Raw genomic sequence first — 230,686 nt, forward strand, 5'->3', positions numbered from 1 at the left:
GCTGCCGCCGTTTGAGCAAGGACTACGAGGGCCTGCCGGAGAGTAGCGAAGCATGGATCCATCTTGCGATGTCGGGTCTCATGCTCCGTCGGCTTCGGCCAAGTTGACATTTCTCAACACCCTCTGAGGCCCAGGCGCACCAGCCCGCGACACATCCACAGCCTGTCATCCTGAGGCCCAGGCGCGCCATACCGTCCCGCAGCACATCCTTCGCGGGCCGAAGGATCTAGCCGCGGATGCTTCTCAGCCTGGGCGCGGTAGCGGTACGAATGCCCGAGATGCACCGTCCCGCGCTTCGGCAGCCTCGGGCCCCATCCCCGCACGGGCGAATGAATTCGCTGCAACAAAGACACGAAGTCCGCCTTCGCGGACTGGCTTGCTTTTGTGTTGCCTCTGTCGGGGGGCGCGGCTCTGGTGCGTTGTTTCCGCCGCTCGTGGCCGATATCATCACGCGCGGTGGTGGGCCGCGTGGGATTCTCTCTCCGCTGGGATCGGCGCATGTATTCTGACGAGGTGGTGGTGGGGCAGACGGCGGAGTTCCGGAAGACGGTGACGGAAACGGACGTGGTGCTGTTCGCGGGGATCACGGGCGACCTGAATCCCGCGCACATCGACGAGGTGGCGGCGTCGGCGAGCCGGTTCGGGGGGCGCATCGCGCATGGGATGCTCTCCGCCAGCTTCATCTCTACCGTGCTGGGTACGCGGCTTCCCGGGCCGGGCACCATCTACCTGGAGCAGTCGCTTCGCTTTACGGCGCCCGTGCGCATCGGCGATACGGTGACGGCGCGGGTGGAGGTGGCAGAGCTGCTGCCCAAGCGGCGCGCACGGCTTACGACCACCGTCCTGAACCAGAACGGTGAGGCGGTGGTGGAGGGCGAGGCGCTGGTGATGGTTCCCGCGCGCCCCGCCGCTGGCTGATCCGCCGCTCCCGAAACGAGAAGCGCCCCCGCCTAGCCGGCGGGGGCGCTTTTTCCGGATTCCGCTGCAAGCGTCAGCGGGGGGCCTTGGAGCGGGCGGCGCTGAACGCGGGGGAGAGGTTGAACTCGACGGCACCGGCGTAGTCGGCCCGGAACGCGACGTCGACGACCACTTCGCTTCCGGCAATCGGCCTGTCGAACGAGTCCAGCTCCACCGCGCGGAACCGCGCCGTGCCGTCGACGTTGTCGGTCGTCACGTCCCTCAGGTTCATGGTGCCGCTGGTGGCCACGTAGAACCGCCCCTCGACGTCGATCTGCGCCACGACCCCGTTGTCGTACTCCAGGTCGGCGTTGTTGCGGATGGAGATGGAGCCTTCGCGGGCGAACTCGTCATCGGTGTTGTAGAACACGATCTCCGCGCCCTCCTCGAAGTCGTTCAGCACGATCAGGTCCTGGAAATCCCCGACCGAGCTGCCCGAGTAGGCATCGCCGCGCAGGCTGGCGCCCACGTCGCCCGACACGTCGCCCTCGAACTCACCCGGCCTCACGTCCTCGACGTTCGTTGAGCCGCGGTCGCACGCCGCGAGTGCAAAGGCGCAGACGAGCGCCGGGATCTTCAGCAGTTTCATCGACCTCTTCTCCACCACGAGGGGGCCCCGAACTCGCGTGAAAGGGCCGGCTGCCCCCCCGCCCGCTCGGGTTGTCGGGTGCCGAAAATTGCAACGGCGATGCCGCCGCGCGGGCCACTGCTTTCGCCCGGGTGGCGGAGGCGTATCTTGTCGAGAGCGTCACACGGTTCCCGCCTGTCCCGGCGGTCAGAGCCGACGCACCCATCTCGCTCCATCCACCGATGCCGCTTCTCACCCAAGGTCAGATCGTCGCGTTCGGCGGCGGCGGGTTCGCCATGGAGCCCGACAATCCGCTGCTGGACGACTACGTGCTGGGGCTTTGCCGCCGCTCGCGCCCGCGCGTGTGCCTGATCCCCACGGCCAGCGGCGATTCGTCCGCGTGGATCGACCGGTTCTATGCCTTGTTCGACGACGGACGTTGTGAGCCGACACACCTCGGCTTGTTCAGCCGCGGCGTGGACGACCTCTACGCGTTCCTTTCAGAGCAGGACGTGCTGTACGTCGGTGGCGGAAACACGGTGAACCTGCTGGCGGTGTGGCGCGCGCAGGGATTGGTGGAGGTGCTGCCCCGGGTGCTGGCGAACGGGACGATCGCGTGCGGGGTGAGCGCAGGTGGATTGTGCTGGTTCGAGCGAGGGATTACCGACTCGTACGGCCCGGGGCTGAACCCGCTGACGAACGGGTTAGGCTTTCTGCCGGGCAGCTTTTGCCCTCATTTCGACAGCGACTCGCGCCGGCCGCACGCGTTCCGGTCGTTCGTCCGCGAGAGTGGACACCCGGGACTCGCCGCGGAGGACGGTGTGGGGCTGCATTACGTCGACGGCGTGTTGACGAGGATCGTCTCGTCGCGGCCCGCGGCGCGCGCGTGGAGGTTCGAGCCGCGGGGCGGGGAGGTGGAGGTGGGGGAGATCGTGCCGGAGTACCTGGGGTAGACTGCGCTGGGGCGACTGAAGTCGCGGCAACCACGGCCCGAAGTCCGCCTTCGCGGACTGTACGGGAGAGTTCAGCGCGCGTGGCGAGGTATCGACCCGGAGCAGATGAATCTGCCGCTCCGCCGCAACATGGGCGGGAAGCCTCCCAAAGGCGCGGGAGCGGTTCAACGGCACGTGCGCCCGCACCTACCGGAGCGCAATCGAATTCTCCCCTCTCCGCATGCGCAGCATGCGGGGAGGGGCCGGGGGAGGGGCCCGCCGGGGACTGCGCCGGACCGGCCGAAATGTACCACACCTCGCCTGCCAAGCCTGGGCGGACACCGCGGCCGAGGCCTCGGCCTGTGTGACCGCTGCCGCGCCTGGGCTGAGATGCATCCGCGGCTAGATCCTTCGGCCCGCGACGGAGGTGCCGTGGGCCAATTCGGTGCGCCTGGGCCTCAGGATGAGAGGTCGCGGTGCGCGCCGATGTCCTCGATGCGCACCCAGGTCTGGTGTGTACCCCCTCTCCCACGCTGTTTGTGGGAGAGGGGGCACGCGTGTCAGCGCGGCCGGGTGAGGGGCCCTCTACTCGGGCAGCTCGACCAGCGCGACGTCGAAGGTGCCGCCGGTCATCTCCAGCACGGGCTGCTGGCCGGGCGCCGCCGGGCTGTAGCAGTGCAGCGTGCCCGAGAACTTCCCTCGCACCCGGTCCGCCGCGCTCGACGTCACCTCCACGTTCCCCGCCACCGAGACGCACACCCACGTGGGAACCCCTCCCGTGGACGTGCCCAGGCTGAACGCTACGCCCGCGCAGTGGTCGCCCTCGCACGCCGCGCCCGCCGAATACGTGCCCACGCCCGAGCCGGGGAAGTGGACGGCCACCTGGTCGTACGATTCGCCGGAAAGCGGAACGATGCCGAACGCCAGCACCTGGTCGGGATCGTCGCTCCGGGTGCCCGCCGCCCACTGGCGGTCCGTGCCGCCCGTGGGAAGGGGCGCGCCCTTCGCCTGGAAGGTGCCCGCGAGCGTGCTGTTGGCGCTGGTGTAGGTGAAGCGGACTTCGCCCGCGGCGGGGTTTTCGCCGGGGCCGGACGGGGTCTCGCCGCAGGCCGCGGCGACAGATACGAGCAGGGCCGCGAACACGGCCGGGATCTTCGAGATGTTCATGGTCGGGTGTGCCGCACCGGGGGTAGCTGGTGCGCCGCGGCCCTGGTGCCCCGGCGCTCCGCAAAGCTGCGGGGGAAGCGCGGGCGGCGCATGGGAAACCTGACCCGGTAGAAAGCAGAACGGCCGCGCATCCGAAAGATGCGCGGCCGTTCTGGTCGTACGTCCTGCGGTGTGGCCTGCCGAAAGCCCTCAGCCCGCCTTGCGGATCTTGCCAGCCGAGATGCAGCTCGTGCAAACGCGGACACGCTTGTGCGTGCCGTTGTCGGTCACGATCCGGGCAGGCTGGAGGTTGGGACGCCAGACACGCTTGGTCTTGTTGTTCGCGTGGCTGACGTTGTTCCCGCTGCGCGGGCCCTTTCCGCAGACGGCGCAAAAAGCCATCGGAAGTCTCCTGTAGCCGTACCTTGGTTCCAAACAGTGCGAAGCCGGGAAAGATAGGGCACTCCGGGTGTTTGGTCAACCCGTGCCCGCCGTCCGCTTACGTTGACTCACATGACGCGCGGGTTTAGCTTTCCGGGCTGCCCACCGACTCTGGCCGCGCGGGCACGCGGGACTCATTTGCCACCCCATGGGACATGAAGACAGCACTGATCACCGGCATCACCGGCCAGGACGGAAGCTACCTGGCCGAGCTGCTGCTGGAGAAGGGATACAAGGTATACGGGCTGGTGCGCCGCAGCTCCACCGTCACCTTCGAGCGCATCCAGCACATCCAGGACCGCCTGGAGCTCGTGTCGGGCGACCTGACCGACCAGAACTCGCTGTTCTACGCCCTGGAGGAAAGCCGCCCCGACGAGGTGTACAACCTGGCCGCGCAGTCGTTCGTGCAGACCTCGTGGACGCAGCCCGTGCTCACCGGCGACGTCACCGGGCTGGGCGTCACGCGCATGCTGGAGGCCATCCGCATCTTCGACCGCGAGCGCCGCATCCGCTTCTACCAGGCGTCGTCGTCGGAGATGTTCGGCAAGGTGCAGGCGGTGCCGCAGGACGAGAACACGCACTTTTATCCGCGCTCGCCGTACGGCGTGGCCAAGGTGTACGGCCACTGGGCCACGGTGAACTACCGTGAAAGCTACGGGATGTACGCCGTCAGCGGCATCCTGTTCAACCACGAGTCGCCCCGGCGCGGGCTGGAGTTCGTCACCCGCAAGGTGACGGACGGGGCCGCGCGCATCAAGCTGGGGCTGGCCACCGAGCTTCGCCTGGGCAACCTGGACGCGCAGCGCGACTGGGGCTTCGCCGGCGACTACGTGCGCGCCATGCACCTGATGCTTCAGCCGGACCAGCCCGACGACTACGTGGTGGCCACGGGCGAAACCCACACCGTGCAGCGGCTGGTGGAGCTGGCGTTCGGCGCGGTGGGGCTGGACTGGCGCGAGCACGTGTCGCTGGACCCCCGCTTCATGCGCCCGGCCGAGGTGGACCTGCTGGTGGGCGATCCGTCCAAGGCGAAGCGCGAGCTGGGATGGGAGCCCGAGGTGGGCTTCGAGGCGCTGGTGACCATGATGGTGGACGCCGACCTGGAGCGCCATCGCGGCGCCGCGTCCACCGGCTGATCGCGTGCGGGTCCTGGTAACCGGCGCGGCGGGGTTCGCGGGCACCTGGCTGGTGCGGGCGCTGCTGGCGGACGGGCACACCGTGGTGGCCACCCGGCAGGAAGGCCACCCGTCGCCCGCCGACGGTGGCGACGTGGAGTGGATTCCCCTGGACGTCACCTCCGCCGAAAGCGTCGAGGCGGCCGTCGCGCGCGCCGCGCCCGAGCAGGTGTACCACCTTGCGGGGCAGGCGTCCGTCGCCGGCTCGTTCAGCGACCCGCTGGGCACCTGGGACGTGAACGCCACCGGCACCCTGCGGCTGGCCCGGGCGCTCCCCGCCGAGGCGCGCCTGCTGGTGGTGAGCTCGGCCGAGGTGTACGGGGTGGTGCCCGAGGACGAGCAGCCCATCCGCGAGGACCGGCCGCTACAGCCGTGCAACCCGTACGCGGCCAGCAAGGCGGCGGCCGAGATGGCGGCGCTGCAGGCGCCGGGGCCGGTGGTGGTCGCCCGCTCGTTCAACCACACGGGCCCGGGGCAGGACGAGCGCTTCGCCCTGGCCAGCTTCGCCCGCCAGCTCGCGCAGATCCGCGAGGGGCGCGGCGAGCCCGTGCTGCGCGTGGGGAACCTGTCCGCGCGCCGCGACCTGCTCGACGTGCGCGACGTGGCCCGGGCGTACGTGCGGCTGATGAACGAGGGGGAGGCCGGCCAGGCCTACAACGTCTGCTCCGGCCACGCGGTCGCCATGAGCGACGCCGTCGAGCAGCTGATCGCCCTGTCGGGCACGGGCGCCCGGCTGGAGGTAGACCCGGAGCGCGTACGGCCCGTGGACGTGCCGCTGCTGTGCGGCAGCGGCGCACGGCTGCGGGCGCTGGGGTGGGCGCCGGAGATCGCCTTCCGCGACACGCTGGCGGAACTGCTGGAGTCGCACGCCCAGGCGCTTCGCGCGGGGACGGCGGCGTGACGGGTACCGTCTATCTCGTGGGCGCCGGGCCGGGCGACCCCGGCCTGCTGACGCTGCGCGCCGCCGAGCTGATCGCCCGGGCCGACGTGCTGGTGTACGACGCCCTGGTCAGCCCCGCCATCCTGGAGCGCGCCACCGCCCCCCGCCGCATCTACGTGGGCAAGCGGGGGGGCGAGCACAGCCGCACGCAGGACGAGATCAACGACATCCTGGTGGAGCTGGCCCGCGAGCACCGCTGCGTGGTGCGGCTGAAGGGCGGCGACCCGTTCGTCTTCGGGCGGGGCGGGGAAGAGGCGCTGATCCTGGCCCGGGCCGGCGTTCCGTTCGAGGTGGTTCCCGGCGTCACGGCGGGGATCGCCGCGCCGGCGTACGCGGGAATCCCCGTCACCCAGCGGGGGATGGCCGCCAGCGTGGCGTTCGTCACCGGGCATGAGGACCCCACCAAGGCCGAGACCGACGTCGACTGGGCGCACCTGGCCCGCGGCGTGGGCACGGTGGTCTTCTACATGGGCGTGGGGCGGATGGCGGAGAACTTCCGCCGCCTGGTGGAGGCCGGCCGCGCCGCGGACACCCCGGCGGCGGCCATCGAGTGGGGAACGTACCCCCGCCAGCGCACCGTCACGGGCACGCTGGCGACGCTGCCGGACATCGCCCGGGAGGCGGGGATCGGCGCCCCGTCGCTGATCGTCGTGGGCGAGGTGGCGTCCCTTCGGGATCAACTCGCGTGGTGGGACCGCCGGCCCCTGTCGGGAAAGCGCATCGTGGTCACCCGCGCCCGGGCGCAGGCCAGCGAGTTCGCGGCCGCGCTGGAGGCGCTGGGCGCCGAGACGGTGCAGTTCCCCACCGTCCGCATCGATCCGCCGGCAGACCCGGAGCCGCTGCGCCGCGCCGCCGCCGGGGCGGGGTCGTTCCACTGGATCGTCTTCACCAGCGCCAACGGCGTCCAGCACTTCTGGGCCGCGCTGGAAGAGGGTGGAGGTGACGCGCGCAGCCTGGCCGGAGTCAGGGTGTGCGCCATCGGCCCGGCAACGGCCGCGGCGCTGAAGGAGCGGGGCGTGCGCGCGGACCTGGTCCCGGGCGAGTACGTGGGCGAGGCGGCGGCCGAGGCGCTGCTGGCCGCCGGCCCCGTCGGCGGCCTGCGGATCCTTCTGCCCCGCGCCGACCTCGCCCGCGCCGCGGTTCCCGACCGGCTGCGCGCCGCGGGAGCCGACGTGGTGGAGGTGGAGGCGTACCGGACGGTGCAGGACGGCGCGGGGGCGGACACCGTCCGGCGGATGCTGGAGCGGGGCGAGGTGGACGCCGTGACGTTCACGGCCGCCTCCACCGTCAGGAACTTCGTCCAGCTGGTGGGTGCCGGCACCGGGGGGGCGCTGGTGGCGTCAATCGGACCGGTGACCTCGGCGGCGGCGCGCGAGTTGGGGCTGCAGGTGGACGTGGAGGCGGCGGAATACACCATCCCGGGGCTGCTCGCGGCGATTCGCGAGCGGCTGGGGAGCCAGAGCGGGACTGCATGAAGACAGGGATCGTCGTTCCATCCGGCGTTTTCCGGCGCGGAGCCCAGGTCCGGGGCGCCGCGCTGCTCGCAGTGGCCGTGTTCGCCGTGCCGGCCGCGGGGCAGGGAACCGCGGCGGACTCGGCGCGTCCCGCCGCGGCGGTGCCTTCGGTCGTGCTCTCCGCGGCGGACACCGTGACCGCGGTGTCGCGGCCGGACCGGCACACGGGGCCGTCTCCCCTCGTGGCCGCAGACCACTGGGCCGTGCGCGCCGCCCGCCGCGCCGAGGCGCTGGGATGGGCGCGGGACTACCTGCCGGCCCAGGCAGCGGTGCCGCGCCATGCGGTGGCCGACGCCCTGGAGCAGGCCGCGCACGCCGCACCCGCCGGCGCGCCGCGCGACCTGGCCCGGGGGTGGCTCGGCCGCTTCGTCGAAGAGTTTCCCGAGTACGCCGCCCGGCGCGGCGGCGCATACCGCTCGGGTGCCGCCGTGCACGCCGAGTACCTGGGCCGCGAGGGGCGGCTGTCGCCCACGATCGGGTATTCACAGGACCGCCAGGACCCCCGCCCGGTGCCCGACCTTCATACCCCGAGGCTTCGGGGGGAGGCGGGGATGGGGGCGGGCGCGTTCGCCCTGTGGGCCGAAGCCCGCGCGGACCGGCGGGGCGTGGCCCTGCCCCGCTGGGAGGCACTGGCGGGTGTGGGCGCGTTCTCGCTCTCCGCGGGCAGCCGCGAAGTGGGCTTCGGCCCGGGTGTCGGCGGGGCCGTCGTGCTGTTTCCGGGCGACCCGCTGCTCCGGGTAGAGGCGCAGACGGCAAGGCCCGTGCGGCTTCCCGGGTTTCTCCGGCACGCGGGGGCCGTGAGCATGCACCTGTTCACCGGCCCCATGCGCGATCCCGGGCGTCACCCGGACCAGGCGTGGCTGTGGGGCGCGCGCATGGCCGTGCAGCCGCACCCGCGCCTGACGCTGGCGGCCAACCGGTCGTCCATCTTCGGCACCGCCGCGGAACCGATTACCGCGTTCCGCGTGGCGCGCATGCTCGCGGGCGTCATCGTGCACGGCGATTTCGAGAACCAGATCGCCTCTTTCGACGGGCGTTGGCGCCTGCCGACCGACGCGGTGCTTCCCGCCACGGTGTACGCCGAGGTGGGCGCCGACGACGGCGCCGGGGCCTTCGACGAGATGCCCGGCGTCGTGGCGGGGGTGTTCCTCCCGGCCATCCCCGCGCTTCCGCAACTGGCGCTGGGCGCCGAGTACACGCGCTTCGCCGAGGTCTGCTGCGGCCACGGGCCCTGGTACTTCAACGCCAGCCAGCGGGGCGGCTGGGCCCGCCTCTCGCGCCCGCTGGGGCACCCCCTGGGAGGGCAGGGGTGGGAGGCGCTGGGCTACGCGCAAGCCGAGCTGTTCGATTCCCGGCTGCGCGTGGAGGGCCGCGCATTCAGGCGCGAGCGGTCGGGGGCCGACCTGGCGCGGCGAGGCGGGGCCAACCTGTTTGCGCCCCAGCGCGCGGGCCGAAGCACCGGGGCGGCGTTGGACACCGCGCTGCGGCTGGGCCGCGTGGACCTGCGCGCGGGGGGGTATCGCGACGAGGGCGACGGGTGGCGCGAGCAGTGGTTCCACCTGGGGGCATCCGCGTTCATCCACGAGTGAAACAAGTACCGATGCCCAGCCATCCGGCCTATCGCCCCCGCCGCCTGCGGCGCACCGAGGCGCTTCGCGCCGCCAGCCGCGAAACGTCGGTCGCGCCGGGCGACCTGGTGCTTCCCCTGTTCGCCGTGCACGGCGCGGGCGTGCGCCGCCCGGTGTCGTCGATGCCGGGGGTGGAGCAGACCTCCCCCGACGAGCTGCTCAGGGACGCCGAAGAGGCGCTGTCGCTGGGGCTGGGGGGCGTGCTGCTGTTCGGGATTCCCGAACGCAAGGACGACGGTGGAAGCGAGGGGTACGCCGACGACGGCGTGGTGCAGCGCGCCGTGCGGCTGCTGAAGCGCGAGCTTCCCGAGCTGCTGGTGATCACCGACGTGTGCCTTTGCGAGTACACCAGCCACGGCCACTGCGGCGTGCTTCGGGACGGCGACGTCGACAACGACGCCACCCTTCCGCTCCTGCAGCGGGTGGCGCTCACCCACGCGGCCGCGGGCGCCGACGTGGTGGCCCCGTCGGACATGATGGATGGGCGCGTGGCCGCGCTGCGCGGCGCGCTCGACGCGGGCGGGTTCGCCGCCACGGCGATCCTGTCGTACACCGCCAAGTACGCGTCGGCGTTCTACGGCCCCTTTCGCGAGGCGGCCGAAAGCGCGCCCTCGAGCGGCGACCGCCGCTCGGCGCAGATGGACCCGGGCAACGCCCTGGAGGCGGTGCGCGAAGCGCGCCTGGACGTGGCCGAGGGTGCCGACATGCTCATGGTGAAGCCCGCGCTGGCGTACCTGGACGTCATCCACCGGGTGAAGGCCGAGACCGGCTACCCCGTGTTCGGCTACCACGTCTCGGGCGAGTACGCCATGATCGAGGCCGCGGCCCAGCGCGGGTGGATCGACGGGCCCCGCGCGCACGAGGAGGCGCTGACGTGCATCCGGCGCGCCGGCGCCGACCGGGTGGTGAGCTACTACGCCCGCCAGTTCGCCCGGTCGCGTGCCGGGCGGCGCCCGGGTGTACGGATCTGACGCCCTGAAACGTTCTTGGAGCGGACGGCCGCGTGTGACCGTCCGGGGGCTTCGCCCGTCAAGCCCGTGACGGGGTCCAGCGGCGTTCCGGCCCGGACTTCGGCCGGGCGTAATTCGTGCACGCACGGCGCGGAGCACGGTACGCCCGGCCAGCGCGCCGCGGCAGTCGCCGTGTGCCCGCGTGTTCTACTCATGTTCGCGATCCTATGCTTCCCTACGTTCTCGTGCGGTTTCGCCGGCCGCTCATCGTCGGCCTGCACCTTCTCCTGATTCCCCTGGCGTACCGGTTCGCCTTCGGACTGCGCTTCGACCTTCACGTTCCCGACGCGGTCGAGCCCATCTTCTGGGCGACGCTCCCGTACCTGGTGGGGGCGCGGCTGGCCTCGTTCCTGGCGTTCGGCCTTTTCCAGGGGTGGTGGCGCCACGTGGGGATGCGCGACCTGATCGACCTGGTGCGCGCGGTGACGACGAGCTCGGCCCTGCTGCTGGGCCTGCTGTTCCTGACCGACCAGCTGGCGGGCTTTCCGCGTTCGGTGCTGGTGCTGGACTGGGTGCTGGCCCTGCTGGTGTTCGGCGGCATCCGCTTCCTGGTCAGGGCCGTGCGCGAGCGCCACTTCATCCCCTGGCGGGCCCAGCGCGGCAAGCGCACCCTGATCGTGGGGGCGGGCAACGCGGCCGAGCGCCTGCTACGCCACTTTCACCGCGACGAGTCCGACGAGATCTACCCGGTGGGGCTGGTGGACGACGACCCGGGGAAGATGCGCATGCGCATGCACGGGGTGCCGGTGATCGGGACCACGGCCGAGATTCCCCAGCTCATCCGCGACCGCGGGATCGAACGGGTGGTGATCGCCATCCCGTCGGCCACCCGCGACGAGATGCGGCGCATCGTGCAGCCCTGCATGGACGCCGACGTGGACTTCCAGATCGTGCCGTCCATGCGCGAGCTGCTGGACGGCCGCGCGCGCCTGGGCGAGCTGCGGCCGGTGCAGATCGAGGACCTCCTGGGGCGCGACACCGTGGCCCTGGAGCTGGACGGCGTGCGGGAGGACCTGGAGGGGCGGGTGGTGCTGGTGACCGGCGGGGCGGGCTCCATCGGCTCGGAGCTGGCTCGCCAGGTGGCCGCCATGGAGCCGCGCCGGCTCGTGGTGCTGGACCAGGCCGAGACGCCGCTGTACTTCGCCATGCTCGAGCTCGTCCGCGCACACCCGCGCCTGGACATCGTTCCCGTGGTGGCCGACATCACCAACGAGGGGCGGATGGAGTCGGTGTTCGCCGAGCACCGCCCGGATTGCGTGTTCCACGCGGCCGCCTACAAGCACGTGCCGCTGATGGAGGACAACGCCGTCGAGGCGGTGAGGAACAACACGCTGGGCACCCTGTGCGTGGCGCAGATGGCCGCCCGCTTCGGCGCCGACAAGTTCGTGCTGATCTCCACCGACAAGGCGGTGCACCCCTCCAGCGTCATGGGCGCCACCAAGCGCGTGGCCGAGCAGGTGGTGCTCGGCTGGCCCTCGCTGCGCCGCGCCGGCACCGACTTCCGCGCCGTGCGCTTCGGGAACGTGCTGGGCTCCGACGGAAGCGTGCTTCCCCTGTTCCGGCGCCTGATGGACGCGGGGCAGCCCCTGACGGTGACGCACCCCGACGTCACGCGGTACTTCATGACCATCCCCGAGGCGGTGCAGCTGGTGCTGCAGGCCTCGGCGATCCCCGAGGCGGCGGGGCGCATCTGCATGCTCGACATGGGCGAGCCGGTGCGCATCGTGGAGCTGGCCGAAAACCTGATCCGGCTTTCGGGGCTGGAGCCGTACCGCGACGTTCCCATCGTGTTCACCGGGCTTCGTCCCGGCGAAAAGCTGCACGAGGAGCTGATGTCGGAGCACGAGGCCACCATTCCCACGGCACTGGCCAAGATCCGCATCGTGCAGTCCAACGAGCCCGCCCCCGACACGCTGATGCCGGGGCTCGACAGGCTGGGCGCCGCCGTCGAGGTGGGCAGCGCCGAAGACTGCCTGCTGGGCATCTGCGCCCTGGTTCCCGAGTGCGTGGCGCCGCTGCGCGAACGCGGGCTGGAAGCCGCGGCGGCCGCGCGGTAGCCGCCCGGCGGTTGCGCCGCACGGCCATGTAGCACTATCTTATAGGTTTACGGTGCGTACGGAGGCGCGTTTTCCGCGCGCCGGCGACGGGCGGGTCCGCGTTTGATCGAAGGGTGGTACCATGAGCGCCAGGCTGGACGATTTTCTTTCCCGCACCGAGTCGCGCGACGCGGTCGTGGGGATCATCGGGTTGGGATACGTGGGGCTGCCGCTGGCCGTCGAGGTGGCGCGCAGCGGGTTCCGCGCACTGGGCTTCGACATCTCCGAGCGGGTGGTGGGGGGCGTGGCCGGCGGGCGCAGCCACGTACAGGACGTTTCCAGCGAGGTGCTGGGCGCGTTCGTGGGCGAGGGGCTGCTTTCGGCCACGACCGACTTTTCGCGGCTCGCCGAGTGCGACGCCATCTGCATCTGCGTGCCCACGCCGCTGAACAAGATCAAGGACCCGGACCTGTCGTTCGTGGTCAATGCGTCGGAGGGCATCGCCCGCACGCTGCGGCCGGGCCAGCTGGTGATCCTGGAAAGCACCACGTTTCCGGGCACCACCCGTGACGTGGTGCTGCCCATCCTGGAAGAGGGCGGCCTGAAGGCGGGCGAGGACTTCTTCGTCTGCTTCAGCCCCGAGCGGGTGGATCCCGGCAACCCGGTGTGGCACACGCGCAACACGCCCAAGGTCATCGGCGGGGTCACGGCCGCGTGCCTGCAGGCGGGCGAGGCGCTGTACGGGCGGGTGTTCGATACGCTGGTGCCGGTGCAGAGCGCCGAGGCGGCCGAGCTGGTGAAGGTGTACGAGAACACCTTCCGCATGATCAACATCGCGCTGGCCAACGAGCTGGCGCAGGCGTGCGAGAAGCTGCGGGTGGACGTCTGGGACGTGATCGAGGCGGCGGCCACCAAGCCGTTCGGCTTCATGAAGTTCACGCCGGGCCCGGGGCTGGGCGGGCACTGCATTCCGCTGGACCCGCACTACCTGTCGTGGAAGATGCGGACGCTGGAGTTCCGGACGCGGATGATCGAGCTGGCCAGCGAGATCAACGGCGAGATGCCGGCGTTCGTGGTGGGCAAGGTGGCCGACGCGCTGAACGACGAGAGCAAGGCGGTGCGCGGCAGCGACGTGCTGGTGCTGGGCGTGGCGTACAAGAAGAACATCGACGACCTGCGCGAAAGCCCGGCGCTCGACATCATGCGGCTGCTGCAGGACAAGGGGGCGCGGGTCAGCTTCCACGACCCGTTCTGCGACGCCATCCACGACGACGGCCACACCCCGCTGAAGGGGCTGCCCCTGGAGAGCCAGGAGCTCACGGAGGAGCGGCTGGCCGCGGCCGACGTGGTCGTGGTGGTGACGGACCACACCGCCGTCGACTACGCACGGGTGGCGGAGCACGCGCGCCTGGTGGTGGACACCCGTGGGGTGATGAGGCGGCACCCGGGCGCCGCCCGCGTGGTGGGGCTGTCGGGCGTGGCCACTCCGCCCCCCGCGGCGCTGCACGCCCTGGCGGGGCTGACCGTCGTAGGCTGATCCGCTTCGCCGCCGACGCGGCCGGCCGGCGAAAACGCCGGCCGGCCGCGTCCGTGCAGCGGGGCGGCGTATCTGAAAACCTTCCGAGGAGACGCTCTTCGTGCGTATCACAGTGGTGGGAACGGGGTATGTGGGGCTGGTGGTGGGGGTGTGCCTTGCCGAAACCGGCAACGACGTGGTGTGTGCCGACGTGGACGCGGGCAAGATCGGCCGCCTGAACGCCGGCGAGATCCCCATCTACGAGCCCGGCCTGGAGCCGATGGTGGAGCGCAACCTGCGCGAGGGGCGCATCTCGTTCACCACCGAGGTGGCATCCGCCGTGGGGGGTGCCGAGATCGTCTTCATCGCGGTCGGCACCCCTCCGGGCGAGGACGGCTCGGCCGACCTGCAGCACGTGCTGGCCGTGGCCGACACCATCGGGCGCAACATGCCCGATGACGGCCCCGAGAAGATCGTCATCACCAAGAGCACCGTTCCGGTGGGGACGGCCGCCAAGGTGCGCGCGGCCATCGCCCGCCACACCGGCCGGCGCGTGCACGTCTGCTCCAACCCCGAGTTCCTCAAGGAGGGCGCGGCGGTCCTGGACTTCATGAAGCCCGACCGCGTGGTGGTGGGGGTGGACTCTGAGTACGCCCGCGAAAAGCTGGGCGAGCTGTACTCGCCGTTCGTGCGCACCGGCAATCCCATCCTGTTCATGGACATCGCCAGCGCCGAGATCACCAAGTATGCGGCCAACGCCATGCTGGCCACGCGCATCTCGTTCATGAACATGATCGCGGGGCTGTGCGAGGCCGTGGGCGCCGACGTGTCGCACGTGCGGCAGGGCATCGGCACCGACGAGCGCATCGGTCCCGGGTTCCTGTTCGCGGGGATCGGGTACGGCGGCAGCTGCTTTCCCAAGGACGTCAAGGCGCTGGTGCACACCCTTCGCGAATCGGGGGTCGATGGCTCGATCCTCGACGGGGTCGAGAAGGTGAACGAGGCGCAGAAGCGGCTGCTGCTGGACCGCGTGGTGGAGCGGTACGGCGCCGACCTGGCGGGGCGCACCTTCGCGGTGTGGGGGCTTTCGTTCAAGCCCGAGACCGACGACATGCGCGAGGCACCCTCGCTCACGGTGGTTCGTGGCCTGGTGGAGCGCGGCGCGCGGGTGCTTGCCCACGACCCCGAAGCGGAGCACGAGGCCCAGCGCTACTTCGCCGACCTGCTGGAAACCGGCGAGCTGGTCCTGCGCGAGCACAACTACGACTGCCTGGAGGGCGCCGACGCGCTGCTGGTGCTGACGGAGTGGTCCCCGTACCGCAACCCCGACTTCCCGCGGGTGCAGGCGCTCCTGGGTGAGCCGGTGATCTTCGACGGGCGCAACCTGTGGGACCCGGAGCGCATGCGGGACCTGGGCTTCGAGTACGTGTCCGTGGGCCGCGTCGCGGTGGCCGCCGCCCAGCCGGGGCGCGCCCTGGCCGCCGCGGGAGCCTGAGGCATGCGCGTTCTCATCACCGGGGCCGCGGGGTTCCTGGGTTCGCACCTGTGCGACCGGTTCCTGGCCGAGGGCTACGAGGTGGTCGGGATGGACAACTTCATCACCGGCCATCCCGACAACGTGGCGCACCTGATGGGGCGGCCGGACTTCCGGTTCATCCAGCACGACGTCACCAACTACATCTACGTTGAGGGCCCGCTGGACGGGGTGCTCCACTTTGCCTCGCCGGCCAGCCCGGTGGACTACCTGGAGCAGCCCATCCCCACCCTGAAGGTGGGGTCGCTGGGCACCCACAAGGCGCTGGGGCTGGCCAAGGCCAAGGGCGCCCGCTTCCTGCTTGCGTCGACGAGCGAGGTGTACGGGGATCCCCAGGTGCACCCCCAGCCGGAAAGCTACTGGGGCCACGTGAACCCGGTGGGCCCGCGGGGCGTGTACGACGAGGCCAAGCGCTTCGCCGAGGCGATGACCATGGCGTACCACCGCTACCACGGGATGCAGACGCGCATCGTGCGCATCTTCAACACGTACGGTCCGCGGATGAGGCCCGGCGACGGGCGGGTGGTCTCGAACTTCATCGTGCAGGCGCTGCGGGGCGATCCGATCTCCATCTATGGTGACGGATCGCAGACACGATCGTTTACCTACGTGGACGACCTGGTGGACGGGATCTACCGGCTGTTCCACTCGGACCGGGTGGAGCCGACCAACATCGGCAACCCCAACGAGTTCACCGTCCTCGAGCTGGCCGAGCGGGTGCTGGCCCAGACGGAAAGCTCCTCGGCGCTGGACCGCCTTCCGCTGCCGGAGGACGACCCCAAGGTCCGGCAGCCGGACATCACCATCGCCCGCGCCGTCCTGGGATGGGAGCCGCGGGTGGAGCTGGAAGAAGGGCTGCAGCGCACCATCCCGCACTTCCGGCGGCTGGTGGAAGGCCACGACGCCGGCGCGCGCACCCTGGCCGGGGCGGCCGATGCCGCCGCGCCTGTTTGAGCCGAGATTTCCGCCCCGCTGCATCGGGGTGCCCGACGAGATGAGAAGAACTTCGTGGATGACGTGAAGAATGTTCGAGATCTGGGGAAGTGGCCGGTGACCCGGATTGCCGCGGCGATGGGCGCGCTCCTCGTGTCGCTGCTGGGGGGACCCGCGCACGCGCAGGACCCCCGCACGCAGCAGAACTCCGCGACGCAGCCGCAGAGCCCCGCGACCGCGGCGGCTGCGCGGATGGACGAGCTGCTGCTGGATGCCCCCGTGAACCGTGCCCGGTATCAGCTGGGGCCCGGCGACGTGGTGACCGTGTCCATCACGGGCAACGTCAACCGGGTGTGGCAGATCTCGGTGAGCCCCGAGGGCGCGGTGGTGGTTCCCGAGCTGGGGGTGGTGCGCGTGCTCAACCTGAACCTCGACGAGGCGCAGGCGCGGGTGCGGGACCTGGTGCTGCGCTTCTACCAGGGCGTCGGGGTGAACCTGACGCTGTCGGGGGCACGGCGTTTTCGCGTCTTCGTGGCCGGGAGCGTGTCCTCGCCGGGCACCCGTGTAGCGAGCCCGGCCACACGGGTGAGCGACCTGGTACCGCAGGACACGCTGAGCGGCGTCGTGCGGCGGAACGTGGTGGTCCGGCGCGCCGACGGCGATTCCGTGGTGGCCGACATGGCGCGCTTTCGGCTGATGGGGGACCTGGACGCCAACCCCAACCTGCGCGAAGGCGACGTGGTGCTGGTGCCCACGCCGACGAGCGCGGTGCAGGTGCACGGCCGCGTGCACTTTCCGGGTACCTACGAGCTTCGCCAGGGTGAATCGCTGGCCGACCTGCTGCAGCTGGTGAATGCCGGAGGCGGTTTTCCTGCTGACGCGGCCGACACGGTGCGCGTATCGCGCTTCGTGGGGCCCGAGGAGCGCCGGTTCCACCTGTTCTCCCAGGCCCAGGCACTCGGTCCGGAGGGGGCGGCGTTCCGGCTGCAGCCGTCCGACGCCGTGTTCACGGTGGGCCGCGCCAATTTCCGTGTGCAGCACACGGCTCTGGTCGTGGGCCAGGTGCTGCGCCCCGGCGTGTACCCCATTCGCCCCGACACCACGACCGTGCGCGAGCTGGTGGCCATGGCCGGGGGGTTCACCTCCCAGGCCTCGCTGACCGACGCCACGCTCCGGCGGCAGGCCCGAGGTACCCAGGGACAGCAGCTTCGGGAGCTTCAGAACGTGCCTGCCGAGCTGCTGAGCGAGGAGGAGCGCCGCATCCTGCGGGCGCGCGGACAGGGCGACCCGGGCCTGGTGGTCATCGACTTCGAGCGGCTGTTCCAGGACTCGGGCGGGAGTGCGCTGGACCAGACCCTGGAGCCGAACGACGTGCTGTCGGTGCCGGAGCGGCGAACCGGGGTCACGGTGCTGGGCGCCGTTCGGCAGCCCGGGATCATCCAGTACGCGCCGGGACGCGGCGTCGACTACTACGTGCGCCTGGCCGGCGGCTACGGACGGCGCGCCGACCGCGGCGACGTGACGGTGCTGCGCGCCAGGCTGGGTGCCGAGGCCGACGCGCGCGACGTCGCGCGGATCGAAGCGGGCGACCAGATCGTGGTCCCGATCCGCCGGCGGATCGATCCCCTGCAGACGCTGCAGTCGGTGCAGGCGGTGGTCGGCGTGGTTTCGGGGTTCGCCCTGACGATCCTGGCACTCGATCGGTACTTCTGATGTCGCCCGACACGATACGAGACTCGGAGGGCGTGGCAGCCGTGCGAGAGTCCGGCAATCGCGAGCCGGACGGGCCGCGGGTCCTGGATCTCGTGGCCGCCGTGCTCCGCCGGTGGAAGACGGTGCTCGTCGTGGCGGTGCTCACCATGCTCGCCGCGGCGGTGACCTCCATGCTGACGCCGTCGAAGTACGTGGCCAGCACCACCATGGTGCCGTTCACGGGCGCGCAGGCACGCGGGGGGCTGGGGCTGGCGCAGCTTCCGGCCGGCGTGGCCACCCTGGTGGGTGTCGGCGCGGGAAGCTCCAGCGAGCGCCTGATGGGAGTGATGCTCAAGAGCCGCACGCTGGCCGACTCGATGGTGGGGCGGCTGGCTCCCCGTTACGTCTCCGAGGCGGAGCTGCGCAAGATCCTCAAGGACGGCACGCGGGTGCAGCGCAACCCTGACGGCTCGGTGGTGGTGCAGGTGAGGTCGCTCGACCCGCGGCTGGCCGCCCGCATCGCCAACACCTATCCCGTGCTGGTGAACGAGCTGATGGCGCGGGTGAGCAGCGAGGGCGCCCAGCGCAAGCAGGGCTTCCTGGAGGGCCAGCTGAGCACGGTCCGCGAACGGCTGCTGAGCTCCGAGCAGCGGCTGCTCGCCTTCCAGCGGAGCAGCGGAACCTCGAACGTCGACGAGCAGGCGCGCCGCACCCTGGACGCCGCGGCCGACCTCAACGCGCAGGTGCTGGACCAGGAGCGGGCGGTTGCGCAGCTGCGGCGGACGCTGGCTCCCGGCCACCCCGAGCTGCAGGCGGCCGAGGCCGAGCTGGGCACCCGCCGGGCGCAGCTGCGGCGGGTAACCGCGGGAAACACGGGCTCGCCCATGTTCGTGCCGTTGCGCGAAGGGGGCGAGCTGAAAGCCGCCACCTCGCGGCTGACGAGGGAGTTCGCGCAGGAAGAGGCGGTGTACGAGGCGCTGACGGCGGCGCTCGCCGAGGCGCAGCTCGACGCCAACAACAACCTTCCCGTGCTGAGCGTGCTGGACCCGGCGCAGGTTCCCGGGCCCACGGGCTCGCTGCCGCGGACGGTGGCGCTGGCGGGAGTGCTTGGCGCGCTGCTGGGCGCGGCGCTGGCCCTGGTGGCCGACGGGGTGGCGAGGGCGCGCGCCAATCCGCGCAACGCCGGCTTCTTCGCCGCCCTGGCCGAGGTGCGCCAGGATGCGGGCCGCCTGCTTCCCTGGACACGCGGCCGTGCCCGGTCGGCCCGGGGCTGAGCGGATGTCGACCCACATCGAGCACCTTCCGGGCGGCCTGGGCCCGTCGGCGTCGTCGCCGGCCCTCGAGGACGCGCCCACGCTCGTCATCCAGCCGGCGCCGCGGGTGCCGGGGATCAACGCGCGGGAGCTCTGGGCGTACCGGGGGCTGTTCTGGTTCCTGGTGTGGCGCGACGTAAAGGTGCGCTACGCGCAGACGCTGCTGGGCGCCGGGTGGGCCATCCTGCAGCCCGTGCTCACCACGCTGGTGTTCGCGGTGATCTTCGGGCGTCTGGCCCGGATTCCCTCCGACGGGGTGCCCTACCCGGTGTTCGCGCTGGCCGGGCTGGTGCCGTGGACGTACTTCTCCACCGCGCTCTCCGGGGCCGGCGGGAGCCTGGTGTCGAGTTCGCACCTGATCACGAAGGTGTACTTTCCGCGCTTGGTCATTCCTTTTGCACCTATCCTTGCGGGGCTGGTGGATCTCGGAGTGGCGTTCGTGGTGCTGCTGGGTGGAATGCTGGCGTACGGAGTGGTTCCTTCACCGGCCGCGCTGGTGGTGGTGCCGCTGCTGGTGCTGGCCATGGTGCTTACCGTGGCGGGGGCGGGGTGCTGGCTGGCGGCGCTGAACATCCAGTACCGCGACGTCAAGCACGTGCTCCCCTTTCTGCTGCAGGTGTGGATGTACGCCTCGCCGATCGTGTACCCGGCGTCGCTGGTGCCCGAGCGCTGGCGCACGCTGTACGCCCTGAACCCCATGGTGGGGATCATCGAGGGCTTCCGCGCGGTGCTGCTGCGCACGGGTTCGATCGACTGGGGAACGGTGGGCGTGTCGGTGCTCGCCGGCGTGGCGCTGTTCGTGTCGGGAGTGCTGTACTTCCGGCGGACGGAGCGCGTCTTCGCCGACGTGGCCTGAGCGGAGAACGCAGCCGATGCCGAAGTTCGCCGTCCGGGCCACCGGGCTGAGCAAGCGCTACCGCGTCCTGGCCCCCGGGGCGCGGGTGCAGGACCTTCGCGAGGCGCTGGCGCGCGCCGCGACGGCGCCGATGCGCGCGCTCCGCGCACGCGGGAGCGCGCCGGCCGCGCACGAGGAGATGTGGGCGCTGCGCGAGGTTTCGTTCGAGGTGGGCCGGGGCGAGGTGCTGGGGATCATCGGCCGCAACGGCGCGGGAAAGAGCACCCTGCTCAAGGTCCTTTCGCGCATCACCGACCCCACGGCGGGGCGGGCCGAGGTGCACGGGCGGGTGGGGTCGCTGCTCGAGGTGGGCACCGGCTTCCACCCGGAGCTCACGGGGCGCGACAACGTGTTCCTGAACGGCTCGATCCTGGGGATGGACCGCGAGCACATCCGCCGCAGCTTCGACGAGATCGTGGAGTTCGCGGGGGTGTCGGCCTTCATCGACACCCCGGTGAAGCGCTACTCCAGCGGCATGTACCTGCGGCTGGCCTTTGCCGTGGCGGCGCACCTGGAGCCCGAGGTGCTCATCATGGACGAGGTGCTGGCGGTGGGCGACGCCAGCTTCCAGAAGAAGTGCCTGGGCAAGATGGAGGACGTGGCGCGCGAGGGGCGCACGGTGCTCTTCGTGAGCCACGACATGGCCGCCATCTCGCGCCTGTGCTCGCGCACGCTGCTGCTGGACGGCGGCAGGGTCCTGGCCGACGGCTCCACCGCGGGGGTGATCGCCGCCTACCTGCGCTCGGGGCTGGGCACCACGGCCGAGCGTGCCTGGGAAGCGGGCGAGGAGCCCGGCAACGACGTCGCCCGGCTGCTTGCCGTGCGGGTGAAGGACGAGTCCGGGCGCCGCGCCGACGCCGTCGACATCCGGCGCCCCGTGGCGGTGGAGGTGGAATTCGAAGTAAGGGCCCCCGGGCACGTGCTGGTGCCCAATCTGCATTTTCACAGCGAACAGGGCGGCATCGCCTTCGTTTCGGTGGAGGGCGACCCCGAGTGGAGGGGCAGGCCCCGCCCGGTGGGACGATACGTGAGCACCGCCTGGATTCCCGGAAACCTGCTGGCAGAGGGTACCCTGGTGGTGGACGTCGCCATCAGCACGCTGGACCCGGTAAGCGTCCACGCGCACGAGCGCGACGCGGTGGCCTTCCAGGTGGTCGACTCGCTGGACGGCGACTCGGCCCGCGGCGACTACGCGGGGCCGCTGCCGGGGGTGGTGCGCCCGCTGCTGCGCTGGACGAACGTATACGAGCCTTCGTCGCGACTTCAGGAGGTAGGCAGGTGAAGGTGGTTCTGCTGGCGGGAGGGCTGGGGACGCGCCTTGCCGAGGAAACCGAGGTGAAGCCCAAGCCGATGGTGGAAATCGGCGGCTGGCCCATCCTGTGGCACATCATGAAGCACTTCGGCGGCCACGGCTGCAACGAGTTCTACGTGGCCCTGGGCTACAAGGGCGAGGTGGTGAAGCGCTTCTTCCGCGACTACTACAGCCTGAGCGGAAGCATGACGGTGGCGCTTTCGAGCGGGCAGGTGGAACTGCGCGACGACATGCACGATGGTCCCGGGCGCGAGGACTGGATGGTGCACCTGTGCGACACCGGCGAGGCCACCAACACGGGCGGGCGCATCAAGCGCCTGGAGCCCTGGCTTCGCCCTGGCGGCACCTTCATCGTCACCTACGGCGACGGGGTGGCCGACGTGGACCTGGACGCGCTGCTGCGCTTTCACCGCTCTCACGGGAGGCTGGCGACGGTGACCGCCGTTCGTCCCCCGGCGCGCTTCGGCGGACTGGTGTTCGATGGCGACCTGGTGGTGGACTTCACCGAAAAGCCGCAGGTGGGCGAGGGGTGGATCAACGGCGGGTTCCTGGTCTTCGAGCCGGGGGTGTTCGATTACCTGGAGGGCGACGAGAACAGCCTGGAGTACCACGCGCTGGAGCCGCTGGCGCGCGACGGGCAGCTGGCGGCGTACCGGCACGAGGGGTTCTGGCAGTGCATGGACACGCTGCGCGACAAGCGCCTGCTGGAAACCCTGTGGGAGGGCGGAAACGCCCCGTGGAAGACATGGGCGTGAGCGCGTTCTGGACCGACCGGCCCACGCTGGTGACCGGCGCCACCGGCCTGGTGGGGTACTGGCTGACGCGCGCCCTGGCCGACGCGGGGGCCGACGTGGTGTGCCTGGTGCGCGACTGGGTGCCGCAGAGCGAATTGGTGCGCACGGGGCTGGACCAGCGGGTGAAGACGGTGCGCGGCGACGTGCGCGACCAGGCCCTGCTGGAGCGGGTGATCGGCGAGTACGAGATCGACACGGTGATGCACCTGGCGGCCCAGACCATCGTGGGCATCGCCAACCGCAACCCCGTGTCCACCTTCGAAAGCAACATCCAGGGCACCTGGGCGCTTCTCGAGGCGTGCCGCCGCAGCCCGTCGGTGAAGCAGGTGGTGTTCGCCTCGAGCGACAAGGCCTACGGCGACTGCGAGACGCTTCCGTACGACGAGACCACCCCGCTGGTGGGGCGGCACCCGTACGACGTGTCCAAGTCGTGCGCCGACCTCATCGCGCAGTCGTACGCGACGACGTACGGGCTGCCGGTGACCATCACCCGGTGCGGCAACTTCTACGGCGGCGGCGACCTGAACTGGAACCGCATCGTGCCGGGCACCGTCCGCTCGGTGGCGCGCGGCCAGCGCCCGGTGATCCGCTCCGACGGCACCTACATCCGCGACTACTTCTACGTCGAGGACGGCGCCGCCGCGTACATGCTGCTGGCCGAGAAGATGGCGGCCGACCCGTCGCTGGCGGGGCACGCCTTCAACTTCAGCAACGAAATCCAGGTGCCGGTGCGCGAGCTGGTGGACCGCGTTCTCCGCGCGATGGGCTCCGAGCTGGAGCCCGAGGTGCGGAACGAGGCGCAGCACGAGATCAAGCACCAGTACCTGTCGGCGGCCAAGGCGCGCGAGGTGCTGGGATGGTCGCCGCTCTTCACCCTGGACCAGGGGCTGGAGCGGACCATCGCCTGGTACTCCGACTTCCTGCGCCGGGAGGGCGCGTGAGCGCCGCCGAGGTCCTGCCGGCCGCCCCCGCGGGGGCCGGGCGCATCACCGGCTGCCGCGCCTGCGGCCACGCGGAGCTGGTGCCCGTGCTTTCGCTGGGCAGCACGCCGCTGGCCAACGCCCTCCTTTCCGAGGACGAGCTGCGGGCGCCGGAGCCCGTGTACCCGCTGGAACTGGTGTTCTGCGGGTCGTGCTCGCTGGTGCAGATCACCGAGACCGTGCCCCCCGAGCAGCTGTTCGGCGAGTACCTGTACTTCTCGTCCTTTTCCGACGCCATGGTCCGGCACGCGGGCGAGATCGTGGAGCGGCTGGTGCGCGAGCGCGGGCTGGGGCCGGAGAGCCTGGCGCTGGAGGTGGCCAGCAACGACGGCTACCTGCTTCAGCACTACCTCCGCGCCGCCGTGCCGGTGCTGGGGGTGGAGCCCGCCTCCAACATCGCCCGCGTGGCCGAGGAGCGGGGCGTGCGCACGGTGTGCGACTTCTTCGGCGCGGAGTCGGCCGCGCGGCTGGCGGCGGAGGGGGTGCGCGCCGACGTCATCCACGCCAACAACGTGCTGGCCCACGTGGCCGACCTGAACGGCGTGGTGAGCGGGTTCCGCACCCTGCTCAGGGACACCGGCACCACCTGCATCGAGTTCCCCTACGTCAAGGACATGATCGACGGGGCGGAGTTCGACACCATCTACCACGAGCACCTCTGCTACTTTTCGCTCACCGCGCTGGACCGGCTGTTCCGCCGCCACGGCCTGGTGATCTGGAACGTGGAGCGGCTGCCCATCCACGGCGGCTCGCTGCGCGTGTTCGCCACGCCCGCCGGGCGGGCCCCGGAGCCGGGCGAGGCGGTGCGGGCGCTGCTGGCCGAGGAGCAGGGGTGGGGCGTGGACGAGCCCGGGTTCTACCTGGGCTTCGCGGGGCGGGTGGAGCGGCTGAAGGAGGAGCTGGGCTCGCTGGTGGCCGGGCTGAAGGCCGAGGGCCGCAGCCTCGCGGCGTACGGCGCGTCGGCCAAGGGAAGCACCCTGCTCAACTACTTCGGCATCGGGGGCGAAACCCTGGACTTCGTGGTCGACCGCAGCACGGTGAAGCAGGGGCGCTACACGCCGGGAACGCACCTGCGCATCGACCCGCCGCAGGCGCTGCTGGAGCGCCGCCCCGACTTCGTGCTGCTGCTGACCTGGAACTTCGCCGACGAGATCCTGGAGCAGCAGGCCGAGTACCGGCGGGGCGGGGGAAAGTTCATCGTGCCCATTCCGTCGCCGCGGGTGGTGTGACCTTTCACGAGACCCCCATTCCCGGCGCCTGGCTGATCGAACCGCGGCGGATCGAGGACGAGCGCGGCTTCTTCGCGCGGGTGTTCGACGAGGACGAGTTCGCGCGGCGGGGGATGCGCACGGCGTTTCCGCAGTGCAGCGTGAGCTTCAACGCGCGCGCCGGGACGCTGCGGGGGCTTCACTACCAGGCGGCGCCGCACGCCGAGGCCAAGGTGGTGCGCTGCACCGCCGGGGCCGTGTGGGACGTGCTGGTGGACCTGCGCCCCGAGTCGCCCGCCTTCCGGCGCTGGTACGCCGCCGAGCTGAGCGCCGGGAACCGCCGCCTGCTGTATGTTCCCGAGGGGGTGGCGCACGGCTTCCAGACGCTGGTGGACGAATCCGAGGTGTTCTACCAGATCTCGGAGCGCTACCACCCGGAGCTGGCCCGCGGCCAGCGCTGGGACGACCCGGCCTTCGGCATCGAGTGGCCGGCGGCGGCCGTGCGCACCCTCTCGGAGCGGGACCGCGGCTACGCGGACTTCGCCGGGTGAAGCGGGCGCTGGTCACCGGCGCCTCGGGGTTCGTGGGCCGGCATGCGCTGGCGCCCCTGGCCGCCCGCGGCTTCGAGGTGCACGCCCTGTCGCGCGGCGGGCCTCCCCCGGGGCTGGACGTGCCTGGCGTGGTGTGGCACCGGGGGGACCTGCTGCAGCCGGGGACCGCGCGCGGGGTGATCGAGGCCGTGCGGCCGACGCACCTGCTGCACCTTGCCTGGGACGTGCGCCCCGGGGTGTTCTGGACGGCGCCCGACAACCTGGACTGGGTGGCGGCCAGCCTGGCCCTCGCGCGCGCGTTCGCGGAAACGCGGGGCACGCGGATCGTTGGCGCCGGCACCTGCGCCGAGTACGACTGGACGGACGGCGGACGCTGTTCCGAGTTCGACACGCCGCTTGCACCCGCCACGCTGTACGGCGCGGCCAAGCACGCGCTCCGCGGCGTCGTGGAGGCCCACGCGCGGCAGGCAGGCGTAAGCGCCGCCTGGGGGCGCATCTTTTTTCTGTACGGCCCGTACGAGGCGCCGGCGCGGCTGGTTTCGTCGGTGGCGCGGGCCCTGGTGGCCGGCCAGCCGGCCGAGGTGACGCCCGGGACGCAGCGGCGCGACTTTCTTCACGCGGCCGACGCGGGCGAGGCCTTCGCGGCGCTGCTGGACAGCGGCGTCGAGGGGGCGGTGAACGTTGCATCGGGAGAGGCGGTGGAAGTGCGCGAGGTGGTGCAGGAGGTGGCGCGGGCGGCGGGACGGCCCGACCTGGTGAGGTGGGGCGCGCGCACCGCGCCCGCGGGCGAGCCGGCCGTGCTGGCGGCCGACGCGGGCCGGCTTCGCGCGGAGGTGGGATGGACGCCGCGGCACAGCCTTCGCTCGGGCGTGGACGACGCCGTGGCGTGGTGGCGCGCGGAGGCGGGCCGATGACCGGGGCGGAGTGCCCGGTCTGCGGCTCGGACGCGCCCGAGGGCTTCCTTCGCCGCGGCGGGGTGCCGGCGCACCAGAACCTGGTGATGCGCAACCCCGGGGCGGCCCAGGCCGCCGAGCGCGGCGACTTGGACCTGGCCTGCTGCCCGCGCTGCGGATTCGTCTTCAACCGGGCGTTCGACCCCGATCGCCTGAGCTACGGGGCCGACTACGACAACACCCAGACCTGCTCGCCGTCCTTTCGGGGGCACGTCGAGGGGCTGGTGCGCCACCTGGTGGAAGAGCGCGGCGTGCGCGGCTGCCGCATCGTCGAGGTGGGGTGCGGGCAGGGCGACTTCCTGGTGCGCCTGGTGCAGGCGGCGGGAGAGGGCGCCACCGGCGTGGGGTTCGACCCGGCGTACACCGGGCCCGACACGGTGCTGGACGGCCGCGTGCGCTTCGAGCGGCGCTTCTACGGCCCCGAGTGCGCGGACGTGCCCGCCGACGTGGTGGTATGCCGCCACGTGATCGAGCACGTGCCCCGGCCGGTGGAACTGCTGCGCTCCGTCCGCGCGGCGCTCGCGGGCGCGGGACGGGCGCGGGTGTACTTCGAGACTCCCACGGTGGAGTGGATCCTGCGCCACCGCGTGGTGTGGGATTTTTTCTACGAGCACTGCTCGTACTTCAGCGCCGCTTCGCTTTCCACCGCCTTCCAGGCGGCCGGGTTCGCGGTGGACGAGGTGCGCGAGGTGTTCGGCGGGCAGTACCTGTGGATCGAGGGCTCCGCCGGCGGCCCCGCCCCGGAGGTGGAGCTGGCCCCGGGCGAGGTGCCGGGGCTGGCGCGCGCCTTTTCCCAGGCCGAGCCGCACATCCGCGGCTCGCTGCGGGAACAGGTTGAGCGCTGGGCCGCGGACGGCGGCGTGGCGCTCTGGGGCGCCGGGGCCAAGGGGGCCACGCTGGCCGCCCTGATGGACCCGGACCGCCGCCTGGTGCGCTGCGTGGTGGACCTGAACCCGCAGAAGCAGGGGCGGTACCTTCCCGCCACGGGGCACCCCATCGTGGACTACCGCGCGCTGGCCGGGCTGGGGGTGAAGACGGCGGTGCTGATGAACCCGAACTACCGCGCCGAGAACGAGCGGCTCCTCCGCGAGGCGGGGCTGGACGTGGCGCTTACCGAACTGACGGAGCCGACGCATGCACGTGGAGATTGACGACGCCCGGGGAACCCTGGTGCATCACGAGAACGGGAGCACCCGGACCGTGGACCTGCACTCGCGGGAAGGGTTCGAGGCGCTTTCGCGCCTGTGGGTGAAGGTGGGCTGGAGCCAGCGCTACTCGTACACCTTCAGCTGGATGGGCCGGCCCATCATCCAGCTTCCCGAGGACATGGTGCGCACCCAGGAGGTCATCTACCGGGTGCGCCCCGACGTGATCGTGGAGACCGGGGTGGCGCACGGCGGCTCGCTGATCTACTACGCCAGCCTCTGCAAGGTGCTGGGCAGGGGCCGGGTGGTGGGGGTGGACATCGAGATCCGCGAGCACAACCGGCGGGCCATCGAGGAGCACGAGATGGCGTCGTACATCACCCTGATCGAGGGGAGCTCCACCGACGACGCCACCGTCCGGCAGGTGCAGGGGCAGATCCGCCCCGGCGAGACGGTGCTGGTGATTCTGGACTCCAACCACACCCGCGCGCACGTGGCGGCGGAGCTGGAGCGCTACCACGGCATGGTGACGCCGGGGTCGTACCTCGTGGCCACCGACGGCATCATGTACGACCTGCACGACGTGCCCGGTGGCGCGCCGGAGTGGGTGCACGACAACCCGCGCGACGCGGCCGCCGAGTTCGCCGCCGCGCACCCCGAGTTCGTGCTGGAGCAGCCGGAGTGGCCCTTCAACGAGAGCGGGCTGCGGGAGAACATCACCCACTGGCCGGGTGCCTGGCTTCGGCGCGCCTGAGGACGGGGAGGGGCGCCGGGACCACGGGGATCGAGAAGGCAGGCAGCTGGGCAGGGCTTCAGACGCAGCATCATAAAGGTTCTTCAGCGGTCGTTCAGCATTCCGCGGGTGCGCCACCGCCGGGATGCTTCAGGGAGTGGGCCAGGAGTTCATGTAGCGGCATTCAGCGTGGGAGCAGGGTTTATGGGAACGCGGAGGGAACCCGGTGCGCCCGTGCCCAGTGGGGCAGGGGTGAGCGGTGCGGTGCAGTTCAACGGTTTGCTGGTGGTCGTTCCCACCCGCAACCGGGCGGACCTGGCGGAGAACGCCGTGCGTTCGCTGCTCGGGGAGCACGGCTCCGCGGGGGTGCGCATCGTGGTCTCGGACAATTCCACGGACGCCGCCGCGGCAGAGCGCCTTCGCGCGTTCTGCGAGACGACGGGAAGCGGGACGCTGCACTATCTTCGACCTCCCGTTCCGCTCGCGATGGCGGCGCACTGGGACTGGGCAATGCAGACGGTTCTGCACACCTGGCCCGAAAACCACGTCGCCTATCTCACCGACCGCATGGTCTTCCGCGAGGGAGAGGTGCGGGCCGTGATGGAGCTGGCGCGGCGCTACCCTGACCGGGTAGTGGCGTACCTGCACGACCACCTCGCGGGGTACGCGCCGCCGTTCCGGGTGGAGCAGGTGCCGTGGACAGGGCGGGCGTACGAGGTTTATGCGGCCGACCTGCTCGCCCTGGCGGCCAGGGGAGTGCTGTCCGCCCCGGGACTGCCCAAGATGCTGAACTGCGTGGTGCCGCGAACCGTGCTGGACCGCCTTCGCGCACGGTTCGGGAAGTTCTTCGATTCGGTGGCGCCCGACTTCAACTTCTGCTACCGGTGCCTGGCCGAAGTGGAGAGCGTGGTACACTACGACTCGGCCGCGGTCGTCCACTACGCCCTGGACCGCAGCAACGGGGCAAGCCTCAGCCGTGGCGTTCGCACGAGAGATCACGCGGATTTCCTGGCGAGCGTGGGCGGGTCGCTTGCGCCGTCGGCGCCGGTCCCGGAACTGCGCACGGTGGGGAACGTGATCTTTCACGAGTACTGCCGGACCCGCGCCGAGACGGGCAGCCGCCGGCTTCCCGAACTGGACCGGGAGCGGTACCTGGACTACCTGGGCCGGGAGATCGAACTCGTGGAGGATCCGGCCGAGCGCCGGCACATGCGAGCGCTTCTCGAGGCGAATGGCTGGCGCGCGAGTGTCCCGAAGCGGGAGCCTTTCCGGGCGGCCCGTCTCCGGAAGCTGCTGTCCCCGCGCCTCGTGCTGCGGCGCCTGTCCATGGCGGCGGCATGGATGCTGCGCGAACCTTGGGCTCGGCCCTTCTGGACGTTTCTGGCCGGGCGCACCCGGATCCGCATACCGGCGGATGCACGATTCACGTTCGGAAGCATGGACGAAGCGCTTCGCTTCGCCACGCGGTTCCGGACCTCCCCGGCCCGGGATGACGACCATCTCCGTCTGCCGGGGCTTCGCATTTACGAACTGCGCCACTGAAATCGCTCGTGCGTATAGAAACGAGAGCTCCATCCACCCGCCGACCGCACGACCCGGCGGGAACGGGCGAAGTACCGGTACCTGAACGCATGGCCGAGCCTCTCGTGAGCATCGCGATCCCGACGTACAACCGGGTGGCGGGCCTGCGCCGCGCGGTGGCCTCGGCGCTGGCCCAGGACTATCCGTGCCTGGAGGTGGTCGTTTCCGACAACGCCTCGACGGATGAAACCCGGGCATTCTGCGAAGAGCTGGTCCGGCGCGACCGGCGGGTGCGGTACGTCCGGCAGCCGGTGAACGTGGGGCCGGTGGGCAACTTCGTCCACGCGCTGGAACAGTGCGTGGGTGAATACTTCATGTGGCTCGCCGACGACGACTGGATCGACGCCGACTACGTGCGCCGCTGCATGGAGGTGCTGCGCAGGCCCGGCTACTCGCTCGTCGCGGGGAGCACGCAGTACTACCGCCAGGGGCGTTGGGAGTTCGAGGCCGGCCCGCTGGACCTGGAGCAGGAAGACCCCTCCGAGCGCGTCCTGGCCTACTACCGCCAGGTAGAGGACAACGGGGTGTTCTACGGGCTCGCCCGCCGCGCGGACCGGCTGGCCAACCCCTTCCCGCGGACGATCGGGGGGGACTGGCTGGCCGTGGCCCGGCTGGCCGCCGCGGGCAAGGTGGCCACCGTCCGCGCCACGTCCGTACACCGGGCGATGGAAGGGGTGTCGGACGGCATGGAAAGCCTCGTCCGCGCCTACAAGCTTCGCGGCCGCCAGGCCCGCAATCCGTACGGCCTGATCATCCGGAGCATCGTCGCCGACATCATGTGGGGCTCGCCCTCGTTTCATGCGCTGAGCATGGGCAGGCGCGTGCACCTGGCCCGGCGCGCCGCGCGAGAGATCCACGCCCGGTACTACCTGCGGGTACAGCGGCATCGCTCGCAGCTGAGGCGCGGGAAGGTGGTCGGCCGCCTGCGCGAGGTCCCGCTGGCCAGGCAGGTGTGGCACGTCGTCCGGCCCCTGCTTCTGCGCAGCCGTGCATCGTGACGGCCGCGCGCGGCGTGGTGCTTCCCGCCCGCACCGGGCGCGCGCGCCGAAGCCCTCCGCCAGGCGGTGCTGGGCGCGTACCGCACCGGGCCGGCCGCGTGGCCGTGGCGCCACGAGGAGCGCGGTCCGGCACCGCCTGACGACGGGCGGCGGCACGCGCGCGCCGTACACGCTGGTGCGCGCGTCGCGGCGGTTCGGCTGATGCGCGTTGTCTATGACGTTTCGATGCTGGGCTTCGGGCACCGCCACCCCGAGGCTCGCACCGGCGTGCACCGCGTGGTGGAGCACGTGGCTCGTGGGCTGGCGCGTGTGCCGGGGCTGGACCTGGCCTTCAGCGCCACCGATTCGCTTCTTACGCACACCGCCACGGCCGAGTGCCTGTCGGCCGATGCGCAGCTCCGCACGGTGCCGCTGCTTCGCCCGCCGGGCGCCCGCGCGGCGGGCACGCTGGAGAAACGCGCCCGCCGGGCGGCCGCCCATGCCCCCCGAAGCCTTCGTGCGCGCATGCTGGGCCGCGTCGTCGCCGCGATGGAGAACCGGCATCGCCTGCCCAACGCCGGCGTGCGCTGGGGGGGCGAGGTCTTCCACTCGTCCTTTAACGCGCTGCCGGCGCTCACCGGACGCATGCGGCGATTTCTCACCATCTACGACCTGATCCCCATCCGGTTCCCGCAGCTGTTCGAGCCCCACATGGTGGCCTGGATGGACCGGGTGTACGGGAGCCTGCGCCCCGGCGACTGGGCGCTCGCGATCTCCGAGACCACCAGGGCGGACCTCTGCGAGTATCGGGGCTTCGATCCCGCCCGCGTGTTCGTGACGCCGCTGGCGGCGGACGCGCGCACCTTCTACCCGGCCGGGCCGGAGGAGCAGGGGGCGGTGCGGAGGCGGCTGGGCATTCCCGAGGGACCGTACCTGCTGACGCTGAACACGCTGGAGCCGCGCAAGAACCTGGAATCGGTGATCCGCGCCTTTGCGCGCGTGGCGCGGGAGCCGGCCGCGCGCGACCTGTCGCTGGTGCTGGTGGGGGGGCGCGGGTGGAAGGCGGAGGGCATCGACGCCGCGCTGGCCGAGGCGGGACCCGTGCGCGAGCGCATCGTCCTGGCGGGGTACGTCCCGGACGAAGAGCTGGCGGCGCTCTACAGCGGCGCGCTCGCCTTCGTGTACATGTCGCTGTACGAGGGGTTCGGGCTGCCGCCGCTGGAGGCCATGCAGTGCGGGGTCCCCGTGATCAGCTCGAACACCTCGTCGCTCCCGGAGGTGGTGGGCGACGCGGGGATCCTGCTGCCCCCCACCGACCTGGACGCGATGTGCCAGGCCGTGCTGCAGGTGCACGGCGCCCCGGCGCTCCGCGCCGAGCTCGCCGCCCGGTCGCTGGCGCGGGCCGACGGCTTCACCTGGGAGCGGTGCGTGGCGCAGACGGTGGCGGCGTACCGGGTGGCGCTCGCGGCATGACGGCACCGGCCCCCATGCGCATCGCGGTCTGGCACAACCTGTACAGCGGGGGAGGGCTGCGGGCGCTCCAGACCCACGTCCGCGGGCTGCTGGATCGCGGCCATTCGGTCGAGGCCTGGTGCGTGGGCGAGCGCCCGGCGGGATGGGCCCCGTTCGGGCCCCGCGTGCGCGAGCACCGGGTTCCCCTGGCGGCCACGGCCGGGTGGCGGGGCGCCACGCCGAGGTGGCTTCGCGACATCCAGGCCATGGAGGCGGCGTGCGAGCGCTGCGCGCGGGAGATGGAGGCGGGCGGCTTCGACCTGGCCTTCGCGAACACGTGCCAGTCGTACGCCGTGCCGTTCGTGATGCGCTACCTGCGCCGCCTTCCGCGCGTGCTGTACCTGCAGGAGCCCCGCCGCGCCCTGTACGAGGCGCAGCCGGTGCTTCCCTGGGTGGGCGAGGCAGAAGCGGCGGAGGAGGGCGGGCCCGCCCCGCTGCGCGAGCTGCGGCAGGTACGCCGGTGGTACGCGCTGCGTGCGCAGGCCCGCCGCGAATGGCTGAACGTGCACGCCTGCGACACCGTCCTCGTCAACTCGTACTACAGCCGCGAGAGCGTGCTGCGGGCGTACGCGCGCGACTCGGACGTCTGCTACCTGGGCGTGGAGACCGAGCTCTTTCGCCCCGGCGCGGCGCGGCGCGAGCCCCTGGTGGTGGGGCTGGGCGCCCTCGACCGCGCGAAAGGGGTGCACCTGGCCGTCCGCGCGGTGGCGGGGCTCGCCGCGCCGCGCCCCGCGCTGGCCTGGGTGGCGGACCGCGGCGACGCCACCTACGCCCGCGAGGTCCGGGAGCTCGCGTCGGGGCTGGGGGTGGAGCTGCGGGTGATGCAGGGGATCGCGGACGCGGAGCTTTCCGACATCCTGGGCCGCGCGTCGCTGATGCTCTACACGTCGCGGCTGGAGCCGTTCGGCCTCGCGCCGCTGGAGGCGAACGCCTGTGGCACCCCGGTGGTGGCCATCGCCGAAGGCGGTGTGCGGGAAACCGTCCTGGACGGCGTCAACGGCCTTCTCGCCGACGCCCGGCCCGACAGCCTGGCCGCCGCGATGGCGCGGCTGCTGGGCGATGCGCCCTTCGCGCGGCGGCTGGGCGACCGCGCCGCCGAACATGTGCGCGAGCACTGGACGGCGGACGCCAGCGTGCGCCGCCTGGAGGCGCACCTGCTTCGCGCGCGACATTCACGTTCCGAACGAAAGGTTCTGCAGTGAAGCTGGCCATCATCTCGCTGATGCACACCGACCCGTGGGGCGGCAGCGAGGAGTTGTGGACCGAGATGGCGCACGCGGCGCTGGACGAGGGCCACGAGGTCATGGCCGCGGTGTTCCGCTGGCCCACCCTGCACCCGCGCCTGGCGGAGCTGCAGGGCAGGGGGGCGCGCGTGCTGACGCGGCGGCGGCCCCGCCTTCCGTCGGTGGACAAGGTGATGAGCCGGGTGCTGCGGCGGCCGGTGCGGCTGCCCCGGCCGGCCGTCCTGCAGAGCGCCACGTCGTGGGGCGAGCTGACGCGGTTCCGCCCCGACGTGGTGTGCATCAGCCAGGGCGCCACGTTCGACGCCGTGCACTTTCCCGACCTGCTGGCGTTCCTGCGCTCCAGCGGCACGCCCTACGTGGCCCTGTGCCAGGCCAACACCGAGGTTCCCGAAGATCCGGCGTACCACGCCGCCGCCGACGACCTTTTCCGGCGCGCCTCGCGGGTGGCGTTCGTCGCCGAGCGAAACCTGCGCGTCGCGGAGCGGCAGATCGCCGCTCCCATTCCGAACGGCTCGGTCGTGCGCAACCCCATCAACCTTTCCTCGGCCGAGGCGGTGCCCTGGCCCGAGCCCGAGCCGGTGCGGTTTGCCTGCGTCGCCCGCTTTTCGGCCGTCGCCAAGGGGCAGGACGTGCTGCTGCAGACGCTGGCGGCGCCCGAGTGGCGCGGGCGCGACTGGCGGCTGCGCCTGTACGGGCGCGGCTCGGACGAGGGGTACCTGCGCCGCCTGATCGCGCTTTACGGGCTGGAGGACCGGGTGGAGCTCGCCGGCCACGTGCACGACATCCGGGCGCTCTGGTCCGACAACCACCTGCTCGTGCTCGCGTCGCGGATGGAGGGCACTCCGCTGGCCCTCGTAGAGGCCATGCTGTGCGGCCGCCCGTCGGTGGTCACCGACGTGGGGGGAAACACCGAGTGGGTGGAGGAGGGGGTGTCGGGCTGGGTAGCCGACGGCTCTACGGCGCGGTCGCTCGGGGCGGCGCTCGAGCGGGCCTGGCGGGCGCGGGCGAGCTGGCCCGCGATGGGCGCTCGCGCACGGGAAACCGCGCTGGGGCAGTACGACCCGCGGCCCGGCGAAACGCTGCTCCGGCTGGCGGAGAGCGCCGCGGGCGGGGGCCGCTGATGCGCACGCTCGTCGTCGCGGGGGCCCGCCCCAACTTCATGAAGGTGGCCCCCATCCTGGCGGAGCTGCGCCGCGCGGGCTCGCCCGGCGTGCTGGTGCACACCGGGCAGCACTACGACGCGCAGATGTCCGACGCCTTCTTCCGAGACCTGGGAATCCCCGCGCCGGACTACCACCTGGGCGTGGGCTCGGGGAGCCACGCGCAGCAGACCGCCCGGGTGATGGAGGCGTTCGAGCCGGTGCTGGTGGAGGCGCGGCCCGACTGGGTGCTCGTGGTGGGCGACGTGAACTCCACCCTGGCGTGCGCCCTGGTGGCCAGCAAGCTGCGCGAAGAGCTGGGATGCCGGGTGGCGCACGTGGAGGCCGGCCTCCGCAGCGGCGACTGGCGCATGCCCGAGGAGGTGAACCGGGTGCTCACCGACCGCCTTTCGGACCTCCTGCTGACGCCCAGCCACGACGCGCTCCCGAACCTGGCCGCCGAGGGGATCCCCTCCGGCCGGGTGAGCTTCGTGGGCAACGTGATGATCGACGCGCTCTTCGCCGGGCTCCCGGATGCCCGCGCGCTGGGGATGCCGGCGCGGCTGGGGCTCGCCGCCGGGGGGTACGCCGTCGTCACGCTGCACCGTCCCTCGGCCGTGGACAACCCCGAGGTCCTCCGGGAGATCCTCCGGGGGCTGGGGCGGGTGGCCGAGCGGATGCCGGTGGCCTTTCCCGTCCACCCGCGCACCGCGCAGAGCATCGCCGCCCACGGCCTGGACTCCCTGCTGGAGCCGCTGCGGGTGCTGGAGCCCCTCGGCTACCAGGAGATGGCGGGGCTGGTGGACGGCGCCGCGGTGGTGCTCACCGACTCGGGCGGGCTGCAGGAAGAAACGACGGCGCTCGGGGTTCCCTGCGTTACGCTGCGGGAGCAGACCGAGCGGCCGGTGACGATCACGGAGGGCACCAACCGGCTGGCGCCCTGGCCGCTCACCCCCGAGGGAATCCTCGCGTCGTTCCAGGCCGCCGCGGCCCAGCCGCGCGCGGCCCCCGGCAGCCGCTCGCCCGAGGGGTGGGACGGGCGCGCCGCCGAGCGGATCGTGTCGGCGCTCTTCGCCCGCACCGCCGGCCGGCCGTAGCGGTGTCGGGCTCCGGCCTCCACCGGGGGCGGCAAGTGGCGCGACCGGGGCCGGCGTGAGTATTATGGGGGTCTCCCCAACCGCGGTCAGCCGCAGGACGACCATGACTTTCTGCATGTCTCTCCGGTGCAGCGCGCTCGTCCTGGCCATGGGCTGCGACTCGGGCGCCACCGACGCGCACGACGGACCGCCCGCGATCAGCGTGGACTTCGGGGAGCCGGGGGCGGATGTCCGCTCCATGGTCGGCTTCCTGCACTCCGTCGGGCCGGGCTCGGCGCCGGAATCGCTGGTCCTGCCGCTGAGGCCACGGCTTCTGCGCGGGGGCGCCCAGGGCTCCGAGGCCCTCGTGGCGCGGGCGGCGGGGACGGCGGTGGAGCGGATGCTGGTCCTGAGCGACCTGTGGGGGTACCCGCACCAGGGCTACCCCAACCGCGGCGGCCGGGCCCCTTTCGAGGACTACCCGGCGTGGGAGGCCTTCGTGCGCGGCCTCGCCGGCGCCACGCGGGGGCAGGACCTGGTGTACGAGGTGTGGAACGAGCCGGACCAGCCGTTCTTCTGGAACGGCTCCATGGACCAGTACGCGGAAACCTTTCGGCGCGCCGAGCGGGTGCTGCGCGACGAGCTGGGCGCGGCGGTGCGGGTCGCGGGGCCCGGGATCGCGCACTGGGACGAGGACCAGGTCCGCGGCTTCCTCGACTACCAGCGGCGTGCCGGATCCCGGGTGGACGTGCTTACCTGGCACGAATTCCAGCTGGATTCCAACCTGCCGCGGATCGAAGCGAGCCTCAGGCGGGCGCGGAGCGCCTACGTTTCCGCCACGGCGTACCGGGACGTGGGGATCCGGGAAATCTTCATCGGCGAGACGCTTGCCGAAGCGGACGTGCACCGGCCCGGCCCCGTGCTCGGAACCCTCTATTTTCTCGAGCGCGGGGGCGCCGACGCGGCGGCGCGTGCCTGCTACGGCAGCTGCTTCGACGGCTCGCTCAACGGCCTTCTCACCGAGGAAGGCCTTCCCCGGGCGGCATGGTGGGCCTACCGCGCCTACGCCGAGACCCTCACGGGCCGCGTCCCCGTCCGGGTGCGGGGGGCGGGGGTGGCCGCCTTTGCCGCGCACGGGCCGGCCGGGCGCGCGGCGAGCGTCGTGGTGGGGCGGTTCAGCGACGAGTCGTACGGCCTGTTCGCGACCGTCGAGTTGCGGCTGAAGGGGCTGGACCGGCTCACCGGCGCCCGGCGCGGGGTGGTTCGCATCGTCGTGCGGAAGGTCCCCGCCACCGGGACGGCCCCGCTGGCCGACCTGCCGGTGGAATGGGAGGAAACCCGCGAGGTCGAGAAATCCACCACCATCGAGCTCACGGCGGTCGGCGTCGGTGAAGGGCGGGTGGTGTCGATTTCCGCCCCCTGACGCATGGAGCGAGTGAACGTGCCGGAACACGGAGCAGGAGTGCCAGCGGGGGCCGTTCGCGGCGGTGAGCCGGTGACGGCGCCGCCGCCTCTCGTTTCCGTGTCGATCACGGCCCACAACCGCCCCGACGACCTGCGGCTGACCCTGCGGCGGCTGGGCGAGCAGACGCATCGCCCGCTGGAGGTGATCGTGGTCGACGACGCCTCCGACGTGGAGCTGGAACCCGTCGTCCGCGAGGAGTGGCCGGACGCGGTGTACCGGCGGAACCCCCGGAACCTGGGGGCGCACGCCAGCCGTTCATGGGCCATGCAGCACGCCCGCGGCGAGTACATCCTCACCCTCGACGACGACTCCTTCCCGGTAGACCCCCACGCCGTCGGGCACGCGGTGGCGCGCTTCGAGCGCGAGCCCGCGGTGGGGGTCCTGGCGTTCCAGATCCACGAGGGGCTCGAGCCCCCGGATCCCGCGGTGGCGCCGCAGCCGGAGCGGTACGTCCACACCTTCATCAACTGCGGGCAGATGATGCGCGCCGAAACGGCGCGCGCGGTGGGGGGCTTCCGCGATTTCTTCGTGCACTACGCCGAAGAGGGAGAGCTCGCGCTGCGGGTGCTGGACCACGGCTGGCGGATCGTGCTCTTTCCCTCGGTGGTGCACCACCGGATGTCGCCCATCGGGCGCTCGAACGCGCGGATCTGGGCGTACATCTTCCGCAACACCCTGTGGACGGCGGTGTTGAACTTTCCGTTTCCGCGCGTGCTGGTGGAGCTCGCGTGGAAGCTGTTCGTCAACGGGATCGAAGCCGTGCGGATCGGCCAGCCGCGCCTGGCCGCGTGGGCCCTGGGCTCGTTCCTGCGCGGACTTCCGCGTGCCCTGCGCCTGCGCCGCCCCATGTCGCGCGAGGCGCTGCGGGTGTACGACGTCGTGCGGTTCCGCGAGGTCGCGACGGCCGAGGAGCTCGGCCGGGCGCGGCCGCCGACGGTCCGGGAGCGCCTCCACTGGCTGCGCGAGGTGTGGCTTCGCCGGCCGCGCGCCCGCCCGTTCTGGGACCGCCGCCCGGGACGGCTGGGGCGCTCGGCGTACGTGGTCTCCGACGCGGAAGCCGCCGCCGGCGGCAGGGCGCGGCGAAACCCGGGGACGGGTTCGTGACGCTCCGCCCGGAGCCCCGCGATCCGGCTGCGCCGCCGAGACGCGCCTCGTCGTCGACCCCCCGTTCTGGTGAGCCCATGGCAGACCTGCCGGTGACCGCGGATGCGCCGGCGCTGAAAGGCGAGGTGCGGGAGTTCTGGGACCGCGCCTCCTGCGGCGAGGTGTACGCCCGCGGCGGCACCCTGCGCGAGCAGTACGACAACCACGCCGGGGCCCGCTACCGCCTGGAGCCGTACATCCACCCCTTCGCGCGGTTCGCCGAGGGGCGGGGCCGCGACGTGCTGGAGATCGGCGTAGGCATGGGCGCCGACCACCTGGAATGGGCGAAGGCCGGTCCGGCGTCGCTCTCGGGGATCGACCTGACGCCGCGGGCCATCGAGCACGCGGCAACGCGCCTGGCGCTGCACGGGTTCCGCTCGCGGCTGGAGGTGGCCGACGCGGAGTGCCTGCCCTTCGCCGACGGGTCCTTCGACCTGGTCTACTCGTGGGGCGTCCTGCACCACAGCCCCGACACCGCGCGCGCGGTGCGCGAGGTGTGGCGCGTGCTGCGTCCGGGCGGGAGGGCGCGCGTGATGATCTACCACAAGCACTCCCTGGTGGGGTACATGCTCTGGGCGCGCTACGCGCTCCTGGCCGGGAACGCGCGCCGCACCCTCGACCAGGTGTACGCCGCACACCTGGAGAGCCCCGGGACCAAGGCGTACACCGTGGGAGAGGCGCGGAACCTCTTCCGCGACTTCGCGCGGGTGGAGGCGCGCTCGTGCCTCGCTTTCGGCGACCTGCTGCAGGGCGAGGTGGGGCAGGGCCACCCGGGCGCGCTGCTGAGCGTGGCCAAGCTCCTCTGGCCGCGATGGCTTCTCTCCCGCGTGGCGAAGCGCCTGGGGCTGATGATCCTGATCGAAGCGGAGAAGTAGGCCGACCGGCCGGGCCGCTGCCCGGGCGTGCGTTTACGGGTGAACACGAGGACGAACGAGATGGCGATGCGGTGGGTGGTGGTACAGAACGGCTCATGGCTGGGATACCAGATCCCGCTGGCGCTGGAGGAGGCCGGAAAGCTGGAGGCCGTGGCCACGGACTGGTACTCGCCGCTGGATCGACCGTGGTTCCAGCTGGTGGCGGGCGGCCTTCCCGCCGGGGTGGTCGCCGGCCTGCGCCGGCGCTACCGGGAGGGTGTGCCCTCGCGCAAGGTGCGGTCGTGGCCCGACGGGCCCGTGCGGGTAAAGCTGGGGGGCGCCATGGAGCGCGAAGACTACCGGCTGGGGGTTCGGGGCGGCCGGCTGGCCGCGGCCCGGGGCGCGGCGCTCTTTTCCTTCAGCTACTACGCCTACGGGGCCTTCACGGCCTCCGGCGGCGGGGCGCGACCGCGGCTGCTCCACCAGGTGCACCCGCACCCCGACTCGCTGCGGGCGATCTTCCGCGAGGAGATGGAGCGGACTCCGGAAGCGATGGAGTCCCTCCGCGGGGAGCAGGAGATCTCGGCCACCCCCACGCGGCTGGAGCAGATGTCCGAAGAGCCCCGCATGGCCCACCTGTGCCTCGCCGCGTCGGGGTACACGCGGCGGACGCTGATCGAGAACGGGGTGGACCCTGCCCGGATCCGCGTGGTGCCGTACGGGGTGGACCTGGACGCCTTCGTTCCCCCCGCCGCGCCGCCGGCCGGCCCCTTCCGGGTGCTGTTCGTGGGGCAGATGGTGCAGCGCAAGGGGCTCACCTACCTGTTCGAAGCCTGGAAGCGGCTGGCGCTCCCCAACGCCGAGCTGGTGCTCGCCGGCCGGGGGAGGATGGACGGCCCGCTGCTCGCCCGCTACGGCAGCCTCTTCCGGCGGGAAGCCAGCGTTTCGCCGTCGCGCCTTCGCGAGCTGTACCAGTCCAGCGACGTCTTCTGCATGCCCTCGCTGGCCGAGGGTTCCGGGATGGTGTACCTGGAGTCACTGGCGTGCGGCACTCCCGTGATCGGCACGCCCAACACCGGTGCCGCCGACCTCATCGACGACGGGGAGCAGGGCTTCCTCGTTCCCGTCCGCGACGTGGACGCGCTGGCCGAGCGGCTGCTGTGGTGCTATGAGCACCGGGAAGAGCTCCAGGCCATGCGTGCCGCGGCGCGGATGCGGGCCGAGCGGTTCACCTGGGGCGCCTTCCGGAAGGGCGTGGCCGACATGGTCCTCGAGGCCGAGGCCGGGGCGGGGTAGGGCAGGGGAGGGGCGTTCCCGGGGGCGTGGCATGTGACCCCGGCGCGCGTCGGCGCGTCACTGCACCGAAGCGCGGCGGCGGCTGCTCCCGTGGCCGCCGAACGGCGCCGCCGGGTTGTTTCCGGCGGCGCTTGCGTGTACTTTCCAGCCACCCGGGCGCGAATGCGTCCGGGGCTACTCTTTGTGGACTCGCAGGTGGAAACGCTGCTGCAACCAGCCCGCGGCCGGGGTTTTTCCGTGCTGCTGCTGCTGACCCTCGCGTGCCTGGCCGGATGGCTAATCGCGCGAATACAGACTCACCTGTACGGAACCGAGGCGCTGCTCGCCATCATGGTGGGCTGCCTGTGCCTGGGTCCGCTCGTCGTGCGTACGCTGCAGGGGCGGTTCGACGTGTTCGAGCCGCTCACCATCATCTGCGCCGTCTATTTCCTGTATTTCTCCTTCGCGCCCCTGGTGCGCATCACCATGAACGATTTCTCGTTCGTGGAGCGCACGTTCGAAACGCTGTACCTGCACGGGCTCCTCGTCATCAGCATCCCGGTGCTCGCCACCTGGGTGGGGTACGCGCTTCCGTGGGGGCGCCGCATCGGCGAGCGGTTCGCTTCGCCGGTGCGCCTGGAAGCAGAAGGGCTGCGCGTGCTGCGCCGCTGCGGGTGGGGTCTTTCGTTCGCCGCCGTGGGCGGCCTGGCCCTGTGGGCGGCCGTGGCGAACATCCACTGGACGCGGTTCCTGCTCCCCGGCATCGTCACGCAGGTGCCGCAGGGGGGCGCCGAGGGGCCGGGGCAGGACATCGCCTGGTTCTTCCTGGCGCTGGAGTGGTTCATCCCCGCCTTCCTGATGCTTTCCGTCAGCGGCGGGTTCCGCAGCCGCGCGGCCCGGTGGGGGTACTGGCTGGGGGTGTTCGTGGTGTACCTCTCGATGACGTTCCGCTACCGCCTGCTGATCTTCATCATCTCCGCTTTCATCCTGGGGTACCTGCGGCGGGGGCGCCGCCCCAGCCTGCTGCTCCTGGCGGGCGGGGCGTCGGTGATCTTCGTCCTGGCCGGGTGGCTGTCGCTGATGCGCGTGTACTTCGGCAGCTACGGGCAGATGGGGACGATGGACCTGTCGATGGAGAAGATCCTGGTGTCGGGCCTGGCCGACACGCGCATCTTCGACACCTTCATGGCGGTGACGTACGCGGTTCCCCGCTTCATCGACTACGTGTTCCTGGACCCGTTCCTGTACGTCTTCATCCTTCCCATCCCCCGCGCCCTCTGGCCCGCCAAGCCCGAGCCCGAGTGGATCCGCTCCGTGGGGCCCATCCTGGGAACGCCGGGCGCCGTGAGCGCCGGCGCGGCGGTGCCGCACTTCGGCGAGTACTACATGGCCTTCGGATGGCCGGGGGTGGTCGTGGGGATGATCGTCTTCGGCGTGCTCACGCGCGCGCTGTGGGCGTGGTTCCAGTCCGATCCCAAGGACCCCGCCCGCCAGGTGGTGTACGCCATCTGCAACATCTGGCTCCTGCAGGTGATCATCCGCGGATACCTGGCGCAGATCGTCAAGGAGTTCTTCTTCTTCCTGGTTCCCGTGATCCTGGCCATGTGGGCTGCGCGGCGGGCGCAGATGCGGGCGGCGGCCGCTGCGTCGAATGCCTAGGATCCTGGTCGTCAACAACATCCCCTCGCCCTACAACGACGCCCTGTTCGCGTGCCTCGCGGGGCAGGCGGGGGTGCAGCTGCGGGTGGCCTACTGCGCGTCGCAGGAGCAGAACCGCTCGTGGCGGCTGCCGCGCGACAAGGGGTACGACTACCTGGTGATGAAGGGCCGCTCGTTCGCGGGCTCGGCCCACCTCAATCCCGGCGTGCTGGGGGTGATCCGTCGCTTCCGCCCCGACGTGGCGGTGCTCTCGGGCTCGTACACCATGCCCACGATGCAGCTGGCGGCGGCGGTGCTGCGCGCGGGCCGCGTTCCCTGGGTGTACTGGAGCGAGGAGCTGGGGCTGGAGCCGGTGCCGCTGCTGCGGCGGGTGGCCCGGCGCACCCTCCGGCGCACCCTGCTCGCGGCGCACGGCGTGCTGGCCATCGGCAGCCGCGCCGGGCGCTCGTACCGGCGCATCGGCGTGCCGCCGGCCCGCATCGCCGACTTTCGCTACTACGCCGACGTGGCGCGCTTCCGCACGCCCCCCGCCGAGCGCGACCGGGCGCGGGCCGAGGTGCGCGCGGCGCTGGGCATCGACGCAGGTGCGCTGGTGTTCCTGTACTGCGGGCAGATGATCGCGCGGAAGGGGGTCGACACCCTGCTCGGCGCGCACGCCCTGCTCCGCCGCGAGGGGGTGGAGGCGACGGTCGTGCTGGCGGGCGACGGTCCCGAGCAGGGAGCGCTCGCCCGGATGGCCGGCGAGCTCGGGACGGCGGACGCCGCCCGGTTCACCGGGTTCGTTCAGCCCGACGAGCTGCCCCGGCTGTTCGCCGCCGCCGACGCCTTCGTGCTGCCGTCGCGCCGCGAGGGCTGGGGCGTCGTGGTGCACGAGGCCATGGCGGCGGGGCTTCCCGTGATCGCCTCGGACCAGGTGAACGCGGCGGTGGACCTGGTGGCCCAGGGCGAGTCGGGGTGGCTCTTTCCGGCGGGCGACGCCGAAACCCTGGCGGCGAGGATGCGCGAGTTCTGCGGGCACCCGGACCGCCAGGCCGTGGGGGCCAACGCCCGCGCCGTGGCCGAGCGCGAGGCGCCGGAGCGCATGGCACCGCGGCTGGTATCGCTTCTTGGCGCCACGATGGCGGGAGAAGACCTGTGTTCGCGATGATGGCAGGAGGAGCAGGCTGATGTGCGGGATCGCGGGGTTCGCGGGGAGCTTCGAGCCCGCCCTCCTGGAACGGATGATCACCTGCGTGGCGCACCGGGGCCCGGACGGCGAAGGGCGCCGCGTCATGGAGGGCGGGGCTCCCCGGCGCAGGGTGGGGCTGGCGCACCGGCGCCTGTCCATCATCGACCTTTCCCCCAGCGGGGCGCAGCCCATGGGCGTGCGCTGCGCCCGCTGCGGCGTCGCCGAGGGGGCGGGCGACGCCGGGCTGTGGATGACGTACAACGGCGAGATCTACAACTTCCAGGAGCTGCGCCGCGAACTGGAGTCGCGCGGCCACGCGTTCGGCAGCCGCACGGACAGCGAGGTGCTGCTGCACCTGTACGCCGACGAGGGCCCGGCCATGCTGGAGCGCCTGAACGGCATCTTCGCCCTGGCCATCTACGACGGCCGCCCCTCCGGCCAGCGCGGGGGAATGCGCCCCGGCGACGTGCTGGTGGCGCGCGACGGCCTGGGGGTGAAGCCGCTGTACTACGCGTCCCTTCCCGACGGGGTGCTGTTCGGGTCGGAGATCAAGTCGCTGCTGCAGACGGGGCTCGTTCCGCGCGAGATGGACCCCGAGGCCATCCACTACCACCTGGCCTACCTGTGGGCGCCCTCGCCCTCCACGGTGCTCAAGCACGTGCGCAAGCTGCGCCCCGGCTTCGCCATGGTGCTGCGGGAGGGCGGGGTGGCGCGCGAGTGGTGCCACTACGACCTGCCGTACGGGCGCGAGCCCCTGCCCGGCTCCGAGGCCGACATCGCGGCCGAGCTGGCCCGGCAGGTGGAGGCGGCGGTGGACCGGCAGATGGTGGCCGACGTGCCCGTGGGGGCCTTTCTTTCCGGCGGGCTGGACAGCAGCGCCGTGGTGGCCATGATGCGGCGCGTGCGGCCCGACTATACCCCGCGCTGCTACTCCATCGGCTTTCGCGGCGACCAGGACGTCGAGGGGAACCCGGCGGACCTGCCGTACGCGCGGCGGGTGGCGGCGCACCTGGGGGTGGACCTGTGCGTCCTGGAGATCGAGCCCGACGCCATCCGCCACCTGGAGCGCATGCTCTACCACCTGGACGAGCCCCAGGCGGACCCGGCGCCCATCAACGCCCTGCTGATCAGCGAGCAGGCGCGGGCGGACGGCACGAAGGTGCTGCTTTCCGGCGCGGGGGGCGACGACATCTTTTCCGGCTACCGGCGGCACTACGCCCTGCGGATGGAGCGGGCCTGGTCGTGGCTCCCCTCCACCCTCCGTGGCGGGCTGGCCGGCGCCGCGCGCTGGGCGGGCGAGGGCGGGCTGGGGATGATGGACCGTTCCTCCATCCGCCGCGCGGCCAAGGCCTTCGCCAACGCCGACCTGGACCCCGACCGGCGGATGGCCAGCTACTGGTGGTGGAGCGGCGAAGCCGTGCGCCGCGCCCTGTACACCCCCGCGTTCGCCGCCGCCACGCGCGACGTCGACACGGCGGCGCCGCTGGTCGACAGCCTGCACCGCATTCCGGGCGAGCGCGACCCGCTGAACCGCATGCTGTACCTGGAGGCCAAGCACTTCCTGGCGGACCACAACCTGAACTACACCGACAAGACGGGGATGGCCGCCGGGGTGGAAACGCGGGTGCCGCTGCTGGACCGCGAGCTGGTGGACTTCGCCACCCGCATTCCCCCCCGGCTCAAGCAGCAGGGGCGGGTGGGCAAGGCCATCTTCAAGAAGTCGATGGAGCCGTTCCTTCCCCACGACGTCATCTACCGTCCCAAGACCGGCTTCGGCGCCCCGCTGCGCGACTGGCTGCACGGCGAGCTGCGGGAGCTGCGCGAGGACACCCTGGGCGCCGCCGCCCTTTCCCGCCGCGGGTGGTTCGATCCCGCCGCCGTGGCCCGGCTGGTGGAGCAGGACCGGCGCGGCGAGGTCGACGCGGCCTACACGATCTTCGCGATGATGTGCATCGAGCTGTGGTGCCGCATGTTCGTCGACGCGCCCCTTCCCGCACGCGCCGCCGCCTGATGCCTTCGCTGTTGTGGGTGAACCACTTCGCCGTCGGCCCGGGGGAGGGCGGCGGCACGCGCCACTTCGAGCTGGGGCGCGAGCTGGCGCGCCGCGGGTGGGGGGTGACCGTGGCCGCGTCGGACCTGAACCTGCACACCCGCCGGTACGCGCGCCGCGCCGGCCCCGGCGACCGGCGGGCGATCGACGAGGCCATCGAGGGGGTGCGCTTCCGCTGGCTGTGGGCGGCCCCGTACGAGCGCAACGACTGGCGCCGCGCCCGGAACTGGCTTTCGTTCAGCGCCCGGGTGTGGCGGCTGCCCCGGAGCGAGCGGCCGGACGTGGTGATCGGCTCGTCGCCCCACCTGTTCGCCGCGCTGGCGGCGGAGCGGCTGGCGGCGCGCTGGGGAGTGCCCTTCGTCTTCGAGGTGCGCGACCTGTGGCCCGAGACGCTTTCCGCCGCGGGCGGGCGGCGCAGCCCGGGGTACGTGGCGCTGGAGCGGATCGCCTGGCGGCTGTACCGGCGTGCCTCGCGCATCGTGGTCCTGGCGCGCGGCTCGGCCGACTACCTGGCCGAGCGGGGCGTGCCGCGCGAAAAGCTGGTGCACGTTCCCAACGGCGTGGACGTTTCCGCCTTCGCCGCCATCCAGCGCCCCCCGCGCCAGACGCTGACCCTGGTCTACACGGGGGCGCACGGCCCGCTGAACGGGCTCGACGCCGTGCTGGACGCGGCCGAGCGGCTGCGGGACCGCGCGGACCTCCGCTTTCTGCTGGTGGGCGACGGGCCGGCCAAGGCCGGGCTCGTGGCCGACGCGGAGCGGCGGGGCTTGGCGAACGTGGAGTTCCGCGCCTCCGTCCCCAAGCAGGCCATGCCGGCGCTGCTCGCCGGGGCCGACGCGGGGCTGATGGTGCTGCGCGACGTGCCGCTCTTTTCCTTTGGCGTAAGCCCCAACAAGCTGTTCGACTACCTGGGCGCTGGGCTGCCGGTGGTCTGCAACGTCCCGGGCGAGGTCGCGGAGATGGTCCGCGACGCCGGTGCGGGGGAGCAGGCGGCGGACGCGTCCGGCGCCGCCCTGGCCGACGCCGTCGTCCGGCTGGCGGCGCACGCGGCGGACGAGCGCGCGCGCATGGGCGAGCGCGGCCGCGCCTGGGTGGCGGGCGAGCACGACCGCCCCGTCCTGGCCGACCGGCTGGACGGAATGCTGCGCTCCCTGGTGGCGGACCGTGCTGCCGGTTGACCGCTGGCCGCAGGCGGTACGCACCGTCGCGCGCACCTACGGCGCGCGCGGGGCCACGCTGCGCGCCCTGCACGAGGCGCGAAAGGCGGCGGGGCGCTTCCGCCCAGCCATCCGCTTCCCCGTCCCCGACGCGCCCGTGGCCGGCGTCCACCCCTTTCGCGTGGACGGGGAGCGCCTGCGGAGCGCGACCGACCTCGCGGCGGCCGTCGAGCGCGCGGACCGCGTGGCGGACGGGTTCCATCACGCCTACCGGTGGACGTGGAAGCCGCTCCCGTCCACCCCGGCGGAGTGGCTGGCGCACCCTGGGACGGGGCACTCGTTCGGGGACGCGCCCTGGTGGACGGTGCCGCACCTCGGCTCCGGCGGCGACATCAAGGACGTGTGGGAGCCTGGGCGCTTCGGCTGGGTGTACGACCTGGTGCGCGGCTGGCTGGTGACGGGCGACACGCGCTACGTGGACGCCTTCCGTCGCCACTTCGACACGTGGCGCGCCAGCAGCCCGCCCTTTCGCGGCCCGCACTGGGGGTGCGGGCAGGAGACGGCGATCCGCGCGGCGGCGCTCCTGTACGCCGAGGCCAACCTGCCGCCGGTAGAGGGGATCGCCCCGACGCTGGCGGCTTCGGGCGAGCGCATCGCCGACGCCATCGGCTACGCGGTGTCGCAGCACAACAACCACTCGCTTTCCGAGGCGGCGGGGCTGGTGTGCCTGGGCGTACGGTTCCGCGGCGCGCATCCCGAGGCGGAGCGCTGGCTGCGGAGCGGGCGCCGCTGGCTGGCCCGGCTGGTCACGGAGCAGTTCGCGCCGGACGGGTGGTACGTGCAGCACTCGTTCACCTACCTGCGCCTGGCGCTGGACCAGTGCGTGGTGGCCGAGCGCGCGCTGCGCGCCGCCGGGCTGGCGCTGCCCGACGAAGCCGTCGCCCGGCTGAAGGCGGGCGTAGCGCTGCTGCTGGCCGTGATGGAGGGCGAAACGGGGACGGTGCCCAACCACGGGGCCAACGACGGCGCCTTCGTCCACCCGGTGACGACGGCCGGGGTCCGCGACTTTCGCCCCGTGGTCACGGCCGCGTGCGCCACGTGGGGCATTCCGCTGCCCGATGACGTCCCCGCAGACCCCGAGGCGCTGGCGTGGCTGGGGCTCCGTGCGCCGCCGGCCGCCCCGGCGCGGGGTAACGGCGTGTGCAGTGGGTCGTCAGGGTGGGCGGTGGCGCGGGTGGGTGGGGCCTGCGTGTTCCTGCGCGCGGGGCGCTACACCAGCCGCCCCAGCCACATGGACCCGCTGCACCTGGACGTGAGCTTCGGCGGCCGCGAGGTGGTGGTGGACGCGGGGACGTTCGCCTACAACGCGCCCCCGCCGTGGAAGAACGGGCTGACGGGAGCGCGGGTGCACAATGGCCCGGTGCTGGACGGGCGCGAGCCGGGGGTGCGCGGGCCCCGCTTCCTGTGGTACATTTGGCCGGAAGCAGACATGGTCGAGGCCGAGCTCGGCCCGGACGGCGCCACGCTCGTGGCCGAAGTGCCCGGCCGCATAAGCCGCACCGTCCGCGTGACGGCGCGCGAGGTGACGGTCGAGGACCGCATTGAGCCCGGCGCGGCCCGCGAGGCCACCGTCGGCTGGCTGCTGCACCCCGACGCGCCGGCGGGCGCCGTCCGCGTGGACGGGCCCCGCGAGGTGGTCGAAGCCGTGGAAGGCGACACGGCCGGCTGGTATTCCCCGGCGTACGGCGAGCGAATCGCCTCGCGCCGGGTGCAGGTGCGCCGCCCCGCGGCGGGCGGCGCCGTAATCACGACCTTCATCGTCCCGGACGATTCCTGAATGAAGCAGTTGCTGCAGCAGCTCAACACCGGTGAAACCCGCCTGGCCGACGTGCCGGTGCCCCGCGCGGGGTCGGCGTCGCTGGTGGTGGAAACCCGCGCCACGCTGGTCTCGGCGGGAACGGAGCGCATGCTGGTGGAGTTCGGCCGCGCCAACCTGATCGACAAGGCGCGCAGCCAGCCCGACAAGGTCAAGCAGGTGCTCGACAAGATGCGCACCGACGGGGTGGGCCCCACCCTCGAGGCGGTACGCTCCAAGCTGGACCAGCCCATTCCCCTGGGCTACTGCCACGCGGGGGTGGTGGTGGAGGCGGGGGCGCAGGCGGGCCGGTTCCGTCCCGGCGACCGGGTGGTGACCAACGGCCCCCACGCCGAGTACGTGCGCGTTCCCCACACGTTGGCCGCGCGCATCCCCGAGGGGGTGAGCGAGGAGGCCGCGGCCTTCACCCCGCTGGCCGCCATCGGCCTGCAGGGCATCCGCATGGCGGCGCCCACGCTGGGCGAAACGGTGGTCGTGTACGGGCTGGGGCTCATCGGCCTGCTGACGGTGCAGCTGCTGCGCGCCAACGGCTGCCGGGTGATCGGCATCGACCGCGACCCCTCGCGGCTGGCCCTGGCCGAGCGCTTCGGGGCCACCCCACTGGACGGCACCGCGGGGGCCGTGGCCGAGCGGGTGCTGGCGGCCACCAACGGGGTGGGCGCCGACGCCGTGCTGCTGACGCTGGCCTCGGACTCGGACGACCCCGTGCACCAGGCGGCGGAGATGAGCCGCAAGCGCGGCCGCCTGGTGCTGGTGGGCGTCACGGGGCTGAACCTGCGCCGCGACGACTTCTACCGGAAGGAACTCACCTTCGCGGTGTCGTGCAGCTACGGCCCGGGGCGCTACGACCCCGACTACGAGGAGGCCGGGCACGACTACCCGCTCCCCTTCGTGCGGTGGACCGAGCAGCGGAACTTCGAGGCCGTGCTGGAGCTGATGGGCGGCGGCCGGCTGGACCCGCTGGCCCTGGTGACCCACCGCTTCGAGTTCGGCGACGCCCCCGCGGCGTACGAGGTGATCTCGGGGAAGGAGCCCAGCCTGGGCGTGGTGCTCACCTACCCCGACCGGGGCGGCGTGCTTCCCACCGTGGAGGCGCGCGTGCTGACCAACCGCCCCGCCTCGGCGAAAGCCGGCCAGGGGGTGGTGGGGATGATCGGCGCCGGCAACTTCGCCCTGCGCACGCTGCTTCCCGCGCTGGGCGAAACGGGGGCGCGGCTTCACACCATCGCTTCCAGCGGGGGCACCAGCGGCGCCGTCGTGGGCGGCAAGTTCGGCTTCGAGCGGGTGACCACCGACGTCGACGCGGTGATCGAGAACCCGGAGATCGACACCGTCTTCGTCCTCACCCGCCACGACACGCACGCCCGGCTGACCGAGCGCGCGCTGGCCGCGGGGAAGCACGTGTTCGTCGAAAAGCCGCTGGCCCTCACCGACGAGGAGCTCGACGCGGTGCAGGCTGCGGCGCAGGCCTCGGGGCGGCTGGTGACGGTGGGCTTCAACCGCCGCTTCGCCCCGCTGGCGGGCGAGATGCAGGCCCTGCTGCGCGGGCGCGCCGGGCCGGTGTCGGTGGTGGCCACGGTGAACGCGGGCGCCATCCCCCGCGACCACTGGACGCAGGACCCGGCCGTGGGCGGCGGGCGCATCACCGGCGAGGGGTGCCACTTCATCGACCTGTGCCGGTTCCTGGTGGGCGCGCCCATCCGCGGCCTGCAGGTGACGCCGGCGCGCGACGGGGCGGGGCGGGCCATCGACGACATCGCCCACCTGTCGCTTTCCTTCGCCGACGGCTCCACGGCGGCGGTGCACTACCTGGCTTCGGGGGCGCGGTCGTATCCCAAGGAGCGCATCGAGTGCTTCTGGGACGGAAAGACGGCGGCCATCGACAACTGGCGGCGCTTGCGGCGCTTCGGCGTGGCGGGGCCCTGGTGGGAGCGGTCGCGCGGGATGGACAAGGGCCACGCGGCCGAGCTGCGCCTGTGGATGGAAGCCGTGCGCTCCGGCGGCGCGCCGCCCATTCCCCTGGACGAGTTGTGGGAGGTGTCGCGCTGGTCCATCCGCGCCGGGGCGCTGGCACGCGATGCGGGCTGACCGGCCCGGGGGCGTCACGTGAAGCGGGTGCTGGACGTCCTCGTGTCGGGCGCGGCGCTGCTGGCTGCATCTCCCCTGCTGGCGCTGGCGGCCCTGGGGATCCTGCTGGAAGACGGGCGGCCGCTGCTGTACGTGCAGCCGCGCGCCGGGCGGGGCGGGCGGGTGTTCCAGGCGCTCAAGTTCCGCACGATGCGCGTCCATGGCACCCCCGCGCATGAGATGGCGCAGGTGCGCTCCGGCGACCCCCTGGTGACGCGCGTGGGCTCGGTCCTGCGCCGGCTGAAGGTGGACGAGCTGCCGCAGCTGGTGAACGTCCTGCGCGGCGACATGTCGCTGGTGGGCCCGCGCCCCACGCTGCCGGAGCAGGTGGCGGGGTACGACGCCTTCCAGCGGCGGCGGCTGGAGGTCACGCCGGGGCTCACGGGGTGGGCGCAGGTGAACGGCAACACCGAACTGGACTGGCCCGAGCGCATTCTGCTGGACGTGTGGTACGTGGATCACCGCTCGCTCTGGCTGGACCTGCGCATCCTGGCGCGGACGCTGGCGGTGATCATGGGGGGCGAACGGGTCCGGAGCGGCCCCTTGGAACAGGCACGGCTGCATGCGCACGGTTCTGGTCGGGGCGGTTGAAAGCACGCGGGTGGCGCTGCAGGCCATGGCGGAGTCCGGGCACGCGCCCGCGGCGCTGCTGACCCTGCCCCCCGACCGCTCGCGCCGCCACTCGGACTACGTGCACCTGCGGCCCCTGGCCCAGTCGCTGGGCGTAGCGGTGATCGACGCGCCGGACGTGAACACCCCCGAGGCGCTCGCGGCGATGAGCGAGGTGGCGCCCCGGCACGTGCTGGTGATCGGGTGGTCGCAGATCTGCCGCGACGACTTCCTGGCGGTGCCCGCGGGAGGGGCCATCGGCTACCACCCCGCGCCGCTGCCGGAGAACCGCGGGCGCGGGGTGATCCCGTGGACCATCCTGCAGGGCGTGCGCGAGACGGGCGGCACCCTGTTCTGGCTGGACCCGGGGATGGACTCGGGCGACATCGCGGCGCAGGAGCGGTTTGAGGTGGACGAAGACGAGACGGCGGCCACGCTGTACGCCAAGCACATGGAGGCGCTGCGGCGGATGCTGGCCGGGCTGATGCCGCGGCTGGCGGACGGAACGGCGCCGCGGCTGCCGCAGGACCACTCGCGCGCCACCTTCTGTGCCCGGCGCACCGCCGCGGACGGGTGGATCGACTGGACCCAGCCCGCCGACCAGGTGTGGGCGCTGGTGCGCGCCTCGGGCGACCCGTACCCCGGCGCCTTTACGGTGCAGGGGGGCGAAACGCTGGTGGTGTGGGAGGCGGACCGGGTGCGGGACGACCGCTACTGGGGCCTTCCCGGCCAGGTGCAGGCGATGGACGAACGGGGGGTGCTGGTGCAGTGCGGCGACCGCGGCCACGTGCGGCTTCGGGTGGTGCAGCGGGGGGATGGCGAACGGGTGGACGCGCGAAAGGTGCTGCGGATGCACGAAAAGCTGGGGATGGACGGGGCGGCGCTGTTCGCGGCGCTTCCGGGGGAGCGGCGGGCATGAAGGGCCCGCTGCTGGTGGTGGCGCCGCACCCCGACGACGAGGTGCTGGGCGCCGGCGGCACCATCGCCCGACTCTCGGCCGCGGGCGAGGACGTGTACGTCGTCATCGTGACCAAGGGCTTTCCCCCGCACTGGGACGAGGCGTTCATCGCCCGGGGGCGCGCGGAGGCGGCGGAGGCGCACCGGGTGCTGGGCGTGCGGGAAACGTTCTTCCTGGACTTTCCCGCCGCGGCGCTCGATACGGTGCCGCACCGCGACCTGAACGCCCGGATGGGCGAGGTGTTCGCGCGGGTGCGGCCGCACACGGTGCTCATCCCCTTCGTGGGCGACATCCACGCCGACCACCAGCTGGTGTTCCTGTCGGCCCTGGTCGCGTCGCGCCCCTCCACCGCCGCGCCGCCGCGGATGGTGCTGGCGTACGAGACGCTCTCCGAAACCAACTGGAACGCGCCGTACCTGTCGCCGGCCTTTGCGCCGAACGTGTACGTGGACGTGTCGGACCAGCTGGACACCAAGGTGCGCGCCATGGAGTGCTTCGGGTCGCAGATCAAGCCCTTTCCGCACGAGCGCTCGGCCGAGGCGCTGCGGGCGCTGGCGACGATGCGCGGGTGCACCGTGGGCGTGCGCGCGGCCGAGGCGTTCGTGCTGGTGCGCCAGGTCTGGTGACCGACTTCCTGGTGTGGGGGGGCGGGGGCCACGGCAAGGTGGTGGCCGACCTGGTGCGCGCCGCCGGCCACCGGCTGGCGGGGTTCGTGGACCGCGACCCCGCCAAGCGCGGCAAGGTGGTGGAGCCCGGCGGCGCCACGGTCGTGGCGGATGAAGACGAGCTGCTGGACGCCATCCGCCGCGCGGCCCCGCTTCCCGCGGGGGCCGGCGCCGTGGCCCTGGCCGTGGGCGACAACGCGCAGCGCGCGCGCTGCCTGGCGGCGCTGGGCGACACGCCGTGTCCCCCGCTGGTGCATCCCACGGCCACGGTGAGCCCCTCGGCGACCCTCGGGCGGGGGACGGTGGTCTTTCCCCGCGTGGTGGTGAACGCCGCCGCGCGCGTGGGCGAAGCGGTGATCGTGAACACCGCCGCCGTGGTGGAGCACGACTGCGTGGTGGGCCACGGGGCGCACCTGTCGCCCATGTCGTCGCTGTGCGGAAACGTGCACGTGGGCCACCGCGGCTGGATCGGCGCGGGGGCCACGGTGGTCCCGGGAGTCCGCATCGGCGACGACGCGCGGGTGGGGGCCGGCGCCGTGGCGGTCCGCGACGTGCCGGAAGGGGCCACGGTGGCCGGCGTGCCGGCCCGGCCGCTGGTCCGAACGAGCAACGATCAACCAACGTGAGCATGTCCGACGTGCCGCCCCGCATCCTCCTGTCCACCCCCCACATGAGCGGGCGTGAGCAGGCGTACGTGGCCGACGCCTTCGCCAGCAACTGGATCGCCCCCCTGGGCCCGCACGTGGACGCCTTCGAGGCCGAGTTCGCCCGCACCGTGGGCTCTCGCCACGCGGCGGCGCTGAGCTCGGGGACGGCGGCGCTTCACCTGGCGCTGCAGCTGGCCGGGGTGCGGCCGGACGACGAGGTGCTGGTGAGCTCGCTGACCTTTTCGGCCAGCGTGAACCCCATCGCCTACCTCGGCGCGCGCCCGGCGTTCATCGACAGCGAGGCGCGGTCGTGGAACATGGACCCGGCCCTGCTGGAGCAGGCGCTGGAAGACCGCGCCCGCGCCGGGCGGCTCCCCGCGGCGGTGGTGGTGGTGCACCTGTACGGGCAGAGCGCCGACCTGCACCCCATCGTGGACGCCTGCGCGCGCTACGGGGTGCCGCTGGTGGAAGACGCGGCCGAGGCGCTGGGTGCCACCTACCACGGGCGGGCGCCGGGCACCTTCGGGCAGTCGGGGATCTTTTCGTTCAACGGCAACAAGGTGATCACCACCTCGGGCGGCGGCATGCTGGTGTCCGACGACGACGCCCTGGTGGCCCACGCCCGCAAGCTGGCCACGCAGGCCCGCGACCCGGCCCCGCACTACGAGCACTCCGAGATCGGCTACAACTACCGCCTGAGCAACGTGCTGGCGGCCATCGGGCGCGCGCAGCTGGAGGTGCTGGAGGAGCGGGTGCTGGCGCGCCGCGCCGTGTTCGAGTTCTACCGCCAGGCGCTGGCCGGCGTCCCCGGGCTGCGGTGGATGCCCGAGGCACCGTGGGGCCGGCACAGCCGCTGGCTCACCTGCCTGACGGTGGACCCCGCCGAGTTCGGCGCCGACCGCGAGATGCTTCGGCTGGCGCTGGAGGCCCACGGCATCGAGGCCCGGCCGGTGTGGAAGCCCATGCACCTGCAGCCGGTGTTCGCCGGGCTTCCCACCTGGGGCGGCGACGTGGCGCGCGACCTGTTCGAACACGGGCTGTGCCTGCCCTCGGGCAGCAACCTGCGCGAAACCGAGCTGGAGCGCGTGGCGGAGGTGGTGCGCGCCGCCTCGCCGTCGGCGCGGCGGAACCCGGCTCGCGTGCCGGCCGCGCGCTGAAGGCGGGCGGATGCCGATCACCGTGCTGGCGCTGGTGGACTACTACCTGCCCGGCTACAAGGCGGGCGGGCCGCTGCGCACGCTCGCCAACATGGTGGAGCAGCTGGCGGGCTCGGTCCGGTTCCGCGTGGTGACCCGCGACCGCGACTGCGGCGACGACCAGCCGTACCCCGGCGTGCCCGCCGGCGCCTGGCAGGAGGTGGGCGGGGCCCAGGTCCTGTACCTGGCTCCCGGCCAGCTTGGCCCCGCCGGCCTTCGCCGCGCGCTGGCCGGCCCGTACGACGTGCTGTACCTGAACAGCCTGTTCTCGCCGCGGCTCACCCTGGCGCCCCTGCTGCTGCGCCGTGCGGGGGGGATCCCGCGCCGCCCGGTGGTGCTGGCCCCGCGGGGCGAGCTGCACCCCGGCGCCATGGGCACGGGAAGCTGGGGGCGCGCGCTGCCGCGGGCGGTGGACGCCCGTTTCCCCTCGCCGCGCAACCTCAAGAAGCGGGGGTACATCGCCACCGCGCGCGGGCTGGGGCTGCTGGACGGCGTGGTGTGGCAGGCGTCCAGCGAAGAGGAGCGCGCCGACATCCTGCGGCACGCCGGCCCCGGGGCCACGGTGCGGGTGGCACCCGACCTTTCCGCCGCGCCGGTCCCGGTGGCTTCGGCCGGGCGGGCGGAAAAGCGGGCGGGGGAGCTGCGCGCCGCGTTCCTGTCCCGCATCGCTCCCAAGAAGAACCTGGACGGGGCGCTGCGGATGCTCCGGGGCGTGCGGGGGCGCGTGCGGCTGGACGTGTACGGCCCCGTGGAGGACGGGGCGTACTGGGACGGGTGCCAGGCGCTGATCGCCGGCCTGCCCCCCGGCGTTTCCGTGCACCACCATGGGTCCGTGGCGCATGAGCGCGTGCCGGCGGTGCTCGCCGAAAGCGACGTGCTGTTGTTTCCCACGCACGGCGAAAACTTCGGCCACGTCATCGTCGAGGCGATGGTGCAGGGGTGTCCGGTGCTGATCAGCGACCAGACGCCGTGGCGAGGGCTGGAGGCCCGCCGGGCCGGCTGGGACCTGCCGCTGGACGGCCCCGAAGCGTTCACGCGGGCCCTGCAGCGCCTCGCCGACATGGACGCCCAGGAGCACGGCGGGTGGCGCGCGGGCGCGGCGGAATTCGGCCGGCAGCGCAGCGTGGACCCCGGCGCGGTCGCCGCCAACCGCGCCCTGTTCGAATACGCGTCGTCGCTCGGCGCGCGGCGCTGAGCGCCCGCCGCGGGGCTGTCGCCGCGGGGCGGGAGTGCGTATGTTCGCAAGGCAAGGCGCGCGGCCACTTTGCGCGCTCGGCGCCACCCCGTCACTACCCGTTCTTTTTCGACCGCAGGTATCGCAAGATGCATGAGCCATCGTCGGCCACCCCCTTCGTGCAGCCCAAGATCGTCGACAAGCCCTGGGGGCGAGAAGTCTGGTACGCGCACGAAGACCGCTACGCGGGGAAGGTGCTGGAGGTCACGGCCGGACACGCGCTCTCGCTGCAGAAGCACGAGCGCAAGCAGGAAACGATGCTGCTGCAGAGCGGCCGCCTGCGCTTTCACTTCAACGGCGCCGATTACGAGATGACCCCGGGGCAGTGCATCACCGTGCGCCCGGGCGACGTTCACCGCATGGAGGCGCTGGAAGACTCGGTGCTGCTGGAAGTGAGCACCCCCGAGCTGGACGACGTGATCCGGCTCGAAGACCGCTACGGGCGTTCGTGAAGGGGGCAGCCCTGAATCCGCGACCCCGATGAGGTTCGTCGTTACCGGCGGCGCGGGGTTCATCGGCGGCCACGTCTGCGGGCGGCTGCTGGCCGCCGGCCACGAGGTGGTCTGCGTCGACAGCTTCGACGACTTCTACGACCCCGCGGTGAAGCGCCGCACGGCCGACGGCCTCTCCTCGTTTCCCGGGTTCACGCTGGTGACGGCGGACATCCGCGACCAGCCGGCGCTCCGCGAAGGCGTGCGGGCGGCGGGTGTCCGCCCGGGATCCGTCGCCTGCATCGTGCACCTGGCCGCGCGTGCCGGGGTCCGCCCGTCCATCGAGGATCCCGTGCTGTACTCCCAGGTGAACCTCGACGGCACGGCATGCATGCTGGAGCTGGCCCGCGAGCTGAACGTGGGCGCGTTCATCTTTGGGTCCAGCTCCAGCGTGTACGGCGACCGCGCCGAGGTGCCGTTTCGTGAAGACGACGCGGCGGCGGCGCCCATCTCGCCGTACGCGGCCACCAAGCGTGCCGGCGAGCTGATGTGCCACGCCTACGCGCACCTGTACGGGCTGTCGGTGCTGTGCCTGCGGTTCTTCACCGTGTACGGCCCGCGCCAGCGGCCGGACCTGGCGATCCACAAGTTCGCCCGGCTGATGGCGGCGGGCGAGCCCATTCCGTTCTTCGGCGACGGGTCCACGCGGCGGGACTACACCTACGTCGACGACATCGTGCAGGGGGTGGAGGGGGCCATCCGCTTCGCGCTGGCCAACCCGGGGTGCTTCGAGGTGGTCAACCTGGGCGAAAGCGACACCGTCACCCTGTCGCGGCTGGTGGAGCTGCTGTCCGCGTCGCTGGGGGTGAATGCCGTCCTGCGGCGTCTTCCCGCGCAGCCGGGCGACGTGGAGCGGACCTGCGCCGACATCACCCGCGCGCGCGAGCTGCTGGGATACGCGCCGACGACGCGGATCGAAGAGGGCATTCCGAAGTTCGTGGAGTGGCTACGCGCGCAGCCGAAGGGCTGATCCGGTGATGGCTGTGGAGCGGCGGGCCGGTCCTACCTCCGGAGAGTGCGCGGGCGCGGCGGCGGGCCCGGAGCGCGGTTCCGCCGCTCCCCGCATCGCCGTGTGCATCGCCACGTTCCGCCGCCCCGAAGGGCTGGCCGCGCTGCTTGCCAGCCTGGGCCGGCTCACCTTCGCCCGCCAGCAGCCCCGGGTCTTCGTGGTCGTTTCCGACAACGACGCACGGGAGTCCGCGCGCACCACCGCCGCCGCCGCCGCCCCCCATCTCCCGTGGGATCTTCACTACGTCGTGGAGCCCGAGCGCAACATCTCCCGCGCGCGGAACCGCGCCGTCAGCCGCGCCCTGGAGGTGGGTACGGATTTCGTGGCGTTCGTCGACGACGACGAAACGGTCTGCGCCGACTGGCTCGACGAGCTGCTGGATGCCCAGGCCTGCTTCGGGGCCGACGCGGTGCAGGGAAGGGTGATCCCCTGCTTTGCGCCCGGCACCCCCGCGTGGCTGGCGGACGCGCCGGCGTTCGCGGTGTCGCCGCCCCCCCGCGGCACCCTGGTTCCCGTGGCGTCTACGAACAACGTCCTCGTCGTCGCCCGGCTCCTGGTCGGGGACAGGCCGTTCGACCCCGCCTTCGGAATTTCCGGGGGCGAGGACTCGTTCTTCTTTCTGCGTGCGGCACGCGAAGGGGCGCGGATCGTGGCCGCGCCCGGGGCGGTCACCCGCGAGCACATCGGTCCCGCGCGGGCCCGCGCCGGCTGGGTGCTCCGGCGCTCGTTCCGGGTGGGGAACACCGCCCTGCGCTGCGAGTACGCCCTCCCGGCCCGCCGGCGGGCGGTGGCCCGGCGGCTGGCCTGGGCCACCGTTCGGCTCGGGGTATCGGCGGCGCTGCTTCCCGCCTCGCCGCTCCTGGGCAGGGCCGGCGTGCTGCGGGCCCTCTCGGCCGTGGGCTACGGGCTGGGGTGCTGGGCCGCCCTGGGGGGGTACAGCTACCTCGAATACCGCGACGTGGTCCGCTGACCGGCCGCGCGATGCGTCCCGCGTTCCCGCCGCCGCGGGCCGCTCCCGCCGGGCGGCTCCCGCGCTGGCTTCCGCCGGGCTCCAACCGGCGGGGCATCGCCTACACCCTCGCGGGCGCCGGCATCCCCGCCGCCCTCGCCCTCGCCGCCATCCCGCGGATCGCCTCGGGGCTGGGCCCGGAGCGCTTCGGCGTCCTGATCCTGGCCTGGACCGCCATCGGCTACGCCGCCTTCCTGCAGCTGGGGCTGGGGCGCGCCGTGGCGAGGCACGCCTCGGCCGACCGGCGCCGGGACTCGCGGGTGCTGGCCCCCGTGGTGTGGACGGCCCTGGCCATCAGCGGCGCCCTGGGCGCCGCCGCGGCCGGGGCCCTCTTCGTCTTCGCCGCCACGATCGCACGCGGCATCCACGTGCCTCCCGCCATGGTGCCTGAAGCGGCCTCCGCCTTTCGGCTGCTGGCGCTGGCGCTCCCCTTTACGGTCACCGCGCCGGTGCTGGGGGGCGTGCTGGAGGCGCGCCGCCGCTTCGGCCTGGTGAACGCCGTGGCCATGCCCACCGCGGCGCTGACCTACCTGGGCCCCGTGGCCGCGCTGGCCGTGGCCCCGGGGCTGGTGCCCGTGGTGGGCGTCCTGTGCGCGGCGCGGCTGGGCAGCTGGTGCGCCCTGGCCGCGATCTGCGTGCGCGAGATCCCCCGCCTGCGCACCCCGCGCACGCACCGGAGGCTGGTGAAGCCGCTGCTGGCCTACGGGGGCTGGGCCACGGTGAGCGCCATCGTATCGCCGCTGCTGGTGTACCTGGACCGGTTCGTGGTGGCCGCCATGGCATCCGCCGCCGCGGCCGCGTACTACGGCACCGGCCAGGAGGTTGCGCTACGGCTGGGGATCGCCTCGGGGGCCGTGGTGACGGTGCTCTTCCCCGCCTTCGCGGCCGTTCCCCGCCGCGACGGCGCACGGCTCGGCCAGCTGCTGGAGCGCGGGGTGGCGGCGGTGGCGCTGCTCGTTCTTCCGCTGTCGCTGCTGCTGGCCGCGTTCGCGGGCGACCTGCTCAGGCTGTGGGTAGGGCCGGAATACGCCGCGGAGGGCGAGGCGGTGCTGGCCTGGCTGGCCGCGGGGCTGCTGGTGAACGGGCTGGCCAAGGTGCCTTCCACCCTGCTGCAGGCCGTCGGGCGGCCGGACCTCACCGCCTGGCTGCACCTGGCCGAGCTGCCGCTGTTCGTGGCCGTGCTGGGTGCCTTGGTGTGGCGGTGGGGGATCGAGGGGGCCGCCGTGGCCTGGCTGGCACGGGTGAGCGTGGATTGCGTGGCGCTCTTCTGGGTGGTCGGCGGCCGCATCCCGGAAACGCGCCGGGCCGCGCTCGCCGCCGCCGCCGTTGGGATGGGCGGCGCCGGGGCGATCGCCGCGCTGCGGCTTCTGCCCGGTCCCGGGGAGCGCGGGCTGCTCCTGGCCGCGATCGCCTGCGCATTCGCGGTGGCGTGGCTGGGCCGGGGGCGCCTTTTCGGACCCATCCCGGACCTCTTTCCCGGCCGGGACGGGTGATTCCATGCGGGTGACGCTGCTTTCGTCGAACGTGTCGCTGAACTCCATGGCCCGCGCCCAGCTGCTGGCCGAGCTCCTGTCGCGCGACTTCGAGGTGCAGGTGCTGGGCACCGCCTTCGGCGACGGGGTGTGGGAGCCGGCGCGCGGCGGGCCGGTGCCGGTGGAAAGCGTGCCCGGGGGCCGCTGGCCGGGGTACGCGTCCACCGTCTCCACCCTGCTGGCGAAAATCCGCGGCGACGTGGTGTACGCGGTGAAGCCCCTGTTCGCCAGCTTCGGCGTGGCGCTGCTCCATCGCCGCCGGTCGGGGGCGCCCGTGGTGCTGGACATCGACGACGACGAGCTTTCGTTCCGCCCCGCGGGCTCGGTGCGGCAGCCGCGGCGGTGTGCGGTGAACGTGGGCCACCCCGACGGCCGGGCCTGGACGCGCGCCATGCTGGCCCGGACGGGGCGGGCGGAGCGGCTCACGGTGGCGGGGGAGGCGCTGCAGGCCCGTTACGGGGGAACGCTGGTGCCGCACGCCAAGGACACCGCCCGGCTCCAGCCGCGCCCCGAGTGGAGGGAGCGGGCGCGGGCGCGGCTGGGCGCCGGCGCACGGCCGGTGGTGATGTTCATGGGCACCCCGCGGGTGTACAGCGGGGTGGAAGACGCGGCCGAGGCGGTGCGGCGAATGCGGCACGCCGCCGATCTCGTGGTGGCCGGCGGCGATCCGGCGGACCCGTTCCTGCGGTCGCTGAAGGCGGCGCTCCCCGGCGTCGCCTTCCACCCGCCGTACCGGCTGGACGAGGTGCCCCTGCTGCTGGAGGCCGCGGACGTGGTGGTGGTGCCCCAGCGGATGCACCCGCAGTCGGCCATGCAGGTGCCCAGCAAGCTGCTGGACGCCATGGCCATGGCCCGCCCCGCGGTGGGGACCGCCGTTTCCGACATTCCCGCGATGCTGGCCGGGGGGCGGGGGCTGGTGGTGCCGCCGTCCGATCCCGCCGCCCTGGCGGCGGCGCTGGACGCCGTGCTGGACGCGCCCGAGGCCGCGCGCGACATGGGCCTGCGCGCCCGGCGCTGGTGCGAGCGGCACGCCAGCTACGACGCAGTCCGGGCCACGCTCCGCGGCGTCATCGAGGACGCCGCCGCCCGCCGAACCGTCTGAAGGGATGATCGACTTCCATTCGCACCTGGTTCCCGCCGTCGACGACGGGGCCGCCACGCTCGACGAATCGCGCCAGGCGCTGGCGCGCATGCGCGACGCCGGGGTGACCGCCCTGGTGACCACGCCCCACTTCCAGGCGTCGGCGACGGAGCATCCCGGCCGCCTGGCCGCGGAGATGGAGGCGCTGGACCGGGGGTGGCGGGAGCTGTCGGAGCTGGCCGCGGCCGAGTTTCCCGCGCTCCGGGTGGAGCGGGGGGTGGAGCTGATGCTCGACTCGCCCCGCCCGGTGCTCGACGATCCGCGGCTGCGGCTGGCGGGCACGCGGTTCGTGCTGGTGGAGTTCCCCTTCCAGGGCGTTCCGCCCGGCGCCGCGCGCGTGCTGTTCGACCTGAAGGTGGCGGGGTGGCTTCCCATCGTGGCGCACCCGGAGCGGTATCCGCAGGTGGGGGAGGGGCTGGCCGGCCCGGAGGAGTGGCGCAGGGTGGGGGCGGCCCTGCAGGTGAACTGGGGATCGCTGGCGGGGCGGTACGGCCCGGGGCCGCAGCGGGTCGCATGGGCCCTGTTGAACCGCGGCTGGGCGGACTACCTGTCGAGCGACCACCACGCGCGCGGACGCCTGGGCGTGGGCTCCGCGCGGGAGATGCTCCTGGCCCGGGGGGGGCAGGAGCAGCTGCGGATCCTTTCCGAGGTGAACCCGGCCCGGATGCTGGCCGGCGAGCCCCCGGAGGAGGTGCCTCCGCTGCCGGAGCGCCCGGGCTTCTGGCGGCGGCTCCTGGGGCGGAGGGCCGACGGCTAGCGGACGAAGACGTCGTGGCGCTCCCTGCGCCAGAAGACGTCGATGGTGTCTCCCGCCACCGCCGCCGGCTGCTGGCGCCCGTCGGTGGTGAAGAAGACGAGCTGGCCGGGCGCCACCTCGAAGCGGAAGGTGCCGGAGTCGGTGACGGTCGCGGAGCGGCGGCCCCGCTCGTCCACCGTGTCCACCTGGCTCCGCAGCACCCAGAAGTAGTTCCTGCGCATTTCCAGCTCGGCCGAGCGCAGCTCCACCCGCGCGCCGGCGGCGCTGCCGGCGATCACCGCGGGAAGCGCCTGCCCGCCGTAGGCGGAAAGCCGGTACCGCCCGGGGATGCGGTCCGCCTCGCCGGGTTCCAGCAGCTCGCACCCGGCGGCCAGGAGGGGCGCCAGCGCCAGCCAGCACCGCCTCATGGCGCCCTCCCGGCGCTCCGCCCCGGCGCCGCGGACACCTGCAGGCGAAGGGTGTGGTTCACCACGTTCACGGCGTTCTCCCGCTGGTTCCAATCGAAGGCGTAGCCCTGGAACAGGTAGTTCCAGCGCTTGCCGGCGGTCCACTCCGCGCTGACGCGCGCCCCGCCCACGTCGGCCGCGCCGCGAAGACCCGCCAGCAGGGTGACGTCGTGGCCGCGGAACGCCGCGTTGGGCGCGGGCTTGTCGTACAGCGCGTCGTTGGCCCAGCGGATCCTCCCCGCGAAGATCCCTGCCCTCGCGCCCCGCCCCAGCCAGTCCACCCCCAGCCACTGTCCCGAGGCGCCGGGACCCACGGGGGACCCGATCACCTGGCCCTCGTGGGTGTAGCCCTGCGGAACGGCGGCGCTGGCGTAGTAGCTTCCCGTCGGCAGGGCGCGGTAGGAGGGGCTCTTTTCCAGGTAGGTGTGCTCGGCCTGCAGGCGCACGCTCCCGCCGGGAGCCGGGCGCAGCCACTGCATCCCCACGGTGTACCCCTGCGTGTGCTCGGGACGCTCCATCAGCTCGCGCACCGAGCCGGGAAGGCGGTAGCGCACCCACTCGGCGTAGGCCTCGGCCCCGTCGGCGGGGAGGACCATGCGCCCGAACAGGCTCGTCATCTGCTCGAAGGGCCGCGCGGCCAGGGTGTCGCCCGCGCCGCGCCAGCGAAGGAGCACGTCGGCGCCGTTCTTCAGCACCCCCGCCCCGCCGTCCGCGCCGGAGTACACGGAGCGCGCCACCCCCAGCGACACCCCGTCCACCGGCGTCAGCACCACCGCGGCCGCGCTCAGGGAGCGCCAGTCGTCGCTCGCGTCGGTGTTGAACCACTCCGACTCGCGGAGCCCCCCCGCGATCCACCGCGCCTCCACCCGGCCCAGCGGCGTGCTCAACGGCCGGGCCGTGCGCAGGAACAGGTGGGGAATGCCCGCGGCCTGCCCGCCCAGGAGCACGGCGTTTCGCACGCCGGGGCCCCACCACTGGTTCTCCGTCGCCGCGCCGAGCGCCACGGCGCCGGCGCGCACCGTCAGCGACGACTGCCCGGGATGGATCCGCCGCCGCTCACCGCCTCCCGGCCGCACCGGCAGGTCGATGGAGTGGGTGCCGCTCTGCCAGGGCGCCCGGTAGCGGGCCCGCTGCTCCGGTCCCCAGTCGTACGGGAGGATGTCGTCGAAGGCGCCGTTCTCGGTGTACGACATCTCCGGGGCCAGCACCAGCCGCACCGGGCCGGCCTGGGCCTGCACGCCGGTCATCACCAGGCCGCTGAGCCCCCTGGCGGCCCAGAGCGCGCCGTCGTTGATGGAGAACGGAATCGCTGAGTTCCAGGCGAACGTGGCCTCGGGCGCCACGATCCACACCCCGTTCCCCCGGTCGGCGGCGAGCGACGAGGGCGAGCGGACCAGGAAGCCGTCCACCGGCGCCCGCCCGCGCAGCTGCGCGTCGCGCAGCCCTTCTTCGGCCGCCCCGCCGATGGTGGTCAGCGCGCGGACGGCTCCCCCCGGGGCTAGCTCCGGCGCGGCCGCGGAGTCGCGCGGCTCCTGCGCGCCCAGCGGGATCGCGAGGGCCAGGAGAAGGGGCAGAAAGCGTGTCGATGAACGTCGCGGCGGCATGCAGGTCCCTGCGTGGGCATGGATGGTCGTGCGTAAATGATAACGGGCGCTGGCGCTTACGTCCAACCTTCGTCGATTGCCAAGGTGGGCGCTTCTGGATATCTTCGCTCTCCGGGTGCGAACCAACAGCCGGCGGCTCCGCGCTCCCCCATCCGTCCGTACCGCCGGCCAACCGTGCCGGCCCGTGAGCTCCGGCCGTCCCGGAAACCCATCCACCGCAGGCTGTTCGATGGCTGTTTCGGCGAAGGCCGCTTCCCTGACCGTTCCCGTGCTGAAGGCCGTCCGGCTGACGGCGCTGGCCGCCGTCGTGCTCGCCGCGCCGCTGGCCGGTCAGTCCGCCGACGTGCGCCTGGAGGCGACCGCCGGGAGCGAGGCCGAGCAGTACCTGCGCGTGCTGCAGGTGTCGGGGCGGGCGCCGCTGTACCCCTGGTCGCTGCGCGCGTTTTCGCCCGCCGAGCTCGACCGGCTGGTGGGGCGCGAAGCCGCGCACCCGTGGGCCGCGCGAACCGGGCGCGATTCGGCGGCGCGCGGAGCCGGGCTGCGGGTGATCCGGCCGGGGGTGGGGCTGGTGTTCAACGCCACGGCGCCGGACGGCGGCAACGACGGCCCGGTGTGGGCCGGACGCGGGGTCACGGCCATGGCCAGCGCGGGCGTGTCGCTGCGGGCCGGGCCGCTTTCGCTGCGGGTGGAGCCGCAGGCCTTCTGGGCGCAGAACCAGGCGTTCGCGCTCATGGACAACGGCCGCGAGGGAAGGCTGCGCTTCGCCGACCCCCAGGTGCCTGGCGGCATCGACGCCCCCCAGCGATTCGGCGACAGGCCCTACGCGCGGCTGGACCCGGGGCAGAGCACCCTCAGGCTCGACGTGCTGGGGCTGGCGGCCGGCTTGTCGACCGCCAACCAGCAGTGGGGGCCGGGCGACGAGTACCCGCTGGTGCTGGGAACGAACGCCGGCGGGTTCCTCCACGCCTTCGCGGGCACCGCCACGCCGTGGAACCTGGGGATCGGCCGGGTGCACGGGCGGGTGATCTGGGGCGCCGCCGAGCAGTCGGCGTACTCGTCGGCCGAGGGCCAGGGGCGCAGGCTGGTAACGGGGCTGGTGGGTGTCTTCGTCCCCTTCGGGCTCGACGGGCTGGAAGTGGGCGGATCGCGCTTCTTCCACACCACCTGGCCCGCCGGGGGGCTTTCCGCCGATCACCTGCTGCAGCCGTTCCAGGGCTTTCTCAAGGCGGGGCTCGACTCTACGGGGGTGGGCTCGGACAAGCGGTCGTCGCCCGACAACCAGGTGGCCTCCGTGTTCGCGCGCTGGGTGCTGCCGGGAAGCGGCGCGGAGTTCTGGGGCGAGTACCTGCGCAACGACCACAACTGGGACGCGCTGGACTTCGTGCTGGAGCCCGACCACTCGTCGGGGTACGCGCTGGGCGGCCGCAAGGTGTGGGAGCGCGGAGGGCGGCTGGTGTCGCTGCGGGCCGAGTGGCTCGACACGCAGCCCTCGCACCTGCTGCTCACCGGCCGCGGGCAGGGCGTGATGTACAGCCACAGCCGGTCGCGGCAGGGCCACACCCACCGCGGCCAGATCCTGGGCTCGCCCGCCGCCTTCGGGGGTGGGGGCGGCACGCTGGCGCTGGACGTCTTTCACGACGCCGGGCGCTGGAGCGTGGACCTGGCCCGCACCCGCGTGCGCGGCCCGGTGACTCGCACCCCGTCGCCCGACGAAAAGGTGGACGTCGTCCACTCGCTCGGGGGCGAGGCGCTCCTGTTCCGCCCCGGGTTCGACCTGCTGCTGCGGGTGCGGGCCGGCTACGAGATGAACCGCCACTACGCCGGCGACGCGGTGAACGTGTCCGCCGCCGTGGGCGGGCGCATCGGCTTCTGAAGTACCCCGGGCGTCCTTCGTGGACGCCCCCCGCTCCGCCGGCAGTCCGCCGGGCCGGGGCCCGTTCAGTTTCCTGGTGTACGATTCCATGCCGCAGGCCTCATCCATCCTCCCCGCCGGCGCCTATCGGGCCGAGCTTCGCGCCGCCGTACGAGCCGCGCGCGCCGGCGCCCGCGCCGCCATGCCCTTCTACGGCGAGCAGGCCAGCCGCGCCAAGGACGACGGCTCGCCCGTCACCGCCGCCGACGAGGCCGCCCACCGCGCCATTGCGCGGGTGCTGGCGCGCGAGTTTCCCGACGACGCCGTGCTTTCGGAGGAGGCGCGCGACCCGGCCGGCCGGATGGACGCGCGGCGGGTGTGGATCGTGGACCCGCTGGACGGCACGCGCGAGTTCCTGGCCCGCAACGGCGAGTTCGCCGTGATGGTGGGGCTGGCCGTGGACGGGCGCGCCGTGGCGGGGGCGGTGGTGCTTCCCGCCACGGGGGTGCTGTACGCCGCCGCGGAGGGGCAGGGCGCCTGGGTGGCGCACGAGGGCCGGCGCAGGCGGCTGCGGGCCCGTCCCGCGCCGGCGGGGGCGCCGCGGCTGGTGGGCTCGCGCTCGCACCCGGACCCCCTGCTGGTGACCATGCAGGAGGCGCTGGGCATCACCGACGTGCGCCCGGCGGGCTCGGTGGGGATCAAGTGCGCGCTCGTGGCCGAGGGCGAGCGCGACCTGTACGTGCACCCGGTGCCGTACCTGAAGGAGTGGGACACCTGCGCACCCGAGGTGGTGCTGCGCGAAGCCGGCGGCACCGTCACCGACTGCCGGGGCGAGCCGCTGGCCTACAACAAGGCCGATCCGCGCCAGCCCCACGGCATTCTCGCGGCCGCGCCCGGCGTGGCCGAGCGCGCGGGGCCCGTGCTGATGCGGGTGTACGCCGCGGCGGCGGGAGGGGGGGAGTGAGCGAGGCGGCGGGGCGGGAATCCACCCTCCTGGAGGACCCGCCCGGCGAGTTCCTGTGGCCGGCCGACCGCCCCGGCGACCACCTTCCGCCCCCTCCGGCCCCCCCCGCGCCCCGGCGCCGGCTCAGCCGCGGCGCGGCGCTGCAGTGGGGCGCGTCCGCGCTGGGGCTGGCGGCGGCCATCGCGGTGTTCCTGGCGCCCACCCCCGCCGGGCTCACGCCGGCCGGGCAGGCTGCCTGCGCCGTCTTCCTGGTGTGCACCACGCTGTGGATCACCGACCTGGTGCCGATCGGGGTCACCGGGCTGCTGGCGGTGTCGCTGCTGACGCTCACCGGGGCCATGGAGGCCGGCGACATCTACGCGTCGTTCGGCAACTCGGCGGTGTTCTTCATCATCGGCGTCTTCATGCTGGCCGCGGCCACCATCCACTCGGGGCTCAGCAAGCGGCTGGCGCTCTTCTTTCTGCGCAGGTTCGAGCAGGGCCCGCACGCGCTGGCCGCCGGCATCATGCTCACCGCCGTGTTCATGACGGTGTGGATGCCCGCGCAGGCCACGGCGGCCATGCTCTTTCCCATCACGGTCGAGATCAGCGCGGCCATGGGGCTGCGGCCGAAGCACAGCCCATATGGCAAGGTGCTGTTCCTGTCGCTGGCGTGGGGCGCCATGGTGGGCTCCAACGCCTCGTTCCTGGGCAGCACCCGGGCGCCGCTGGCGCTGGGGATACTGCAGAGCACCTACGGGCAGTCCATCACCTTCGGCCAGTGGGTGGCGGCCTCGCTTCCCCTGGTGCTGGTGGGCGCGGCCGTGGGGCTGCTGGTGCTGCGCCTGTGGTTTCCGCGGGAGGAGGTGGACCTGCAGGCCGCGCGCGACACCATCCACCGCTCCGTTCGCGAGCTGGGGCGCATGGGCGGCCGCCAGGCGGTCGTCGCCGGGATCGTGGGCGCCACGGTGTGCGCGTGGGTGGTGCTGGGCGGCAAGGTAGACCTGGCCGCCATCGCCCTGCTGGCCGCGGCGCTCCTGTTCCTGGTCCGCTCGCTGGAGTGGCAGGACCTGGACGGCTACGTGCACTGGGGGATCGTGCTCATGTACGGCGGCGCCATCGCGCTGGGCCAGGCGGTGGAAAGCACCGGCGCGGCCCGGTGGCTGGTCTCGGGAATGGTGGGCACGCGCGAGGTTTCGCCGGCCGTGGCCATCGTGGTGCTGGCGCTGCTCACCGTGCTGCTCACCGAGTTCATGAGCAACGCGGCCGCGGTGGCCGTCATGCTTCCGCTGGCGTTCAGCATGTCGGACCAGCTTCCCATCAGCCCCGTGGCCATCGTGCTCACCTGCTCCATGGCGGCCGGGCTGGACTTCACCTTTCCCTTCAGCTCGGCGCCCAACACCATCGCCTATTCCAGCGGCTACCTGCGGATGCGCGACATGCTGGGCGCGGGGCTCGTGATGACGCTGCTGCAGGTGGGGCTGCTCCTGCTGGCCGCGTGGCTGTACTGGCCGATGATCGGGGTGCTGTGACCGGGTTCGCGGCGGGCGCGCAGGGCGCGCAGGGGTTCACGGTGTGGCTCACCGGGCTGAGGGGGGCGGGGAAGGGCTCCATCGCCCAGGCGGTGGCGGCGGAGCTGGCGCGGCGGGGGATGCCCACCGAGCTGCTGGCCGGCGGCGAGTTCCGGCAGAACATCTCGCGCGGGCTGGGCTTTTCGCGCGATGACCGGATCGCCAACGTCCGGCGCATCGGCTACGTCGCCAAGCTGCTCACCCGCAACGGCGTGGCCGTGGTCACCACCGCCATCTCGCCGAACCGGGCGGCGCGCGACGAGTGCCGCCGGATGATCGGCCGCTTCGTGGAGGTGTGGGTGCAGTGCCCCCTGGAGGTGTGCGAAGCGCGCGACACCGAGGGGCTGTACCGCCAGGCGCGCCTGGGGCTGATCGAGGACTTTACGGGGATCGCCGACGACTACGAGCCGCCCGAAGACCCGGAGCTGGTGGTGCACTCCGACCGCGAAACCGCGGCACAGGCCGCCGCCCGCATCGTCCGCCGGCTCGAGGAGCTGGGGTACGTGCCCGCCGAGCGGGGGGGCGACCCCGACGAGGCGATGGTCAAGGCGCAGCTCAAGGCGCTCCAGAACCGGTAGGCGCCCCCCGCTGCGGCCGTCGTCGCGGCCCGGGGGAGCGCGCCGGCCGGCGGGTGGCCGTCGTTGCGCACGCCTTCGAACGGGCACATCTTCCCGCCCTGCGCTCGGCCTCCCATCCCCCGGCCGGTCCCCCTCCGATGGCTGACCCACCCCTCGCCCCCAGCTCGCCCGAAAGCCCCGACGGGCTCGACGGGCTGTTCCCGCTGGTATACGACGAGCTGCGGCGCATGGCCCACAACCGCATGCGCCACGAGCGGGGCGGGCACACGCTCAGCACCACCGGGCTGGTGCACGAGGCCTACCTGAAGCTGGCGGGGCAGACCCGCGCCGAGTGGCGCGACCGGGGACACTTCCTCGCGGTGGCCGCGCAGGCCATGCGCCGGGTGCTGGTGGACCACGCGCGACGGCACGGCGCAGCCCGGCGCGGCGGCGGCGCCCAGCGCGTGAGCCTGGACGAGGCGGAGCTGGCGGTGGACGAGCAGGCAGACGCGCTGGTGGCGCTGGACGTGGCGCTCACCCGTCTGGCGGCGCTGGACGAGCGGATGTGCCGGGTGGTGGAGTGCCGGTTCTTCGCCGGCCTCACCGACGAGGAGACGGCGGCGGTGCTGGGGGTGGCGCCGCGCACCGTCTGGCGCGACTGGGTGAAGGCCAGGGGCTGGCTGCACCGCGAGCTGTATGGCTGACGCGCGGCCGGGCCTGCGCGGCATTTCGCCGGAGCGCTGGCGGCGGATCAACGCCACGCTGGACGAGGCGCTGGACCTCGCTCCGGAGCTGCGTCCGGGCTTTCTGACGGAGGCGTGCGGGGACGACGACGCGTTGCGGACGGAGGTGGAGCAGCTGCTGCGCTCGTGCGAAAGCACCGGCGGACTGCTCGACGCGCCGGCGCCGGGGCTGGCCGCGGCGCTCGCCGGCGGCGGCGAGCCCGGCCTGCCGGAGGGGACGTTGGTGGGACCGTACCGCATCGTTCGCGAGCTGGCCAGCGGCGGCATGGGCACGGTATACCTGGCGGAGCGGGACGACCCGCGGCTGCGGCAGCGCGTGGCGCTCAAGATGGTGCGCCAGGGGCTGCACGCCGACTACCTGGTCCGCCGCTTCCTCGAAGAGCGGCAGATCCTCGCCTCGCTGGAGCACCCCGGCATCGCCCGGCTGATGGACGGCGCGGTGACGCCGGCGGGCTCGCCGTGGTTCGCGATGGAGTACGTGGAGGGCGTTCCGCTGGATGACTACTGCGACCGGCATCGCCTGGGCGTGGACGAGCGGCTGGGGCTGTTCGCGCAGGTGTGCGACGCCGTGCAGTACGCGCACCGCAACCTGGTGGCGCACCGCGACCTGAAGCCCTCCAACATCCTCGTCACCGACTCCGGCCAGCCCAAGCTCCTGGACTTCGGCATCGCGCGGCTGGTGGCGGGCGGGGCGCCGACTGCGGACGACCGGACCGGCGCTGGCCCGCGGCTGCTCACCCCCGAGTACGCCAGCCCCGAGCAGCTGCGCGGCGAGCCCGTGTCTACCGCCACGGACGTCTATTCGCTCGGCGTCATTCTCTACCAGCTTCTCACCGGCCAGCGCCCCTACCGTCCTCGTGGCGAGTCGCGCTGGGAGCTGCCGGGGGCGCTGCTCGGCCCGCCGGAACGCCCGTCCGCCCTTGCCGCGGCCGGGGACGACGCCGGAGATGCAGCGGCCGCGCGGGGGACCACGCCGGCGCGGCTGGCGCGGCGCCTGGCGGGGGACCTGGATGCCATCGTCCTCAAGGCCATGCGGCCCGAATCGGGGCAGCGCTACGCCACGGCGGAGCAGCTCGCGGCGGACCTGCGGCGCCACGCGGCCGGGCTGCCCGTCGGAGCGCGGGCGGACACGCGCTGGTACCGCGTGCGGAAGTTCGTCAGCCGCCACCGTGCGGCCGTCGCCGCCGCCGCCGCCGCCCTGGTCCTGCTGATGGGCTTCGCGGTGGTGACGCGGGTGCAGGCCATGCGCATCGCGGCGGAGCGCGATCGGGCACAGCAGGTGGAGTCGTTCCTGCTGGGGCTGTTCGACCGGTCCGACCTGTACCAGGGAAGCACCCAGGCCGTCACCGTGCGTGACCTGCTGGACCGCGGCGCCGCCGAGATCGCGGACGTCCGCCAGCCCGAGGTGCGGTGGCGGCTGCAGCTTGCGCTGGGCCACGCCTACTACGGCCAGGGCGACTACGGCCGCGCCGTGGCGCTCCTGGATTCGTCGTACACGGCGCTACGGAAGATGCGCGGCGAGCGCCACCCGGAGGCCATCGCCATCGCCAACCAGCTCGCGAACGTGCTGCGCGTCGCCGGCCGGTACGACCGGGCGCAGGCGCTGTATCGGGTGATATTGGACGCGCGCCGGCGGGAGCTGGGCGGCGGAAGCGTGGAGGTGGCGCGCTCGCTGAACGGGCTTGCGATGGTGCTGCGGATGCAGGGCCGCTACGCCGAAGCCGAGGGGCTGCTGCGCGAGGCGCTGTCCATCGATCGAACTCATGCCCGCGCCGCGCCCCCGGGGCTGCCGCAGACGCTGAACAACCTGGGCCACGTGATGCGCGAGAGCGGCCGGCTGACCGAAGCCGAGGCGCTGCACCGCGAGTCGCTGGCAGTCCGCCGCGCCGTGTGGGGGCCCGCGCACTTCGAGGTGACCGTCAGCCTGGCGAACCTGGCGGGCGTGCTGCGCGACCGCGGCGACCACGCCGGGGCCGACACGCTGTACCGCCAGGTGCTGGCGCTGCGCGTCCGCCTGGCGGGCGAGGAGCACCCGGACCTGGCGATGGACCGCGCCGGCTACGCGCAGCTCCTTCACCTTCGTGGCGACCTCGCGGGCGGCGAGGTGCTGTACCGCCGGGCGCTCGCCGTCCAGCGCCGGGTGCTGCCGCCCGGCCACGCGCTGACGGCTACCACCCTCACCGGGCTGGGCGCCCTCCTCGTGGATCGAAGCCGTCCGGCGGAGGCTCTCCCCCTGCTGGAGGAAGCGCTCGCGGCGCGGCGGGCCGCGCTGCCGCCCGGCCACTGGTACGTCGCGGAAACGGAGAGCGCGCTCGGCGCCTGCCTCTCCGCCCTCGGCCGCCGGGCCGAGGGCGAGCCGCTGCTGGTGCGGAGCGCGGTGGTCCTCGCATCCGCGCTCGGAGGCGAAAGCACGCTGGCCCGCGCCGCCCGGCAGCGGATCGACGATCATCGGCGGCGGACAGGCTGACCGGCCGCCCGGCTTCAATGCATCCTTGCATTGACTGGATGCGCGAGAGGCAGCACATTCGCGGCTCGGGCCCTGGTCACCCGGCCGCAACTGCCGCAGGGCTACACGCTGGTGGGGTTCGGGAAGCGGCAAGGTGGTGTACCTGTCCGTGCGGGACGCGGCGGGCATGCACCTGGCACGCGTTCGGCTGCGCTGAGCCGGCCGTGTGCGGAGGCACGGTGTGGATGGCGGCGGCGGTCAGCTTCGCCGCTGGTCCATGCTGTGCGGTGGGCGAACGGAGCAGGAGCAACCAACACGGAACCGAGGGAGGCTTGGATGGGTGAACAAGGGGTGGTGGTCGCGCGGCGCGGGCTGCACGACGAGGACGAGGGCTGGGAAGAGCGCCTGTTCGAGGCGCCGGACGACGAGGACGAGCTGGACGAGGACGAGGATTTCGACGACGAGGTGGACGACGACGATCTCGACGACGACCTCGACGACGAGCTCGACGACGAGGACCTGGACGACGAGCTTTGATCCGAGGGGGCGACCGGCCGGGTAGCCGGTCGTCCATCCCTCATCCGCGGCGGCCGCCCTTCACGGGGCGGCCGCCGTTTCTTTGTCTGCCCCGAATGGTGCCGTGTACCTCACCTGGGTAGCCGCCTCGTCCCGTGGGTGCACCGGCGCGCTTACGTCCACCGCGAGGTGCGCGATGATTGCGAGCGGAGCTTGAGCTCAGGTGTCAGCAGCAGATCAGGGGGGAGGCGCACCAATCGGGTCTCGGGTGCGCCACGAGATCTTACACCGGGGCGCCAACATCTATCTTCTAGCTTTGTGGTACATGCCGACGCATGTTCTGGCCGGGTTGTCGACACACACAATTAAGTTCCCAACGATGAGATCCTACCCCGATACGCGTCTCTGGCGGACTACTCTGGGGCACCAGGGCGATGAACACGAGCACCTGCGTGAAACTCTTCGCGCTGCGTACAACGATTTCCATGAGCGGGCGGCACTACTCGCTGGTGAAATCAGCAGGAGCCTCCCTGATTTCACCGTTCACGACATTATGCATATCGATGCATTGTGGGAAGCCGCAGACCGCATCGCAGGCCCGGGTCTTCTGATTTCTCCCGTTGAGGCCTTCGTGCTGGGCGGAGCGTTCCTGGTGCACGACCTAGGGCTCGGGCTGGCGGCGTACCCGGGCGGAGAGGAGGAGGTCTCGCGAGAGCCGCTGTGGAAGAGCGAACTCACGCGGCTGTTGCGGAATGAGAATGGACGCGCTCCGACGCCCAGGCAGATCAGCGATGCCCCCGAAGCCATGAAGCGCCGCGCGACAGCCATCGTTCTACGCGAACTACATGCACGGCAGGCGGAGCGTGTGGTCGGTCAAGGGTGGCGCGACCCGCGTTCCGGAAGACAGGTCTACCTGATAGAGTCGCCCGAGTTGCGGGACTCTTTGGGCCCGATCATCGGTCGAATTGCCCACAGCCATTGGTGGGGCGTGTCGCAACTCTCTTCGACGTTCGTGGAGCGCTTGGGCGCACCCCCGCGCTTCCCAGGCGATTGGGATGTCGATCCACTTCTCATCGCGGCGCTCCTGCGAGTTGCCGATGCCAGTCAACTCGACGTGCGTCGGGCCCCGGGATTTCTGTTCGCGCTCCGCCAACCGTCGAAGGAAGCCGAGCCCCATTGGGTCTTCCAGCAGCACTTGCACACGCCTCGTGTGCAGGGCGATCAGGTAGTCTACACTTCAGGACGACCGTTTCCCGAGCACGACGCAGACGCATGGTGGCTGTGCCTTGAGCAATTACGGGTGTTGAATCGTGAATTGGCACAGGTGGACCAGTTGCTCGCGGACAGCGGTCGTTCGCGCTTTACAATCCGAGGAGTACGAGGGGTCGAAGATCCCGCGCGGTTCGCTAAGCTGGTCCATACAGACGGTTGGAGCCCCATCGATGTTCAGGTCGGCGTCGGCGACGCGGTTTCGTTGGTCGCGCGACTTGGCGGGGAGCAACTCTACGGAGATGATCCGTCCATCGCGCTTCGTGAGTTGATCCAGACGCGTCCGACGCTGTACGCGCGCGGCGACTCGTCGAAAACAGGGCACCCGGTTGGGGCGAGATCAACGTGACGTTCGGCACGGACGAAATCGGCGATTGGCTTGAGGTAGAGGATACCGGGATCGGGATGTCGGCCGAGGTGCTCGCAGGGCCACTGGTTGACTTCGGAGCGTCATATTGGGATTCCGCGTTGATGCTTCGGGAGTTTCCGTCGCTCCTCGGACGCGGATTCCAGGCGACCGGCCGTTTCGGAATCGGTTTCTTCTCTGTTTTCATGGTCGCCGCGCGGGTAAGGGTTACTACACGGCGCCACGATGCCGCACAAGCGGATACGCGAGTGCTTGAATTCCGCCGCGGATTGGAAGGACGGCCTCTCCTGCGAATCGCTGCAGAAACGGAGCGGATGAACGACGGCGGAACGCAAGTTCGGATCTGGATGAACGATTCGCCATCTAAACTGGTCAAGCCTCTGCTCCGGTTCTGGGAAAGCTACAGTCCTCGTGTTCTGTCAGCAGAGGTACTCGCCGGACACGCCCCTGCTCCGCTTGCACGCGAAGAAGATATGTTCGAATTGTTCTGCGCATGGCTATGTCCAGCTCTGGACGTGCATTTGTGCGTTCAAAGGCGAGACGGGACCCTGGCCCGCGTGGTTGCGGCGTCCGATTGGCTGACGCTGGAGCCACGGCGCCTAGTCCTGCGGACGTATGGCCTCAGTGAGCCATGGAGCGAGGAAATGAGGTCTGTGCTGCAGTTAGCCGACGAGCGAATGCGCTTCGTCCAAGATGACGAACCGATCTATGGTCGTGCATGCTTGCCAGCGCACGAATCATGGCTCACCGGCGGGGGTGTAGTGTGCGCCATCACCGCCGGTGGAATTCGGATCGCCTCCTGGCCGGGAGTTGTCGGTATTATGACCGGCGTACCACGGACGGTTGCGCGCAACGAAGCCCGCTTGGAGGCAGATCCCTCAATGGTGGGGTGTTGGGCAACGGAGCAAGGCGTTCTCGCCCAAGACGGATTCGCGGACGAATCGGCGGCGGCTTCATATGCATCTCAGGTCGCGGCGCTCGGCGGAAATCCCAAGAATATCCCGTTCGCCCAATTCCACGGCGAGTGGGTCAGTTGTTCCGATATCCGTTCCTGGACAGTGGTGGCGGACGAGTATCTGGTGGTCTACGCATCCTTGTTCGATGGCGTGAACCTCGAAGGTGTTCCGGTGGAGCTTCCGGACGAGTACGACGACGTCTTCATCATATCCGCGACCTCCCGGACTACGTACCTGTTGTGGGTCCACCGGATCCGTGGTCAGGTTCTGGAAACACTTTCACGACGTCGGATTTGCTGGTTGTCTCCCTCGCCGACCTGTGGCAGGCTACACCGGAACAAGTACTAGAAGCTTCTGATCTGACATCCACGATCAGGAAGATCGGAACTCGAAAGGGCGCTCCCGTAGAGGCCTTTGCCATCCTGCTGAGGCGCCCCCTCCGTTCGCCGGCTGGGGCTAAGTGATCTTCGCTGCGCACCCAACCGGAAACCGGTGGGGCGCACGCCAGTTTGGACGTTCGTAAGGTTGGGTACAACACCGGGCCCGGAGGCATGTCGGCGGGGCGCGGCGGCTGGTACTTTGCAGCTAGCACGGGCATCGCCGCCCTCGGACGGGCGGCCGTTCCTCACTTCCGGCTTTCTCGTTCCATGGACCGAGTTCTTGCAGTGATCCTGGGTGGCGGGGCCGGCACCCGCCTGTTCCCGCTGACGGCGCAGCGCGCCAAGCCCGCCGTTCCCCTGGCGGGCAAGTACCGCCTGGTGGACGTGCCCATCTCCAACTGCATCAACTCCGGGCTCAACCGCATCTTCGTCGTTACGCAGTTCAACTCGGCCAGCCTGAACGACCACATCGCCCGCTCGTACCTGTTCGACCGGTTCCGCGGCGGCTTCGTGACGGTGCTGGCAGCCGAGCAGACGCCCACCTCCGAGCACTGGTACCAGGGCACGGCCGACGCGGTGCGCCAGAGCAACCTGCACATCCGCAGCTACGCGCACGACCAGGTGCTCATCCTGTCCGGCGACCAGCTGTACACGATGGACTACCGGCTGATGCTGGAGCACCACAAGCGCACCGGCGCCGACGTCACCGTGGCCGCCACCCCCGTCACAGCCGCCGAGGCGCCCGGCTTCGGCATCCTGAAGACCGACGCCGAGCACCGCATCACCGAGTTCTACGAAAAGCCGCCCCTCTCGGAGCTGCGCGGCAAGGAAAGCCCGGTGGAGCCCGCGCTGGAGCGCGCGGGGCGCATCTACCTGGCGTCGATGGGCATCTACATCTTCGACTGCGACGTCCTGCAGGAGCTGCTGGACGGCCACCGCGAAGCCAACGACTTCGGCAAGCACATCATTCCGTTCGCCATCCAGGAGCGGAAGGTGGTGTCGTACCCGTTCAAGGGCTACTGGAACGACATCGGCACCGTGCGGTCGTTCTTCGACACCAACCTGATGCTTACCGATCCGCAGCCGGCGTTCAACCTGTTCGACGAGCAGATGCCGCTGTACACCAATGCGCGCCTGCTTCCCCCGGCCAAGGTCACCCGCTCGCGGATCGACGCGTCCATCATCGGCGAGGCGTCGGTGATCATCGACAGCGACATCACGCAGTCGGTGATCGGCATCCGCTCGTACCTGGGCGCGCGCACCCGCATCCATCGCACGGTGATGATGGGCGCCGACTACTACCGCTGGGAGGACCCCGGAAGCCGCAACCGGGTGGAGGGGCCCCCGCGCCCCGGGGTGGACGAGGACTCCATCGTCGAGGGCGCCATCATCGACAAGAACGCCTCCATCGGCAGGAACTGCGTGATCACCAACGTCGCGCGGGTGGTGGAGGGCGAGGGCCCGGGCTTCTTCATCCGCGACGGCGTGGTGGTGGTCGTCAAGAACGCCGAGATCCCCGACGGCACCATCATATGAGCGCGCGCGCCCTGCGCATCGCGCAGCTCACCAACGAGTACCCGCCGCACGTCTACGGCGGCGCGGGCGTCCACGTGGAGTACCTGTCCCGCGAGCTGGCCCGCGCGGAAGGCGGCGCGCACCAGGTGCAGGTGCTGTCGTTCGGCGAGCAGCGGCACGAGGAGGGCAACCTGCGCGTGCAGGGCGTGGCGCCCGTCCTGCACCTCCCCGCGCGCGATCCCCGCCACGAGCGGCTGCTGGATGCGCTGCTCCGCGACCTGGCCATGGCCGGCGCGGTGGATGCGCCCGACGTGGTGCACTGCCACACCTGGTACTCGCACCTGGCGGGGTGCCTGGCGCGCCCGCTCACCGGCGCGCGGCTGGTGCTGACCACCCACTCGCTGGAGCCGCACCGGCCCTGGAAGGTGGAGCAGCTGGGCACCGCGTACGATGCCACGACGTGGATCGAGCGCACCGCCTACCGCAACGCCGACGGGGTAATCGCCGTCTCGCGCGCCATGAAGGACGACGTGCAGGCGCTGTACGGCGTGGATCCGCGGCGCGTGCGGGTGATCTACAACGGCATCGATCCCGACGAGTACCAGCCGCGCTTCGATCCCGATGGCCTCCGCGCACTGGGGGTGGATCCCGACCTGCCGATCGTCCTCTTCGTCGGCCGCATCACGCGGCAGAAGGGAATCCTCCATCTCGTCCGCGCCATCCGGCACCTTCGCCCCGGCGTGCAGGTGGTGCTGTGCGCCGGCGCGCCCGACACGGAGGAGATCGGCCGCGAGATGGCGGCGCTGGTAAGCGAGGTGAAGCGCGACGCGCCGGTGCCCGTGGTGTGGATCAGCGCGATGCTCTCCAAGGACCGCATCATCCCGCTGTACTCGCACGCCGCCGTCTTCGTCTGCCCCTCGGTCTACGAGCCGTTCGGCATCATCAACCTCGAGGCGATGGCGTGCGAAACGCCGGTCGTCGCCTCGGCCGTGGGGGGCATCCCCGAGATCGTCGTCCCGGGGGAGACGGGGACGCTCGTGGGGTTCGAGGCGGAGGGCGGTGGCTCGGCGGAGCCCCGCGACCCGGAGGCGTTCTCCCTGGCGCTCGCGACTGCGGTCAACGAGCTGATGGATGCGCCCGAGCGGCGGGCCGCGATGGGGCGGGCCGGGCGCGAGCGCGTTTTGGCCCAGTTCAGCTGGCGGGCCATCGCCGGGCAGACGCTGGAGTTCTACCGCGAGCTGCTGGAGATGCCGGGGCGCGCGGAGCCCTGATTCAGGGCAGGACCCCGCTGGGGGGCTCCTCCCGGCGGCCGGTGTGCGGGTCCGGCAGCTGAAGTGTCTCCGCGGCGACCGTGGCCATGTTCTCGTTCACCCCGAAGGCGCCGAACGCGTACCGGATGATGGCGAGCGCCAGCTCCCGCTCTCCCACCACCGCCCGGCCCACGCCCCGCCGCTCCAGGTGCGCCCGCTCTTCGTCGCTGTGCGTGCGCACGACGGTGTCGATGTGCGGGTTCACCTTGCGCGCGTGGTCCAGGATCAGCCGCGCCTGGAAGGCATCGGGCGCGGAGACGACGAGAAGGCGCGCCCGCTCCAGCCGGGCGTGGTGAAGGATGCCCGGTCGGGTGGCGTCCCCGAACAGGGCCGGCATCCCCCGCGCGCGGAGCGCCTCTACCTCGCCGCGGTTCTGCTCCACCACCACGTACGGGATCCCCTGCCGCTCCAGCGCGCGGGCCACCGGCGCGCCCACCCTGCCGTGCCCGATCAGCACCACGTGGTCGCGAAGCGCCGCCTCGTTCACCCCGGACGGGAGCTCGCCGAGGGCGCCGGCGGGCCGCTCCAGCAGCTCGGCGATCCGGGGGCTGGCGCGCACCCAGCGCTCCAGCCCCGCCGCCGCGGCGAAGGCCAGGGGGTTGATGGTGATGGAGATCAGCGCGCCGGCCAGGATCAGGCTGGTCCCCTCCGCCGGGAGCAGCCCCAGCGTGCCGCCCAGCCCCGCCAGGATGAACGAGAACTCGCCGATCTGCGCCAGGCCGGCCGTCACCACCAGGGCGGTGCGGATGGGATAGCGGAACGCCAGGACGACGGCCAGCGCCGCGAGCGACTTGCCTACCACGATGATGGCCAGCGCCGCCAGCACCTGCAGGGGCCGGCGCACCAGCACCGAGGGATCGAACAGCATGCCGACGGATACGAAGAAGAGAACGGCGAACGCGTCCTGGAAGGGAAGGGCGTCGGCCGAGGCCTGGTAGCTCAGGTCCGACTCGCTGATGACCACGCCGGCGAAGAACGCCCCCAGCGCGAACGACACGCCGAACAGCCCCGCCGCGCCCACCGCGACACCCATCGCCACCGCCAGAACGCTGAGCGTGAACAGCTCCCGCGACCCGGTATGCGCCACGCGGCCCAGGAGCCAGGGCAGAGCCCGACGCCCCACGACGAACATCAGCGCCAGGAAGGCCATCACCTTCCCCAGGGTGACGGCCACGGCGAGGCCCACGCTTTCGCCGCTGTCGGCCGCCGGCGTTCCGCCCAGCACCCCCGCGACCGCGGGCAGAAGCACCAGCGCCAGCACCATGGCCAGGTCCTGCACGATCAGCCAGCCGACGGCGATGCGCCCCTCGGCGGTGTCCACCATCCCCTTCTGCTCCAGCACTCGCAGCAGCACCACCGTGCTGGCGACGGACAGCGACAGCCCGAACACCAGCCCCTGTCCCCAAGGCCAGCCCCACGCGCGGGCCAGGAGCGCGCCCATGGCCGTGGCGGCGACGAGCTGCGCCAGCGCGCCCGGAACGGAGATCTTCCGCACCGCCAGCAGGTCGTCGAGCGAAAAGTGAAGTCCCACCCCGAACATCAGCAGGATCACGCCGATCTCGGCCAGCTGCGACGCCAGCGCGGCGTCGCCCACGAAGCCGGGGGTGAACGGCCCGACGGCCACCCCGGCCAGCAGGTAGCCCACCAGCGGTGGAAGGCGCAGGTGGTGGGCGGCGAGGCCCAGGACGAAGGCAAGGCCGAATCCAACGGCGACCAGGGCGATCAGCCCCGTTTCCTGGTGCATTCGTGGTGCTTTTTGGTGGATGGCTCGTGTGGACCCGCGTTCCGCGGCGTGCCGGGGCTGACTCGTGGGCCCGTTGCTACTTAACTTCCATCCCGCGTTCGCGGCAAGCCGATTGTCCGCATCTCTCGACGCGGGCGGTTCGCCCCCCCAGCCATCCTCCTCGCCCGTGCACGATGAACCCCGCGCCTGACCAACTCGCGGACTCCGCATCGGCGGCCAGCGCCCAGGCCACGCGTGAAGACGAGTGGCTGTGGGGGTGGGATCCCACGCCGGGGATCGTCAGCGTGTGGGCGGAGCCGAACGGCCGGGCGATCATCTGGCGCCGCCTTCCGGACACGGGCGCGCTGATCCGCGAGGACGAGCGGTATCGCCCGTGGCTCCTGCTCGACCGTCTGGACGACCTGCGCCATCTCGGCTCCTCCCTCGCCCCTGAAGGGACGCCTGAGGCCCGCGTCTGGTTCCGCGAGCTGGAGGGGCCCGGAACGCTGCGCTTCCTGGTTTCCGCCGAGGAGGGCAGGGCACTCGCCCAGGCCGTGCTGCACGGCGCGTCGCGGCGCCTGGGCCGGCAGGTGGGGCACCTGCGCGAGCTGGGCGGCGCCTCCGTGCTCGCCCTGCCGCCCGAGGAGCAGTACCTGGTGGCCACCGGGCGGACGTACTTCCGCGACCTCGCCTTCCACCAGCTCCACCGCCTGCAGTTCGACCTGGAAACGACGGGGCTCGACCCGTCGCGCAACCGCGTCTTCATGATCGCCGTCCGTTTCCCGGACGGCTCCACGCAGGTGCTGGAGGCGCGCGGCGAGGGCGACGCGGCGGAGGCGGAGCTGATCCGCCAGTTGGTGGAGACGGTGCGCGAGGCCGATCCCGACGTCATCGAGAACCACAACCTGCACGGCTTCGACCTTCCCTTTCTCGCCACCCGCGCGCGCCGGCTGGGCGTGCGGATCGACCTGGGGCGGCTGGGCGGATTCGGGCTTCGTGAGCGGGCGGCGCGGCGCGGGACGGTGGATTCGCGCGATGCTTCGCGGCGTGTCCGCTTCCTGGCGCCGGGGCGCGAGCTGATCGACACGCTGGACGCGGTGATCCGCTACGACTTCGCGTCGCGCGACCTGCCGGGGCACGGGCTGAAGGCCGTCGCCAAGCACTTGGGGATCGCCGCGCCGGACCGCGAGTACGTGCCGGGAAGCCAGATCTACACCGTCTACCGCACGGACCCCGAGCGCATCCGCCGCTACGCCACGGACGACGTCGAAGAGGTGGCCGGCCTGGCGCACATGCTGGGCGGCGCCGCGTTCGCCCTGGCGCGCATGGCCCCGCGGCGGTACGAGCGGCTCGCGGACGCGGGGCCGGCGACCGGGGTCATCGACCCGCTGCTGGTGCGGGCCTACCTGCGCGCCGGCGCCGCGCTCCCCGCGCACCAGGCGGGGGACGGCACGCCCCACAGCGGCGCGGCGCTTCACCTGTTCGCCACCGGCGTGGCGCACCGCGTGGTCAAGGCCGACGTCGCCAGCCTGTACCCGTCGCTGATGCGCGCCTACCGCATCGGGCCGGCGCGCGACTCGGTGGGCGCGCTTCTGGCCCTGGTGGACCGGCTGGTGGAGCAGCGGCTGGCCGCCAAGGCCCGTGGCCGGGCGGCGCCCCCTGGCTCGGCCGAGCGCCACACGCACGAGGCCATGTCCGCCGCGATGAAGCTGCTGGTGAACTCCGCGTACGGCTACCTGGCGGCGGGCGGCGAGCTGACGCGCTTCGCCGACGTGCACGCCGCCAACGAGGTGACGCGCCGGGGCCGCGAGATGCTGGGGATGATGTGCCGCGAGCTGGCCACGCGCGGGGTGACCCTGCTGGAAGCCGACACCGACGGCGTCTACTTCGCGGTCCCCGAGGGGTGGACCGAGGCCGACGAGCGGCGGGTGGTGGCCGAGGTCGCCACGCTGCTGCCGTCGCTGGTGCAGCTGGAGTTCGACGGGCGCTACGCGGCGATGCTTTCGCACGAGCCCAAGAACTACGCGCTGCTGGGATACGACGGGACGCTGACGCTGCGCGGCGTCGCCTTCCGCAGCAGCCGCGCGGAGCCCTACGGCGAGGCGTTCCTGCGAGCCGCGCTGATGAAGCTGTTCGCGGGCGACGTGGGCGGGGTGCGCGACACCTATCTCGCCACGGTCGGCGCGCTCCGCCGCCGCGAGCTGCCCACCTTCGACGTGTCGTCTCGCGTGCGGCTGACCAAGTCGCCCGCGCGCTACGCCGAAACGCGCGAGGCCCGCCGCGAGCTGGCGTACGAGGCGCTGCTGGCCAGCGGGCGCACTGTGTGGCGCGTCGGGGAGCGGGTGCGGGTGTATCGCACCCAGGGCGGCGGCGCGTCGGTCGTCCCCTCGGCGGACGAGGACCCCGCCTCCAGCGCCGACCCGCGCGACTACGACGTGGCGCACTACGCGCGCGTCCTCCGCACCACTTTTGCCGCGCGCCTGGCCCGCGCGCTCACCCCCGCCGACTTCGCCGCCGTCTTCGCGGATGCGGACCAGCTGTCCCTTTTTGCGCCATCCACCGCGGGCATGCGCCCGGTACTGCAGACCCTCGCGGCGCCGGTTGAACGCGGGTGATCAAAACCGGAGGACGAGGTGACCGGCGGCTGGGCGGGATTTCAAGCTTGACCCGCGCGAGTCCAGCTTGTACGTTTCGCGAGCAGAAAGGAGGTCGCGATGGCCAAAACTACAGGTCCGGAGACGCGCCCTAGCAGGTGGGACGTGACGAACGTCGAGGCCGTGCCGCAGAAGCGCGTGAAGCGGTTCACCTCCAGGCGAGTCGTCGAGGGTGGCCCCGCACCGGCCGGCCACGGCAAGAAAGTCCTGGGAGGCGCCTCGCGCGTGCTCAAGCGGGCCTACGCGAGGATTACCCGGCGTTCCGGACGGGGACCGGACCATCCAGGGGAGCGGCCGCTTGCCCCTGTTGGTGAGGACATGGAGGCCTTCTTCGAGGCGCAGAAAAACGCGAGCCGGGCCAGCCGCGCGCTCCTGAGTCGCCAGCGCCAATACTGAACGCGCCACGCCACCTTTCTTCGAGGGCTGGGATCACTGGATTCCGGCCCTTTGCACATCCACGTCTATCCCCAAATGCTGAAAATTGCACTCCCGGGCGAGGCGTGGCCAACCGGGTACGTCTTCGACGTGCCCAGGTGGAGGCGGAACGTCCCCGACAGCAAACCCTGGCGACCGTTCTACCTGCTGAACCGCGTGGTTCCTGGAGACGCCGCGACGCTGGCCCTGATGACGACCAAGTCGACAGAGGTGGCGTATGGCGCGACGCAATTCACGGTGCCCAATCCGAAGAACTTGCGGCTGCCCGGGCAGGACGCGAGTTACATCGAGGTTTCCTCGATTCTCGTCGAAGATTCCAGTAACTTCTCGACTGCGTCGGACAACTTGTCCCGCTATCGGGCAGCGGTTCGCACTTACCTGTACACCGCATTGGGAATGGGCCAGGGCACAGGTCCCGGTACGGACCGCGAGAGTATCCGCGGATTTCTGGTTCGCTTGACGGAAGCGATGCAGGATGAGTTCGGCTACGCTTTCGGGATCGTGCTCACCCGTCACGAGTACAGCCGGTCGCGCCGCCTGCAAACCGTGGTTCCCGTCATCGACCTGCGGTACTTCATCGGGCCAGACATGCCTCCGGAGGCGTTCGAACCAAAGGGCGGCCTCATTCGCCCAGCGGATGGCACGGCCGCGTGGCTGAGGCAGTTGCCTGCCGCATGGGCCGGACACGTCCTCAACGTACCCCTCCTGAATACGTTTACCGAAGAATGGCAGGAGCACCGCGATCGCACGCGGTGGCTGCCCCGCCAAATCGAGTATGTCTACCCGATCCCCGTTGACGACGCGACTCTCGCCGCGGTCGAAGCCGCCGTCTCCGAGCGGCTCCAGTAGCTGGCGGCACTCGCCCCGGGTCGAGGTGGCATAGGCAATGCGTTCCCTCCGGCGCTCTGGTCAACGCCTAGCAAGGAGACGGACGTATGGATCAAGATCGCAACGATGGTGGCTTCGGCGACAACAGCGGCACTTCCGGCACCTCCCGGGACCTGAGCGCGTCGACGGGCGGAAGCACGGGCGGCGGCCTCGGTGGCTCGACGGGCAGCGGACTGGGCGGTTCGACCGGAGCAGGATCGACCGGCGGACTGGGCGGCTCGACCGGCGCGGGGTCGACTGGCGGACTGGGCGGCTCGACTGGGGCCGGCTCGACCGGCGGTGGGCTCGGTGGGTCCACGGGCGGCGGCCTGGGTGGTTCGACCGGCGGCCTCGGCGGCTCGACCGGGGCGGGATCGACCGGCGGGCTTGGTGGTTCGACGGGCAGCCTGGGATCGTCGGGTGACCTGGGCGGCGCGTCCGGCACCGCGAGCTTTGGTGGCACGGAAGACGACTTCGGGACGGCCGAAACGACGTACCAGCGGCACTACGCCACGGTACCGGCCACGCCCGCCACGGGTCCGTCCACGTACGACGAGGCGCGCACCGGGTACGAGCTGGGCCACCGCGCCGCGGCCAACCCCACGTACTCGGGCCGCGACTTCAACGAGGTCGAGGTGGACATCCGCCGCGACTACGGCGAGGACAAGGAAGGCCGCTACGAGCGCATCCGCGGCTTTGCGGCCCACGCGTACGACTGGAAGATGATCGTGGGCGGCATCGCGCTGGCGGCAGGCGGCTGGTGGGCCGGCCGCAAGCTGTACGAGAGCCTCCGCGACATCAACGAGGAGGAGGAGCAGGAGTGCCGCACGTACTACGAGTCGCACCCGGTGCGGACCACGGGCGTGCCGTACGACCGGGCGCGCACCGTGTACGTGGTGGGCTACGCCGCGGCTCGTAACCCGGAGTACGCCGGGCGCAGCTTCGACGACGTGGAGCCGCACCTGCGCAGCGGCTTCAGCGGCTCGCGCGCGGCGAGCTACGACTCGCTGCGTGACTTCGCGCGCCGCGGCTATGAGCGCGGCACCTCGCGCTCGGGCGGCGGAACCACCGGCACGGGCACGACCGGCACCGGTGGATACGGCTCGACCGGGAGCACGGGCACCGGCGGCGGGACCGCCGGCGGCACCGGCGGGTTCTGAACGGCCGGCACGAACCTGTAGCCGCCACGGAAGGTAATTGTAGGCAGCGCCCGCCGGGATGGCTCCCGGCGGGCGCTTTGTTCCGTCATTGAGCGCCCTCACGCCCGTCCGTTCAGGCTCAAACGCGCGAGCCAGCATGGTGGAGTTGTCGATTCGGTATCAGACATTTAATATTCAGACCAAGCGCTTTACCGGTACCCGCATTCGAAAGGAAGGCAGGCATGAGATTCCCGATTCTACGGACCCTCCCCGTGCTGGCACTCGCGGCAGTCGCCGCGGGCTTCACGCATGTGCCCGCGAGCACTACGGCCCAATCAACTTCAACCTCGTCTTACCTCCGGGTGAACGTCTCATGCAGCGGCGTGCGATGCAATGCGTTGGCCCAGGGAGGCAGTGGATCGTACGTCGATTGGGAGTGGAGCGGTGCGGAAGAACTGGGGGAGGGTGGGAATTGGAGTGTTGCTGACGCGACCCCGTACTGCGTACCCGGCCTGGTGCTCGAGGTCCTCGCAACCGTGACGGATAGCAACGGGGGATCGGCATCTGGGTCCGCACTGGTGTTCTGTCCCTTCAACTAGTGACACGAATCCGCTCCAGTATGCACCGTCGGCTCGGGCGGGTTCGGAACGCCGGCACGAACCTGTAGCCGCGCACGGAACACGGAAAGCGAAGCGCCCGCCGGGAGCCATTTCGGCGGGCGCTTCCGTGTGTGGCGACGCGGTAGCCAGACGCTCCGCCGCCGCGTGCGCTTCGCTCGCGAGGGTGAGTGCGTCCTGCATCCCATCGAGCGGAAACTCGCCCGCGAAAGAGTACGTCGTTGCTCTTGCTGCTATCCATATACGCCGTTAAAAATCAAGTCGTAGTCGGTTTCTTTTCCATCTACACGCAGGAGGAAGGCATGAGGCTCCCGATCCACCGTTCGCTCCCCGCCGTGATCCTGGCAGGCGCCCTGGCGGGCTGCAGCGATGCGCCGACCACCACGGCGCCCCAGGCGGCGAGCGTCCAAGACGAGGCACCGCTGCTCGCCGCGGCGCCGGGGCAGGGCATTCGCGACCGGTACATCGTGGTCTTCAACGACGGCACGCCCGATGCGCCGGGGCTGGCCAGACAGCTGGTGGGGGCGCACGGCGGAACGCTCCACTACACGTACCAGAGTGCCCTGCGCGGCTTCGCGGCCACGCTGCCGCCCGCGGCAGTCGAAGCCGTGAGGCGCAATCCGCGGGTCGCGTACGTGGAGCAGGACGGAGTCGCGCGAGCGAGCGCCACGCAGTCGAACGCGCCCTGGGGGCTGGACCGCATCGACCAGGAAAACCTGCCGCTGAACGGTACCTACACCTACAACTACACGGGCTCGGGGGTGCGCATCTACGTCATCGACACGGGCGTCCGGTTCGACCACGCAGAGTTCGGGGGGCGCGCGTCCGGGGGGTACGATGCGTTCGGCGGCAACGCCTCGGATTGCAACGGCCACGGCACTCACGTGGCCGGCACGGCCGCGGGAAGCACCTACGGCGTGGCCAAGGGCGCCAGCGTCATCTCGGTGCGCGTGCTGGACTGCGGCGGCTCCGGGGCATGGAGCGGGGTCATCGCGGGTGTGGACTGGGTGACGCAGAACCACGTGAAGCCGGCGGTGGCCAACATGTCGCTCAGCGGCGGCATCAACACCTCGGCGGACCAGGCCGTGGCCAACTCCATCGCGGCGGGGGTGACGTACGCGATCGCCGCGGGGAACGACTACGGATACGACGCCTGCCAGAAGACCCCGGCCCGGGTGAGCACGGCGCTCACAGTGGGTGCCACGACCTCAACCGATGCCCGCGCCGACTACTCCAACATCGGCACCTGCCTGGACCTCTTCGCGCCGGGCTCGGCCATCACCTCGGCCTGGCACACCAGCAGCACGGCCGTCAACACCATCGACGGCACCTCGATGGCCTCGCCGCACGTGGCGGGCGTTGCCGCGCTGTACCTGCAGAACAACACCACCGCGTCGCCGGCCACCGTGGCGTCGGCCATCATCAACGCGGCCTTCGTCAACAAGCTCAGCGGCATCGGCACGGGGTCGCCCAACCGCCTGCTGAACTCGCTGGTCGGCACGACCACGCCGCCGCCCACGCCGCTGACCGCATCGGTCTCGTGCCCCGGCGGGCGCGACTACTACAACCGGGTAGACTGCACCGCCACGGCGTCGGGCGGCAGCGGCACCGGCTACAGCTTCTCGTGGCACAGCGGGTCCGAGTACTACGACCAGGGCGGGGTCAGCAAGGCCCTGGTGCCGTGCAACGTCAACTCCAGCGGCGGCTATTACAGCAGCGGGTACCTGACGGCGTACGGCACGGTCACGGACAGCAACGGGACGAGCGTCTACTTCTCCACCTCGCGCTCCTGCTGAGGATGGCGGGAGAGTTTCAGCCAGGACGGGAGTGAAACGCAGCGCCCGCCGGGAGCCATCCCGGCGGGCGCATTGCTGGTCCGGGTGATCGCAGGGACCGCCGGTCAGGTGACAGGTTCCGGCCCACCCGCTATTCTGTGGGGCCGTGACTCGGACATGCTTGTGTGATTCCCGCCGCCACGCCGAATGACGAACTATACGGACGCCGAACTCGAAGCGATGCTCGCCGACCTCGAATCGGACCGCGCGGAGAGAAAGGAATCGTTTTCCGGCGACGTACCCACCAAGGTGCGCGAAGCTGTGTGCGCGTTCGCGAACGATCTTCCCGGCCACCGTAAGGCCGGCGTCGTGTTCGTCGGCGCGCGCGACCGCACGGGGGAGGCGAGCGGCCTGCAGATCACGGATGAACTGCTGCTTCGGCTGGCGGACATAAAGACGGACGGCAACATCGTACCGCCGCCCAGCATGACGGTGGCGAAGCGCGCGCTTCGAGGCGGCGAGATGGCCGTTATCATCGTGGAGCCGTCGGATTCTCCGCCGGTACGATTCCGGGGGCGGGTGCACATCCGCATCGGTCCACGCCGAGGCATCGCCAGCGCGCAGGATGAGCGTATACTTACGGAGAAGCGCAAGGCGGGGGATAGCCCGTTCGACATCCACCCGCTCCGGTCTGCCACGCTGGCCGACCTGGACCGCGTGCGCTTCGAGAACGACTACCTGCCCGCGGCGTTTGCGCCCGACGTGCTGGAGGCGAACGATCGCACCTTGGAGCAGCGGCTCGCGGTCACCAAGATGGTGGACGGGGCGGATACGGCCGTCCCAACCGTGCTTGGAATTCTCACCCTCGGAAAGTCGACGCGCGATTTCATTCCGGGCGCATACATCCAGTTCTTGCGGATCGGGGGGCAGAGCCTGGGTGATCCGGTAACGGACGAACTGGCGGTGGATGGCGCGATCAGCGAGGTGATCCGGCGCATCGACGACAAGTTGGAATCGCACAACCGCACGGCGGTCAACATCACGGCGGGCCCGCGGGAGGAGCGTCGCTCGCTGTATCCCATCAGTGCGCTGCAGCAGCTCGTCCGGAACGCCGTGATGCACCGCACGTACGAGGCGACGCACGCCCCGGTGCGCGTCTACTGGTACGACGATCGCATCGAGATCAGCAATCCCGGAGGACCGTTCGGGATCGTGAGCATCGAGAACTTCGGCCAGCCGGGCGTCGCGGACTACCGCAATCCCAACCTCGCCGAGGCGATGCGGGTGTTCGGGTTCGTGCAGCGTTTCGGCTTCGGGCTGGCGATCGCGCGGCGTGCACTCGCGGAGAACGGAAATCCGCCGCTGGAGCTGGATGTCCAGTCGTCCCACGTAACCGTCGCCGTGAGGGCGGCCCCGCAACCTGCTCCTTGAGACCCGGTCCGCTATACGGGACCCGCCAGGACCGGTGAGCCGATCCTGATTCCGCTCAGCTCCGTTCGCCAGCGGGTGGCGGAGGACTCGACTTGCGCGGCAGCTTGTGGATGGACACGCGCGGCCCGGGCCTGCATCTGCAGCGCACGCGTCGCGAGGCGGGGCGCCTCGGCGGACGAGGCGAGGAACGGGGCGGAGAGCGCGAGCCGCGCGCCGAGGTAGTAGTTGGCTGCGGCGGATAGCGGCCGCTCGCGGTAAAGCGGCATCTCCCGTTCGAGGACGCGCACGCTCGGTCCGTCCGCGAGTGTGAGCGCCGTCTGCTCGAACGCGCTGATCGCGCCGCGCAGCATCCTGTCCAACTCGGAGCGCCACGCACCTCGCAGGTCGGTTTCCTCCAGCACCTGCACGGACTGCGAGAGGGTTAGCATGTAGGCCAGGCCGCGCAGGCTGAGCGTCGCCCCATCCACCACCGCCACCCGGTCTTCTTTCGCCAGCCCCATCGCCGCGGCCCGGAACGCCAGGAACGATTCCGCGACCGGCCGGCCCATCTGCGCGTACGCCCAGCCCAGCGCCATGAGGATCGTGGGGTCGTCGTTGGAGAGCGCCCGGGCTTCGCTGTAGTGCGCCACCACCGCGTCCAGGTCGCCGCGCGCCCATGCCTCGTTCGCGGCGGCACACCGGCGGGCGACCTGCCACTTGCGCCGGACCTCCGCAGCCAGGTTCGCCAGGCGCAGCGCGAACGCGCCGCCGAGCACCGTCGCCGCGAGCTCCGCCGCGTTGAACGACAGCATCAGCGCCGCCTTGCCCGAACTGGCACGGCCCGTCTCCACCAGCCACGCGCTCAGGCTCGGGCCGCCGATGGGGATGGGGATTCCCGTAGGCGTGGCCAGGTCCTGCCCCACGTGCTGCATCCACACCAGCACGCCCGGAAGCCCGTGCTGGTCGTACAAGTGCTGCACGGCCGCCAGGTCGTGCCCGCGCTGCAGCCGGTGCCCGATGCCGCCGCCCCGGATGCCGCTGCCCGGAACGGTGTCCATCCAGCGGTGGATTGCGTCGTAGTCGGCGCCGAACAGCCGCCGGCTGAGTTCCTGGTGACGCAGGCCGTCGTGGAACACAGACCGGGTGACGGTGATGATCTCGCGCTCGCACACGGTTACGCCGAGCGCGGACAGCCCGAGCAGCGCATCCGCCTGCCACGCGATGCTCAGCATCTCCACCGCCGGGCCGCTCGGCGGAAACGGCGAGAACGCGGGGGAGGCGAGGATCACGTCCGGATCTTCGGGAACCCACACCCGCTGTGCCCGCTGGCCGATCCCGCTCGCGACGCCGCGCCCGACGTTGGCCGCGCGCTCAGCCTCTTCCGCCAGCCGCCGAGTGAGCGCGCCGGTCAGCTTGCCGATGCGGGATTGGTCGTCCGCGCCTCTCTCGACGGGAAAGATGGTCAAATCGTCGTCAGGCACCGGCGAATCGGAGGTCAAGGGTGCAGAGGTGGATGAGTCCATCGCGGGCTCCCCATCGTACTCTCCCGCGCACCGGCCAGCAAGAAAGTCCGCTTGCGAGCGGTGCGATCCTGCCCGTCTACCTATCAGGCCGCACCATGGCTGTATGGAACGAGCGGCGCGTGATATCTTCGATCATCAGGGTCGGTCCCTGCTCCCGTTTTTCCCAAGCACTCACGATGAACATCAAGGTCCCCATCTTCGGCGCCCTGCTGAGTTTCGCATCACTGCCCGCGTACGGGCAGGCCACGCCGCCGGTGCCCGCTGACACCGTCTACGAGGCGCAGTCGGTGACCGCTCTGCCGCGGCCTCTGAACGTGGACGAGTTCGCCGCCGCGCTGGCTGCCTCGTATCCGGGCGGCACCCCGGATGCCGGCGTGGTTCCGTCGGTGCACGTGCGCTTCATCGTGGACGCGAATGGCACGGCGAGGGAGTTCAGCATCATCACCAGCACCGACAGCGCGCTCCATGCGCCTGCGCTGGCGGCGCTCTCCATCCTGCGCTTTGCGCCCGCGGAGATCGACGGCCGGCCGGTCCACGTACGGGTGGATCTCCCCATCCAGTGGCAGGTGCCCACGCCGGCCCCAGCAGCGAAGGACACCGCCCCTGCCTACGAGATGGACATCGTCGAGCGGCAGCCCGTCGTCCTCAACCAACGCGTTCTTCAGGAGGCGATGAACCGTGAGTTTCCGCCGGGAGCCAGGGCCGCCATGCGGGCCGGGCGTGTCGTCGTTCGCATGCGGGTGAGCCCCGAGGGGAGGCCGACCCAGGCGGACATCGTGTCATCCACAGATCCGGAGTTCAATGCGGCCAGCCTTCAGGTCGTCCGCGTCCTGCGGTTCCGTCCAGCCGCGCTCGACGGCCGGCCTGTCGCGGTCTGGGTGGTGCTTCCACTGCACTGGGACCCCTGACCCGCGCCGCCGCGGGGGGGACGCTGGCGTGGTCCCGCCGCTGACCATCCGCATCCATCGCAGAACGCCCCGGAGCCGCCGTGGCCCCGGGGCACTTTTCTTCCGCCGCACCGCGTATCCAGCCGATCCGCCGAGCTTGACAGTCCCGGCGGAGGGCGGCAGCATCAGGGCTCGTGCGATTCCTGTCGCGCCAGCCATTCCTCCCAGAGCAACCGCGCGGCATGAAATCATCCCCCATCGGTCAGACGGCCGTTCTGGCGACGCTTACGGTCGCGGTCAGCGTCCTGGCGGTGGCTGGCGTGCGGCTCGGGGTGTCGTCGCACCTGGAGGCGGCGAGCGTGGTGACGGGCGCGGTGTGCGTGTGGATGGCCGTGCGCGAGAGCGTCTGGAATTTTCCCCTCACCCTCGTCAACGCGTCTCTCTTCTGCGTCGTCTTCTTCGGGGCGAAGCTGTACGCCGACTCCGGGCTGCAGGTCGTCTACTTCGTGCTCGGGATCGTCGGCTGGTACCTGTGGCTGCACGGCGGTGAGCACAAGACGCCCCTGCGCATCTCCCGCGTTCGCCCGCGCGAGGGGATTGCGGTGGCGGCGGCCGGTGTCGCGCTGACGATGGTTCTGTGGGTCACGCTGCGGCACGTGGGCGGGAGCGCATCGTTCTTCGACGCGCTGACGACGAGCATTTCGCTCTGCGCCCAGTGGATGCTGAACCGCAAGCAGGTGGAAAACTGGTACGCGTGGATCGTGGTCGACATCATCTACGTCCCGCTCTATGCGTACAAGGAGCTGTACCTTACGGCGGCCCTGTATGCCGTCTTCCTGGTGATGGCTACCATGGGACTGCTGCACTGGCGCGCGACGTGGCGCAGCCAGGACGGCGATCCGGTTGCTCCGGCCGGTGGCGCCCTGCACGGGGTGCCGGCGTGACGCTGGGGTTGGTCGTCGGCAAGTTCTATCCACCGCACCGGGGCCACAAGCACCTGGTCGAGACGGCTCGCCGCGGCTGCGACCGGCTGGTGGTGATGGTCCCGCATCATCCATCGCAGGCGATCTCCGGCGCGCTGCGAATGGCGTGGCTGCAGGAGATCCATCCCGACTGCGAGATCCACCTGGTGGCGGACGAGCTGGGCGACGACGTGGAGGAATGGGCGCGCTTCACAGTCGGGCACCTGGGGCGCACGCCGGACGTGGTGTTCAGCAGCGAGGGCTACGGCCCGCGCTTCGCCGGCTTCCTCGGCTGCCGGCACGTGATGGTGGACCAGGACCGCGTGGCGTTCCCCGTCTCGGGCACCGCCATCCGGGCGGCGCCGCTGGAGCACCTGCAGTGGCTGGAGCCATGCGTCCGCGCGTACTTCGTGCGGCGCGTGGTGCTGATCGGTGCGGAATCCACCGGCAAGACGACGCTCGCGCGGATGCTCGCGGCGCGGTACCAGACCGTGTGGGTGGAGGAGTTCGGCCGCGAGTACTGGCAAGCGAAGCTGGTGGAGGGCGCTCCGGCGGACGGCCCGTCTCCGGAGCCGGCGGCGGGCGGGCTCGCGTCCGTGGAGACTGAGGCGGAGCTGGCCGCGCGTGCAGCGGCGCTGGCGTGGACGAGCGACGAGTTCCGGCACATCGCGGCGGAACAGCAGCGCCGCGAGGACGAACTTGCGCGCGCGGCCAACCGGGTGCTGCTGTGCGATACGAACGCGTTCGCCACGGGCACCTGGCACGAGCGCTACATGGGCCACCGCGACGCGGCGGTGGACGAGATCGGCCGACGCGACCGCGTGCACCTGTACCTGCTGGCCTACCCCGACTTTCCGTTCGTGCAGGATGGATGGCGCGACGGCGAGTCCGTCCGCGACGCGATGCACGCGCGCTTCCTTCATCAGCTCGACGCGCTCGCGGTTCCATTCGTCCACCTGCGCGGATCGCTGGATGCGCGCCTGGCCGATGCCAGCGCCGCCATCGACGCGCTGCTCGCGAAGCCGTTCGATCCCTGAAGGCGCGTTGGAGATGCGAAAAGGCCCGGCGATGCGCTCGCCGGGCCTCGTTCGTCATCTGCCGATCCGCCGCGTCATTCGCTCAGGACGACCACGCTCTGCACGATCTTCCCGCCGCGCACGATGGCGTAGCCGCTGTGCTTGCCCAGCTTCTTCCAGGTGTTGGACGGGTTTTGGAACGCCCACATCTCGTCGCCGTCGCCCGCGTCGCGCTTCAGCTTTTCCCACGCCATCTTGATGCGCAGCGCCGCCATGGGTGCCAGGTTGCGGTGCGCGGCGATGGGGGCGTTCTCCACACGCTGGATCAGCCACTCGGGGTGAATCTTCACGGTCGCGAACCTTGGGAACGGGGAGGGAGGCCGGGGCGGCACCGGCTGCTGCGTTCCATACCTCCGCGCGCGGCGCGCGGTTCCCGTCTGCCTGCGACCTCGTAATAAGTCCATTTCTCACCGCGCACTTGACGTCAGATGTTTTTCAGGCGAGACTGTCTGTGATGGCGCATGCTCGTGGAAGGCTTCCGAGCGACTTATCTCCCGCGCCGGAGCGATTCCCGCAGTCTGTGGGAATCCCGCCATTCTTCCCCTGCGTTGTGACAATGGATCTCTTGATTACGCCGTCGGCCAGTCTGGTTCGGCGCTGCTGCGTTACGTTCTCGGCGGCCCTTGTGCTCGGGGGCTGTGGGGGCGACGACACGCCGGTTGGCCCACCTGCGCGCGTCGGGCCGGGGTCCGTTCCGCTCGGGGCAGTGATGCCGGTTGATGGCGCCATCAATTCACAAGACACTTGGGTTACCTACGACGCCTACCGCGACCAATCGTCGACGGTGTACAGCGATCAGCCGATCTACGACGCACGCACGGAGCAGTACACGTCGACGATGGCGGTGAGTACGCCCGTACAACCGCTCCACGCGGAAGCGGGCTACGATTACAATGGAACGCTTCGATACAACGAGTATCGTCAGGTTGCATCTGACGATCCGGCCGATACTCCGGTGGATGAAACCAGTCGGATCCAAGTAGTCGGAAGCGACGTAATCGTGTACGACAACGCAGGCCAGGCGACACAAGGAGCGGAGGTCGATGCGACCGAACCTGCGTTGGCCGAGGTGGGCCCACTCGACGGGGCACAGGTCACCGGAGGGGTGGTGATGGATCACGACCCGGTAAATGGAACGGCGGCGTACTCCATGAGCGGCTCGGACGCACCCGCGCCAAAAACCCTGGTGATTCCCCTCGGACGCGACCGCAGGCGCTTGGAAGTCGCTACGACCAGTGTCCAGCAGATCCGGACGGCGAACGCCCCCGCAACCCAGGCCACCCACAGAAACAAGGTTGCGCGTACCTTCAGGCGCAACGGGGAAAAGTGGATTCTGGAGGAAATCGAGGTTTCCAGCGAGGTGCAAACCGAGAAGGCCAGGTTTGAGAGCCGGCAGACAACGAGGGTTCGCAACGTCCGTTGGCACGAAAACAGAGGAAAGGACGCGGAGCGAAGTGTCCGCCGCGCCAGGATTGCCGAGGGTCTTCTACAGCCCTCCGCCACGCCCCGCCTGAACTTCGATAGCTGTTTGATCGACGACTATGGGAATCCGTGTCCGACGGAAGAACCGCCGCCGCCACCCACTGGTGGTGGGACTACAGTGCCGGACTACTGTATCGGGGCTGCCCCGAACGGGCGGAACGTCCTGTTCCAACACGGCATCATGAGTAAGCGGAGTACGTGGGGCGATTTCCCGGAGCGGATGTCTCAGATCCTGATCCTTGGCTGTAGGTTTCGACCCAACCTCGACTCCAACGAGCGGCTGGCGAACCAGGCCGGAGCGCTTGCCGACTCCATCCGTCAGTACGGTCGCGGTAGTCTGCTCCTGGTCGGGCACAGTCAGGGAGGGCTTATCTCGCGCTACGTCGCGCAGCACAATCCGGAACTGGTAAACGGAGTCGTGACGCTTGGGACACCCCATCAGGGTGCGCCGATTGTCAGGACGAACAAAGCAATCATTACGGCGGTTCTAAGCATTCCCGCAGCCGCCGCGTACGCCGGCTGCGGCAGTCCGACAGGGGTGCGTTGCAGCGCGGGAGCGTTCCTGATTGGCTCGTCGGTGGAACTTGGGAAACGCGGCGCGGACGCGGCGGTCCCAGCGTACATCGACCTCAAGCCAGGGAGTGAATTCCAACAACAGCTAAACGCGCCGTACGAGGCGTTCCCGAACGCCGGCATCCAGAGCTACCCGAGCCGGATTTTCATTGAGTGGCGACTTGGGTTCGATCTGAAGGGTCCGGATCAAGGGCGCAAGGGCGTGAAAGCCGCGTACTGGACCACGGGTGCCACTACGGCCTGCGCCGTCGTGAGCTGGTTCGTAGGGCGGGCTGACAAAGCGGCACAATGTGCTACTACCACGGCGGCGCTCATCGCTTTCGACTTGATGTGGAACGGATTGGTTTCCGGCTTCGGAAAGAGCGACGGCATCGTCCCTGGTTCGTCCCAGGTTTACCCCAATGCTCGCCGGAACTATCCGATGCGGGATGGGGCTCCTTCGCATACGGGCGAAACGCAGAGCTATGAGACGCAGAAGGCATTGCGTGCCGTCCTGTCCGATGTGATGGGGGTGCCGGTACGGTGACTCAGACCTCCTCCAACGGACTCGGACCGGTGCTCTGTACCAAACCCCGGCGGGAGCGAGTCCGATCTCGCGCTACGCTTATTGTCGCGATGACGGTGCTCGGGGTATCGTGCAATCCGCTGCTCGACGGGCGCGATCGAAATCGGCCGTTGTGGCGCATCGAGTTTACGGCGCCTCCTCGGAGTACGGACGGCACACCGGCGACCGACGGCCAGCGCGTGTACGTCTACGTAGACGGCATCACTGCGTTCGACGCCGAGACGGGGACACGGGTGTGGACCAATCCCACGCCAGGTGTGCGGTCCCGGCCCAAGAACCTGTTGGTCCGGAACGGCCGCGTGTTCGGAGCGGGAGGAGCTGCGGTCGCATTGGATTCGGAGTCTGGCCGCGAACTGTGGAAGTTCCCCCTTTCCAGCAGCGGCCACGCGTCCGCCGGCCTGGGCCGCGCGGCGGTTGACGATGCCACGTTCTATGTGGGCACCGACGCTCACCAGGTATTCGCGCTCGATCAGGTCACGGGCTCGCTGCGGTGGATGGTTGACATCGGCCCTGATTGGGAGCACCGGGGGATCGTCACCGGCGTTACCGTGTCGGGTGACACCGTGTTCGTCAGCGCGCGGCAGTACAACGCGGAGAACGGCTACATCTCGACGGGGTGGATCATCGGCCTGGACCGCGCGACGGGGAAGCGGGTGTGGAGTTTCCGCAACGGTGACGGAACCGATTGGCGGACGGTGGCCGCGGGGGTCAGCGTCGCCGGCTCGCTTCTGCTTGCAAGCGACCACCTGAGCGGAGCCGTCTTTGCGGTGGACCGTACGACCGGGATCGAGGTGTGGCGCCGCATTGGACCGGCAGACCGGTTTGGCTCACTGGCCAGTCCCGTCCCCGTTGGGAACACGGCGTATCACGCTTCGATGGATGCCTACGTCTACGCCTTGGACGTCGCCACGGGCGCTCTGCGGTGGAAGACGGAAAACTCAGGGGGGCACCTCAGCTTCGTTTTGTGCGGCAAGCTCCTGTTTGCGAATTTCATGAGCCTGGCCATTCTGGACCGCACCTCCGGGCGGGTACAATCGCGAATTGGAGTTCCGGAGATTTTCTCTGATTTCGCTGTGGAAGGGAATCGTGCCTTTGCCGTGAGCGACCGTGCAGTATACGCGTACCGCTGCGACTGACGAGATCGCCAGCGCAACGGAGCCGAACCTAGGAGTCGTGATGAGATCGACGATGCAGTTGCGAAGGGTCCCCGTTTACAAGGTTTTGCTCGCGCTCGTGGCAATCGTTGCCAGCGCCTCGGAGGTTGCTGCACAGGACAGCGCCTCGGATCGCGCTTTGTTTCCCCCTGTCGACGCGCGGCTCGTGGTTGCGACGCCTGCCCTCCTGACCCGGGGTGACACGTCTGTTGTAGTTGGTCGGGAGCAGGACAGAGCAGATTCAGCACAAGCTGCGTTGGGGCGTACCTTTGGAACTCGCGCGCCGCTTTTTTCAGGGCGTGGTGCGCTGATCGGCGCGGGGATTGGATGCGCGGTGGGTGCGGTGGTGTACTACGATACGGAGACCCCCGAAATTTCGCAGCGTTTGGCTTGGAGCGGAGGAATGTGTGCGCTGCTCGCAATCCCCGGCGCCACGTTCGGAGCGATTTGGATCCGGTAAGCGACTCGGTAGTTACACGACGAGACCCCGGCGCCGTCCTGCGCGCCGGGGGCCTCGCTGCTCACGCGGCCAGCCGCCGCACCACCTCCTGCGCGCCCTTCTTGTAGAGCGTGATGCACACCAAGGCGCCGTCCGGGGCGATCACCATCCAGTTGCGGTCCCGCTTCTTGATCGTCCACACGCCGGGCGGCGGCGGCGGGGGAGGGAAGGGCGGCTTCGGCTTGCGAGGCATGGGTCGGCTCCGTGTCTCTTGACCCTTGGGCCGCGGCAGGGCACCTTTGGCGAGCGAGGCGGCCTTCGGGTCGGTTCGTGAACGAGGCTGGTCGAGACTTCTTGATGGGAGAGTCGGCCAGCCTTGCTTTTCGCCCTGCTGGATATAATAATATGTCCAGCGTGGGGCTTTGTCAAGAGCGCTCTATCCAGAACCAACGATGGATTTCAAGAAAGCCACCGACATCCTGACCCGCCGCATCACGGCCGACGAGATCGCCGAAGCCGCTGGCGTGTCGATCAGTTCGATTGCCCGCGCGCGTCTGGACCAGTCCAGTTCTGCCTACCGCTCACCGCCGCCCGATTGGCCGCCGGTGCTCGCGCATTTGGCGCGTGAGAGGTGCCGTGAATTGACTGACCTCACGCGCGCCCTCGAAAACGTGCCAATCAGACCAGAAGGTTGAGACTGCGCGCGGCTTCCCGTAATTTCGTCCCGGTCAACTATTGCGCGTTGCGGTGGAGCCGGCCTATTCTCATATGCCCATCGTTACCGTTCTCGACCTACGTGAGTAAAAGCGCTATTCGGACCCGACCAGAGAAGATTGGTGGCCCCCGGCCGTTCCTGCGCTGGCCCGGCGGGAAGCGTTGGGCTGCACCGACTATCGCTAAGCTTATAGAACCGGCCCTTCGCTGCCGGTATATAGAGCCATTCCTCGGTGGAGGCGCGGTTTTCTTTCATCTCCGTCCCGGCAGGGCACTGCTCGCAGATTTGAACTCAGATCTGGTAGAAACGTACGTGGCAATCCGTGATCGTCCGCAGGAAATTGTCCGCATTCTTGAGCAATGGACGGCAAGTGAAAACACTTTCTATTCTCTTCGGGGGTGGAAGCCCACTACTCCACTTGAACGTGCGGCCCGGTTCCTATTCCTGAACCGGACCTCGTTTGCAGGAATTTATCGGGAGAACCGTGATGGAGACTATAACGTTCCATTCGGCGGCGGTGCCAGGACGCACCGGATCCTGATTGACACGGACTTGCTTTCGCTCGCATCTGAGGCCCTCAACGCTGTTGAGTTGGTCAATGTTGACTTTGAGGCTACTTTGGATCGAGCTGGGATAGGTGACGTAGTGTATTGTGACCCTCCCTACCCGCCGAGCCGCCGGGGGGGCTTCGAGCGGTACAACGGCCGGCCATTCTCTTGGGCTGATCACGTTCGCTTGTCAGAAGCGGCTCACCGAGCGAAGTCGCGGGGTTCACTCGTGATCATTAGCAACGGTACCAATCCTGAGATCGAGGAACTCTACGCGGATGCTGACATTCGGGTGCTTGAACGGGGTAGCCAGGTTAGCCGGACTGTCTCGGGTCGGGGCCGCGTCCGTGAGTTGCTGTTTATCCTTCAGCCCACGCGGTGATTTCGCCCGCATCGACCAACCATGAAAAGTCTATCGCTTCTCCACTTGGGAGACGTCCACTATCCGGAGACAAGACACGGTGCAGCAGTAATCGACGACAAGGATCCTGGTTTTTCTGCCGCGCTAAAGGCTCGGGTCTCACCGCATCGACTTACGGCCGTGATGGCGACCATCCGGCGACTGGCTGAAAACCAAGCTGATCTCGGCGGTGTACTGCTCTCAGGAGATCTAACCACGAATGCCAAGGTTGGCGAGTACAAAGAATGTATTCAGTATCTACAGAAATGCTTTGGCGGCCTGCAGCCGTGGGAATCAGATGGGCTTCATGTTGTTCCAGGGAATCACGATGTGAATCGATCTAAGATCCCGTTGCCGGGGAGCGACGACGAACCGGATCCCGTTCCCCATGCCGACTCACTGGAGAAGTTCGAGGAGTTCCGGACCGCTTGGGCAGAAATCGGAAGGCCGATCCTAGCTGTAGATGCCGTGCGCGTTACGGAACTAAACGCGTCAGGCTGTCGACTGCCGGTGATCTCCCTCAACTCCTGTCTCGGTTGCGGTGAGTATCGTCGGCTCCCCGCGCGATTTCAGAAAGCGTACATATCGTTGCTCTCCGAAACGAAGACAGGAAGAGCTGACCACCGCGATCTCGTTGAACAATTAGATACACCAGCCTTCGACGACACGCATCTAGCAGACATCGCCTCCACTCTTAGCGGGATCCCCTCGAGCGTTCCTGCAGTCGTGCTTGCCCACCATGGCCTATTACCGCAGGCCGTTCCACGGGTTGCACCGTATAGCGAAGTGATTAATGCTGGCATTGCACGCTACCGGTTTGCAGGGTGCAACAAGCCAATTATTTACTGCCATGGACACATTCATGAGAGCGCGGTTGAGATTTTGTCCCACCCCGAAGGTGGTCGACGGCCGCTGGTGACGGTTTCTGCGCCAGTGCTAGACGCTGGTTTCAACTTGATCAGCTTCTACTTCACAGACACGGGCCTAGTGCTTGGCTGTGAAGTCACTCGGTATGTCTTCCAGAACTATGGAGACGTCACACCCATGGAGCCAATACGGATCCCACTTGGAGATAGAGACGAACCAGAATATGCGTCTGATGCTCTCAGTGTGAGAATCGGGAAGGTGCTTTCCCGCAAGGCAACCCGATTCCATGCGTTGTTTGCGGCGGTGAAGTCACAGTCCGCGGATGTTGAAGAAACCGTCGAAGAGGCAGGTTTGGCAAACGCGAGCCCAGCAGAAGATGAAGTCGTTGAGAGGCTTCGAGAGATGGAGTGGCTGGGCGTTGTTGAGATCACCGCGCGTGTGCAGGCACATAAGCACTGGATTCTGCGTCGGAGGCTTGTATGAGTCCGCGATCACCGTTCGCGTTCGGTCGGCATGAGTATGCCGGGACTAACTCCTACTTCCTCCACCCTGAAATCTACGGTGAGGTGATTCGAGACGCTCCGACTCCCATTTATCTGATTGGACCGAGAGGAACTGGAAAAACAACGCTCTTGCGGGCTCTCCACTGGAAGGAGCGTCTTCAAAATAAGTCCCTCCGAGTCGCGCTTCCCACCGATGTGTTCGGGAGTCCGGCGGGCCGGTTCTTGGGGATCTACTTGAAGCTGCCGGAGATCTTGCTCGGTGTTGTTGATACTTGGCTTTCCGATTTGGATCAAGAGCGAGCCGGTATGGTCCTCGGTCTCTATCTCGACCTGGTGTGGGGTGAAGCGTTGTGTACTGCGGTGGCTGAGCTTCTCGCCACTGGCGTCTTCTGCACCAGCCCGGAGAGGGAGACTCACGCCGTACAGAAGTTCAGCCAGGTCTATCGCACGACCTTCACCCGATCATCACGCCGCCTGCCAGCAACGGTGTCTGAGTTGGGATCTACCCTGTTGGACCTTCGCGCAGAAATTGAACAATCCGCGAAGACTCGTCGTCCCTATGATGAGATTCTCGGCTATCATGCGGTCGGCCAGATTGGCGTGTTCGGGCGTCTGCTCGGTGAAGCCCTCGAACCAATCTGCCGCATCGACGACTCGGCCGACCCTTGGCATTTCCGGATCTGCATGGATGAAGGTGAAACGCTCAGTGATTTTCAATTGTTGGTGCTTAACACGATGGTGAGAACGACGAAAACCCCTGTGATGTTCATCGTTTCCTTTGTGAGCATGCCGACAGAAGTACATCGTACCCTGTTCGATCACTTAACCCTCCAAGCTACGGATCGCGAGATTGTTTCCTTCGAGCGTCTACTGACCGACAGGCGTTTCCGGCAGTTCGCCGAAGGAGTAGCCACCGTCAGGCTCCGGGACCTGGCTCCTGAAGAAAGCTTCGATGTGTATCGCGCCTTTGGTACGTTGGATGTCAATGGCCTGTTGCATCGGATTCTTACAGAATCAGTTTCTCCCTTTGCCAAGGAGTTAGAACGACGGGCAGAAGCTTTGATGACCGATCCGTTCTTCCTCGGAATAACCAAAGCAACTCCCACGGAAACGGAGGAGGGTTCTTCGAACGAATCATACGAGGAAGAAGATGGATATCCCCAAGATGATGACTCTGTGGAAGTGACTAGCCAAGCTCCGCCGATCTATCAGGCGTTTCTCATCCAAGAACTCGGAATTCGATTGCCCCCCGTCGATACTCCTTGGAAGCGCCGGAAGCAAGAGAGTTCTCAGCTACGGAAGCGAATGGTTGCTGCTTACCTAGCTATCTGCCAGCGCTTGAACCGAGATCCGCGCTATGCTTCAGCGCACATGGTTCTTCAACTTAGTGATCTTTGTATCCGCGACTTCCTGCGGTTCGTAGATCATATTTTTCAGCATTTCGGAGGCGATTTGAAGGCGTTTCTAGCGGGACAAGTTTCAGCAGCCGTTCAAGATGAAGCGATCAAGCAAGCCAGTATTACAAAGTCGCAAGGCGTTGACGAGTCTGGGGTAACCTCACCACGGGAAGTCGAGATGGTGGTGCGCGGGCTCGGCCGGATCACAAAGATCCTCCAAACTCGCGGCGCTCAGCAGCAGCATCTCTTGTCAAGCGAACGGGGCGTATTCGTCTTGCCGCGGCACAATCTTAAACCTGAACGCCTTCACGGTATCTACCGGCACGTGCGCGAAGCCGCTGAGGCAGGTTTTCTGCGGATTACCGAACTTTCCAAGGATGAAATAAAGTTCCGGCTCCATGCCTCCCTTGCACCTGCTTACGGTCTTTCATACCGAGGAGCGTACTATCCTGTCCAGAGTGATTGGAGAGACATGGAGCAGCTTAGCTGTGCCCAGACCGACGCAGAGGTAGAAAGCATAGCAATACGTGTCGGTCGCCGACTTGCCGGCGACGAAGTGCTGTCTCTGTTTCCGGAGTGAAGTATGGATGCTATTAGCCGGTTTCGCGCAGGGCACGTGGCCGCTGTGTCACATCGGAGTCATTCCGTCTCAGATATCGTTGGCGGTCGATACGATCTCCTCATCGTGGTTTCAAGTTGGGAGGAGCGCGTCGGATGTATCTCACTTGCTACGGATTTACAAGTGCAGAGAGCCGTACTAGTTCTGTACGACGAGGTTGATCCAGATGGGTACCGCAAGAAAAACGATGCCCTCTTGGAAACGTTCATGCGGCAGATAGCAAAGGAGTACGTACCCCTCCAGCATAAAGCCACCGCTCTGCTGGAAACCTCGCTCGGGATATTCGAGCAGATGATGGAGGCGTCAACACATCTCGGACGACCAATCGACGTCCTGCTCGATGCATCTACATGCCAGCGGTACCACATTCTTGCAGTCCTGGCAAACGGGTTTCGAAGCGGTATCCTGCGGAGAATTTCTGTTTTCTACGCGGAGGGTGATTACCCGGCCGGCGAGGTTGGTCTAGAAGTCGTGTTTGGGGAGGGTGTCTGGAAGTCGATCCCAGTACCCGGAATGGAGGGAGAATATCGACCTGACAAGTCGTTGCTCTATTGCGTATCTGTTGGGTTTGAGGGCCATAAGACTTTGCGTGTGGTAGCCCGAGCCGATCCCGACCGGGTGGTGCTGGTATTTCCGAAGCCGGGCATAACGGCAGAGTACGAGCAGAGAACCCGCATTGCGAACAAAGCACTCATTGAGCAGTACGCAATTCCTGAGTCATCTATCATTTCAGCGCATGCAGGCGATGCGGTCGGAGCATGGGCCGCGATGGCTGAGGCTTCCGTCGAGAACTGGCCGGAAGAGAATTGTGTTTACCTCTTGAACGGCACGAAACCTCACTCACTTGCAATGGGCTTGCGCGCGGTAACTACGCACTCTCCGGCGGTCCTCTACAGTGTACCGGAGGCCTATCGCGTCGTGAATATCCCGGCCAGAGGAGTATTCTGGCGCTATGATGTAGAGAATTTGGCGATTCCGGGATGATTACATGCCTGTGAGATTGACCTCTCTGGGCAACGCGAGAGACAGTAACTTTATGTTCTTTCGGTGCTCCAGCTGTCCCCTCGCCTCCTACACGTAACATGCGACGATTCGCCCTCGCGACAACGGTGTTGTTGGCCTTCGCTGCCCCACTGTCGGCCCAGCGCACGCAGGCCCCCATCGCGCTCTCCGATCCTGACGGGCAGGAGCTCGTCATCGAAGAGCTGAACGTGCGGGCGGCGGTGCAGGGGGTGTTCTCGCTCACCGAGATGGAGATCGTCTTCCGCAACCCGCACGGGCGCCGGATGGAAGGGCGGTTCAGCGCAGTGCTGCCGGAGGGCGCTACCGTCAGCCGCTTCGCCAAGGAAGTGAACGGTCACCTGATGGAGGGCGAGGTGGTGGAGCGGCTGCGCGCCAACCGCGTGTACGCCGAAATCCTTCACCAGATGCGCGACCCCGCGCTGCTGGAGCAGGACCAGGGCAACCGCTTCAGCGCGCGCATCTTTCCCATCGAGGCCAACACCACCGTGCGCGTGGTGCTGGGCTACACGCGGCTGCTTCCGCTGGAGGGCGGCGTGCGCAGCTACCGCGTGCCGCTGCGCGGGCTGCCGCGGATCGGGATGATGCGGGTGACGGCGCACGTGCAGCCGCTACCGCACGAGGCGCAGGTGTCGGCCACGCTGGCGGGCCCGCCGGGAAGCCGGATGGTGGATGGGCGGACGCTGGCGTGGGAAGACGAGAGCTTCACCCCCACCGAAGACCTGGAGATCCGCTGGAGCCCGCGCCCGGACGCCCCGCGCGAGTACCTGCTGCGCGCCGGACCGTACTACCTGGCCGGCGTGCGGCCGGACGTGGCCCCCGCGCCCCCCGCGGCGGTGGACACGCGATGGGTGTTCCTGCTGGACACGTCGGCCTCCGCCGCGGAGGGGATGGACCACCGGCTGGCCGCGCTGAGGACGGTGCTCGCGGCGCTCCCGGGCGGACAGGTGGAGCTGGTGGCGTTCGACCAGCAGGTGGCGCCGCTGGGCACCTTCCGCACCCCCGCCGAGGCCGCGCGCCGCGTGGAAGCGCTCGTCCGCGAGCGCGGACTGCTGGGCGGCACCGACCTCAACGCCGCCTTGGCCTCCATCGAAGAGCGCGCCGCGCGGCAGCCCGGCACGCGCTTCGTGCTGGTGAGCGACGGCGCCGCGACGGTGGGCCAGACCGCGCCCACGGAGATGTTCCGCCCCCTGGACCGCATGGCAGCGGGCACGCAGGTGAGCGCGCTGGTGCTGGGCGCACGCGAAGACGCGGGCGCGCTCCGCCAGGTCGTGCAGGGGCGCGGGCGCATCGTCCGGGTGCCCTTCACCGAGGGCATGGAGGACCGCGCCCGCGAGGCCGCCGCGCGCCTGGCGCTGCCGCCCGGGCGCACCGTGCCCGTGCGCGACGCCACGGCCGACGTGTTCCACGCCACCGGCGCGGAAGACGTGCAGGCGGGCGGGGAAGTGCTGGTGCTGGGCCGGCTGCGCGGGCGCGAGCAGACCCGGCTGGCGGTGGACGGCGTGCGCGTGGGCACCGGGGTGCGGCTGGACGAGGCCCGGTTCGGGCCTCTGCTGGTGCGCGAGTTCCATCGCGCGCACCTGGAAAAGCTGCAGGAGGAAGAGCGCTACGCCGATGGCGATGCGGCCCGCCGCCGCCTGGCAGAGGAGCAGGTGAAGCTCAGCATCGAGCACCGGGTGATGGTGCCGCGCACGACGATGCTGGTGCTGGAGACGGAAGCCGACTACGTGCGCTTCGGGATCGACCGCAGGGCGCTCGCGCAGATCCTGGTCGTGGGCCCGCGCGGCATCGAGCGGCTGGACCGCCGCCGCGCGCCGCGCCTGGCCCGCGCCGCATCCGAGAGCACGATGGCGCCCGACACGGTCCTGGGCCCCCCGCCGCCGCGACCCCCTGCGCCGCTCGCGCTCGATGGTATTGCGGTGAATACCGCGGGTGCGGAGCGCGAGAGAGCCGAGCGAAGGCCGCGCGCGTCCGCGGGCGCCCCGCCGCCCCCTGCACCCGTATCCGCGCCGCCCCCGCCCGTATCCGCGCCACCCCCGGCCATGGCGCCGCCGCCACCGCCGCCGCCACCGATGGCATCAGCGCCACCGCCCGCGCCGGCGGCAACGTGGGTGGGCGCCCGCCGCTTTCGCCCGGGCGAGGTAGACAGCCTGCGCGCACGGCTGGCCGCCAACCCGCGGGATCGCGCGCTCTACAACCAGCTCAGCGAGGCGCTGGCCGAGGCGGAGCGGTGGCGCGAGCTGCGCGAGGTGGCGTTCCGCTGGCAGCCGATGGACCCCGATAACCCGCAGGTCTACGAGAGCCTCGCGCTGGCCAGCCACAGCCTGGGGATGACGGACGAGGCGGTCCGCGCCACGGGATCGCTGGTGGAAGTGGCGCCCGGAAAGCCCGAGATGCTGCAGCGCGCCGCGATGCTGCTCTGGCGCGTGGGCGCGCGGACGGCGTGGGAGGCGCCGGCGCGCCGCGCGGTAGAGATGCGTCCGGACCTGCCCAACCCGCGCCGCACGCTGGCGCTGCTGCTCTGGCAGGCGGGCCGCCTGGAAGAATCCGCACAGACGCTGGAGCAGGCGCTGCAGACGCCGGTGGACCGGTGGTACGGCAACGCCACGGCCGTGGTGCGCGACGAACTGGGATACGTCTACCGCGCCTGGATGCGCGCCGAGCCGGGCCGCGAAGCCGAGATCCGCCAGCGCGCCCGGGAGCACGGCGTAAAGCTGGACGGGCCGGACCGCCTGCGGATCACCATGACCTGGGACACGGACGCCAACGACGTAGACCTGCACGTGGTGGATCCCGCCGGCGCGCACGTGTACTACGCGCAGAAGGATGCCCCGAGCGGCCTCCACCTGCTGCAGGACATCCGGCAGGGCTTTGGTCCCGAGGTGGTGCGGACCGACCGCGTGCTGCCGGGCACGTACCACGTGGGCGTCAACTGCTACAGCGCGGGCCCCATGGGCGTCAGCCGCGGCATGATCGTGGTAATGGAGCCGGTGGAGAGCGGCGACGTTCGCGTGCGGATCGAGCCCTTCCGCCTGCTCCCGAACCGCGGCGACGTGCAGCCGGTGCTCACGCTGAACCCGTCAGCCGCCGATCGATCGCATCGCCAATGAACCGCAGCCGTCCAGCGTTGAGACGAGAAAAGCCCCGGAAGCACTTGCTTCCGGGGCTTTCCGTATGCCTGCGGTGGCGCCGTCAGTCCGCCGCGGCGGTCTCCAGCTCGGGTGCGGGGGCGCCGGGGAATCCGTCCTCTGGGTAGCGGTACATGGGGCCAATGGCCTCGCCGTCACGCTCCATGGTGCCCTTGTAGCGCATGTGGTCCTCGTGCACGCCAAAGTTGGTGCGCTGAAGCTCGGCGATGCGCGCCAGGTCGTCGGCCGAAAGGTCGGGCAGGTCGCTGGCGGCCGCGAACTCCTCCAGCTGCTCGACGTTGTAGATGTTGGGCAGCGTCGTCACCACGACGGGCGAGGCCAGCAGCCACTTGAGCGCCGCTTGGCCGAGCGTCATGTCGCGCCCTTCGTGAAGCCAGCGCAGCGACTCCAGCTTCTTCAGGCCGTTGACGAGCCACGAACGCGGGCGGTGGCGCCGGTGGTCGTTCTTGGCGAACTCGGTGTCCTCGGTGTACTTGCCCTCCAGCATCCCCGACGAGTGCGTCACGCGCACCTGGATGCCCGTCCAGCCGGTGCGCTCGGCCTCTTCCGTCAGGTTCTGGCCGGGGAAGGGCTCCAGGATGTTGTTGATCAGCTGCAGGCTCTTCACTCGGCGCTGGCGGATCAGGTCCATCCCCTCGAACAGGTAGCCGTTGGAGGGGCCCAGCGCGCCGCCCCACGAGCGCACCTTGCCCTCGTCCTGCAGCCGCTGGAAGGTGTCCCAGATGCCGTCGTCGGGAACGTGGTCTTCCTTCACGTTGTGGAACGCCAGCACGTCGATGGTGTCCGTCCCCAGCCGCCGCAGCTGCTTCTCGACCGCTTCGCGCAGGAACGCGGGATCGGGATTGTGGGGAATCTCCTGCTGCCCGCGGCGCGCGTCGGGGTGGTTGTAGAAGTCGTAGCCCACCTTGCTGCTGATGGTCACCTTGTCGCGCCGGTCGGCGAACGCGCGGCCGACGAGCTCGTCCGCGCGACCGTTGCCGTAGGTGTCGGCGGTGTCGAACAGGGTGATTCCCAGGTCGTACGCGCGGTGCAGCAGCGCGATGGCCTCGTCGTCGGTGAAATCTCCCCACCAGCCCGCGGCCAGGGTCCACACGCCAAATCCCACTTCCGACGTGGAGATGTCGGTTCCGGGATAGGTACGATATTTCATGATGCCTCCATCAGCTCGGCGGCGTGAGCCGTTCGGTCGAATTCGGGAGTTCGGATGCAACCGCGCGTACCGGCCGGATACCCCGCAGAGTAGGGCCAACGGCGGGGCGGGGCAAGTCGGAAGAGTACCTACGCGATGTAGGATGCACCGCAGGACGCACCGCCCACCGCACCCACGGTGTCATCCCGACGGAGCGGCCCCACGAAAGCTTCCGCCTGCGCAACAGTCGGCAGCGACGGAGGGATCCGCCACACAGGATGCGAATCGCCCCGAGGCTCGTTCCGGCACAATCCTTCTCTTCGTCGCTTCGTCCGGCAGACGTACCGCCCGGGTGCATCGGCAGGGTTCAGCGCGCTCCGGCGGGTGTGTGGCGGATACCTCAGTCGCTGCGGGCTGTGGAGCGGGTGCAGGTCTGCCGGGGCTGCTCCATCGGGATGACATCGGCGCACTCACGCACTCACGCACTTCCCCTCAGCAGTGCGACGACATCTCGAACCCGGCGCCGGCGTCTACCAGGGGAGCGCGGTAGTCCCCGGTGAAGCAGGCGGTGCAGTACGTCTCGCCGTTCTCGCGCACCGCGTCGGTCATCCCCTCGGGTGAGAGGTAGCCGAGAGAATCGACGTGCAGGTACTCGCGGATCTCTTCTACGGACTTGTCCGAGGCGATCAACTCCTCGCGCGTCGGCATGTCGATGCCGTAGAAGCAGGGCCAGCGCACGGGCGGCGAAGCCAGGCGCAGGTGCACTTCCTTCGCGCCCGCCTCGCGCAGCATGTTCACCAGTGCGCGCGACGTGGTGCCGCGCACCAGCGAGTCGTCGATCACCACCACGCGCTTGCCCTGCAGCACCTCGCGCACGGGGCTGAACTTCATCCGCACCTTGAAGTCGCGCCCCGCCTGCGTGGGGGTGATGAAGGTGCGGCCCACGTAGTGGTTGCGGATCAGCCCCAGCTCGAAGGGAATGCCCGAGCGTTCGCTGTAGCCCACCGCCGCCGAGTTGGCGCTGTCGGGAACGGAGATGACGATGTCGCCGTCCACCGGCTGCTCCTCGGCCAGACGCCGGCCGAAGGCGCGGCGGGCGCGGTCTACCGTGTAGCCCCACAGCCGGGTGTCGGGCCGGGCGAAGTACACCAGCTCGAAGACGCAGGGCTGTGGCTCGGCGACGAACTTGGGGAGCCGCGTGACGCTTTCGATTTCGCCGTGGCGGATGCGCACGAGCTCGCCCGGCTCCACGTCGCGAATGTACCGGGCGTGCATGATGTCGAGCGCGCAGGTTTCGCTCGTCAGCGCCAGCCCGCCGCTGGGCAGCGCCCCGATTACCAGCGGCCGGTAGCCGTACGGGTCGCGCGCGGCGTACAGCGTGTCGCCCACGGTGATCAGCACGCAGTACGCGCCCTCCACCTGCGAGAGCGCATCGACGATCTGCTCCTCGGTGGATGGCGCGCGCGAGCGGGCGATAAGGTGAACGATCACCTCGCTGTCTATGGTGCTTTGGAAGAGCGCGCCCTCGTCGAACAGGCGGTCGCGCAGCAGGTTGGCGTTGGTGAGGTTGCCGTTGTGAACGAGCGACACCACGCCGCCGCGGAAGCGCTCGCGGATGGGCTGGGCGTTCTTCAGGCCGGCCCCGCCCGCGGTGGAGTAGCGGATGTGGGCCACCGCCACGTCGCCGGGAAGCTCGGCGATGTCGGTTTCCTTGATGGCGTCGACCACCAGCCCCGCCTTGCGGACGCGGTGGCTTTCGCCCGTGGCGCTCTCGAACGACGCGATGCCGGCCGCTTCCTGCCCGCGGTGCTGCAGGGAGTACAGGCCCAGGAAAGCGAGTTGTGCGGCCTCGGGGTTCCCGGAGACCGCGACGATTCCACACATTCGGCTTTCTCGATCTGCTGTGCGACGGGGGCAGGACAGCCGTGCTCCCAACGGGCATTGTACACGCGACCGCGGCGGAGGTGCGCCCCGCGACCGGCCTTCTCGCCGCACCACCAACGTGCAGAGAGGGGAAGCGCGGCATTGGACGGCGACGACCGCGGCCTGTCATCCTGAGGCCCAGGCGGCACGGACCCGTGGGCCTCGGTTGCCCCTCCCCCGGCCCCTCCCCGCACAAAACTGCGTGCGGAGAGGGGAGAACGTCGATCGGGGTTCGATTAGGGTGGGCGCGTGCCTCGGGCCGCCCCCCATCCCCAACCCTTCCCCCGCAAACTGCGCGGGGGAAGGGAGCCAGTGTGGCGCGCCGCGCAGGTCCTTCGCGCACCACACCCTGTCATCCTGAGGCCCAGGCGCGCCGAACCAGCCCCTTCCACACCCTCCGCGGGCCGAAAGATCTAGCTGCGGACGGGTAGGCGGTGGGGCGCGGCAGCGGTCACGGAGGCCGAGGCCTCGGACCGCGCCGCCTTGAGCGGGTGCCGGTGCCCGGGCTGGCGATGCTGACCAGGTGAGGTGCGCTTCGATGGCTCCGGCGCATGCCCCGGCTGCCCTCACCCCCGGCCCCTCTCCCGCAAGCGGGAGAGGGGAGAATTCGATCGCGCTTCGGCCGGCCCGACGCACTCGACTCGCCCGTGCAGTCCGCGAAGGCGGACTTCGTGATTTGCCAGCCGCGACTTTAGTCGCCCCGGCACGGCCGAGGCCTCGCCCCACGGTGACCGCTGCCGCGCCCTGGCTCGTTCGTGCCCCAGGCTAGATCCTTCGGCCCGCGACGGTTGTACTACGGGCCGGTTCGGCGCGCGTGGGCCTGAATAGAAAAAGTCCAGTTCGTCCAAATTTTAAACGGCGCCCGCGAGCCTTTTTCATCCCTCAGGGTCGGCCGGAGGACGGTGAAAGACTCAGGATGACAACGTCCCGCGCGTCAGGGCTTCGAGTGCGGATCCGGACTGGGTTCTCCCCTCTCCGCACACAGTTTGTGCGGGAAGGGGCCGGGGGAGGGGCGCGCCCTATTCCATCCCGTTCTGCACCACCGACTCCAGCGACGTCTCCACGTCCGCCGCGCTCCCCTCCATCCGCCGCGGGATCGCCGACTCGTAGATCTCCACCAGCTCCCCGGCCGCCGTCTCGATCGACCCACCGTGCGTGCGGATCACGACGGTCCCGAACGGCGCGCCCACGGTGCCGATCCGCCGTGCCGGGACGCCGTACTCCGCCGCCATCTCCAGTAGCGCATCCAGCCGGTCCTCCGCGCACGAGACCACCACGCGGCTCTGCGCCTCGCCGAAGAGAAGTGCGTTCACCGGCAGGTCATCGTCCAGATCGACTTCGACTCCCAGCGGCGCGGCGGGGTCGGCGATCGCGGATTCCACGAGGGCGACGGCCAATCCGCCCTCCGCCGTGTCGTGGGCGGACGCCACCCGGCCGGCGCGGATCATGGCCAGCAGCGCACGCTGCAGCTTCTGCTCGCCTGGGAGGTCCAGCGCCGGCGCGTCGCCGGCCACGCGTCCGTGGATGGTCTTCAGGTACTCGCTGCCGCCCAGTTCCGCCGTGTTGCGCCCCAGCAGCACGATGGCGTCGCCCGCCCGGCGGAACGACGACGTGGTGACGTGCGCCAGGTCGTCGATCACCCCCACCATCCCGATCGTGGGCGTGGGATAGATGGCGCCGCGCGGGTTCTCGTTGTACAGGCTGACGTTGCCGCCCGTAACCGGCGTTTCCAGCACCGTGCACGCCTCGCCGATCCCGCGCAGCGACTCGGAAAGTTGGAAGTAGACCTCCGGCTTCAGCGGGTTTCCGAAGTTCAGGTTGTCGGTCACCGCGCGGGGCAGGGCGCCCGAGCAGACCAGGTTGCGCGCCGCCTCGGCCACGGCGATCTGCCCGCCGCGGTACGGGTTCAGGTACACGTAGCGCGAGTTGCAGTCCACGGTGGCCGCGATCGCCCGGTTGGTGCCGCGCAGCCGCACCACCGCCGCGTCGCTCCCCGGGCCCACGACCGTGTTCGTCCGCACCGTGCTGTCGTACTGCTCATAGACCCAGCGCTTGGACGCCACGGTCGGCGAATCCAGCAGGCGCCGCAGCGTCCACGTGGGATCGGCCTCCTCGGGCTTCAGCGTGATCGTCGACGGATCGAACGCGCGCGCCTCCACCACTTCGGAGGACTCGATGCCCTCGCGGGTGTACGTGGGGCAGGCGTCCACCAGCGGCTCGCCGGGGATGTCGACCACCACTGCACCGTTCTCGCGGATCACGTACCGCCCCGTGTCCGTCACGTAGCCGATGGTCTCCGCGTCCAGGTCCCACCGCCCCAGGATCGCGCGGACGTCCTCCTCGCGCCCCTCGTGGGCGACGACGAGCATCCGTTCCTGCGTCTCGCTGAGCAAGATCTCGTACGGCGTCATCCCCGTTTCGCGGACGGGAACGCGGGTGATCTCGATCTCCACACCCGTTCCGCCACGCGCCGCCATCTCCGTGGACGACGAGACGAGCCCCGCCGCGCCCATGTCCTGGATGCCTACGATGTGGCCGGAGCGGATCAGCTCCAGCGACGCCTCCAGCAGCATCTTCTCGGTAAAGGGGTCGCCCACCTGCACCATGGGGCGCTTGGCCTCGCTCTCCTCCGTCAATTCCGCGCTGGCGAAGGTGGCGCCGTGGATGCCGTCGCGCCCCGTCTTCGATCCCACCGCCATGATTGGGTTGCCCACGCCGGACGCCACGCCGCGGATCAGCTCCTCCTTCTTCATCAGCCCGATGGCCATGGCGTTGACCAGCGGATTGCCTTCGTACGCGGCGTCGAAGTACACCTCGCCGCCCACGGTGGGGATGCCCACGCAGTTGCCGTAGTCACCGATCCCCTTCACCACGCCCGCGACGAGATACCGGACGCGGTCCCCCTCGGGCCCGTCGATCTCGCCGAAGCGCAGCGAGTTGAGGCAGGCGATGGGGCGCGCGCCCATCGTAAAGACGTCGCGCAGGATGCCGCCCACGCCCGTGGCGGCGCCCTGGTACGGCTCGACGGCGGAGGGGTGGTTGTGCGACTCGATCTTGAAGGCCACGGCCAGCCCATCGCCCACGTCGATGACGCCCGCGTTCTCGCCCGGGCCCTGGAGCACCCAGGGCGCCTTCGTCGGCAGCTTGCGCAGCAGGGGGCGGCTGTTCTTGTAGCCGCAGTGCTCGGACCACATGGCGCTGAACACGCCAAGCTCGGTGTAGGTGGGCACGCGGCCCAGGATGTCGAGGATCAGCCCGTACTCGTGTTCGCTGATGCCGTGGTCGGCCACCAGCTCAGGGGTGATGGCCGGGTCTCCGGGGCGGGGCTGTACGGGCACGTCTCTATCCTTCTGATCGTTGGATGTCGAGCGGTCGTCCGCGCGCCGTTCAGGGCGTGAGTGCGGGCGGCTGGCGCGGCGTGTCGTGGCGGCGCGCGCGGTCCACGGCGGTTTCCTCGTTCCTGCGGTCGCGCTGGTCGCGTTCGGCCGCGCGCTCCACCGAGTCGCCCTGCGTTTCGGCAGGCGTGCCGGTGGTGGTGCGCGGGGCGGTGCTGGTCGCGTCGACGTTGGGCCGGTTGGCAGGCGCGCCGCCAGTCGTCACGCCCGTTCCGCCGGTGGTGGTCGGTCCCTGGATGATGATGGTGGACCGCTCGTCATCACGCGCCTCGCGCACCTGCACGCCGTCCGCGGCGCCCTGGCCCGTAGGCGTGATGACCAGCACGTCGGCCCCGGTGGTGGGCGCGGCGTTCACGTTCACCCCGCCAACGATCACGCGTCCCGGAGCGGCTCCGGCTGCTTGGCCGACTGCGCGCGTCCGATCGCCATCCGCGGTGACGGAGCCGGACTGTTCGCCCCCGCCGGCCGCGCCGAGTGCGTCATCAGCGCGGGGACCGGAGAAGCGCCGGGCGCGGGTGCGCAGCACGGCGGCGACCACGCGGTCCTCGCGGAAGAATACCACGTCATCGGAGCCGCAGCGGTTGGGGCAGCCGTTGTGGTAGTACCAGTACGTCCACTCGCCGGACGTGCGCGTGGTCGCCGGCGCACCGAACGTCTCGCGCACCTGCTCGGGCGTCATCCCCTGCGAGATGACGGACTGGGCCTGCAAGGGCGCGCTCGCGAGCAGCAGCGCGAGAAAGAGCTTCGTCATGGTCGCGGCCTCCAAGGGAGGGTAACTACGGTAACGACGGTCACCACGGTACCTGCAAGAGCACGACCCATCCGAGGACTCTGGCCGGTGGTGACCGTAGTTACCGTTTTGACCTTTGTTACCGCTACTGAGCAGCGCTGAGATGCCCCGCCAGCGCCCGGAACACCGACGCGCCGTCCGTGCTGCCCAGCAGGGGATCTACCGCGCGCTCCGGGTGCGGCATCATCCCCAGCACGTTGCCCGCGGCATTCACGATGCCCGCGATGTTGCGCACGCTCCCGTTGGGGTTGGCCGCGGGGACCACGTTGCCCTCCGCGTCGCAGTAGCGGAAGGCCACCTGCCCGTTCGCCTCCAGTTCGTCCAGTACCGCGGGATCGGCGATGTAGCACCCCTCGCCGTGCGCGATTGGGATGCGCAGCACCTGACCGACCTCGTACTCCGAGGTGAACGGCGGCTCCGCGCGCTCCACCCGGAGATGGACGGCGCGGGAGCGGAACTTCAGTGTGCGGTTGCGCACCAGGGCGCCGGGGAGCAGCCCGCTCTCGCAGAGGATCTGGAACCCGTTGCAGATGCCCGCCACCGGCCCCCCCGCGGCGGCGAACTCCATCACCTCGCGCATGATGGGGCTGTGCGCGGCGATGGCCCCGCAGCGCAGGTAGTCGCCGTAGCTGAAGCCGCCAGGCAGGAACACGGCATCCACGCCTTGCAGGTCGTGCTCCTTGTGCCACAGGTACACGGCCTCTGCCTGCAGCAGCTCCTCGACCGCCTTGTAGCAGTCGTAGTCGCAGTTGGACCCCGGGAAGGTCACGACGCCGATCTTCATCCCACGCTCTCCGCCGGCGACACGGTGATCCGGAAGTCCTCCGTAACCGGGTTGGCCAGCAGCTGCCGGCACATCCCCTCCGCCGTCTCGCGCGCCTGGGGTTCGCCCTCCGCCGCAAGGGAGAAGACGATGATGCGGCCCACGTGCACCTCGCCCACGCCGCTGAAGCCGAGCGAGGCCAGCGCCCCGCCCACCGCCTTGCCCTGCGGGTCCAGGATGCCGCGCCGCGGCGTCACCCGCACCTCGATGCTGTATTCCGTCACGCCTGGTTCCCGCTGTCCATGGGTTCGCGAAGCCCCGGCTTGGGGCGCATTTCCTCGTATTCCAGCTCCCGCATGTCGTCGGCCTCGCCGTCGTCCACTTCCTCTTCCAGCGGGTCGCGGGCGGGAAGCCGCTCCTCGAATCCGCCCAGCACCGACTTCACCAGCCCGTAGGTGATGTACAGCATGCTGAAGGGAAAGAAGAAGTACGCCGGATAGGTGAACGCCGACACCAGCGAAACGACCGCCAGGAAGATGGCGAAGCGCCCGCTCCAGGTGCGCGTGCCGAACCGCGGCACCACCGGGTACAGGACATTGCTCACCATCAGCACGCCCAGCAGCATCAGCAGCCACCCGGCCATGCGCACCACTGGCACGTGCGGCAGCCACGCGGCCCAGAACGGCGTCTCGGTGAACGCGTAGTAGGTGGCCAGGCAGGCGCCGGCCGTGGGGGAGGGAAGTCCGTGGAACGCGGCCTTGGCGGTTCCCGCCTGCTCGATGTTGAAGCGCGCGAGCCGGAACACGGCGGCCACGATGTACAGGAAGGCGAGGATCCACGACCACTCGCCGCCCGTGCTGAAGAAGGCGAAGTAGGCGATCAGCGCGGGCGCCACGCCGAACGAGATGGCGTCCACCAGCGAGTCCAGCTCCTCGCCGAAGGCGCTGCCCGTGGCGGTGAAGCGGGCGATGCGGCCGTCCAGCAGGTCCATGATGGCCGCGCCCACGATCATCCATCCCGCGGTGAAGTACTCGCCGCGCGACGCGTTGACGATGGCCCAGATGCCCAGGAACAGGTTGCCCAGCGTAAAGGCGCTGGGCAGGATCACCACGCCGCGGCGCAGGCGCCGCCGCCGGGGCGACATCGAATCGACCATCATCCGGCGGCTCCGGGGTCGCGCAGGGGAAAGTCGTCCAGCGCCATGCCAGTCAGCCGGCGGAAGGCGTCCTGGTAGCGGCGCGAGGTTTCGTCCACCACCTCCGGCGGCAGGGCGGGGCCCGGCGGCGCCTTGTTCCACGCGCCGCGCGCCGTCAGCTCCTCCAGCCAGTCGCGCAGGGGCTGCTTGTCGAGCGACGGCTGCCCGCGGCCGGGCTGGTACCGGTCCGCCGGCCAGAAGCGCGACGAATCGGGCGTCAGCATCTCGTCCATCACGCGGATCGTCCCGTCCGCGTCGCGGCCGAACTCGAACTTGGTGTCGGCGATGATGATCCCCGCGCTCGCCGCCGTTTCGCGTCCGCGATCGTACAGCGCCATCGATGCGTCGCGCAGCCGCTCCGCCGCCTCGCCGCCGACGATCTCCTGCATCCGCCCAAAGGGGATGTTCTCGTCGTGGCCGGACTCGGCCTTGGTGGCGGGGGAGAAGATCGGCGTTTCCAGCCGGTTGGATTCGCGCAGCCCCGGCGGCATCGGCTCGCCGGCCAGCGTGCCCGACTCACGGTACTCCTTCCACGCGCTGCCGCTCAGGTAGCCGCGCACCACGCACTCCACCGGGAACGGCTCCAGCTTTCGCACCAGCATGCCGCGCCGTTCCCACGACGCGCGGTGGGGCGCTAGGGCGGGGTAGCGGGCGGCGATGTGGTCGGGGTCGATGGACAGGACGTGGTTGGGCACCAGGTCGGCGGTGCGCGCGAACCACCAGGCGGAGATCAGGGTGAGGACTTCGCCCTTGCGGGGAACCGGGTCGGGCATCACCACGTCGAAGGCGCTGACGCGGTCGGTGGCCACCATCAGCAGCGCGTCGCCCAGGTCGTACACGTCGCGGACCTTTCCGCGCACCCTCAGCGGAAAGGGAAGGTCGGTGCTGACCAGGGTGGCGTTCAGGATCGGGCGCTCCGTCCAGAGGGGCGTGAGGCGATTGAGGCGCGAATTTACGTGCCGGGCAGGGGCCGGGCAACCACGTCCGCGAGACGAGGGCGGAGGCCTTCGACAGGATGCGGCGCATGCCCCGGCGCCCCCCTCTCCCGGCCTCTCCCCCATAAACTGCATGGGGAGAGGAGAATTCGAACCCGTACCCGCGGATGTGTCTTTCTCCCCTTCCCCCATGGGGTGTATGGGGGAAGGGGTCGGGGGATGGGGGGCGGCCGTGGCATGCGCCAGAGCCCTTCGACGCGCACCAACCGTCTTGCGTCGGGCCGCACCCGCCCGTATATGAACCGCCAGAACCGGCCGGGGCACCGCTGCCCGGCCGCACTTTTCTTCGCCGCACGGACGGAGCGGGCGCGTGAGCGACGACGGCATCAAGGACATCACCATCATCGGCGCGGGGCCAACGGGGCTCTTCGCCGCTTTCTACGCGGGCCTGCGCGGCATGTCGTGCCGCATCGTCGACGCGCTGCCGCAGCTGGGCGGGCAGCTGATGGCCCTGTATCCCGAAAAGTACATCTTTGACGTCGGCGGCCTGCCCAAGATCCTGGCCAAGGACCTGGCGAAGAACATGATCGAGCAGGGCACGCAGTTCGGCCCCGAGGTGGTGCTGGAGGCCGAGGTGCAGCAGCTGGTTCCCGAGGACGGCCACATCCGCCTGGTGACGCCCCGCGGCGAGTTCCTCACGAAGACGGTGGTGATCACGGCCGGCAAGGGCGCGCTGAACCCGCGCGTGCTGGAGTGCCCGGGGTGGGCGGACCACTACTCCGATACGGGCGGGGTCCACACGCACGTGCGCCAGCCCGAGGACTTCCGCGGCAAGCGCGTGCTGATCATCGGCGGCGGCGACTCGGCGGTGGACTGGGTGCTGGGGCTGCGCGGCATCGCGCGCGAGATCACGCTGATCCACCGCCGCGACGAGTTCCGCGCGCACAGGAGCACGGTGCTCGAGATGCGGCAGGCGGCGGAGCGCGGCGACGTCACCATCCGCACGCCGTACGAGGTGGGCGAGATCAGCGGCGAAGGCGGCTGCGTGGCGCGCGTGACGCTGATCAACAACGACACCAAGGAAGCGGAGGAGCTTCACGTGGAGGCGGTGGTCGCGCTCCTGGGCTTCAAGCCGGACCTGGGCCCCATCGGCCGGTGGGGGCTGGAGCTGGAGCGCAACACCATCAAGGTGTCGCAGCTGATGGAAACCAACATCGCCGGCGTGTACGCGGCGGGCGACGTGGTGCACTATCCCGGCAAGCTGGAGCTGATCGCCACGGGGTACGGCGAGGCGGCGGTGGCGGTGAACAACGCGGTGCACTACCTGAACCCCAAGGCCCGCGTGAACCCCGGCCACTCCACGAACCTCAAGCTGTTCAAGCAGGACGACGAGGGGGAGTAGGGGCGCCCCTCCCCCGGCCCCTCCCCGCACAAACTGCGTGCGGAGAGGAGAGAAGGTCGATCGCGGTTCGATCAGGGTGGATGCGTGCCGCGGGCGCCCCCCATCCCCAGCCCTTCCCCCGCAAACCCCGCGGGGGAAGGGAGCCAGTGTGGTGCGCCACCCAAGCCCTCCGCCGCGCACCAAGGCCTTGTCATCCTGAGTCTTTCACCGTCCTCCGGCCGACCCTGAGGGATGAAAAAGGCTCGCGGGCGCCGTTTATGATTTGGACGAACTGGACTTTTTCTATTCAGGCCCAGGCGCGCCGAACCACCCCCTTCCACCACCTTCGCGGGCCGAAGGATCTAGTTGCGGACGGGTAATCGGTCGGGCGCGGCAGCGGTCACGGAGGCCGGGGCCTCGGGCAGCGGCGCCTATCGACGAGTGCCGGTGCCCGGGCTGGCGATGCTCACCAGATGAGATGCGCTTCGATGGCTCCGGCGAGTGCCTCGGGCCGCCCCCCATCCCCAGCCCTTCCCCCGCAAACCCCGCGGGGGAAGGGAGCCAGTGTGGTGCGCTACCCAGGCCCTTCGCCGCACCAGGGCCTGTCATCCTGAGGCCCAAGCGCGCCGAACCTGCCCCTGCTACCACCTTCGCGGGCCGAAGGATCTAGCCGCGGATACGTAATCGTCTGGGCGCGGCAGCGGTCACGAAAGCCGAGGCCTCGGACAGCGCCGCCTTGGGCCCGGGCCGGTGTTTGGGCTGGGGATGCTGACCAGGTGAGGTGCGCTTCGATGGCTCCGGCGCATTCCCCGGCTGCCCTCTCCCCCGGCACCTCTCCCGCAAGCGGGAGAGGTGAGAATTCGTATGCGCTCCGGCCGGCTTGGTGCGCTCGACTCGCCCGTGCAGTCCGCGAAGGCGGACTTCGTGATTTGCCAGCCGCGACTTTAGTCGCCCCAGCACGGCCGAGGCCTCTGCACCGGTGACCGCTGCCGCGCCCGGGCTTCGTGCCGGCCGAGGCAAGATCCTTCGGCCCGCGGAGGATGTGCCGCGGGCAGATCTGGTGCGCCTGGGCCCTCAGGATGACAGGCTGTGGTGCGGTAAGAACTTTGGCACGCACCGGCATCGACGGACGTGCACTACACTGGCTCCCTTCCCCCGCGGCTGTTTGCGGGGGAAGGGCTGGGGACGGGGGGCGCCCACGGAATGCGCCGGGGCCAGTCTGGTGAGGGCCCCTACTTCTTCGACGAGCCGATGGACCAGCTGTGGCCGAACGGGTCCTTCAGCTGCCCGTAGCGGTCGCCCCAGAACTGGTCGGCGATGGGCATCGTCACCGTGGCGCCCGCGGCCACGGCGCGCTCGAACCACGCGTCTGCGTCGTCCACCTGCAGGTGAAGCGTCACGCCGTTGGGGCCATCCCCCAGGCTGTATCCGTGCTCCGGAAACTCGTCCGACATCATCACGTCGGCGCCGTTGATCCGCAGGTGGCAGTGCATGAGCTTGCCGCTGTCGCCCGCGGGCTGGCGGGAAAGCTCCTCGGCGGCGAACGCCGTCTGGTAGAACGCGGAGGCCTCGCTGGCCCCGCGCACCATCAGGTACGGGGTGACGCCGGTGATCACCGGGGGATTCGTCGTGTCTGACATGCTGTCCTCGTGGTGTTGGGTGGGTACTGCTCTCTGCCTGGACGTCGAACGACGAATCGCGAAATCGACACGGGTGCTATACGAGCGCCGGGGAGCGCAGCCGGGCCGCGGCGTCTTCCGCGCTGTCTTCGGTCGAATCCGGCTGAAAGGCCTCGCGCACCTCGGCCGAGCCCTGGCCCGCCACGCGAAGGAAGCGCTCCGCCAGGTCGATGGCGGCCTGCTTCGATTCCACCTGCACCAGGGCGAAGCCGGCGATCAGCTCCTTGGCCTCGGTGAACGGGCCGTCCACCACCACGCGCTTGCCTCCGGTCATGCGGACGCGCGCGCCCTTTTCGCTCGGCTTCAGCCCCTCGGTGGCCAGCAGCACGCCGGTGGACGTCAGCTCGTGCATCAGGTTGCCCATCTCGTCCAGGTCGATGCACGGCGGCACGTCGACTTCGCTGTCGCCGTCGTTCCTGAACATGATCATGAACCGCATCGTCGTGTCGCTCTCTTCGGGGTGAGTCGGCGGCGGGCGCACGGGCGTCCGCGCGTGCTCCGGCAAACTGCTTTCCCCGCCACGGAAGCGCCAGATCACGACGTGGCCTCTTACGCGTGCATCCGTTAGCGGCGCCCGTCGCCCGCATTTTGCACCGGGTCCGCGGCCGGTGGACGTTCCACCTGATCGAACCGACCGCTCAGAGGATACACAGAGCCATGCAGATGAGAGTCGTGCTCGCCCTTCCCGTGCTCGCCGGCCTGATGGCGGCCTGCGCGCCCCGCACCGACGCGCCCGACAGCGCCCCCGCCGAGACCCAGCCGACGGCCGGGACCCCGGCTACGCAGCCGCCCGCCGCCCAGTCCGCTGACTGCACGCCGCTGGAGACGCGGGCGGCGAACGCAACATCCGCCCAGCCGGCGTTCGCCGGGCAGACGCGGGGGTGCGGCGTGAACTCCAACGTGGCGTATGACGTGGCCGTGGTCGCCCGCGGGCTGCAGAAGCCGTGGTCGGTGGAACCGCTCCCGGACGGGCGCTTCCTGGTGACGGAAAAGGCCGGGCAGATGCGGATCGTCTCCGCCGCCGGCCAAGTGGGCGCCCCCATCGCGGGGGTGACGCCGGTGGACCCGCGCGGCCAGGGCGGCCTGCTGGACGCGGCGCTCAGCCCGCGGTTCGCCACGGACCGCACCGTCTTCTGGAGCTTCACCGAGCCGCGTGAGGGAGGCAACGGCACCAGCGTCGCGCGCGGGGTGCTTTCGGCGGATGGATCGCGGCTGGAGCAGGTGCGGGTGATCCTGCGCACGCGGCCCACGTACGCCAACAACATGCACTTCGGCTCGCGCCTGGCGTTCGGGCCCGACGGAATGCTGTACGTAACGATGGGCGAGCGCTCGGACCCCCAGACGCGGCCACAGGCGCAGCAGATGGGCAGCCACCTTGGCAAGACGCTGCGCATCAACCCCGACGGCTCGGTGCCGCGCGACAACCCGTTCGTGGGGCAGTCCGGCGCGCTGCCGGAAATCTTCTCCACGGGCCATCGCAACATCCAGTCGGCCGCCTTCGACGGGCAGGGCCGCTTCTGGATCGTGGAGCATGGCCCGCGGGGCGGGGACGAGGTGAACCTGGTGCAGGCGGGGAAGAACTACGGCTGGCCGATCACCACCTACGGGATCGAATACTCGGGGCAGGCCATCACGGGCGCGTCCACCCAGCGCGAGGGCTTCGAGCAGCCGGTGTATTACTGGGACCCGGTGATCGCCCCGTCGGGCGCGCAGTTCTATACGGGCACTGCGTTCCCGGCGTGGCGCGGCAGCCTGTTCATCGGCGGCTTGCGCGAGATGCGGCTGGTGCGGCTGGTGATCCAGGGCAACCGCGTGACGGGTGAGGAGCACCTGCTGACGGACCGCCGCAAGCGCATCCGCGACGTGCGCCAGGGGCCGGACGGCGCACTGTACGTGATCACCGACGAGGACAGCGCCGAACTCTGGCGGATCGCGCCGCGGAGCTGAACTGCAGGGGGATCACGCAGAGTCGCAGAGACGCAGGAGAGAACATTCTCGCCTGCGTCTCTTCGCGTGATGCGTCCCCAGCGGGATGACAGGGGCGCGCCCCAGGCTCAGACCCATGGATCATCCCTGTTGCCGGCGCATGCCTCGCCTGGGCCGGGCGAATGAAGAATTCGCTGCAACAACTACACGAAGTCCGCCTTCGCGGACTGGCTTGTTTTCGTGTGGAGAGGCGTGTGTGGCGCGCCCGTGAGGTGGTGCAGTTCTCCCCCTCTCCCGCTTGCGCCCGCTTGCGGGAGAGGGGGCCGGGGGGAGAGGGCAGCCGAGGACTGCACGGCCCTCTTCGAAGCGCTCCGACCTGCCTTCAGGGAGCAACGCCCATCCCTGCACGGGCGAATGAATTCGCTGCAACAACCACACGAAGTCCGCCTTCGCGGACTGGCCTGGTCTCGCGTGGCGCAGAGTGTGTGGCGCGCCCTGGAGTGTGTAGCGGATCCCCCGCAGTCGCTGCGGAGCACGGCCGAGGCGCAAATCCTTTACGGGTTGCTCAGGATCAGCCCTTTGCGAACGCGGCGGTGAAGGCGTCGCGGGAGGCCTGGAGGATGCGGTCGCTGAGGACGGGATCGTCCACGGCGCGGGCCAGCATCACGGCGCCTGCCAGTCCCGACATCAGCGCCAGCGCCCGGTCGGTCCGGTCCGCGCCCTCCATCTGCGGAAGCAGCCGGGCCAGCATGGCGATCCCCTGCTGAAAACTCCCGGTGAACGCCGTGCGCACCTCGGGCGAGTGGCGCGACACCTCGGCCGCCAGCGCCGGCATCAGGCATCCGGCGCCGGGGTCGTCGCGATGGGTGGGGCTGGCGTACGCGCCGATGAACGCCGCAAGCCGTTCCTCCGGCGGTGCGTTCCGCGCGATGTCGATCAGCCGGGCGGTGGACTGCTCCAGCGCGCATCCGCACGCCTCGGCCACGAGCTGGTCCTTGTTGCGGAAGTGGGCGTAGAAGCCGCCATGAGTGAGGCCCGCGCGGCCCATCACCTCGCCCACGCTCACTCCTTCCACGCCCTCTTCGCGAAACGCACGCGCGGCGGCGCTCACGATCTGCTCGCGCGTGCGTTCCTTGTGGCCGCTGGGATAGCGCGTCATCCCCCCTTCTCCGCGCCGGGGCGAAACACCATGCAGGTGGTGGTGGCGTGCGCGTACAGCCGCCCCTCCGCGTCGGTCAGCCGGGCCTCGGCCGTGGCGACGCGCCCGCCGACGTGGATGGTGACGCCCTCGCAGAGCACGCGCCCCGTGTCGCGCGTCAGCGGCCGGACGAAGTTCACCTTGAACTCCAGCGTGGTGTAGCCCGCGCCCGCCGGAAGGGTGGAGTGGACGGCGCACGCCATCGCCGTGTCCAGCAGCGTGGCCGCCAGCCCGCCGTGCACCACGCCGATGGGGTTGTAGTGGTACTCGTCGGGATCGGCGTAGAAGACCACGCGCCCCTCCTGCGCCTCCTGCATTCCGATGCCCATCGTAGCCATGATGGGCGGCGGGGGCAGGTCGCCGGATGCCATCGCCCGCAGGTAGTCCAGCCCGCTCATCCGCGCGCCCGCCTTGGCGCCGGGCATCGGGTCGTGCCAGGTGATCGTCCGCGTGCGGACCGCCGCCTCGTCCACGCTCATCTTCCCCTCCCGTTTCAGACGCGTTCGATGACGGTGGCCACGCCCTGGCCGCCCGCGATGCACAGCGTCACCAGTGCCGTGGCCAGGCCGCGGCGCTCCAGTTCGTCGAGCGCCGTGCCAAGCAGCATGGCCCCGGTGGCGCCCAGCGGATGGCCCAGCGCGATGGAGCCGCCATTCACGTTCACCCGCTCCGGGTCGATGTGCAGCCGGCGGATGGTCTGCAGCGGCACCGCGGCGAAGGCCTCGTTGATCTCCCACAGGTCCATGTCCGCCGCCTGCATCCCGGCCTTCCGCAGCGCCTTTCGTGCCGTTTCCGCCGGGGCGGTGAGCATGATCACCGGGTCTTCGGCAAAGATGGACATCGAGCGGATGCGGGCGCGCGGCTTCAGCCCGTGCTCGCGCACGTACGCGTCCGATGCGAGCAGCACCGCCGCGGCGCCATCTACGATGCCGCTGGAGTTGCCCGCCGTGTGAAGGTGCTGGATTCCGCCCTCGCGCGGAAAGCGGGCGAGCGCGATCTCGTCCAGCGTCTCGCCGTTCGGCCCCGCGGGGGTGGCGCCGGCCCCCTGGAACGCGGCGGGCAGCCCGGCCAGCGCCGCCATCGTGGTCTCCGGCCGCGGGAACTCGTCCTGTTCCAGCGCGACGGCGCCCGTCTCCGGATCGCGCACGGCGAAGAGGGCGCGGCTGAAGCGGCCCTCGCGCTGCGCATCGGCCGTCAACCGCTGCGACCGGAGCGCGAACGCGTCCAGCTCCTGGCGGGTGAAGCCCTCCATCGTGGCGATCAGGTCGGCGCTGATGCCCTGCGGCACCTGGGCGTGCTTGCGGCGCAGGTGCTGGTTCATGCCGTCGCCTTCGCCGCCGTCGCTGCCCATGGGCACGCGCGACATGCTTTCCACGCCGGCCCCGACGACCACGTCCTGCGCGCCGCTCATCACGCCCATGGCCGCGAAGTTCACCGCCTGCAGCCCCGATCCGCAGTAGCGGTTGAGCGAAACGCCGCCCACGTGCAGCGGCCAGTCGGCGGCGAGCACCGCGTTGCGCGCGATGTTGGAGGCCTGCTCGCCCACCTGCGACACCACGCCCACCACCACGTCGTCCACGTCGGCGGGATCGATCTCCGCCCGCCGCGCCAGCTCGCGGAGCGTCTGCGCCAGCAGCTCCTGCGGATGGATTTCCGTCAGCGCGCCCTTGCCCTTCTTGCCCCGCCCGCGCGGCGTGCGCACCGCGTCAATGATGTATGCGTCGGCCATGTCGCTTTCTCCCGGTGAGCATCCTCGTTGGATGACGATGGTAATATTATATCCATCATCTCATCCAGGCAAGAAGATCCGGAGAGTGGGAAGTCCACCCTCCGGCTTGGATCGCGCACCTGATCCGGACTCAGTCCGCTGAGGACGTGGCGCTGGGGATGAATCCGAAGAACACCTCGATGGACCGGATGCGACCGGCCTCGATCCGGAAGAACTCGGCGTTGCGGAAAGTGCCGCCGGGCTTTCCCTCCGTCTCGTAGCGCACGAAGGCCTCGTCGCCCTGCGCGAAGATGGTCATGGGCTCGCGGAAGCGGAACGAGCCTGCGTGGGGAAAGCAGTGCGAGAAGTACGTCGCCCGGCTGATGTGGTCGTCCCAGGGGCTGGTGAAGGTGAAATCATCCGCGAGCAGCGCCTCCAACTGCTCGCGGTCCGCCACTTGGTAGGCCGAGAAGTAGCGGCGGACCAGATCTGCTGTCGAGTCGTCGGTCATGGGAGGGCTTCGGTGGGTGGTTGGGGAGTGATCAATCGTCGAGGGATTGTCCGCGCTCGGTAAGGGCGATGCGGATCAGGCCGAGGGCCTTGGGTCCCATCCCGTGCAGCTTCAGCAGTTCTCGCGCGCTCCGTCCGGCGAGCTGGTCCAGCCGCGTGTAGCCAGCCGCGACGAGCGCCCGGTGCGCGGGCCTGCCAATGCCGGCGGGTAGATCGCTTTCCACCGGACCGGCGCTCATCTCGCCTCCTCCATCGCGGGCCTGCCGTTCCACGCGGCGCACAGCTCGTCGGTGAAGCAGGGCAGCAGGTACTCGGTGCTGGGCTTCACCTGGCAGCCCGCGTTTCCGCAGGTGATGCGCAAGCTCTCGCTCAACCACGGATCGGGCTCGAGCGCCGCCGGGCCGCCGCAGAACGGGCAGGGGCGCAGCAGGGCGGGGATGGCCCGCGGGAGATCGGCCGTTCGCTGGGTCATGGTGGCACTCGTTCGCTCGGGTTCGGCGCGGATCAGGCGCCCGCTGGCCTGGTACCCATACGTCGAACGAGAAGGCGTGGGATCGACACGTGGTTCCCCCTCCCCCGGCCCCTCCCCCGCAAACCGCGCGGGAGAGGGAGAACTTCGATTGCGGTGGGACAGGTGCCGGCGCATTCCTTCGGGAGCCCCCTCCCCCCGGCCCCCGTCCCCCGCTACGCAGGGGAGGGGGAGACCTGAATCGCGCTTCTGCCGGCCTGGCGCAACCGACTGGCTCCCTTCCCCCGCGCAGTTTGCGGGGGAAGGGTTGGGGATGGGGGGCGCCGGCCCGAGCGCCGGGCCTTCCTGGCCGCACCTCAGCCTGGGGTTCGTGCACGCGCGGGAAGCCGCTTTGCCTCAGCGGGGCATCGATTCCAGGTACTCCGCAAGGCGTGCCAGCGTCTGGTTGCCCAGCTCCACCGCGCCGAACTTGATGCTGGCCTCGCGCTGCTCGCGGGTGCGCATCAGCATGCGCGAGGTCAGGCGCGTCTTTCCGCCCTCATCGTCGAAGGTGATCGTCACGAAGAACTGATGGGGATCGTCGTCTTCATCCCGGCCGTGGTCGAACACCAGGCGCTCGGGGCGCACCACCTCGCGGTACTCTATGCGGTTGGGCCAATCCTTCCCGTCCGGCCCGTGCATCATGAACCGCCACCTTCCGCCCACGCGGCAGTCGTGCTCGAACGTGGTGATGGTGAAGCCGTCGGGGCCGTACCACTTCGCCAGGTGCTCCGGCTGGGTGTACGCCTGGAACACCAGCTCGCGCGGCGCGTCGAACACGCGCGTGAGGACGATCTCCCGGTCTTCCGTGCCCGTTGCCGCGGTCGTGCCGGCTGCCTCTGCTGTCGTCATCGCGCTTCTCTCTCGGGTGATGGTGAGTGACGTTGATCAGTGGTTCGCCAGCAAGGTGGCCAGGCGATCGAGGCCTTCCTTCCAGCCCTGCACCTCGCCGTGGTCCGCGGGCAGGCCGGCCTGGCGGATCGTCACCAAGGTGCCGGCCCCGGCGTCGGCGAAGCTCACCGCGATGTGCATCTCCGCCGGATAGCCGGGACGCGGGACCGCCGAGCCCTCGGCATCGGAAAACCAGCACCGGAACGCGATCCGCTGCGGCTCGGCGATGTCGGTGTAGACGCCCTTGACCCAGACTGGGTCGTAATCCTGAAAGCGGTGGCAGTAGTGCAGCGTGCCGCCGGGGCGAACGTCCATCGTACAAGGCGAAAGGGTGCTGCCCTCAGGCCCGAACCAGCGCGCATAGTGCTCGGGCGTCGTCCAGGCGCGGTACACCAGCTCGCGCGGTGCGTCGAAGCCACGGGTGATCACCAGGTCGCCGCCCTCCCACGCCACCCGCGTCTCCGCCGGGACGGTCCTACTTGCTGCCGCCGTCATCGCTCTGCTCCCTGCTCTGAAGGGTGCGAAGGTACTCGTCCAATCGATCGAAGCTCTGCTCCCAGAACCGCCGGTACGGCTCCATCCACTCGTTCACTTCGCGCAGGGGTTCCGGCTGCAGGCGCGCTGGCCGCCACTGCGCTTCGCGGCCACGCTCGATCAGCCCCGCGCGCTCCAAAACCTTCAGATGCTTGGAGATGGCGGGCATGCTCATGGCGAACGGCTCGGCCAGCTCCGTGACCGTCGCCTCGCCCTTCGCCAGGCGCGCCAGCATCGCCCGCCGCGTGGGGTCGGCGAGCGCGGCAAAGGTGGCGCTGAGGCGATCGGCTTCCGTCATCTGTACTTTCCACAAAGGTTAATTAACCTATGTGGAAAGTAGGAGCAGCGGTTGGCGCGGTCAAGGGGGAGGGGCCCCGGCTGGGTCGGGCGAATGAATTCGCTGCAACAACCACACGAAGTCCGCCTTCGCGGACTGGCTCGTTCTCGTGGGGGGAGGACGTGTGGCGCGCCCGGAAGGTGGTGCAGTTCTCCCCCTCTCCCGCTTGCGGGAGAGGGGGCCGGGGGGAGAGGGCAGCCGAGGATTGCGCCGGCCCAGGTCGAAACGCGTCGCCGCTCGCCAGGGTTCCAGCCGACGCGCGGCGGCGGACACGGAGGCTGAGGCCGCCCCAAGCCATGTGTGACTCGGTCGCCGCGTGGTAGCGATGTTTCTCCCCTGTCCGCACGCTGTTTGTGCGGGGAGGGGTCGGGGGAGGGGCCCTCTCGAAACAAAAGCCTTGACGGCGTGCAAACCTGCTAGTACACTAGCACATGCTAGTGTACTAGCACGTCTACCCGGAGCGAATCCCGATGGAAGCAAGTCCCCCCCTGGACCTTGGCCGGCGCGAGCGGCAGATCATGGAAGTGGTCTACCGCCTGGGCCGCGCCAGCGCGTCCGAAGTCCGCGCCCACTTGGCCGATCCCCCCAGCTACTCCGCCGTGCGCGCCATGCTGCGCATCCTGGAAGAGAAGGGACACCTGCAGCACGCGCAGGAAGGCCTCAAGCACGTCTACTTTCCCACGGCGCCGCACGAGGACGTCCGCGAGTCGGCCATGCGCCACGTGCTGCGCACCTTTTTCGCTGGCTCCACCGCCGCCGCCATGGCCGCGCTGATGGACGCCTCGGAAGAGCCGCCCTCCGACGACGAGCTCGACGCGCTGGCCGCGCTGATCGACCGCGCGCGGGAGCAGGGCCAATGAGCGCCGGCCTGATGCCCGGGGCGGAGTGGCTGCCCCTGCTGGCCGAGCTGGCGGCCAAGGCGACGCTGATCCTGCTGCTGGCCGCCGCCGTCTCGGCGCTGCTCTGGCGCGCCTCTGCCGCCGTGCGCCACCTGGTGTGGTGCGTCGCCGTCATCGGCGTCCTGGCCCTGCCCGTGTTCTCGGTGGTGCTTCCCGCCTGGGAGGTTCCGCTGCTGCCGTCCACCGCGGCCCCGGCGTCCACGGCTCCGGCGACGCTCGTCGAGCAGCCCGGTTTCCACGCGGAGATGCCGGACAGGGCGCTCCTGGCCGAGCCGATGCCGGTCGTCCACTCCGCCGCCGACGCGTGGCTGCCGCGCGCCGCCGCCGGTCTCGTTGCCGCGGGGGTGCTCGCCGGGCTGCTGTGGCTGGCGCTGGGCTTCTGGGGCGTGGCGCGGATGGGACGCCGTGCGCAGGTGGTGCACGACCCCGAGTGGCTGCGCAGCGCGCACGAAGCCGCGGAACAGCTGCAGCTGCGACGTCCCGTGCTGCTGCTGCGGGATCGCGGCGCGGTGATGCCGGCCACGGGCGGCCTGCTGTGGCCCGCGGTGGTGCTGCCCGCCAACGCCGACCAGTGGGCCGACGACCGCCGCCGCGCGGTGCTGGCGCACGAGCTGGCCCACGTGAAGCGCTTCGACACGCTGACGCAGGCGCTGGCGCAGGTGGCCTGCGCGCTCTTCTGGTGGCATCCGGCCGTGTGGTACGCCGCGCGGCGCCTTCGCGTGGAGCGCGAGCGCGCCTGCGACGACCTGGTGCTCCGCACGGGCACCCGCGCGTCGGACTACGCCTCGCACCTGCTGGAGATCGCCCGCTCGCACCGCTCGCCCTGGCTGGCGTCGCCCGCGCTGGTGAGCATGGCCCGGCCCTCACAACTGGAGTCGCGGCTGCTGTGGGTGCTGGATGCCGCCCGCTCGCGGGGCGTGCCCTCCGCAGGCGCCAAGCTTCTCGCCGTCGTCGCGGGGCTGTTGATCGTCGGCTCTCTCGCGGCCATGCGGCCCGTCGAGGCGGCCGCTGCACACCAATCCGGCTCGCTCGTCAACGATGCCCGTGCGGAGATCGAAGAGGACGACGGGTTCCAGTCGGGGCGCTCCGACGACGCGCGGTCGAAGGATACTCGCAAGGACGCGCCGAAGAAGGGTCCGGCATCAGCGCTGGCGCAGACCGACACGCCGCCCGCGCGCGCCGAAATTGACGACCTGGTCGCCATGCGTGCCGTAGGCGTCGACGCGGAGTACATCGGCCAGATGCGCGACGCGGGCTACACCGGCCTGAGCAGCGACGACCTCGTTTCCATGCGCGCCGTCGGAGTCACCCCGGAGTACGCCCGGGAGATGAACGGCGTCGGCTGGGGGCGACTGACGGCGGACGAATTGACGGGGCTGCGCGCGGTGGGAGTGACCGCGGCCTGGCTGGTCGACATGCGCCGCGCCGGGGTGGACCCGCGCTCGGCCGACGAGGCGACGGGGATGCGCGCCGTGGGCGTCGATGCGCAGTTCGTCGCGCAGATGCGTGAACTCGGCTTCACCAACGCTTCCGCGAGCGACCTGACCGGCATGCGCGCCGTGGGCGTAACGCGGGAGTTCGTCAGGGAACTGGTGCGCGAGGGCGTGCGCGACGTATCCGCCAATGACGCCACCAGTCTGCGCGCCCTGCGCGTGGACGCCGACTATCTAGCGGACCTTCGGGCGGCCGGACTGTCGGGGCTGGACGTGGAAACGCTCTCCGGTCTGCGCGCGGTGGGCGTCACCGGCGCGTACATCCGCGAGCTGGCCAGCGTGGGGCTCACGGGGCTCTCGGCCAGGCGGCTGACGGACTTGCGTGCCCACCGCATCGACGCGGCGTACGTCCGCGAGTTGCGGGAGGCCGGATTCGCCGACCTGAACGCGGACCAGCTGATTCGGCTGCGCGCCAGCGGGGTGGACCGCGACCAGGCCAGGGGCCGCGCCCGAACGCCGTAACCCGTAGTCCTGTAACGGGATCGAGGCGGCGCGCGCCGCCTCGATCCCCCGAACTTTCTTGCAGGTGGAGCCCGTACGAGGCGGCCATCCACCCCGGCGTGCGCCCACCCCTCACCTTTTCGACAGGAGCTGCCCCATGCGCAGAGCCCTTATCACCACCGCGGCGGCCCTGTTGGCGACCGCCGCCGTCGTCTCCGCCACGGTCCATCGGCCGCCGGCGACTGAGCCTGCGACGCCCCCCGCCGCCGACAGCACCGATGGGACGTGGACGATCGACGCGCGGCACGGCGGCCCGGAGCGGCTGCAGCTGAACCTGATGACGGAGAGCTCCGTCTGGGGGAACTCCATCGCCCGCGCGGACCTCGCCGGCCTTTCCGCCGACGCGCTCACCGCCTCCGCGTCGACGCCGGTCAGTTTCCGCATCGACCGCGAGCCGGGCGTGTTCGAGTTCGACGGCACGTTCCGGGAGGGCAGGGGATCGGGCCACTTCCGCTTTCGCCCCAACCGCCAGTTCCCGTCCGCCCTCCGTTCGCTGGGCGTGGAGGGCACCGATCGCGTCACCGACCGCGAGCTGATGCACCTGGCGCTGGTCGGCGCGTCCGCCGAGGGGGTGCGGCGCCTGTCGGGGCTGGGGCTGGGCACGTTCGACATCGAGGACGTGATGAAGCTGTTCATCTTCAACATCACGCCCGAGTACGTCCGCGAGATGAGGGCGCTGGGCATCGCCGGCGCCAACACGGTGGAGAACGTGGTGGAGATGCGCATCCACCGGGTGACCCCGGCGTTCGTGCGCGAGATGGAGTCGCTGGGCTTCCGCGAGCTGGACCGCGAAGAGCTGCTGAAGATGAGCATCCACGGAGTGAGTGCAGAGCAGGTGCGCGAGATGGCGGACGTCGGCTTCACCGGCCTTTCCGCCGACGACCTGGTGGACCTGCGCATCCACTCCATCACCCCCGAGTACGTCCGCGGGCTTCGCGCGGCCGGCTTCCAGGGGCTCTCGGCCGATGACGTCACGCAGATGAAGATCCACCAGGTGACGCCCGAGCTGGTGCGCGAGCTGGCGGCCCTGGGCTTTCGCGGGCTCGACCGGCAAGACCTGATGCAGATGGGCATCCACGGCGTGACACCCGAGCGCATTCGCGAGTACCGGGCGCTGGGGTTCGAGAACGCCACCGCCGACCAGCTGGTGCAGATGAGGATTCACGGCGTGACGCCGCGGTTCATCCGCGAGGTGCGCGAGGCCGGCTTTCGCGACACCTCGCCCGACGCGCTGGTGAGAATGAAGATCCACGGCATCGGTCCCGAGTACGTCCGGCGCAACCGCTGAGCCCGGCTCAGCCGTAACCCAACCCTTCGCCGGGCGCGCGCATCCAAGCGTCGACGGATCCGCCGCCCGGCCCTTCTTTCCACGAGATTCTTCCGATGCCCATGAACCCCTGTCGCCCCCTTGCGGCCCTCCTCGCCGCCGCGCTCGCGCTCGCGGCGCCCTCCGGCGCACAGGGCGGCGCGCATACCACGGGCGCCGCACCGCGCATGCAGGCCGTGGAGCGCACGGTTCCCATCATGGTCGATGGCCGCCTGGACGAGGCCGTCTGGCAGTCGGCCGCGCCCGCGACGGACTTCGTGCAGCGAGACCCCACTGAGGGGCAGCCCGCCACCCAGCGCACCGAGGTCCGCGTGGCCTACGATGCCGACGCGCTGTACATCGGTGCCCGGATGTACGATTCGCTCGGTGCGCGCGGCGTCAGCGATCGCCTGTTCCGCCGCGACCAGGTGAACAGCGGCGACTACGTGCAGTTCATCTTCGACACCTACCACGACCACACCGGCGTCACCGCGTTCCTCGTCAACCCGTCGGGGGTAAAGAACGACGCGGGGCAGGCATCTGCCTCCGCCGATCCGTCGTGGGACCCGGTGTACTCCGCGGCCGCACACATCGATTCGCTGGGTTGGGCCGCCGAGCTGCGGATTCCCTTCAGCCAGCTTCGCTTTCCGCGCGACAGCATGCAGACGTGGGGGCTGCAGGTGGAGCGCTTCGTGGAGCGGCTGAACGAGAACTCGTCGTGGAGCTTCTGGCCCAAGCGCGAGAGCGGCGGACCGGCGCGGTACGGCCACCTGGAGGGCATCCGCGCGCCGCGCAACCGGGGGCGGATGGAGCTGCTGCCCTACGCGCTGAGCCGCGCCAGCTACGTGCGGCCCACGCAGCCGGGCAGCCCGTTCCAGAGCGCCAGCGAGTACAGCACGCGCGTGGGCGCCGACGTGAAGTACCAGCTGAGCTCCACGCTGACGCTGGACGCCACCGTGAACCCCGATTTCGGGCAGGTGGAGGTAGACCCGGCCGTGGTGAACCTGTCGGCGTTCGAAACCTTCTATGCCGAGCGGCGGCCGTTCTTCGTGGAGGGGAGTGGGCTGTTCAACTTCGGCAGCTTCTCGTGCTTCAACTGCGACGGCACGTCGATGTCGCTGTTCTATTCGCGGCGCATCGGCCGATCCCCGCAGGGGAGCGGAACGCTTGACGGCTCGGAGTACGTGCAGACTCCCGAGAACAGCACCATCCTGGGAGCGGCCAAGGTCACCGGACGCACGCGCGGCGGGCTGCAGATCGGCCTCATGGATGCCGTCACCCGTTCCGAGAGGGCGCTGGGGCAGGACACGCTGGGCGGGCGATTCACCGAGGAGGTGGAGCCGGCCAGCAACTACTTCGTGGGCCGGGTGCGGCAGAACCTGCGGGGCGGCAACCTGGTGGTGGGCGCCATCGCCACGTCGGTGATCCGCCGGTTTGAATCCGATGCGCTGGAAACCCGCCTTCCGGGACACGCGGAGGCGGTGGGCGTGGACTGGGATGCGTGGTGGAAGAACCGCACCTACCACCTGATGGGCAACATCGCCTTTTCCAACGTGGCGGGCGATTCCAGCTCCATCCTGCGGCTGCAGAACTCGTCCGCGCGCTACTTCCAGAGGCCGGACCGGCAGAGCGGTGGCAACGGCATCTTCTCCGACCAGCTGGATGCGTCGGCCACCTCGCTGCGCGGCCACGGCGGATACCTGCGGCTGGCCAAGGACGCGGGTGAGTGGCAGTGGGAAGGCGCCGTGAACTACCGCAGCCCGGGGTTCGAGGTGAACGACGCGGCGTTCCTGAACCGGGCGGACTGGGTGTGGTCGGTGGCCAACGTCATGCGACGGTGGAACACGCCCACCCGGCACTACCGCTGGTGGCAGGCCATCCTGGGCGGACAGCAGGAGTACAACTTCGACGGCGACCGCACCGGCGGGCAGCTTCACTTCTTTACGGGCGGGCAGCTGACGAACTACTGGAACGTGGCGTTCTACACCGAGTTCGACCCCGGGGGAAACGACGACCGGCTGACCCGCGGGGCCGGGGTGGCGCGCCGGCCCGGTGAGAACCTGCTGCACGCCCGGATGAGCACCGACCCCCGCAAAGCGCTGCTCTATTCGCTGAACGGCAACTACGTGCGGGACACCGACGGCGGCAGCTACACGTCGATGGCCGGCAGCGTGCGCATCCGCCCCGCGCCCCACGTGCAGCTCACGCTGGGGCCGTCGTACAGCTTCTCGCGCAACACCCAGCAGTTCGTGCTGCGCCGCGACGACGCCACGGCCACCCACTTCTTCGGCCAGCGCGCGGTGGTGGCGAACCTGGCGCAGCACCAGCTGTCGATGAACACGCGGCTGAACTGGACGTTCACGCCCACGCTGACGCTGGAGCTCTTCGCACAGCCGTTCGTCTTCGCGGGCGACTATGAGAACTTCAGCGAGTTCACCGGGCCGCGAACGCTGGAAAAGAAGGAGTACGGGCAGGATTTCGGCACCATCTGCTTCGACCAGGCGAACAACGACTACACGGCAGATCCCAACGGCAACTGCGCGGTCGAGGGCGCCGGTTCGGCGCAGTCGTTCTCGTTCGACAACCCCGATTTGAACGTGCGGTCGCTGCGCGGCAACGCGGTGCTGCGGTGGGAGTACCGTCCGGGAAGCACGCTCTTCCTGGTGTGGCAGCAGCAGCGCGCGGGTGGCGAGACGTACGGCGACTTCGACTTCGGGCGCGACGCCGCCGGCATCTTCCGGCAGCGCGCCGACAACATCTTCGTGATCAAGGCCAGCTACTGGATCGGGCGGTAGGCCGCGCGTGAGCGGGTAAACCCGCCGCAACAACAGCGGAAAGCCCCGACCGGGACGCACGCGGCCCGGTCGGGGCTGCACCCTGCCTGCAAGCCGCACCTGCCGAAGCACCCGATGTCATCCCGAAGGAGCGGCCCGGCCAATCCATCCCTCACACGACAGATAGCAGCGACTGAGGGATCCGCCACACACCTAACAACCCGCGCCACGGCGGCCGCCACATCAAGCCCTGGCGGAGTTCAGGACGCGCCCCATCCCCATCCCCACACCACAGCATGTAGTCCGCGCAGGCGGACATCGTGTGGTTGTTGCAGCGAATTCATTCGCCCGCGGCAGGTGCCGCTGCCGCGCCCTGGCTGGGACCCTGGTGAGGCCATGCACTGGCAGCCAGTAGAACCTCGATCGAAGGTCTCCTCTCTCCCGCGCTGTTTGCGGGGGAGAGGCCGGGAGAGGGGGCTTCCGACGCATGCACCGGCAGCCAGTCGAACCCCGATCGAAGTTCCCCCCTCTCCGCACGTAGTTTGTGCGGGGAGGGGCCGGGGGAGGGGCCCCCACCCGCCGCCACAACCCGCCATGGATCGCACACCCAAGTCCCGCAATCCAGAGAAGATGCACCGGCCCGGGACCGCAACTTGCCGTTCCGCGCGGCGAACCGTTCGACATCGACCTGGAGAGCATGACAAGAATCATCACGGCCGCCGCGGCGGCCGCGCTGTCATTCGGCGCGGCGGCGCGGCCCGCCTGCGCGCAGACCGACTACTACAACACCGACCGCGGCCGACCCGTGCAGATCGAGGACGCCGCCCCGGTGGAGCGATACGCCTTCGAGCTTCAGCTCGCCCCCGTGCGCCTGGAGCACGAGAACGGCGGCGCATACAAATGGGAGATCGCGCCGGAGATCGCCTACGGAATCCTGCCCCGCACGCAGCTGGAGGTGGGCTTTCCGGTATCGTTCCTCGACGACGGCGACCACTACCATGTGCAGGGGCTGGCCGGCATCGAGATCGCCGCGCTCCACAATCTGAACGTCGAAACGCGCACGCTCCCGGCGTTCGCCATCGCCGTCGAGACGCTGCTTCCCGTGGGAGGCCTGGCCCCGGACCGCGCCGTTACCTCGCTGAAGGGAATCGCCACCCGCACCTTCACCGGCGCGCGCTTTCACCTGAACGGCCAGTATACGCTCGGTTCGGAAGGCGGCGACGTGGGCGAGGCGTCGCGGTGGATGGCGGGCATCGCCGTCGATCGCGCCTTTCCGCTGCGTGGCCTGCTGGCGACCGCGGACCTGTTCGCGGAGCAGCCGCTTGACGACGACGGACGGCTCGGGTGGACCGCGGAAGCCGGACTCCGGTATCAGACGAGCCCGCAGTTCAACGTGGACCTCGGCATCGGCCGGCGGTTCGCGGGCGGCGAGCAGGGCTGGTCGTTCACCTTTGGAGCGGCGCACGCCTTCGCGGTGCGCGGCCTGCTCCCGATCCGCTGAAAGCGCGCGACGGCCGGCGGCAGCGCCGGCCTGACCGATAGAGGAGAAGTGATGATGACGAAGTTTACCGCACGAGCCGCCCTCGGGGCCGCGGCCATCGGCCTGGCGCTGGGCGCGTCGGCCGAGCCGGCGCGGGCGCAGTTCACGCGGCAGCACGAGCAGTTCTACATGCCCGCCGAGCACAACTGGGTGTTCCGGCGCAACTATCCCGGTGCCGACCGCCTGTTCAACGCGTTCGACTACGGGCACGCCATCCTGTACGAAAAACTCTACACCCGTCCGGGTGCGCCCGTGTCGGAGTTGGAAGAGCGCGAGTACGACTTCATCACCCGGCGCCTGCTGTTGAGCCCGCCGCGGATGCCGCTCGAAGAAGCCGCCATCGAGATCGAATACGTGAAGCTCGCCCCCGAGGCCAAGCTCATGTTCGAATGGGCGCACCTCCTTCACCGGCAGATGTACGACGTGCTGGGCGACGACCGGCTGTCCGAGACGCAGAAGGACGCCGAAGTCGCGAGCCTGCTGCGCTACTACAAGAGCCGCCCGGACGTTGCCTTCAGCTCCGTTCCCAAGAACATGGAGTTGATGGAGGGCCAATACTACGCCACCGCGTTCCGAGACAATTATCCCAAGTTCAACGGGCTGATCTGGGGCTACCACTGGCTACAGGTGGGGCTGTACGAGCCGCTGGTGGTCGGCCGCACGCCCGAGGAGCGGCAGACCGGGGTGACGGCCACGGTCGCGCGCTTCCGGCAGATGCTGCAGGACGCGCCCCGCAACATGCCTCGCCTGATGCCGATGACGGCGGCGGTGGCGCCCCGGTTCACGGCGCGGTACCCGGAAGCGGCGATCATCTTCGACAACCTGCACGGCATGCACGACGTAATCTCCGACATCCTGGCGTCGCCCAAGGTGCCGCGGGAGCGCAAGCGCGAGGAGATCCTGCGCGCGGCGGAGCGATATCGCGACGCCACCTCGTTCGTGATGACGCAGGCCGAGTGGCTGGAGATGAGCCACGCGATGGGCGTGCAGAACATGGGCGGGCCGGTCGTGGGCCTCCTCCCCGGCTTCCCCGAGCCCACGGTGGAGCGCGGCGCCGTGATGGCCCATGGTGGGATGCAGCACGGTGCCGCCGGCGGCTCCGCGGCCGATCACGCAGCCATGGGCCACGGCCCGCCGTCCGCCGCGGCGCCACAGGGGACGGATCACTCCGCCGCGCCGCCCCCATCCACCGCAATGCCGATGACGGACCACTCGGCGCACGGCGCGCAGGCCCCGTCCGCCTCCGCAAAGGGCGGGAGCGGGTCGCCGAGTCCGGCGCTGATCGCGGAACTGCACGCGCGGTTGATGGCGGATCCGGTCATCCGCGAGCGAGTGGCCACCGACCCCGTGCTGCAGCGCCTGATCGGCGAGATGCAGGCCGCGCACGGGATGGATCACGAGGCGATGCCGGCGGGCGCGGCAGCGGACAGCGCGCAGGCGATCGACTTCGCGGTGCGGCTGCTCTCGGACCCTGAGGTGGAGGCCCGCATCCACTCCGACCCCCGCCTGCACCAGCTGTGGAGCGATCCCGAGGTGCAGCGGCGCTTGGCCGAGCTGCGCCGCGCCCAGCCCGCCGCGCCCGCCGCCGATGCGCACAGGCACTGAACCGACGCGGCAGTCCGCGTCCTCGACCCAGGTGATGGCGATGTACGGAAGGTACGGTGCAAGCCTCGCGGCGGCGCTGGTGATGGCCGGATGCTCGGGCGAGCCCGACACGGCCGAGCGCCCGCTGGAGGCCAGGCGAGACACGGTCGCGCCGGCCCCTGCCCCCCACGCGATGCACGACTCCACCAGGGCTGACTCGGCCGCCGGGATGGCTGGGATGGACCACTCTGCCATGGGCCACGCAACCGGCGATGGAACTGCGGCAGTGGCAGCGGACCACTCGGCCCACGGCGGCACCGCCACGTCATCCAACATGACGTCGGGTGTGGACCACGCGGCGCACGGGGGCAGCGCCGGACGCGCCGCGGCCGGAACGGCGGCGCACACGGGCGGGCACGCAGCGACTGGCGGAACTCGTCATGCGTCTGGACACGCATCCAGCCGAGCGGCGGGGCACGCGGCCAACCACTCTGCAGGCTCCAGTGCGGGCCACGAGGGGATGAATCACGCCCCGCGCACGTCGTCCACGGCGGCACACGCGGGCCACTCAGCGCAATCCGGAGGCGCGTCGCACGCCGCGACGAATCACGGTCGCTCGACCGGGGCGTCGAACGCGCACGGCAGCCATGCGGCCGCCGGGGGGCAGTCGCACACCGCGGCGCACGCAGCGGCGGGCGGCGCTACGAATCCGCACGCCGGACTGAACCACGACGCGAGCGGACACGCGATGCCCGGCATGGCGCCGCGGCCTGTCGACGATGGCACGCGGAAGCTCCTGGAGCTCACGGGCGAACTGGTGCGCGACCCGGCGGTGCAGCGCGAGATCCAGCAGGACCCTGCTCTGCGCGAAGCCTGGTCCGACCCCGCCGTACGGCGCGTGGTGACGAAGCAGCCGTAAGCACCGGCACGATCGCCTGGCTGGCTCCTCCGCGCATCGAAACCTCTGGATGCGTCCTCCGGCGGGCCCCTCCCCCGGCCCCTCCCCCGGCAAACTGCGCCGGGAGAGGGGGGAACTTCGAGCGGGTGCGACTGGGTGCCGGTGCATGCCTCTGGGAGCCCCCTCCCCCCGGCCCCCGTCCCCCGCTGCGCAGGGGAGGGGGAGACCTAAATCGCGCACCGGCTGGCCTCGCGCACTCAACTGCGCGTGCAGTCCGCGAAGGCGGACTTTGGGCCGTTGTTGCCGCGTATTCAGCCATCCGGCGGTAAGTGCCCGTCTTGCAACGGCTTACCACTGCCCGTTGGCGCCTGCTGTCGGTTGGCGCTGTCCGTTGGTGAATCACGCCACCGAACGCAGGCGCCGGGCCGGCGCGGGCGGCTGTTCGAAGGGCACCGGATCGGCCTCCAAGGCCGCTACCGCCTCGTGCAGCGTCGGAAGGTCAACGTAGTCGTACACCTTCCGCATCGTGTCCCACGTGGTGCCTGCAAGCTCTTCCTGCACCGTTGGCGGGAGCGCCCGAAAGCGCGGATCGCGAATCCCGGCCCGCTTCTCGGCGTGGTAGCCGAGCCTAGCAACGTTGATCCCAAGGCGCCGCTTGGTCAGCTTCATCAGGTTGTGAAGCACGTTCTTGCTGACCGCCTGCGCCCCGTCCCGCTTGGCGGGAAAGAGCCACGGGGACGCGTCCAGCCCTTCCGCCCGCCGTTGCTCCAAGGCCCGCAATATCGCCGCCCGCGCCCGCGTGGACAACGGGGTAACGCGCGTCTTGCGTGCCTTGTCAAACTCGCCGCGCCAGCGCACCGTCCCTGCGGCTAGGTCCACGTCCTCTAGCGCGAGCTGGCGCACGCTGTTCATGCGCCGCCGCGTCTCGCGGCAGAGGTCCAGCACTACGGCCATTCTCCAATCTGCTGCGTGCTCCACAAGCCGCGCGTGAAGCTCCGCAGTCATTTCCGGGCGGGTCGGCGTGTCCTCGCGGGGGATCGGGAAGCCCTCCCACGGATTCCGCATGAGCAGCGGGCACCCGTCGTCGCGCTCGATCTTGGCCCAGTTGAACACTGCCCGCATGAACGTCACGGCAAGCCGCACCGTCTGCGGTCTGGCGCGCTTCGGAAAGCCGGGGATAGTCCCCTCGGCCCTCGCCCGGAGAAACGCGTTATAGCGCACCCTGCCGATTTCCGTAGTTGGCCGTCCGTCCGGCCCGATCCGCTCCACTATCGCACCCTCGCCAAAGAACGCGAGGACGATACGCGCCATGATGCGGTTATGCTCCTGCGTGCCTGCACGCTTGGTCGGCACCACTTCGGCCAGGTACAGCGATAGCAGCCGCCCCAGCGTCAACGGCCCGTCTACCTTCGCCGCCGCGCGCCTCGCAAGCTGGCCGAAACGCTGGGCGACTTCTTCGGCCTTCTTCATGGCGTCGGCGCGGGAGTTGATCCCGGCCGACGTGAGGCAGAGGCGCCGCTTGCGCGTCTGCTGCTGCCCCGTGCGCGGATCGTTGATCGCAATACCCTTGTTGTCAAACACTGGCTCGTACCATTCAAGGTAGAGCGCGCCACCTTTGCCGTCCTCGTAGGCGCGGACGCGGTTCTTGCCCTTCTCCCCCGCGAGGTAGCTCCACGCCTTGGCTTTAGTCTTTTGCGCCATCGTCGCCTCCGAATCGTGAGCGATGGCGCGCGCAACCCACGTCTATAATATAGCGATCTATTGCAGGGTGCGCAATAGTTTTGTTTGTGCGGTTTGCGTTGCTTCCGCTTGTGATTCCGGCCAGAATCAGCCCCGCCGCACTTTCGCTGCTGCCATGCGCAACGCCGCCATTGCGGCGCGCCTGCAATGTTGGAGACGCCACTGCAAAGCGAGGGCACGACACCCGGCCCGGCCCGGCGGCGCCTGCCCCGCCCGTGCTCACTCCTGCGGACCAACACGTGGGGGTGTGGGGGGCGCTGCCCCCCACAAATGCCCGCCGCAGGCGACCGCCCCGCCGTAGCGAGCTTGCGAGCGCAGGCGATAGCGAGCCTAAGCGAGCGTACCCGCCGGGACCAGCGGACGCCACGGCACGCGGCACGCGCGCGCAGAAGCCGGAAGGGGTTTGCCGGAAACCGTTTCGACGGGCGCAGCCCGTCAAGTAGAGGGCGCGCCCCGCAACCCGTCGCGCGCTACCGGGTTCGGGTTTAAGGCGGCAGGGCGCAGGGTTCCTCACGCTCTCCCGTAGCCCTGCCGCCGTGCGTGAGGGATTCGCGCCCGCAGGGCCGGGACAGCCCGGCGGGGAGGCACACGGAAACAAGCCTCGCGCACGCTGCAGGACATTGGCGCACCGAGTCGCCGGGTTGGCCCGGCGCAGTTGGGCGACGTTGTTTGTCGCCCTACTGCGCGCGAAGCCCGGCCCCCCGCCAGGGGGGACACGCCCAAGCTTTTCGCCTGCGGCTGCAACTACGCTCGGCATACTGGTTGCCCGCTCGCTTTCGCTTCTCTTGACCATCAATCGGGGCACGGGCGCATGGCAAAGGTGCTGATAGTCGATGACCACGTTGACAACAGGGTCATCGCCAGGAGCGTTCTGGAGCACTCCGGCCATGACGTGGTCGAAGCGAAGAACGGGGCTGACGGAATACGCCTCGCCCGCTCGGGCACCCCTGATTTGATTATCATGGATGTGAAGATGCCCGTGCTGGACGGCCTTGAAGCAACGCGCCGCCTGAAAGCTGACCCGCAGACCAGCGACATCCCCGTACTGATTTTCACCGCTCGCGCGCTGCCATCCGACCGCGCGTCCGCATTCGCAGCCGGTGCGGACGCGTACCTGGCCATGCCGTGTTCGCCACTTGCCGTGGTGGACGAAGTGGAACGGCTCACGTCCCAACGGGCGTAGCGCGGCCGGAGAGAGCGCCTCGTGTAACCGTTGAGGGTAGCCGATGGCTTTGCGGAACGGGGGTTTACCGTTATGTTCAACTTGTCGAACTCTCGACGAACATTCCCCCGCTGCGGCATGATGCCGCCCCCGACCTTGAAAGTAGAACAGCAGGGCGCGACCCGTCCGCTCTTGCTCGTGGCCGACGACAATCCGGACAACCGAACGATATTCGCGACGATCCTTCAACACCTGGGGTTTCGGACGGCTGTGGCTTCCGGTGGCTTCGCATCGGTGGAGATCGCCCAGCGCGAGCGGCCGGACCTCATCATCATGGATTTGATGATGCCAGACCTCGGCGGCGAGGAAGCACTGCGGCGAATTCGCGCGAATCCGGAATTGGAGCACGTGCCGGTCCTTGCAGTAACGGCGCAGGTGCTTTACACGACCGCGAGTAGCAAGGCGGACGGGTTCTGTGGCCTCCTGCACAAACCGGTATCCCCGCGCAACCTCGCCGACGCTGTGCAGCGGTGCCTCGCAAGTGCGGACGCGGGACTGCGATGGACTGACCTGCCGAGCTACGAACAGGGAGTCCAGCCGGTGAGCTAGGGTCAGACCACGAATACAACGCGCCGCCAAGGGTAGAAAGCTAGGTAAACCATGAACAACAGTAGCAACAATCTGAGTCGCATGCAGGCGCGCGTTGCGGAGTTGGTGGCTTATGCCGGGTCCGCTCGGACGCGTGCAGCCATCGCGGTCCAGGAAAGTCGAGACCTGACGGATAGATGCGCGTCCCGCTGTACGCAGCCGCAGGAGCTGCCCGGCGACGCCGTGCGCCGCATTCGATAGCTCACGCGCGCTCACAGTTCCATACCTCCCCCGCGGCTTCGCTCCCGCCCGCGGTCCCAGCCGCGGCTAACGAAGTCAAATTCCAATCCCAAGCTGCGCGCCAACTCCCGCCCGTAGCCGTCCCGGCCACGGTTCCACTCAGGGCTTTCGCCCGTCTCGTTCTTCGCGAGCTTCAAGGCTTCCACGATCAGCCCGGCCATGCGGTCGGGGAGCATGGCGGAAAGCTGCTTGTAGATGGGCGGCGGCCCCTTTCCCTGCGGCGGCTCGTCCACGTCGCGGCGGCGGCAGAGCACGGCCAGCAGGCGCGCTGCTTCGGCCAGGGCGCCGCTCGGCGGCTCGGTTTCGGTGAGATGCTTCAACTGACTGAAGTACGACGCCGCGCACTCGCTGGTGCGCAGAACCTCCCCGGCCTTGCTGCGCCCGCTCCGGACGCGGATGGCGGGATCAAACCCGTTGTCGCGGAAGGCCTTCACAGAGGCTTTCGCCTCGTCGGTGCTGTCGAACACCAGCAGCAGCGGCCAGACACCGCGCGGATGTTTGACCACGCGGAGCGCACCAAAGAAATCCGGCTTCTGCTCCAAGACCGCGCGCGTTCGTTCGGCACCATGGCGGCGGACGCAGCGAAGAATCGCGCGGCATGCGCGCGCCGGGTGTGTGTAGACCTCGGCCGCCTTGTGAAAGGCCTCACGCATGACACGACGGCTGCGGGCGCGGTCCTCTTGGAGCGTCCCGCTCCGGTGGCCTGATTGCTCGGCCTCCCTCCGCGTCACCCGCATGCGCTCGGTATGGGCGCGCTTCTCATCCTCGGCGTACAGCAGTTCCGCAACTCGGATGAGGAACGCGCGAGGACGGCGTTCACGCTGGGTCCAGTAGATGAACGCGGGGTCGCGGACGGCGCTCGCAAAGGCGCGCACGCACCGCGGGCCGAACTCGTCCGGATGCAGCAGCAGGGCGGCGAGCGCGCCAGCCTGATCCCACTCCGCCGCGCGGCGGAACCGCCGCCGGGCGATCACGGGGTCCACGAACACGACGCGGAAGGCGTCCAAGTAGACGCGGGCGGCGCTGACGTACAGCGCCCGCTCGCGGGTGGGCTGGGCCGGGGTGGCGTGCGGGTTGTTCTGCTGCTTGGGCATGGGTCGATGTCGCGGCAGGCGTTTGTCTCAGCGGCTCAGGCCGCGCTCGCGTTCCCTCTCGTGGTCGTGCCCGAGAGCCATGGTCTTACCTAGCGTGAAAGCCTGTTTGACCAGTTGCGTGGCTGACGCGGGGACCATCGGGATTAGCCGCGCGGCGAGCTGTGCGGCTTTCTCCGGTCCCTTGCCGATCTGCGCCGCCATAAGGCGCGACGCGGCCTCGCGGACGTGCCCCCGCACGTCCAGGTGACGGAGCGCGGCGCGCGCTGCATCGAGGGCGCCCGCAGACTCGCGGGCGCGCTGGGCGGCACGCTGCACGTCGCCCGCGCTCGGCCGGGCAGCACGGGCGAGCGAGGCCGTGCGGAACGTCTCGGCCAAGCCTTGGGCGCGCTTGTGCCCGGCCTCGTAGCTGGTAACGCGCTGGAAGCCGAAATAGCGGGTAGACTCCACGCCGCGCAGCGCGCCGAAGTGGTCGGGGGCCTCGCGGATGGCGCGGGCCGTCTCGTCCATCCCGAAGCGGGCGCGGTACGCCTCCACGGCACGGAGGGCGCGGGCGGGATCGGCGTAGACGTGCGCGGCATCGTCGCGGAAAGCGCGGACGGCCCGCAGGCCGTCTCGCCGAACCTGGGTGAGCCGTGCAGGCTCGCGCGCGGCGCGCGCAGCCTCGTCCGCCAAGCGATCCACGGCCCGCACCCCGCGCTCGTACGCGTCCGCCTCGCGGACCAGCGCGGCGGTCCCTTTCAGGGTGGCGCGGTCGCTGGCGGCACGGTGGCGGGCGTAGTCGAACCCGGCATCCGCCGCACGCGCGCTGCGGGCCGGATCGGCACCGGGCCGGAGCGCGCCGAAGCGGTGGGGCTCGTCGCGGAGCGTGACGGCGGCGCGGTCCGCGCCGCGCCGCTCTGCGGCGGATAGGAAAGCGCGGCGCGCTGCTGAGGGATCTGAGTAGAGCGCACGAGCCTCGCGCGAGAAGTCGCGTGCGGCTTCGCGCACGGTGCGGGGACGGGTACGCCGCTCCACAGCCGGCGCGGGCGCGGGACGCGCCGCCGGCGTGGGCGTGGGAGCTTGCGGCGCACGCTGCACTTCAGGTGCGCGCCGCTGCGGGTTGATTCCGGTCGGAATCGCGGGACCTTCCGGCGCGGGCCGCTCCGGTGTCCGCCGCTCCACGCTGGGCGCGGCGGCACGCTGCACGGTGCGCTCGTCCAGCGCACGCCCTGCAACTGCCTGCCGCGCGCGGTAGTCGGTGAACGCACCCAAGCGGCGCTCCAGTCGGAACCGGGACGCGGCCGGGTCAATCTCGGACGCCTTCACCTCGTGCGTGCCGTCCGTGACCACCATCCCCCGGCCCTTCATCCGCACTGCCAGCCCGTGCTCCGCTAGGCCGCGCTCCAGTTCCGCCCACGAGCGGGCGCCCGTCAAGTGCGGACCGGCCGCCGCGCGCACGCGCTCCACGTACTCAGGCGCACCCCGGACAAGCTGCGCGGGCGCAGGGCGCACGAGGTCGCGCGCGTGCTCGGGGACGGGTGCGTGCTTGCCGGGCACGATCCGCAGGCCCAAGTCCGCCTCCTGCTGGCGCAAGCTCGCCTCGATGCGCCGATAGTCCCAAGAGTTTGACCAGGCGGTGCGCTGCTCGGGATGAACCCGGTTGACGACGATGTGGACGTGCGGGTGCGCGCGGTCCCGATGGGCGACAATCACGGCTTGATGCTCGTGCAGCCCAAGGTCGCGGAGCGTGCGATCCGCAACGCGGCGCATCGTGTCCCGGTCCACGGGGTCGCCGGGGTCGAAGCTGATCGACAAGTGATAGACCGGCTTGCGCACCCGCTCGGAATCGCGAGCGGTGGCCGCCATCACGCGCGCCGCCGTTTCCGGGTCGCGGGTCGGCAGGTTGCGCGCTTCCACCCACGCCACCCGCTCAGGCTGCAACGCCTCGCGGTGGCCGTGCTTCAAGTAGGCCGCCAGCCCCTTGAACCCGCTTCCGAGCTTGTACGCCTTCCCGATCATGCGACGGCACGCCTCACGACGGCGTAGACCTGTTTGACGGCCTCCACCACCTCGTCGGCGGGCGGCAGCGCCTCGTCCGCGTTCGCCCGGTGCGCTACCTCGTTCAGCGCGCGCCCGGCGGCAATCAGTTCCTCAACAATCGGAGCGGCGGCGTCCGCCCGCCCCGGCGCGCGGCGGATCACGTACTCGGTGACGCGTGCGGCCGAGTCGCAGAGTAGCGCCGTGTCCGCGTCGTCGTCCTCGTCGGCCACACGCTCCAACTGCCGCAGGTTGTTCAGGACGCGCGCGAGCTGGTGCACCAGCTCGTCGCCCACGCGGCGCCGCCTGGGCGGGGCAGCCGTGGCGCCAGTCTGCACGGCGCTTAGAACGGCCTCGCGGACGAACCGGAGCGGCGGAAGGCGCCGAGCGCGCGCGGCGTCCTCGACGCTGCGCCACTCGTCGGGGGTCCACCGGGTCGGCTTTCGGATGGTGCGCTTGGCGCGCATCGGGTACTCCGTGGATCGTTGCTGCTGGGGATTTGCGCGTAGCGCGCAACGTGTAACGGGAGGGGCCTCCCCCGCGTGATACCCTGCACGCCGGGCGCGGGAGCACGGCGTCCGCCGCGAGGCCCCTCCGATCACCCTTTGAGCGCAGCGAAAAGCCAGCAGGGAAAGAGGTGCCTCCGAGCGCAGCGAGGAAAAAAGGCACCTCTTTCCCATTGCTGGCTCTCGGTGTTCGCCGCGTCACAACGAGATACCGCGACACATGCGGAAGCGTTCTGCTGACCTGTAAGGCCGAAGCGGTACCTAATCAGGTCGAAACACCCGGCTAACGCACAGTTAATCCCGCTGGCACGATTCCGGCTCGCGACGGGCATCACAGCGGGGAAAGAAACACCCGGTGAAACTTCATTCGAGGAGGGGATGAGATGGCGAAAAAAGGTGGCGGCGGCGATGTGTTGGAGGCGCTTGGCTACGTGGCGCTCACCGTGGGTGCTGTTTGGGGGCTGTCGTACTTGGTGAGTGGCAGGGCGACGAACAACTCTCCGCTAGTACCGGATGCGCTCGAAAACCGGATTGATGAAGTAGTCGAAACCCTGAACAACGTGTTCGGCCACCGCTGGGTTACCGCATCGCTCGATTACCTACAGTCTCGGATGGCCCTGGCAATGCCTGGGGCAGCCGCCTTCGTCAACGCCGTGCATTGGGCGGAGCAACACTACGGTGGGTACGCGGGCGCCACTAAGAAGCAGGCAGCTTTGGGAGCCCTGAGGTCCTAACAATCGACAGGAGAACGGCGTATGCAACCTGGGCGGGAGGGGGAACGGGTCGTCGTGCTACGGGATGTGCACCGCAGGTTGATTGATCGGCAGACGGGTGCCGAACTTCAAGGCGAACGCCTTGTCCAGCGGGGCGACGTGCTAACAGTGCGGCGTTGGGTGAATGCCGGAGCCGCCATCTGCGATCTGAACGACGGGGGCACGGTTCTGATGCAGGGTAATGAGATTGAACCGGAGCCGGAGGGACGATGAGCGATCAGTCAGGAGCGAGACAACCTGGAGAGTCCCTGTCGGACAGGGCGGCGCGGATTGCCCGCGAGCGTAAGGCACAGGCGGATAGACGCGATCGGCTGGAGTCTTCGGAAGCCCTCCAAGCCCTAAGCAGGGAGCTTGAGACGCTAGTGCGGCTAATTGACGAGCAGGGACAGGCAGTGCGCCAGCAGTTGGGCGTTTCGGGAGGCGTTGAAGCTGGACCCACAAACCATTGGGCCGTGCAGTTCGGCGGGCTCAGCACAACGGTTGTTTGGGATCAGCGACACACAAACAGCGTCCGGGATGCCCTGCTGATGGTTCGGGGTTGGAATCGGAACCATTCGTTCGCTGCCTACTCGTCTGGTAATGAGAACCCCGCCTCAGAACAGAGATTCCAGCTAGACGTGATGGGGGACGGGTGGGGCTGGCGTGAGGTGGAGGGCAGGCTACCGACTGACAGGGTAATACCATCGGCGGAGCTCGCCGACGACCATTCTGCACGAGCTGCTCACCCGGTGGGAAATGCCCGCAGAGCAGCGGGAAGGCTACCGGGCGGTGAGTTGGTAACGTCAGGCACGCCGTCGCGGGTGACCCCCGCGCGGCGTCCTGAACGTTCACCCCGCACGCACCAGCGAACCCCGGCCGGGTTATCCTGGCCGGGGTTTTCGTTGCCTGAACCGGCGGTTATGGCGTATACAGGGCGCGGTGATTATTCTGTCGTCTTGTGCACCGCTGTTCACGGGTGCACGCTCACACCGAGCCTCGTAGCTGAGTGCCGATACTCTTCGAGAAACCCGAGCCAGCGAACCGGGGACGCCGTGGCCCGAAGCGACGTTGGACTGTTCACCCGGTCCCGACGCTCTCTTGGGCACGGTTTGAAGGCTTCGAGCTACTAGAGGAATTGCAGGAACCTGAGGCCCTGCCTCTTCTCCTTCGATTTCGCGATACCCTCCTTTGGGCAACTACCGAGCGTGCAGACCGGCATGCTCTGTTCCGTTCGGAGCCGGGCGAGCTACCCACCGCGCACCCGCTTGCAGCTCCGCTCAAAACGTTGAATTCGGTTGTTACCGCGCCTGATCGCACTGAAGCCCGGAAGGTTGCTCACGCGTGTGTAGAAATCTCCGAATGGGCTGCGTTGAACGGGTTCACGGCTACGGAGTATCTCTTTGCGTGGTTAGCGGCTCGGACCGTTGAGTTCGATCCGGAGTTCGCTTTTGCGGCCGGGCGCGCTGCACGTCGGCAGGGTAGGTTTGACGATGCGAGATCCCTCTTTCGGCGAGCCATCGCGCTGTCACGCAGAGCCGGGGATGAGGCTGGGTACGCTAATGCCTATCTGGGCTGGGCGATCATGGAGGAAAAGCGGGGCAACTTACCTGCGGCCCGGTCAAGATTCATCCGGGCGCTCCGCGCGGCCCGCCGGGGGGGACTGCCTGAGCTAGTCGCCGCGACAAGACACAACATGATCGCGCTCGCATTTGCAGAGCGGAATTTGCAGGAGGGGCAGGCACACATCGTCTCTGCCTACAAGCTTTACGGACCGGACAATCCGCAACTGTACCGGTTGGCAAATGATGCGGCCGGCCTCTGGACGATCTTTGGTTTCTACTCAATTGCTCTGCCACTCTATGAACACGCGTTGCCGCACGTTACGCGGCTGGATGAACGGGTTGCCATCCTGGCCAACATCAGCCGGGCTGCCGCTGGCCTTGGGCATCGGGACCGGTTTCTGAGTGCGTGGACGGAGGCGACAAAGCTGGATCGCCACGCAGGCGAGTCTCTGCCAGATATTTACATGGAGCTGGCGCGGGGCGCGCACCTCTTAGGGTATTTGATACGCGCGCAGGAACTCGCCCTGGAGGCGATTGCGGCCGCATCAGCGCGCGGCTCAGAGGAAAAGCGGAAGGCCGCCGCACAACTCCTCGATTACATCCGCGAAGGCCGACCAGCCCCCGACCATGCGGAGCAGCCCCCACCCGACGTAAGCCGGTTCGCACTCCGCTTCGGAAAGCGGCTGCGGCGCCTCGATCGCACGTCGGGCGGCCATTCATAGCCCTGCCGTGCAGGAAACTGCCCCACCGCCCCAGCAAAACGCCCGTTTGGGCCGGGGCGGTGGTCGTGCTTTGCGCGTCAGTGGCCCGATCCGATCAACACCCCGCCGCGATTTGCCGTCGTGTCAGACTCGGCAGTTGATGCCGTGCTCTCCTGCTGTGTCGTCGTTGCTGCCGAATCTCCAACCTGACTCGCTTGGCTGGCCCCCGTGACGCTTGCACCGCTACCGTCGGTCGGCGTCCTGCCGCACGCCGACACCGCGAACGTAGCTACCAATACCACCGCGCGGATTAGCTTCACCCGTTGAACCATAACGTCACCATCCTTCGTTGAGGAACAAGTAAGCCTGACGGAGCCAATGTAGTGCAGGCCGCGCCTATCCCGCCACCGCACTCATTTGTTTCCTCACCCCGCCGCAGGTGCGACCTCCTACATTTCACATAGCTATGGCATAGCCTCACCACTTCCCAAGTGGTAATACAGCGGCGCTCCTAACGTGCCGTGTATAACAGCTTGGCAATGTTATGGCGCGATCTTGACGCGGCTATTCCCTCCCGCCTTACTTCGATTCGACTGCACACGACGTGACCTGATCTGTGCCTCAGTGCCCCCTCATTCTTCAGTTGCGGCAATCATGGCAAGAAAGCAGGGCGAGTCCCGGCGCTGGTGCATTCCCCCCGCGATGCTCTGTGAACCGGGCGAGACTATGCAGGGCGCAGGCATTCTCGCGGAGAACGACGGCGAACTGGGAGTGCTACTATGGCGCACTTCGCGAGACGTTGCGTTGTGGACCTCGACGCCGCCGCACGCGCGGACGGGTCTGTTCGCCTCTGGAAGTGACACGAGGCGCTTGGCGCGTCTTACTGAAACGGAAATCCCCGCCCCAATCGCCGCATCTCTGGACACGATCAACTCCTTGCTGACCGCGCCGGACAACGTTGATGCGGGCGCGCTCTCGTTGTGCTGCCTGCAAGTGGCGGCGTGGGCGCGGGGGGCCGGGTTGCTAAGGACAGCCATAGATTTCGCGCAGGCGGCGGCGCTGACCTCGCCAGAGCGCGCGGAAGCTGCCCTCCACGCGGGCATCTTCGCGGCTGCCGCAGGTCAGGCAGCACGCGCCGGGACGTGGCTGCACCGGGCAGTCGGCTTGGCTCGGCGCGAGAAAGACGGGTCCACGTACGCTGCTGCCCTTGTCGACCTGGGCACCCTCTGCGAGCAGCACGGAGCCACTGACCGCGCCGAACACTTTCATCAGCTCGCCTTCCGGGCAGGGCGTCGATATTCCGAGCCGGGCGTACGAATGCGTGCCGCGCACGGTTTGCTCCGGATTACGCGTGTGCGCGGCGACGATGCAGCAGCCCGGCGGTGTGCCTCGGCAGCACAAGCTGCGTATTGCCCGGATGCAGAGGGCGCTCCGGCCCTTCTCCTAGACTTGGCGCGGCTCTGGACCGATGCGGGCGAGATGGGCAAGGCGCGCGGGGCGCTGCAACGGCTTTCCCCTTGGGTCGCCTCACTCAGCCCGGCGGACCGTCTCGCGGCGGCGGCGTTGATTGCGAGGGCGTTCGCTCGGTCTCCCGTCCGTCCGCGCGTTGGTGCATCCGGGCCTCTGTCGTTAGACGCCGCCACTGCGGCCCAGGGTGCGTGGCGTCTGATGCGGGACGAAGAGATTTCCTCGCCGGTGCGCTGTTCCGCTGCTCTCGATCTTGCGCACGCCGCCCGCCTGCGCAGGGACCGGGAGGAAGTCACGCGGGCAATCGGAGTGCTGACGGCACTCGTGCCAGAATCCGATTACCCGGCTTTGAGACTCGAAATCGCTCGCCTGTGCCCGGAAGACTCTGGGGCGCAGCCGACGCCGGACGGACGCGCCGCGTGAGTACAGCCGTTCCGCTCCAGCCGCACGCGTCTGCTCGCCGTACGCGGCCGGGACGCGGCCCTATTCCCGGCCTTGTACGCGTCCGGCTACCGTCCGGCCGCGACGGATGGCGAGCTACGGCACGCCTGCCCTCCGGGGCCGTCCGGAAAGTCTTCTTCGATGCAGCTTTCGGCGGGGCGGCGGCGGCGCGGGACGCTGCCCGCGCTTGGCGGAGAACCATCATCGTGCAGGCGGGTGTGCCCGACTCCGACAGGCGCCGTATCGTTCTGAAACCACGCACCACGTCTGGTCGAGTCGGCGTCCACCTTCGCCCGGCGCGGCCCGGCGCGTCCGCGTACTGGACCGCGACATTTTCGCAGGGGGACGGGACCCGCCTCCAGCGGACGTGGTCCGTTCGCCAGTACGGGCATGAACAGGCACTTGCCCTGGCGATTGCTCAGCGCGAGGCGTGGGAAGTGGCGGAGCTTGGATCGGCGCTCCCGAAGCCCGGTCCCGCCCCGGCTCCGGAAAATGGGAGGGCATTCATGGAATCATTCATTCCGGCGGGCGGGACGCTCTCGGACGCTGAATTACTCGGGCGGTGGCTGATTGAGCCGTCCGGAACAGGTCCAATCTCCGTGAAGGTGTTCGTCCGGTTCAGAGATTTGGTACGCTTGGAAATGGAGCGGTTGGGTCTTACTCCACTGGACGCGGCTCAGCGTGCGCCGCTGGCCTTCGCCCACGCCGAAGCGACCCGCGGCGATCATCCCCCCGAAACGACACTCCGCGACCGGCTGCTGGCGGCGGCACGTGCGGTGATCCACTCCACCGGTGCGGGATGACGCTCGATGCCCAGCGAATCGCCGCCCTGCTGGACGGTCGATTGTCACCCACGGATGCCGCCGCCCTACTCGCGGAAGTCTCGCGGTCGGATGATGCGCTTGGCGTGGTGCTGGAAGCGGCGGCGGTCCTGCGCGAATGCGCATCGGGAGCTTGGGCCGGAGCGTCTACGCGGCGGCATCTTCGCCGTGGGGTGGTTGTGTCGCCGGTGGTCGCACCTCGCTCGTGACGCAGGCGCGCCCGTGACGCGTGGCATGGACGAACGCGCACAGGACGCGTTGCGAAAAGCGGTCGGGAGCGCGTTGGACGTGCTGCTGGCCGGGATGCCGGCCACCCGGATTGAGGAATCCCGCAGCGAGGTCTTGGGGGCCGTGGGAAGGCTCCACCAGCGAGCGGGCGTGCCTCTTCCACAATGGCAGTGCGAAGCGCGGTTGGCGTCAGCAGCGGGGACGGTGCGCCACGACACGATAGCCCGCCGGGCGCAGGCAGATAAAGGGGCGCACAAGGAGTGAGTCACACCGCTAGGCTCCCCACCGACATCGGGCCTGCTCGGACCGCCCGGTGTGCGGAACGTACACCGCTTTGCGCCAAAACTGGAACGCAGGTAGATTGGCTTCTGAACCTACTTCCCACAGTGGGTCGAGACCCGTTTCCTCGTCCGAAATCATACCGCCCGGCAAAACCTCCCATGTTCCGAGTTCCCCCTTCGCCCAAGCAGGAGAAGACTTGTGCGCTTGATCGGAGTCAATAAAAGCACACCCGCCGCAAGGCGGCGCCGCAGAGCCAGGGGCCTTCTGGAGGCAGCCCAGCAGCCGATAGCCGAAAGCAATTGCCCTAGTATGAGCCGCCGCAGGCGTCCATCTTTGAGTACGCCGCTGATCGTGGGAATCCTAGTCCTTAGCGGTTGTGACGCGGTTTCGCCGACCGTCGCGAACTCGGTACGCTTGGTACCAGTTGCAGCGTCCTTAGCGCTTTCCGATCCCGTGGATCCGAGTGGCTTCTCTGCGAGCGGAACGATTGCAACGGCACCCGACAACGGAGATGCCATGGGTCAACTAAGCTGGAGAGACATCGGAGTTGTGTTCGGGGCGGATATGTGGATTCGGGTTCGCACGAGCGGGGAGGTTTCATGGTCACCTTTATACGCTAACTTCGAACGGTGTGGAGGCGCGTTCTGTAACGGTGGGGACGCCACCCCCACCTTTGGAACGGGTTCGGCCGGTGGGGCGGGCATCGGCCAGTTCGGAGCGTTGCGGGTGCACGTGCGTGCGGTGGGGCCGGATGGTGGAGGCTCCGCTTGGTCCCCGCTAGTCACACCAGACGGACAGCTAGAAGCCGTCATGCACGTCCGGCCCGGCTGGAAGCTGCAAGCAATGCGCGACGGCATGCCCGGGCAGCCGAACTGTCTCGCATGCCCTGCGCCGTACCAAATGGGGCGGGTGGCTGGGTACTCTCTCGGCGGAGAGACCCAGATCGTAGCGGAGAAGATAGCGCTGATTCAGGTCGAAGCACGGGAGACCGTCGTCGCTCCGGGGCAGCCGGTAACGTTCGATGTTGTGACCTATCCGGGCACGGCGGAGCTCGTCTGGCGTTTCCTTCGAACCGACTCGAACGAATGGGTGTACCCGGACGAGTGCCGTCGAATGACGAGCAGCTGCACGTTCGTTCCGCCAAGCGGCGGACATATGCAGGTGTACGGCAGGTGGTTCATGCTTCGCGAGGACTACTACGCCACGAGCGAGCCAGTCACCGTCCAGCAGGTTTCGCTTGTCCTCCGATGCAACGGCCACGGTGGTCCAGTGGCGCTAACACGGGGCGATGACCTGTCATGTGAGGCAGCTACCAATCCGCCAGGTGCCGCGCTCACCGATATTCGGTGGAACTTCACGGATACGACGGGCAACCAGATACCGGGACCGAGTGGCTTACCTTCGTGGAAGGGCCGTATGGTCGTGAGTGGCGAAATTGGGATCAACGCGCTTTTGAACGGTGCGCCTGTCTCAGCGACGAAACGAATCACCGTGCGCGATCGGCGGTGGCCGCGTCCGGCGGTTCGGCCCCACGAGGAGCCGGCTACTCATCTACCATCTCCGGCGAACGTGACCCGCCCAGGGCATCTCGCGGATAGCCACGTGGACGACGCGCCCAGCCCGCCAGTCACTGGTGTCAGGATCGGCGAGGGTCCGAACGCTGGATGGTGGTACGTCGCCAACCCGATTCAAGACATTCGTGTCACTGTTCACATCAACGAGGCCGCGTTCCAGACTGGAAGCGCATGGTACAACCTGCAAACCGGAGGCACTTGGACGGACCCGAGCACCGGCATCCGCCATCCGAACGGCTACTGCAGGACCTGGCAGGTGCCTGAGCTACGGCGCCTCACTCGGGAACACGAGGGCTCCGGTGCGTCACCCGTGATGTCGCACGTTCGTGCGATGCAGGTGTATATCGCTAACAACGCACCGCAGGACTCGATGGCGAATCTCATAGCGTGGGACGCCGAGCTGAAGGACTATACATTCGCCGAGATGATCGCCACCCATTATCGGTCGTACATGGTGGGGCACTTGACGGGGTATAGTGCACCGCATACGACTGACAGTATTCCCGGGGTGGTTCCTCCGGCAATTTTCCCTTGTGCTCCCCGTCCGTGGTACTGAACCCGTTTCGCTTTGGAGTTCGCGCATGAAATGTCTTTGGATATCTACGCTTGCCCTGCTCCTACCGCTCAGCGCGGCCGGGCAGGCGAACCCGGACACTGTCAAGGCGAGGAACGACTGTCGGTTGGCTGTCCAAGTGGTGGTGACGGGCCACCCAGCCGTCAAGACGGAGTGGGCGATGGACTTCGTACGGCAATGCACGGAGCTTCCCACTGCGTTAGCGCGGGCGATCCGCGACACGCGCGCATCTCGTGACACAACTGTCTTGAAGCGCGTCACCGCGCCTGCCGATTGGCTGCGCGACGGGAACGTGTACAGCGCCGCCTCGGAGGTGCTTCGGGACAGAACCGCGAGCCCCGAAGCACGAGTGTTCGCCATTCGCGTACTCATGTGGGCCGCTTTACCGGGCATGGAGTTGGACTATTCGCACCTCGTGGATACGGACGCCGACGGTTCCCGCTCGTGTGGAGGGTTGGGTCCGAGCCTGCACGGCGAGATGGTGCGAGGCATGCCACTACCCTCAGGATGGGAAGAGAGTGGACGGGCTTTGGGCCGTTCAGTTGCCCGAGACCCTTCCGAACCTGCGCCGGTTCGCGAAGCTGCGCGGTGTCTTGCGCTGGCTATCCCGTTCCCGTACGCGCGGAACATGCCCTGACGCGCCACGAGATTCGGCTCCCCGTGTTGACGGGGGGGGCGTGGCACAGGTCCGGTTACAGACAGGCCAAACAATCACCAGAATCCCCGCCGGTCCTCCGGCGGGGATTCGATTCTCCCGCTTCGGCGGGTGAGTGGGGGGCTTGTCCCCCCCGAGCCCGCCGTCCGATTTTTTTACGCGGGGACCTTTCGGTTTTTCCGGCGGGGCGGCTGCACACGTTTGATTCCTACTACCTCGGCCACGATGGATCGAACTGAGGGCCACGCCGCGAGTTGGGCCGGTGCCCCGTGCGTTGCCTTACGGGGTAGGTCGCAGAGGCGCACTTGTGGCTCGCGTCCTTCCGTCCCTGTGGGCACGAGCTTGCCATCCCGAATTAGCCGCCGCAGATGTGCGCGCGTGAACCCGGACAGTTCGGCGGCGATGCTGAGCGCAACCGTAGCCGTCGCATCCGCTGCGGTGCTCGCTTCCAGTTCGGCGGCCATCTGCTCTAGCAGCCGGGCGCGGCTGGTCGCGCCGTAGCGGCGCAGCACCTGGGCGTCCTCTCGCCAGCGCGCGGCGAGTGCCGCCGGTCGGGGCGGGTAGTGGGGGGCGATCATGCGCGGCCTACCCTGCTGGTGCGTCTAAGGGGGTCGATGGGCTCTACTAACGTACCGGGGAGCGCGCGCGGCCGTTCTACCGGCTCGCCGCTTCCCCCTCTGTTCCCTATACCCCGCAGACACCCGCCGGAGACTAAAATTTCGGGGGACGAAACAGCCCGCCGGGCTACTCCCGGCGGGCGATTCTGTCCGTTGCGCTGTCCGTTGATTGAACAGGATGCACGTTCCGGCGGTTTAGTGAGTGCGGGTTGCGCGCGCACACCTAGTAGTTTCGCCGCTTTTCGTGCATCTTGCTCGCTTATGGTGATCAAGGCTGAATCTGCCGCGACTTTAGTCGCCCCAGCACGGCTGAGGCCTCGGTTTTCCAGCCGATGCATCCCCTGAACCTCGTCACAGCGTAGAATTTCCTTGGCTATGTTGTCCACCCGGGTTACACTGCGCGACGCGGCCTCCGTCCGGAGCCGCTGAACACCGTGCCGGAGATCGCCGATGACCGAGGACCGACAGTCCGCCCCCACCGAAGGCGACGTAGTCCTGTTGGTAGGCACCATGAAGGGCGCCTTCGTGCTCACGTCCAACGCGGACAGGCGCGAGTGGCGCACGGAGGGCCCGTACTTCCGAGGCGAGACCGTGTATTCGCTCGCGTTCGACCAGCGGGGCGGCCGCAACCGCATCCTGGCGGGCACCCAGAGCTGGCATTGGGGGAGTGTGGTGCGCACCAGCGACGACTTCGGCGCCACGTGGACCTCGCCCGAGCGGCAGAACGTGAAATTTCCCGAAGACTCGGGCCTGGCGCTCGCCAACATCTGGCAGATCCGCCCCGGCCCGGCGAGTGAGCCCGACCTGGTGTATTGCGGCGTGGAACCAGCGGCCCTCTTCCAGTCGCGCGACGCGGGTGACACGTGGAGCGCGGTCGATGGACTGCTGAAGCACGAGCATCGTCCGCGCTGGCAGCCCGGCGGCGGCGGCCTGTGCCTTCACACCATCGTCCTGGACGCGGCCGAGCCCCGGCGGATGGGCGTAGCCATCTCCACGGCCGGCTTCTACCGCACCGACGACGGCGGGCAGAGCTGGCAGGCGCGCAACCACGGCGTGCGCGCCGAGTTCCTTCCCGACAAGCACCCCGAGTTCGGCCAGTGCGTGCACAAGGTGGTCAACCATCCGTCACGCCCCGAGCGGCTCTACCTGCAAAACCACTGGGGGCTGTACCGCAGCGACGACTGGGGCGACACCTGGCACGACATCGCCAACGGGGTGCCGTCGGACTTCGGGTTCGCCATCGAGGTGCACCCGCACGAGCCCGACACCGTCTACATCATCCCGCTGGAATCCGACCAGTTCCGCATCGTCCCCGAGGCCAAGCTGCGCGTGTACCGGACGCGCGACGCGGGAGAATCGTGGCAGCCGCTGAGCGAGGGACTTCCGCAGGAGGGCGCGTACGAAACGGTGCTGCGCGACGGGCTGTGCACCGACGGCCACACGCGCGCCGGCATCTACTTCGGCACGCGCGGGGGCAAGCTGTACGGATCGGCTGATGCGGGCGACACGTGGAACGAGATCAGCGCCACGCTGCCGCCGATCGTCTGCGTGAAGGCGGGCGTGGTGGGAGGCGCGGCGTGACCCAGCCGCGTGACGGCGCCATCGTCGTCGAGCTTCCCAGCATGCTGCAGCCCTATGCGGCCGGCCGCGCGGAGATCCGCCTGGGAGCACCCTGCCGCACCGTCGGCGACGCGCTCGCGGCCGTGGCCACGCTGCACGGCGGCGTGACGGACCGGGTCATGGACGAGCGGGGCCTCGTCCGTCAGCACGTGAACGTCTTCGTGGACGGCGAGAACATCCGCTTCACCGCCGGCCTGGAGACGCCGGTGGACCCGGGAAGCACCATCGTCATCGTCCCCGCCGTAAGCGGCGGCTGACCTCCGCTCAGCCGCCGGAGCGAACGTCTGTCATCCCGACGAGCGGCCTCGCCGAACCCGCGGCCGCCCTAAAGACAGCAGGCCCACGCGCAACCGATGTCATCCCGATGGAGCGGCTACGGCGTAACCTGCCCGTACGCCATACTTTGCAGCAACTGAGGGATCCGCCACACAGCCTGAGGGTCGCTCCGCACGTCCCAGAAGCATCGTGCCCGTTTCTCTTGGGGCCGCGACGGACGAACGGAACGACGAAGAATGCAGGCGAAGAACGGCGCGTGTCGCGTCGAGTGTGGCGGATCCCTCGGTCGTCTCCTGGCGTCAAGCGCGAGGCTTGCGCGCCGACTCGTGAGTCGTGACGGAGTTAGCAAAAGCCTTCCAAAGCGGGCGAGGCCACTTACTGTTTCGACAGCGGCCCACACGACGGGCTTTGCCATTCCTCGAGCGGGGTTACTGATCAAGTACATCCACGGAAGAAGGAGTGCCGTCTTGAGCCATTCAATCGCGCATGGTGGTAGCCGCCCCGTCGTCATCAGCGATCGTCAGGGATTCGACCGCCGTTGGTTCGCGCCCAACCTGCAGGCGGTCTACGTACCGACGCATGTGGAGCAGGTGGCGGACTGTCTGACCGCCGCCGTACGGGCCTACGGAAGGGACGTCAAGGCCACCTCGGGCCGCCACTGCTACGAGAATTTCGTCTACAACAGCACCACCAGGGCCATCATCGACATGTCGGCACTGAACCAGGTGGGGTTCGATAAGGCGCGGAACGCTTTCTTCGTCGAGGCAGGCTGCGAGAACTGGAGCGTCTATCGCACGCTCTTGAATGGATACAACAAGACTCTTCCCGCCGGCAGCTGCTATTCGGTCGGCGCGGGCGGTCATATCACCGGCGGCGGTTATGGATTGCTGTCGCGGCTGCACGGTCTGACCGTCGATCACCTGCACGCGGTCGACATCGTCACATGGGACGCCAGGGTCGGACAGGCGCAACTACAGCATGTCTCCGCCGACAGCGCGACGAGCGACGAGCGCGACCTCTTCTGGGGCTTGCGCGGCGCCGGCTGCGGCAATTTCGGCGTCATCGCGCGCTACTACTTTGCCCAACTGCCCGACGCGCCCGATCACGCCACGATCTCGGCCCTGGCGTGGAACTGGTCCGATCTGGACCAGGACAGTTTCGCGGACCTGCTGGCGGCATACGCCGAGCTCGTCGCGGAGATGCCCGAAACCGACTTCGGCCTGCTGAAGCTGAACCACGTCTCGAACGGACAGATCGGGCTGCTCCTGCAGATGGTGTCTGCCCCCGGCGTCGGCCTGCGCGAGCATCAAGGGCGGGCGGAGATGAGCACCAACCGCTGGAGGGCGCTGTTGGATGGGGTGGTTCCGACCGTGCCGCTCGAGAAGCCGCTGGGCGGGCACCCTGGCTACATGACGACGCTGCCGGCCAGCGACGCCGCGCAGCACGTCACGTACCTCGAGGCGCTGCAAACCCTGAACGGTTCCGGCCCAAACCAGTTCGGAAAGTACAAGTCGGCCTACATGAAGAAACCATTTCCGGCCGATCAGACCGAAGCCATTTACCGGTGGCTGAACACCACCCCGCCGGGGCTGCCTGCCGCCGACATGAGTCAATCGCTGCTGCAGGTGGACAGTTACGGTGGTGCGGTCAACAGACGGTCCGCGGAGTCGACGGCCGTCCCGCAGCGCAGCTCCATCCTGAAGCTCCAGTACCAGACCTACTGGATCAACGCCTCCAAACCGGGCGAAAGCCACCTGCAGCCCTACTCGGATCAGGCCGCGGCTCACCTGCAGTGGCTCAACGGTTTCTATCGCGATGTGTATGCCGAATACGGCGGCACGCCCGACCCGGCCCGGGACCGTACCGGCACCGTCGATGGCGCCTATTACAACTATCCCGACATCGACCTGGGCAGCCATGAGCGCGGCGATGCCGATCAGGCGCTCTGGCTCTATTTCCTGGAGAATCTTCGACGGAATCCCCGCAACCTGGTGAAGGTGAAGCAACGATGGGATCCGGAAAACTACTTTCATCACGCGCAATCGATTCCGGTACGATGATGGCGTGATCGGGGCCCGGCCCCCGAACGGCGGCGCGACAGCGCACCGTGTCGGGGCTTTCCGCTGTCCCAGCGGCGGGTTCCCGCGCCCTCGGGCGCGGCAGTGGCCTCGGCACCGTCGGGCGAATGAATTCGCTGCAACAACCACACGAAGTCCGCCTGCGCGGACTGGCCTGTAGCCGTGTGAGGAGGACGATGTGACGCGTCCCGGGGTGTGTGGCGGATCCCTCAGTCGCTGCAAAGTGTGGTGTGCCGGTAGGTTACACCGTGGCCGCTCCATCGGGAGGACATCGATGCGCGCCGGGAGCTGCAGCGTGTGTGCAGGTGAAATCTCCCGCAGTTTGGGAGGTTTTCCGCTGTTGCTGCCGCGGATTCATCCGCCCCAGCAAGCCCCAGCCCCCCTCGTGGACGAAAGGTGCGCGTTTTGCGCGGGGCGCCGGCAATGAGCCCGCATTCCGCGCGATCGGCCAGTCGCTACCTGCCCATCGAGGACCACGGCGTCATCGGCGACCTCCACACAGTGGCGCTGGTGGGGCTGGACGGCTCCATCGACTTCCTCTGCGCCCCGCGCTTCGATTCGCCCTCTATCTTCGCCTCGCTGCTGGACGCGAAGCGCGGCGGATCGTTCCGCATCGACCCGCAGCTGGGCGAGGCCCGCCGCAAGCAGCTGTACCTTCCCGACACCAACGTCCTGCTCACCCGCTCGCTCTCGCCCGACGGCGTGGCGGAAGTGTCGGACTTCATGCCCGTGGGCGAAGCAGCCAGCGTGCGCCGCGTGGTCCGCCGCGTGAAGGCGGTGCGGGGAACCGTGCGCTTTCGCCTGCGATGCGCGCCCCGGTTCGGCTACGCGCTCGTGGAGCACCGGGTGACGGAAGATGAGAACGGCATCCTCTTCGTCCCCGACGACGCCGGACGCGCGGGGCTGGCCTACCTGCGCCTGCGCGGGTCGGTGCCGTTGCGCATCGAAGAAGGCGACTGCGTGGCCGAGTTCGAGCTGCAGCCCGAGCAGACCGCCACCTTCGTCCTGGAAGCCGCGGCCGAGCGGCACGATGGCCCGCGCGCCACCCACGACTACGCGTCGGAAGCCTTCAAACGCACCACCAACTACTGGCGGACGTGGATCGGCCGGTCCACCTACCGCGGCCGCTGGCGCGACGAGGTGCATCGCTCGGCGCTCGTGCTGAAGATGCTGTTCAGCCACCCGCACGGCTCGTTGGTGGCCGCGCCCACCTTCGGGCTGCCGGAGGCGCTGGGCGGCGCACGCAACTGGGATTACCGCTACACCTGGGTGCGCGACGCCGCGTTCACCCTGTACGCGCTGATCCGCCTGGGGCTGACGGACGAGACCGCCCCGTTCATGCAGTGGATCGCCGAGCGCTGCGCCGAGGAGGGCGACGGCATTCCCCTGCAGCCGCTGTACGGCATCGACGGCGCGCACGAGCTCCCCGAATCCACCCTCCACCACCTGGAGGGCTACCGCGGGTCGCGCCCTGTGCGGATTGGCAACGGGGCCGTGGGGCAGCTGCAGCTGGACATCTTCGGCGCGCTGATGGACTCCGTCTACCTGTACGACAAGTACTCCGAGCCGCTGTCGTACGACCTGTGGATGTCGCTGACGAAGATGGTGGACTGGGTGTGCGACAACTGGCGGCTGCCGGATCACGGGATCTGGGAGATCCGCCGCGCCACCCGCCCCAACCTCAGCTCGCGCGTCCTCAGCTGGGTGGCCCTGGATCGCGCGGTGCGCCTGGCCCGCCACCGCTCGCTCCCGGCGCCCGAAGCACGGTGGATGGAGGCGCGCGACACCATCTACCACAGCGTGTTCGACGACTTCTGGCACCCCGGCCGCCGCGCCTTCGTGCAGTCGCCGGGTGAGGGATCGCTGGATGCGGCGTGCCTGCTGATGCCGCTGCTGCGCTTCATCAGCCCCACCGACCCGCGCTGGGTGAGCACGATGGAGGCGGTGAAGAAGGACCTGGTGGAGGACTCGCTCGTCCGGCGCTACGCTGTGCGCGGCGGCGAGGCCGACGGCTTCCAGGACGAGGAGGGTACGTTCTCCATCTGCTCGTTCTGGTACGCCGAGTGCCTTTCGCGCGGGGGAGACCCCCAGCAGGCGCGCTTCGTCTTCGAAAAGATCCTCAGCTACGCCAACCACGTGGGGCTGTTCGCCGAGGAGCTGGGCCCCAGCGGCGAGCACCTGGGCAACTTTCCCCAGGCGTTCACGCACCTGGCCCTGATCAGCGCCGCATACGACATCGACCGCCGCCTGGACGGCGCCCGCGGCGACGGCCCCGCGCGCATGGCGTGAGGCACGGACGCCTCGGTTCGCGCACACCGATGTCCAAGCGGTGTATGGGACGAACGCTGGGAGGGAAGGAACGCGTGGGAGCCCGGTCCGTGGCCTCCGTGCCCTCCGTGTGAGGCCGCCGTTCCGGCCGTTCGGTTGACAGGAAGCGTTTTTCCCTGTACTTTTGCGGTTTATGCTGAAAGTGAACCTCGCGGCGCTGGACCGCGGAGAAGTGCACGTTCGCGAGCAGGTTGCGGCGGACGACCCGATGTGGAGCGACGTCCGCGTAGAGCTGGCGGCACCGCTGGACGTGGACCTCACCGCCCGTTTCGTGGGCGAGGGCGTGTTCCTGCGCGGCCGGCTCCGCACCGCGGTGCGGCTTGCCTGCCGCCGCTGCCTTACGCCGGTGGAGCAGGAGATCGACGACACCGTCGACCTCCTTTTCGAGCCGCTGACGGAAGAAGACGAGGGCGTGGATGGAGAGGTGTATCCTCTCCCCGCGCGGGGCGACGAGCTGGACCTGCGCGACGTGGTTCGCGAGCAGGTGCTGCTGCGGGCGCCCGAGTTCGCCTTGTGTGGGGAGGACTGCCGCGGGCTGTGCCCGCAGTGCGGAACCGACCTGAACACGGCCGGCTGTGAATGCGTTCCCGCGCAGCTACCCAGCGCCTGGGACGTGCTGAAGAACGTCAAGTTCGACGACTGACCACTTACCGATAGCAGAGCAGGGGGCACCGATGGCCGTACCGAAGCGTCGCCAGTCCAAGCAGCGCCAGCGCAAGCGCCGCACGCACGTCAAGGCGGCCATGCCGTCGTTCAGCGCGTGCCCGCAGTGCGGTGATCCGCACATCCAGCACCGCGTCTGCCCGAACTGCGGCTACTACCGCAAGGAGCAGCGTATCGAGGCCGACGAGTTCTAAACGAACCCGTCACCCCGAAACCACGCATGCGGATCGCGCTGGACGCGATGGGCTCCGACCGTGCCCCGGCCGTAGAGGTCGAGGGCGCGGTCGGAGCTTTGCTTGACCTGGACGCCGGCGCCAGCGTGGTGCTGGTGGGCGACCGGGACCGGATCGAAGCCGAGCTGGCGCGGTGGCCCGACGCGCCGCGCGACCGGCTGGAGATCGTCCATGCGTCCGAAGTCATCGAGATGCACGAGGCGCCCGCGACGGCCATCCGCCGCAAGCGCGACTCGTCCATCGTCGTGGGCGTGCGCCTGCTGCAGGCGGGCGAAGTCGACGCGTTCATCAGCGCCGGGAGCACCGGCGCCGTGATGGCCGCGTCGCTCGTCATTCTGCGAACCCTGCAGGGCGTCGACCGTCCCCCGGTGGGCGCGCGCATTCCCACGTCCACGGGGCGCTGCCTGGCGCTTGACGTGGGCGCCAACGTCGACACCAAGCCCCACCAGCTGGTGCAGTTCGCCCAGCTGGGAAGCGTGTATGCGGAGGACATGCTGGGGATCGACCGTCCCCGTATCGGCCTGCTGAACATCGGCTCCGAGCCCGAAAAGGGGAACGAGGTGGTGCTCGAGGCCCACCAGCTCCTGGCCGCGCTCCCGGACATCAACTTCGTGGGCAACATCGAGGGGCGCGACATCGTCACGGGCAAGTGCGACGTTCTGGTGGCCGACGGCTTCGTGGGCAACGTCCTGCTCAAGTTCTACGAGTCGGTGGCGGGGCTCATCACCTCCATGCTGCGGCGCGAGTTCGCCGAGCAGGGGGTGCAGATGGACTTCGACCGCGTGTTCCGCAGCCTGGACTACACCGGCGTCGGGGGCGCCCCGCTGCTGGGCGTCAACGGCGTCGTCATCATCTGCCACGGGGGATCTCCGCCCCACGCCATCCGCAACGCCATCGGGGTCGCCGCGCAGTCGGTGAACCGCCGCATGGTGGAGCACATGGCCGCCCGCCTTTCGCAGGCGCCGGCCGAGGAAGCGCAGCCATGATCCAGCCCAGCCCCACCGCTCCCCGCGCGCGCCTGGTCTCCACCGGCCGCTTCAACCCGGAGCGGGTGGTGACCAACGCCGAGATGGCTACGATCGTTGAGACCAACGACGAGTGGATCACGAGCCGCACCGGCATCCGCGAGCGCCGCATCGCCAGCAAGGAGACGGGCGCCGCCGACATGGCCGCCGCCGCGGCACGCGTGGCCATGGAGCGCGCGGGTGTCGGGCCGCTGGACCTGGACATGATCCTGCTGTCGACCGCGACGCCCGACCGGCTTCTGCCGTCGACCGCGTGCGACGTACAGGCGCTGCTGGGCGCCCGCAACGCCGCCGCGTACGACTTCGCCACGGCGTGCTCGGGCTTCCTCTACGGATTGTCGATGGCCGAGGCGCACATCGCCTCGGGGCAGGCGGAGACGATCCTGGTGTGCGCGACGGAAAAGATGTCGTCCATCGTCGACTGGACGGACCGCACCACCTGCGTGCTCTTCGGCGACGGCGCCGGGGCGGCCGTGGTGCAGCGGGCCACGGATGGGCGCGGCATCCTTTCCACCTACATGAAGAGCGACGGTACCCTGGCCGAGTTGCTGTGGCGCCCCGGCGGCGGCGCACGCATGCCGCTGGACCTGTCGGTGCTCGACGAGCGGTCGCACTACGTGAAGATGGCCGGCCCCGAGGTGTTCAAGTCGGCCGTGCGCGCCATGTGCGAGGCGGCCGAGACGGCCCTGGTGCGCGCCGGCGTCACGTCCGACCAGATCGACCTGATGGTGCCCCACCAGGCAAACGTGCGCATCATCGAAAGCACCGCCAAGTACGCGAAGATGCCGATGGACCGCGTGTACGTGAACGTCGACCGCTACGGCAACATGTCGTCCGCCTCCATCCCCGTGGCGCTGGACGAGGCGGTGGAAAAGGGCCTCGCCGGACCCGGGTCGCTGGTGCTGATGGTGGCCTTCGGCGCCGGGTTCACCTGGGCTTCCAACGTGGTGCGGCTGTGATGGGGGGCGAACGCATCGCCCTGCTCTTTCCCGGGCAGGGCTCTCAGGTGGTGGGGATGGGCAAGGACCTGGCGGAGCGCTTTCCCGAGGCGCGCGCCATCTTCCAGGAAGCCGACGAGGCGCTGGGGTTCGCGCTTTCCACGCTCATGTGGGAAGGCCCGGCCGACGAGCTGACGCTGACGGTGAACGCGCAGCCCGCGCTGCTCACCCACAGCGCCGCCGTGTGGGCCGTCCTCAGGGCCGCCGACATCGACGTCGTAGCCGCGGCCGGCCACTCGCTGGGTGAATTCAGCGCCTACCATGCCGCCGGCTCGCTGAGCTTTGCCGACGCGGTGCGGACGGTGCGACGCCGCGGCGAGCTGATGCTGGAAAGCGGCAACGCGCGGCCCGGCACCATGGCCGCCGTGCTGGGGCTGGACGACGAGGTGGTGGAAGGCGTCTGCCACGAGGCGTCGACGGAGGATTCCGTCGTCGTCCCCGCCAACTTCAACACCCCGGGCCAGGTGGTCGTGTCCGGCGACGCGGCCGCGGTGGAGCGGGTGGGGCCCATGCTGGTGTCCGCCGGCGCCAAGAAAGTGCAGCCGCTGGCCGTGTCCGGCGCCTTCCACTCGCCGCTGATGCGCGTGGCCGAAGCGGGCTTGCAGGCGCAACTGGACGCGGTGGCGTTCGCCGATCCCGCGTTCGCGGTGGTCAGCAACGTGAGCGCGCAGCCGGTGACGGACGGGGCCGAGGCGCGGCGGCTGCTGGTGGACCAGCTGACCTCGACGGTGCGCTGGACGCACTCGGTGCGGACCATGATGCAGATGGGCGCCGAGCGGTTCCTGGAGGTGGGCGCCGGAAAGGTGCTGACGGGAATGCTCAAGCGCATCGACAAGGCCGCGGAAGGACGCGGGGTGGCGCTGGGGACGGCGGAGCAGGTGGAAGCGTTTCTGAACAGCAGTACCAAGTGACGAGTGCCGAGTACCAAGGGCCTGACTTGGCACTTGGTACCAGGCACTTGGTACTCTTCTGACGGAGGCAGAGTGGAGCTCCAGGGACAGGTGGCGCTGGTGACCGGCGGATCGCGTGGCATCGGCCTGGCGATTGCGCGGGAGCTGGCGCAGGCGGGGGCGCGGCTGGCGCTGGTGGCGCGCGACGGCGAGCGCGCGCAGGCGGCCGCGGCCGAGCTGCCGGGCGAGGGGCATCGCGGCTACGCCTGCGACGTGGCCGACCCCGAGGCGTGCGCCGCGCTGGTCAAGCAGGTGGAAGGCGACTTCGGCCAGCTCGACGTGCTGGTGAACAACGCCGGTGTCACGCGCGACAACGTGCTGATGCGGATCAAGGACGACGACTGGAACGCCGTTCTCGACACCAACCTGCGCGGCGCCTTCAACCTGATGCGGGCGGCCTCGCGCGGGATGATGAAGCGGCGCAGCGGGCGGATCGTCAACATCACCTCGGTGGTGGGCATCATCGGCAACGCGGGGCAGGCCAACTACGCCGCCAGCAAGGCGGGGCTCATCGGGCTGACCAAGTCGGTGGCCAAGGAGCTCGCCGGGCGCGGAGTTCTGGTCAACGCCGTGGCGCCGGGGTACATTGAGACGGATATGACGTCGGACCTTCCCGAGGCCGCGCGCACGGCGCTGATGAGCAACATCGCGCTGGGGCGGCTGGGACGGCCCGAGGACATCGCCCCGGCGGTGCGGTTTCTGGCCGGCCCGGGCGCCGCGTACATCACCGGCCAGACGCTGGTGGTGGACGGCGGAATGGTCATGTAGGCTTCTGGTGCGAAGGGCAGGGCCCGCGTCCCCGGGGCGCGGGGCTCACGGGATCAAAAAAACAACGACAGGGAGACGGACATGGCGGACATCGAGGCGAAGGTCAAGGAAATCATCATCAACGAGCTGGGCGTCGACGCCGAGAAGGTGACCCCCGAGGCCTCGTTCGTGGAGGACCTTGGCGCTGACTCGCTCGACACGGTGGAGCTGGTGATGGCCTTCGAGGAAGAGTTCGGGATGGAGATTCCCGACGAAGAGGCCGAGAAGCTGCGCACGGTGGGCGACGCCATCAACTACATCACGAGCAACGCCAGCAACGGCTGAGCGCCCCGGCGCTTGCCACCGCGGCCTTTCGATAGGGCCGCCCCCCGGGGCGGCCCTGCATACGTCCCGAACCCGTCCCGGAGCGGCTGATGAATCGCCGAGTCGTGATTACCGGGACCGGCCTCGTCACGCCCGTCGGGCTGGACGTCCAGGAATCTTGGGCGGCCCTGCTCGGCGGGCGTAGCGGTGCCGGCCCCATTACCCAGTTCGATGCATCCGGCCACGCGGTGCGCTTTGCGTGCGAGGCCAAGGACTTCGACCCGGGGCAGTACATCGAGCGCAAGGAAGTGAAGCGCACCGACCGCTTCAGCCAGTTCGCCATCGCCACGGCCGTGCAGGCCATGCGCGAGGCGGGGCTCGACGACACGTTCCAGTCGCTGGATTCCGAGCGCTTCGGAGTAATCGTGGGCAGCGGCATCGGGGGGATCCACACCTTCGAGGAGCAGCACGCCCGGCTGCTGGAGAAGGGCCCCGGCCGCGTGTCGCCCTTCTTCGTGCCCATGTTCATCTCCGACATCGCCGCGGGGCTGGTGTCCATCCGCTACAACGCCAAGGGCCCCAACTACTGCACGGTGTCGGCGTGCGCGTCGGGCGCCCACGCCGTGGGCAACGCTTTCCGCAGCATCAAGCACGGCGAGGCCGACGTGATGCTGGCGGGGGGCACCGAGGCCAGCATCACGGGGCTGACGGTGGCGGGCTTCGCCAACATGACGGCGCTCAGCACCCGCAACGACTCGCCGGAAACGGCCAGCCGCCCGTTCGACGGCACCCGCGACGGTTTCGTGCTGGGCGAGGGCGCGGGGATGGTGGTGATGGAGGAGCTGGAGCACGCCCGCGCGCGCGGCGCCACCATCATCGCCGAGATCGTGGGCTACGGCCAGACGGCGGATGCGTACCACATCACCGCTCCCGCCGAGGGCGGCGAGGGTGCCGTCCGGGCCATGCGCGCGGCGCTGCGGGAGGCCGGCGCCGGGCCGGAGGCGGTGGGCTACGTGAACGCGCACGGCACCAGCACGCCGGCCAACGACAAGAACGAGTCGGCGGCGATCAAGACGGTGCTGGGGGACGCGCGCGACGTGATCGTGGGCTCCACCAAGAGCATGACGGGGCACACGCTGGGTGCGGCCGGCGGTGTGGAGGCCGTGATCAGCGCCCTGGTCTGCCGGCACGGCAAGATTCCGCCGACCATCAACTACACCACGCCGGACCCGGACTGCGACCTGAACTACGGGACAGACGGGGCGACGGAGCGGCCGGTGGATCTGGCGCTCAGCAACTCCTTCGGCTTCGGCGGCCACAACGTCTGCTTGGCGTTCCGCCGCTTCGACGGCTGATCCGCCACTGGATGAACATGAGAACGGCCCCGGCGCGATTCAGCGCCGGGGCCGTGTTTTTTCGCGCGCCCAAGCCTCCTCGGGCGAATGAATTCGCTGCAACGACCAAACGACGTCCACCTTCGTGGACTGGCCTGCTGTCGTGTGGCCTCCACGATGGGGCGCGCCCCGGCCTCTGTCCTCGCATCAAGTGCTGCTTTCTGGATTGATCCCGCGATAGTCAGACCAAGCGCAAATCTGTCATCCAGAGGCCCGAGCTCACCGCACCGGCCCGCAGTGCATACCATGCAGGGCCGTGGGATCTTGCTGCGGAGGCCACTTCGCTTGGGCGCGGCAGCGGCACGGAACCCCAGGCCTCGGCGTCCTTGTCTTGGCTGCGGTAGCGCCCCACGGCTCCCCGGGCGAATGAAATTCGCTGTAACGACCACACGAAGTCGACCTTCGTGGACTGGCCTGCTGTCGGGTGGCTTCCACGACGGGGCGCGCCCCGTACCCGGTGTGTTCCCGCTGCCCCACGGTGGCGGGTGCCGCGTCCGTTCAGGGCGGAGAGAGATTGCGCGCTATTGGGTCCCCGCGAGCAGGTGCGCCTCGTTTTCCCACGGCTTGTTCTGGTCGGGCACCACCATGTTGAGCCCGCTCAGAAGGATCACGGCGGACCCGAAGTCGACGTAGCGGTAGAGCCCCCGGAGGGGCGGAACCTCCGATGCGGTCCAGCTCTCGGCGGGCTCGCCCAGGGTCACCGAAGTGAAGTCGTACTGCGCCACGTGCACCCGTTCGTGCGCGAGCGCCTTCGGGAACTGCCGCTCCAACTCGTTCACCAGGACCACGCCGGCCAGGTGCGCGGCGCGGTGTCCCCACTCCGGCGACACGCGGAAGACCGGGGCACCGGACGAGAGGGTCGACGACAGATCGAGCCTCGCGCCCGGCCGCGTGGCGCCCCACGCGACCGCCGCTACGCCGGCGACGTCGACCTTGGCGTGCGCGCGGCCGGCGGCGGGCTCGGCGTACACGCGCATGGGGCCCAGCGGGAGGACGAGGCGTGACAGGGCAGGGCGCCCCGCCGCGGCGTTGCTCACCACGGAGCTGCCGATGGCGGCAAGCTGTCGTCCGGCCACTCCGGCCCCGGTGAACCGGGCGGCGGTGATCTGCTTTCCGGCGAACACCAGCCCCCCGCCCGCGGCGCCCTGTCTGAATCCCCGCCAGAACGATCCGCCGTTCCACCGCTGGGCCACCCCACCCGTCAACCCCCCGATCAGCACGTTCGCGCCGATGTCGATGGCGTAGCTGGCTTCCCGGCTCATCCGCTCGGGCCGGCTGGGTTCACCGCAGGGCCAGTAGGGACAGTCCTGGGCGTCAGCGCGCGTAGGTTCCGCCGTCAGCAGGACGACGGCCCCGATCGTGGCCGCCCAGAAGGCGAGGCTTGAGCGTGGCCTGGTCAAGTGATGAATGTATCTCACGTTCGTTTCTGTGACTGAGATCGATTTCTCGCGAACCAACAGTGACACGGTGGCGCTGCGGTGTCAAAATCGCTGCGTCGTGCATTGCGCCGACGCATCGCGAACGGCACCTTGCCGCCCGTTCCGAGCACGATGCTTTCCTCCAGGCCCGATCGCATGCCCGAGTTCTACCTTCCCCCCGTCGACCGCCTGCTGAAGCTGGGCGCGGAGCCCGCCCGGCGCCGCACGTGGCCGGACTACCGCAACCTGGGGCTGGAGGACCACCACGTCCCCGCGCTGATCCGCATGGCCACCGATCCCGCGCTGCACGCCGCCGAAGAGCGGTCGGCCGCGGGGTGGGCGCCCATCCACGCGTGGCGCGCGCTCGCCCAGCTTCGCGCGCCCGCCGCCGCCGAGCCGCTCCTGGCGCTGCTGCAGCGGGAGCTGGACAGCACCTGGGTGTTCGAGGAGCTTCCCGTGGTGCTGGGGATGATCGGCCCGGCGGCGCTGCCCGGGGCCACGCTGGTGCTCTTCGACGAGGGCAAGGACGAGGACCTGCGCTTCGCGGCCTGCGGGGTGATCCTGAACGTGGCGCACGAGCATCCCGAGCGGCGCGACGAGGCCGCCGGCGTGCTGGCGAAGCAGCTGGAAGACTGGCGAGACCAGAGTCCGCAGATGAACGCCATCCTGGTCTCGTACCTGGTGGAGCTGAACGACACGACCGCGGCGCCAGTGATGGAGGAGGCGTTCGCCGCCGGACGGGTGGACGTGACCATCACGGGACCCTGGGAAGACGTGCAGGTGGACCTGGGCCTGCTGCCGGAGCCCGAGGCCGGACGCGCGCCCATCGACCACGGCTTTCCCCCGCCGGACGGCATGCCACGCCCCTCCGCGCCCAAGCCCGGAAAGTCGAAGGCGCAGCGCAAGGCCGAGAAAGAGGCGCGAAAGCGCAACCGGAAGAAGAGGTGATCGCCGGCCGATCGGCATCGTGATCGTCGGAAACGAGAAGAGCCCCGGCGCGCATCCGCACCGGGGCTCTTCTCGATCGGCTCCAGTCCGGGATCAGCCCCGGCGGGAGGTGCTCTTTCCGACACTGGCGTTGGCCCAGCGGTCTTCCTGCATCCAGGTGCGGTCCAGCGGCGAGAACAGGAACACCAGGCCGCCGCGGGCGATCTTGGGCAGCAGCGTGCGGGCGCGGCCCTGCTCCATGGCGGGGCAGCCCTCGCTGCGGCCGGCGCGGTCGCGCGTTACGTACGGGGCGCCGTGCGCCACTACGCCGCGCGCGCGGGCCGAGCTGTTGTACTTGCCAGACAGGCCCTGCAGGCGCAGCCCCACCGAGGTGTAGCGCTGGCCGCTGGAGGTGCCGGAGAACCCGTACGTCTCCTGCGCCAGGTACAGCCCCAGCGAGGTGGCGTTGCTCCCCTGGCGGTTGGAGAACCGCGTGGGGCGCCCCGCGGCGGGCGAGGCAGAGCCGCGCCCGTGCGCCACGGTGAAGGGGCCGTCCACCACCTTCAGCGACTCCATGTCGAACACGTAGCCGCGGGGCGTGCGGTTGTCCAGGCCGTAATCCACGTAGTACAGGTACGGCTTGCGCACCTTGCCGGGGTTTTCGGCCTTGTAGGCGTAGTACGCCTGAAAGGCCATCCGCAGCGCCTTGGGGTGGCTCTGGCGGCGGACGCGCTTGCCCAGCGCATCCAGCGCCACATCCACGCGCGTCTTTTCGGCGCCGCTCTCCACGCCCACACCGTTGAGCACCGCGCGCGCGGCCTGCAGCGCCACCGGCTGCGGGGCACGGGCGGGCGCCGGCGCGGTGGCGGGGCGGGGGGCCTGGACGACGGGCCTCACCGTCAACTTGGCCGCGACCATCGCCCGGGGTGCGGGCGCGGGCTGCGGGCGTTCCGATCGGTCGATCAGGGCACCGGTGGCGCCGATGCACACGGCGGCGGTGGCGATGGTCAGCAGATTGGATCGCAGCATGGCTCTCGGGATTGTACGGGCGGATGAATCGCCCGGCAGTTCTTCGATCTGATCGAGGCGCTCCCCAACGTGCGGGAGTGCTCGTCACCAGGATGGGTCCGGATCTGCGCGCGGGAGTTGGGGTTGTGAGCCCAATCTACCCTCAAGACGCGCCTTCCGTCCAGTGCGGCGGGCCGTGGCCGGGCAAGGAGCCCGGGGCCTTTCGCGTGCAATCAATCTACAAAAAAGCTAAGTCGTTGTCAACGCACGGGATAGATGTCGGGTGGCGATCCCCGGCGCTCCGTCGGGCGCCGACTCCGAGTTCACCGCGGAGCCGTGCCAACGGAGGTGAAGTCCCGTTCCACACCGACAATACTTGCCTGATCCGATCGTCCCCACTAGCCTGCCTATTGAGACATTGCATTGTTGTTGATTGATCCCGCTCGGCGCTTTCAAGGAGGGCCCGATGACCCACGGTACACGACGGCGTTTTGGCATGGTCGCGCTCGGCATTGCCGCCGCGACTGTTGCGATTGGAGCCTGTGATTCGGGGCTCGATCCGGAGGCGCCCGGAGTTGTCCCGGTCCCTCCAAAGCACGACCCTGCGCAGGCCGCGGAGTTGGTGGCTGGAGCCGTCGCCGACTTCGAGTGCGCGCTGGGCGCCTACATCGTCATCGGTGGACTGCTGGGCGAAGAGTTGATCGAAGCGACGGAAACGCCGGACCGGTGGGCGTACGACCGGCGCGACGTTCAGGGCGGCGAATGGCGGTACTCCACTTCCGGCTGCGAGTCGCTGGGCGTGTATTCGCCCCTGTCTACGGCGCGCAGACACGCCGAAGAGGCATTGGCAAGCCTGGAAGCGTGGACCGACGAGCAGATGCCGGCTGGCGCGAACCGCACCGCGCTGATCGCCCAGGCTGCGGCCTACGCGGGGTACTCGTACGTGCTACTGGGCGAGGGGTTTTGCTCGGCGGCAGTGGAGAACGGGCCCGAGATGTTCCCCGCCGACTTCTTCAGGCTGGCGGAGCAGCGATTTGGTCGGGCGATCGCCGCGGCCACCGCGGGGAGCGGCGCATTGATGGACAGCATTCGGTACATGGCGATCGTCGGCCGCGCGCGCGTACGGCTGAACGGCGGAAATCTCGTGGACGCCGCCGCCGATGCCATGCTGGTGCCCACCAGTTTCCTGCGGAGCGCCACGGCCGCGGCAGCGCCTGCCAGCCGTCAGAACCGCGTGTTCGAACAGAACTCCCACACCCAGTCGGTTTCCGTCGGCCCGTCCTACCGAAATGTCACGGTACCGGCCGTAGCCCACGGGACCCAGTTCAATTCACCCGACCGCCGGCTTGACGTAGTGGACAGCCAACGCACGGCCGTGGACGGGACGCGGCTCTGGGAGCAGAGAAAGTACCGCGGCCTGGACGCGCCCCTCCCCATCGCCAACGGAGCCGAGGCGCGGCTGATCGAGGCCGAGGTCGCCTTGCGCCTGGGAAGCCTGGTACGAGCAGCCGATATCCTGTACTCGCTGCGGGCCGCCGCCGCTCCGTGGAGCGGTCGAGGGGGTGAGTCGACCGTCGAAGGTCTTACGGCGCTGCTGATCGACGAGCGCCGTCGCGAGCTGTTCCTGGAGGGGCACCGGCTTTACGACGTGCGCCGGTTCAATCTGGAGCTTCAGCCCGCCACCGGGACGGCATACCCCAAGGGTGGCGTGTACGGCAATACCCGGTGCCTGCCAATGCCGCATCTGCCCGGCTGACCCGCCCGCCGGGGTAGCGTACGCCGCGTTACGCTTCCGGGGGCAGCGTCAGGATGAACGTGGCGCCCTCTCCCGGCTCGCTGCGCAGGATGATCTCGCCGCCCATGGCACGGGCCAGGTCGCGGCTGATCGCCAGCCCCAGCCCCGTTCCCTCGTGTCCGCTGGTGAGCGAACGGCCCAGCTGCACGAACGGCTGAAAGATGGAGTGCTGGTGCTCCGCCGGAATCCCGGGGCCCGTGTCGGAGACCGTTACGCACGGCACGCCGTCCTGCATGCCGCAGCCGGCCGTGACCCGCCCGCCGTGGGGCGTGAACTTGACGGCGTTGGAGAGCAGGTTGAGCACGATCTGCTCCGTCTTTCCCATGTCCGCCATCGCCACGATCCCCTCCGGACAGGGGCCGTGCTTCAGGATGATTCCCTTGGCCAGGGCCAGCGGCTCCACCATCGCCAGCACCGCTTCGACCGCCGCGTGCAGGGAAAACGGCGTGATGTCGTACTCCACCTGCCCCGCCTCGATGCGGCTGTAGTTCAGCAGGTCGTTGACGATGCGGAGCAGGTGCTGCTGGCTCCCACGGATCCGCTTCAGGTACTCCCGCTGCTGGTCGGTGACGGGGCCGGCGATCTCCATCTCCAGCAGGTCGGCGTATCCCAGCGTGGCGTTGATGGGCGTGCGCAGCTCGTGGCTCATCGCCGCCAGGAACTCGCTCTTGGTGCGGCTGGCGGTCTCGATCTCGGTGATGCGCCGCGCGTCGGCGATCTCCCGCTCCTGCGCCGCCTTGCGCTCCGTAAGGTCGCGCGTAACCTTCGCGAATCCCACCAGGCGCCCCTCGAAGTCGCGCAGCGCGGTGATCAGGACGTGAGCCCAGAAGTGGGACCCGTCCTTCCGCACCCGCCACCCCTCTTCTTCGTACTTCCCGTCCCGGACCGCGACCTCCAGCTCCATCTCCGTCTTGCCGGCGGCGACGTCTTCGGCGGGGTAGAACGTAGAGAAGTGGCGGCCCATGATTTCGCCCGCGGCGTAGCCGTTGATCCGCTGCGCTCCCTCGTTCCAGCTGGCGACCCGGCCCTGCGTGTCGAGCATGAAGATGGCATAGTCGCGTACGCCCTGAACCAGGGTGCGGAAGCGTTCTTCGCTCAGGCGCAGCGCCTGCTCGGCCGCGCGCCGCTCCGTGAGGTCGCGGGTGACCTTCGCGAACCCCACCAGGGTGCCGTCGGAGTCGCGGAGCGCCGTGATCACCACGTTGGCCCAGAAGCGGGTGCCGTCTTTCCGCACCCGCCATCCCTCGTCCTCCACCCGGCCGTCTCGCGTGGCGATCTCTAGCTCGATGTCCGTCTTTCCCCGCGCCACGTCTTCGGGGGGATAGAAGATGGTGAAGTGCTTGCCGATGATCTCGTCTGGCGTGTAGCCCTTGAGGCGCTGCGCACCGGCGTTCCAGCTGAGGATGTGGCCCCCCGCGTCGAGCGCGAAAATGGCGTAGTCCACCACGCTGTCCACCAGCAGGCGGTACAGTCCGCTCCCCTCCAGGACAGACGCGGGGCCGCTGGCGAAATCCGCTGCCTCGGTTTCCGACACCGACCGCAGTACGCCCAATGGCGTCATGCGTTGCGGGCGGGGCTTTTCAGGAACCGTCATCGGCCGGCTGGGATGGGTCGAAGTGTCGTGTGGGGATGGTTAGCTCCCAAAAGTTCAAATCTGAGTTGCGGCACGGATCGTTCCAAGTTTCGCCGGCGCAATGCTCGCCGCCTCCGCTGGACGAAAAGTTCTCAGCGGTTCTCCGATTCTACAGCATGATTCAAAGCGTCTGCGAGTTCGCGCAGCAGGTCCGATCGCTTGGTCAGGCCGCTTGCAAGTTGCCGAACGTTCTCCGAGCGCGGTACACGACGTCCCCTTACCCAGGAGTAAAGCGTGTCGTAGCTGACTCCAGCTTCAACAGCAAGCTGCTGGATCGTGAACGGCCCCTCCGATAGCGCACGTTCGATTGCACGCGTGATCCTGTCGTTCGGCGATTCGGCCACGTCGTTCTCCGGTACAGAAGAAGCTTGACAATGGTCCACGTGTACAGTATCATCTGTACATCAGGGCTAAAGAAAAGGCTGGCCGCTCTCCCGCCAAGAAGACACGACCAGCCTCCACGAGAACTGACCCGAAGGCCGCCCGCTCGCCCAAGCTAGCCCTGCCGCGCGGCCAGGGTCAAGAGAATCGGAGGGTGCACCATGAGAACGGAATCACCAACCGGCACGCTGGCCTCGCCGGGGCGGCTCCTCGAGATGCTGACGGATCGCTTCGGCGCCTTCGAGGCCATCGCCATGGCCTCCATCAAGCTCGCCGGCCACGTCTCCGAAGACGAACTGTCCATGGACCGGCTGGTCGCGGAAGCGGTCCTGGAGTTCGGGGACGATCTGCGTGCCGCGTCCGAAGCTGCCGAGCGGTGGACGCGCGAGGAGGTGGCCAGCCACGCAGATTGATGGTCGCTTGCCCCCAGGAGCAGGAGGACGCAGAGAACGGATTGAAGTTCTCTGCGACCTCTTCGTTTCTTTGGCCAGGCGCCGGCGTACGCCGCGAGGTGCTGGCCGGCCACCGTAGACGGCTCCGCCGCAAACTCGGCCCGAGATCCGCCGGCCATGCACGGAGCGTTCAGGGGCTTCACTCCGGGGCCGCATCCCGCTCGTCTCACCAGGGTGCTCCCCGGGCGGTGATTTCCTAGCACGTCAGACTGGCACAGGTCTCATAACGCACCTGGTGCATACCTCTTGATCGGACACGATTTTTCTTGCGTGCGCGTTTTGCGCAGTGTAGCTTGGATTCGTGATTTCAGCGCAGATGCGATCGGGATTCCCACACTCTTTCCGCTGCGTGATCGCGGCATTCCCACCGGCTCTACCCGCAGCATCACCTCATCATAATCCAAAGCGAAGGTCATTATGCCCGCACCACACGGACAATCCATTCCTCAGAGCGCGGACCTCCTCATTGTGGGTGCCGGAATCGCGGGCCTGTACTGCGCCTGGCGCTACCTGGAGAAAAACCCCAAACACCGCGTCGTGATTGTTGAACGGCTGAACCGGACGGGGGGACGCCTGCAGACGGATCTGGTGGAACTGAACGCTGCCGATGGCCGCTCTGTCATCGTGCGTGACGAGGAGGGCGGGATGCGCTTCAACTACGACATGGCGGAGTTGATGGCGCTGTTCAACACGTTGGAGTTGTGCGACCAGATCGTCCCATTCCCCATGTCCGGGAACAACAACCGGTACCTGTTCCGCGGCCGGGGTTTCACGCACGAACACGCGACGCAGCATCCCGAGGTCTGGAGCGAGCTGTTCCGCCTGACATCCGAGGAGCAGAACCAGCAGCCGGTGACCCTGCTCGAGGAGGCGTATCATCGCGTGCTGCAGGCCAACGGTGCCGAGCCACCCGAGCACCCCACACCGGAGTTCTGGCAGAAGCTGCGCATCGAGTTCAAATGGAAAGACACCCCGCTCCGCTGCTGGCAGTTGTGGGGGCTGCTGCGCGACATGGGCCACAGCGAAGAGTGCTGCGCCATGCTCGCACAGACCCTGGGCTTCGAAGGGCCGTTCTGGTCCACCATGAACGCCGGTGAAGCGTTCCAGCTCATGGAAGACTTTCCGCAGAACCCCATCTACTACACCTTCGAAGAGGGCTACGGCACCCTGACCAACGCGCTCGTGCAGCGGGTGGAGGGGAAGCAGGGGCAGATCCTCGTAAGCACGAACGTCGACGCGCTCGTGGAGCACGAGGGCGGCGGCTTCGAGGCGCAGCTTACCCTGGCACCGGAATACGCGGCCGCGTCAGCGACCACCCCGGGCGGCACCAAGGCCACGGTCCGTGCGCCGCGGATCATCCTGGCCGTGGCCCGCCGGTCGCTGGAGACGCTCTTTGCGACGTCTCCGGTGCTGAACCAGCGCCACAGCACGGACCGGAAGAAGCAGGAGCGGGCCGACCAGCTCTGGAACGATCTGCAGACCGCCACCGAGCAGCGGCTGCTGAAGATCAACCTGTACTTCGAGCGGTCGTGGTGGCAGGAACTGGACGTGCCCCTGGCCTACGGCCCCTCGTTCACGGACCTGCCGGTGAACGCGGTCTATCCTTTCTATTCGCTGCGCGGGGTAGAAGAGGACCGCAAGGCCACGGACCCCCCATCCCCGGATCTGCCGGCGGCGTTGACCATCTACTGCGACTGGGACAACACCAACTTCTGGCAGGGGCTGCAGAGCGTGGGCGAGATGTTCGATTCGCCTGAGCAGACCAAGCACAATCACGCGAACCCGCAGACGATGTTCGCCGCGTCCAAGGCGGTGGTAGCCGAGGCGCTGCGCCTGATCGGCGAATTGTACGGCACGCCCCAGGTGCCGCAGCCCATCCTGACCAGCTACCGCCTATGGGATGGCCAGAGCGATTTCGGGTACGCCGTGCACCAGTGGGGCCTGGAGGCCAGGGACGACCAGGTGATTCCGCGCCTGGTGGAGCCATTCGACGGGATCTACACCTGCAACGAGGCGTATTCCGACATGCAGGGCTGGGTCAATGGTACGCTGCGCTCGGCCGACCTGGTGCTGCAGAAGTTCGACATCGACCCGCTCGTCAACAGCGCGCAGCGGTGCGTGGCGCCTCCGATGCCGGCCGCGGCGCACGGCCCGCGCGTGAGTGGCCTGTGGGGCATGACCGTGCGCCCCGCGCGTGGGGCGAGTTGAACCGTAACACCGACGCGAGGAAACCCGTGGCTTGGAGGGCCGCGGGACCTTCGCCTCCCGGGAAAGTGTCCCCAAACCGTTTTCGCATGAAGGAGGTGATACGACTCTTTGTTGCCCCGCCCGTGTAAGGGGTTGCACCGCTGCAGTGTTGATGCTCGCCACTGTCTTCTGCAAAGGGAAAACGATCATGACCAACGACAAGCAGCCTGACCGCCGGACCCGCCAGTTTGCCGAAGTTGTTCCCCCACAGCCCACGCACCTGGCAAAAGTGAGCAATCGTGGGGCCCCGCCGCCGCCGGACCTGGGGCCGCTCGAACAACTGCTGGGCGTCTGGAGGGCAAAGGGCACAGGCTGGAACATGATCGCTCTACCCTTTCAAAAGGCTCCGCCGCCGCCCGCGGGATTCAAGTTCCGACTGCTGATGAATCAATACGATGAAGAACTCCGATTCACCTTCGTTGACGACGATGTTCCCAACCGAGGGTTGAAGAGACCCGGCAGTCCCGATTCCGACCAGTTCGTCGTCACACTCGATTACCAGCAGAAGATTGCCCAGGTCGCGGCGGAAGACCGGCCTGACAGTGGAGGCCTTGCGGGGAAGCCGGGACTGCCGATCCATCACGAACCCGGGTTGTGGTTGTATGAAAAAAACCGCAGGTCCAAGGAGGACCAGATCATCAACGGCGAAGTTTCTGAAGTGGAACTCGATGTCGCGCGGCTTGCTTCGATCCCACACGGTAATTCTGTTCTTGCCCTGGGCCGCTCAGCGCTCCACAAGGGCATGCCGCCGATCCCGCCCGTGAGCGGGCTGCCCTCGGGTCGCTTCGAGGACGTCAACTCTCCGGACTACGACTTCAAAACGGACCCGTATCTCGAGCCGTACAAGCATTACATCGACCATCCTTTCATGGGAAATGTCATGATGCCGGGATTCCCTGGATTCAGTCCGGCTGACATGAACCAGATTCTTCGTTTCGCGAACCAGGGGGTGAAGATCGTTCGGACGACAACGTTGACCGTGGATACGGCCCAGAAGAGCGGCGGGATCAGGAACGTCCCGTTCTCGGTTCGAGAAGCAGAGCCGGTCAGCATGAAGGCTACGTTCTGGATTCAGGAACTCGCCGAGAAGGATGACACTGGAAAGCCGAAGTTGCGGCTGCAATATTCCCAGGTTGTCATGCTGGACTTCTTCCGTCCCCGCGAGGACGAGTTGCCAGGGCGAGTCGCGTGGCCGCACATCAGCATCGCCACCTTGGAGAAGATGCCGGCGGACTATGTGCTCGTGCAGGGGTAGTTGTCCCAAGAATACGGTGTGGCCTCCATCAAGCTCGCCCGCCACGTTTTCGAAGACGAGCTGCCGATGGACCGGCTGGTAACCGAAGCAGTCCTGGAGTTCGGGGATGACCTGCGCACGGCCTCGGAGAGGTGGACGCGCGAAGAAGTGACCAGCCGCGCGGCTTGACGGTCGTTCACGCACGAGATCAAAAGGGAGGACGCGGACGGCATCAAGCCTCCGCGTCCTCTTTCGCAACTCCGCCTGATTGCTTTGCGCGGCCCGGATCAGCCCCTGACGTACGCCGCCAGGTGCTCGCCGGTAAGGGTGGAGCGTGCCGCTACGAGGTCCGCCGGGGTGCCCTCGAAGACGATGCGTCCGCCGTCGTGGCCGGCGCCGGGGCCCAGGTCGATGATCCAGTCGGCGTGCGCCATCACCGCCTGGTGGTGCTCGATGACGATCGCCGGCGGTGTCCACCAGCGGTCGATCAGCCCAAGAAGCTGCTCAGGTCAGCCAGCTGCAGCCCACGGGTGCGCTCGGCGGATCACTTTCGGAGAGGCTGCTCACCGGCGCGAAATATACTGGCGGTTTATGATTTTCCGTTGTATGCTTGTTTCGCTGCTCGGGTGGCCTCTCGCCATCTCATCACTCGTAACCCCGTAGGAGGAACCATGCGGAAATTTCGACTGGAGCTGGAGAAACTGACGGTGGAGTCGTTCTCGCCGGCAGCGAAGGCTGCGGTGGCGCGGGGTACGGTACGCGGACACGCGGACACCGACTACTCCTGCGGCTGCGTGTTCACCGACAACACCTGCGGGGGCACGGGTGGCACTACTCTGGACAACACCGTCTACTGTTCGTACGGGGACACAGGCGGATGCACCTGTCCAAGAGAAGTCGGGGAGGGGTGACACGCTCCTCTGGTCGGTGAAGCCCGGCTCAGTCGAGCAGGATTCACGTGACTGAGCAACTTGAGGCCAGAGAACAATGGAGAGGACGCGGGGACGGCCCCGCGTCCTCTCTGCCGTGATAGTGCGAACAAGGTCCGCTCAGCGCGACAGAACCGCCTCGGCCCGGCTGCCCACATATCTGGCCAGGTGCTCGCCGGTGAGCGTGGACGGCGCCGCCACTAGGTCCGCCGGCGTGCCCTCGAAGACGATGCGGCCGCCGTCGTGGCCGGCGCCGGGGCCGAGGTCGATGATCCAGTCGGCGTGCGCCATCACGGCCTGGTGGTGCTCGATGACCATCACCGACTTGCCGGCGTCCACCAGCCGGTCCAGCAGCCCCAGCAGGTTCTCCACGTCCGCCAGGTGCAGCCCCGTGGTCGGCTCGTCAAGCACGTAGATGCCGCCCTTGTCGCCCATGTGCGTGGCCAACTTCAGCCGCTGCCGCTCGCCGCCGGAGAGCGTGGTCAGCGGCTGGCCGAGCGACAGGTAGCCGAGCCCCACGTCCGCCATCCGGGCCAGGATGGCGTGCGCCGCCGGGGTCTTCGCCGGGCCGGACCCAAAGAACTCCGCCGCCTCGCTCACCGGCATCGACAGCACCTCGCTGATGTCTTTGCCGCCGAACCGGTACTCCAGCACCTGCGCCTGGAACCGCTTGCCGCCGCACTCCTCGCAGACCGTCGCCACGCCGGCCATCATCGCCAGGTCGGTGTAGATGACGCCCGCGCCGTTGCAGGTGGGGCAGGCGCCCTCGGAGTTGGCGCTGAAGAGCGCCGGCTTCACCCCGTTGGCCTTCGCGAACGCCTTGCGGATGGGCTCCAGCAGCCCCGTGTACGTGGCGGGGTTGCTGCGCCGCGATCCCTTGATGGGCGCCTGGTCCACCGACACCACGCCCGCTGACGCAGGGACGGAGCCGTGGATCAGCGAGCTCTTGCCCGAGCCCGCCACCCCGGTGACGACCACGAGCACCCCCAGCGGGATGTCGACGGACACGTCCTTGAGGTTGTGCCGCGTGGCGCCGCGGATCTGCAGCTTTCCGGTCGGCGTGCGCACCGCCGGCTTGAGCGACGCGCGGTCGCCCAGGTGGCGGCCGGTGAGGGTGCCGCTGGCCCGCAGCCCGTCGACGGTGCCCTGGAACACCACCTCGCCGCCGGCCGTGCCCGCGCCGGGCCCCAGGTCGATCACGTGGTCGGCGATTTCGATGGTTTCCGGCTCGTGCTCCACCACCAGCACCGTGTTTCCCTTGTCGCGCAGCCGCAGCAGCAGGTCGTTCATCCGCTGGACGTCATGCGGGTGCAGGCCAGTGGTGGGCTCGTCGAAGACGTAGGTGACGTCGGTGAGCGACGATCCCAGGTGGCGGATCATCTTCGTCCGCTGCGCCTCGCCGCCCGAAAGCGTCCCCGATGGCCGGTCCAGCGACAGGTAGCCCAGCCCGATCTCCGCGAACGAATCCAGCAGGTGCTGCAGCCCGGCCAGGAGTGGCGCTACGGACGCCTCGTTCAGTCCGCGCACCCAATCGGCCAGGTCGCTGATCTGCATCGAGCAGGCGTCGGCGATGTTGATCCCCCGGATGCGCGACGACCGGGCAGACTCGGCCAGCCGGGTGCCGCCGCATTCGGGACAGGTGGTGAACGTGACCGCGCGCTCCACGAAGGCGCGGATGTGCGGCTGCATCGCCTCGACGTCCTTGGACAGGTACGACTTCTGGATGGAGGGGATCAGCCCCGAATACGTGAGGTTGATGCCGTCGATCTTGATCTTGGTCGGCTCGCGGTAGAGAAGGTCGTGCAGCTCCTTCTTGCCGTAGTCGCGGATGGGCTTGTCGGGGTCGAAGTAGCCGCAGCCGCGGAAGATGCGGCCGTACCAGCCCTCCATGCTGTAGCCGGGGATGGTGAGCGCGCCCTCGTTCAGCGACTTGCTGTCGTCGTACAGCGCCGCCCGGTCGATGTCGTTGACGGAGCCCATCCCCTCGCACCGCGGGCACATGCCGCCCAGGCGGTTGAACACCACCTTCTCGGCCTTCGTCTTCCCCTCGCCGCGCTCCACGGTGATGGCGCCGCTCGCCCGCACGGAGGGGACGTTGAAGGAGAAGGCGCTCGGCGGGCCGATCTGCGGATCCCCCAGCCGGCTGAACAGGATGCGCAGCATGGCGTTGGCATCCGTCACCGTGCCGACCGTGGAGCGGGGGTTGGCGCCGATGCGCTCCTGGTCCACGATGATGGCCGTCGTCAGCCCGTCGAGCAGGTCCACCTCCGGCCGCGACAGCGTGGGCATGAAGCCCTGCACGAAGGCGCTGTACGTCTCGTTGATCATCCGCTGCGACTCGGCCGCGATCGTCCCGAACACCAGCGAACTCTTGCCCGAGCCCGAGACGCCGGTGAACACGGTCAGCCGGCGCTTGGGGATCTGGACGCTGACGTCCTTGAGGTTGTTCTCGCGCGCGCCCTGCACGCGGATCAGGTCGTGGCTGTCCGCGGGATGCTGGTCGATGGCCATGGTCGAAGTCGTCTCAGCGGGAGTGGGCGATGCGGCGCGCGTTACGCCAGCGGGTGGCGTAGGGCAGGGCGAAAAGGTACAGCCCGCTGAACAGGAGCAGGAAGAGCGGCGGAAGCGGTGCGTAGGTGATCCACGCGGGAGGCGTGCCGCCATCCGCCCGCGCCAGGGCGACGAAGTTGGCGATCACGGCCGCCGTGAAGGCGATCGACAACCACCGGTGGCTCTGCCGAATCCACTTGTTCATCGTGCTGTCCTCCGTCGAAAGGTTACGGGATCCTCTCCAGCAGCTCGCTCAGCCTGCCCGTCATCATCTTCCATCCGTACCGCGCACCGCCGAACTCCTGCTTCTGGTCCGGCCTGAAGCCCGACTGCACGATGGACAGCCGCGTCCCCGAATCCGTGGGGGCGATCCGGAAGGTGACGACGGTGTCCAGAAAGGGAACGGACCACGTGTAGCTGAGCGTGCGATGCTCCTCGATTTCGAGCATCCGGCAGTCCACGGTGCCATCCCACCCGTGGTACGCCTGCGGTGCCTTCAGCGTGAACTCCGCCTCCGGCTGCAGGGTGAAGCCGATGGCGGGGAGCAGCCACTCCCTGAGCAGTTCCGGCTCGGTGAGCGCCCGCCAAACCTTTTCCGGTGGATGCCGCAGGTCCACTTCGAACGCGATGGCCTCGCGTTGCGCGGGCGCGGTGATGTCGGCGAACTTCATTCGTCCATCTTCTCCAGCAGCTGTTCCAGGCGATGGATGCGGTCCGTCCAGAAGGCCTGGTAGTGCGCAATCCAGTCGATGAGCGGCTTCATCCCTTGCGGCTCCACCCGGTAGAACACGTGGCGCCCCTCGCGGCGGCCGGTCACCAGGCCCGCGTCCTTCAACGCGGCCAGGTGCTGCGAGACCGCCGGTTGGGAGATGTCGAAGCGTGCGGTGAGGTCCTTCACCGCCGCTTCGCCCCGCGTCAGCGACTCGAAGATCGCGCGTCGGCTGGGGTCTGCCAGGACCTGAAAGATCCGGTCTTCGGGATCGTGCGCGCTCGCCATGGCTATATGTATAAGCGTGTGCTTATGAATTGTCAAGCATAGCGATCGGTAGCCAAACGCCAGCAGGGCCGACGAGGAATTCCGTCGGCCCTGCTGAAATCGTGTCAGGTGGATGACCTCAGGCGGATGCCATCACGTGCGGCTCGACGAGCGCGCGGGGAGCGGGGTCGGGGTGGGGACGGCCGAAGAGGAAGCCCTGCAGCAGGTCTGCCCCCAGCTCCGTCATCAGCCGCCACTCGTCGTGCGTTTCCACGCCCTCGGCGAGGGCGAGCTTGCCGTTGTCCTGCGCCAGCTTCACCAGCGAGGCGCACACGTCGCGGTGGAATGCGGAGCCGGGGGCGCGCGACACCAGCTCGCGATCGATCTTGATGAGGTCGGGGCTCAGGTCGGCCATCATCGCCAGGCCGCTGTACCCGCTGCCCACGTCGTCGAGCGCCACCTTGAACCCCTTCTCACGGTAGTACGCCAGCAGCGTGCGCAGCTGCACGGGATCCACCCGTTCCGTCTCCACCACCTCGAAGATGATGTTGCCCGGCTGCAGCCCCGCCTGCGCGGCGGCGCGCACGGTCGTCCGCAGGCAGAACTCGGGGCGGTAGATGGAGGTGGGAAGAAAGTTGATGAGCACGTGGCAGTCGGCCGGAAGCCCCGCCGCGCCGGCGCGCCGCAGGTGAAGCTCGCGCACCTGCCGGTCGAGCATGAACGTCAGCTGCTCCTGCTGCGCCCATTCCAGCAGGGTGCCGGGGGAGACGATGGCCCCGTCCTCGCCGCGTCCGCGCATCAGGCACTCGTAGCCCCACAGCTCCAGCGCGCCCGCCCGGAAGATGGGCTGGAACCAGCTCTCGATGCGCCCCTCGGCCAGCATGGCGGGGAGCGGCGAGCTGTCGGCCGGCACCATGTCCGAAAGCCGGCCAGCGTGCAGAAGCGTGACGAGCTGCTCCTCGAGCGCAACGCCGCGCCGCGCCCAGGCGGCGCGCAGCTCGCCGAAGCGGGCGAAGTCCAGCTCGGTGCGAAGGAACGAGGCCACCTGCGCGATGCCCGACCAGCGCGACCCGCTGCCGACTTCCACGCGAACGGCCCCCAGCGACGGATGAACGGCCCAGTCGTCCCCGGACGCGAACTCCGTCAATTCCGGGTAGCGGTCCAGCCCCGGGGCCAGCACCACCAGGCTTCGTGCGTCCGTCCTGCACTCACAGATCATCGCTCGTCATCCTCGCGCATCGATTTCCCGCATTGTTGAAGCGCATAGATAATACAAACATTAGACCACTAATCCGAGTGCCGCGATCGCGGACACCCTTCTGCCACCCTTGGTTCGGGATCGACGAAGAGAGCCGTCCACTCTCTCGCGGACGGCTCTCGTTGTGATTCGAACCCGGGCGCTCAGGCGGCGTGCCGACCGCTTTCCAGCCACTCGCGGACCTTGGTGAGGAACGAGCGTACGTCGATGGGCTTGGGCACCAGGTCGTCGCAGCCCGCGTCCATCACCCGGTCGCGCGCGCCCTCCATGGCCGTCAGGGCGATGATGGGCACCGTGCGCAGGGCGGGCACCTCGCGGATTTCGCGGGTGGCCTGCAGCCCGTCCACCCGCGGCATCATCATGTCCATCAGGATGATGTCGGGGGTCTCGGCCAGGGCGCACTCCACCGCTTCGCGGCCGTTGGTGGCCTCTACGACGCGGTAGCCGAACGCATCGAGCAGCGTGCGAAGGGCGTCGCGGCTGTCCTCGTGGTCTTCGGCCAGCAGCACCACGGGGCGCGCTTCGCCGTCCACGACGTCGTCCTCGGGTGGCTGCACGGGCGACATCCGCGGCGCGCGCGTCTTGCGCGGCCTGTCGGACGAGGAACGGAGGTCGGGCGCCTCGGGATGCGAGAGCGACGGGGCAGCCATCACGCGGATACGCGGGAAACGGGGCCTGCGGGAAGGGGATCGTGTGCCGATCCTTGCAAGCTCGTTACAAGCAATTCGTATGCCTGCCGCTTAGCACGATCGGGCGGAAAACGGCTGATGGGCGGCGGGTGGCGGGCACCTGGCGGGCAGCGTACAATCCGGGCTCCACCCAAAGCGACATCATCGAAGGGACGGGCATGCCGCGGATGCAGCTGACCAGGAAGGTGCGCTTCAGCGCGGCCCACCGGTACCATCGGCCGGAGTGGACCGACGAGCAGAACCGCGAGGCGTTCGGCCCGTGCGCCAACCCGCACGGGCACGGGCACGACTACCTGCTGGAGGTGACGGTGGAGGGTGAAGTGGACCCGGTCACCGGATTTTCGGTGGATCTCGGGCGGCTGGATGCCGTGCTGCGCGACGAAGTGATCGTTCCGTTCGATCACCAGCACCTGAACCACGTGGTTCCCGAGTTCGCGCCCGGCGGGCTGATCCCCACCTCGGAGAACATCCTGCTGCTGATCTCGCGCCGGCTGGCTCCCCGGCTTCACGACGTAAGCGTGGTGCGGCTGCGGCTACACGAGAACCCCGACTTCTACGTGGACTACGCGCCTGGCGGGTAGGGCCCTCACCCGGCCGCGCTGACACGCGTGCCACCCTCTCCCACAAACAGCGTGGGAGAGGGGGTACACTTCAGGGCTGGGGCTCGAAAACGGTTCGGTGCTCGGGCGGGCGCCCCCCCATCCTCAGCCCTTCCCCCGCAAACTGCGCGGGGGAAGGGAGCCAGTGTGGAGTTCACCCAAGCAGCGTTGCCACGCCCCACCTTGTCATCCTGAGGCCCAGGCGCGCCGAGTCTGCCCGCATCACATTCTTCGCGGGCCGAAGGATCTAGCCCTGTGCCACTTCTCAGCCAGGGCGCGGCAGCGGTCGCGGAAGCCGAGGCCTCGGCTCCCGTGGGGCCCTCACCCGGCCGCGCTGACACGCGTGCTACCCTCTCCCACAAACAGCGTGGGAGAGGGGGTACACTTCAGGGCTGGGTTGCGCATCCAACTCGTTGCCGCGCCACAATCTGTCATCCGCGCCCCGGCCCTGCCCACACCGCATTCTTCGCGGCGCCGAAGGATGTAGTGTAGTGCCGCTGAGGTTCCGTGCTGATTCAGCAGCCATCGCGCGATACGAAAATACCTGATCCGGCGTCACGTCACTCGCACGCGAAGCGATACCCGGCCTTGCGCACGGTCAGGATATGGCGCGGCCGGGCCGGGTCTTCCTCCAGCTTTCTCCGCAGCTCCGCCACGTGGTAGTCCACGGTGCGCGTGAGCACGGCCGCCGAATGCCCCCACACCTCGCGCAGGAGCTCGAGCCGCGTGACGACGGCCCCTCCGCGGTCGATCAGCGCGATGAGGAGATCGTACTCCCGGGGGGCCAGCTCCACGGGGACTCCGTCGCACGTCACCGCGCGGGCGTCGCGGCGCAGCTCCACGCGTCCGAAGCGCTCGGGCGCCGGGCGCCGGGCCCCGGCTGGCGCCGCGGGGGGCGCGTCGCGCTGGGCGCGCCGCAGGAGCGCCGCCACGCGCGCGGCCAGCTCGTGGCGTCCAAACGGCTTGGTAACGTAGTCGTCCGCGCCCAACTGCAGCCCCTGGACCTTGTCCATCTCCTCGCCCTGGGCGGTCAGGATCAGCACCGGAACGGCCGACCCCTCCTCGCGCAGGGTGCGCAGGATCCGGTGCCCTCCGAATCCGGGTAGCATCAGGTCCAGCACGATCAGGTCGGCGCCGCAGACGCGGCCGAGCTCCAGCCCGGAAGGGCCGTCCGCGGCCTCCACCACCTCGTGCCCCTCCAGCTCCAGGATCCGGCGGAGCCCCAGGCGCATGTTCGCGTTGTCCTCCACCACCAGGATTCGGCTCATCGGGCGACGCTCTCCCGCCGCGGCACGGTGTAGCCCGCCGGCCGGCCGGCGGGGCCGGGCGGAAGCTCCACCACGAAGCGGGCGCCGCCTCCGGGCGCGCTCTCCGCGCGCACCGAGCCGTACTGCTGGTGCGCCATCTCGCGCGCCACCGCCAGCCCGATCCCGCTGCCGCCGGTCTGCCCGTCGGCGTGGTGAGGCATGCGGTGGAAGGGCTTGAAGATGCGCTCCCGCTCCGCGTCAGGCACGCCGCTCCCCTCATCGTCCACGGCGATGCACGCGCGCTCGCCGCACCGGAAGGTGTGCAGGGTGACGGTCTGCCCGCCGGGGCCGTACTTGGCGGCGTTGCCGATCAGGTTCAGCAGGATGTGCCTCAGCGCCAGGGGGTCCGCCACGGCCCACACCTCTTCCTCCCGCCGGAAGCGGAGCGCCGTCCCCGCGCGTTCGCACAGGGGGCGGATCATGCCGATGGCGCGCTCCACCTCCTCGCCCAGCTCCACCGGCACCGCCTGGGCTCCGCGGCGCGCGCCGGCGGGGCGGGAAAAAGCGAGCAGCGTTTCTACGAAGTGGGTGAGGCGCTGCGCCTCCTCGGCCACGATCCCGGCGAAGTGCCGCCGCTCCAGCGCGTCCGCCTCGTCGCCGGAGGCCAGGATCTCGGCGAAGAGGCGGATCTGGGCGAGCGGGGTGCGGAGCTCGTGGGAGACGCCCGTCACGAAGCCGGCCCGCATGCGGTACAGCTCCCGCTCCTGCCGCAGGAGCACCAGCGACGCCGCGAAGAGCGCCGCCGCCAGCACCGCCATCCCGATCTGCAGCGACACCCGCGATGCCGGGAGGGTTCCGGCCACCAGGCGCCCCGCCTGCGACGGGCGTACGCCCGCCACGATCGCCATCTCCCCCAGCTGCGGCGCCAGCGCCGAGCGGGCGCCCACGATCTTCGGGAGGCGCGCGGAAGCGTACAGCGGCCGCCCGTCCGCCGCCATGACGCTGAACACGAGGATGGAGTCGTTCGGCACCCCCCGCGCCAGCGTGGGCGGAAGGAGCCGCACCTCGCGCACCAGCTCCGTGAGCACGGGCCCCAGGAAGGCGGCCGGCTCGGTCTCCACACCCAGCGCGGCCACGGGGCGGCCGGTGCTGTCGTTGACGAGTGTGAACAGCAGCAGCGACGGCGTGCCGCTCCGCGAGCCCACCGCCATCCCGAAGGCGTCCGAGCCGAAGGTGCGGAGCGACGTCAGCGTCCCCGCCGTCCCCGCGCGCACCATCACGGGCCGGCCCCCGGCGCCCGGGGGCCCGTCCCCGGGGCGCGAGGGGATGACGAAGCCGCTCAGCGCCTCCGTCCCGGCTGGTCCGGCCGCGGAACCGGGGGCGCGGAGGTGGGGCGTGGAGCGAGCGAGCGCCCGGACGCTGTCCGCCACCCAGGCCAGCGCGGAATCCGCGCCGGGCACGAGGTGGTGGAAGGTGGTGGCGCCATCCCGCAGATCCACGCGGAAGGTGGAGCGCACGCCCCCCAGGCACCCGCACGCCGGGTAGCGGAAGGCGCCGGCAAGCTCCCGCGGGGTGAGCCCCGCCAGCCCCGCCGGAGAAGAGAGCTGGGCCCCCAGGAACGCGCCCAGCACCGGGACGAGCAGCCGGTGCTCGGCCTGGCGCGACAGCTCCCACGCGGCCACGGAAGCGTGGTTGCGGAGCGATTCCCGTACAATACGGCGATTGAACGCCGCCGTGTGCGCCGTCTGGTAAAGGAGGACGGAGGTCAGCACGAGCGCCACGGCGGGAACGGCGAGCGTGATCCACGCCCGCCCTCGCTCCCGCCACCGATGCGCGCCCAGGGCGCGCGCCACCTGCTCCCGGATCATGGGTGTGGTGCCGGGGTTGCGATGTGGGCCGCGCAAGGGAGGCTGCGGCGCGGACCTCCCCTGCGTGCCGCTTACTGCGCCGCGGGAGCCTGGGCCGCCACCCACGCGGCCCACTCCCGCTCCAGCGCCGCCGGCTCCGTGGGCATGGGCGCCTTCGCCTCGGCGAGCACCTGGCCGACCGTCTTTCCGCTCGCCAGCCCCACGGCGAGCCGCGGAAGGATCTCGGGCCCCGCCCGGGCGATCAGGAACTCCAGCAGCGAGAGCGCCTGGGGATAGAAGCCCGCGGAGGCCCGGCTGGGCGCCGCGATGGAGATGATCCCGGTTGACTGCGGCGCGCTGCCGCCCGGCGCCGCCGATCCCGGGCGGACCATGATGGAGGTGCCCCCGGCTGACGGGCGCACGCTGCCGTCCGGCCCCGCCAGCAGCGCGGCCATGGGGTGCTGCATCGAGAACAGCTCCGCGAGCGGCGTGTGCGAGCCAAGGAGCTGCCGCGCCGTTTCCCGGCGGGGCGCACGTGCCTCGGCCGTGGGGAACTCCACGAACTGCGCCACCGCCTCGTGCAGCCAGGAGGGGACGCGCCCTACCGTGCCACCGGGCGGTGTGCCCAGCCTGGACTGCACATACGCGTCCAGCAGGGTGTGCGTGGTCTCGTGCGTAAGAACGTCGCCGTGCGTTGCGCCCGTCCCCCCCGTGATTTGCTGGGCGGGACCGGCCAGGCGCCCCAGGTTGCTGCCCGCGTGCTTTGCGAAGGCCACCTGCACGACGGTGCCGCCCCGGTTCACCTCCAGCCTTGCCTGGGTGCCCACGGCCAGTGCATCGAACAGGCCCGCGAACTCGCTGAGCGTGGCGACCGCCGTGCCGTTCAGGCTCTTGATGACGTCTCCCGGCTGCAGCCCCACCGCCGCCGCGCCGCCTGGGAGGGCGGCGACTACCCGGACCCCCGCGCCCCCCGGCGCCGAGCCCACCACCACCCCCAGCGGCGTCGCCGCCACCAGATCCGTGGAGCGCTGGGCCGACGCTTGCTCCGTCAGCCATCTGCGCGTCGCGAGTCCGCGGCGTGCGAGCGGGGCCTCGTCGAAGGCGGCGAGCGCCGCGTTCGCGTCGAACAGAACCACCGCCACTCTGGGTGCCGGCTCTCCGAACGCACGGGAAAAGCCTTCGATGGCTCGCTCCACATACGGGCGGGCGCGGTCGACGTCCTGCTGCGTAGGGGCGTACAGCTCATAGCGCTCATCCACGTGCTTCGCCGCGGAGAGCGGGTCTGGAGCGGGCGTCTGCCCCGCGAGGGGCGCGGGCGCGGCCAGGAGGGAGAGGATGGGGATCGCACGTCTGAGAAAGCTCATGGTTCCTGCCAGTAGGGTGAGATCGGAGATGGGCCCTGGTGGCCCGTGACTGGAAGGATAGCCGATGTGCAGGGGCCGCAGGTTGTTGGATTGTAAGGAATGGGTAAGGATTCGCGGACCCGTCCGGGTCCCGGTGGGCTGGGAGTAGACGCCAAGCGTCCCGACGCCGCCTCAAGCCTGCGCGGGCGAATGAATTCGCTGCAACGAACACACGAAGTCCGCCTTCGCGGACTGGCTTGCTCGGGTGAGGGTTGGGGCCTGTGGCGCGACCTTGCCGGGTGACAGAGCGCCTTCCAGTCGACAGCACCGACCCTAGCCGAAGCGCAATCGAATTCTCCCCTCTCCCGCTTGCGGGAGAGGGGCCGGGGGAGAGGGCAGCCGAGGCATGCGCCGGCCCGTTTCGAGACGCGCCGACATCGCGGCCTCTGCACAGGTGACCGCTGCCGCGCCCTGGTTGGTTCGTGCCTCCGGCTAGATCCTTCGGCCCGCGAAGCTTGTGCTACGGGCGAGTGAGGTGCGCCTGGGCCTCAAGGATGACAGAGTTTGGGCGCGCAACGAGTTGGCGTGACGCGCCGGGCTGGCTCCCTTCCCCCGCGCAGTTTGCGGGGGAAGGGCTGGGGATGGGGGGCGCCGCGGCGTGCACCGCGCGTTGTCGAACCCCGATCGAAGTGCTCCCCTCTCCGCACGTAGTTTGTGCGGGGAGGGGCCGGGGGAGGGGCCCGCCGCGGCACGCGATTCAGTCGAACCCCGATCGAAGTTCCACCCTAGCCGCTCACCCCTCCGCGGGTGACCGCGCGCGGCTCGGCCACGGGGACGGACGCGTGCCCGTGCGAAAGGCTCGGAGGCGTGTAGCGCGCCGCCCGCGGTCCCAGGACGTTCGCCCGGACGATGTGCCAGATGGCCGCCACCCCGTCGCGCCAGCCGATCTTCTTTCCCTCGTCGTACGTGCGGCCGGCGTACGAGATGGGCACCTCGTAGATGCGGGCGCGCGACTGGGCCAGCCGCGCCGTCAGCTCCGGCTCGATGCCGAAGCGGTTCGCGGAAAGCGGCAGGCTCTTCATCAGGTCTGCGCGCGCCATCTTGTAGCACGTTTCCATGTCGGTCAGGTTCAGGTCGGTGAACATGTTCGACAGGAGCGTCAGCACGCCGTTGCCCATCCGGTGCCAGAAGTACATCACCCGGTGCGGCCCCCCCGCGAAGCGCGACCCGAACACCGCGTCCGCACGGCCGTCGGCGATGGGCTCCAGCAGGCGCGGAAGCTCGAAGGGATCGTACTCCAGGTCCGCGTCCTGGATGACCACCACGTCGCCCGTGGCGGCCGCGATCCCCGTGCGCACGGCGAAGCCCTTGCCGCGGTTGCGGGGCTGCTCGATCAGCCGGTGGATGATGCCTTCCGCCGCCAGCTCGCGCAGGGCTGTGCGGGTGCCGTCGGTGGAGCCGTCGTCGATGCAGATCAGCTCCATCTCCAGCGGCACGGCGCGCACCCGCAGGGCGGACTCGCGGATGGTCGCTTCCTCGTTGTACACCGGCATCACCACCGATAGGCGGATGCCGGCCCCGCTCTCGTGCCCGCTCACGCGTCCCCCTTTCTGGCGATGGCGATCAGGCTTTGCCCCACCGGCGGGGTCCACACGCGCTCCAGCCGCGAGATCCACGGGATCATCCACCGGTCGTACAGCTTTGCGTCCCGCGCGCTCACCGTTCGCCGCCGCAGCACCCTGCCGCTCATCCACCACGCCAGCACGCCGGGAAGGTTGGTGTAGGCAACGCTGACCGGCGTGAAACCCGCCGTCCGAAGCCGCTGGGACAGCTCGCGTTTCGTGTAGCGCCGGTAGTGATCGAACGCCTCGTCCAGCGCGCCGTAGATGGCGGGCAGGGCGGGGACGAAGAGCAGCGCGTGGCTGCCGGGAGAAAGCAGCCGGTGTGCATCGGCCAAAAAGGCGTCGTCGTCGCGCACGTGCTCCATGACGTTCACCGCGACGACGGTGTCGGCGCTGCCGGGCTCGCCCGCGTCGGCCAGGTAGCCGCGGCGCGTGGTGACGTGGGCGCGCCTCGCGAACCGGGCGCTGAGGTGGGGCCAGTTGTTGGCGGCGGGCTCCACCAGCGTGAGCTGCGCATCGGGCGCGGCGGCGCGCAGGTGCTCGGCGAAGGTGCCGATGCCGGCGCCCACCTCCACGATCCGCCGGCCCAGGTACGGCGCGAACCGGCGGGCGATCCAGCCATAGTAGTTGCGGGCTTCGGCCAGCGCGTCCAGCTCTTCGCCGGAGTAGGTGAAGGCCTGCGATGCGGTCGTCGTCACCGGGTCGGTTCGGTCGTGGAAATCTCGTGTCTGGGGCGGGAGGGTGCCGCCCGTGCGAAGCCGCGTAGAATGTGCGGAGCGGGGGCGCCGGGCAAGGGCGCCGACAGCCGAAAATCTTTCCTGTCCACGGCGCGTCCGCACGCCTATGTTGCCCTTCATCGGCCCCACGCGGCCGGTCTCCGCCCATCCATCATTTCAGAAGATCCGGCCCCCGATGAGGATCCTGTCCATCGCCACCGTGCTGGCCGTCTCACTCGCCGCCGCCGCGCCGCTGCAAGCGCAGCCCAACGCCGCATTCCCCGTTCTCGCCGTGGGACAGCGCGCGTCCGGGCAGCTCAGCGCGGCGGATCCGGTGCTCTACGAGCGGGGCCCCTTCAAGGTGTACCGCTTCCAGGCGCAGGGCGGCCGCCGCTACGTCGCCACGCTGCAGTCGGCCGATTTCGACGCGTACCTTACCGTGGCGCGAACGGTGGGCGGCATCACCGACCACATGCTGATGGACGACGACGGCGCGGGCGAAACCAACGCGCGCCTGCGCTTCACCGCGCCCGAGACGGGCACCTACCTGCTGATCGCGCAGTCGCTCCTGCCGGAAGGAACGGGCGCGTTCACCGTAAGCGTCGATACGATGCCGGCCAAGCGCCTGGCCGTCGCGGACCTGCGGGTGGGGCAGACGGTGACGGGAGCGCTGGAGGAAACCGACCGTGAGTACGGCGCCGGGCCGGGCGGCGGTGGCTTCTTCGACCTGTACCGGGTTCGTGGCACGCCGGGGCAGCGGCTGCGGCTGCGCATGCAGATGGGCGAACTCTACCCGGTGCTGAACGCGGGGAGCATGGCGGGCGACGAGTTCGTCCCGGACGCGTTTGGGCACGGCCAGGGCGTGCTGCTGCTCACCCTGCCGGAATCGGGCGAAACGCTGGTGCAGGCAGGGGTCGAGGGCGAAGTGCTGGGCGAATACACGCTGACCGTGGCCGACCGCGGTCCGGCCGCCGCGCCCCGGCCTGTGCGGCTTTCGCGTGGCCAGCCGGTGAACGGCCGCCTGGAAGCGGGCGACGTGGAGAACGAGGAAGATGGGCGCTGGACGGACCATTACGTCGTCACGGGACGCGCGGGCGAGCGCATCCGCGTGACGATGGCCGCCGAGGCGTTCGACGCGTACCTGTCCATCGGCCGCATGGTGGACGGCGTGTTCCAGGAGCTCGCGTCCAACGACGACGAGGGGGAGCAAGGCACCAACTCGGCCGTGGAGGTGGAGCTGCCCGAGGCCGGCGAGTACGTGATCCTCGCAACCTCGTTCGCCGCCGGCGGCGAAGGCGAGTACCGCATCCAGGCCTCCGCGCCCTGACGGCACTGGCGCCGTGTGACCGGCGACGAGCCGGTCACATGGGCGCGAGGCCGGCGCGGCGCGCCAGGCGGTCGGCGGTTGCGACGAGGGCCACCACCAGCGCGACGACCCCGATGCCATGGAGCCCCGAGTTCTGCGACACGGGGCCCGCGACGCCGGTCAGCGCCCCTCCGAGCACCGCGACGACGAACGGCACGCCGATCACGCAGGCGGCGGCCATCAGCACCGGCAGCACGTAGCGCTCGAACGGCGACGCGCGCACCGGCTCCGGCATCAGCCGCGCGGTCATCAGGTCCGCGAAGTTGGAGGGCAGGGAGAATCCTTCATCCTCGCCCAAGGCGTCGAACACCACGCGATAGGCGGCCTCGTCCGCGTCCGCGACGGTGTGGGCGCTCCCCCGGTCCAGCGCGTCCTGGATCTCCTCATCCCGCTCCATCATCCCGTTCCCTCCGGTCCATAGCTGGCCACCAGCTTCTCCTTCAGCATCCTCCGCGCCCGGAACAGGTGGCTCTTCACCGTTCCTTCCGGCAGATCCATCACGGCCGCGATCTCGCCGACGGCCATCTCTTCCAGGTGATACAGCGTCACCACCGTACGGTACTGAACCGGCAGCTCGTCCACCCGCGCGCGGACGAAGGCGCGCAGCTGGGCGCCCTCGGCCTCGTCCAGCGGCGACGCGCGCGTGCCCGGCAACTGGTCGACGGCCGTTCCGCCCGTTTCGTCGGGGCGCAGGTCGTCGTACAGCGGAATGCGGCGCCGCTCCAGGTGGTTCAGGCTCAGCCGGTACGCGATGCGTGCGATCCAGGTGGACAGCGCCGACTCGTGGGCGAACTGGTCGAGCTTCTGGTACACGCGGATGAAGACGTCCTGGCACACCTCTTCGCGGTCGCGCGGGTCGCGGACGATGCGGAAGACGACGTGGCTCACCAGGCGCTGGTGCGTGTGCACCAGCTCCCGGAAGGCGTCGCGGTCGCCCGCGAGCACTCGTGCCACCATCTCCCGATCGCTCATTTCCCGTTGGACAAGGTCATCGCGGGTTCGGTTGCAGGGGGGGCCCTCCCCCGGCCCCTCCCCGCACAAACTGCGTGCGGAGAGGGGGAACTTCGGCGAGGTTCGATGGGCTGCCTCGCATGCCTTGGGAGCCCCCTTCCCCCGGCCCCCTTCCCCCGCTGCGCAGGGGAGGGGGAGAACTTCGGTCGCGCTTCCGCTGTCCCCGCCGCGGGTTCACTCACTCCTGCATCGACGTGCAACCGAACCGCGAGACCCCCTGTCCATCGTTGCAGGTGGACGAGGCACGTGCAACCGATCTCCGGGTCGGCCTGTCCATCCTGAATGAGGCGCCGATCCGGGGCCTCGCGCAACCCCGATGAATGCCCTTGGAGGTCACGATGTGGGAAAGTCCTGTGCTCGTTTTCATCAGCTTCTTCGCCTTCATCCTGGGCACCACCAAGGTGCTCTCCGACAACTGGACGAAGCGCAAGCTGATCGAGGCGCGGGTGTCGGAAGACATCATCCGCGCGCTGTTCCGCAAGGAATCCGATCCAGAGATGTTCGCCGCCCTCAAGTGGGGGATCGTGCTGGCGGCGCTGGGCCTGGGGCTGATCGTATCGCAGTACCTGCCCTCGCGGTTCGAGGAGCCGCTGGCCTGGGGCGTGGTGCTGGTGTTCGGCGGCGTGGGGCTGCTGGCCTACTACGCCACCGCCCGCGCCGTGCTGCGGCGCGAGGCTGTCACGAATCCCGAGCGGCACCGCGGAATTTCGGACGAGCGCATCTGAGCCCGTCCAAGCCACGACACAGGTCCCGACAGAGGCGACCTTTCAACCTGAGACATAGATGATGAACAAGACCATCGCCATCACCCTCGCCGCCCTCCTGGCGGCGAGCCCCGCGCGGGCCCAGCAGCAGCCCGCGCCCGCCGGTCCGTCCGGCGCACCCGCCCCGGTGCAGATCCCCGCGACGCCCGCCGGGACGGCCGCCCGCGCCTTCATGGACGCGGTGAACGCAGGCGATTCGGCGGCCCTGCACGCGTTCGTGGAGCGGCACGTGTCGCCGACGCTGGCCATGGGGTGGACCCCCGCCCGGTACGAGGCCATGTTCGCCCGGCTGGTGCGGCAGAGCGGTGGCGGGCTGCAGCCCGGGCGCCTGATGGACCAGGGCGACCCCAACTACCTGGGCGTGATCTTCCAGACCCGCTCCGGCGGGCGCGTGGGAGTGGAGTTCGTCGCCGACCCCGCCGACCCCGCACGGATGAAGCTGATCGAACTGCACCCGATGCCGCCACGCGGCGCGCGTCCGGAGTTTCCGCAGGGCAAGGTGGACGAGGCTACCGTCGCCGCGGCAGTCGCCCGCCACGTGGTCGCGGCGGCGGAGGCGGACCGGTTCAGCGGGGTGGTGCTGCTGGCCCGGGGCGGGCGCATCGTCCATCACCAGGCGTACGGGATGGCGGACCGTGATGCCGGCCGGGCGAACACGCTCGACACCCGCATCGGCACGGGCTCGGTGCCCAAGATGATCACCGGCGTTGCGGTCGCCCAGCTGGTGGAGCAGGGCAGGCTCAAGTTCACCGACACGCTGGGCGCCGTGCTCCCCGACTACCCCAACGAGGATGCGCGGCGGCACGTGACCATCCACCACCTGCTGACCCACACGGCCGGCGTCGGCGACCCGTTCCTGTCGCCCGGCTACGTGCGGGGCACCCGGTACGCCACCCCGCGGGAGTGGATGGCGCTCTTCGCAAACGAGCCGCTGGCGTTTCGCCCCGGCGAGCGGATGCAGTACAGCAACGGCGGATACGCGGTGCTGGCAGCCGTGGTGGAGCGGGTGAGCGGGCAGCCGTTCGGGGAGTACGTGCGCGACCACGTGTTTCGCCCGGCGGGGATGGCCGTCGCGGATTTGGATGCGTATCGGCGGCTGCCGTGGGCCCGCGGCTACTCGCGCCCGCCGGAGACGGACCCCATGGGGCTGGAGCCGCGCCGGAGCAACGAGTGGATGGTGGGCAGCCAGGGTCCGTCGACGGACCTGAACGGCTTCGGCGGCATCGCCCTGACGGCGGAAGACCTGTTCCTGTTCACCCGCGCTCTGCGCGAGCACCGGCTGCTGGGCGCGGAGATGACGCGGACGGCGCTGGAAGGAAAGGTGGACGTGGGTCCCGGCGCCCCGGTGAAGTACGCGTACGGCTTCTACGTGGCTGCGTTCCCCGACTCGCACCCTGAGATCGGCCACAGCGGCGGCGGCAGCGCCTCCGGCATCGGCGCCGACGTGGAGATGGTGGGCGACTGGACGCTGGTGGTGCTGAGCAACTACGACCTGGAGCAGGACCTGCGCCCCATGGCCGGGCCGGTGCTGGGGTTCCTGGCCCGCCAGTAGACGTCGCGAGCGCTAACAGCAATCGACCCTCCCCGGCGCCGGGGAGGGTCGCCGCGTTTGTAGTGCACCCAGGGCGGGCCACACCCTTCCACTCACACGAAGGCAAGCCAGTCCGCGCAGGCGGACTTCGTGTGGTCGTTGCAGCGAATTCATTCGCCCGTGCAGACCTGAGGCGGCTCCACAACCAGGGCCCCGAGTCCCGAGTTCCGACTCCGGAGTCCCAGGGTTCCCTGCCGCTGCCGCGCCCAGCCTTAGAAGTGCCTCAGGCTAGATCCTTCGGCCCGCGACGGGTGTGCTACGGGTCGGTTCGGTGCGCCTGGGCCTCAGGATGACAGGTTTGCGGCGGTGGGTTCGGATTCTCCCCTCTCCGCACAGCAGTACCGTGCGGGGAGGGGACAGGGGAGGGGCCTACTCCAGCCCGTACACCGCCCGCAGTTTGCCGCGCAGGTTGGCCAGCAGCGGCGCGGGGCTCAGCGGGCGGCCGGTGGCGCGCTGGCAGAGCTCGGGCGCGGTGTAGCGCCGGCCGTGTGCGTGCACGTTCGTCTTCAGCCAGGCCAGCAGATCGCCGAACTCGCCCGCCCGGAGCTGGGCGTCGAGGTCCGGGATGGCCTCGCCAATGGCTTCCCACAGCTGCGCCGCGTACAGGTTGCCCAGCGCGTAGGTGGGAAAGTAGCCCACGGCACCCATCGACCAGTGGATGTCCTGCATGGCGCCTCGCGCGTCGTCGGGCACCGTCAGCCCCAGGTCGCTCCGGATGCGCTCGTTCCAGGCGCCGGGGAGGTCGCGCACGGCCAAGTCGCCCTTGAGCATGGCGCGCTCCAGGTCGAAGCGCAGCATGATGTGAAGGTTGTACGTGGCCTCGTCGCTCTCGATGCGGATCAGGTTGGGCTCGACCACGTTCAGCCCGCGGAACACCGTCTCCGCGTCCAGCGCCGAGATGGCCTCGCTCCCCGCCTGCGCCTGCAGGCGGGGCAGGGCCCACTCCCAGAAGGGCCGGCCGCGCCCCACCAGGTTTTCCCACATCCGGGACTGGCTTTCGTGAATGCCCATGCTGGCGGCCTCGGCCAGGGGCTGACCGAATCGCTCGGCCTTGGGCAGGTTTTGCTCGTACAGCCCGTGCCCCACCTCGTGCATGCTGGAGTGCAGCGCGCTCAGGAACTGCGCCTCGTCGTAGCGCGTGGTCAGGCGCGTGTCGCCGGGGCCGGCGCCCTCGCAGAACGGGTGGGTGGACACGTCCAGCCGCCCGGCGCTGAAGTCGAACCCCATCCGCTCCACGACGCTTCGATTGAACGCCTCCTGCCGTTCGACGGAGAGCGGGATGTTCATCCACGACGTGTCGGGACGGTTGCCGCTCTCCCCCAACTCGCGGATCAGCGGCACCAGCCCCGCCCGCAGCTCACCGAACACGCGGTCCAGTTCGGCGGCGCGCATTCCGGGCTCGTAGTTGTCGAGCAAGGCGTCGTACAGCTCTCCGCCCTCGGGCACACCCACGTGCTCGGCCGTCCGCTGGTTCAGCACCATCAGCTTTTCCAGCCAGGGGGCGAACGCCGCGAAGTCGTGCCGCTCCCGCGCGTCGCGCCAGGTGTGCATCGCCAGCGTGGTGGTCTCGGCCATCTCGCGGACGAGCGCCATCGGCAGGCGGGTCGCGTGCTGGTAGTCGCGATCCAGGTTGAGGACGTTGGCCGCCGCGTCCGGGTCGGCCATCAGCTCGGCGTCCGCCAAGCAGCGGGCGATCAGCTCGCCCAGCTCGGGGCGGGTGCGCCGCTCGTGCACCAGCGACGACAGGAGCGACGCCTGCTCCCCGCGCAGGGCCGCGGCGGCGGGAGGCATCATCACCTCCTGGTCCCATCCCAGCGTGGCGGAAACGGAGCCCAGCGTGGCGATGTCGCGCATCTCGCGCAGCAGCTGGTCGTACGGCGTCTGGCCCTGGGCCTCGGGCGCGGAGGCCGTCTGGAGCGTATCGGTCATCGGGTCGCGGTCGGTTCGGTTGATGGATGCGCGTCAGCCCGGTGTGTACCCCCTCTCCCACGCTGTTTGTGGGAGAGGGTGGCACGCGTGTCAGCGCGGCCGGGTGAGGGCCCCAAGGCAGCCGAGGCCTCGGCATCAGTGACCGCTGCCGCGCTCTGGCCATTACGTGCCCTCGGATAGATCCTTCGGCCCGCGACGGGTCTGCCGCGGCTCGGCCGGGCGCGCCTGGGCCTCAGGATGACAGAATGGGCGCGCGACAAATTCTGGCTCACACGAGAGCAGGCCAGTCCGCGCAGGCGGACTTCGTGTCCTTGTTGCAGCGACTTCAGTCGCCCGTGCCCGGTCAGGTGAGGGCCCCGTGCCAAGTGGGGTGAGGGCCCCTGGCGAGGCTCTGGTGAGGGTCCTTGGCCAGGCTCGGGTGAGGACCCTACACCTTAAGCTCGGGAGCGGCCTCGCCGACGGCGTCGGGGTAGCGGGCGAGGACGGGGGCGACCCACTCGTTCAGGAACTCGTCCACCTGGGCGGGCGCGCGGCCCACGTACAGCTCCGGGCGCAGGTCCTCTTCCAACTCCTCGCGCGAAACGCCGAACGCCGCATCCGCCGCGATCCGGTCCATCAGGTCGTTCGGGAGGCCGTGCTGCTTCACCTGGCGCCCCGCCTCGATGCTGTGCACGCGCACCCGCTCGTGCAGGTCCTGGCGGTCGCCGCCGCGCTTGGCGGCGCGCATCATCAGGTTTTCCGTGGCCATGAAGGGAAGTTCCTCCATTAGCCGCCGCCGGATCATCTCCGGATAGACGACCATCCCCGACGCCACGTTGTGCATCAGCAGCAGCACGGCGTCCACCGAGAGATACCCCTCCGGAACCGCGATGCGCTTGTTGGCCGAGTCGTCCAGGGTGCGCTCGAACCACTGGCTGGCGGCGGTGAACGCAGGGTCGATCACCAGCGCAATGGCGTGACGGGCCAGCGCGTTGATCCGTTCGCAGCGCATGGGATTGCGCTTGTACGGCATGGCCGACGAACCGATCTGCTGCTCCTCGAACGGCTCCTCCACCTCCTTCAGGTGCGAGAGCAGGCGCACGTCGTTGGCGAACTTCGACGCCGACTGCGCCACGCCCGAGAGCGTCGAAAGGCAGCCGTAGTCCACCTTGCGCGGATACGTCTGCCCGCCGACGCCGTACACCTGCTCGAAGCCCATCTTTTCGGCGATCAGCCGCGTCAGCCGTTCCGCCTTCTCCCCGTCTCCCTCGAACAGGTCCACGAAGCTGGCCTGCGTGCCCGTGGTCCCGCGCGAGCCGTGGAACCGGAGCGTCTGGATGCGGAACTCCACCTCTTCCAGGTCCAGCAGCAGGTCCTGGATCCACAGCGTCGCGCGCTTGCCGACCGTAGTGGGCTGCGCCGGCTGAAAGTGGGTGAACCCCAGCGTGGGCAGGTCGCGGTAGCGCCGCGCGAACCCGGAAAGGGCCGCGACGGTGGCGACGATGCGCCGGGCGACCAGCCTCAGCGCCTCGCGGTGCTGGATGAGGTCGGTGTTGTCGCCGACGTACGCGCTGGTGGCGCCCAGGTGGATGATGGCGCGTGCCTCGGGCGCCTGCTCGCCCAGGTGGTGCACGTGCGCCATCACGTCGTGGCGAAGCTGGCGCTCCAACTCGGCCGCGCGCTTCAGGTCGAAGTCGTCCAGGTGCGCGCGGATGGCCGCGACCGCCTCGTCCGGAATCGGCAGCCCCAGCTCGCGTTCGGCCTCGGCGAGCGCCAGCCACAGCCGCCGCCACGTGCCGAATTTGAACTTCGGCGAAAAGATGTACGACATCTCCGCCGAGGCGTATCGCTCGGTCAGCGGATTGGAATATCGGTCGATCGACATCGTCGTTTTCGGGATCAGGTCGGCTCGCGCCGTAGCTCCAGCAGGTCCCACAGGTTGCCGTACAGGTCCTGGAACACGGCCACGGTTCCGTAGCTTTCCTCGCGCGGCGGCTCGATGAAGCGCACGCCGCGCTCCGTGAACGCGCGGTGGTCGCACCAAAAGTCGTCCGTGTGCAGGAACCAGGCGACGCGCCCGCCGGTCTGGTCACCCACGCGAGCCTCCTGCTCGGGGGTGGCGGCGCGCGCGAGCAGCAGCCCGGCCCCGGTGGACCCCCGGGGACGCACGACCACCCAGCGCTTCCCCGCGCCGAGCGCGGTGTCCTCCACCAGCTCGAACCCGAGCACGGTGGTGAAGAACGCGATGGCCTCGTCGTAGTCGCGCACGACGAAGGTCGCCGCGCCGATCGTCTGCATCGACACGACGACCTACGGCACCAGCTGCGGCCCGCGCCTGCGCGGCGGCTTCGTCCCCGCGTCGGCCGGATAGGCGACGCCGGTCAGGAACAGCCCCTCGGGAGGCGCGGGGGACGATGTTTCCAGCCCCGGCTCGTTCGCCAGCAGCGCGTCCATCACCTCCGGCGGCCGCTGACCCAGGCCGATGTCCACCAGCGTCCCCGTCAGGTAGCGCACCATGTGGTGAAGGAAGCGGTTGGCGCTGATGTGAAACTCCAGCCCGATCCCCTCCCACGGCGCCCAGCGCGCCTCGGTGACGGTGCAGCGGTCGCCGCGCTCTTCCTGCCCCGCCTTGGCGAACGCTTTGAACGAGTGCTCGCCTACGATGCGCTCCGTCGCGCGTTCCATCGCCAGCAGGTCCACGGGGCGCACGAGGGGCCAGCACCAGGGCGAGCGGAAGGGCGAATCGGCCTCGGCGGCCAGGCCCACGCGGTAGACGTAGGACCGCGTGGTGGCGTCGTAGCGCGGATGGAAGTAGGGTGGCGCCTCGGCGGCGTCGGCGATCCACACGTCGTCGGGAACCAGCGCGTTCATGGCGCGGCGCAGCGCGGGCGCCGTCCAGCGTCCCGGCACGTCGGTGGCGGCCACCTGCCCGGTGGCGTGCACGCCGCGGTCGGTGCGCCCGGAGCCGATGACGGGGCAGGGGCCGTTGGTCAGCTTGGCCAGCACGACCTCCAGCTCGCCCTGCACCGTGCGCTGGTCGGGCTGCACCTGCCAGCCGTGAAAGGCGCGGCCGTCGTAGTGGATCGTAAGGCGGATTCGCCGCCGCTCGGGAATGTTCATCGCGGCGCCAAGCTAGGCCCCGCCGCGCCCGCGCGAAAGTGCGCCGATGGGCGCATCGATCGTGAAAACCGGCTCCCGATGCCATCGCGAGAGGCCGGCCACACCACACCCGACACCGCGCCGTCGGACATTGCGAGCAGAGGCATCCGCCAGACATGAGGAGAGACGCGCGGATGGTCGTCGGGAGCCAGGGACGCGTGGCATGTGGGGCGACCACTTCCGTCATGCGTGGTTCGAGTTTTAAGCGGCATCAGTTTCTGCGCACCACCACTGGGGCCCCTCCCCCGGCCCCTCCCCGCACGGTACTGCTGTGCGGAGAGGGGAGAACTTCGGACGGGGGTCAGCCGAGCTCGCTCACGCTGCGGGGTCCCCCTCTCCCGGCCTCTCCCCCGCAAACTGCGCGGGAGAGAGGAGCACTTCGATCGCGGCTCACGTACCTTCGCACTTTCGCACTCACGCACTCACGTACTCCCACACTTCCCGCCTCCCCGATTGACACCCGCACCCCGCCCCGGTAGCATTCCGAACTCCTTTCCGCGCACAACGATCCACCCTTTGTCCAACTCCGGCGCCATGCTGTTCCCCGTTCGGCTGCACGACGCGGTCGACACCGAAACCGTCCTGCGGCGCCTGCTCCCCGTCCTGGCGGGGCACAAGGGCGAGCGCCGCGTGGCGTACGCGGAGTACGACGCCTCGCGCGGCGTGCTCGTGCGGCGCTGGACGCTGGCGGATGGGGGCACCGTGGACGAGGCGGCGATCGAGATCGAGCCCGCGCGCCTGCACTCGCTGCTGATGGACGACGCTGGCGGCGACCGCCCGCTGCGCCCGGCGGACTCGGCGCCGGTGTGGGTGCTGCGCGACCTGATCCCGGGGCTGGACCCCGAGCGCGCGTGGATCCGCGTGCGCGCCATCGCCCACGACGGGGCGCTGATGGGCGTGCTCCTGGTCACCGAAACGCGCCGGTTCAGCTTCACCCGCAAGACGGATGACGGCTCCGTTCCCGCCGCGGGCGACGTGCTGGAAATGGCGCTCGCCCGCGCCCGGGCGCTGCGCGAATCGCCGGCGCTGCTCGACGGCGGCGCGCCCGTGGGCCTGGCGGATTCCGTCGTGGAGCGGCTCAAGGAAAGCGAGCGGGCCATCGCCGACGCGCGCGCCGAGGTGGAGCGCACCCGCGAACGGGTAGAGGCGCTGGAGCGCGCGGCGGGCGGCGCCACCGAGCTGCTGATGGACGCCCACGTGGAGCTGGACCGGCGCGCGGGCCGCCACCAGCGCCAGACGCGCGTCATCTTTTTGCTGCGCAAGCTGCTGGAGCAGAACGCCGCGGGGATGCAGCCCCGTGAGCTGGCCGGGGAGATCGTCCGCACCGTGGCCGAGGCGTTCGGCGGGGGGCGCTGCTCGCTGCTGCTGGTGCACGGCGCGGACGGCGAGCACGAGCTTCGGCTGGGCGCCGCGGTGGGGCTGCCCCCCGAGGTGGACGCCGACCTCGTGCGGATTCCGCTGGGCTCCGGCATTTCCGGACAGGTGGCGCACACGCGCACCCCGCTCGTCGTGCGCGACCCGCACGAGGGCGACGGGTCGGCGCTGATGCGCGACGACTGGTACACCACCGACGCCTTCGTGTCGCTGCCGCTGGTTTCGCGCGGGCGGCTGCTGGGCGTGCTGAACCTCACCAATTTTCGCTCCGGCACCGTCGACGACGCCGAACTGGAGCAGCTTCGGCTGGTTTCGCTGTGCGTCGCGCTTCTCGCCGACCACGCGGGCCTTTCGGAGCGGCTGTTCGACAACGCCGCCGCCTGACCCACCGTCCATGACTGCTGACGATCCCCGGGCCCTGCTCGACGCCGACCTCGCGGAGCTGGTCCGCCGCGCCACCGAGCGCCCCCTGACCGCGGAAGAGGCCGAGCGCGCCTTCAGCGAGGTGATGGAGGGGCGAGCCTCGCCCGTGCAGATGGCCGCGCTGCTGGTGGCCATCCGCGTGCGCGGCGCCACGCCCCAGGAGGTGGCGGGCGGCGTACGTGCCCTGCGCCGCGCCATGGTGCCGGTCGTTACCGCGCCCGAGGGGCTGGTGGACACCTGCGGCACTGGCGGGGGCGCGCTCACCACCTTCAACATCTCCACCGCCGCGGCGCTGCTGGCGGCCGGCGCGGGAGTGCGCGTGGCCAAGCACGGCAACCGCAGCTTCACCTCGCGCTGCGGCAGCGCCGACGTGCTGGAGGCGCTGGGCGTGCGGCTGGAGCTGGACCCCGAGCGTGAGGCGCGCGTGCTGGAGGAGTGCGGAATCGTGTTCATGTTCGCGCCCCTTCACCACCCGGCCATGCGCCACGTGGGCCCCATCCGCCGCGAGTTGGCCATGCCGACCGTGATGAACGTGCTGGGCCCCGTGACCAACCCTGCCGGCGCGCGGCGGCAAGTGGTGGGGGTGAGCGACCCCGCGCTGCTGGAATTGATCGCGGGCGCCCTGCTGGAGCTGGGGCACGAACGGGCGCTGGTGGTGCATGGCCAGCCCGGGATGGACGAGCTGAGCCCGCTGGGGACCACGGAGATCCTGGAGGTGGATGGGGGGAAGATTACCCGCCGCACCTTCGACCCGGTGGAAGAGCTGGACTGGCCCCGGTTCGACGCGATGGGGCTTGAGGGCGGGGAGCGCGAAGACAACGCGCGGAAGATCGAGGGGGTGCTGCGGGGCGAGATCGGGGGCTCGGCGCGCGCGGCCGCGGTGCTGAACGCGGGCGCCGCCATCTACTGCGCGGGAATGGCCGAGTCGCTCGTGGCCGGCGTCGCCCTGGCGGACGAATCGCTGGAGGCCGGGGCAGGGTACGCGAAGCTCGAGGCGCTGCGACGCGCTACGCGGTAGGCAGGCGGTAGGGAAACGGGGATTCGGGGCGTTTCGATGGAGGCCAGCGCATGCCGCGGCGGGCCCCTCCCCCGACCCCTCCCCCGGCAAACTGCGCCGGGAGAGGGGAGAATTCGCCCGCGCTTCGGCAGCCTTGGACGCGTGATGTTGAAGCCCCGAACGAGCGCGCGAGCGGCCCGTGTCGGGGCTTGACTACACCGACCACCGGGCGCGCCACACAGCCCGGTTCACACGAAAACAAGCCAATCCACGAAGGTGGATTTCGTGTATTTGTTGCAGCGAATTCATTCGCCCGTCCCACCGGCAGAGCGCGGAATTCCGCCTCTTTACCGCGAAAAGACCGCGCGCAGCTCGAAGGGGCCGGGGATGGGCGGCGGCGTCTTGTCGTCGAGCACCATCATCCGCTTGTCGTTCTTTCCCAGCTTTCCCACCACGAACAGCACCGAAGCCTCGGACTTCATGGCACTCCCTTTCACGTGGCGCCCGGCACGCGCCGGGCGAAGATCGGCCCGGACCCGCACCCGTGCCAGCCGCCCGAGGGCGGGGCCGGTGCAGGCCCGGCGAACGCGCCCGCCAGCCGGCCGGACGTCGTCCATGGTCACCTGATCAGTACTTGCGGATCACGCCCACCACGATCCCCTGGATCGCCACGGCGTCCGCGGGAAAGTACATGGGCTTCATGGTCTCGTTCGCCGGCTGCAGGCGAATGCGGTTGCCCGCCTCGCGGTAGAACTTCTTGACCGTCGCCGAGCCGCCCACCGTTCCGTCCGACACCAGCGCCACCACCATCTCGCCGTTCTCCGCCGTCTGGCGCGAGTTGACGATGATGTAGTCGCCGTCGCGGATCTGCTCCTCGATCATGGAGTCGCCCCGCACCCGCAGCACGTAGTTCTCGCCGCGGCGCACCATGTCGTGCGGTACGGTGACCGTCTCTTCCATGCCGTCGGGCACCGCCTCGATGGGCAGGCCCGCCGCCACCTCGCCCTTCAGCGGCAGCTCCAGCGCGGGGGCGTGGAGGTCGGCCCGGACGATCTCCAGCGAACGGCTCTTGTTGTAGTTCTTCCGGAGAAAGCCCTTTTGCTCCAGATTGGTGAGGTGCTCGTGCACCGTCGCCAGCGAGTTGTAGCCGAAGTGGTCCGCGATCTCCTCGTAGCTCGGCGAGTAGCCGTTCGATTCGACGAAGCTCTCGACGTAGTCGAGGATCTGCCGCTGCTTCTTGGTGAGCGCCATCCGCCTCTCCACTGGGTTCCGGGTGTGCCGTCCGAACAGGTACCGAAGCAATATGCCCGAACGCAAACCGAAGCGCAAGGTTCTGGTGAAACTTTGAGTGCAAGCATCCTGGATCGCATCGTAGAAACCAAGCGCGGCGAGGTGAAAGCCACCTCGCCGCGGCTTGCCGAATACCGCGACATTGCACGCCGGGCGCAGCCCCCGCGCGGGTTCGCGGCCGCGTTGAAGCACCCCGCCGAAGTGCGCCTGCTGGCCGAGGTCAAGCGGCGCTCCCCCTCGGCCGGCGACATTCGCCCCGGGGCGGATCCCGCGGAGATCGCCCGCTCGTACGCCGCCGGGGGCGCGGCGGCGCTCTCCGTTCTCACCGACCGCGACTATTTCGGGGGTGACCTGGAGGCCCTTCGCGCCGTCCATGCGGCGGTGGCGCTGCCCATCATCCGCAAGGACTTCGTGATCGACCCCGTGCAGGTGTGGGAGGCGCGCGCCGCCGGGGCCGACGCGGTGCTGCTGATCGCCCGCATCCTGGAGCAGCCGCTGCTGGAAGACCTGCACGCCCTGGTGCGCGAGCTGGGCATGGACGCGCTCGTGGAGGCGCACACGGCCGAGGAACTGGACCGGGCGCTGACGGCAGGGGCCACCCTGGTGGGGGTGAACAACCGCGACCTCGACACCTTTGCCACCCGCCTGGAATTGTCGTTGGAACTGGCGGCCCGAGTACCCGAATCCGTCACCTATGTCGCTGAAAGCGGGATACGCACGGCGGCGGACGTGGACCGGCTGGGCGCCGCCGGGGTGGACGCCATCCTGGTGGGCGAATCGCTGATGCGCCAGCCCGACGTGGCCGCCGCCGCCGCCGCGCTGGCCGGCCGCGCGAAGGCCGCCGGGGCGCGCCCCGCATGACCTGGCCGCCCGCCGTGAAGGTGTGCGGCCTGATGCGGCCAGAAGATGCTGCAGTTGCCTCCACGGTGGGGGCAGCGTACCTGGGGGTGATCCTTGCGCCTGGCGGAAAAAGAACCGTGACGGCGGGGCGCGCAAACGTTATACTTGGCGGCATACCGGCCAAGCGCGTGGGCGTGTTCGTGGACGCGGGCGAGAACGAGCTTCTCGCGAACGCCCGGGAGGCCGGCCTGCACGTCCTTCAGCTGCACGGCGACGAGCCGCCCGAACTGGCGGACCGAATGCGCACCGCGGGGTACGAAGTGTGGAAGGCGGTCCGCGCGCGCGGGGCGGACGACTTTTCCCGGGCGGTGCGGCGGTACGCGGGCGCCGTGGACGCGCTGCTGCTGGACGGGTACAGCCCGGCGGCACACGGCGGCACGGGCACCCGCTTTCCCTGGGCCGAGGTGGCGGAGCGCCTGGGCGAGCTTCCGCCCGGGATGCGGCTGGTGGCCGCGGGCGGGCTGACGCCGCACAATGTGGCCGAGGCCGCGACGATCCTTCGTCCCCACGTGGTGGACGTGAGCTCCGGGGTGGAAGTTTCGCCGGGGGTCAAGGATCCGGACGCGGTGCGGGCCTTCGTCGAGCAGGTGCAATCTCTTTCCTTCAAGCAGGTGCGTTGATGGCGTTCGAGGCAGGTGCGGCGGGTGCCGCGTGGGCGGACGGGATGTCCGGGCGGTTCGGCGACTTCGGCGGGCGGTTCGTGCCCGAAACCCTGGTCACCGCGCTCGACGAGCTGATCGGCGTGTACGGCGACGCCGCCGCCGACCCGGCGTTCTGGGACGAGCTGGGGGCCCTGTGGCGCGACTTCGTGGGCCGGCCTACGCCGCTGTACCGGGCCGACCGGCTGGGCGAGGCAGCGGGGGGCGTGCGGGTGTACCTGAAGCGCGAAGACCTGAACCACACCGGCGCGCACAAGATCAACAACTCGCTGGGGCAGGTGCTGCTGGCGCGGCGGATGGGCAAGTCGCGCATCATCGCCGAGACGGGCGCGGGGCAGCACGGCGTGGCCACCGCCACGGCGTGCGCGCTGTTCGGGATGGAGTGCATCGTCTACATGGGCGAGGAAGACGTCCGGCGGCAGGCGCTGAACGTGTACCGCATGAACCTGCTGGGCGCCGAGGTGCGCCCCGTGTCCAGCGGCACGCGCACCCTCAAGGACGCCACGAACGAGGCCATCCGCCACTGGGTCACCCACGTCCGCGACACGCACTACATCATCGGCTCGGTGGTGGGCCCCGATCCGTACCCCCGCATGGTCAGGGACTTCCAGTCCGTCATCGGGCGCGAGTCGCGGGCGCAGTTCCTGGAGGTGGAGGGGCGCCTCCCCGCCGCGGTGGTCGCCTGCGTGGGCGGCGGCTCCAACGCCATCGGCATGTTCCACCCGTTCGTGGGCGACGAGGGGGTGGAGCTGGTGGGGGTGGAGGCCGCGGGCGACGGGGTGGATACGCCCCGCCACGCCGCCACGCTGACCGCCGGCAAGCCGGGGGTGCTGCACGGCTGCCTGAGCTACCTGCTGCAGGACGAGGCGGGGCAGGTGGCGGCGGCGCACTCCATCTCGGCCGGGCTGGACTACCCCGGCGTGGGGCCGGAGCACTCGTACCTCAAGGACGCCGGCCGCGCGCGGTACACCTCCATCACCGACGCCGAGGCGCTGGACGCCTTCGGGCGGCTGGCGCGGCTGGAGGGGATCATCCCCGCGCTGGAGTCGGCGCACGCCATCGCCTACGTGCTGCGCGACGGCGCCCGCTGGAAGGACGCCGGCCCCGTGGTGGTGTGTCTTTCCGGCCGTGGCGACAAGGACGTGGCCCAGGTCGCCGACATGACCGGCGCCCGCTGACCCGGCCGCGCCCCGCCGTACCATCCTCATCTCCGCTCCATGACCGACACCCTGCTCCATCCCGCCCCGTACGCCGCCGCCCCGCACGGGGACGGCGACGCCGCGGTGCGCGCGGATGTTCAGGAAGTGGTGCGCGGCTTCGCCAAGGCGCTGCGCACGCACCTGCTGTACGAGGGCCAGTCGCCCTCGCTGGATCGTTTCGTCGAGTCGCTGCGCGAGCGGATGGGCGGGCTGTGGAACCGGCTTCCGTTCCTGCGCGTGCAGATCGAGGAGCGCGAGATCCTGTGGGAGGGGGCCGCCGCCTACACGGGCGAGGAGCGCGACAACCTGGCCTTCCTGCTGTACCGCGACGGCATCCGCGAGCTGAGTTTTCAGCCGGGGTTCGAGGGCGACGACCTGGACCGCTTCGTGTCGCTGCTGGCCCGGGCCCACCGGCTGCGCGCCGACGAGGAAGACCTGCTCACGCTGCTGTGGGACCACGACTGGGAGTGCCTGCGCTACCGGTACGTGGAGCCGGCGGCCGAGGGGGTGAAGACGCCCGAGGCTTCCGGCCAGACCGCCTCGCGCGCGCCGCGTTCGCCGCGCGAGGACCCTGAGCCCTCCAGGAGCGTTTCGACCGAGGACTTCCAGGAGGCGCTGTACTTCCTGGACGAGGGCGAGATGCGCCGCCTGGAGGCGGAGCTGCATCGCGAGATGGGGCGCGACCTGTGGATCGACGTCCTGAACGCCCTCTTCGACCGGCTGGACGACGGGACGCCGGAGCGCCAGAAGCAGGTGATCGGCATCTGCGGCGACATCCTTCCCACGCTGCTGGGGGCGGCGCGGCTGGGCACGGCGGCGTACATGCTGGCCGAGCTGGTGAAGACCGCCACCGCGGGACGCTTCGGCCCGGCGGTGCTGCGGGCGATGCGGGGCCTGTTCTCGCAGCTGGCCCAGGCGGAAACGGTGGGGGAGCTGGCGCGCATCGTGGAGCAGGAGGGCGAGGCGCTGGACCGCGAGCAGCTGTCCGCGCTGCTGGCGTTCTTTCCCCCCGAGGCGCTGGGCCCCTTGCTGAAGGCGGGCGAGTGCAGCGCGACGCTCGGGTCGCGCGCGGCGCTGCTGGCCGCGGCCGAGCGGCTGGCGTCCGTCACCCCCGCCGCGCTGCGCCCCCTGGCGGCCGACCCGGACCCCGACGTGGCCGCGGGGGCCGCGCGGCTGATCGGGCGGCTGAAGGTGGTGGAGGGCGGGCCCGACCTAGCCGGGCTGCTGGCCCATGCACACGCCCGCGTGCGGCTGGCCGCGGTCGAGGCACTGCAGGAGCTTCGCTCGCCCACGGGGAGCGGCGCGCTGGAAACGGTGCTGGAAGACGCCGACCGCGACGTGCGGGTGGCCGCCGCCCGGGCCCTGGCGGCGCTGCGCTGGGCCCCCGCCCGGGCACGGCTGGAGCAGGTGCTGGACTCGCGGCGGCTGCGCGAATCGGAGCTGACGGAGCGCATCGCCTTCTTCGAGGCGTACGGAGCGCTCGCCGGGGCCGAGTCGGTGGCGCTGCTGGACCGCGTCCTCAACGGCAAGAGCTGGCTGGGCCGGCGCGAGACGGGAGAGATGAGGGCCTGCGCCGCGCTGGGGCTGGGCCGCGTCCGGCACCCGGCCTCCGAAAAGGCGCTGGCCGCCGCCGCTGCGGACGCCGACCCCGTGGTCCGCAGTGCCGTGGGCCGCGCCCTTCGCGCGATCAAGCAGCCATGACGGAGCAGACCCTTTCCGCCGCGCCGCGCGCCTTTCCGGGCGGCGGCGCCTCCCCCGACGAGCGCGGGCTTCAGCGCCGCGGCCGCGACCTCCTGTTCGCCATCGCCGCCGCGCTGCGCTCGCTCCAGCTGTACCCGCTGGAGAACCAGGCGGTGGTCAACTCGCTGGGCGAGCTGGAATCCATCACCCTGGAACTGCTGGGGGTGGAGGAGCACATCACCCTGCGCTTCGTGGGCGACTTCTTCTTCGTCAACGACCTGCGGCTGCGCATCGACCTTCACAGCTACGCCACCTATGGCGCGGTGGGGCGGGCGCTGGCGGGGCACGGCATCGGCGAGGTGGAGGTGGCCGCCGGCGTCACCGCGCCCGAGTGGACGGCGTTCCTGGCCGTGGTGAACACCGCGCCCGGGGGCGACGACCCCTTCGGCGCGTTCCTGGAGCGGCTGGAGCGCACCTCGGTCGTTCACCTGTCGGTGGCGCCCGACCGCGAAAGCGAGCCGGACCCGCGCGACGACGAGGCGCGGCGCATGGCCAAGCGCGCCTACGCGCAGACGGTGGCCGTAGCCCGCGAGGTGATGACGGGGCTGCGGATGGGGCGCGGGGTGAGCCTTCGCCCCGTGAAGCGCGCCGTGCAGTCCATCGTGGACCAGGTGCTGAGCAACGAGGCCAGCATCATGGGCCTCACCAGCCTGCGCGACTACGACGAGTACACCTTCACCCACTCGGTGAACGTGTGCATCTTTTCCGTCGCGCTGGGCAAGAAGCTGGGCTTCCACAAGAGCCAGCTGTACGAGCTGGGGCTGGGCGCGCTCCTCCACGACGTGGGCAAGGTGCGCATGCCGGTGGACCTGATCAACAAGGCCGGGCCGCTGACCGAAGCCGAGTTCGGCGTGCTCAAGGAGCACCCGGCCGAGGGGCTGCTGCAGCTGTTCGACATGCGCGGCCTGGCCGAGCTCCCCCTGCGCGCCATGCTGATGGCGTACGAGCACCACATGAAGGTGGACCAGACCGGCTACCCGCGCTCCATCCGCCCGCGCAACCCCACGGTGTTCAGCCGCATCGTGGCCATCGCCGACGGCTTCGACGCGGCCACCACCAAGCGCAGCTACCAGGCCCAGCCGTGGCCGCCGGAAAAGGTGCTGCAGGAGATGCGCGACAACCCGGAGCGAGGCTTCGACCCGCTGCTGGTCAAGGCGTTCATCAGCATGACGGGCATCTACCCCGTGGGCAGCGCCGTCATCCTCGACTCCTTCGAGCTGGCGCTGGTCACGGCCCGCAATCCCCGGCCCGAGGCGCTTCACCAGCCCATCGTGCAGGTGGTGTTCGACGGGTTCGGGGTGCGGGTGGATCCGCCCCTCACGTACGACCTTTCCGAGCTGGACCCCGCGACGGGCAAGCCGCTGCGCACCATCATCAAGACCACCGACCCGGAGCGGTACGGAATCCATGCCGGCGACTTCTTCGTCTGATCGTTCGCTTTCCCGCGCGTTTTCCGCCGCCCGCGCGGAGGGACGCGCCGCCCTGATCCCCTACGTCACCGCCGGACACCCGCGGAAGCACGACACCGCCGCCATCCTGGACGGCCTGGCCGACGCCGGCGCCGACATCATCGAGCTGGGCGTGCCGTTCAGCGACCCGCTGGCCGACGGGCCCACCATCCAGCGCTCGTCGTTCGAGGCCATCGAGCAGGGGGTGGGGCTCCCCTGGGTGGTGGAGACGCTGGCCGCCTTCCGCGCCCGCCGCGACACGCCGGTGGTGCTGTTCACCTACCTGAACCCCGTGCTGAACCACGGGGTCGACCGCTTTCTGGCCGACGCGGCGGCGGCGGGTGCGCAGGGGGTGCTGCTGACGGACCTGCCCGTGGGCGCCGACGCCGGCATCGAGTCGCGCTTCGCCGCGTCGCCGCTGGACCTGGTGCGCCTCCTGGCGCCGACGACCACCCCGGCGCGTGCCCGGGAGATCGCCGCCGCCGCGCGCGGCTTCCTGTACTACGTGTCGCGCACCGGGGTCACCGGCGCGCGGCAGGAGCTGCAGGCCGGGCTGGCCCGCGAGGTAGAAGAGGTGAGGGCGCTCACGCCGGTGCCCGTGGCCGTCGGCTTCGGCATCAGCACCCCCGAGCAGGCGGCCACCGTGGCGCGCGTGGCCGACGGGGTGGTGGTGGGGAGCGCGCTGGTGGAAACACTGCGGACGGGCGGGGTGGACGAGGGCGTCGCCTTCGTCCGCGCGCTGCGCAAGGCGGTCGAGGGAGCGCGCGCCGCGTGAACGCTCCCGCGCAGGCCGCCCCCCGCGCGGGGCGCGTGCTCGCGGCGTACGCCCGCGTGCTCCTGTGGCTGGGCGCCGCCGCCGCGCTGGCGGCTGCCGTCGCCGTGGCCCGGGGCTCCGGGTCCGCGCCGCTGTGGGCGGCGCTGGCCGGGCTGGTGGCCGTGGCGGCGCTGCGCCAGGGCGCGGTGCCGCTTTCCAAGTTCGCCTACGTCACCATGACCGTGGTGCCGGTCGGCGCGCTGACGCTGCTGGGGCAGCCGGCCGCGGCCGTGGTGGCCGCCTGGGCCGGCACGGCCGCGGGCGACCTGGCGCGGCGGAAGCTGTGGTTTCCCGCGGGCGTCAACGCCGGGCGCGAGGCACTGGCGGCGGCGGCCGGGGCCGGCGTGTACGCCCTGGCGTCGCGCTCCGCGGGGCTTCCCGCGCCCGCCCCGGGCGAGGGCCTCGTCCCCGCGCTCTCCATCGAGGGCCTTCCCGCGCTGCTGGCCTACTTCCTGGGCTATTTCTTCGCCTCGCGCGGCCTGTTCTACTTTTCGCTCCTCTTCCGGGGCAAGCTCACCACCTCCGAGCGCAACGTCCTGCTGCGCTACGAGATCGTGTCGGCGGTGCTGGGGGTGATCGGCACGCTGGGGGTTGCTGCGGCGTTCGCGGTGTCGCGGTCGTGGGGCACCTTCGCCATGATCGTGTTCGTGGCCTTCGCCGGTCTGCTGGCCCGCATGCTGGTGGCCGAGGCCATCTCGTCGGAGGAGCTGCGCAAGGTGGCGGCGATGGAGGCCGTCATCACCGCCGGAATGCCGCTGACTGAGTCGATGGCGCGCATCGAGGAGATGGCGGGGCGGCTGATCGAGTGGAGCTGGCTTCACGTCTATGCGGTGCGCGGCGGCGACCTGGTGCTGGTGCACCCGCTGGCCACGGACCCCGAGGGGCTCGACGAGCTGCATCCCGTGCGGCTGGAGGTATTCCGATCGGGCGAGCCGTTCATTTCGGCCGACACGGCACGCGAGGGACGGGTGCCCGCTTCGGTGCCGGTGCGCTCCCTGGTCATCCACCCGCTGTCGTACGGCCGCAATGCGTTGGGGCTGCTGGAGGTGGGGCACCACCGCCCCGACGTGTACGGCATCGCCGAGCTGCGCCTGATCGAGCGGTTCTCGCGGCAGCTGGCCCTGGCGCTTCAGCTGGATGGGCTGGTGCGGCCGATGACGGAAAGCGCGCGGGAGATGGACGGCGCCCTCCGCACGCTGGGCGGGCGGCTTTCCAGCTTGCGCGAAAGCGGCCAGGCCGTGGCCGCCACCGCCGCCGACATCCGCCAGCGGATCGCCGACCAGGGGCGGCGCACGGCGTACGGGTTGGGATTGACGGAAGAGCTGGCCCGCTCCGCCGACGCCATGTCGGGCGACGCGGGCGAGACGGCCGGCGCCAGCCGCGACACCCGCCGCCTTGCCTCGGAGAACCGCGGGGCGATCGTCGAGGCCATCGGGCGGCTGGTGACGCTTCGCGACTTCGTCGACGAGGAGGGACGCGAGCTGGCGGCGCTGGCGGGGACGTCGGCGCAGATCGCGACCATCGTGGAAACCATTCGCGCCATCGCCGAGCAGACCAACCTGCTGGCGCTGAACGCGGCCATCGAGGCGGCGCGCGCGGGCGAGCACGGACGCGGCTTCGCGGTGGTGGCCGACGAGGTGAGGAAGCTGGCGGACGACACCGAGCGCGCGGCGGTGCAGGCGCGCGACATGGTGGATGGGGTGCGCGGGCAGATGGGGTCGGCGCTGGAGCGCATGGAGCAGGGCTCGGCGCGGCTGGCGGGGGTGGGCGACCTGTCGCGGGCGGCGCTGGAGTCGGTGGACCGCATCGTGGCCGCCGCCGAGGCCGCCGAGGGGCTGACCACGCGCATGGCCGGCCGGGCCGACGAGCAGCGGCAGCGGGTGGCGGGGCTGCGCGACGAGTTCGCCGCCGTCGCCAGCATCGCCGACGCCAACGGGGAGGGCGCCACCGTGGTCGCCGAAGCGGCGCGCCTGCAGGCGCAGACGCTGGAAGAGATCGAGCGCGCCACCAGGTCGCTCGGCGAGGTTTCCGAGCGCCTCACCGGCTACATCGCGCGTCTGCAGGAAGTTACCTGATCGGACGTACCTGCGTGGTGGTGGTTCCGCTCCATTCGTCGGCAGTCCGGCCTTCCTTGATCTTGTCGATCATGATCGCCCAGGACGCGCGCACGTTGTCAGGAAGAACCAGTTCGGGAAACCGGCGGATCAGGGTTTCCGGGGGGATGAGCTTCCACACCGTTTTGCTATCGCCTTCCTGCAGCACGCGAGCGATCACGGACGGGTTCTCGGGGTCGATCTCCACGTCTTTCTGGAGATCCCAGAACAGCCCCGGGAAATCCCCGTATCGATAGGCAGGTCCGCTCGGCTCGGGCTTCATCTTCGGTCGGACGATGTACAGGTGGGTGTAGCCCTCGCCGGGGAGCTCGGCGAGGGCTTGCTGCATGTGCGCATGATGCAGTTCCACCACGTCATCGGCCACGCGGCGCTCGCGCGATGCCTGCTGGGCGACGCACAGGTCCAGCGGCGCGTCGAAGGCGATGGCCACCACCGGGCGTGCGTGCTTGGCGGCCATCTCACGCAGCCGCTCTCGGCTCCACGGCGCCAGGTTCGTGGCGTCGGCGACGGCCCTGCGGCCGTGGGCCAGGCGGCCGTACACGAGGGCGTCGAACACGGCGAACGCCGCACGGCTCGCGGCCTGGCTGCCTTCGTCGTCCGACACCATCCGGCGGCATTCGTCCGACGACACGATCTCGTTCGCCGGGAAGCGCGTGCGGGCAAAGGTGCTCTTCCCGCAGCCGGACGGGCCGACGAGGATCACCAGCGCGTCATCGGCGATCTCCATCTCCGGCACGGGATGCTCGGTCGTCCGCAGGGCTGGAGGCGGATCCGGTGCGGCCGGGTTCCTCTCGGCAACATCCGCTTCCAGGCGCATTCAGGGGCACCGCGGGCTGTAGTAGCGCTTGAGCCAGGCGCTCAGGCCGTCCAGGCCGGGGAGCAGCACCCGTTCGGTGACGTTGGCCTGGTCAAGCTTGTCGCGCACCTCCCACTTCAGCTCGGCCGGGATCACGATCTTCCGGAACACGTCCGGGTGCTTCTCCAGCCAGTCCTCCAGCTTCGCCTCGGGGCTCGACATCAACGCGAAGACGGCGTACTGGTTGACGATCCGCTCGTCCAGCGAGGGCGGCTCGAAGAACACCACGAAGTCCTCGTCGGCAAGCGAATCGAACTCCTCCAGCGTTTGCGCGCGGCGCTGGAGCATTTCCACGGTGAACACGTCGGCCTCTTCGGCCTCCATCTCGTCGCGGAGGGTCTTGGGGAGCAGCGCGTGCGCCGCCCCGAAATTCAACGCCCAGATCACCCCGTCGGCGCCGAACTGGTCCAGCCGCGCCGTGGCGAAGTGCATGGCCACCTGGGGCGAAAAGGTCCAGTCCATCAGGCGGGTGGGGAGTCCGTGGTGCTGCCCCAGCGCCATCCAGTTCCAGATGGAGTCGGCCTCGTGCCCCTTCCGCGGCGCGTACTTGCGAAAGTTGCGCAGCAGGTGCTGCTCCATCCGCGCGAAGTCGCCCCCCAGCCGGCACAGGCTGGTGGTGAGCGCGTAGTCCGCCTGCGACACGCCGCGGAACACGTAAGACGAGCGGATGCGCCCGATCTGCTCGTTGTAGGCGTTCTGGTACAGCTGCTCGTTCAGCTCGGTCCAGTCCGAAACCCGGATTTCCGACATCCTCACGCCCTCCTTGGGACCCCGTCCGTTCTCCTCCCCCACCCACACCCGGCAACAAGCGTACGCACGGGCCAGCAACGCGCAAACAGTGTCGTCCGTGGCGTGAAAAGAACAAACTGGACACGTGCCCCGAACGGATTAGTATGCACGTCACTCGGACGCGGCGACGCGTTGACGTTGCGTGACATATGCCATACATTCAGGGCGGGTACGGGATGGGTTTCGGGGACGCTCGGGCCGGGCTGGCAGCGGCGATTGGAGACGACGCCTGCGGCCATTGGCCCAGGAGAGAGGCATACACGAAGAACTGGCTTCAACACGGCAGAGTTTCGCCTGTGGATGTCCAGGCCATGCTGCTCCGATGCAACGGAACGCAGCACCGTGAGAGCGGCCTCGTAACCGAGCCAGGCGTTCGGGTCCATGAGTTCTTCCCCGAGTGGCGGGGGGTACGGTGGTACGTGAAGGCCTACTACCACGCCGATCAGGGCCAATGGATTCTCATGAGCGTACATCCCGCGGAGGTCTAGATGAAGATCTGGAAAGAGGGCGATCTCTCGACCGCGCTCTGCCCGTTGTGCGAGCGGATCAAGGACGTCGCGTTCCGTCGCCGCGTGGTGGAACTGGACCCGGGCGTGAACATCCCTGACGTCCTCGTCGCAGTCTGCTGTGAATGCGACGAAATCGCCATGATTCCAGCACAATCGAGTCCGCGGCTAAGGGCCGGCTTCAAGCGCGCGACGGTCACGGTGAACGCGCGGGTGCCGCGGCACCTGGAAGACGTCCTGCTGCTCCTCGCGGACGAGGGATCCCGGTCGCAGCCGTCCACCTCCGCGGTGGTGCGGTTCCTTCTTTCCGAATTCGCTTCCGACTCGGCGCTCGCCTTGCGCGTGAAGGAGGCGTTGGGCAACGACCTGCTGAATGCGCCGGGAGACCACGAACTGTCGGTTCGCGTTCCGGCGGAGCTGGTGGTCCGCGTGGATGAAGCAGCTGCGAGGATGGGGATCGAAAGCCGCACGGCGGTGATCAAGGGGCTGCTCGCGGTGGCGAAGGAGGATGTGCTGGACGGCCGCGACGAGGTGCTGGGGAACACGATGCGCCGCGTACTCGCCGCCGTGACCTGACCCGCGGTATCTTGGGGCGGCCGATCGGGCCCGGTGGGAAAACTCGTGCACGGAGCGTGGGATGCGGGAGTGCGTGATCTTCGCGGGGAGTGGGAATCCGGAGCTGGCCCGCGCGGTGTCGGAACAGGTGGGGATGCCGCTGGGAACGTGCAGTGTAGAGCGCTTTCCCGACGGCGAAACGTCCGTGCGGCTGCTGGAGTCGGTGCGCGGCAACGACGTGTACCTGCTGCAGCCCACCTGCCCGCCGGTGAACGACAACGTGATGCAGCTGTTCGCCTTTGCCGACGCCTGCCGGCGCGCGGCCGCGGGGCGCATTCACGCGGTGCTTCCGTACTACGGCTACGCGCGCTCCGACAAGCGGCACGGCCGGCGCGAGCCCATCACCGCCAGCATGGTGGCCCTGCTGATGAAGGCGTCGGGCATCGACCACGTGCTGACCATCGACCTTCACACCACCCAGATCGAAGGCTTCTTCCCCGGCCCCTTCGACACGCTCACCGCCGTTCCCACCCTGTGCGCCGCCATGCGGGGCGAGCTTCCCGCCGACGCCGTCGTCGTTTCGCCCGACGCGGGACGGGTGAAGCTGGCGACCGAATATGCCCAGCGCCTGGACCTGCCGCTCGCCGTGCTTCACAAGCGCCGGGAGAGCGGAAGCGAAACGCGCGTCACGCACCTGGTGGGCGAGGTGGAAGGGCGCACCTGCCTGATCATCGACGACATGATCTCCACCGGCGGAACGCTGGTGGAGAGCGTGCAGGCGCTGCGCGACGCCGGTGCCGCGGGCTTTCACGTGGCGGCCACGCATGGGCTGCTCCTGGGCAACGCCATCGCGCGCTTGACGGACGCGGGCGTCCAGCGGGTGTGCGTCACCGACACCATCGCCCAGGAGCTGGACGAGGGCGGGGTCCTGCGAGTGGTCTCCGTTGCGGGGCTGCTGGCCGGCGCCCTCCGCAAGCTCGCCTCGGACGAATCGCTGGAAGAGCTGTTCTGAAATCGAACGTCGTACGGCGATACGACACGGTCCGTGCAGCGTGCATGGGAATTTCTGCCGCGCAGGTGCCTCAATCCCGGGGGTGAGTGACGATCCAACATCAAGCATCGTCATAGGTTAGCGCGCATGTTCCCGGATGGGAACATGCGCGTCGCGGAGTGGCCTTTCTCGTGCACTAGTTACCTGCTACCGAGAGCGGAAGCAGATCTAGCCGGGGCTTGACCGGCGCTGTCTTCCAGGGTTACTCTAAGTGGTTGCGAGGGTTCGGTTTGCGCCCCTGCGGGCGCCGCTTGATCCTCCATCCCCGTCCCTTAGCCGCCACACGCGACTCACCTTGCCCATCCTCCTTGTCTTTGCCGTGGCCGCCTTGGCGGCGCTGCTGGTGACACCGGCCATCGTGCGGGTGGTTACGGCCCACGGGTTGTACGGGCACGTGCGCGGCGACTCGCCCGCGCGGCGGGTGCCGCGGCTGGGGGGAATACCCGTGTGGCTGGCCACGTCGGCGGGGATCGTGGCGGCCGTGCTGGGGCCGGGGGTGAACGCCGCGGGCGCGGGGCCGGACCGGTTCTTCGTGGGCGTGCTGCTGGCGGGATCGCTGATGTTCGCCGTGGGCCTGCTGGACGACCTGTACAACCTTCGCCCCTCGGCCAAGCTGCTGGCCCAGTGCACCGCCGCCGTGGTGGCGTACGCGTGCGGCTTTCGCATCGACGGGATCACCTTCGCGGGCGCCACGCTCGACACCGCCGCCCTGGCGCTGCCGCTGACGCTGCTGTGGATCGTGGGCGTTACCAACGCCTTCAACCTGATCGACGGGCTGGACGGCCTGGCGACCGGGATCGGCCTGGTCGCGCTGTGCACCACGCTGGCCGTGGCGCTGATGCTGGGCAACCTGGAGGTGGCCATGGCGTGCGCCGCCCTGGGCGGCGCGCTGCTGGGCTTCCTCCGCTACAACTTTCGCCCCGCGCGCATTTTCCTGGGAGACTCGGGAAGCATGTTCGTGGGCTTCATGCTGGCGGTGCTGTCGGTGCACGGGAGCACCAAGAGCGCCGCGGCCGTGTTGGTGGCGGTGCCGGTGCTGGTGCTGGCGCTTCCCATCATGGACACGCTGCTCGCCATCGTGCGGCGCTGGCTGCGGGGCACGCCCGTGTTCGGGGCCGACGAGCGCCACCTTCACCACCGGCTGCTGGCCGTGGGAGTCACCCACGTGCGCGCCGTCGTGCTGATGTACCTGCTGGCCGCTGCGCTCGCCGTGTTCGGCGTCCTGCTGGCGTTCGGGCCCCCGTCGCTGGTGGCGGCCGTGGCCCTGGGCGGCGCCGCGCTGTCGATGGTGCTGCTGCTGGCCAGCATCAAGCTGCTGGGCTACTACGAGTTCGTGGAGGCCGGCGCGGTGCTGCACTCGGGGATGCGGGGCATCCGCCAGAGCATCCGCGACCAGATCCACGCCCGCGACGTGGCGCAGGTGCTGGCCCGCGCCGAGTCCATGGAGCACATCGAGGCGATCCTGGGCGACAACGCCGAGGGCCTGGGCCTGCTCTTCGCGACGGTCTGCCGCGAGTCGTCGCCAGTGGGCGCCCGGTCGGTGCTGCCCGGGGCCGTGGCGGCGGGCGCGTGGAAGCTGGAGTGCCCGGTGGAGCTGAACCACCCCAACGCCGATCCGTACGTGCTGCGCGTGTGGACCGAGGCGCCCGACGACCTGCGCCTGCTGACGGCCGACCGCACGGCGCGCGTGCTAGCCGCCGCGGTTCGCGGCTGGCTCACCGGCCCGCGCACGCGGCTTCCGGCTCCGGGCGGCGTCTCGCTCGGCCATCTCGGCCCCGCGCCGTCGGGCGCCTCGGCCTGATCCCTCCGCCCGATCCCGTCATCGACCACCCCGCTCCCGGCCCGGTGCGCGTCGCATACCTCAGCGCGTCCGGCGCGCTGGGCGGGGCGGAGCGCGTGCTGCTGGACGTGCTGGCCAGCCTGCGCGCCGCCGAGCCCTCGTGGCCGCTCACCCTGGTCTCGGGAGAGGACGGGCCGCTGCTGGAGCGCGTTCGGGCGCTGGGCGTGGAGGCGCACGTGCTCCCCTTCCCCCGTGGGCTGGCTGCGCTGGGAGACGCGGGTGCGGGCGGAACGCTGCGCCTCCTCGGCGGCATGGCCGCGGCCGGCCCCGGGGCGGCGGCGTACGTCGCGCGGCTGGCGCTTCTGCTGCGGCGCGCGCGGGCCGACGTGGTACACACCAACGGCTTCAAGATGCACCTGCTGGGCGCCTGGGCCGCCTCGCGGGCCACGCCCGTTGTCTGGCACCTTCACGATTTCGTCTCCACCCGCCGCGCGATGTCGGGCCTGCTGCGGCGCTCCGCCGGGCGATGCGCGGTGGCGGTAGCGGTTTCCGACGCTGTCGCCAAGGACGCGCGCACCGTGCTGGGGCCGGCCCTGCGCGTGGAGACGGTCCACAACGCAGTCGACCTTCGCCGGTTCACGCCCGACGGGCCCACGCTGGCCCTGCACCGGGCGGCGGGGATGCCGCCGGAGCCGGTGGGGACGGTGAGCGTGGGCCTGGTCGCCACCATGGGCGTGTGGAAGGGCCACGCGGAGTTCCTGCGCGCCGTCGCCCGCGTTCCGCGCGAGATCCCGCTGCGGGCGTACGTCGTCGGGGGCGGGATCTATCGCACGCAGGGGAGTGAGGTGTCGGTGGACGGCCTGCGGCGGCTGGCGGCGGAGCTGGGGATCGCGGACCGCGTGGGATTCACCGGCTTCGTCGGCGACCCGGCGGCAGCCATGCGTGATCTGGACGTGGTGGTGCACGCCAGCACCCAGCCGGAGCCGTTCGGGCTGGTGATCGCCGAAGCCATGGCCTGCGGCCGGGCGGTGATCGCCAGCGCGGCCGGCGGTGCGGCCGAGATCATCTCCCCCGGCCACGACGTGCTGGCGGTGGCGCCGGGGGACGTGAACGGCCTGGCCCGCGCCATCCGCCAGCTCGCTACCGACGAGATGCTCCGCTCCACTCTGGCCCGCCAGGGCCGCGAGACGGCCGTGCGCCGCTTCGACCGCGCGCGGCTCGCGTCGGCGCTGTCTCCGCTGTATCGTTCCCTCCTCAACCACTAGGCCGCGCCCCGTCCGCCGATCTCCAGTTGCCGCATCCGCTCCGAGTTCTTCACGTGTACGCGGGCAACCTGTACGGCGGGGTGGAGCGGATGCTCGCCACCCTGGCTTCGGCGCGCGTGGACGGCCTGGAGCAATCGTTCGCGCTCTCCTTCGACGGCCGGCTGGCGGACGAGCTGCGGCGGATGGATGCGCGGGTGGAGCTGCTGGGCCCCGTCCGCGTCAGCCGGCCGTGGACGGCGCTGCGGGCGCGGTCGCGCCTGGCGCGGGTGATCCGGGCCAGCCGGCCGGACGTCGTCGTCTGCCATTCCACCTGGGCGCACGGCATCTTCGCCCCGGTCGCGCGCGGCCGGGGCGTTCCCCTCGTATTCTGGCTTCACGACGTGGTGCGGGGCGGCACCTGGGCCGACCGGCTGGCCAGGCGCACGCCCCCGGACCTTGCCATCTGCACCAGCCGCTTCGCCCAGGCCGCGCTGGACCGCCTGTGGCCGCACGTTCCCGCCGAGGTGGTGTATCCGCCGGTTCCGCCGCCGACGGTAGAGCCAGCGTCAGGGCGGGAGGTGCGTTTGGAGCTGGACACGTCCATCGAAGACGTCGTATTCCTGATGGCGAGCCGCTTCGACCCCGCCAAGGGCCACCGCGTTCTCCTGGATGCGCTGGCCTCGATGCGCGAGGTGGAGGGGTGGACGTGCTGGATCGCGGGTGGCGCGTCGGGCCCGCGGGAGGCGGCGCACCTGGCCGGGATGCGCGCACTGGCGGAAGGGGCCGGAATCGCGGGGCGGGTGCGGTTCCTGGGCGAGCGCGCGGACGTGCCCCGGTTGATGGCGGCGGCGGACGTGCTCTGCCAGCCGAACCTTTCGCCCGACGCGTTCGGCATCGCCTTTGTAGAAGGGATGTACGCGGGGCTTCCCGTGGTCACCTCCGCGCTTGGAGGCGCGCTCGAGGCGGTCGACTCCACGACAGGCATCCTGGTTGCGCCTGGACGGGTGGACGCGCTGACGGAGGCGCTACGCGAACTGGCTGGGAGTTCCGGCCGACGCGCGGAGCTGGGCGCGGCGGGTCCCGCGCGGGCGCGGGCGTTGTGCGATCCCCATCGACAGGCGGAGCGAATGCGGCAGGTGCTGGCGGCGGCGGGGCAGGGATGAGCGAGGCGTGCTCGGCAGGGGGGCCGTCGTGAACACTGCGGCGCACCCAGTTCCCTACGCGGTGCCGTATCGCGGTGCGCGCCGGCGCCCCAGCCGGCCGTTTCCTTGGGTGCCGGCGTTCATCGTCTTCCAGCTCGCCTGCCAGCTGATGCTGATCTCCGGGCTGGCCGGCGTGCGCGTGCTGGTGCGCATGGCCGCGTTCGGGGCGAGCCTGGGGCTGCTGGCGCTGCTGCGGGGGCGCGGCTCCGCCCATCCCGCCCGGGGACCCGCCATCTTCGTGTTCGCCATCCTGGGCGTCTGCATCTTCCATCCCGAAACCTCGTCGTCCGCGGCGGGGGTCGCGCAGGTGGCGTTGTACGGCGCGGTGCTGGCGCCGCTGTTCTGGGTGCCGCGTCTCACCGCCATCGACATCCGCGCGCTGCGGCAGACGGTGATGGTGCTGTGGGCGTTCCACACCTTCAGCGCCGCCATCGGCGTGGTGCAGGTGTACCGCCCGGGAACGCTGCAGCCGCCGCTCTCGACCGTCGTGCAGTCCAAGGGCAAGGGCTACGTCGAAAGCCTCAAGATCACCACCGCCACCGGCCAGCGCGTGTTCCGGCCCATGGGGCTGACCGACGTTCCCGGAGGCGCGGCGGTGTCCGGACTGTACGCGGTGCTCCTGGGCGTGGGCTTCTTCCTCACCCGCCGCACTCCGCTCGCGCTCGGGGCGTCGCTGGCGAGCATCGTGCTGGGCGCCGCCTGCCTGTACCTTTCCCAGGTTCGCTCGCTGGCGGTGATGACGGGCATCTCGCTGCTGGCCGTGGGCGCCGTGCTGGTATGGAGGAAGGACATCAAGCGCCTGTCGATGCTGGGGTTCGGGGTGATCGGCATGCTGCTGCTGGGCTACGTGATGGCGGTGAACATGGCCGGAGCGGCGGTCACCAACCGCATGGCGTCGCTGGTGCAGGCCCGGCCCACCCAGGTGTACTACGACAACCGCGGCCGCTTCCTGGAAGACGCGCTGATGAAAACCCTTCCGGCCGCGCCCTTCGGCGAGGGGCTGGGGCACTGGGGAATGACGGCCACCTACTTCGGCGGAAGCGCGCCCGGCAAGAACATTTGGGTAGAGATCCAGTGGGCGGGGTGGATCGTGGACGGCGGCGCGCCCCTGCTGTTCACCTACCTGCTCGCCGTGGGTGTGTGCCTGATCTCCACGTGGCGGATTGCGCGCGCCCGCCCGCCCGGGCCCGAGTCGCACGACCTTCCGTTCTGGGCGGCCATCGTGATGGCGTACTCCGTCGGCGCCCTGGCGCTCACCTTTTCGTATCCCATCTTCGTTTCGCAGTCGGGGATGGAGTTCTGGCTGCTGAACGCCACGCTGTTCGCCGCGGCCCGCCACGCGCGCCAGGCCGCGCTCGCCGCCGAGGCGCCTGGGTGAGGCCCTGGGCGGTGGTGGCGGGCGACTTCGTCCGCACGGGGGGAATGGACGCGGCCAACCACGCGCTGGCCGGCTGGCTGGCGCGCAGCGGGCGCGAGACGCACGTGGTGGCGCATCGCGTGGCCGACGACCTCGTCCACGAGCCCAACCTGCACGTTCACCACGTTCCCCGGCCGCTGGGAAGCCACCTGCTGGGCTTTCCGCTGCTGGACCGGGCCGGCCGGCGCGCCGCGCGCACGCTGGCGGGCCGCGACCCCGCGGTGCTGGGGAACGGCGGCAACACGCGGGCGGCGGGCGCGGTGTGGCTTCACTACGTCCACGCCGCGTACGAGCCGCGCGTGGCGGGGCGGCCGTTGCGGCGCGGCATCGACCGCCTGGCCCGGCGGAGCGCGCTGGCCGACGAAGCCCGGGCCGTGCGCAGCGCCCGGGTGATCGTCGCCAACTCGCGCCTGACCGCGCGGCACGCCACCGAGCTGCTGGGCGGCGACCCGGCCGCGGTTCACGTCGTCTACTACGGCACCGACGGAGACCGATTCCGTCCGCCGTCGCCGGACGAGCGTCGGGCCGCGCGCGGGGCGCTGGGGTGGAACGACGACGTTCCGGCCGTCGCCTTCGTGGGCGCCCTGGGCGACCGGCGGAAGGGGTTCGACACGCTGTTCGAGGCGTGGCGGCTGTTGTCTGCCGGCGGATCGTGGGATGCGCGGCTGGCCGTCGCGGGCGCGGGCAGCGAGCTGGACCGCTGGCGCCGCCGCGCGGCGGAGGCGGGGCTGGCGGACCGCATCCAGTTCCTGGGATTTCACCCCGACGTGCGCCGCCTGCTGTGGGCCGCCGACGCCCTGGCCTCGCCCACGCGGTACGAGGCGTACGGGCTGGCCGTGCAGGAGGCCGTCTGCTGCGGCCTTCCCGTGCTGGTCAGCGAGGCGGCCGGCGTGGCGGAGCGCATCGGGGGCGAGGCGCGCCGGCTGCTGATTCCCGACCCGGACGACGCGGAGGGCGTGGCCGGGCGGCTGCGCGCGTGGCGGGACGGGTTGGAGGGGCATCGCTCCGCCGCGCTGGCGCTCTCCGCGCAGATGCGTCTCTGGACCTGGGACGACATGGCGCGGTCCATCGCCCAGCGGGTGGAGGCGGCCCGATGACGCAGTCGACGGAGTCGATGCAGCCCGGTGGATTCGCCCTGGTGGATGCGTGCTGGGTCTGCGGCGCGCGTGCGCTGGCGCCCGTGACGCGTGCCATCTTCGAGTTCGAGGGGTACCGCGAGCAGGATCCCGGGCTGGCGGCGTACACGGGCGCGACGGTGGACCTGGTGCGCTGCGCCGGGTGCGGCTTCGGCCAGCCCCGCGCCATGCCCACGCTGCCGGACTACTTCGGGCGGATGTACGACCAGCGCTGGTCCGACGAGTGGATCGACTCGGAGTTCCACTCCACGGCCAAGGACGCCATCTTCCGCGAGGTGCTGCGCGACCTGGCGGCTCGTGTGCCCGCGGGGGAGCGGACGCTGCTGGACCTGGGGGCGCACGTGGGGCGCTTCATCCACCTGGCCGCGCGGGCCGGCTGGCGCGCGGAGGGCGTGGAGCTGAATCCGCGCACCTCCGCCTACGCCGCCCGCGCCACGGGCCTTCCCGTCCACCGCGCGGACCTGCGCGACCTGGCGGAGGAGGGGCGCCGATACGCCGCGGTGACGCTGACGGACGTGCTGGAGCACATCCCCGAGCCGGTGGGGGCGCTGCAGGCCGTGCGGCGGGTGGTCGCGCCGGGGGGGTGGGTGGCGGTAAAGGTACCCCACGGCCCCAACCAGTTGCGCAAGGAGCTGCTGCGCGCCCGGCTGCGGCCCGGCTACCGGCCCACGGTGGCCGACAACCTGGTGCACGTGTCGCACTTCACCCCGCGCGCGCTGGCGATCGCGCTGGAGCGGGCGGGATTCGTGGACGTGCAGGTGCGCCCGGCCGCGCCGGAGCTGTTCGGATCGCGGCCCAGCCGGGCCGGGCGCCTGGCGGCCTACGCCGCCTCGCGGGTGCTGGGCCCCTCGTCGCCGCTGGCCCTGAACCTCCAGGCGTACGCCAGGGCGGGGGATTAGGGGGATCGAAGCGGCGACGGGCGGTAGATTCGTGGCGAACGGATGGGGTGTGGGTCCCGGCTGTGCTGGGGCGAATGAATTCGCTGCAACAACCACACGAAGTCTGCCTTCGCAGACTGGCTTGCTCGAGTGTGGGTGGAAGCCCGGAGCGCGGCCATGGCCTGGTGCAGTTCTCCCCCTCTCCCGCTCGCGGGAGAGGGGGCCGGGGGGAGAGGGCAGCCGCGGACTGCGCCGGCCCAGGTCGAGACGCCTCAAGCCGGTGAGGGACCCCCGCCGCGCGCACCGGAGCTGACGGTCGTCATCGCCACGCACAACAACCAGCCCGTGCTGCAGCAGGGGCTGGAAAGCTGGGCCCGTTACGCCGCCGGTCAGCCGGTGGAAATCGTCGTGGTCGAGGACGGCTGCACCGACGGCACCCGCGAGTACCTCGCCGGCCTGGTCGCCGGCGGCTGGAAAGGGCCGCCGCTGCGCGTCATCCACGAGAACGACGCGCACGAGCTGGTGTGCACCAACCGTGGCCTCGCCGACGCCCGCGCGCCGCTGGTGATGAGCTGGCACGACGACATGTTCCTGCTCGCCGGGTGGTTCATCCCCGAGCTGATCGCCACCTTTCGCGCCTACGACGACATCGGCCTGCTCGCGCTCAGCCGCGGGCTGACGTTTTCCCCCGTGGACGAGCCCGTGCGCACCTGGGACGACACCGTGGACTGGCGCCGCGTGCAGAGCACCATCGGGCCGCCGCCGCTCAACTGGGTGCGGCTGAACGAGGTGGACGGCGTGGTGCGGCCCTGGGTGGTGCGCAAGGCGTGCACGGACCGCGTGGGCGTGCTGGACCCGGCCTTTCGCCCCACCGAGTGGGACGAGTCGGACCTGTGCTATCGCATCAGGGCCGCGGGGTGGCGGGTGGCGGCGCATGGCTATGAGCGCGACGAAGCGTACGTGCACCAGCTGAGCACCACCTACGCCCGCACGCCGTCCGCCGGGCGGCAGGCCATCGGGCTTCGCAACGGGCTGCTCTTCTACGAGCGCTGGAGCGACGCCATCCGCCGCGAGCACGGCAGGCCACGCAAGTCGTGGCGCCGCCGGGCCACGGCGCAGGGGTGGGCGGCGGCGCTGCGGCAGGTTGCGCGCTACGCCGCCGGCCGGCGCACCGCGTGAGCCGCACCCGTCGCGCGGGAATCGCCGCCACCTTCGGCTACCTGCAGTTCGGGGTGGCGCTGGCGGCGGGGATCCTGGTGGTTCCGTTCGTCCTGTCGCGCGTGGGCGCCGAGCCGTACGGCGTCTGGCTGGGCTTCGGCGAGCTGGTGGCGTATTCGGCCATGGCCGACCTGGGCGTGCTGGCGGTGCTCCCCTGGCTGGTGGCCGAGGCGGACGGGCGCGCCGACCGCGACGAGATGCGCGGGCTGGTGGCCACCGGCGGCCTGGCGGCGATCCTGGCGGCCGTGCTCTTCGCCGCCTTGAGCCTGGCGCTGCTGACCCTTGCCCCGGGCCTTACGGGGGTCACGCCGGAACAGCGGGCGACGGTGATGAAGCCGCTGCTGTTCCTGGTGGCGGGAACGGCGGCTGTGTACCCCGTCCGCGTCTTCCACTCGGTGCTCCTGGGCCTGCAGGACGTCACCTTCCTGGGCATGCTGGGCATCGCCCAGTCCGCGCTGAACGTGGTGCTGCTGGTGGTGCTGCTGGCCGCCGGGCAGGGGCTGTACGCACTGGCCGCCGCGGCGACCATCCCTGCGCTGGTGTCCGGAGTCGCCAGCCTGGTTCGGCTGTGGACCATCGCTCCCGACCTGTTGCGCGGATGGCGTCTTCCGACCGCGCGGCGGCTGGGGGACGTGACGGTGCAGGGCATCGGCGCCTGGACGGGCGGGCTGGGGTGGCGGATGGTGTCGGCCAGCAGCACGCTGATCCTGCTGTCCGTGGCCGGCCCCGCCGCGGCGGTCACCTTCGCCCTCACGGCGCGCCTGGGCGACGTGCTGACGCAGATGAGCTGGCAGATGCCCGACGCGGGGCTCGTGGGGCTAGCGCAGCTGCGGGGCGAGGGCAACCGCGAGCGCACCAACGAGGTCGTCGTTTCCATCTTCCGCCTGACGCTGATCGGCTCGGGGGCGGTGGCGTGTTCGGTGCTGGCCTTCAACCCCAGCTTCGTCGCGCTGTGGGTGGGGCCCGACCGGTTCGCGGGGCTGGTGACCAACGCGCTGCTCGCCGCCGGGGTGCTGTCGCTGTCGCTGGGGCACGCCGTGTTCGTGACGGCCAGCACGCTGGGCGCCCGGGTGCAGATCGGCGCCGTCTCCATCGCCCAGGGCATCGTCCACGTGCTTGCCGCCATCTGGCTGGGGCGCCAGTTCGGCACCGCGGGCGTGGCGGCGGCGGGGGTCATCGGCACGGCGGCGGTGGCGTACCCGCTGGGAATGCGGTACCTGCACCAGGTGACGGGGCTCGGCTCGACCGCCCTTTGGCGGCGCGCGCTGGGCCCGTGGAGCGCCCGCGCGGCGGTGTTGTTTCTGCTGGGGCTGGGCGTGGGGATCATGGGATGGAGGGCGTCGGTGTGGCCCCCGCTGATGGCGGCTCCCGTGCTGGGCGTCCTCTACCTCTGGGCGATGAGGCCGCTGTACGCCGGCCTGCCGCTTCCCGAACGCGTGCGCCCCGTGCTGGTGCACCTGCGGCTGCTTCCGCCTGATGCCGTATCACCTTTCACGTCGCCGCCGGACGAGGTCGTGGACATCGAGCCGGCGGACGCGGGGCCGCACCCTGCACCACGAGTGAGCTGAATGACGCCGACCAGGAGGAACGAATGACTGAACTGATTTTCGTCGTCGAAGAGCGAGAAGAGGGCGGGTACCGTGCTCGCGCACTGGGAGAATCCATCTTCACCGAAGGAGACACGCTCGCAGAACTGCGGGAGATGGTCCGAGATGCGGTGCGCTGCCACTTCGATGAACACGAGGGTCCGAGCGTGATCCGGCTGCATTTCACGCGGGACGAGGTGCTGGCCGCGTGAAACTCCCACGCGACATCGACGGACAGCAACTCACCCGAGCGCTTCGGCGGCTGGGCTACGAGACCGTGCGCCAGAAGGGCAGTCACATCCGACTCAACATAACGGCGTCCATAGCGTCACGGTTCCCGCCCACAGGCCGATCACCGTGGGAACCCTCGCAGCAATCCTCGACGGCATCGCCGATCATTTCGAGATCAGCCGAGACGAACTGCTGACTCGGCTGTTTGGATAATGACTCTGGACCGCGAGCGCGCCGGATGACGCCGATCGAGACCGCCGAGGGACACGCGTACCGCCGGCGCTCGCCGCTGGAAGTGGTGGGTGCGGTCGTGGCGCGCCTGGTTCCCGAGAGTGGTCCCCGGCGCTGGCTGCGCGGCGCGTACCACGCCCTGCTGGGCGGCGGACGCGGCGTGGAATCGGTGCTCCCCGGCGGGGAACGGGTGCGCGTGCTTCCCGAGTACCGGTTCGTCAGCTGGAACCACGTGGAGTACGCCGCCTTTCGCGCCGCCGCCGCGCCGGGCGGGGTGGCGCTGGACGTGGGCGCCAACGCCGGCGCCTATGCGCTGCTCTTCGGGCAGTGGGTGCGGCCCGGCGGACGGGTGTTCGCCTTCGAGCCGTCGCCCGAGGCGTTCGAGGGGCTGCGCCGGCACGTGGAGCTGAACGGGCTGGCCGACGTGGTGGCGC

Annotated in this window: 195 protein-coding genes, 3 pseudogenes and 1 riboswitch (1 of these 199 cut by a window edge); of the genes and pseudogenes, 139 read left to right on the plus strand and 59 right to left on the minus strand. The window is 70.1% G+C overall.

Going from position 1 to position 230,686, the window contains the following annotated elements:
• Window positions 1-107 (plus strand): annotated as a pseudogene (locus tag VF632_RS25150) (IS5/IS1182 family transposase); the annotation flags it as partial.
• Between the two features lie 391 nt (window positions 108-498).
• A complete protein-coding gene (locus tag VF632_RS25155; RefSeq protein WP_331025703.1) occupies window positions 499-918 on the plus strand; it encodes a MaoC family dehydratase in 420 nt (139 codons plus the stop codon).
• A 73-nt stretch (window positions 919-991) separates the two neighbouring features.
• On the opposite strand, the gene VF632_RS25160 is transcribed toward VF632_RS25155, so the two are convergent.
• Entirely contained in the window at window positions 992-1,546 is a 555-nt protein-coding gene (locus VF632_RS25160; protein WP_331025704.1) for a hypothetical protein, read from the minus strand.
• Between the two features lie 221 nt (window positions 1,547-1,767).
• Between VF632_RS25160 and VF632_RS25165 the strand changes: the two genes are divergently transcribed.
• Window positions 1,768-2,478, plus strand: coding sequence for a peptidase E (locus VF632_RS25165; RefSeq protein WP_331025705.1), 711 nt, complete (start codon window positions 1,768-1,770; stop codon window positions 2,476-2,478).
• A gap of 564 nt (window positions 2,479-3,042) precedes the next feature.
• Here the strand turns inward: VF632_RS25165 and VF632_RS25170 are convergent.
• Both VF632_RS25170 and rpmB read right to left on the minus strand, forming a co-directional pair.
• Entirely contained in the window at window positions 3,043-3,624 is a 582-nt protein-coding gene (locus tag VF632_RS25170) for a hypothetical protein (protein ID WP_331025706.1), read from the minus strand.
• A 189-nt stretch (window positions 3,625-3,813) separates the two neighbouring features.
• Window positions 3,814-4,005, minus strand: coding sequence for a 50S ribosomal protein L28 (gene rpmB, locus VF632_RS25175; protein WP_170030881.1), 192 nt, complete (start codon window positions 4,003-4,005; stop codon window positions 3,814-3,816).
• 194 nt (window positions 4,006-4,199) lie between these two features.
• Here rpmB and gmd point away from each other — a divergent pair, with 194 nt between their 5' ends.
• The 48 genes from gmd (at window position 4,200) to VF632_RS25415 (ending at window position 61,457) form a co-directional block, all read left to right on the plus strand.
• On the plus strand, window positions 4,200-5,180 hold the full coding sequence (gene gmd, locus VF632_RS25180; protein WP_331025707.1) for a GDP-mannose 4,6-dehydratase: 981 nt from the start codon (window positions 4,200-4,202) through the stop codon (window positions 5,178-5,180).
• A 4-nt stretch (window positions 5,181-5,184) separates the two neighbouring features.
• On the plus strand, window positions 5,185-6,120 hold the full coding sequence (locus VF632_RS25185) for a GDP-mannose 4,6-dehydratase (RefSeq protein ID WP_331025708.1): 936 nt from the start codon (window positions 5,185-5,187) through the stop codon (window positions 6,118-6,120).
• The gene (cobA, locus tag VF632_RS25190; protein WP_331025709.1) at window positions 6,117-7,634 is read left to right on the plus strand and encodes a uroporphyrinogen-III C-methyltransferase; all 1,518 of its coding nucleotides are present in this window, start codon (window positions 6,117-6,119) and stop codon (window positions 7,632-7,634) included. The genes VF632_RS25185 and cobA overlap by 4 nt, the downstream gene beginning before the upstream one ends.
• Window positions 7,631-9,262 (plus strand): capsule assembly Wzi family protein, encoded by a 1,632-nt coding sequence (locus tag VF632_RS25195; RefSeq protein WP_331025710.1) that lies wholly within the window; start codon window positions 7,631-7,633, stop codon window positions 9,260-9,262. Before cobA ends, VF632_RS25195 begins: the two co-directional genes overlap by 4 nt.
• Window positions 9,263-9,273: 11 nt before the next feature.
• Complete coding sequence (gene hemB, locus VF632_RS25200) at window positions 9,274-10,272, plus strand: porphobilinogen synthase (RefSeq protein WP_331025711.1); 999 nt, start codon at window positions 9,274-9,276, stop codon at window positions 10,270-10,272.
• Window positions 10,273-10,478: 206 nt separating this feature from the next.
• On the plus strand, window positions 10,479-12,368 hold the full coding sequence (locus VF632_RS25205; RefSeq protein WP_331025712.1) for a nucleoside-diphosphate sugar epimerase/dehydratase: 1,890 nt from the start codon (window positions 10,479-10,481) through the stop codon (window positions 12,366-12,368).
• Between the two features lie 121 nt (window positions 12,369-12,489).
• A complete protein-coding gene (locus VF632_RS25210; protein ID WP_331025713.1) occupies window positions 12,490-13,884 on the plus strand; it encodes a nucleotide sugar dehydrogenase in 1,395 nt (464 codons plus the stop codon).
• Window positions 13,885-13,984: 100 nt separating this feature from the next.
• Window positions 13,985-15,358, plus strand: a complete 1,374-nt coding sequence (locus VF632_RS25215) for a UDP-glucose/GDP-mannose dehydrogenase family protein (RefSeq protein ID WP_331025714.1) — start codon at window positions 13,985-13,987, stop codon at window positions 15,356-15,358.
• Window positions 15,359-15,361: 3 nt separating this feature from the next.
• On the plus strand, window positions 15,362-16,351 hold the full coding sequence (locus VF632_RS25220; protein ID WP_331025715.1) for a UDP-glucuronic acid decarboxylase family protein: 990 nt from the start codon (window positions 15,362-15,364) through the stop codon (window positions 16,349-16,351).
• A 96-nt stretch (window positions 16,352-16,447) separates the two neighbouring features.
• Window positions 16,448-18,043, plus strand: a complete 1,596-nt coding sequence (locus VF632_RS25225) for an SLBB domain-containing protein (protein WP_331025716.1) — start codon at window positions 16,448-16,450, stop codon at window positions 18,041-18,043.
• A gap of 32 nt (window positions 18,044-18,075) precedes the next feature.
• The gene (locus tag VF632_RS25230; RefSeq protein WP_331025717.1) at window positions 18,076-19,296 is read left to right on the plus strand and encodes a Wzz/FepE/Etk N-terminal domain-containing protein; all 1,221 of its coding nucleotides are present in this window, start codon (window positions 18,076-18,078) and stop codon (window positions 19,294-19,296) included.
• A gap of 4 nt (window positions 19,297-19,300) precedes the next feature.
• Window positions 19,301-20,191, plus strand: coding sequence for an ABC transporter permease (locus VF632_RS25235; protein WP_331025718.1), 891 nt, complete (start codon window positions 19,301-19,303; stop codon window positions 20,189-20,191).
• Between the two features lie 16 nt (window positions 20,192-20,207).
• On the plus strand, window positions 20,208-21,512 hold the full coding sequence (locus tag VF632_RS25240; RefSeq protein WP_331025719.1) for an ABC transporter ATP-binding protein: 1,305 nt from the start codon (window positions 20,208-20,210) through the stop codon (window positions 21,510-21,512).
• A complete protein-coding gene (rfbF, locus tag VF632_RS25245) occupies window positions 21,509-22,297 on the plus strand; it encodes a glucose-1-phosphate cytidylyltransferase (RefSeq protein WP_331025720.1) in 789 nt (262 codons plus the stop codon). The genes VF632_RS25240 and rfbF overlap by 4 nt, the downstream gene beginning before the upstream one ends.
• On the plus strand, window positions 22,288-23,277 hold the full coding sequence (locus VF632_RS25250) for an NAD-dependent epimerase/dehydratase family protein (protein ID WP_331025934.1): 990 nt from the start codon (window positions 22,288-22,290) through the stop codon (window positions 23,275-23,277). The genes rfbF and VF632_RS25250 overlap by 10 nt, the downstream gene beginning before the upstream one ends.
• Window positions 23,274-24,545 (plus strand): class I SAM-dependent methyltransferase, encoded by a 1,272-nt coding sequence (locus VF632_RS25255; RefSeq protein ID WP_331025721.1) that lies wholly within the window; start codon window positions 23,274-23,276, stop codon window positions 24,543-24,545. Before VF632_RS25250 ends, VF632_RS25255 begins: the two co-directional genes overlap by 4 nt.
• Window positions 24,542-25,075 (plus strand): dTDP-4-dehydrorhamnose 3,5-epimerase, encoded by a 534-nt coding sequence (gene rfbC, locus VF632_RS25260; RefSeq protein ID WP_331025722.1) that lies wholly within the window; start codon window positions 24,542-24,544, stop codon window positions 25,073-25,075. The genes VF632_RS25255 and rfbC overlap by 4 nt, the downstream gene beginning before the upstream one ends.
• The gene (locus VF632_RS25265) at window positions 25,072-25,989 is read left to right on the plus strand and encodes an NAD(P)-dependent oxidoreductase (protein WP_331025723.1); all 918 of its coding nucleotides are present in this window, start codon (window positions 25,072-25,074) and stop codon (window positions 25,987-25,989) included. The genes rfbC and VF632_RS25265 overlap by 4 nt, the downstream gene beginning before the upstream one ends.
• The gene (locus tag VF632_RS25270) at window positions 25,986-27,179 is read left to right on the plus strand and encodes a class I SAM-dependent methyltransferase (protein WP_331025724.1); all 1,194 of its coding nucleotides are present in this window, start codon (window positions 25,986-25,988) and stop codon (window positions 27,177-27,179) included. Before VF632_RS25265 ends, VF632_RS25270 begins: the two co-directional genes overlap by 4 nt.
• Window positions 27,163-27,927, plus strand: coding sequence for a cephalosporin hydroxylase family protein (locus VF632_RS25275; RefSeq protein WP_331025725.1), 765 nt, complete (start codon window positions 27,163-27,165; stop codon window positions 27,925-27,927). Before VF632_RS25270 ends, VF632_RS25275 begins: the two co-directional genes overlap by 17 nt.
• A gap of 213 nt (window positions 27,928-28,140) precedes the next feature.
• Window positions 28,141-29,448: a glycosyltransferase gene (locus VF632_RS25280; protein WP_331025726.1), complete on the plus strand. Its 1,308-nt coding sequence runs from the start codon at window positions 28,141-28,143 to the stop codon at window positions 29,446-29,448.
• A gap of 104 nt (window positions 29,449-29,552) precedes the next feature.
• Entirely contained in the window at window positions 29,553-30,485 is a 933-nt protein-coding gene (locus VF632_RS25285; protein WP_331025727.1) for a glycosyltransferase family 2 protein, read from the plus strand.
• Window positions 30,486-30,686: 201 nt separating this feature from the next.
• On the plus strand, window positions 30,687-31,937 hold the full coding sequence (locus tag VF632_RS25290) for a glycosyltransferase family 1 protein (RefSeq protein ID WP_331025728.1): 1,251 nt from the start codon (window positions 30,687-30,689) through the stop codon (window positions 31,935-31,937).
• Window positions 31,934-33,178, plus strand: a complete 1,245-nt coding sequence (locus VF632_RS25295; protein ID WP_331025729.1) for a glycosyltransferase family 4 protein — start codon at window positions 31,934-31,936, stop codon at window positions 33,176-33,178. The genes VF632_RS25290 and VF632_RS25295 overlap by 4 nt, the downstream gene beginning before the upstream one ends.
• Window positions 33,175-34,341 (plus strand): glycosyltransferase family 4 protein, encoded by a 1,167-nt coding sequence (locus VF632_RS25300; RefSeq protein ID WP_331025730.1) that lies wholly within the window; start codon window positions 33,175-33,177, stop codon window positions 34,339-34,341. The genes VF632_RS25295 and VF632_RS25300 overlap by 4 nt, the downstream gene beginning before the upstream one ends.
• A complete protein-coding gene (gene wecB, locus VF632_RS25305) occupies window positions 34,341-35,456 on the plus strand; it encodes a non-hydrolyzing UDP-N-acetylglucosamine 2-epimerase (RefSeq protein WP_331025731.1) in 1,116 nt (371 codons plus the stop codon). The genes VF632_RS25300 and wecB overlap by 1 nt, the downstream gene beginning before the upstream one ends.
• Window positions 35,457-35,559: 103 nt before the next feature.
• Complete coding sequence (locus tag VF632_RS25310; RefSeq protein ID WP_331025732.1) at window positions 35,560-36,858, plus strand: hypothetical protein; 1,299 nt, start codon at window positions 35,560-35,562, stop codon at window positions 36,856-36,858.
• A 39-nt stretch (window positions 36,859-36,897) separates the two neighbouring features.
• A complete protein-coding gene (locus VF632_RS25315; protein WP_331025733.1) occupies window positions 36,898-38,004 on the plus strand; it encodes a glycosyltransferase family 2 protein in 1,107 nt (368 codons plus the stop codon).
• 77 nt (window positions 38,005-38,081) lie between these two features.
• The gene (locus VF632_RS25320; RefSeq protein WP_331025734.1) at window positions 38,082-38,918 is read left to right on the plus strand and encodes a class I SAM-dependent methyltransferase; all 837 of its coding nucleotides are present in this window, start codon (window positions 38,082-38,084) and stop codon (window positions 38,916-38,918) included.
• A gap of 60 nt (window positions 38,919-38,978) precedes the next feature.
• Window positions 38,979-40,193: a glycosyltransferase family 4 protein gene (locus VF632_RS25325; protein ID WP_331025735.1), complete on the plus strand. Its 1,215-nt coding sequence runs from the start codon at window positions 38,979-38,981 to the stop codon at window positions 40,191-40,193.
• Between the two features lie 162 nt (window positions 40,194-40,355).
• Window positions 40,356-41,831: an O-antigen polymerase gene (locus VF632_RS25330; RefSeq protein WP_331025736.1), complete on the plus strand. Its 1,476-nt coding sequence runs from the start codon at window positions 40,356-40,358 to the stop codon at window positions 41,829-41,831.
• Window positions 41,824-42,978, plus strand: a complete 1,155-nt coding sequence (locus VF632_RS25335) for a glycosyltransferase family 4 protein (protein ID WP_331025737.1) — start codon at window positions 41,824-41,826, stop codon at window positions 42,976-42,978. Before VF632_RS25330 ends, VF632_RS25335 begins: the two co-directional genes overlap by 8 nt.
• A gap of 19 nt (window positions 42,979-42,997) precedes the next feature.
• The gene (gene asnB / locus VF632_RS25340; RefSeq protein ID WP_331025738.1) at window positions 42,998-45,010 is read left to right on the plus strand and encodes an asparagine synthase (glutamine-hydrolyzing); all 2,013 of its coding nucleotides are present in this window, start codon (window positions 42,998-43,000) and stop codon (window positions 45,008-45,010) included.
• Window positions 45,010-46,227, plus strand: coding sequence for a glycosyltransferase family 4 protein (locus tag VF632_RS25345; protein WP_331025739.1), 1,218 nt, complete (start codon window positions 45,010-45,012; stop codon window positions 46,225-46,227). Before asnB ends, VF632_RS25345 begins: the two co-directional genes overlap by 1 nt.
• On the plus strand, window positions 46,214-48,043 hold the full coding sequence (locus VF632_RS25350) for a heparinase II/III domain-containing protein (protein WP_331025740.1): 1,830 nt from the start codon (window positions 46,214-46,216) through the stop codon (window positions 48,041-48,043). Before VF632_RS25345 ends, VF632_RS25350 begins: the two co-directional genes overlap by 14 nt.
• Window positions 48,044-50,170 (plus strand): bi-domain-containing oxidoreductase, encoded by a 2,127-nt coding sequence (locus tag VF632_RS25355; protein ID WP_331025741.1) that lies wholly within the window; start codon window positions 48,044-48,046, stop codon window positions 50,168-50,170.
• A 27-nt stretch (window positions 50,171-50,197) separates the two neighbouring features.
• Window positions 50,198-50,800, plus strand: a complete 603-nt coding sequence (locus VF632_RS25360; protein WP_331025742.1) for a sugar transferase — start codon at window positions 50,198-50,200, stop codon at window positions 50,798-50,800.
• Window positions 50,772-51,737, plus strand: a complete 966-nt coding sequence (locus VF632_RS25365) for a methionyl-tRNA formyltransferase (RefSeq protein ID WP_331025743.1) — start codon at window positions 50,772-50,774, stop codon at window positions 51,735-51,737. Before VF632_RS25360 ends, VF632_RS25365 begins: the two co-directional genes overlap by 29 nt.
• Window positions 51,734-52,402, plus strand: a complete 669-nt coding sequence (locus VF632_RS25370; protein ID WP_331025744.1) for a PIG-L deacetylase family protein — start codon at window positions 51,734-51,736, stop codon at window positions 52,400-52,402. The genes VF632_RS25365 and VF632_RS25370 overlap by 4 nt, the downstream gene beginning before the upstream one ends.
• On the plus strand, window positions 52,399-53,067 hold the full coding sequence (locus tag VF632_RS25375; protein ID WP_331025745.1) for an acetyltransferase: 669 nt from the start codon (window positions 52,399-52,401) through the stop codon (window positions 53,065-53,067). Before VF632_RS25370 ends, VF632_RS25375 begins: the two co-directional genes overlap by 4 nt.
• A gap of 2 nt (window positions 53,068-53,069) precedes the next feature.
• Complete coding sequence (locus VF632_RS25380) at window positions 53,070-54,245, plus strand: aminotransferase class I/II-fold pyridoxal phosphate-dependent enzyme (RefSeq protein ID WP_331025935.1); 1,176 nt, start codon at window positions 53,070-53,072, stop codon at window positions 54,243-54,245.
• Window positions 54,246-54,255: 10 nt separating this feature from the next.
• Complete coding sequence (locus tag VF632_RS25385; RefSeq protein WP_331025746.1) at window positions 54,256-55,479, plus strand: glycosyltransferase family 4 protein; 1,224 nt, start codon at window positions 54,256-54,258, stop codon at window positions 55,477-55,479.
• A gap of 128 nt (window positions 55,480-55,607) precedes the next feature.
• A complete protein-coding gene (locus VF632_RS25390; protein WP_331025747.1) occupies window positions 55,608-55,970 on the plus strand; it encodes a cupin domain-containing protein in 363 nt (120 codons plus the stop codon).
• A 28-nt stretch (window positions 55,971-55,998) separates the two neighbouring features.
• The gene (locus VF632_RS25395) at window positions 55,999-56,979 is read left to right on the plus strand and encodes an NAD-dependent epimerase/dehydratase family protein (protein WP_331025748.1); all 981 of its coding nucleotides are present in this window, start codon (window positions 55,999-56,001) and stop codon (window positions 56,977-56,979) included.
• Between the two features lie 7 nt (window positions 56,980-56,986).
• Entirely contained in the window at window positions 56,987-57,988 is a 1,002-nt protein-coding gene (locus tag VF632_RS25400) for a glycosyltransferase family 2 protein (protein ID WP_331025936.1), read from the plus strand.
• An 11-nt stretch (window positions 57,989-57,999) separates the two neighbouring features.
• Complete coding sequence (locus VF632_RS25405; protein ID WP_331025749.1) at window positions 58,000-59,520, plus strand: oligosaccharide flippase family protein; 1,521 nt, start codon at window positions 58,000-58,002, stop codon at window positions 59,518-59,520.
• Window positions 59,521-59,524: 4 nt separating this feature from the next.
• On the plus strand, window positions 59,525-60,661 hold the full coding sequence (locus VF632_RS25410; RefSeq protein ID WP_331025750.1) for a glycosyltransferase: 1,137 nt from the start codon (window positions 59,525-59,527) through the stop codon (window positions 60,659-60,661).
• Window positions 60,662-60,665: 4 nt separating this feature from the next.
• A complete protein-coding gene (locus tag VF632_RS25415) occupies window positions 60,666-61,457 on the plus strand; it encodes a tyrosine-protein phosphatase (protein ID WP_331025751.1) in 792 nt (263 codons plus the stop codon).
• Here VF632_RS25415 and VF632_RS25420 read toward each other — a convergent pair.
• Window positions 61,454-61,864 carry a hypothetical protein gene (locus tag VF632_RS25420; RefSeq protein ID WP_331025752.1) on the minus strand — a complete coding sequence of 137 codons (411 nt, stop codon included), beginning with the start codon at window positions 61,862-61,864 and terminating at the stop codon, window positions 61,454-61,456. The two genes, VF632_RS25415 and VF632_RS25420, sit on opposite strands and share 4 nt — an antisense overlap.
• A complete protein-coding gene (locus VF632_RS25425) occupies window positions 61,861-63,507 on the minus strand; it encodes a capsule assembly Wzi family protein (protein ID WP_331025753.1) in 1,647 nt (548 codons plus the stop codon). Before VF632_RS25425 ends, VF632_RS25420 begins: the two co-directional genes overlap by 4 nt.
• 229 nt (window positions 63,508-63,736) lie before the next feature.
• On the opposite strand from VF632_RS25425, the gene VF632_RS25430 reads away from it, so the two are divergent.
• The 11 genes from VF632_RS25430 to glgA all read left to right on the plus strand — a co-directional run bounded on the left by VF632_RS25430 (window position 63,737) and on the right by glgA (window position 77,893).
• Window positions 63,737-65,380, plus strand: a complete 1,644-nt coding sequence (locus VF632_RS25430) for a capsule assembly Wzi family protein (RefSeq protein ID WP_331025754.1) — start codon at window positions 63,737-63,739, stop codon at window positions 65,378-65,380.
• An 88-nt stretch (window positions 65,381-65,468) separates the two neighbouring features.
• Entirely contained in the window at window positions 65,469-66,323 is an 855-nt protein-coding gene (locus VF632_RS25435) for a 3'(2'),5'-bisphosphate nucleotidase CysQ (RefSeq protein WP_331025755.1), read from the plus strand.
• Window positions 66,320-67,834, plus strand: a complete 1,515-nt coding sequence (locus VF632_RS25440) for a DASS family sodium-coupled anion symporter (RefSeq protein ID WP_331025756.1) — start codon at window positions 66,320-66,322, stop codon at window positions 67,832-67,834. Before VF632_RS25435 ends, VF632_RS25440 begins: the two co-directional genes overlap by 4 nt.
• The gene (gene cysC, locus VF632_RS25445) at window positions 67,831-68,451 is read left to right on the plus strand and encodes an adenylyl-sulfate kinase (RefSeq protein WP_331025757.1); all 621 of its coding nucleotides are present in this window, start codon (window positions 67,831-67,833) and stop codon (window positions 68,449-68,451) included. The genes VF632_RS25440 and cysC overlap by 4 nt, the downstream gene beginning before the upstream one ends.
• A 137-nt stretch (window positions 68,452-68,588) precedes the next feature.
• Window positions 68,589-69,134, plus strand: a complete 546-nt coding sequence (locus VF632_RS25450; protein WP_331025758.1) for a sigma-70 family RNA polymerase sigma factor — start codon at window positions 68,589-68,591, stop codon at window positions 69,132-69,134.
• Window positions 69,127-71,640: a serine/threonine-protein kinase gene (locus VF632_RS25455; RefSeq protein WP_331025759.1), complete on the plus strand. Its 2,514-nt coding sequence runs from the start codon at window positions 69,127-69,129 to the stop codon at window positions 71,638-71,640. Before VF632_RS25450 ends, VF632_RS25455 begins: the two co-directional genes overlap by 8 nt.
• Before the next feature lie 315 nt (window positions 71,641-71,955).
• Window positions 71,956-72,156 carry a hypothetical protein gene (locus VF632_RS25460; RefSeq protein ID WP_331025760.1) on the plus strand — a complete coding sequence of 67 codons (201 nt, stop codon included), beginning with the start codon at window positions 71,956-71,958 and terminating at the stop codon, window positions 72,154-72,156.
• A 358-nt stretch (window positions 72,157-72,514) separates the two neighbouring features.
• Window positions 72,515-73,753: an HD domain-containing protein gene (locus VF632_RS25465; protein ID WP_331025761.1), complete on the plus strand. Its 1,239-nt coding sequence runs from the start codon at window positions 72,515-72,517 to the stop codon at window positions 73,751-73,753.
• Window positions 73,750-75,075 carry a hypothetical protein gene (locus VF632_RS25470; protein ID WP_331025762.1) on the plus strand — a complete coding sequence of 442 codons (1,326 nt, stop codon included), beginning with the start codon at window positions 73,750-73,752 and terminating at the stop codon, window positions 75,073-75,075. Before VF632_RS25465 ends, VF632_RS25470 begins: the two co-directional genes overlap by 4 nt.
• A gap of 299 nt (window positions 75,076-75,374) precedes the next feature.
• Window positions 75,375-76,643, plus strand: a complete 1,269-nt coding sequence (locus VF632_RS25475; RefSeq protein ID WP_331025763.1) for a glucose-1-phosphate adenylyltransferase — start codon at window positions 75,375-75,377, stop codon at window positions 76,641-76,643.
• Window positions 76,640-77,893 (plus strand): glycogen synthase, encoded by a 1,254-nt coding sequence (gene glgA, locus VF632_RS25480; protein ID WP_331025764.1) that lies wholly within the window; start codon window positions 76,640-76,642, stop codon window positions 77,891-77,893. The genes VF632_RS25475 and glgA overlap by 4 nt, the downstream gene beginning before the upstream one ends.
• 1 nt (window position 77,894) lies before the next feature.
• Here glgA and ybaL read toward each other — a convergent pair whose 3' ends face one another.
• Entirely contained in the window at window positions 77,895-79,676 is a 1,782-nt protein-coding gene (gene ybaL, locus VF632_RS25485; protein ID WP_331025765.1) for a YbaL family putative K(+) efflux transporter, read from the minus strand.
• A gap of 173 nt (window positions 79,677-79,849) precedes the next feature.
• Between ybaL and VF632_RS25490 the strand changes: the two genes are divergently transcribed.
• From VF632_RS25490 to VF632_RS25515, 6 genes are all read left to right on the plus strand, one after another.
• A complete protein-coding gene (locus VF632_RS25490; RefSeq protein WP_331025766.1) occupies window positions 79,850-82,270 on the plus strand; it encodes a ribonuclease H-like domain-containing protein in 2,421 nt (806 codons plus the stop codon).
• A gap of 144 nt (window positions 82,271-82,414) precedes the next feature.
• Window positions 82,415-82,705, plus strand: a complete 291-nt coding sequence (locus tag VF632_RS25495) for a hypothetical protein (RefSeq protein WP_331025767.1) — start codon at window positions 82,415-82,417, stop codon at window positions 82,703-82,705.
• A gap of 75 nt (window positions 82,706-82,780) precedes the next feature.
• A complete protein-coding gene (locus VF632_RS25500) occupies window positions 82,781-83,593 on the plus strand; it encodes a hypothetical protein (RefSeq protein ID WP_331025768.1) in 813 nt (270 codons plus the stop codon).
• Window positions 83,594-83,679: 86 nt separating this feature from the next.
• Entirely contained in the window at window positions 83,680-84,771 is a 1,092-nt protein-coding gene (locus VF632_RS25505) for a hypothetical protein (RefSeq protein WP_331025769.1), read from the plus strand.
• 898 nt (window positions 84,772-85,669) lie between these two features.
• The gene (locus VF632_RS25510; RefSeq protein ID WP_331025770.1) at window positions 85,670-87,163 is read left to right on the plus strand and encodes a S8 family peptidase; all 1,494 of its coding nucleotides are present in this window, start codon (window positions 85,670-85,672) and stop codon (window positions 87,161-87,163) included.
• Between the two features lie 186 nt (window positions 87,164-87,349).
• The gene (locus VF632_RS25515) at window positions 87,350-88,573 is read left to right on the plus strand and encodes an ATP-binding protein (RefSeq protein WP_331025771.1); all 1,224 of its coding nucleotides are present in this window, start codon (window positions 87,350-87,352) and stop codon (window positions 88,571-88,573) included.
• An 11-nt stretch (window positions 88,574-88,584) separates the two neighbouring features.
• On the opposite strand, the gene VF632_RS25520 is transcribed toward VF632_RS25515, so the two are convergent.
• Window positions 88,585-90,051 (minus strand): hypothetical protein, encoded by a 1,467-nt coding sequence (locus tag VF632_RS25520; RefSeq protein WP_331025772.1) that lies wholly within the window; start codon window positions 90,049-90,051, stop codon window positions 88,585-88,587.
• Window positions 90,052-90,251: 200 nt separating this feature from the next.
• Here VF632_RS25520 and VF632_RS25525 point away from each other — a divergent pair, with 200 nt between their 5' ends.
• The 3 genes from VF632_RS25525 (at window position 90,252) to VF632_RS25535 (ending at window position 92,961) form a co-directional block, all read left to right on the plus strand.
• A complete protein-coding gene (locus VF632_RS25525) occupies window positions 90,252-90,983 on the plus strand; it encodes an energy transducer TonB (protein WP_331025773.1) in 732 nt (243 codons plus the stop codon).
• Window positions 90,984-91,204: 221 nt separating this feature from the next.
• The gene (gene pnuC, locus VF632_RS25530; protein ID WP_331025774.1) at window positions 91,205-91,906 is read left to right on the plus strand and encodes a nicotinamide riboside transporter PnuC; all 702 of its coding nucleotides are present in this window, start codon (window positions 91,205-91,207) and stop codon (window positions 91,904-91,906) included.
• Entirely contained in the window at window positions 91,903-92,961 is a 1,059-nt protein-coding gene (locus VF632_RS25535; RefSeq protein WP_331025775.1) for an AAA family ATPase, read from the plus strand. Before pnuC ends, VF632_RS25535 begins: the two co-directional genes overlap by 4 nt.
• Before the next feature lie 74 nt (window positions 92,962-93,035).
• Here VF632_RS25535 and VF632_RS25540 read toward each other — a convergent pair whose 3' ends face one another.
• Entirely contained in the window at window positions 93,036-93,290 is a 255-nt protein-coding gene (locus tag VF632_RS25540; protein ID WP_331025776.1) for a hypothetical protein, read from the minus strand.
• A gap of 266 nt (window positions 93,291-93,556) precedes the next feature.
• On the opposite strand from VF632_RS25540, the gene VF632_RS28325 reads away from it, so the two are divergent.
• The 3 genes from VF632_RS28325 to VF632_RS25555 all read left to right on the plus strand — a co-directional run bounded on the left by VF632_RS28325 (window position 93,557) and on the right by VF632_RS25555 (window position 97,234).
• On the plus strand, window positions 93,557-95,581 hold the full coding sequence (locus VF632_RS28325) for an esterase/lipase family protein (protein ID WP_331025777.1): 2,025 nt from the start codon (window positions 93,557-93,559) through the stop codon (window positions 95,579-95,581).
• Between the two features lie 89 nt (window positions 95,582-95,670).
• A complete protein-coding gene (locus VF632_RS25550; RefSeq protein WP_331025778.1) occupies window positions 95,671-96,756 on the plus strand; it encodes a PQQ-binding-like beta-propeller repeat protein in 1,086 nt (361 codons plus the stop codon).
• Window positions 96,757-96,796: 40 nt separating this feature from the next.
• Window positions 96,797-97,234, plus strand: a complete 438-nt coding sequence (locus VF632_RS25555) for a hypothetical protein (protein WP_331025779.1) — start codon at window positions 96,797-96,799, stop codon at window positions 97,232-97,234.
• A gap of 61 nt (window positions 97,235-97,295) precedes the next feature.
• Here the strand turns inward: VF632_RS25555 and VF632_RS25560 are convergent, their stop codons facing one another.
• Entirely contained in the window at window positions 97,296-97,466 is a 171-nt protein-coding gene (locus VF632_RS25560) for a hypothetical protein (protein WP_331025780.1), read from the minus strand.
• Window positions 97,467-97,665: 199 nt separating this feature from the next.
• Between VF632_RS25560 and VF632_RS25565 the strand changes: the two genes are divergently transcribed.
• The 6 genes from VF632_RS25565 to VF632_RS25585 all read left to right on the plus strand — a co-directional run bounded on the left by VF632_RS25565 (window position 97,666) and on the right by VF632_RS25585 (window position 106,392).
• Entirely contained in the window at window positions 97,666-97,908 is a 243-nt protein-coding gene (locus VF632_RS25565) for a hypothetical protein (RefSeq protein WP_331025781.1), read from the plus strand.
• Between the two features lie 101 nt (window positions 97,909-98,009).
• The gene (locus VF632_RS28330; RefSeq protein WP_414682914.1) at window positions 98,010-98,858 is read left to right on the plus strand and encodes a DNA adenine methylase; all 849 of its coding nucleotides are present in this window, start codon (window positions 98,010-98,012) and stop codon (window positions 98,856-98,858) included.
• A gap of 21 nt (window positions 98,859-98,879) precedes the next feature.
• On the plus strand, window positions 98,880-100,226 hold the full coding sequence (locus tag VF632_RS25570; RefSeq protein ID WP_331025782.1) for a metallophosphoesterase family protein: 1,347 nt from the start codon (window positions 98,880-98,882) through the stop codon (window positions 100,224-100,226).
• Complete coding sequence (locus VF632_RS25575) at window positions 100,223-102,223, plus strand: hypothetical protein (protein WP_422655645.1); 2,001 nt, start codon at window positions 100,223-100,225, stop codon at window positions 102,221-102,223. Before VF632_RS25570 ends, VF632_RS25575 begins: the two co-directional genes overlap by 4 nt.
• 162 nt (window positions 102,224-102,385) lie before the next feature.
• Entirely contained in the window at window positions 102,386-103,246 is an 861-nt protein-coding gene (locus VF632_RS25580) for a hypothetical protein (RefSeq protein WP_331025784.1), read from the plus strand.
• Between the two features lie 98 nt (window positions 103,247-103,344).
• A complete protein-coding gene (locus VF632_RS25585; RefSeq protein ID WP_331025785.1) occupies window positions 103,345-106,392 on the plus strand; it encodes a VIT domain-containing protein in 3,048 nt (1,015 codons plus the stop codon).
• A gap of 82 nt (window positions 106,393-106,474) precedes the next feature.
• On the opposite strand, the gene VF632_RS25590 is transcribed toward VF632_RS25585, so the two are convergent.
• From VF632_RS25590 to VF632_RS25625, 8 genes are all read right to left on the minus strand, one after another.
• Complete coding sequence (locus VF632_RS25590) at window positions 106,475-107,581, minus strand: aldo/keto reductase (protein WP_331025786.1); 1,107 nt, start codon at window positions 107,579-107,581, stop codon at window positions 106,475-106,477.
• Between the two features lie 471 nt (window positions 107,582-108,052).
• Window positions 108,053-109,444 carry an amidophosphoribosyltransferase gene (purF, locus tag VF632_RS25595; RefSeq protein WP_331025787.1) on the minus strand — a complete coding sequence of 464 codons (1,392 nt, stop codon included), beginning with the start codon at window positions 109,442-109,444 and terminating at the stop codon, window positions 108,053-108,055.
• Between the two features lie 1,058 nt (window positions 109,445-110,502).
• Complete coding sequence (gene purL / locus VF632_RS25600; protein ID WP_331025788.1) at window positions 110,503-112,821, minus strand: phosphoribosylformylglycinamidine synthase subunit PurL; 2,319 nt, start codon at window positions 112,819-112,821, stop codon at window positions 110,503-110,505.
• Between the two features lie 49 nt (window positions 112,822-112,870).
• Window positions 112,871-113,629 carry a hypothetical protein gene (locus VF632_RS25605; protein ID WP_331025789.1) on the minus strand — a complete coding sequence of 253 codons (759 nt, stop codon included), beginning with the start codon at window positions 113,627-113,629 and terminating at the stop codon, window positions 112,871-112,873.
• A 124-nt stretch (window positions 113,630-113,753) separates the two neighbouring features.
• Entirely contained in the window at window positions 113,754-114,452 is a 699-nt protein-coding gene (gene purQ / locus VF632_RS25610; protein ID WP_331025790.1) for a phosphoribosylformylglycinamidine synthase subunit PurQ, read from the minus strand.
• Entirely contained in the window at window positions 114,449-114,715 is a 267-nt protein-coding gene (gene purS / locus VF632_RS25615; protein WP_331025791.1) for a phosphoribosylformylglycinamidine synthase subunit PurS, read from the minus strand. Before purS ends, purQ begins: the two co-directional genes overlap by 4 nt.
• Entirely contained in the window at window positions 114,712-115,590 is an 879-nt protein-coding gene (gene pssA / locus VF632_RS25620) for a CDP-diacylglycerol--serine O-phosphatidyltransferase (protein WP_331025792.1), read from the minus strand. Before pssA ends, purS begins: the two co-directional genes overlap by 4 nt.
• Window positions 115,587-116,534, minus strand: a complete 948-nt coding sequence (locus VF632_RS25625; protein WP_414682915.1) for a phosphoribosylaminoimidazolesuccinocarboxamide synthase — start codon at window positions 116,532-116,534, stop codon at window positions 115,587-115,589. Before VF632_RS25625 ends, pssA begins: the two co-directional genes overlap by 4 nt.
• A 397-nt stretch (window positions 116,535-116,931) precedes the next feature.
• Between VF632_RS25625 and VF632_RS25630 the strand changes: the two genes are divergently transcribed.
• Entirely contained in the window at window positions 116,932-117,963 is a 1,032-nt protein-coding gene (locus tag VF632_RS25630; protein ID WP_331025794.1) for an NAD(P)/FAD-dependent oxidoreductase, read from the plus strand.
• Window positions 117,964-119,174: 1,211 nt separating this feature from the next.
• Here VF632_RS25630 and VF632_RS25635 read toward each other — a convergent pair.
• Together VF632_RS25635 and VF632_RS25640 are read right to left on the minus strand one after the other, a co-directional pair.
• The gene (locus tag VF632_RS25635; protein WP_331025795.1) at window positions 119,175-119,582 is read right to left on the minus strand and encodes a VOC family protein; all 408 of its coding nucleotides are present in this window, start codon (window positions 119,580-119,582) and stop codon (window positions 119,175-119,177) included.
• 76 nt (window positions 119,583-119,658) lie between these two features.
• Window positions 119,659-120,060, minus strand: coding sequence for a YciI family protein (locus VF632_RS25640; protein WP_331025796.1), 402 nt, complete (start codon window positions 120,058-120,060; stop codon window positions 119,659-119,661).
• 218 nt (window positions 120,061-120,278) lie between these two features.
• Here VF632_RS25640 and VF632_RS25645 point away from each other — a divergent pair, with 218 nt between their 5' ends.
• Window positions 120,279-121,568, plus strand: coding sequence for a PQQ-dependent sugar dehydrogenase (locus VF632_RS25645; protein ID WP_331025797.1), 1,290 nt, complete (start codon window positions 120,279-120,281; stop codon window positions 121,566-121,568).
• Window positions 121,569-122,118: 550 nt separating this feature from the next.
• Here VF632_RS25645 and VF632_RS25650 read toward each other — a convergent pair.
• The 9 genes from VF632_RS25650 to VF632_RS25690 form a co-directional block, all read right to left on the minus strand.
• Window positions 122,119-122,706 carry a TetR/AcrR family transcriptional regulator gene (locus VF632_RS25650; RefSeq protein ID WP_331025798.1) on the minus strand — a complete coding sequence of 196 codons (588 nt, stop codon included), beginning with the start codon at window positions 122,704-122,706 and terminating at the stop codon, window positions 122,119-122,121.
• Complete coding sequence (locus tag VF632_RS25655) at window positions 122,703-123,224, minus strand: PaaI family thioesterase (protein WP_331025799.1); 522 nt, start codon at window positions 123,222-123,224, stop codon at window positions 122,703-122,705. Before VF632_RS25655 ends, VF632_RS25650 begins: the two co-directional genes overlap by 4 nt.
• Before the next feature lie 14 nt (window positions 123,225-123,238).
• A complete protein-coding gene (locus VF632_RS25660; protein WP_331025800.1) occupies window positions 123,239-124,474 on the minus strand; it encodes an acetyl-CoA C-acetyltransferase in 1,236 nt (411 codons plus the stop codon).
• A 130-nt stretch (window positions 124,475-124,604) separates the two neighbouring features.
• Window positions 124,605-124,964 carry a nuclear transport factor 2 family protein gene (locus VF632_RS25665; protein ID WP_331025801.1) on the minus strand — a complete coding sequence of 120 codons (360 nt, stop codon included), beginning with the start codon at window positions 124,962-124,964 and terminating at the stop codon, window positions 124,605-124,607.
• 31 nt (window positions 124,965-124,995) lie between these two features.
• Window positions 124,996-125,202 carry a hypothetical protein gene (locus tag VF632_RS25670; RefSeq protein ID WP_331025802.1) on the minus strand — a complete coding sequence of 69 codons (207 nt, stop codon included), beginning with the start codon at window positions 125,200-125,202 and terminating at the stop codon, window positions 124,996-124,998.
• Window positions 125,199-125,435 carry a hypothetical protein gene (locus tag VF632_RS25675; protein WP_331025803.1) on the minus strand — a complete coding sequence of 79 codons (237 nt, stop codon included), beginning with the start codon at window positions 125,433-125,435 and terminating at the stop codon, window positions 125,199-125,201. Before VF632_RS25675 ends, VF632_RS25670 begins: the two co-directional genes overlap by 4 nt.
• 393 nt (window positions 125,436-125,828) lie before the next feature.
• Window positions 125,829-126,323 carry an SRPBCC family protein gene (locus VF632_RS25680; RefSeq protein WP_331025804.1) on the minus strand — a complete coding sequence of 165 codons (495 nt, stop codon included), beginning with the start codon at window positions 126,321-126,323 and terminating at the stop codon, window positions 125,829-125,831.
• 36 nt (window positions 126,324-126,359) lie between these two features.
• A complete protein-coding gene (locus tag VF632_RS25685) occupies window positions 126,360-126,857 on the minus strand; it encodes an SRPBCC domain-containing protein (RefSeq protein WP_331025805.1) in 498 nt (165 codons plus the stop codon).
• Window positions 126,838-127,194: a metalloregulator ArsR/SmtB family transcription factor gene (locus tag VF632_RS25690; protein WP_331025806.1), complete on the minus strand. Its 357-nt coding sequence runs from the start codon at window positions 127,192-127,194 to the stop codon at window positions 126,838-126,840. The genes VF632_RS25685 and VF632_RS25690 overlap by 20 nt, the downstream gene beginning before the upstream one ends.
• A 509-nt stretch (window positions 127,195-127,703) precedes the next feature.
• Here VF632_RS25690 and VF632_RS25695 point away from each other — a divergent pair.
• From VF632_RS25695 to VF632_RS25725, 7 genes are all read left to right on the plus strand, one after another.
• Entirely contained in the window at window positions 127,704-128,093 is a 390-nt protein-coding gene (locus VF632_RS25695) for a BlaI/MecI/CopY family transcriptional regulator (protein WP_331025807.1), read from the plus strand.
• Window positions 128,090-130,087, plus strand: a complete 1,998-nt coding sequence (locus VF632_RS25700; protein WP_331025808.1) for a M56 family metallopeptidase — start codon at window positions 128,090-128,092, stop codon at window positions 130,085-130,087. The genes VF632_RS25695 and VF632_RS25700 overlap by 4 nt, the downstream gene beginning before the upstream one ends.
• Window positions 130,088-130,223: 136 nt before the next feature.
• The gene (locus VF632_RS25705) at window positions 130,224-131,414 is read left to right on the plus strand and encodes a hypothetical protein (protein WP_331025809.1); all 1,191 of its coding nucleotides are present in this window, start codon (window positions 130,224-130,226) and stop codon (window positions 131,412-131,414) included.
• A 95-nt stretch (window positions 131,415-131,509) separates the two neighbouring features.
• On the plus strand, window positions 131,510-134,227 hold the full coding sequence (locus VF632_RS25710; protein WP_331025810.1) for a DUF5916 domain-containing protein: 2,718 nt from the start codon (window positions 131,510-131,512) through the stop codon (window positions 134,225-134,227).
• Window positions 134,228-134,903: 676 nt separating this feature from the next.
• Window positions 134,904-135,707, plus strand: coding sequence for a hypothetical protein (locus tag VF632_RS25715; protein ID WP_331025811.1), 804 nt, complete (start codon window positions 134,904-134,906; stop codon window positions 135,705-135,707).
• A gap of 51 nt (window positions 135,708-135,758) precedes the next feature.
• The gene (locus VF632_RS25720; RefSeq protein ID WP_331025812.1) at window positions 135,759-137,351 is read left to right on the plus strand and encodes a hypothetical protein; all 1,593 of its coding nucleotides are present in this window, start codon (window positions 135,759-135,761) and stop codon (window positions 137,349-137,351) included.
• A 727-nt stretch (window positions 137,352-138,078) separates the two neighbouring features.
• Window positions 138,079-138,249 carry a hypothetical protein gene (locus VF632_RS25725; protein ID WP_331025813.1) on the plus strand — a complete coding sequence of 57 codons (171 nt, stop codon included), beginning with the start codon at window positions 138,079-138,081 and terminating at the stop codon, window positions 138,247-138,249.
• Window positions 138,250-138,627: 378 nt separating this feature from the next.
• Here VF632_RS25725 and VF632_RS25730 read toward each other — a convergent pair whose 3' ends face one another.
• Complete coding sequence (locus VF632_RS25730) at window positions 138,628-139,929, minus strand: tyrosine-type recombinase/integrase (RefSeq protein ID WP_331025814.1); 1,302 nt, start codon at window positions 139,927-139,929, stop codon at window positions 138,628-138,630.
• A gap of 850 nt (window positions 139,930-140,779) precedes the next feature.
• Here VF632_RS25730 and VF632_RS25735 point away from each other — a divergent pair.
• Both VF632_RS25735 and VF632_RS25740 read left to right on the plus strand, forming a co-directional pair.
• Window positions 140,780-141,151, plus strand: a complete 372-nt coding sequence (locus VF632_RS25735; protein ID WP_331025815.1) for a response regulator — start codon at window positions 140,780-140,782, stop codon at window positions 141,149-141,151.
• Window positions 141,152-141,268: 117 nt separating this feature from the next.
• Window positions 141,269-141,739: a response regulator gene (locus VF632_RS25740; RefSeq protein ID WP_331025816.1), complete on the plus strand. Its 471-nt coding sequence runs from the start codon at window positions 141,269-141,271 to the stop codon at window positions 141,737-141,739.
• A 251-nt stretch (window positions 141,740-141,990) separates the two neighbouring features.
• On the opposite strand, the gene VF632_RS25745 is transcribed toward VF632_RS25740, so the two are convergent.
• The 3 genes from VF632_RS25745 to VF632_RS25755 are packed head-to-tail and all read right to left on the minus strand — an operon-like array spanning window position 141,991 to window position 145,595.
• On the minus strand, window positions 141,991-143,112 hold the full coding sequence (locus VF632_RS25745) for a hypothetical protein (RefSeq protein ID WP_331025817.1): 1,122 nt from the start codon (window positions 143,110-143,112) through the stop codon (window positions 141,991-141,993).
• Window positions 143,113-143,139: 27 nt separating this feature from the next.
• On the minus strand, window positions 143,140-145,110 hold the full coding sequence (locus VF632_RS25750) for a relaxase/mobilization nuclease domain-containing protein (RefSeq protein WP_331025818.1): 1,971 nt from the start codon (window positions 145,108-145,110) through the stop codon (window positions 143,140-143,142).
• Complete coding sequence (locus VF632_RS25755; RefSeq protein ID WP_331025819.1) at window positions 145,107-145,595, minus strand: hypothetical protein; 489 nt, start codon at window positions 145,593-145,595, stop codon at window positions 145,107-145,109. The genes VF632_RS25750 and VF632_RS25755 overlap by 4 nt, the downstream gene beginning before the upstream one ends.
• A 422-nt stretch (window positions 145,596-146,017) precedes the next feature.
• On the opposite strand from VF632_RS25755, the gene VF632_RS25760 reads away from it, so the two are divergent.
• From VF632_RS25760 to VF632_RS25765, 3 genes and pseudogenes are all read left to right on the plus strand, one after another.
• Window positions 146,018-146,368, plus strand: coding sequence for a hypothetical protein (locus tag VF632_RS25760; protein WP_331025820.1), 351 nt, complete (start codon window positions 146,018-146,020; stop codon window positions 146,366-146,368).
• 1,024 nt (window positions 146,369-147,392) lie between these two features.
• Window positions 147,393-148,025 (plus strand): annotated as a pseudogene (locus tag VF632_RS28335) (tetratricopeptide repeat protein); the annotation flags it as partial.
• 54 nt (window positions 148,026-148,079) lie between these two features.
• Window positions 148,080-148,670 (plus strand): hypothetical protein, encoded by a 591-nt coding sequence (locus VF632_RS25765; protein ID WP_331025821.1) that lies wholly within the window; start codon window positions 148,080-148,082, stop codon window positions 148,668-148,670.
• Window positions 148,671-149,672: 1,002 nt separating this feature from the next.
• On the opposite strand, the gene VF632_RS25770 is transcribed toward VF632_RS25765, so the two are convergent.
• A complete protein-coding gene (locus tag VF632_RS25770) occupies window positions 149,673-149,981 on the minus strand; it encodes a hypothetical protein (protein WP_331025822.1) in 309 nt (102 codons plus the stop codon).
• Window positions 149,982-151,063: 1,082 nt separating this feature from the next.
• On the opposite strand from VF632_RS25770, the gene VF632_RS25775 reads away from it, so the two are divergent.
• From VF632_RS25775 to fabF, 14 genes are all read left to right on the plus strand, one after another.
• Window positions 151,064-151,360: a hypothetical protein gene (locus VF632_RS25775; protein ID WP_331025823.1), complete on the plus strand. Its 297-nt coding sequence runs from the start codon at window positions 151,064-151,066 to the stop codon at window positions 151,358-151,360.
• Between the two features lie 740 nt (window positions 151,361-152,100).
• Window positions 152,101-152,175, plus strand: a riboswitch (cyclic di-GMP riboswitch).
• A 1,315-nt stretch (window positions 152,176-153,490) separates the two neighbouring features.
• Window positions 153,491-154,018 carry a hypothetical protein gene (locus VF632_RS25780; RefSeq protein WP_331025824.1) on the plus strand — a complete coding sequence of 176 codons (528 nt, stop codon included), beginning with the start codon at window positions 153,491-153,493 and terminating at the stop codon, window positions 154,016-154,018.
• A 1,740-nt stretch (window positions 154,019-155,758) separates the two neighbouring features.
• A complete protein-coding gene (locus tag VF632_RS25785; RefSeq protein ID WP_331025825.1) occupies window positions 155,759-156,889 on the plus strand; it encodes a hypothetical protein in 1,131 nt (376 codons plus the stop codon).
• Complete coding sequence (locus VF632_RS25790) at window positions 156,886-157,185, plus strand: MoaD/ThiS family protein (RefSeq protein ID WP_331025826.1); 300 nt, start codon at window positions 156,886-156,888, stop codon at window positions 157,183-157,185. Before VF632_RS25785 ends, VF632_RS25790 begins: the two co-directional genes overlap by 4 nt.
• A 486-nt stretch (window positions 157,186-157,671) precedes the next feature.
• On the plus strand, window positions 157,672-159,264 hold the full coding sequence (locus tag VF632_RS25795) for an FAD-dependent oxidoreductase (RefSeq protein ID WP_331025827.1): 1,593 nt from the start codon (window positions 157,672-157,674) through the stop codon (window positions 159,262-159,264).
• Between the two features lie 441 nt (window positions 159,265-159,705).
• Window positions 159,706-161,571 carry a glycoside hydrolase family 15 protein gene (locus tag VF632_RS25800; RefSeq protein ID WP_331025828.1) on the plus strand — a complete coding sequence of 622 codons (1,866 nt, stop codon included), beginning with the start codon at window positions 159,706-159,708 and terminating at the stop codon, window positions 161,569-161,571.
• Window positions 161,572-161,743: 172 nt separating this feature from the next.
• A complete protein-coding gene (locus VF632_RS25805) occupies window positions 161,744-162,253 on the plus strand; it encodes a DUF177 domain-containing protein (protein WP_331025829.1) in 510 nt (169 codons plus the stop codon).
• Between the two features lie 31 nt (window positions 162,254-162,284).
• Complete coding sequence (rpmF, locus tag VF632_RS25810; protein WP_331025830.1) at window positions 162,285-162,467, plus strand: 50S ribosomal protein L32; 183 nt, start codon at window positions 162,285-162,287, stop codon at window positions 162,465-162,467.
• Between the two features lie 26 nt (window positions 162,468-162,493).
• On the plus strand, window positions 162,494-163,492 hold the full coding sequence (gene plsX / locus VF632_RS25815; RefSeq protein ID WP_331025831.1) for a phosphate acyltransferase PlsX: 999 nt from the start codon (window positions 162,494-162,496) through the stop codon (window positions 163,490-163,492).
• On the plus strand, window positions 163,489-164,490 hold the full coding sequence (locus tag VF632_RS25820) for a beta-ketoacyl-ACP synthase III (RefSeq protein ID WP_331025832.1): 1,002 nt from the start codon (window positions 163,489-163,491) through the stop codon (window positions 164,488-164,490). Before plsX ends, VF632_RS25820 begins: the two co-directional genes overlap by 4 nt.
• A complete protein-coding gene (gene fabD / locus VF632_RS25825; RefSeq protein ID WP_331025937.1) occupies window positions 164,490-165,440 on the plus strand; it encodes an ACP S-malonyltransferase in 951 nt (316 codons plus the stop codon). The genes VF632_RS25820 and fabD overlap by 1 nt, the downstream gene beginning before the upstream one ends.
• Window positions 165,441-165,512: 72 nt before the next feature.
• Window positions 165,513-166,247: a 3-oxoacyl-ACP reductase FabG gene (gene fabG, locus VF632_RS25830; protein ID WP_331025833.1), complete on the plus strand. Its 735-nt coding sequence runs from the start codon at window positions 165,513-165,515 to the stop codon at window positions 166,245-166,247.
• Window positions 166,248-166,328: 81 nt separating this feature from the next.
• A complete protein-coding gene (locus VF632_RS25835; RefSeq protein ID WP_331025834.1) occupies window positions 166,329-166,571 on the plus strand; it encodes an acyl carrier protein in 243 nt (80 codons plus the stop codon).
• Window positions 166,572-166,660: 89 nt separating this feature from the next.
• Window positions 166,661-167,905, plus strand: a complete 1,245-nt coding sequence (gene fabF / locus VF632_RS25840) for a beta-ketoacyl-ACP synthase II (protein ID WP_331025835.1) — start codon at window positions 166,661-166,663, stop codon at window positions 167,903-167,905.
• A gap of 560 nt (window positions 167,906-168,465) precedes the next feature.
• Here fabF and VF632_RS25845 read toward each other — a convergent pair.
• Window positions 168,466-169,206, minus strand: a complete 741-nt coding sequence (locus tag VF632_RS25845; protein ID WP_331025836.1) for a hypothetical protein — start codon at window positions 169,204-169,206, stop codon at window positions 168,466-168,468.
• Between the two features lie 312 nt (window positions 169,207-169,518).
• On the opposite strand from VF632_RS25845, the gene VF632_RS25850 reads away from it, so the two are divergent.
• On the plus strand, window positions 169,519-170,310 hold the full coding sequence (locus VF632_RS25850) for a hypothetical protein (RefSeq protein WP_331025837.1): 792 nt from the start codon (window positions 169,519-169,521) through the stop codon (window positions 170,308-170,310).
• A gap of 93 nt (window positions 170,311-170,403) precedes the next feature.
• Here the strand turns inward: VF632_RS25850 and VF632_RS25855 are convergent, their stop codons facing one another.
• Complete coding sequence (locus VF632_RS25855) at window positions 170,404-171,318, minus strand: murein L,D-transpeptidase catalytic domain-containing protein (protein WP_331025838.1); 915 nt, start codon at window positions 171,316-171,318, stop codon at window positions 170,404-170,406.
• Window positions 171,319-171,763: 445 nt separating this feature from the next.
• Here VF632_RS25855 and VF632_RS25860 point away from each other — a divergent pair, with 445 nt between their 5' ends.
• A complete protein-coding gene (locus VF632_RS25860; RefSeq protein WP_331025839.1) occupies window positions 171,764-173,053 on the plus strand; it encodes a RagB/SusD family nutrient uptake outer membrane protein in 1,290 nt (429 codons plus the stop codon).
• A gap of 28 nt (window positions 173,054-173,081) precedes the next feature.
• Here VF632_RS25860 and VF632_RS25865 read toward each other — a convergent pair whose 3' ends face one another.
• Window positions 173,082-174,686 carry a PAS domain-containing sensor histidine kinase gene (locus VF632_RS25865; protein ID WP_331025840.1) on the minus strand — a complete coding sequence of 535 codons (1,605 nt, stop codon included), beginning with the start codon at window positions 174,684-174,686 and terminating at the stop codon, window positions 173,082-173,084.
• 131 nt (window positions 174,687-174,817) lie between these two features.
• On the minus strand, window positions 174,818-175,069 hold the full coding sequence (locus tag VF632_RS25870) for a helix-turn-helix transcriptional regulator (protein WP_331025841.1): 252 nt from the start codon (window positions 175,067-175,069) through the stop codon (window positions 174,818-174,820).
• 198 nt (window positions 175,070-175,267) lie between these two features.
• Between VF632_RS25870 and VF632_RS25875 the strand changes: the two genes are divergently transcribed.
• The 4 genes from VF632_RS25875 (at window position 175,268) to VF632_RS25890 (ending at window position 179,228) form a co-directional block, all read left to right on the plus strand.
• A complete protein-coding gene (locus VF632_RS25875; protein ID WP_331025842.1) occupies window positions 175,268-175,519 on the plus strand; it encodes a hypothetical protein in 252 nt (83 codons plus the stop codon).
• Window positions 175,520-175,975: 456 nt separating this feature from the next.
• On the plus strand, window positions 175,976-177,766 hold the full coding sequence (locus VF632_RS25880) for a flavin monoamine oxidase family protein (RefSeq protein WP_331025843.1): 1,791 nt from the start codon (window positions 175,976-175,978) through the stop codon (window positions 177,764-177,766).
• 187 nt (window positions 177,767-177,953) lie between these two features.
• Window positions 177,954-179,060 carry a heme-binding protein gene (locus tag VF632_RS25885; RefSeq protein ID WP_331025844.1) on the plus strand — a complete coding sequence of 369 codons (1,107 nt, stop codon included), beginning with the start codon at window positions 177,954-177,956 and terminating at the stop codon, window positions 179,058-179,060.
• Window positions 179,061-179,228 (plus strand): hypothetical protein, encoded by a 168-nt coding sequence (locus VF632_RS25890; RefSeq protein ID WP_331025845.1) that lies wholly within the window; start codon window positions 179,061-179,063, stop codon window positions 179,226-179,228.
• Window positions 179,229-179,326: 98 nt separating this feature from the next.
• Here the strand turns inward: VF632_RS25890 and VF632_RS28135 are convergent.
• The 7 genes and pseudogenes from VF632_RS28135 to VF632_RS25925 all read right to left on the minus strand — a co-directional run.
• Window positions 179,327-179,577: pseudogene (locus VF632_RS28135) on the minus strand (excinuclease ABC subunit UvrA); the annotation flags it as partial.
• Between the two features lie 511 nt (window positions 179,578-180,088).
• On the minus strand, window positions 180,089-182,479 hold the full coding sequence (locus VF632_RS25900) for an excinuclease ABC subunit UvrA (protein ID WP_331025847.1): 2,391 nt from the start codon (window positions 182,477-182,479) through the stop codon (window positions 180,089-180,091).
• 13 nt (window positions 182,480-182,492) lie between these two features.
• Entirely contained in the window at window positions 182,493-182,723 is a 231-nt protein-coding gene (locus VF632_RS25905; RefSeq protein WP_331025848.1) for a hypothetical protein, read from the minus strand.
• Between the two features lie 22 nt (window positions 182,724-182,745).
• Window positions 182,746-183,189 carry an SRPBCC domain-containing protein gene (locus VF632_RS25910; protein WP_331025849.1) on the minus strand — a complete coding sequence of 148 codons (444 nt, stop codon included), beginning with the start codon at window positions 183,187-183,189 and terminating at the stop codon, window positions 182,746-182,748.
• On the minus strand, window positions 183,186-183,515 hold the full coding sequence (locus VF632_RS25915; RefSeq protein ID WP_331025850.1) for a metalloregulator ArsR/SmtB family transcription factor: 330 nt from the start codon (window positions 183,513-183,515) through the stop codon (window positions 183,186-183,188). Before VF632_RS25915 ends, VF632_RS25910 begins: the two co-directional genes overlap by 4 nt.
• A 118-nt stretch (window positions 183,516-183,633) precedes the next feature.
• Window positions 183,634-184,713: an EAL domain-containing protein gene (locus VF632_RS25920; RefSeq protein ID WP_331025851.1), complete on the minus strand. Its 1,080-nt coding sequence runs from the start codon at window positions 184,711-184,713 to the stop codon at window positions 183,634-183,636.
• Between the two features lie 182 nt (window positions 184,714-184,895).
• Window positions 184,896-185,402 (minus strand): response regulator, encoded by a 507-nt coding sequence (locus VF632_RS25925; protein ID WP_331025938.1) that lies wholly within the window; start codon window positions 185,400-185,402, stop codon window positions 184,896-184,898.
• 206 nt (window positions 185,403-185,608) lie between these two features.
• Here VF632_RS25925 and VF632_RS25930 point away from each other — a divergent pair, with 206 nt between their 5' ends.
• Entirely contained in the window at window positions 185,609-186,022 is a 414-nt protein-coding gene (locus tag VF632_RS25930; protein WP_331025852.1) for a 6-pyruvoyl trahydropterin synthase family protein, read from the plus strand.
• 578 nt (window positions 186,023-186,600) lie between these two features.
• On the opposite strand, the gene VF632_RS25935 is transcribed toward VF632_RS25930, so the two are convergent.
• The 5 genes from VF632_RS25935 to VF632_RS25955 all read right to left on the minus strand — a co-directional run bounded on the left by VF632_RS25935 (window position 186,601) and on the right by VF632_RS25955 (window position 192,797).
• On the minus strand, window positions 186,601-187,308 hold the full coding sequence (locus tag VF632_RS25935; protein ID WP_331025853.1) for a response regulator transcription factor: 708 nt from the start codon (window positions 187,306-187,308) through the stop codon (window positions 186,601-186,603).
• The gene (locus VF632_RS25940; RefSeq protein WP_331025854.1) at window positions 187,305-189,155 is read right to left on the minus strand and encodes a HAMP domain-containing sensor histidine kinase; all 1,851 of its coding nucleotides are present in this window, start codon (window positions 189,153-189,155) and stop codon (window positions 187,305-187,307) included. The genes VF632_RS25935 and VF632_RS25940 overlap by 4 nt, the downstream gene beginning before the upstream one ends.
• A 71-nt stretch (window positions 189,156-189,226) precedes the next feature.
• Window positions 189,227-190,498 carry a PDZ domain-containing protein gene (locus tag VF632_RS25945; protein ID WP_331025855.1) on the minus strand — a complete coding sequence of 424 codons (1,272 nt, stop codon included), beginning with the start codon at window positions 190,496-190,498 and terminating at the stop codon, window positions 189,227-189,229.
• Between the two features lie 764 nt (window positions 190,499-191,262).
• Entirely contained in the window at window positions 191,263-192,030 is a 768-nt protein-coding gene (locus VF632_RS25950; RefSeq protein ID WP_414682916.1) for a glycosyltransferase family 2 protein, read from the minus strand.
• Between the two features lie 41 nt (window positions 192,031-192,071).
• Window positions 192,072-192,797, minus strand: a complete 726-nt coding sequence (locus VF632_RS25955; RefSeq protein ID WP_331025857.1) for a class I SAM-dependent methyltransferase — start codon at window positions 192,795-192,797, stop codon at window positions 192,072-192,074.
• 214 nt (window positions 192,798-193,011) lie between these two features.
• Here VF632_RS25955 and VF632_RS25960 point away from each other — a divergent pair, with 214 nt between their 5' ends.
• On the plus strand, window positions 193,012-194,142 hold the full coding sequence (locus VF632_RS25960) for a hypothetical protein (protein WP_331025858.1): 1,131 nt from the start codon (window positions 193,012-193,014) through the stop codon (window positions 194,140-194,142).
• Window positions 194,143-194,176: 34 nt separating this feature from the next.
• Here the strand turns inward: VF632_RS25960 and VF632_RS25965 are convergent, their stop codons facing one another.
• Together VF632_RS25965 and VF632_RS25970 are read right to left on the minus strand one after the other, a co-directional pair.
• Window positions 194,177-194,581 (minus strand): hypothetical protein, encoded by a 405-nt coding sequence (locus VF632_RS25965; RefSeq protein ID WP_331025859.1) that lies wholly within the window; start codon window positions 194,579-194,581, stop codon window positions 194,177-194,179.
• Entirely contained in the window at window positions 194,578-195,153 is a 576-nt protein-coding gene (locus VF632_RS25970) for an RNA polymerase sigma factor (protein WP_331025860.1), read from the minus strand. The genes VF632_RS25965 and VF632_RS25970 overlap by 4 nt, the downstream gene beginning before the upstream one ends.
• A 377-nt stretch (window positions 195,154-195,530) precedes the next feature.
• Here VF632_RS25970 and VF632_RS25975 point away from each other — a divergent pair, with 377 nt between their 5' ends.
• Together VF632_RS25975 and VF632_RS25980 are read left to right on the plus strand one after the other, a co-directional pair.
• Window positions 195,531-195,917, plus strand: coding sequence for a DUF6249 domain-containing protein (locus VF632_RS25975; RefSeq protein ID WP_331025861.1), 387 nt, complete (start codon window positions 195,531-195,533; stop codon window positions 195,915-195,917).
• 58 nt (window positions 195,918-195,975) lie between these two features.
• A complete protein-coding gene (locus VF632_RS25980; RefSeq protein ID WP_331025862.1) occupies window positions 195,976-197,508 on the plus strand; it encodes a serine hydrolase domain-containing protein in 1,533 nt (510 codons plus the stop codon).
• 408 nt (window positions 197,509-197,916) lie between these two features.
• Here the strand turns inward: VF632_RS25980 and VF632_RS25985 are convergent, their stop codons facing one another.
• From VF632_RS25985 to truA, 4 genes are all read right to left on the minus strand, one after another.
• Window positions 197,917-199,476, minus strand: coding sequence for a carboxypeptidase M32 (locus VF632_RS25985; RefSeq protein ID WP_331025863.1), 1,560 nt, complete (start codon window positions 199,474-199,476; stop codon window positions 197,917-197,919).
• Between the two features lie 427 nt (window positions 199,477-199,903).
• Window positions 199,904-201,340, minus strand: a complete 1,437-nt coding sequence (gene purB, locus VF632_RS25990; protein WP_331025864.1) for an adenylosuccinate lyase — start codon at window positions 201,338-201,340, stop codon at window positions 199,904-199,906.
• 14 nt (window positions 201,341-201,354) lie between these two features.
• On the minus strand, window positions 201,355-201,753 hold the full coding sequence (locus VF632_RS25995; protein WP_331025865.1) for a VOC family protein: 399 nt from the start codon (window positions 201,751-201,753) through the stop codon (window positions 201,355-201,357).
• Window positions 201,754-201,765: 12 nt separating this feature from the next.
• A complete protein-coding gene (gene truA, locus VF632_RS26000; protein WP_331025866.1) occupies window positions 201,766-202,575 on the minus strand; it encodes a tRNA pseudouridine(38-40) synthase TruA in 810 nt (269 codons plus the stop codon).
• A 573-nt stretch (window positions 202,576-203,148) separates the two neighbouring features.
• On the opposite strand from truA, the gene VF632_RS26005 reads away from it, so the two are divergent.
• Together VF632_RS26005 and trpD are read left to right on the plus strand one after the other, a co-directional pair.
• Window positions 203,149-204,372: a GAF domain-containing protein gene (locus VF632_RS26005; protein WP_331025867.1), complete on the plus strand. Its 1,224-nt coding sequence runs from the start codon at window positions 203,149-203,151 to the stop codon at window positions 204,370-204,372.
• A gap of 10 nt (window positions 204,373-204,382) precedes the next feature.
• Entirely contained in the window at window positions 204,383-205,429 is a 1,047-nt protein-coding gene (trpD, locus tag VF632_RS26010) for an anthranilate phosphoribosyltransferase (protein ID WP_331025868.1), read from the plus strand.
• Between the two features lie 326 nt (window positions 205,430-205,755).
• On the opposite strand, the gene VF632_RS26015 is transcribed toward trpD, so the two are convergent.
• On the minus strand, window positions 205,756-206,025 hold the full coding sequence (locus VF632_RS26015; protein WP_331025869.1) for a hypothetical protein: 270 nt from the start codon (window positions 206,023-206,025) through the stop codon (window positions 205,756-205,758).
• 10 nt (window positions 206,026-206,035) lie between these two features.
• Entirely contained in the window at window positions 206,036-206,659 is a 624-nt protein-coding gene (lexA, locus tag VF632_RS26020) for a transcriptional repressor LexA (RefSeq protein ID WP_331025870.1), read from the minus strand.
• A gap of 93 nt (window positions 206,660-206,752) precedes the next feature.
• Between lexA and trpC the strand changes: the two genes are divergently transcribed.
• Genes trpC through VF632_RS26055 form a run of 7 tightly spaced genes read left to right on the plus strand, consistent with a single transcriptional unit; the run spans window position 206,753 to window position 215,533 of the window.
• On the plus strand, window positions 206,753-207,559 hold the full coding sequence (gene trpC, locus VF632_RS26025) for an indole-3-glycerol phosphate synthase TrpC (protein ID WP_331025871.1): 807 nt from the start codon (window positions 206,753-206,755) through the stop codon (window positions 207,557-207,559).
• The gene (locus tag VF632_RS26030; protein ID WP_331025872.1) at window positions 207,556-208,218 is read left to right on the plus strand and encodes a phosphoribosylanthranilate isomerase; all 663 of its coding nucleotides are present in this window, start codon (window positions 207,556-207,558) and stop codon (window positions 208,216-208,218) included. Before trpC ends, VF632_RS26030 begins: the two co-directional genes overlap by 4 nt.
• Window positions 208,218-209,435 carry a tryptophan synthase subunit beta gene (gene trpB / locus VF632_RS26035; RefSeq protein WP_331025873.1) on the plus strand — a complete coding sequence of 406 codons (1,218 nt, stop codon included), beginning with the start codon at window positions 208,218-208,220 and terminating at the stop codon, window positions 209,433-209,435. The genes VF632_RS26030 and trpB overlap by 1 nt, the downstream gene beginning before the upstream one ends.
• 39 nt (window positions 209,436-209,474) lie before the next feature.
• Complete coding sequence (locus VF632_RS26040; protein ID WP_331025874.1) at window positions 209,475-211,157, plus strand: HEAT repeat domain-containing protein; 1,683 nt, start codon at window positions 209,475-209,477, stop codon at window positions 211,155-211,157.
• Window positions 211,154-212,626 (plus strand): HD-GYP domain-containing protein, encoded by a 1,473-nt coding sequence (locus VF632_RS26045; protein WP_331025875.1) that lies wholly within the window; start codon window positions 211,154-211,156, stop codon window positions 212,624-212,626. Before VF632_RS26040 ends, VF632_RS26045 begins: the two co-directional genes overlap by 4 nt.
• Window positions 212,604-213,419, plus strand: a complete 816-nt coding sequence (gene trpA / locus VF632_RS26050) for a tryptophan synthase subunit alpha (protein WP_331025876.1) — start codon at window positions 212,604-212,606, stop codon at window positions 213,417-213,419. The genes VF632_RS26045 and trpA overlap by 23 nt, the downstream gene beginning before the upstream one ends.
• On the plus strand, window positions 213,416-215,533 hold the full coding sequence (locus VF632_RS26055; protein ID WP_331025877.1) for a methyl-accepting chemotaxis protein: 2,118 nt from the start codon (window positions 213,416-213,418) through the stop codon (window positions 215,531-215,533). Before trpA ends, VF632_RS26055 begins: the two co-directional genes overlap by 4 nt.
• Here VF632_RS26055 and VF632_RS26060 read toward each other — a convergent pair.
• Window positions 215,526-216,389, minus strand: a complete 864-nt coding sequence (locus VF632_RS26060; RefSeq protein ID WP_331025878.1) for an AAA family ATPase — start codon at window positions 216,387-216,389, stop codon at window positions 215,526-215,528. The two genes, VF632_RS26055 and VF632_RS26060, sit on opposite strands and share 8 nt — an antisense overlap.
• Complete coding sequence (locus VF632_RS26065) at window positions 216,390-217,178, minus strand: FRG domain-containing protein (RefSeq protein ID WP_331025879.1); 789 nt, start codon at window positions 217,176-217,178, stop codon at window positions 216,390-216,392.
• A 527-nt stretch (window positions 217,179-217,705) separates the two neighbouring features.
• On the opposite strand from VF632_RS26065, the gene VF632_RS26070 reads away from it, so the two are divergent.
• The 12 genes from VF632_RS26070 to VF632_RS26125 form a co-directional block, all read left to right on the plus strand.
• Window positions 217,706-218,299 (plus strand): hypothetical protein, encoded by a 594-nt coding sequence (locus VF632_RS26070; RefSeq protein WP_331025880.1) that lies wholly within the window; start codon window positions 217,706-217,708, stop codon window positions 218,297-218,299.
• Between the two features lie 61 nt (window positions 218,300-218,360).
• Window positions 218,361-219,290, plus strand: coding sequence for a ribose-phosphate pyrophosphokinase (locus VF632_RS26075; RefSeq protein WP_331025881.1), 930 nt, complete (start codon window positions 218,361-218,363; stop codon window positions 219,288-219,290).
• Window positions 219,291-219,624: 334 nt separating this feature from the next.
• Window positions 219,625-221,130 carry an MraY family glycosyltransferase gene (locus VF632_RS26080; RefSeq protein ID WP_331025882.1) on the plus strand — a complete coding sequence of 502 codons (1,506 nt, stop codon included), beginning with the start codon at window positions 219,625-219,627 and terminating at the stop codon, window positions 221,128-221,130.
• A gap of 44 nt (window positions 221,131-221,174) precedes the next feature.
• Window positions 221,175-222,374 (plus strand): glycosyltransferase family 4 protein, encoded by a 1,200-nt coding sequence (locus VF632_RS26085; protein ID WP_331025883.1) that lies wholly within the window; start codon window positions 221,175-221,177, stop codon window positions 222,372-222,374.
• 26 nt (window positions 222,375-222,400) lie between these two features.
• Window positions 222,401-223,516, plus strand: coding sequence for a glycosyltransferase family 4 protein (locus VF632_RS26090; protein ID WP_331025884.1), 1,116 nt, complete (start codon window positions 222,401-222,403; stop codon window positions 223,514-223,516).
• A gap of 109 nt (window positions 223,517-223,625) precedes the next feature.
• The gene (locus VF632_RS26095; protein ID WP_331025885.1) at window positions 223,626-224,933 is read left to right on the plus strand and encodes a hypothetical protein; all 1,308 of its coding nucleotides are present in this window, start codon (window positions 223,626-223,628) and stop codon (window positions 224,931-224,933) included.
• Window positions 224,930-226,069 carry a glycosyltransferase gene (locus VF632_RS26100; RefSeq protein WP_331025886.1) on the plus strand — a complete coding sequence of 380 codons (1,140 nt, stop codon included), beginning with the start codon at window positions 224,930-224,932 and terminating at the stop codon, window positions 226,067-226,069. The genes VF632_RS26095 and VF632_RS26100 overlap by 4 nt, the downstream gene beginning before the upstream one ends.
• The gene (locus VF632_RS26105; protein ID WP_331025887.1) at window positions 226,066-227,007 is read left to right on the plus strand and encodes a class I SAM-dependent methyltransferase; all 942 of its coding nucleotides are present in this window, start codon (window positions 226,066-226,068) and stop codon (window positions 227,005-227,007) included. Before VF632_RS26100 ends, VF632_RS26105 begins: the two co-directional genes overlap by 4 nt.
• A gap of 156 nt (window positions 227,008-227,163) precedes the next feature.
• Entirely contained in the window at window positions 227,164-228,165 is a 1,002-nt protein-coding gene (locus VF632_RS26110) for a glycosyltransferase family 2 protein (RefSeq protein ID WP_331025888.1), read from the plus strand.
• A complete protein-coding gene (locus VF632_RS26115) occupies window positions 228,162-229,772 on the plus strand; it encodes a hypothetical protein (RefSeq protein WP_331025889.1) in 1,611 nt (536 codons plus the stop codon). The genes VF632_RS26110 and VF632_RS26115 overlap by 4 nt, the downstream gene beginning before the upstream one ends.
• Window positions 229,773-229,795: 23 nt before the next feature.
• A complete protein-coding gene (locus tag VF632_RS26120) occupies window positions 229,796-230,002 on the plus strand; it encodes a hypothetical protein (protein ID WP_331025890.1) in 207 nt (68 codons plus the stop codon).
• A gap of 257 nt (window positions 230,003-230,259) precedes the next feature.
• Window positions 230,260-230,686: the 5' portion of an FkbM family methyltransferase gene (locus VF632_RS26125; RefSeq protein ID WP_331025891.1), read on the plus strand. The gene runs 410 nt beyond the window's last position; the window shows 427 of its 837 coding nt (coding positions 1-427); it begins with the start codon at window positions 230,260-230,262; the stop codon falls past the right edge of the window.

The organism is Longimicrobium sp. (genome assembly GCF_036388275.1).
GTDB lineage: Bacteria > Gemmatimonadota > Gemmatimonadetes > Longimicrobiales > Longimicrobiaceae > Longimicrobium.

Excerpts from the sequence above, each read along its gene's own strand:
- VF632_RS25460 (WP_331025760.1), top strand. The coding sequence starts at position 71,956 with ATGGGTGAACAAGGGGTGGTGGTCGCGCGGCGCGGGCTGCACGACGAG.
- VF632_RS25905 (WP_331025848.1), bottom strand. The coding sequence starts at position 182,723 with ATGAACAAGTGGATTCGGCAGAGCCACCGGTGGTTGTCGATCGCCTTC.
- VF632_RS25710 (WP_331025810.1), top strand. The coding sequence starts at position 131,510 with ATGCCCATGAACCCCTGTCGCCCCCTTGCGGCCCTCCTCGCCGCCGCG.
- purQ (WP_331025790.1), bottom strand. The coding sequence starts at position 114,452 with ATGAAGATCGGCGTCGTGACCTTCCCGGGGTCCAACTGCGACTACGAC.
- VF632_RS26070 (WP_331025880.1), top strand. The coding sequence starts at position 217,706 with ATGAAGATCTGGAAAGAGGGCGATCTCTCGACCGCGCTCTGCCCGTTG.
- rpmB (WP_170030881.1), bottom strand. The coding sequence starts at position 4,005 with ATGGCTTTTTGCGCCGTCTGCGGAAAGGGCCCGCGCAGCGGGAACAAC.
- VF632_RS25235 (WP_331025718.1), top strand. The coding sequence starts at position 19,301 with ATGTCGACCCACATCGAGCACCTTCCGGGCGGCCTGGGCCCGTCGGCG.
- fabD (WP_331025937.1), top strand. The coding sequence starts at position 164,490 with ATGGGGGGCGAACGCATCGCCCTGCTCTTTCCCGGGCAGGGCTCTCAG.
- VF632_RS25395 (WP_331025748.1), top strand. The coding sequence starts at position 55,999 with ATGAGGTTCGTCGTTACCGGCGGCGCGGGGTTCATCGGCGGCCACGTC.
- VF632_RS25425 (WP_331025753.1), bottom strand. The coding sequence starts at position 63,507 with ATGCCGCCGCGACGTTCATCGACACGCTTTCTGCCCCTTCTCCTGGCC.
- VF632_RS25980 (WP_331025862.1), top strand. The coding sequence starts at position 195,976 with ATGATGAACAAGACCATCGCCATCACCCTCGCCGCCCTCCTGGCGGCG.
- VF632_RS25515 (WP_331025771.1), top strand. The coding sequence starts at position 87,350 with ATGACGAACTATACGGACGCCGAACTCGAAGCGATGCTCGCCGACCTC.
- VF632_RS25570 (WP_331025782.1), top strand. The coding sequence starts at position 98,880 with ATGAAAAGTCTATCGCTTCTCCACTTGGGAGACGTCCACTATCCGGAG.
- VF632_RS26120 (WP_331025890.1), top strand. The coding sequence starts at position 229,796 with ATGACTGAACTGATTTTCGTCGTCGAAGAGCGAGAAGAGGGCGGGTAC.
- VF632_RS26045 (WP_331025875.1), top strand. The coding sequence starts at position 211,154 with ATGACGGAGCAGACCCTTTCCGCCGCGCCGCGCGCCTTTCCGGGCGGC.
- VF632_RS25635 (WP_331025795.1), bottom strand. The coding sequence starts at position 119,582 with ATGTCAGACACGACGAATCCCCCGGTGATCACCGGCGTCACCCCGTAC.
- VF632_RS25760 (WP_331025820.1), top strand. The coding sequence starts at position 146,018 with ATGGCGAAAAAAGGTGGCGGCGGCGATGTGTTGGAGGCGCTTGGCTAC.
- VF632_RS25715 (WP_331025811.1), top strand. The coding sequence starts at position 134,904 with ATGACAAGAATCATCACGGCCGCCGCGGCGGCCGCGCTGTCATTCGGC.
- VF632_RS25550 (WP_331025778.1), top strand. The coding sequence starts at position 95,671 with ATGACGGTGCTCGGGGTATCGTGCAATCCGCTGCTCGACGGGCGCGAT.
- VF632_RS25585 (WP_331025785.1), top strand. The coding sequence starts at position 103,345 with ATGCGACGATTCGCCCTCGCGACAACGGTGTTGTTGGCCTTCGCTGCC.
- VF632_RS25655 (WP_331025799.1), bottom strand. The coding sequence starts at position 123,224 with ATGAGCGTGGACGAGGCGGCGGTCCGCACGCGGACGATCACCTGGCAC.
- VF632_RS25885 (WP_331025844.1), top strand. The coding sequence starts at position 177,954 with ATGACCAACGACAAGCAGCCTGACCGCCGGACCCGCCAGTTTGCCGAA.
- trpA (WP_331025876.1), top strand. The coding sequence starts at position 212,604 with ATGCCGGCGACTTCTTCGTCTGATCGTTCGCTTTCCCGCGCGTTTTCC.
- VF632_RS25310 (WP_331025732.1), top strand. The coding sequence starts at position 35,560 with ATGACTTTCTGCATGTCTCTCCGGTGCAGCGCGCTCGTCCTGGCCATG.
- fabF (WP_331025835.1), top strand. The coding sequence starts at position 166,661 with ATGAATCGCCGAGTCGTGATTACCGGGACCGGCCTCGTCACGCCCGTC.
- VF632_RS26110 (WP_331025888.1), top strand. The coding sequence starts at position 227,164 with ATGGCCTGGTGCAGTTCTCCCCCTCTCCCGCTCGCGGGAGAGGGGGCC.
- VF632_RS25525 (WP_331025773.1), top strand. The coding sequence starts at position 90,252 with ATGAACATCAAGGTCCCCATCTTCGGCGCCCTGCTGAGTTTCGCATCA.
- VF632_RS25820 (WP_331025832.1), top strand. The coding sequence starts at position 163,489 with ATGATCCAGCCCAGCCCCACCGCTCCCCGCGCGCGCCTGGTCTCCACC.
- VF632_RS25380 (WP_331025935.1), top strand. The coding sequence starts at position 53,070 with ATGTCCGACGTGCCGCCCCGCATCCTCCTGTCCACCCCCCACATGAGC.
- VF632_RS25500 (WP_331025768.1), top strand. The coding sequence starts at position 82,781 with ATGCTGAAAATTGCACTCCCGGGCGAGGCGTGGCCAACCGGGTACGTC.
- VF632_RS26015 (WP_331025869.1), bottom strand. The coding sequence starts at position 206,025 with ATGGACGACGTCCGGCCGGCTGGCGGGCGCGTTCGCCGGGCCTGCACC.
- VF632_RS25455 (WP_331025759.1), top strand. The coding sequence starts at position 69,127 with ATGGCTGACGCGCGGCCGGGCCTGCGCGGCATTTCGCCGGAGCGCTGG.
- VF632_RS25195 (WP_331025710.1), top strand. The coding sequence starts at position 7,631 with ATGAAGACAGGGATCGTCGTTCCATCCGGCGTTTTCCGGCGCGGAGCC.
- rpmF (WP_331025830.1), top strand. The coding sequence starts at position 162,285 with ATGGCCGTACCGAAGCGTCGCCAGTCCAAGCAGCGCCAGCGCAAGCGC.
- VF632_RS25275 (WP_331025725.1), top strand. The coding sequence starts at position 27,163 with ATGCACGTGGAGATTGACGACGCCCGGGGAACCCTGGTGCATCACGAG.
- VF632_RS25165 (WP_331025705.1), top strand. The coding sequence starts at position 1,768 with ATGCCGCTTCTCACCCAAGGTCAGATCGTCGCGTTCGGCGGCGGCGGG.
- VF632_RS25755 (WP_331025819.1), bottom strand. The coding sequence starts at position 145,595 with ATGCGCGCCAAGCGCACCATCCGAAAGCCGACCCGGTGGACCCCCGAC.
- VF632_RS25465 (WP_331025761.1), top strand. The coding sequence starts at position 72,515 with ATGAGATCCTACCCCGATACGCGTCTCTGGCGGACTACTCTGGGGCAC.
- trpB (WP_331025873.1), top strand. The coding sequence starts at position 208,218 with ATGGCGTTCGAGGCAGGTGCGGCGGGTGCCGCGTGGGCGGACGGGATG.
- VF632_RS25880 (WP_331025843.1), top strand. The coding sequence starts at position 175,976 with ATGCCCGCACCACACGGACAATCCATTCCTCAGAGCGCGGACCTCCTC.
- VF632_RS25960 (WP_331025858.1), top strand. The coding sequence starts at position 193,012 with ATGAGGATCCTGTCCATCGCCACCGTGCTGGCCGTCTCACTCGCCGCC.
- VF632_RS25805 (WP_331025829.1), top strand. The coding sequence starts at position 161,744 with ATGCTGAAAGTGAACCTCGCGGCGCTGGACCGCGGAGAAGTGCACGTT.
- lexA (WP_331025870.1), bottom strand. The coding sequence starts at position 206,659 with ATGGCGCTCACCAAGAAGCAGCGGCAGATCCTCGACTACGTCGAGAGC.
- VF632_RS25700 (WP_331025808.1), top strand. The coding sequence starts at position 128,090 with ATGAGCGCCGGCCTGATGCCCGGGGCGGAGTGGCTGCCCCTGCTGGCC.
- purB (WP_331025864.1), bottom strand. The coding sequence starts at position 201,340 with ATGTCGATCGACCGATATTCCAATCCGCTGACCGAGCGATACGCCTCG.
- VF632_RS25910 (WP_331025849.1), bottom strand. The coding sequence starts at position 183,189 with ATGAAGTTCGCCGACATCACCGCGCCCGCGCAACGCGAGGCCATCGCG.
- VF632_RS25170 (WP_331025706.1), bottom strand. The coding sequence starts at position 3,624 with ATGAACATCTCGAAGATCCCGGCCGTGTTCGCGGCCCTGCTCGTATCT.
- VF632_RS25330 (WP_331025736.1), top strand. The coding sequence starts at position 40,356 with ATGCGTCCGGGGCTACTCTTTGTGGACTCGCAGGTGGAAACGCTGCTG.
- VF632_RS25295 (WP_331025729.1), top strand. The coding sequence starts at position 31,934 with ATGACGGCACCGGCCCCCATGCGCATCGCGGTCTGGCACAACCTGTAC.
- VF632_RS26040 (WP_331025874.1), top strand. The coding sequence starts at position 209,475 with ATGACCGACACCCTGCTCCATCCCGCCCCGTACGCCGCCGCCCCGCAC.
- VF632_RS25435 (WP_331025755.1), top strand. The coding sequence starts at position 65,469 with ATGCCGCAGGCCTCATCCATCCTCCCCGCCGGCGCCTATCGGGCCGAG.
- asnB (WP_331025738.1), top strand. The coding sequence starts at position 42,998 with ATGTGCGGGATCGCGGGGTTCGCGGGGAGCTTCGAGCCCGCCCTCCTG.
- VF632_RS26030 (WP_331025872.1), top strand. The coding sequence starts at position 207,556 with ATGACCTGGCCGCCCGCCGTGAAGGTGTGCGGCCTGATGCGGCCAGAA.
- VF632_RS25945 (WP_331025855.1), bottom strand. The coding sequence starts at position 190,498 with ATGAGCTTTCTCAGACGTGCGATCCCCATCCTCTCCCTCCTGGCCGCG.
- VF632_RS28325 (WP_331025777.1), top strand. The coding sequence starts at position 93,557 with ATGGATCTCTTGATTACGCCGTCGGCCAGTCTGGTTCGGCGCTGCTGC.
- VF632_RS25355 (WP_331025741.1), top strand. The coding sequence starts at position 48,044 with ATGAAGCAGTTGCTGCAGCAGCTCAACACCGGTGAAACCCGCCTGGCC.
- VF632_RS25800 (WP_331025828.1), top strand. The coding sequence starts at position 159,706 with ATGAGCCCGCATTCCGCGCGATCGGCCAGTCGCTACCTGCCCATCGAG.
- VF632_RS25640 (WP_331025796.1), bottom strand. The coding sequence starts at position 120,060 with ATGCGGTTCATGATCATGTTCAGGAACGACGGCGACAGCGAAGTCGAC.
- VF632_RS25685 (WP_331025805.1), bottom strand. The coding sequence starts at position 126,857 with ATGACGGCGGCAGCAAGTAGGACCGTCCCGGCGGAGACGCGGGTGGCG.
- VF632_RS25695 (WP_331025807.1), top strand. The coding sequence starts at position 127,704 with ATGGAAGCAAGTCCCCCCCTGGACCTTGGCCGGCGCGAGCGGCAGATC.
- VF632_RS25865 (WP_331025840.1), bottom strand. The coding sequence starts at position 174,686 with ATGACGGTTCCTGAAAAGCCCCGCCCGCAACGCATGACGCCATTGGGC.
- VF632_RS25270 (WP_331025724.1), top strand. The coding sequence starts at position 25,986 with ATGACCGGGGCGGAGTGCCCGGTCTGCGGCTCGGACGCGCCCGAGGGC.
- VF632_RS25205 (WP_331025712.1), top strand. The coding sequence starts at position 10,479 with ATGCTTCCCTACGTTCTCGTGCGGTTTCGCCGGCCGCTCATCGTCGGC.
- VF632_RS25220 (WP_331025715.1), top strand. The coding sequence starts at position 15,362 with ATGCGCGTTCTCATCACCGGGGCCGCGGGGTTCCTGGGTTCGCACCTG.
- VF632_RS25935 (WP_331025853.1), bottom strand. The coding sequence starts at position 187,308 with ATGAGCCGAATCCTGGTGGTGGAGGACAACGCGAACATGCGCCTGGGG.
- VF632_RS25845 (WP_331025836.1), bottom strand. The coding sequence starts at position 169,206 with ATGAGCCGGGAAGCCAGCTACGCCATCGACATCGGCGCGAACGTGCTG.
- VF632_RS25745 (WP_331025817.1), bottom strand. The coding sequence starts at position 143,112 with ATGCCCAAGCAGCAGAACAACCCGCACGCCACCCCGGCCCAGCCCACC.
- VF632_RS25765 (WP_331025821.1), top strand. The coding sequence starts at position 148,080 with ATGATCGCGCTCGCATTTGCAGAGCGGAATTTGCAGGAGGGGCAGGCA.
- VF632_RS25385 (WP_331025746.1), top strand. The coding sequence starts at position 54,256 with ATGCCGATCACCGTGCTGGCGCTGGTGGACTACTACCTGCCCGGCTAC.
- VF632_RS26060 (WP_331025878.1), bottom strand. The coding sequence starts at position 216,389 with ATGCGCCTGGAAGCGGATGTTGCCGAGAGGAACCCGGCCGCACCGGAT.
- VF632_RS25705 (WP_331025809.1), top strand. The coding sequence starts at position 130,224 with ATGCGCAGAGCCCTTATCACCACCGCGGCGGCCCTGTTGGCGACCGCC.
- VF632_RS25605 (WP_331025789.1), bottom strand. The coding sequence starts at position 113,629 with ATGACGAAGCTCTTTCTCGCGCTGCTGCTCGCGAGCGCGCCCTTGCAG.
- VF632_RS25855 (WP_331025838.1), bottom strand. The coding sequence starts at position 171,318 with ATGCTGCGATCCAATCTGCTGACCATCGCCACCGCCGCCGTGTGCATC.
- VF632_RS25560 (WP_331025780.1), bottom strand. The coding sequence starts at position 97,466 with ATGCCTCGCAAGCCGAAGCCGCCCTTCCCTCCCCCGCCGCCGCCGCCC.
- VF632_RS25995 (WP_331025865.1), bottom strand. The coding sequence starts at position 201,753 with ATGCAGACGATCGGCGCGGCGACCTTCGTCGTGCGCGACTACGACGAG.
- VF632_RS25345 (WP_331025739.1), top strand. The coding sequence starts at position 45,010 with ATGCCTTCGCTGTTGTGGGTGAACCACTTCGCCGTCGGCCCGGGGGAG.
- purF (WP_331025787.1), bottom strand. The coding sequence starts at position 109,444 with ATGTGTGGAATCGTCGCGGTCTCCGGGAACCCCGAGGCCGCACAACTC.
- VF632_RS25875 (WP_331025842.1), top strand. The coding sequence starts at position 175,268 with ATGAGAACGGAATCACCAACCGGCACGCTGGCCTCGCCGGGGCGGCTC.
- VF632_RS25785 (WP_331025825.1), top strand. The coding sequence starts at position 155,759 with ATGACCGAGGACCGACAGTCCGCCCCCACCGAAGGCGACGTAGTCCTG.
- VF632_RS25690 (WP_331025806.1), bottom strand. The coding sequence starts at position 127,194 with ATGACGGAAGCCGATCGCCTCAGCGCCACCTTTGCCGCGCTCGCCGAC.
- VF632_RS25985 (WP_331025863.1), bottom strand. The coding sequence starts at position 199,476 with ATGACCGATACGCTCCAGACGGCCTCCGCGCCCGAGGCCCAGGGCCAG.
- VF632_RS25335 (WP_331025737.1), top strand. The coding sequence starts at position 41,824 with ATGCCTAGGATCCTGGTCGTCAACAACATCCCCTCGCCCTACAACGAC.
- VF632_RS25965 (WP_331025859.1), bottom strand. The coding sequence starts at position 194,581 with ATGATGGAGCGGGATGAGGAGATCCAGGACGCGCTGGACCGGGGGAGC.
- hemB (WP_331025711.1), top strand. The coding sequence starts at position 9,274 with ATGCCCAGCCATCCGGCCTATCGCCCCCGCCGCCTGCGGCGCACCGAG.
- VF632_RS25915 (WP_331025850.1), bottom strand. The coding sequence starts at position 183,515 with ATGGCGAGCGCGCACGATCCCGAAGACCGGATCTTTCAGGTCCTGGCA.
- VF632_RS25240 (WP_331025719.1), top strand. The coding sequence starts at position 20,208 with ATGCCGAAGTTCGCCGTCCGGGCCACCGGGCTGAGCAAGCGCTACCGC.
- VF632_RS25860 (WP_331025839.1), top strand. The coding sequence starts at position 171,764 with ATGACCCACGGTACACGACGGCGTTTTGGCATGGTCGCGCTCGGCATT.
- VF632_RS25415 (WP_331025751.1), top strand. The coding sequence starts at position 60,666 with ATGATCGACTTCCATTCGCACCTGGTTCCCGCCGTCGACGACGGGGCC.
- VF632_RS25930 (WP_331025852.1), top strand. The coding sequence starts at position 185,609 with ATGCAGCTGACCAGGAAGGTGCGCTTCAGCGCGGCCCACCGGTACCAT.
- VF632_RS25365 (WP_331025743.1), top strand. The coding sequence starts at position 50,772 with ATGCGCACGGTTCTGGTCGGGGCGGTTGAAAGCACGCGGGTGGCGCTG.
- VF632_RS25250 (WP_331025934.1), top strand. The coding sequence starts at position 22,288 with ATGGGCGTGAGCGCGTTCTGGACCGACCGGCCCACGCTGGTGACCGGC.
- VF632_RS25325 (WP_331025735.1), top strand. The coding sequence starts at position 38,979 with ATGGCGATGCGGTGGGTGGTGGTACAGAACGGCTCATGGCTGGGATAC.
- VF632_RS25975 (WP_331025861.1), top strand. The coding sequence starts at position 195,531 with ATGTGGGAAAGTCCTGTGCTCGTTTTCATCAGCTTCTTCGCCTTCATC.
- VF632_RS25370 (WP_331025744.1), top strand. The coding sequence starts at position 51,734 with ATGAAGGGCCCGCTGCTGGTGGTGGCGCCGCACCCCGACGACGAGGTG.
- VF632_RS25390 (WP_331025747.1), top strand. The coding sequence starts at position 55,608 with ATGCATGAGCCATCGTCGGCCACCCCCTTCGTGCAGCCCAAGATCGTC.
- wecB (WP_331025731.1), top strand. The coding sequence starts at position 34,341 with ATGCGCACGCTCGTCGTCGCGGGGGCCCGCCCCAACTTCATGAAGGTG.
- VF632_RS25950 (WP_414682916.1), bottom strand. The coding sequence starts at position 192,030 with ATGCCGGTGTACAACGAGGAAGCGACCATCCGCGAGTCCGCCCTGCGG.
- VF632_RS25925 (WP_331025938.1), bottom strand. The coding sequence starts at position 185,402 with ATGGCTGCCCCGTCGCTCTCGCATCCCGAGGCGCCCGACCTCCGTTCC.
- plsX (WP_331025831.1), top strand. The coding sequence starts at position 162,494 with ATGCGGATCGCGCTGGACGCGATGGGCTCCGACCGTGCCCCGGCCGTA.
- VF632_RS25735 (WP_331025815.1), top strand. The coding sequence starts at position 140,780 with ATGGCAAAGGTGCTGATAGTCGATGACCACGTTGACAACAGGGTCATC.
- VF632_RS25590 (WP_331025786.1), bottom strand. The coding sequence starts at position 107,581 with ATGAAATATCGTACCTATCCCGGAACCGACATCTCCACGTCGGAAGTG.
- VF632_RS25575 (WP_422655645.1), top strand. The coding sequence starts at position 100,223 with ATGAGTCCGCGATCACCGTTCGCGTTCGGTCGGCATGAGTATGCCGGG.
- VF632_RS25725 (WP_331025813.1), top strand. The coding sequence starts at position 138,079 with ATGCCCGGCATGGCGCCGCGGCCTGTCGACGATGGCACGCGGAAGCTC.
- ybaL (WP_331025765.1), bottom strand. The coding sequence starts at position 79,676 with ATGCACCAGGAAACGGGGCTGATCGCCCTGGTCGCCGTTGGATTCGGC.
- VF632_RS25750 (WP_331025818.1), bottom strand. The coding sequence starts at position 145,110 with ATGATCGGGAAGGCGTACAAGCTCGGAAGCGGGTTCAAGGGGCTGGCG.
- VF632_RS25420 (WP_331025752.1), bottom strand. The coding sequence starts at position 61,864 with ATGAGGCGGTGCTGGCTGGCGCTGGCGCCCCTCCTGGCCGCCGGGTGC.
- VF632_RS25670 (WP_331025802.1), bottom strand. The coding sequence starts at position 125,202 with ATGAGCGCCGGTCCGGTGGAAAGCGATCTACCCGCCGGCATTGGCAGG.
- VF632_RS25660 (WP_331025800.1), bottom strand. The coding sequence starts at position 124,474 with ATGGCCGACGCATACATCATTGACGCGGTGCGCACGCCGCGCGGGCGG.
- VF632_RS25720 (WP_331025812.1), top strand. The coding sequence starts at position 135,759 with ATGATGACGAAGTTTACCGCACGAGCCGCCCTCGGGGCCGCGGCCATC.
- VF632_RS26105 (WP_331025887.1), top strand. The coding sequence starts at position 226,066 with ATGACGCAGTCGACGGAGTCGATGCAGCCCGGTGGATTCGCCCTGGTG.
- pnuC (WP_331025774.1), top strand. The coding sequence starts at position 91,205 with ATGAAATCATCCCCCATCGGTCAGACGGCCGTTCTGGCGACGCTTACG.
- VF632_RS25400 (WP_331025936.1), top strand. The coding sequence starts at position 56,987 with ATGGCTGTGGAGCGGCGGGCCGGTCCTACCTCCGGAGAGTGCGCGGGC.
- VF632_RS25970 (WP_331025860.1), bottom strand. The coding sequence starts at position 195,153 with ATGAGCGATCGGGAGATGGTGGCACGAGTGCTCGCGGGCGACCGCGAC.
- trpD (WP_331025868.1), top strand. The coding sequence starts at position 204,383 with ATGACTGCTGACGATCCCCGGGCCCTGCTCGACGCCGACCTCGCGGAG.
- VF632_RS25155 (WP_331025703.1), top strand. The coding sequence starts at position 499 with ATGTATTCTGACGAGGTGGTGGTGGGGCAGACGGCGGAGTTCCGGAAG.
- VF632_RS25645 (WP_331025797.1), top strand. The coding sequence starts at position 120,279 with ATGCAGATGAGAGTCGTGCTCGCCCTTCCCGTGCTCGCCGGCCTGATG.
- truA (WP_331025866.1), bottom strand. The coding sequence starts at position 202,575 with ATGAACATTCCCGAGCGGCGGCGAATCCGCCTTACGATCCACTACGAC.
- VF632_RS25430 (WP_331025754.1), top strand. The coding sequence starts at position 63,737 with ATGGCTGTTTCGGCGAAGGCCGCTTCCCTGACCGTTCCCGTGCTGAAG.
- VF632_RS25730 (WP_331025814.1), bottom strand. The coding sequence starts at position 139,929 with ATGGCGCAAAAGACTAAAGCCAAGGCGTGGAGCTACCTCGCGGGGGAG.
- VF632_RS25290 (WP_331025728.1), top strand. The coding sequence starts at position 30,687 with ATGCGCGTTGTCTATGACGTTTCGATGCTGGGCTTCGGGCACCGCCAC.
- VF632_RS25850 (WP_331025837.1), top strand. The coding sequence starts at position 169,519 with ATGCCCGAGTTCTACCTTCCCCCCGTCGACCGCCTGCTGAAGCTGGGC.
- glgA (WP_331025764.1), top strand. The coding sequence starts at position 76,640 with ATGAGCGCGCGCGCCCTGCGCATCGCGCAGCTCACCAACGAGTACCCG.
- VF632_RS26075 (WP_331025881.1), top strand. The coding sequence starts at position 218,361 with ATGCGGGAGTGCGTGATCTTCGCGGGGAGTGGGAATCCGGAGCTGGCC.
- VF632_RS25210 (WP_331025713.1), top strand. The coding sequence starts at position 12,490 with ATGAGCGCCAGGCTGGACGATTTTCTTTCCCGCACCGAGTCGCGCGAC.
- VF632_RS25680 (WP_331025804.1), bottom strand. The coding sequence starts at position 126,323 with ATGACGACAGCAGAGGCAGCCGGCACGACCGCGGCAACGGGCACGGAA.
- VF632_RS25160 (WP_331025704.1), bottom strand. The coding sequence starts at position 1,546 with ATGAAACTGCTGAAGATCCCGGCGCTCGTCTGCGCCTTTGCACTCGCG.
- VF632_RS25565 (WP_331025781.1), top strand. The coding sequence starts at position 97,666 with ATGGATTTCAAGAAAGCCACCGACATCCTGACCCGCCGCATCACGGCC.
- VF632_RS25320 (WP_331025734.1), top strand. The coding sequence starts at position 38,082 with ATGGCAGACCTGCCGGTGACCGCGGATGCGCCGGCGCTGAAAGGCGAG.
- VF632_RS25450 (WP_331025758.1), top strand. The coding sequence starts at position 68,589 with ATGGCTGACCCACCCCTCGCCCCCAGCTCGCCCGAAAGCCCCGACGGG.
- VF632_RS25775 (WP_331025823.1), top strand. The coding sequence starts at position 151,064 with ATGGAATCATTCATTCCGGCGGGCGGGACGCTCTCGGACGCTGAATTA.
- VF632_RS25510 (WP_331025770.1), top strand. The coding sequence starts at position 85,670 with ATGAGGCTCCCGATCCACCGTTCGCTCCCCGCCGTGATCCTGGCAGGC.
- VF632_RS25740 (WP_331025816.1), top strand. The coding sequence starts at position 141,269 with ATGATGCCGCCCCCGACCTTGAAAGTAGAACAGCAGGGCGCGACCCGT.
- VF632_RS25920 (WP_331025851.1), bottom strand. The coding sequence starts at position 184,713 with ATGATCTGTGAGTGCAGGACGGACGCACGAAGCCTGGTGGTGCTGGCC.
- VF632_RS25650 (WP_331025798.1), bottom strand. The coding sequence starts at position 122,706 with ATGACGCGCTATCCCAGCGGCCACAAGGAACGCACGCGCGAGCAGATC.
- VF632_RS25900 (WP_331025847.1), bottom strand. The coding sequence starts at position 182,479 with ATGGCCATCGACCAGCATCCCGCGGACAGCCACGACCTGATCCGCGTG.
- VF632_RS25665 (WP_331025801.1), bottom strand. The coding sequence starts at position 124,964 with ATGACCGACGACTCGACAGCAGATCTGGTCCGCCGCTACTTCTCGGCC.
- VF632_RS25475 (WP_331025763.1), top strand. The coding sequence starts at position 75,375 with ATGGACCGAGTTCTTGCAGTGATCCTGGGTGGCGGGGCCGGCACCCGC.
- VF632_RS25835 (WP_331025834.1), top strand. The coding sequence starts at position 166,329 with ATGGCGGACATCGAGGCGAAGGTCAAGGAAATCATCATCAACGAGCTG.
- VF632_RS25675 (WP_331025803.1), bottom strand. The coding sequence starts at position 125,435 with ATGACCCAGCGAACGGCCGATCTCCCGCGGGCCATCCCCGCCCTGCTG.
- gmd (WP_331025707.1), top strand. The coding sequence starts at position 4,200 with ATGAAGACAGCACTGATCACCGGCATCACCGGCCAGGACGGAAGCTAC.
- VF632_RS26005 (WP_331025867.1), top strand. The coding sequence starts at position 203,149 with ATGCTGTTCCCCGTTCGGCTGCACGACGCGGTCGACACCGAAACCGTC.
- VF632_RS25505 (WP_331025769.1), top strand. The coding sequence starts at position 83,680 with ATGGATCAAGATCGCAACGATGGTGGCTTCGGCGACAACAGCGGCACT.
- pssA (WP_331025792.1), bottom strand. The coding sequence starts at position 115,590 with ATGATGGTCGATTCGATGTCGCCCCGGCGGCGGCGCCTGCGCCGCGGC.
- VF632_RS25490 (WP_331025766.1), top strand. The coding sequence starts at position 79,850 with ATGAACCCCGCGCCTGACCAACTCGCGGACTCCGCATCGGCGGCCAGC.
- VF632_RS25940 (WP_331025854.1), bottom strand. The coding sequence starts at position 189,155 with ATGATCCGGGAGCAGGTGGCGCGCGCCCTGGGCGCGCATCGGTGGCGG.
- VF632_RS26065 (WP_331025879.1), bottom strand. The coding sequence starts at position 217,178 with ATGTCGGAAATCCGGGTTTCGGACTGGACCGAGCTGAACGAGCAGCTG.
- VF632_RS25555 (WP_331025779.1), top strand. The coding sequence starts at position 96,797 with ATGAGATCGACGATGCAGTTGCGAAGGGTCCCCGTTTACAAGGTTTTG.
- VF632_RS25405 (WP_331025749.1), top strand. The coding sequence starts at position 58,000 with ATGCGTCCCGCGTTCCCGCCGCCGCGGGCCGCTCCCGCCGGGCGGCTC.
- VF632_RS25410 (WP_331025750.1), top strand. The coding sequence starts at position 59,525 with ATGCGGGTGACGCTGCTTTCGTCGAACGTGTCGCTGAACTCCATGGCC.